The organism is Cytobacillus sp. FSL K6-0265, from assembly GCF_038003465.1.
GTDB classification, from domain to species: Bacteria; Bacillota; Bacilli; order Bacillales; family Cytobacillaceae; genus Cytobacillus; species Cytobacillus stercorigallinarum.
Map to the genome: position 1 here is coordinate 4,033,077 of NZ_JBBOPE010000001.1, position 230,686 is coordinate 4,263,762.

Sequence of the window (230,686 nt, forward strand, 5' to 3'; positions counted from 1 at the left end):
AAGGTTGTTTTTCATATTTCCATTCTTTCCTTTTTAGTTCCCTTAAAAGGCTCAATCGTAGCAGCAGTTTCTGAATTAATACCTTCTCTGACGAAGACCTTTTTTATGGTTAAAAAGATTATCTTCCAATCCTTAATGAAACTTACATTCTCTACATACTCAACATCTAGATTAAATTTGTCTTCCCAACTAATCGCATTTCTACCACTAACCTGTGCCAAACCAGATAACCCCGGCCTTACTTCATGACGTCGTTTTTGATGATTGTTGTATAACGGTAAATACTGCACCAATAATGGCCTAGGGCCAATTATGGACATATTACCCTTCAAAATATTAAGAAGTTCCGGTAGTTCATCAAGAGATGTAGAACGCAGTAACTTACCAAACTTCGTCAACCTAACACTGTCAGGTAGTAACTCCCCTTTATCATCTCTTTCATCCGTCATGGTCCTAAACTTATACATCAGAAAAACTTCTTCATTAAGCCCAGGTCGTTTCTGCTTAAATATCACAGGGCTACCTAACTTCGTTCTCACAAGTACAGCAACTATTAAAAATACTGGACTAAGAACAATAATAGCTATTAAAGAAAGTATAAAATCCATTGGTCTTTTCAAAAACGTTCTATAAATACCACCTTTGGATTTCTTCATTATTCTAACCATAGCCCTTTAATAGTTTTAACGACTCTTTCCAAATCCTCATCCGTCAACTTCGTATCAGACGGCAAACATACACCATTCTCAAACAAATTCTCTGATACACCATCACCAACAAAATCAAATTTCTCAAAGAAAGGCTGCAAATGGATGGGTTTCCATACTGGTCTTGACTCGATGTTTTCTGCTTCCAATGCTTCAAATATATCGATCGGTCTTACTTTACCAGTCAACGTCATCGAACTTAACCAGTAATTTGGTTCATCCCATTCATTACTAGGCATAAATTCAACACCTTCAAGCCCACCAAGCTCTCTTTTATAAAACTCAAAAATGTAGTTCTTTTTGGCAACTCTTTGATTTAACACTTTAAGCTGCCCTCTACCAATCCCAGCAACCACATTACTCATTCGATAATTAAACCCTAATTCGCTATGTTGATAATGTCTTGCTTGATCCCTTGATTGAGTAGCCCAAAATCTCGACTTTGCAATTCGCTCTTCATTATCAGAAACAAGCATCCCACCACCTGAAGTCGTGATAATCTTGTTCCCATTAAAAGAAAAGATGCCATAATCACCAAAAGTCCCTGTATGCTTACCTTTATAGTAAGTACCTAAAGACTCCGCAGCATCTTCAATAACAGCTACGTTATTTTTCTTACAAATCTCCATAATCTTATCCATATCTGCCGACAAACCATATAGATGAACAACAATTACCGCCTTCACTTCTGGATACTTTTCAAATGCTTCTTCCAAAGCTTTCGGACTCATATTCCATGTTTCGTAATCACTATCGATAAAAACAGGAATCGCATTTTGATAAATGATTGGATTTGCAGTAGCTGCAAAGGTAAGTGTTGGACAGAAAACAATATCACCTTCCCCAACTCCTACTGCTTTAATAGCTAAGTGAATAGCAGCTGTCCCTGAAGACAGTGCTGCTGCAGCTTTAGAACCAACCATCTCAGCAAGCTCTCTTTCAAATCCATTTACGTTTTCACCAAGGGGTGCAATCCAGTTTGTATCAAAAGCTTCCTTTATGTATTGCATTTCATAACCTTCATCACTCATATGTGGTGAGGAGAGGAATATTCTTTCTTTCACTTTTGTCGACTCCATCTTCTAGACTTCCTTCCCTTGTTAAGTTAAATATTAGTAGATTAGTACTTAATTAAAATTAGCTATTCTTCCATTCCAATCAACTACTAACCCACTAAACGTTATCTACACCGAAGACCACCTTGGAAAATCTATGCAATCAATCTCTATTTCACACAAAAATGATTGACAAAATCATTGCAAAGACCTGACTTTGAGATTCTTATCATCTTTAAACACAAAGAAAAAGCAGTTACAGCGAAATAGTCATAAACGCTTTTACCTTAAAATTACTAATAACTAGTAACTTTTCTCAACATATGTAGTTACTTCATATAAAATAACAGGGCATCCAACCCCACCTCACACCACACTACCGACAATCAAGTCTAAGGTCTATCCAAAACCCACAGCATAACCGAGTGCCTTCATTGATAAAGGTTAGAAGACATCACCTTTTTTGTTTTATTGATCGATTTTTTGTGAAAAAATCCGAGAATCTACTATTATATAGTGCTGTTTTTGTGTTCGTTTATTATTTCGTCTAGGAACGTTAGTAGTTCTGGTTGTAGTGCTTTGTTTTTGAGTGCCATTTCGATTGTTGTTTTGATGAATCCGAGCTTTTCGCCGACATCAAAGCGTTGGCCTTCGAAGTCATAGGCGAAGACGCGTTGGATTTGATTCAATTCCTGAATGGCGTCGGTTAGTTGAATTTCACCGCCTGCTCCTCGTTGTTGTTTTTCTAGGAACATAAAGATTTCTGGCGTGAGCACATATCTTCCCATGATGGCTAGGTTAGAAGGAGCTGTTCCTTCCGCTGGTTTTTCGACAAAGTGATTGACTTGATAGCGACGGTTGCTTTGTATCGCCGGGTCAATAATGCCATAACGATGGGTTTCCTCCATTGGTACCGTTTGTACCCCAATGATAGAGGACAGGGTTTCATCGTATTCATTGATCAGCTGTTTCAGACATGGTGTTTCCGCTTCAACAATATCGTCACCAAGGAGAACAGCGAATGGTTCGTCGCCGATGAATTTGCGGGCACACCAAACAGCATGTCCAAGGCCTTTCGGTTCTTTTTGACGAATATAGTGAATATCGACTTTTGATGGTTCTTTTACTTTTTCGAGTAAATCGAATTTTTGCTTTTGTAACAAGTTTTCTTCTAGTTCATAGGAATGGTCGAAGTGATCCTCGATTGCTCTTTTGCCTTTTCCTGTAACGATGATAATGTCTTCAATACCTGATGCTACCGCTTCTTCGACGATGTATTGAATCGTTGGTTTATCAACGATCGGTAGCATTTCTTTTGGCATCGCTTTTGTTACAGGTAGAAATCTTGTCCCTAAGCCCGCTGCTGGAATAATCGCCTTTTTTACTTTTTTCATTTCTACCACTCCTCATTTATTCGACTAGAGATAACATTTTATTCTTTCTATGATTAGCTAGATTCACGACAAACTCGCTGATTTCTTGCTGAGTCATCTTCGTAAATTCACTGATTAAGTATTGTATTTCGTTCTCTTGTTCTAAGACGGCTTTGCCAATAAAGATTTTTGGGAAAACGGCTTCATCATGTATTTCTTTCTCACCTAGTAGTTCTTCATACATTTTTTCACCAGGGCGGATTCCTGTATAACGGATCCCTATATCCTCAATATTATATCCGGATAGTTGAATTAAATTTTTGGCAAGGTCTACAATTTTTACTGGTTGACCCATATCAAGAACGAAGATTTCTCCACCCTTTGCTAACGAACCTGCTTGCAAAACCAATCTCGATGCTTCAGGAATCGTCATAAAGTAACGAGTCATATCTGGGTGTGTCACTGTTACGGGTCCACCTTGTTGAATTTGCTTCTTAAATAATGGAATGACACTGCCTCGGCTACCAAGGACATTCCCAAATCGTACAGCAACAAACTTCGTTTCGCTTTGTCGGTCGAGTTGTTGGACAATCATCTCGGCAATTCGTTTAGTTGAGCCCATGACATTTGTTGGGTTCACTGCCTTATCGGAAGAAATCATAACAAATGTGCCTACGGAAAAAGTATCAGCTGCTTCAGCTACATTTCTCGTCCCTAGGATATTATTTTTCACTGCTTCTTTTGGGTTAAATTCCATTAGCGGCACATGTTTATGTGCTGCTGCATGATAAACGACGTCAGGTTGATGTATATCCATGATTTCAAATATGCGATCACGATCTTGAATATCAGCAATGATGGGAACAATCTCGATGGTTTGTTCATACGCTTTCTTTAGTTCCATATCAATTTGATAAATCGAGTTTTCTCCATGTCCTAGTAAGAGAATCTTGCTCGGAGAAAATTTGCATATTTGTCTCGCTACTTCAGAGCCAATGGATCCTCCAGCGCCCGTAACGAGAACAACCTTATCGGTAATCTTTTTCGAAATACTATCCATATCCAGTTGTACAGGTTCTCTGCCAAGTAAATCCTCGACTTGTACATCGCGGAATTGATTCACGGATAGATTACCGACCATAATATCTTCAATTCTTGGCATGATAACGGTTTTGGCACTCGTTTGTGCACAAGCATCAAAGATTTTTTGCATTTCTTCTTTTTTTAAAGAAGGAATTGCAATAATAATCTTATCAATCAGCAAGGTTTCAACCTTTTCGATGATTTGATGAGACTGACCAACGACAGGCACATTATGTATTTGCAGTTTATATTTCGTTCGATTGTCATCGATAAAGGCAACCGGCAATATTCCTGTTTCTGGGTGATTGTTTAATTGTTTAACAAGCATGGTACCAGCAGCACCTGCGCCAATAATTAATGCTCGTTCCATTTGGTTTTGTGGCTTAATATATCGATCACGATAAATACGCCAAGAAAATCTTGATCCACCGATTAGGAGGACATGTAACATCCAAGTCATAATCATGGCACGATAGCCCACATGACCTACTAGCAGTTGTTGAAGAATGATAGTAACGACGATTGAGAAAGTTACTGCTCTAACAATGGCCAGTAGCTCCCCGATACTAGCATACTCCCAAGCCTTATCATATAACTTATAAATAAAAGCAAATACGTGATGGCTCACGAGTAGGCTAATGGACGTTACGAGCAATAGTTTAGAACTTAATAACTGCAAACTAGGATGCAAAGTAAAATAACTTATATATATAGCTGATAGCACAATGATGGAATCAAGTGCCACCCAAAAAGTCATCCTTTTTTGATAAGTCATTAGCCATCTCCCTCTTACCTAAATGATTTCTTTTTTAGGATCGGGGCCTACTTCATTATGTAAAATCGTTATCTGTAAACACCGGTTATAAGATAAAGGTTTTAGTCTTATATACCTATATAAAAACCAAACAGATTCACCGATAATAGACATAGCAAAACACGATAAGAAGATAGGCTCGTCCTATTTGTCAATTTAAAACAACCCAAATACCCTCTTACGTTTGATTTTTTCGGGCATTTCCTTCATAACGTTTTCCCCGTTAAGGAGTAGCTCGGCATTTTCTGTGAAGAGGTAGACAATATCCGTTCCGTAAAGCTTGTCGAGGGTGTCGATTGCTTTGTTGAAATGGAAAGGTCTGGTTGATGTATTGTGTGCATCAGAAGCGATGAAATGGGTGAGATTCGCTTCGATGATTTGCTGCGTAAACTTTTTTACATTTTTGCCGAAGTGGCCGACGAGACTTCCGGCGGTCACTTGGGTGAGTGCTCCCTTTTTAACTAGGAAATATAATAGTTCCGGTTGTTCAATCAGCTGCTGGTTTCGCTCTGGGTGTACGATTATGGGTATAAGCCCTTCCAGCTGCATGTCATAAAACAATTTCTCTGTGTATTTCGGTACATGATTCGACGGAAATTCAATAAACATATAGTTGGTGTCTGCTAATGTTTGAATTTTCCCTTCTTGCCATTCCTGTAATACTTCCCCAAATATCCGCACCTCTTGTCCCGGATGGATAGTCAGCGGGAAATCTTCTGCCTGCAATCTTTCATTTAAACGATAGGCCTCTCCCACGATCTTTTCCTTGTCATTCCTATACTTCTCTTGATAGTGAGGTGTGGCAATGATTGCAGTGATTCCTTCATTTATTGCCTGCTTTGCCATGTTGTATGATTCTTCAAATGTTTGTGCGCCATCATCTAAATGGGGTAGGATGTGGCAATGGATATCAATCATTACTCTCCTCCTTATCAGTATTTTAAATATTACAAATTGAATGATTATTAAAAAAGACAAAATGAAAGTTTCTATAATTGCGTAAAAAGGGTGTGGTTTTACGAACCATAGTAATAATAGTCGTTTAATTTTTTCATATTCATCTTATTTAGAACAACTCCAAGGATTTTCCCCTTTGCTGACTGCAATAATTCCTTCGCTTTTAATAGTTGTTCTTTCTCAGTCTTTTTACTCTGGGTAACGAGCACAGTGCCATCACATTTATTTGAAAGAATTTGTGCATCCGTTACAGCCAATAATGGTGGTGTATCAAATATCACGATATCAAATAGCGTTGTCGCCTCTTCAATCACGCGATCCATTGCTTTTGAGCCAAGCATCTCCGATGGGTTCGGTGGAATCGGCCCACTTGTTAGAATAAAAAGATTCTCTACTTCTGATTCTTGGACAGCATCTGTAAGTACCGTCTGTTGAGAAATGACATTAGCTAATCCTCTCGTATTCAACACATTAAAGGTGTATTGCACAGTTGGTTTTCTTAGATCAGCATCAATCAGGAGTACTCTTTTACCTTGTTGGGCAAAAACAACAGCAAGATTAGCAGTAGTTGTCGATTTTCCTTCCCCTGGTCCAGCTGAAGTGATCATCATTGTACGAATATCTTCGTCGAGCGAGGAGAATTCAATGTTTGTTCGAATCGTACGGTATTGCTCTGATATCGGTGACTTTGGTTGATGTTTCGTAATGATATTTCGTTTCAGCTGATTATTATGCTTGTTCCGTATTAGAGCCAACGTTACTCCTCCTCGTATTTTGATGTTTTTGTACCCCTGCCTTTTCATTTCCCTCTTCAATGTTAGCTACTAATCCAAGGACAGGTAAGCCAACCGTTTTTTCAATATCTTCTTCATTCTTTATTGTGTTATCCATATACTCAAGTAAAAATGCAAGGCCAACACCAGCCATTAAACCTACTACAAGTGCAATGGCAATATTCAATAGCGGGTTGGGTTTGATGGGTGATTGATTCTCCGCTACCTCGGCACTGGCTAAAATGGAGACATTATCTATATTCATAATGTCTGGTATCTCACTTCGGAACACTTCAGCTGTTTTATTTGCAATGAGCGCCGCTTGTTCGGCACTTTCATCCTCCACTGAAATCTTTACAACTTGAGAGTTTTGTTCACTTTGGACGGAAATTTTTTCATTTAATGCACTTGTTGAAAAATTCAAATTAAGCTCTTCCTTGACGATATCTAGTATCGCTGGGCTCTTGATGATGACGTTATATGTATTAATTAATTGTAAATTACCGTCTAAATCACTTTTTGTTATTTCTTGATTATCTTTTGCTTGGTTCACTAAAATTTGTGTAGACGATTGATAGACTGGAGTTAATACAAAGTAGCTGACCACCCCACTTATAAGGGCCGCCGCGATAGTAATTGACAAGATTAAGATGATTCTCTTCTTTAATGTATCAAACAGTTCTTTTAGACTAATAGTTTCTTCCATGTGCCCCTCCCAGTTAAGAACTAAGCAAAATTGATTATACCATATAAAATGCAACATTTGTTACATTTTGCTATTTTTAAGGAAAAAATTTATATTTTTTTGATACTATTGACTATATAATCTATTATTAAACAACCAAAAGTAGGTTATTAGTTTTATTATTTTTCAATTATTATATTTTAATAACTTTTCTTACTAAATAGGATGAAAGGAGTGATTATATGAAAATAATATCCATTATATTAGCCGGATTGCTCAGTCTAGTAATTATCGTCGTGAGTCACGTTGCTTGGGTGGAAAGAACAAGCATGAATGGAAGTGCCGATGTAAATTCAGTAGAAAAAGAGGAAAAAGCAATCCAGGCAAGTTTTCTAGCAATGGCTGCTAATTGGCCAGAGGATGCTGTACAATCTTATGCACAAACTTTAGAAAACAACGTCCCTTATAACCTGGTGCTCGTTGGCTCTGATTCTTCAATGGGGGAAGAAGACGGTTGGGCTGCACAGTTAGCCGCTAACATACGTGAACATTATCAAGACTCCATAACAGTAGAAACCGTTCGTTTTGATCGTTTTTCAGGTGACTTTAATATTGATGAAGTAGACCAGTTATCACCTGATCTAGTATTAATTGAACCATTCTTAATGAAAGATAATGATTGGTATGAAGATGTGACGGAACCGCTTGAGAATATCGACAAATGGAGAGAAACACTTTCAGAAACGAATCCAGAAGTAACCGTGATGTTGCAACCCGCCAATCCTTTTTATTTACCGCAAAAATATAAACAGCAAGTGGATGCGCTAGAAACGTATGCTTCTGAACAAGGATTAACTTATATTAACCATTGGGAAGCTTGGCCAAATACTAATGATCCATTCATTCGAGAGTACTTGGAGGAAGATTACTACCCGAATGAACAAGGTCATCATCTATGGGTAGAATATTTACGAGAATATTTTATAGCAGAAGAGTGATTAAAACTGTACATACATCTCACGCTCAATGATTATAGCTTTACTAATATAATGCAAAAGGAGCCGAATGAAGGCTCCTTTTTTTACACTTATAACCCTGTCCAGTTCCAATAAGTAAAGTAAAACAAAATCATCAATATAAAATAAATCGGCATTAAGAACATATTTAACTTTAATAAAATATTGGCACGATAACTCATCGTGTCATGCTCATAGTATACTAATAATGCCTTCGAACTGACCGGGAAAGTTAAGCAATAGTTCATCCCTACTAAGCTTAAAAAGAGCATAGAGGATGGCTCTAAATTAAGTGTCATACTAAGCATTAATATACCTGGTACCATTACTACCGCCCTTGTCGTATGTGAGGTAATGTAGATGTGACTGGTTATAGCGATGAGGATAATAAGAATCACAAGTCCCCATGCAGGGATAGGGGGAAAAGCTCCTATTAACTGAAATACCCCCTGCTCTATCCAGCTTACCGCACCTGTTTCCACCAGGTTCTTACCTAATGCTGTTGCACCAGCGACAAATAAAATCAAATTCCACGATACAGCCTGTAAACCCTTCTTCCAGGTAATGACGCCATACTTAGGCAGCATAAAAATAAAGGCACCTACAATTGTAATCAAACCTATTTCATATCCATGAAGTGCTTCTGTTAGCCACAACAAAATCAAGACAGTTAAAAGAATAAGGGTTTGCTTCTCCTTTTTGGAAACAGGCTTTACTTCATATATATTGTTGATATTGTTCGCGTCAAATGGGGCTGCAGTTAATTCCTTTGAAAAAAATAATTTAAAAACAAAATATGTGATGAAACTGATGATCAAGGTAAAAGGGAGCCCCCATATCAACCAATTTATATAAGAGATACTATCTCCTGTGGTCTTCTCTAATATTTCAATCCCGATTAAATGTGAACCCGCTCCTAATAATGTTGAAGAGGTTGTCATTAAAATAATGACTGGTACGAACAATGCAATGATTTCTCTTTGTTGCTTATTCTTAACAAGATTCGCTATTTCTCTTACAATTGGCAACATGAGTACCGCCCTGCCGGAAGTGGAAGGAATAAAGATAGCCAATGGAAACAGAGACAACATCAAATACAATAATAGTTGGTTTGTGTTTTTAGCTTTATGAATAATGACTCGTGTCATTCGAAGAGATAGACCAGAAGAACTAAATGCTTCTCCAATAATAAAAGCACCAATCATCAACCAAATGATCTCCGAAGAAAAGGACGAATAGAGCACATCTGTATTTGCACCATTTAATAAAATGAGTAATAGTAATGCACCTAAAGCCACATAAGCGGCAGGAAGTTTTGTACATACCCATAAAGCTAGTGTAATAATGAAAACAATCATAGAAACCTTTGCATCATAAGCTATATTCTCTGTGAAAACAATGAATGAACACAAAAATGAGAGAAGAATGACGATAAATTGTGTTACATTTGGAAGCTTAGATAAGAATGTTCCAGTAGACGGTTGCTGGTTTTCTAGTAAACGATTAGATTTCATATGATACCTTTGCCCAATTTCCTTTCAGCAATTCGATAGCCAACCTGAATTTGACGTACAGCTGCCTCTGCACAATCAGCAATTAAATTTGCTGCGTCTTCCATCGCCTTTTCTAATGAAGTTGGCTTCTGAATAATGCTCATATAAGCATCAATCCCACTTGTATAGTTTACCCATGCATCCTTTCCAATGGACCCAGTAATTGCAATCACCGGTATGCCCAATTGTTTTGCTAATCTAGCAACTTCCGCAGGAATCTTCCCGTTTGGTGTCTGTCTATCTATACACCCTTCCGCAGTTAATACAAGGTCAGCACCTTCTAGATGTTCTTCAATTTGAATATATTTCATAATAATTTCATAACGTGGAAATAGTTTTGCACCTGCAAATGCCACTAAACCTGCCCCTAATCCCCCAGATGCGCCACTACCTGGTAGCGTTTTCACATTATGCCCCGTAGCCTTCTCTATTAAATTAGCAAAGTGCGATAAACCATTAGCCAATATCTCTACTTCTAGTAAGGAAGCTCCTTTTTGGGGTGCAAATACGTGCGCCACTCCCTTTGGACCACAAAGTACATTATGCCAATTACACGCGACATTTATTTGTACTTGAGATAATCTAGAATCTATATTGGTTAAATCCATATATGCAATATCACTTAAGCAGCCCCCTCCCGTAATTTCTATTGGTTGATGATTTTGATTAAAAAATTTAGCACCCAACGCTTGTGCCATACCCGCCCCACCATCGGATGTACCCGAATCACCACAGCCAAATAAAATATGAGTCGCTCCTGATTCTAAGGCAGCTAAAATTAATTCTCCTACACCATAAGTATGAGTATTTAAAGGGTTACGTTGATGAAGAGGAACCATTCTAAGCCCAGCAATAGCGGCCATTTCAATTACGGCTGTTTTTACGTTGTTTTCCTCATACAACCCAAAGTATGTCTGTACTTTTTCACCTACAGGATTTGTGGCGTCAATAAATTTAAGTTCACCTTTCTTAATTTTAATAATTGTTTTGACAAAACCTTCTCCACCATCAACCATTGGAATAACATGAGTATCCACAGCGGAATCAAAACGCCTGATCCCTTTATCAATCGCACTCGCTACTTCCTCAGCTTCCAAACACTCCTTAAAACCAGATGGGATAATCACTATTTTCATTTTACTGCCTCCAAGTCATTTTTTATTAGGAAAATGAGCCATTTCCATTTAAATCCGTCGCTTCTAAGCTTTTTCACTTTCCTTGTTATCTTCTATACTAGTTTTTGAAGATGAGAATTCTATGTAAGAACCATGATAGTTAGATTAGAAATCAATAAGAATGAACCCAAATAATCAACCGTAATAAAAAAGGCATGTAAATGGTTCTCACCAAATACATGCCAGGCCTCATTAATCCAACTCTTTTTTTATTATCTCTCCAGTTTTTGCATTCATCTCTATTTCCACTTCGCCTTTTTTAGAATCAGCTTCAATTTCATAAACAATGAGTCCATCTTCTTCATCCAGTTCAATTTCATTCACTTTACCGTTAGAAGCCTTTTCTGCAATTGCTATCGCATCTTTTTCTTGTATGATCCGTTGCTTGATTAATTGCTTATCATCATCGTTAGCGTCGTCTCTATCTCTTTCGATATCACCATCTTCATTACCTTGATCCCTTTGGATAGAATCACCTGAAGAGGCATCTACTTTTACGTCCTGTTGATCATCGTTATTGTCATCATCTCTACCCCTATCGTCATATTGATTCTCTCCATCATCTTGTTTACTGGTTGCAACAACATTCTCTACTCCGACCTGAGATACGTTTTTATCTAACTCTGCATTGATAGGAGTAGCAATCGTTTCATTATTATTTGTAGCCCCAACAGCAACGGCTCCACCCATAATTACACCTGTTATGATTAAACCAACAAAAATTTTATTTTTCATGTTTAATATCCTCCTTTAATCTTCTGATTACTTATAATATAATCGTGTAAGATTAAGGCATTAGGTGAGTAACATTAGGATTTGCTGAGAAATAAGATTAATCATCAAATGAAATAGTAGGTTTTCCAGTTAAAGTATGAACTTGTACGGTTGCCTCATTATCATCATCCGTTTCAATTTCAATGAGATAATAAGTTTGGCCACCAATATTTTCGATTTCGATGTCATCATCGACTGTCCCTTTTACATGTTTCAACGCGATTTTAATTGCTTCATCTTTAGAAATAGCCACTGGAGGATCTTCTTCTTTTTGTTTGCCTTCTTCCGGGTTTTCTTCTTTAGGTTTTTCAGCTTTATCTTTTGAAACAATTGAACCTGTTTCTGCATCTACTTTAACAATATACTCCTCTTTATTCTCCAGAACTTTAGCTACATAAACATCTTTCTGATTTTCGTTTTTTTTACTAATAGATAAAATATCATCGCTTGACAGTAATAAGATACTTTCTATTTCCTTTTCATTCTTTATCGTTTTATTACGATCATCACCGCCACTTGAGTTATCTCCAAGTTTCTTTAAAGATATTATATCTCCATTTTCTGCATTTAAAGAAACTTCATATATTCCGCTTTCTCTCGTCATTTTTATGTGATAAGCACTTTGTTGTAATTCGATATTTGTTACTTTGCTGCCTTTATACCTTTCCTCAATTAAGGCAAGGGCATCTTCTTTAGTAATTGTTTTCGCAGAAGTAGTTACTCCTTGCCATGTAACAATAATAATAAAGGTAGCAATGACAACTAACCCAAGAGTAATCCATAACCCTTTTCTTCTCATTATTATCCTCCATTCTATATCCATTTCCTTTATTATCTAATATAAAAATTAAAAGAAAATGAGAAAGCACTGATCGATTAATTAATTTTTGTTTTCCTATGTTCGTTATTAAACACCATGGTAACTGTTGTTCCTAAGTTTTCAACACTCTGTAATTTTATCTCAATGGCTAAAGCCTCGGCAATTTCCTTCGCTAAAGAAAGTCCAAGTCCGACTCCTCCTGTTTTTCTGGACCTTGCTTTATCAATACGGTAAAAACGTTCAAATATTTTGGGAAGCTCATTCTCATCTATACCTATTCCACGGTCAGAAACATGAATAAGTATTTCTTCGTTACTCTTCTCACTCAAAGTGATTGTAATTTCATCATTACTATACTTTCTTGCGTTATCAAGGAATATAAAAAGTAATTGCTTTAACTTTTGTTCATCTGAGTAAATGGACGCATTGCTATCAATTTCACTTTCAAAAATAATCCTTCGATTGTAGCCGTTCTGGAAAGCTTTTGCTGAATCTACCAAAAAGTCGCTTAGGCTAATTTTGGTTGTTTCTATATTCCATTGTTGATTATGTTGTGCTAGGAGTAATAGTTGTTCTGTCAAATTTTTCATTCTAATGGCTTCAGAATGAATCGCTTCAATTGATTCTTTAAAAAGTTCCTCATCATGCAATCCTCGTCTTTTTAAAAGACTGGTATAGCTTTCAATTACAGTTAGTGGTGTTTTTAGTTCATGGGAAGCACTTGAAGCAAATTGTTTTTGCTTATCAAAGTTGACTTCGAGTAAATCAATCATATGATTAAAAGTCGTACCCATTTCATGCAATTCGTCATTGGAATTGTTATTTAATGGCAGACGTTTAAATTTCCCACTTTCTCTAATTTCACTCATTGTCTTAATCATTGAAGTAATCGGCGCAATAATAAGGTTGCCTAATAACCTACTAGAAATAATAACTGGAATCATCGCAACTAAGGTTACAATGATTAAAACCAACCGTAATACTTTTAAATTTTCTGTCGTTCTTACAATGCTTTTAGCGATTTGTAGGTTAGCCACTTCACCATTGCTTAAAATAACCGGAATCGAACCAAAGGTATATGAGGTTTCACCTTCTTTAATCTCGATATTTAATGACGGACTGAATGATTTCTCTATGTTATGCGCCTCTTTATTAAAAGAGGGATCCACAAATGTACTAGCTGCCTTTTGGTTATCCTCATAAACAATACGAACCATACCATCGATAGGAATATAAGCCCGAAGTAATGTGTCCATTGGTACTGTGGCAAGTGACTGATCGATTTCTGCAGAATTTCTTTCCAATTCAAGCTTCCCACGGTCAAGTTCACTATTCATCATCATATTGCTAAACAACAAATAAATCGAGATATTCATGACGATAAGTAATATGATAAACAAAATAGAAGTATACAGATTAATTTTGTTTTTTAACTTCATTTCATCTCCCTTATAACATATCCCACGCCTCGTACCGTATGGATAAGCGCAGGCAGATTCTCTACGTCAATTTTCTTCCGTATATATCTAATATAAACATCAACAACATTTGTATCGCCAATAAAATCATATCCCCAGACTGCTTCAACGATTTGATCACGATTCAGTACTTGTCGCTTATTTTCCAATAAATAAACGAGCAAATCAAACTCCCTTGGTGTCAATTCAATGGATGTATCTCCACGAAAAACTTCCCTTGTTTTCTCATTCACTTTTAAATTAGCAATCGTTAGCACATCATCTTCATTTGCTACTTCCTCAGTGACCTTATTTCTAAATGCCACACGGACTCTGGCTAGCAACTCTTCTATTTGAAAAGGCTTTGTTATATAGTCATTTGCACCTAAATCTAATCCAGAGACTTTGTCCTCAACTGAGCTTTTCGCAGTTAAAAGAATAACAGGTGTATGATTATCATTGGTCCTAATTCTTCTTAACAACTCTATTCCGCTAATCCCCGGAAGCATAATATCTAATAATATGAGATCCCATATTTTTCTTTTATAAGTATGGAATCCTTCTAACCCATCAAGTGCTTTTGTCACTTCATATCCTTCATATTCCAGCTCTAATTCTAATAACCTTGCAATTTTTTCTTCGTCTTCAATGACGAGAATTGATTTTTTGTCCATTAAATACCCACCCTTTACAATCCACTTTATGATTGATTGTAGATTCTTTTTATTAAGATTCTATTACTTTATGAATATTTTTATATTAATACCTTTCAACCCCAGTTTCTGTTAAAATCCGTGTTTATTAAACGGCCAAACGGCTCATTTCTCATCATTTTTTAAAAGAGGCAATTAAATATGAGCTTTCTTTTTTTATCTAGTGCAATCGTTTGTTTTTGAATTGAGACTTTTATTGGATGAATTTAACCGGAGCATTTGTTATGGTTAATTAAAATTATATTTACAGGAGATGAAATTGCATCATGTATAAATGGCAACTTGCACTAATTACTGGGATACTGCTCCTCTCTGCTTGTAACAGTAATTCCGTTGAGGAATCGGACATGAATAAAGAGAAGACCCATGAAGTGTCTCAATCATCTGATGAAAAAGAGGCAAACTCAAAATCAGGTAACCCTTCAGTCCCTGTACAAAACATAGCAAATGATAAGATTTCTAACGAAAAGGATTTGTCTTCATTACCAGAATACGGCAAAATTATAGAACTAATCGGTGATCAAGATTATCTCTTCACAAAAGAATCAGATACTGGAAGTAAACGCGTGTTTATTATTGAGCAAAATGGTGAAAAACAATATAAAACTATCTTCATCAAGAAAACAAATCGACTTAAAGTGATAAAAATTCACGGTAATGGCGGAGAAGTTTTCAACCAAATATTACCATAAAAAGAATGACAGAAAAGACACTAATAGCAGGTAGAAGTAATGAAAGTCGACCGGACCCTTTGAGGTTATTCTTTAAGTATTTATACATTTCTATGGCATGAAAGAAGTTTAAGGAAATTCACGCCATGATTTCCTATCCGATTCAAACCAATTGTTTCTAGGTAACTTGCACATCTTCATACCTGTTGTTCGCATTTTGGCTTTGCCCATACCTTTTCCCCAAAGGTATAGGTATAACTTATGCTCATGTGTTTGGTTGTAAAGAGGCTAGAGCAAAAAAACACAATAGAAACTAATTTTCCTCACATTGTTCGCCGGAACTTAATAAAGAGTGACACCATTTTAGTGTCACTCTTTGTTCATCATTTCACTGACGGCTGTTTTTTCCTTGCAAGGAATAACATGATCGCTCCTGCAAGCAATATCGCCATGCCCATTACTAAATAGTTATAGCTGTTGGTTGACGTATTCGGTAGGGCTTTACCTGTTTTCTCCTCTGGTTTGGCGCTAGATTTCATTTGCTCCTTTTTCCCTTTGATGACATCTGCTGGTGTTTTACCATCAGTTGGTTTTTTGTTGCCATTGTCTGGGTCTGGCTTTTTCGTTGGTGGCGGAGGAGTGTTGCCCTCGGCCGGTCCGTCTTCTACTGCTGTTGTTGTTGCTTCTGCATAAGTATAACCAAGGATTTCATATTCTTCGTCATATGCCATCAATTCAATTGTGTAGGTTGTGTCTTTCTCAAGTTCTGTCCAAATATGTGAGAGTGTATCAGCATCTACGATTTCATACTCTTCGCCATTTAGAGAGATTTCATATTCATAGACTGAACCTTCACCATCGTATACCCATTCTGTTTCAATAGCATCTTCTTTTGCTTCTACTTTTGTGAAATAGAGGTCTTCACTAATCGTGAATACATAATCGAAATAGATTTCAATTTCTTCTCCGTCTGCATTTAATGCAGCAATAGCCACTTCATATGGTGTTCCCGGAGAAAGTCCAGTAAATACGTAACTAGATTCTGTTCCTGATACGGTATCTACTAATTCCCCATCTATATACAATTCATAATCTGCTACTTCTTCTTCCCCGGTATATTCCCATTCTGCATAAATTGAATCATGCGTCGTTGTTAAAGAGGTAAAACTTAAGTTCCCCATTTCTTCTTCATATAAAACTTCCACACCGCGCATTCTTAATTCTTTAATCACTTCCATCGCTTTCGACCCTTCGGAAATGTCAAGCGTTGGGACAGAAATGAAAGAGACAAGAGCTAAGTAAGGTAAATCCAGTAATGGCGAAATATCCGTAATAGCTGTTTCATCCATAGCTAAAAATAATAGATTATTACCATTCTTTAGTGGCGTAATGTCAGTAATGGCATTACCTGAAATAATGAGACCTTGTAAAACATGGGCATTCTCAGAATTTAACCAATCAAGATTCGTCATATTTGTATAATCTGCAAGTAAAAATAATAACTGTAATTTCGTTAGCGGTTGGAAATCACTAATTGGATTTTCCGATACGATTAAAAATTGCAGGTTGGCTGCTTTTTCAATTCCTTTAAGACTCGTGAGTTCATTATCAAAGAGTGATAATTCGATTAAACTACTTGGCAGAGCAGGGAGCTTCTTATATCCATTGCTATCTGCTGTAAGCGATTGTAAGTTAGGTAAACCTTGTATTGGTGATAAATCGAGTCCAGTATTGTAGGACGCAACAAGCATATTCAAGTTTGTTAAGCCCGACAATGGTTTTAAATCTTTCACTTTCGTGTCATCAATATATAGTACTGATAATTTACTTAAGTCTTTAATCGCTGTTAAATCGCTGACTGGGTTTCCTGTTATAGAAAGCTCTTCAAGGTTAGTAGCCAGTTCTAGCCCCGCTAAATTCCGAATGCCTTCATAATCAACATACAGTGAAGTTAAATTTTTCATATCACTTTCATAAATGTCACGGCTAATGCCAAGAGTCATCTTAATCATGTCTCTTAACCCTTTGTCTTTAATCGACACTTTTTTTCCTTCAGGTAATTGAGCCGTTTTTACATCCATCGTTGCTCGACCAATTAATTGTTTACCTTCATAAGCCTTAATAACGATATGATAGGTTGTATCTGCCTTTAAATTTTTAAATACATGTTCTTCCAGGTCAGATACTTTCGTTTCTTTCCCATCTATAGAAACAATATAATGATCTGGGTACAAATTGATATTGGCTTCAGGCCAGAAACTCCAGTACACTTGAATACTTGATTCATTGACAAATCCACGCTCTAACATCATATTTACATCATCTGCTTCATTGCTGTACACAGCTACGCCTTTTGCTGTTAAATCTTTCAGTACAGCTTGCGCTGAAGCATTTTCACCAATCCAAGGTAAGCCATAGGCATAAACTGTTTGAAGATTCGTTAATTTCTTAAGAAAATCCAGGTTGGCTAGTGAAGTATGAGAAATATTTAACTCTACTAAACTTGTGCTAAAAATACTTGTATCTGTAATAGTTAACCCTGTGACATCAAGGTCTTTTAACTTTGTTAATGCTTTGATTGGTGTTAAATCAGCAATGTCATTATAACCGAGATGCAATGTTTCTAAATTGGTCGCAAATTGTAATCCCTCAATGGAAGTTACCCATAAATTCGAGATTGATAGACTGGTTAATCCGTTTAAATCAGCTTGATAGATATCGCGCTTTAACCCTAATTCGTCTTTAATTGCTTGCTCAAGAACTTTGTCTTCAAATGAAATAACTTCTCCTGTCGGTGCTGCCGATGTTGTTACTTCTACCTCTGCTGAGGAAACGACTTTACCTTTTTGAATGCCTTCTACTTTCACTTTATATGTCGTTGCAGGGGTTAATTTCGTTAAGGCATAAGTTGTTTTATTTGGTGAAACGACTTCTTTTAAATTGTTATCAACGTATAATTTAAATTCATCAACATCCACTAAACTCCATGAGATGTCAGCTGTTGTATCGGTTATCTTATGAGCAGTCATATTCAATGTAGGGACAGTTTCCTCTTGTGCTGCCGCTTCTTCATCAACTACTTGTTCCTCTTCCTCAACAACGGTTCCCTCTTCTTTTGCCGACTCTTCACTAGCTTCCTCTTCTTCAACCGGCACTTCTACCGTTATCGATGTTTCATTACTTTGCACCTTACCTTGTGCAATCGCATAAGTCACTGTCTCTCCAGGTTTTACCTCAGAATCACTCAATTCATATATGCGATAAACGCCATCTTCTCCAGGTTGTTCTTGACTCATTTCTGGTTCGCTGGCAAGAACCGAACGTTCTCCATTTTTAACGAGCGTGAACAATTCTGCATTTTCATTTGCAGCTTCTTCATATTTCACTCGCCATTTCAGTTGCACTTTTCCGTCTAAATATTCTGGATTTTGTAATTGGATTTCTAATGGTTGTTCTACATCAGTTGTTCCTGGTGATGTCGGTGTTTCCTCCGTACTCTCTGTCTCCGCTAGGACGGATGCAGGGATGAAAGAAAAAACGAGCATCATGGATAAAAGTAGATGGATAAATTTTTTCATTCCCAATTCCCCTATTCTCTCTATTTTTAGAAATATATCCCTATCAATACAGATGTATCATATAACGAATGGATGGGCTTGTATAGATATTTACGATAAAATTTTTCGACAACATCCTTTGAAAAAAGGGGTTTTTGTCGAAATTTCGCCAAGATCGGACAGATTCTTTCATTATTGCTAGAGCTCCCCTTTCAAGCTAATGAAAATTAGAAGGAAAGCAATATATTGGTAGGTTGATTGTTTGTCCAAATCGGGGGATGATACTATGGGAGATGGTAGGTTGTGAATGAAGATTGGTGGGCGAATTCCTTGCACCGCGATTGTGACTGAAACGATGCACTTCCTGAGGAGATCGCTCAGTCCTTAACACTAGTTTTGAAATCATCGTACAAGATAAAAAGGCTGGAAACCAGCGTTCCAACCTTCAAACCTTTTACTTTATTAGAAACGATCCTTGTTTCTCTCAAATGTATTTTTCACTTTTTCAATGACGATTTTGCTGCCGCCTTGTTCTTCGACGCCTTCAACCATCATTGAGATAAGTAGCTGAGGGTCCTCTGGGTTATAGGCAACAAACCAACCGTTTTCTTTGCCCTCTTCATCAGCGGTCTGTTTCAGTTCCGCTGTCCCCGTTTTCCCTGCTAGCGGGTAGCCTTCAATACGTGCCGTACGTGCTGTACCGCCTGATTCGTTCACTACTTTACTCATCGCTTCAGATACAATTTTAACAGTATCTTCATCAATTATATTTTCCTTCCATACTTGGCTCTTTTCTTCCCCATCCATGAGCAAGATTGGTTTAATCATTGACCCATTATTGATAAAAGGTGTATAAGAGGTAGCCAAGTGAAGGATACTCATTTCAACATGTCCTTGCCCATAACCGGAATCGGCAATTAATGTCTCTTTATCTAGTTTGCCGATTGTAGAAGATTCGAGTGGATAGGCAAAGGGAATATCTTCAGCAAAGCCAAATTCTTTTAATCCAGCAGTTAATTTGTCTTTTCCTAGCTCTAATGCTGCCCTTGCAAAATAAATATTATCCGAATACATCATCGCCAAATCGAAATTGACTGGCTTTCCAGGGTCACTTACCCTTGTGATTCGGTAATCACCCCAGCGATTATCATCCGGCCACTGCAAACCCTTCACTGCCATTGTATCTTCTGGTTTAATGGCTCCTTCTTTTAATGCAAGCGCACCTGTTATTGGTTTAATCACGGAACCTGGTGCATACGTGTGTTGAAAACGATTCAAGAATGGATTATCACCACTCTCTTCTAGCTCTTCTAATTGAGAGGCAGAGTATCCAAGAGTTGCTTGATTTGGATCGAATCCTGGACTAGAGACAAGTGCCAATGTCTCACCCGTAACAGGGTCGATGGCAGCCGCAGTGCCCGGCTTATGATCCAGTTCTTTGTACAAATCCTCTTGTAATGTGAGGTCAATAGTTAACTGAACGTTGCTACCATGTTCTACTGCTTTTTCGGCCACAACTACCTCTGAACCGTCCTCTTTCTTAATTCCAATTAAGACACCATTTGAACCGCGCAGCTTTTCCTCATATACTTTCTCTAAGCCGCGACGGCCGATGACATCATTACTGCCATATCCTTTTCCTTCGTGTTCCTCCAAGTCTTCAGCTGTCACTTGAGCAACATTACCAATTAAGTGTGAGGCCGCCTCGCCGCCAGGGTATACTCGTCCTTCAATATCCTTTTTCAATACACCTGGTATACTCATCAATTTACTTAATAGCTCTTCTTGATTCGTAGCAATTTTCTTGATTGGCACAAATTGATTCGCCTGTACCCAACTCGCGCCTAATTTATCCTTAACAGCGTTCTCTGAGATCTCAAGTAATTTTGCCACTTCTTTAACCGTTTCATCTTCAGCGTCCATTTGTTCTGGTACGATGCCAATTTCTAAAATCGTCCCATTGAAAGCAAGTGGATCACCTGAACGATCGACAATTTCTCCCCGTTTTGCCTTCACTGAGTTGTATGTAATTTCGTCATTTGGGCCAAGTTCAGGGAAAATATAAGTCGTATCCCATTCAATATACCAATTTTCCTCATCGTCTCTCTCTTCTTTAACTAATGTTGCTTGATGATCAAAGGCAATCTCTCCTGCTAAACTGTCCATTTTTGCCGAAAATGGTAGTTGTAATGATTGTTGATCTGTATCTAGTTCTTTCTCAGATTTTTTATGTGAAATGTCTAAGTTAGCAATGCCTAAGTCTGTATATATTTTTTCATAGCGATTGACAAAGTCTTCTTCACTAACGGATGCTTTTGCCTCTTTTGAGAGCATGCCATACATTTTTGCGAACTCTTCCTTATTCCAATATTCTATATATTGAGATAACCGTTGTTCTGGATCAACCTCTTTATTGCATGCACTAAGAATGGCTAAAACCGTAATGGCCACAAATAAATAGACTATCTTTTTCATGTCTCTCCCCCTCATCAACCATTTTAACACTATGGCCCATTTCATACCATATATAGAACAATGGTTTCATGGGAACATTTTATGAACAAAAAAACCGAGCCTTTATAACAGCTCGGGTGCTACTGCTTGTTTTTCCTTTTCTTTATGATGAATAATTTTCAAACGAATGAAGAAACCGATAGCCGCTGCGGTTAGCCCTACGGAAATACCGATCCAAAAACCATATGCCTCAAGCTTCGTAAAGGCAGCTAAACTATAACCAACTGGAATGCCGATTACCCAATAGGAAATAAAAGCGATGATAAATGGTATTTTCACATCTTTATAGCCACGTAAGACACCTTGTAGTCCCGCTTGGGCAGCATCTGAAATTTGATAAAAAATAGCAATAACGAAAAAGTTAGCCGCAAGTAAAATCACTTCTGGGTCATTTGTATAGATGGCGGCAATTTGTTCTTTGAAGAACAACAAGAAGATTGAAGCAAAGCCCATAAATGCCATTCCACCTAAAACACCAAGCAAACTGTATTTTTTTGCGTTGTCTAAGCGTCTTCCTCCAACCGAGTACCCAATCATAATTGTCATCGCCATTGATAGACTAAGGGGAATCATAAATAATAAGGAAGTAAAACTAAACGCCACTTGGTTGGCTGCTACTGTAATCGTTGAAAACATCATACCAACTAAAAGGGTCACAACTGCAAAAATACTAGATTCGAAGAAAATGGTTAATCCTATGGGAATGCCAATAGATAATTGTTCCTTCCACGCTTTTATTGATGGTTTAAACCACACTTTTCCAATTTGGTAGTTTCTAATCTTTTCGATTTTAAAACTAAGCAATAGACTAATGATTAGAATGAGCCAATACGTAAAGCCTGTTGTATAACCCGCACCAATTCCTCCGAGCCTTGGAAAACCAAAGTGGCCAAATACTAAGCAGTAGTTCAAGAATATATTTACGGGTACCGCTAAAATGGTAATGATCATTGTGATTTGTGTGAAGCCTTGTGCATCAAAGAAATTCCTTAGCACATTGTATAAAAATAACGGCACAATCCCGATAGATAATCCAAGTAAATAATGAAAAGCAATATATTCAACATTTGGAGCCAACCCCATTAAACTTAAGATGGGCTCTAAGAAAAATATACCGATTAAAAGTATAACAACTGCAATGATAGCCGCTAAGTATAACGCCTGTGTCACACTATAGGATATTTTCTCCTTTTTGCCTTGCCCTAGTAAATGCGACACAATTGGGGTTACAGCAAGCATAATCCCATTGATTCCTGTAAATACCGGCATCCATATATTGGACCCAATTGCCACTCCAGCCAAATCATCCGTTCCAACACGGCCTGACATCATCGTATCCGTTAAATTCATTGCATATAGCCCTATTTGTGTCACCATAATCGGCCATAGTACTTGCAAAAATAGCTTAATTTTCTCATTCCACGTTTCTGCATGATACATCTTGTATTCTATCTCCTGTTTCGTCTCATTTTAGCGATTATTTATTTTAGCACTGGCACGATGTTGTTTCAATCGAACAACAGATGGATTATGCCGGAGCCCATCTTGCATAGAGAATAAGATCCCCTGTTGTTCCTGCTGGAATAACCGTTACCACCTGCCCAGCAGTATTATACCAATTCACAAATTGGTATCCACTTACTGGCCCTGGCGGATTTAAAATAATTGGCAGATCTGATGCTGTATACGTTTGCGGATTTGGATTCTCCGTACTCAATATATTTTGATAAGTAATCGTATAATCAGGTAATCTGACCAACAGGACCTGCGTATTGTCGTCGCTTAAACGAATCACCCAATCCTCAAACTCTGTCGTCGGCTTAATAAATTTATCCGCATCTGATTGTGCTAAGATCGGATAAGTTGCGGTCGATTCAGCAACCACGATTGGTGTACCAGCTTCATTTGGTGTAACATAATTGGTTAAATCTAATTGAACAACAGTCCCTTGTACAAGCGGTGCGGTAATGTAGGCAACGTTACTTCGACCAACAATGTAAAGCCCATTCGCATCCCCAAGCTGATCTTGCATAAGTAAAATGCCACTATTATATATACCTGGTGCAGTTTCAGCCGTATTCACACCAATATCCCCGACACTATTACTACCTACAAATGATATTTCGCCTGAATTAAAAATACCTCCGCCAACTAAGGCCGCTTCATTACGTTCAATTAAAGTTTCCGTTATACTCGTTTGACTATTTGTATTCGTAAATATGCCTCCACCTGTTTCACCAGCATAGTTATCTGTTACTTGAATATTAGTGAGAACGACCTCTGTAACATCATTAACATACACACCGCCGCCACTTTCAGTCACCCGATTATTTCTTATGATACTCTCAATAATTTGAAGCTGCGCATTTAAATTGACAAACACGCCTCCACCATTAGCAGCAATATTTTCGAATATCGTGCATTCATCGAATATCGTACTTGTTTCATTATTAAAGTATACCCCACCACCGTTAAGGTTGGCTTGATTGGAGAAAATTTGGCAAAGAGATAAAGTAATGGTTGCATTTGAATTGATAAATAAACCTGCTCCATTATTGGCAATATTGTCCGCCACTTCACAGTTAACTATATTAATTACACTATTAATGTTAGCAAAAAGCGCTCCACCATTACCTGATGTCGAATTTCCAGTTAGTAAAACATCGTTAAAGACGATTTGAGATCGCTGATTAATATACAACCCGCCCCCATTTTTTAAGCCAGTATTGTTTGCGACGCTACCTCTCGTGAAGCTTCCAATAACGTCTGGGTTGATTAAGACTCCTCCTGCCCCCCTCGTATCATTTGGTTCTATTGATTGATTCCCGATAATATCCGTATCAGCAATAGTGAAACTTGTACCCGTATTAAAATAAACGCCCCCACCAACCGTGGCGATATTATTGGAGATAACTGACCCATTAATGGTGGCACTGCCTTGGTTCACAAAAATTGCTCCACCAAAGCTAGCAGAAACATTCTGCACTAACATTGAATCGGTGATATTCGCATGTGCATTTGAAGCAATATATATACCTCCACCAAACTCTGATGCATCACAATTATAAATGATTGAATTGTTTAAATTACCAATAGCAGATCCAGTTAGATAGAAAGCGCCACCCCTTGGCACAGAAGAATTTTGCATGGTTGAATCGTTAACCGTTACGATACCTGTACCTGTACAAAAAACAATCGAAGAGGCTACAGTATTTTGTTTGTTACCGTCTATAATTAAACTTTGTAAAAGTAGATTTCCAGTTGTAGCAACATTAAAAAGGTATCCTGTAAACCCTGTTCGTCTGGTCAGTCTGATAGACGTATTTTCCCCAATTATCTCCACTGTGTAGTTAATTGATAAAGTTGTTTCAAGATCAAAACTATTCGTAATCGTAATAATATCCTCTTGATTACTAATTGCCGTCTGTAGCTCTGCAAAAGTTGAAACCGAAACCATCGTTTTCACTCCTATCTACGCATGTCCTTGTATAACATATGAAGGAATAGAATTACTGGTGAAAAAGAATGACAGTGGCACGCTAATCGGTTATAATTTTGGAAAAGAAAGGATGATGTTTTTGACTATTTATAAACCACTCGAGTTTTCAAAAACCCTCCGTTATTATCTTGCCATATATGCGCGAACCAAATTACCTCCCGAGTCCGAGTACTATCTACAATCATTGCTAAAAGGTTATAACGGGGAGAAGGATTGGGCCTCTCATTTAAATGAACTACCTGATGACATACCGATTTTGTACGATCTCCTATTAGAAGTCAGCCAATCCACTATTCAAATCGACGCACTATGTATCCTCCAACACAAATTAATCCTATTTGAAATTAAGAACTTCCAAGGAAATTTCTCAGCAGATGACGAAAAATGGTATAGTCCATCCAATAAAGAAATCAAGAATCCACTCAATCAAATCAAACGTGCAGAACCTTTATTACATCAATTCTTAAAAAAGCACCAACTCCATATCCCCTTTGATTATTACCTTATTTTTGTCCACCCTACCTTTGTCCTCTACGGCGCCACTCACCATGAACATGTCATTTTCCCAGGACAAATCCCCGAATTTATGGATAATCTCAAACAACAAACCTTTGCACCTCAACGGATGCACACGAAAATCATTGATACCTTCTTATCTCATCACAAAAGCGATCTCCACTTGCTCCATAAACCTGTGTATCACTATGATCAAATGACTAAAGGGCTATTTTGCGGGCAATGTGGCGGGAAAATGAAAAGGAAACATAAAAGGACATTCTCCTGCATGCAATGTCATCACTCTGCTACAGTCAACGATATTGTCTTAAGCAATATTAAAGATTATATGACACTCTTCCCGGAACGTAAGGTAACTACAGCTAATATTTATGACTGGATTGGTGGGGAGGTTAGTCCAAATGCCATAATCAAAATACTCCATAATCACTTTGAAAGAAAAGGGGTGGGAAAATCCATTCATTATATAGAGTTTAAATAAAAAATATGAGTGATGTTTACTATTGATTTACTTTCACCCCTTATTTGGGGTGATTTATTTTTGCTCACACTTCTTGGTTTTTTTGGACCTTCTTGTGGGGAGGGTGTTTCGTGGTTGATTACTCTTCTTGGGCATTCTGGAGCTTCTTGTGGGGGTATTTCACGTTTGCACACTCTTCTGGATTATTCTGGACCTGCTTGTGCGGGCATTCCGGGGTTTGCACACTCTTCTTAAACATTCTGGAGCTTCTTGTGGGGGTATTCCGCGTTTGATCACTCTTCTTTGTCATTTCGGACCTGCTTGTGTGGGCATTCCGGGGTTTGCACACTCTTCTTAATCATTCCAGACCTGCTTGTGCGGACATTTCACATTTGCCCACTCTTCTGGCTCTTTCCAGACCTTCTTTTGTGGGCATTCGGGGTTTGCACACTCTTCTTAATCATTCCAGACCTGCTTGTGTGGGCATTCCATATTTGCCCACTCTTCTGGCTCTTTCCAGACCTTCTTTTGTGGGCATTCCGGGGTTTGCACACTCTTCTTAAACATTCTGGAGCTTCTTGTACGGGTATTCCGCGTTTGATCACTCTTCTTTGTCATTTCGGACCTGCTTGTGCGGGCATCCCCTTGTTGCCCACACATCTGGACCACTCCGAACCTTCTTGTTTGGGCATCCCCCTGTTTGCCCACACCTCTAGCTCATTCCGAACCTTTTTATATACGAGTATTCCCCCGCTCCTCCCTATTTCCCACCCTACATGCTCTGTGCTTTACTTTCAAATAGACAAAGCTTCCCCACATAATTACCACGACCATTCCCCAACATAATTTCCACATGCTCCACCTCACACCATCACCAATTCATCAACAAAACACAAAAACCCCCACAAGCCAAAGCCTGCGGGGGTTCCATTATTTATGCTAAGACAGATAATCTCTCTTTTACTTCTTCTTCAGTTAACCCGTGCTCTGCGATATAGCGGTTGCGTGGGTGTGAGCGACATTCTTCGGAACAGCTACGTAAATGTTTGTGTTCGTTTTCCTCAGAACAAAGGATTTTTTTGTTACATTCTGGGTTGGCACAGTTGACGTAACGTTCACATGGCTCTCCAGAGTAGTAATCCTTCCCTACAACTACATGTTCTTTGCGGTTGACGGGTACTGCGATTCTTTCATCGAATACATATAATTGACCATCCCATAGTTCGCCTTGAACTTCTGGATCTTTTCCGTATGTGACGATGCCACCATGAAGTTGTCCAACATCCTCAAAGCCTTCTTTAAGTAACCAGCCAGAGAATTTTTCACAACGAATACCACCAGTACAATATGTGACAATTTTCTTCTCGCCTAACATTTCTTTATTGTCTCTTACCCACTGAGGGAGATCACGGAAGTTTGTGATATCTGGGCGAATGGCACCACGGAAGTGACCTAGGTCATATTCATAATCATTTCTTGCGTCTAAAACAACTGTATTTTCATCATTTAAGCTTTCATAAAATTCTTGAGCGCTTAAATATTTACCTGTTAATTGATTTGGATTAACATCATCTTCTAAACGAAGGGTAACTAGTTCAGGACGATAACGTACTTTCATTTTTGGAAACGCATGTTCCTCTGCTTCATCGATTTTGAAAATCATATCAGCAAAACGTGGGTCTGCTTTCATATGCTCCATGTAGCGGTCGGTTTGCTCTACAGTACCTGAACAAGTACCGTTAATTCCTTCATCTGCAATTAAAATACGGCCTTTTAATCCGAGTTCGTTACAAAATGCTTTGTGTTCAATAGCGAACTCTTCTCCGTTTTCAATTGGTACGTACATGTAATATAACAATACACGATAGTTATTCTTTTCTTCCATTTTCTTCACCTATTCTTTTTATATTTGCAAGATATAATGGTTCAATAGGTTTTTTACACCATTTTCTTACTGAAAGTATTATAACAAAAAAAAGCTAGGAAATAATGTCGATTTATTGACCTTTTTTTGGTATTCTTACCCGACTAACAGTTTATCCACCTCAATTTAATTTCATACGTAATGAAAAAAAACGTAAAAACACTGATTTTTACCTATATCTGAATATTTAAAATGATTGATAAATATACAAAATTTACTTATTATAAAAGGAAAAGGAGGTATGATTATGAGCCTTGCACCAGTAAGTTTTGGAGAAATTCTCAGCGATCTTCGTCAATTTAAAAAACTATCAATTGAGGATTTAGCACAAGGAATTTGTTCGTCAGAAGAAATCATCGAATATGAAAAAGGCAAGAAGTATCCAACATTAGATCAGTTATATGATTTTGCTGAACGGTTAAATGTAGAAGTCAGCCATTTCATTGACTATGCATCATCAAGTACCTTCAATTATGTAACGGCAGTCTTTCTATTAATCAAAAAATATAAGCGTGAACGTGATTATAAAGCGATTTATGAGATTATTGAACAAGAAAGGGATAACCCTTTGTTTAAGCAGAGGATTTCTATGCAATTTATGCTTTGGCATGAGGGGATTTGTGAGTATTATTTACATCAAAATGTGGACGATGCGGTAAAACTTCTTTATCAAGCGATCGATTTAACGAACCCTGATAGAAGTAGACTAACAGAGAACGAAATTGAAATTCTTACGAGCTTAGCGATTATTAAGCTTGAAGAAAAGGACTTCATATTTGCATCTAATATGTTTGAAGAGGCGTTAGATAATTTAGATTCGCTCCCTCATATATTGGATCCGAAAGTAAAATTACGGATTTTGTATGGGCTATCGCAAACATTAGCAGCAAGGAATAATTATGAGTCTTCGTTGAAATATAGTAATTTAGGAATTAATTATTGCATTAATAATGAGATTCTCTATTTGTTTGGAGAGTTTTACTATCAATCAGGCGAAAGTTACATCAAAATTGGTGAGATAGATATAGGGACGGAGTATATTAATCGGGCAAAATCTATCTTTTTACTACAAAATGATGAAAAATTTGCCAAATTAGTAGGAATAGAGCTAGAAAAGTTATTAGAAAAGTGTTAATATTTGTATTGTAAGATATTTCTATAATGAAGGGAGAAAGGAAAATGAAAAAATTCGTTTCTGCATCAGTTGTTGCCCTATCACTAGTTGCTTTCGGAGGATTTGTTGGCGCTGAACCGCTACCGACCCAACATGGAGCTGAACCACTTCCTACTCAGCACGGTGCTGAGCCGCTTCCAACTCAACATGGATCTTCACCACTACCAACTCAACACGGCGCTGAACCACTACCAACTCAACATGGTGCTGAACCACTACCGACTCAACACGGTGCTGAACCACTACCGACTCAACATGGTGCACCACTACCTACCCAACATTAATAAGGTTTGAGCAAAAGCACTTTCCCGCCAGAAGGTGCTTTTTTCTTTTTAAAAGGAACGATGTGGGCTTAGTAAGTGTTTAAGGTCTATTGCCAATTGTTCGACATATTTCTCGACATCTACATCCCCTTGACTCATTCCATTTTCGTGTGCCTTCAATAATAAATCTAGTAGATTAATAGGGCTTTCTGCATCCAAACCAAACTATCCTCCTAGTATTTCTTAGGAATATTATACTAAAATCTCGAATGCAAATCAATATTAAATTATCAAAAAATTTCCGTTTTTGTAAATAATCTTGTATGAAAACATTTAAATATATCCTTCCGCCTAATTTACCCCCATTTTTCCACATCATTTGACATTTGCCGGCTTTTTCGATGTTAATCGACATTTTTCCTCGACAAGAACTTTATCGTAAGTTGTCATATTATGTCGCATGTACCAAGAACCAAGTCGAAAGTCCTCGAAAATGATAGTTTTTCATCTTATTTTGTAAAAGGTTGTAAAAAATATAATTCTATAGACGATATTATGATAGAATTGACGAAATCTTGGAGTAAAGGAGAGATTACTAGACGTGAAAAAACATATGGTGTCGATGGCTACGATTGCTGTCGTTTCCTCTGCTTTTGCCGCTCAAGCATCCGCTGACTCAACTCATACTGTAAAACAAGGAGATACATTATGGGATATAGCTAAGAAATATAATACATCTGTTTCTCAGCTTAAAAAATGGAATGATTTACACTCTGACTTCTTACAAATTAATCAAAAGCTCATTGTTTCTAGTGAAAATTCAACACCTGCAAAAGAGAATAGTTCTTCTAATCAGTCTAGTTCAGGTACATATAAAGTGGTGTCAGGAGATACATTATCTAAAATTGCACGCCAACATAATATGACTGTCAAAGCATTAGTGGATCTCAATAATTTAAAAGGCGATCTCATTTTCCCAGGACAAGTGTTTAAAGTGAATGGTTCATCCTCTAGTAATTCAGGAAATTCTTCTTCCCCATCAAGCGGTTCAAATGGTAGTAGCGGGAATTCCAATTCCAAGAAGGATACATATATTATTCAGCCTGGAGACACACTAAGTGGCATTGCTAAAAAGACAAACACGACTGTTAGCAATTTAAAAAAATGGAATCAGCTAAGTAGCGATTTGATTTTTGCCGGAAAGAAATTATATGTAACGAGTAACAATGCTGGTAAGGATACAGAGAAGAAGCCGACAAATCCGACAAATGACAATATTTCTGGAAATGCTGCTGCCATCATTAGTGAGGCGAAGAAGCACTTAAATACGCGCTATGTTTGGGGCGGATCAACGCCAAGTGGGTTTGACTGTAGTGGATTTATCTATTACGTACTGAAGCAAACAGGATCAAATATTGCGAGAACAAATGCCGAGGGTTATTTTAGTCGTTCGTATTATGTGAACGACCCTGTACCGGGTGATATTGTTTTCTTTGAGGGTACTTATAAAAAGGGTATTTCTCACTTAGGGTTTTATATCGGTAATAATCAATTCATCCACGCTTCATCAAGTGGCGTTATGATTACCAGCTTAGATAACCCTTATTGGAGCAAACATTTCGATAGTTTCAAGCGCCTTTATTAAACAAGTTTATTTTTACAATCAAGGGTAAATAAATAAAAGAGGGGGGCCATGTCAATTCACCCCCTTTCAATTTCTAAAAGAGGTGAATCGAATTGAATATCTTTATGTTTATTAGCATCATGACTTTGGTATTGCTTTTAGTTAGTTTTCTACTGATCTTTTCTAAGCTCTATCGAAAAACAGCGACACGATTAAGTCTATTGATTTTACTTTTCGGTGCCGTCTCTTTTCCACTATTTTCTGTTATGTATCAAGTTCGGACAACGGATTATCTAATTGACTTTGCCACAATTGGCACCGTCTTTTTAATTACTTGGACTGTAGTTGTAATCACCCTTCTTGGCGGCATTTTCTTTCGCTTTCGTGTGAATATTTCAGAAGAAAGTGATATATATCGTCACTAGTGCAAGGCTTGCTCGATTATTTTTTGGAATAAGTCTTTCTCCTCTAAAAATGGATAATGATTGCTTTTTTCAAAAATGAACAGCTGTGATTGGGATATTTCTTGATGGATTTCCTTCGAATACTCAACCGGGCACTGGACATCATAACGTCCACAACAAATGTTTGTTGGTATGTTGATATGCTTTAATTTCCTTGTTATATCAAAAAGAACGGCTTCTCTACTGAAAAAATTTAACCTTTCTCCTGATATACCTTTAGATATCCCATCTGTGAAATATTGGGTATATTTCTCTGGTTCAAATAAAGAAAGCCGGGTACGTTTCATTGTTAACTCTTCTTTTTTCGTTGCAGTTATATTTGGCTGAGTTAATGCAAATTGATACTGTTGCATCACAGCAAATTTTGGATGGTTTTCATTATAGATGCATGCTGAGGACTGCGTGTAATCTCTTGCTGCTGACCCTACAATAACAAGTGATTCTAACGAAGGCTGATGAAGCAATGCATAAAGAAGTCCAATCATTCCACCTGTTGAATGGCCGGCATAAATCCATTTTTCATATTCTAATGCTATTCTAATTGCTTCTATATCTAATACGCTATCTACCATACTATATTCATATGGTTCATGTGCTTGCTCGGATTCTCCCACCCCGCGTAAGTTTACTAACGTTACACAAAAACGATTAGTGAATGTATCAGCAAAATAGTCCCCTGTTTCGTTAAAGACGGCATAATGATGCGCTACGCATAAAGGCTTTCCAACTCCCTTTTGGAAGATCTCAAACGTGCCTCTTTTGGTTTGGAGCATTTTTCTTTTCCACATTGTCTCCACCATCCCTACTCTAATGATACTTGCAGGTTACTTTTGAAAATACACCATTCTTCTCTATCGTCAATGTTCGATCACCTGATTCCTCATAACATCGCTCAATAATCTGTTCATTTTCGACGTGTTGATTATATACTTTGAGCATAATAACCATTGCTGCACCCATGATGAACACACTTCCTAATAATAATAGGAGTAATTTCACTTTGTCTTTCTGCATTGCCATTCCTCCTTACTCACACACATAAATTTATAAAAATCGAGCAAACTAAAGTATTCTTTTTATATAGGGAGCTAAAACATATGATATTCTTAGCGATTCTATTGATGGTTTGTGGATTATTTATTATCAACGGGATTTATGCTTATCAAACGAAGCACATCGATGCCTTTTTTCTTTCTACACTTTGGTACTATATTAAACTTGTTCCTTTATTTATTTCTGCCAGTTTAATGATTGGCTATGGTGTAAAGTTCTTAACCAAACATGTCGATAATCTCACCTTTTCCCTCATCGCCTCTAAAGGAATTGAGATTCTAGTTAGCCTCGTCATTGGCTATCTCTTTTTTAAAGAAACACCGACACTTCGGACAGGCCTTGGCATTGTAGTCATTCTAATTGGGTTTTGGTTGTTGAAGGGTGAATAGTTATTACTTCTCTTTCAATTCTTCGTATGCTGCGATTAACCATGGATGCACAACCTTCAATTTGTCTTTATGTTACATAAGGTAGTGAATATAAGCAAACGCTGCCTTTTCTAGCGATTGGTCGAAAGAAGTGAACACACTGTTAATATAAGGTGGCACTCCCTTCTGATCCCATTCTATTTTGTCTGCTACAAACAAAAGGTAATCCAGCAAACTTGCCCTTGACTTCAGAGTTGTATGACATTCAATCGCACTTAATACATTGGGATTAGTCACCATAAACACTTCGTCAGCGATATATTTAGATAATTTTTGATGAATAATCATGGGGAAAAGGCATTCTTCAGGAAGGATAGGAATGCCTATAGAGCGAGCAAACTCAATGCGCTGATGATTAGGTATAATCCCACTGATATCATGTAGTAAACCTGCCTGATAAGCCGCTTCTGGTTCACCATTGTATTTCCTTGCTAATTCCTCTGCCATTTGTGCTACCCTCACACTATGATTGTATATAGACAAACAATGATACTTCAAAGACTTTGAATACATTACTTTGAAGGGAATGTCCTTTTTTCACTACTTCTTTTAGCTGTTCAATTTGTATCATCTAAAAGGACCTCACTGGCGAGATCAGATGCTGAAACCGCGATCCATTCACCAATTCAAATAAAACGGGTTTCATCGATCCATTGTAAAAACAACGAATATACTCGTCCTTGACCACACGCAAATAATCTAATAAAAAGTGACTATCGAGAAATACTTCTACTTCAGTTTCTCCCGTTAATTTTTCAATCGTCTGCCATTCTTCAATCATACCGATCTGCTTAGCATGAGACGAAATTTGCAACCGTCCTGCTTGTATTCGCAATTTAATATGATGGTTTTTCTTTGCATCTGAAAAAAGGGCTGCCCGTTCAACACCTTGCAAAAAGGTTGGCGTATGGACATAAAACGAAGTCAGGTTTTGCTTCGGAATAAAATCAGTGGTTGCCGGATATCTGCCTTCAATCAGCCTAATATAAAAATGGCATTTATCCCTTTTTAAAACGAGATAGCTGTTTAATAAGCATAGTGACACCTTCTCATCTTTTTGTATATTAAGCTTCGACCATTCAAGTAGACTGTCGTGTGGAACGATGAACTCCATTTCTAACGGTGATTCGATGTTCACAGAACTTATAGAATAACGATGGGCATCGGTACTTATGAAGGTAAGCTCACCATTACGAGCAACAATTTGCACACCTGTTAAGACCGGACGATTATCTTGGACAGCTGCGGCAAACACCGTTTGTTTAATGAGTGTGAGAAGTTGCACTGCATCTAAAGTCAGTTTCGCTCCTACTGATCCATCGGGGATCGTCAATGTCTGGACATCTGTTAATGAGTATATTTTTGTATGAATTTCTCCTGATTGAATGTTGATCGTACCTTGTTCACTTAAGGAGATATGTATGTTTGACGGTAGTTTCTTTATGATATCAAAAAAATATTTGGCGGAAATGATGACTGATCCTGTTCTCTTGATGGTTAGTCCATCTTCCATTTGTGCGGAAATACTTATTTCCATCAACACATCCTCATTCCCAGCAATAAATGTCACTTGCTGATGATCTACGATTATTTTCATAGGAGACTGGCTGTTTTTTAGCGCCTTACTCACGTCTTTTAGTATGCGTTGCAATGTATCTTTTCGAATGATTATTTCCATGATTCCTCATTCCTCACTTTGTCTCAATACCTAGGTTAAACATTCGGTAGAAACATGTCGAATCCTGCCAGTAAGTAAAACAAGAATAGAAAAATCATATTGAAGCATGCTTACCCGTTGAAGGTAACAATGATATTGGTGGGAAGTTTCCGTAATAGTTGTGGAATCAATGGATGCTTTTATACCCACCACTAGTCATACTGAACCTGCGAAAGGGCATACACCCGACAAAACTCATAACTATATTTCACTAGATCTGTCGTAATTACCAACGGGTGTTCATCACTCTTATGTTGATATTACTTTCTCAAGTTTTCCCCATTTGCTCTTAGAAAATAAAAACCCTTCTATATCTATAATAGAAGGGGAAAAATTAATTGTTCCAGATACCTTTATGCTCTGTCGCCAACGACAGCAATGCGTTCATTTAAATGTTTGCCTTGTTCAGCTTCATCAAGGACAGCGATCGCAAAGTCTGCATAGCTAATATAGCTATCTCCTTGATTGTTGACGAATAGTTTGTCTTTGCCTTTTTGATAGCTTCCAGTTCGTTTTCCATCTGCATCGAAGAACGCACCTGGGCTAATGTATGTCCAGGTGACGTTTTGGCTGTTTTGTAGTTGCGCTAAATCTTTCCCCATTTGTGTTGCCGTTGGTAAGTAGGCTTTAGGAAAATCTGCTGTTTCATATAAACGTGTTTCTTCATCTACATATAGACTGCCTGCACCACTAACAACGATTAGTCTCGTGTGCTGACCCTTAAGCGCATCGATTAGTACTTTTCCTGCTTCCACATGTTGTTGCTCTTGACCTTGAGGTGATTTAAAAGCATTCACAATGACATCGTATTCTTTTACGTCATTAGATTGTATATCGAAAATGTTTTTTTCTACAACTGCTACTTGACTATTGATTTTTCCTGCATTTCTTACGATTGCCGTTACTTCATGCTTTCTGGCTACTGCTTCTTCTAAAATCAATTGACCTGCTTTGCCACTTGCACCGATAATGCCAATTTTCATAATAAAAGACCTCCGTATTGTAATTGAATTGATTACATGTAATTATTATAGTTACAGGTATCTTTTTTGTCAATTCTCACCTTTTTCCTTTTCTTGCGATTACGGTATAATATATTCACTATGATTCTTCCTTTTAAAGAAAGGTGATAAACATGACCATAAGCAGTCGATTTGCTGTGGGAATTCATATATTAACATTACTTGAATTAAATAAAGAGATTAATACCTCTGAAACGATTGCAGGTAGTGTTAATACAAATCCAGCTCTCATTCGCAAAATTATCGGGATGCTGAAAAAAGCCGATCTCGTTGAAGTTCATCCTGGGAAGGCTGGCGCTAAACTTAAAAAAGGCTTAGCAGAAATTACTTTACTTGACGTCTATCAAGCCGTTGAAGTCGTATCGGAAAATGAATTATTCAGTATCCATGACCACCCGAACCCTGATTGTTTTGTTGGGAAAAATATTCAACAGACGATAGAACCAATTTTTATCTCAGCGCAACTGGCCATGGAAAAGGTTCTTTTACATGTGACGCTTGAAGATGTTGTGAAGGAAATTGATAATAAATAAAAGGCGCCCCGAGGTCCATTTTCGGGCGCTTTCTATTTGTTAAAGTACAGCCGATCTCATGTTATACTATCATTATTTTCACTATTACAAATTTAGTAGGGGCGGAGCAGATGAAGTGGAAAAACTTTGGCTTAAAAGGAAAAATGATTGCTTTAATTAGCTTACTCATTTTGCTTGTATTTTTGATTTTTACTATTTATTTATTTCGCTACCTCTCCGATATGGTAGAAGAACAAACAGGACAAAAAGCGTTAAGCTTAGCACATACAATAGCCAATATACCTGAAATTCAGGATGCCTTTCAGCTGAGTAATCCCGCTTCTACTATTCAGGATATCGTTACACCCATTCAAGAGGCATCAGGAGCTGAGTTTATTGTTGTTGGCAATAGAGATGGCATTAGATACTCTCACCCTAATCCTGACTTTATTGGGGAGAAAATGGTTGGCGGCGATAATAAACGGGCGATTTTGAACGGTGAATCTTATCAATCGAAAAAAGAGGGCACATTGGGATTATCCATTCGGGGTAAAGTACCGATTAAAAAGGACGGCGTAGTCATTGGTGTCGTTTCTGTTGGTTTTCTCAATGGCAATATTCAGGAAATCATTCAAGATAAAAGCAAACCATTATTCATCGCACTCGTAATAGCCATTTTATTAGGTGTGGCTGGGGCCGTTTTAATTACTAACTATATCAAACGAATACTATTTCATATGGAACCGGAGCAGATTTCTCAATTATATTATCAAAATAAAGCGATTCTTCAGTCCACACATGAAGGGATGATCGCTGTTGATCATTTAGGACACATCACTGCCGTTAATAAAAATGCGAGAGAAATCATCGGAACAGATGCCGAAGAAAGCGAATTTATAGGGCGCGATATTCGTGTGTTATTACCCATCCCCCTGCAAATAACAGGAAGTATTCGTGATCAAGAATTGATATTAGGTGATACGATTATTCTTCTAAACGGTGTCTCCCTTCAAGGAGAACAGTCCGGGGCCGTTTGTACCTTTAGGAAAAAAACAGAGCTAGAAGGCGTAGTCAAAGAACTGAGTCGAATTAAGCAATATGCTCATGCGCAAAGGGCATTTACCCATGAATTTTCTAACAAAATGCACATCATTCTTGGACTATTACAAAATAATGAAACGCAAAAAGCGATGTCCTTTATACGTAAGGAAGATCAAACGCAAATGACGCGCTTAAACTTCTTAACGAAAAGGATTGCTGACCCCCTATTGCAAGCATTACTACAAGGTAAGTACAATCAGGCAAATGAGTGGGGCATCGAGATGACTATCCAAGAAGAAAGTAGAATGATGATTTCATTTTCGATAGAAAGACAGAATGCTATATTAACCGCTTTCGGAAATATTATTGAAAATGCCTTGGAAGCCGTAAAAGGCAAAAAAAATGGGATGCGCGAAGTTAGCATTTATTTTACAGATATCGGAAATGATTATGTTTTCGAGGTTCAAGATTCAGGTAATGGTATTGAAGACAAGTTGCTAGAGAAAATCTTTGATCAAGGATTTACGATGAAAGAAGGCGACTATCGTGGGATAGGCTTAGCTATTTCTAAAAAAATGATTAACGATGTAGACGGCGAGATTCTTGTTGAAAGTGGGGAAAACAGCGGAACAAGTTTTGTCATTATTTTACCAAAGAAGGGAGAAGAGTAAGGATGGAAAAATACCGCGTATTAATTATTGAAGATGATTTCAGAGTTGCAGATATTAACAAAAGCTATATTGAGCAAAATCATCAATTCTCCGTTAAAGCGGTTGCTCGCAGCGCTGCGGATGCACTCCTTTATTTAGAAAAGAATGCTCATGAAATTGATGTTATTTTTCTAGATATATATATTCCTGATGTGGAGGGTATGTCATTACTTTGGAAAATACGATCCCTTTATACATCTATTGATATCATTATAATTAGTGCAGAAAAACAAGCCCATTCCGTTAAAACCGCATTAAGAGCAGGGGTATTTGATTATGTAGTGAAACCCGTTAGTATGGACAGACTCCTTCAAAGTTTAAGTCGCTATGAGCGTTTTAGGCAATTATGGGCAGATGAGCAATTAAACCAAGAACAAGTAGATGAATTAACAAACGTATTTCATATTAACCCTACCCATGCGGAAGAAGAGCAAATACTCCCAAAAGGCATTGACTCGATTACGCTAGAAAAGATTTTACACTTATTTGAAGGGTTCGTAGAAGAAGGTTTAACAGCAGTTGAACTAAGTGAGCAAACTGGTATAAGTCGCTCAACCTCTCGTAGATATTTAGAATATCTCGTATCTATGAATCGTGTAGAGACGAGACTCATTTATGGTAGTGTCGGTCGCCCACAAAGAAAGTACGTAATCTGTTCATGAAACTTATGAACAAAATAGAGAAGAAAGAATAATATTCAGATTATGAACAAAATATTCTTTCTTTTTCCTCCTCGTGTTATTTTCATACTAATCTTATTTTTATGATATTTGAAAACGCATTCATCTATGAATGACCGAAGAGGGGGAAGGAAGAAATTGAGTTTAAGTTTAATAGGTATTATTACAATTATAATTATTGTCGCTTTACTGATTAGTGGAAAAGTCAGTCCGATTGTTGCGATGGTGATCCCACCAATTATCGGCGCTATGCTTGCAGGGTATAGTTTTGCTGAAGTTGGGGGATTTTTTGAAAGCGGTATAAGTTCTGTTATTAGCGTCGCAGTCATGTTTATGTTTGCAATTATTTTCTTTGGTATATTACAAGATGTTGGCCTATTTGATCCATTAATTAATAAGCTAGTTTCCTTTTCAAATGGTAATATTATTGCTGTCACGGTCGGAACGGTATTAGTCGCAACAGTTGCTCACTTAGACGGCTCTGGTGCATCAACTTTTCTATTAACTATCCCTGCCTTATTACCTCTATATAAACGTCTAAAAATGAATCCATATTTATTGCTTCTTTTAATTGGCGGAAGTGCTGGTATTGTTAATATGATTCCTTGGGCAGGGCCTTTAGGCAGAACAGCGTCAGTGTTAGAAATGGATGTAACGGAGCTATGGAAACCCCTTATTCCAATCCAATTAATTGGCCTTTTATTAATGCTTGTACTGGCGATTTATATGGGTGTAAGAGAGAAGAAACGAATCACGAAAATGTATGGTTCTTTAGAAGCCGCTGCTGCTATTGAAGTATCAGAAGACTTTCGAGAGCAAGAAGCAGAAAAAGGAGCTGCTAACCCCCTCGCTCGACCAAAACTCATTTGGGTAAATGCAATATTAGCCCTACTCGTTCTTGGCACACTCGTTTCTGGTATTATCCCTGCAGGACTAGCCTTTTTAATTGGGGTCAGTATCGTCTTACCCATCAACTTTAGAACAGTCGATGAACAAATGGCGAGAATTAAAGCACATGCACCAGGAGCTATGACAATGGCATCTATTATCATAGCAGCAGGTCTATTTTTAGGTGTCCTCAATGGAACCGGTATGTTAACAGCCATTGCTGAGGATGTAGCTAGTATTTTACCTGCCTTTATTGGCCCATTTGTCCATATTATCGTTGGTATATTTGGTGTTCCATTTGATCTAGTGTTGAGTACAGATGCGTATTACTTTGCTTTATTACCAGTAGTTGATCAAATTGCAGCCACGTATGGAGTCGCCTCTCTATCAACGGCTTATGCTATGATTATTGGTAATATTGTTGGTACCTTTGTCAGTCCACTGGCTCCAGCTGTTTGGCTTGCCTTAGGTCTTGCTGGCCTTGAGATGGGTAAACATTTACGCTATTCACTCTTCTGGCTTTGGGGACTAAGTATCGTGCTCGTTCTGACTGCTGTAGTCATTGGTGTGATATAAAGACGATTCGTTCGCTACTAATCTGCAAGTTCTCCTTGTTTGTTGGTAGCGAATGTTTTTGTTTAAATGGCTAACCTTTGGTTTGTTTCTAATGAATTTTACACAGCTTTGGCATGAATTTATTTATCCCCCAAAATAATACCGAATCCAAAACAAACTTCCAACTCCGAATATCCAGAGCGCAATCGTTGTTACATACTGCTTTGACTGAATATACTTCCATTCGAGAATTGCTTGAGAACCGATGCTTAAGCTGAGATAAATAATCCAGAACCAAATTAATGAAAGCGTATCTAGTTGAACCATCAAGGGAATAAAACAAAAAAGGAGAATAACAATAATAAATCTACTCCATGTATGCGCCTTACTACCCTCTGTGTCCCTTAAATGAACACGTTTCACACCTAATAATTTATTCAATCCCCGTTCAATCGTAAAAAAGATTATGATAAACACTATAATTGCAACAAATATATCCATTTTCGCTTCCTCTTTTCCAATAGATTAAAAGTATTTCTTTTATTGTTTCCTCCATCCATTTTTAGTACAATTAAGAAAAATCTTACTTTTATTTTAACAGAGGATGTGATGCGCATGAAACCGCAAATCACCGTGATTACGCTAGGAGTCGATGATTTAGAGAAGGCCGTTTATTTTTATCATCATGGACTTGGATTTCCGACAGACGGAATTGCTGGTACAGAATATGAACATGGTGCTGTTGCTTTTTTTGATTTGCAACCAGGTTTGAAAATGGCGTTGTGGAAACGCGAGGATTTGGCTCATGATGCTCAAATTCAGCAAGGACCAGCTAGTGCCACAGAATGTTCACTTGGTCACAATGTAAGTAGTAAGGAAGAAGTAAATACAATCATGCAGCGTGCAAAAGACGCAGGTGCGACGATTACAAAGGATGCACATGAGACTTTCTGGGGCGGATATGCTGGATATTTTCAAGATCCGGATGGACACCTTTGGGAAGTTGTATGGAATCCAGCCTGGTCTTAATTCATATTGAGGGATGAAGAAATGAAATGGATAACTGTATTAAATAGTCTGATTCTAATATTATTCACTGTGCTTTTCTTTGCTGATTATTTTCCTAAAAGTATCGTAGCAGAGACCATACCACAAGGCATCTTACTCTTTTTGTTAATTGGCACCCTCATTGGGAAGGGTTATCTGGACAAACAGGCATACAGTCTGAAAGGGCAAATCGTTTCCTTTCTTTATATGATCTTTTTAATGAGTCTATTTACTTTTCTAGGGGGGACATCGCAAATCGGCTTTTCTTTTGATGGTTATCTCTTCTGGTTTTCAAGCATCATTGCCTCCATCAACATATATAAAGAGTGGAAAGAAATGAAACAGGAAGGGATTACAACAGCTAACTAAGTACACCATGCTTATTTCTACCGTTTTTGTTCTTCCCTTTTTTCGAATTTGATGACAGCTCGTCCAATTGTTACTAATAGCATCAACATAACTCCTACACCTACGACTAAGTAGAGAATGGTAAAACATTTACTTATTGTTGTGTCTGGCACTAGCCCTGTATTCACACTGGAAGGAATGAGACTGACAAAGGCATAATAAAAAGAGTCGATCCAACTCCATCCCTCTATTTGTCGATAAAACATCGTACCAGAAAGAAGAATAAATAGCAGCGTAGTTAATAGCGATTTAAATACGGGTTCCTTCATTGCTCGATATATTGCCGAAAGTAGTCGACCTATTGTAATAACTAAGGAAATCATCCACTCTTGTCCTTTCTCCTATTGATTTCCTATTAGTTTGGTATCAACCTTCATTTTTATACTCTTTACCTAATAGCCATAAGGAGTGAAATACGGATGAAAGAAAAATTCAAAATTGCTATTATCTTAATTATGATTGCCTCACTTGTTTCCTCTTTTGTACTCTTCTTTATCGGATATTATCTTGTCGGTTTTTTTGTTGGAGGCTTATTCATAAGTATCGCTAGTATTGTTGGTCAATATGCCAACCAAACAAGTGCCATATATGTGCAAAAACATAATAGAAGAGACCGATAATACTAGCTAACGAATGCTACCTCTCAAATATTTGCATACGCTGTTTCTCTATTTCTTGTAGTTTATCCTGCATGACATCTTTTTCACCTCTAATTTGATGAAGCACGGTCTGCACTTTTCTTTTTGTTTTCTCTGTTTCGTCATAGCTATCATTGATTTTTCCATGAACGACCCAATCAACAATAATACCGTCAAAGAAATAATCAGCAAATGTTAACAGGTTACCAATCTCATGTTCCGAGGAAAAGTGATTGTCGATATCCAACAGCTCTTCTTGGAACTGTCTTAACAACCGTTGGGCATTATGAATAGCTGATTTTGCTTGATCTAAATGGCTATGCTTCATCGCAGTAGAAAGGGCTCCGCCTCCGAACATATCAAAAGTGGACCAACTTTTTGACGAAGAGAGTGAATCTAAAGCTTGATCAAATGCTCTTACAGTCCTACCACCCACTTCAATCGCTTCTTCAAACTCTTTTAAATTTGCGTGCACTTCCGCTTCTTCATTTGCCAAATCAAATAATCGCTTACTTCCCATCTCATCATGAAAATGAATCATTCGTTCTTTTTCTTTTAATAATGACTTATATTGCACATCTGCATCGGCTACTTCTTGCCACTTCCTTTTATATTCGATAAGTTCTGCATTCATATCATCTATCGCTTCAATAGCTTCAGTATATTTCAATTTGGCAGCCAATACCTCTTGTTGTTCTTTATCTAACTTCTCGAGTTTCTGTCCTGTAATCGTATAGAAAATATTTGTTAAACTAAATCCTTCTAGTTTTTTCACATCTTCTTTTTCTTTTTCTAACTGAATTTGTAATTGTTCCTTCTTCAGACCCTCTTCTCGTAAGTGTTCTGTCAGACGTTCTATATGCATTTCGTATTTTTGTTTCTTTCTTTGATTATCCTTCGCTATAGCTAAACGCTCATTAATATCGTGAAACATCGCCATCCCCCTTGGAAAAGTTCTAATAATATCTTTACGTTTTAAATGGAAAAAAGTTTCATTTCTTAAAACGACCTCCTGTGTTTACATAAACAAGGGCAAAGAGCAGTGTGGCTACAATTGGACGATGCCTATGATAAAAAGCCATGACATGGTTATCACATCACTCATAGCCAATTTAAACAAATACCATACATGATTTTGCTCATAAATCTACATAAGGCGACCTGATCATATTTTTCTTTCTCACTCTCTGACATCGTATTAAAACCAGTAATTAACCATGCTTGTCATCTTTGTCTCCCTTTTTATTACTATATATACGGTCGTACTCTTCATACGGTTCAATCATTTGATGATGAATATGAAAAAAACTTTTATATCGGAGAAGCGAAGCAGACTTCCTCTCATTTCTTCTGGTCTCACAATTCATGCGATCATGCCGAACTTCCTTAGTAATCTAACAAGATTCTACCGTGTACCCTGCCCATTCACTTAAAGACTTCTACCATCAAAATCGGAGCTTTTTAAAATAGCGTTCATCATATCCGAGTCGCTTTGATGCTTCATTACCGGCTTCAATGACTCGTTTCGCCATTTCAGGAATGTGGTAATCATTCATCCTTTGAATTGGACCAACAATATTTACTGCACAAACGACTTTCCCCCTATGATCACGAATAGGCGCTGCAATCGACTTTGTTCCTTCTGTTAATTCCTCTGTACTGAGAGCGTAGTTTTGTTTTCTTACTTGATCGAGCTCACTTTTTAAGAGAATAGGATCTGTAATGGTGTTAGAAGTAAAACTACGTAATCCTTGCTTAATTATTTCTTCAACGAGATAATCATCATTAAATGCAAGTAATACCTTACCCGTACTTGTACAATAAGATGGATTCTTACGGCCAATATGTGTAAGTATTCTTACTGGATGATGGCACTCCTCTTTATGAATGTAGATAGTATCTATTCCATCTAGTATCGCTAAGTGAGCAGTTTCACCGGTATTATTCACTAGCTTATTTAATACCGGTGCCGCTTCTTTATAGATTTCTAAATTATTTGTTACAATCCCCCCCAACGTCAATACAGATAAACCAAGGCGATAACCTCTAGAATCATCATCTTTTATTAAAAAGCCTTCACTTACTAACGTTGCCACCAACCGACTAACTGTGCTTTTCGCTAAACCTAATTCTACAGCTAATTCACTTACCTTCTGAACGGGCTGATATGTAGAAAAACTTTTTAATATCCTTAAAGCATTTTGAACAGAAGAAAGTCGTGATGTCGTCTTTGTTTTCACCCTTCTTCCCCTCCTCATGTTTAATATAAAGGAACTATAATTGTCCTTTATTATAATATTTATCTAAAAATATTAAAAAATCAATCTATTTGTTCCGTATAGAAGAACTAGAAGGTTTGCTGTTCTTTTTTCTTTCATTATAATGAACTCAAATTTAGCAAATGGAGGGAAAAGAAATGTCTACATTAACGAAAGCCTCAATAGATTGTGCGCATTTTATCGATGGTAAATATCTTCAATCTGCCAGTCGTGAAACATTTGCCAATATAAACCCTGCTACAGAAGAAAACCTTGGCTCAGTTGCCCTTGGTGGTCAAGAGGAAATCAATCAAGCCGTACAGGCTGCTCGTCTAGCACTGAAAGGCGAATGGGGAAAGATGCCGCTAAAGGAACGCTCGCAAACCATTCGGAAAATCGGTGACATAATTCTAGAAAGAAAAGAGGAACTAGCCACACTTGAAACACTTGATACTGGCAAACCCCTTTGGTTATCAAAAAAAGTCGATATTGACCGCGCTGCCAACAATTTTCATTTCTTCGCAGACTATATGACTTCTATAGGAACAGAAGCATTTCAGCAAGATGATGTTGCCATTCACTATGCCATTCGCCGCCCAGTAGGTGTCATCGGTCTTATCAACCCATGGAACTTGCCATTGTTTTTAATGACTTGGAAATTGGCTCCGGCCTTAGCTGCAGGCAACACGGTCGTTATGAAACCATCTGAAGTGACACCAATGACGGCAACTATTTTAGTTGAAATATGTAAACAAGCTGGTGTCCCTGATGGTGTTGTAAACCTTGTACACGGTATGGGAGAAACAGGGGCTGCGCTCACCTCTCATCCAGATGTGGACGCGATTGCCTTCACTGGAGAAACAATTACCGGTAGCACTATTATGCAAGCAGCTGCTCCTACTTTGAAAAAATTATCCTTTGAACTCGGAGGCAAAAATCCGAATATTATTTTTGCTGATGCCGATTTAGATGAGGTGATCGAAACAACCATTCGCTCCAGTTTCATTAATCAAGGCGAAGTATGTTTATGTGGCTCTAGAATCTACGTTGAAAGACCGATTTATGATGAGTTTGTTAACCGATTTGTCGAAAAAACAAAAACACTAAAAGTTGGCGATCCTTTTGATGATAGTACATTTGTAGGGGCATTAGTTAGTAAGGAACATTACGAAAAAGTGTTAAATTACCTTGATATTGCTCAACAAGAAGGCGGACGATTTGAGATTGGCGGGTCAAAAACGGAAGGATTGGATAAAGGTTATTTTATCAACCCTACCATTATTACCGGCTTAGGAAAAGACTCACGTTGTGTTCGTGAGGAAATTTTTGGGCCTGTCGTTACAGTCATTCCATTTAATACAGAAGAAGAGGTTTTAGCACAAGTGAATGACACTCATTATGGGTTAAGTGCAAGTCTTTGGACAACAAATATAAAAAGAGCGACAAGAGTAAGCGCCCAAATTGAAGCTGGCATCGTCTGGGTAAACACTTGGTTCTTAAGAGATTTACGTACCCCTTTTGGCGGTATGAAACATAGCGGTATTGGTCGAGAAGGTGGCATTCACAGTTTTGACTTCTACTCGGAGCTAACCAATATCACATTAAAGATGTAGGAGGGTTTAAGATGTCATTAGATACGATTATCAATGTGAAAAAGTTGTATCACCATCTAAACAGTGCTTATGAACAAAATAAAACGGTATCCCCTTTATCAGAAATAGCACCAACCCTCTCTGTTGATCAAGCCTATCAAGTACAATTATTACATGTCGAAAACGCATTAAAACAAGGGAAAATTGTAACAGGTAAAAAAATCGGTTTAACCTCCAAAGCGATGCAAACACAACTAGGCGTTAATGAACCTGATTATGGCCACCTTTTTGACGCTATGTATTTACCAAATGGCGCTTCTATTCAAAAGGAGCAGGTGCTTCAGCCAAAAGTTGAAGCAGAAATTGCTTTTAAATTATCAAATGATTTAAAAGGACCTGGTATCACAGCATTTGAAGTTATTCAAGCAACCGAATACATCTTCCCTGCCCTAGAGATTATCGATAGTCGCATCAAGAATTGGCAGATTACGCTCGCTGATACAATAGCAGATAATGCTTCCTCAGGTCTTTATGTATTAGGTGATCAACCTATTCGGTTAACGGGCATCGACCTTCGCCAAATTGCCGTTACTTTATATAAAAATAATGAAATAGTTAATACAGGCGTTGGAATCGCAGCCTTAAATCACCCTGCTAAATGCGTGGCCTGGCTTGCCAATAAATTGGCGCAGTATAACCTGTCACTTAAAGCGGGGGAAATCATTTTATCTGGTGCACTCTCAGGCGCTACCGCCGCACAACCTAGAGATGCATACAAAGCAAAATTTTCCGAGCTGGGCGAAGTGAGCGTTCACTTTGAATAACAGAAAGTAGGTGTTTAATGATGGAAATGACGCAAGTGAAAAAACTGGCAGATTATGTTCATCAAGCAGAAAAAGAAAAACGGGAAATTACCAAGATTACATCCAACCTTTATCCGTCACTCACCATTGATGAAGCGTACCTTATACAAGAACAATTAATCCTTGATAAGAAAAATGAAGGATTACGAATAATTGGTCCGAAGATGGGTATTACGAGTAAAGCGAAAATGAAACAAATGAACGTCGATAATCCAATATATGGGTTTGTGTTCGATCGTATGGTCATTGAAGAAGATGAGCAAATCTCTATGGCTGATTACATTCATCCAAAAATTGAACCAGAGATTGGTTTTATATTAAAAAAAGATTTATACGGGGATGACATCACAGTTGAAGAGGTATTAAACGCGACCAAATACGTTTTCCCTGCCGTAGAAGTGATTGATAGCCGATATGAGAATTTTAACTTCACACTACCTGATGTTATTGCCGATAATACTTCTGCCGCAGGTGCGATATTCGGCTATAAGATGAGTGATCCGAATAGCCTCGCACTCGATGTTCTAGGGGCATCAATCAAAATAAATGGTGAAGTAAAAGCGTTTGGTACCGGTGCCGCCGTCCTCGGCCACCCAGCTGAATCAATAGCAAGACTCGCTCAAATGTTATTTAAAAAAGGCAAGGCAGTTAAAGCGAACGAGCCCATTTTAACAGGCGGAATGACCGAAGCTATTATGCTCCACGCAGGCGATCTTGTCGAAGTTGATTTCGGCCAACTGGGTCATCTCTCATTTTCAGTCACACCTTAATAAAAGGAGGAAGCATCATGCCGATAGTAACCATTCAACTTATAGAAGGTAGAGAAGAAAGTGATATCGAAAAGCTAATGACCGCTGTCACCGAAACCATTAGCCAATCCATCTCTGCCCCAAAGGAGAATATCCGCGTCATTATTCAAGAAACACCGAAAACCCACTGGTCCATTGGGGGAGAAAGCATACAAAAATTAAGAGGCTAGCAGGATCGAAAATACTTCCGATTTAAAATAGGAAACATTTGGCTGCTTTAATTTACAGAATAATAGGTAAATTTAAGCAGCTTTTTTCTTTACTCCTCTGAATCATTAGCTATTTATTTTCTTCACTACTATTATATCTGAGCATATTTATGGGCAATAACTGCATAAGTAATTTTTTTGGCTAGATTATTCATATGTGGGGAATTACGATATTGAACGTAAACAGAATTAGAAATGGAAGTGAGAGCATCAATTTTACGAATACTAATATTTTTACTGTCAGGATGATTGATGCCTAATTTCGGAATCACCCCAATACCAATGTTATTGGCAACGGCCTTTAACAGCATCTCATTATTATCTACATCAATACGTGTAAGTCCCTTAACAGCTAATAATTTCTCATCAATTAATTTCCACAAATTAGATCTCCGCCTAAAACTAATGACAGTTTCATGATTAAGATGCTCGAGTTCTAATTGAGGATAATGATTCAATGGATGACCGCTTGGTAATAACACGACGAGTTCATTTTGAAAAAGAAATTCAGACTCTATATCCTCATTTCCAGCTATTAAATCACGGGAAAAAATAAGGTCTACCTCTCCTGCTAATAAACGTTCATTTATATCAACAGAATCATATCCCTCAATCACTTGAATATCAATATTCCCAATCGACTTAATCGTCTTTAGAAGCTCAACAATAAAAGAATAACAATACCCAGGCGAAAAACCTACTCTAATCACAGGCGCTCTCGTCATATTGCTTATTTCTTTTGATTGATTCATATAAAGGAGTATTTTTTGTGCATAGTCTTTAAACAATTCCCCTTCACTCGTCAGCACTACCTCATGACCAATCCGTTGAAAAAGCTCACAATCTACTATTTCCTCTAACACTTTTATTCTCGAGGTAACAGTAGGTTGAGTCACATTCAAATATTTTGCCGCTTTAGAAAAACTTTGCAAATCAGCAATGGTAAGAAAGGTCAATAGTTGATACTCATTCAACAGGAACGCCTCCTTTTTCCATTTCCATTTTTAGAGATAACCAAAAATGTAAAGGTTTACATTTCCATTTTGTTTAATTATATATGAAATTTTTACAAAAAAATAATGATTTGTTCTTCTATAAGCAACAAGTAAACATTATATAAAATAATTTTTTAAATTTATAGAAAACTAAGAAATATTCAATTGGAGTCTATAAAAAACACTATTTATACTATAGATATAGTTGAAATGGATTGGGGGGATAAAGGGAAATGATAACTGATATACGGTTAAGTGAAACATTACAGGGCAATGTGGCCATCGTTACAGGATCCGCTCGAGGGATTGGAAAAGAAATCGCTCACAAACTCTTATCTTCTGGCGCAAAAGTTCTGATATGCGGAACAGAAGATGATGATACTGAAAAAACTGCTAGAGAATTGAAAGCGTTAACAAACGGAGATGCGCAATCGTTCACAGGTGATTTAAGTATTGAAGAAAATGTAGATGAACTTGTGCAATACACATTGGATCAATGGGGAAAAATCGATATTCTCGTCAATAACGCTGGCGGTGGTGTGATTCTTCCTTTCTTGGAACAAACACCAAAAACATTGAAAGCGACGATCAATAGAAACTTATGGACCACACTATGGTGTTGCTATAAAGTGTTACCTCATATGGTCCAGCAAAAATACGGGAGAATTATCAATATTGGGGCCGATTCCGTTCGAAATGGTCTATGGGACCACGCCGCTTATAACGCAGCAAAAGGTGGCGTACACGCCTTAACAACGGGGCTCGCGCGGGAGTTTTCCGAACATGATATTACCGTTAATACCATCGCTCCGCCTGCAGTCGATTGTGAGGGTTTAGACCGTATTCGCGAGCGAGACGCTGCATTAGTAAATAAATATATCGAAATCATCCCTAAAGGAAGAGCTGCCCACAAGGAGGAAGTAGCAGACGCCGTCTGGTATGTTTCAACAAAAGGGGCCTCCTTTATTACGGGTCAAGTCATCAGTGTGAATGGTGGTAGCAATATGCTCTAAATTAATGAAGAGGAGGTCAACCGCTATGAGAGAGATTGTGAAAGATGATATAGAGAAAAATGAGTTTCTTGTCCATCGCAGTGTTTTTACAGATAAAGAGATTCTTGCCCATGAACGGGCAGAAATCTTCAACAAGTGTTGGTTATTCATTGGTCATGAAACAGAGGTCTCAAAACCAGGGGACTATAAAAGGAAAAAGGTTGGTGGGCGCAACTTACTTTTAGTTCATAGCCATGACGGTGAAATCCGTGCATTATATAACACTTGCCCACATCGCGGCGCACTGGTTTGTAGGGAGAACGAAGGAAATTCTCGTGTATTTCGCTGTTTTTATCATGCATGGAGCTTTAAAAACGATGGCAAGTTAACCGGTATGCCTGGAAGAGATGGCTTCCCTGAAGACTTCAATGATTGCGCGTCGAAAGATATGAAAGCGGTTCAACGTATTGAAAGCTACCGTGGCTTTATCTTTGTCAATTTCGACGTAAACGCGATGTCATTAGATGAATATTTAGCTGGTGCAAAAGAGTATATCGATTTAGCTGTCGATCAATCAGAATTGGGGCTAGAAGTATTGGGTGGTATCCAGCAATATAGTGTGCGGGCAAACTGGAAGCTGCTAGCTGAGAACAGTGTTGATCTTTATCATGGTATGCCCACACATAAAACCTATTTCGATATTAAGCACGCACAAGATCCAGAGATTCGGAAAGTCAAACTAGAGGGGAAAGGAAAAGATTTAGGAAATGGGCATGCAGTAATGGAATATGTCGCACCTTGGGGAAGACCAGTTGCCCAATGGACAGCGATTTGGAGTGAAGAATTAAAGCAAGATATGGAAGAAATGAAAAAGCGATTAGTCGAACGTTTCGGCGAAGATCGTGCTGAAAGAATTGCCAGCTACAATCGGAATATTATCATCTTCCCTAACCTTGTGATTAATGACATTATGGCCATTACTGCAAGGACCTTTTATCCAGTATCACCTGGTTACCTTGAAGTATCAGGGTATTCTTTAGCCCCAGTAGGTGAAAAAGATAACCATCGCCTTGCTAGAAATAATAATTTTCTAGAATTCCTCGGTCCAGGTGGTTTTGCTACACCAGATGATAATGAAGCATTAGAACTTTGTCAGGAAGCTTATACAAATAACTATGAAGTGGAGTGGAATGACATTTCTAAAGGAATGGTTCGTGGTGAAGATCACGTATTAGCGACCGATGAACTACAAATGAGAAGCTTTTGGCGACAATACAACAAGATTATTTCATCCGCCTTAATGGAAAAGGAGGCTACCTTCTAATGATTGTGAAAAGTGATTTAAAGCATGAAGTGATTGACTTTTTATATCATGAGGCTAAATTACTTGATCAGTGGAAGCTACAAGAATGGGCTAATCTATTTTCTGAAAACGGCACCTATATCATCCCTCCCATCGGAGAACCAGAAGCAAACCCATTAACTTCCATGTTCTATATTTATGATGACCGTGCAAGACTAGAAGAACGTGCCAAAAGGCTACTAAAAAAAGAGGCACATGTTGAATATCCTCACTCTACAACATTAAGAAACTACCACAATATTATGCTTAATCGAGCAGACGATCACACGATTCATGCTGAGTGTAACTTCACTACTTACCGTACAAAAAGAGAAGTAGTCGATACCTTTCTTGGCACAGCTAGTTTTAGCTTAAAAGAAATCGACAACCAGCTGATGATCGAACAAAAAAAAGTCGTTCTCCAACTAGATAGTCTTAGACCACAAGGAAAAATCAGCCTTATTTTATAATTTTTTATACAGGGAGGAAATCAAATGGCAAAAACAATCCAAGAAATCATTAATAAAGACGAAGCACAAGAAAGATTAGAGGCATATCTTAAAACCGTCGCTCATCTCGGTCATGTCGAAATTACTGTAAACCGTTTTGAAGAATCTTTATGGTTTTTTACTGAAATCATGGGATTGGCCCTCACTGAACAAACAGAAAATTGTGCATATTTAAGAGCTTGGCAAGATTACGATCACCATACGCTCATTTTACATGAAGGACAGACATCAGAAGTGAACCGTGTTGGCTGGCGTGTAAGCGCGAAGGAATCACTATACCTTTTTGAAAAAGTGTTGAAGGAAATGAATGTCGCATTTCAATGGGTAGAAGGTGGAACAAAAAAGGCTCTAGGTGATGCAATTCATTTTCATTCACCGGCTGGCGTACCTATAGAACTTTACTGGGAGAAAGAATTATTTGTCACTGATGATCCGGTTGTCCAATCACAACTACCAAGTCATCCAAGTAAATATCGCTCTTACGGTGTTTCTCCTCGTAGGTTTGATCACGTCAATATTATGGTCGATGATGTCAAAAAAGAACAAGAATGGTGGACACAATTTTTAGGTATTCACCACCGTTATTATATTGAAAATGCAGCTGATGTCCGTCTCGGATCATGGTTAAGTCGTACTAATATCGCTCATGAAGTTGCATTTATGAGAAATGCCAATCAAAATGGGGCTAAGTTTCATCACCTTGCCTATTATTTAGACTCCCCTGATGAACTCATCCGTGCTGCAAATATTATGGCAGAGAACGGTGTAAAAATCGAATGGGGCCCAGGAAAACACGGCACGAGTGGAGCACAATTTATTTATGTTTTTGAACCATCCGGACATCGTGTAGAAATCTGGACCGGCGGCATGTTAATCTTTTCACCTGATTGGGAGCCTATTCAATGGACTTCTGAAGTCGGTGAATTAGGGCTAGAAATGTGGGGCAGCAAGCCACCTGAAAGCTATTTTACTTATGGTACAAAACTCGGAAAATAAAGTAGAGGTGCACATATCAATGGATAATCTATTCAAGGTTGACTTCCATACACACGTTATTTCTGAAGACTTTCTAAACTTAGCGGAGAAATACGGGGATGAACGCTGGCCGACTGTGAACAAAACCTGTAGCTGCGGGGCAAACATCTTAGTAAATGGGAAGAACTTTCGAGAAATTACCGACCAAGCATGGGATGCCAAAAAGCGGATTGAAGATATGGAGCGGGAGGGCATTGATGTCCAAGTACTTTCCCCCATTCCTGTCACCTTCAGCTATTGGTCTGATCCTGAAAAAGGTCTTGAACTTGCACAGTTTCAAAACGATTTTATCTCTTCTCTTGTCAAACAACATCCTAAAAGATTTATTGGACTTGGCACTGTCCCCCTTCAAGATACTGAACTTGCTATTAAAGAGATGAAACGACTCTATCTGGAGTTGAATCTTAAAGGAATTGAAATTGGCACAAATGTGAATGGTAGGAACTTAGATGATCCAACATTAGAACCTTTTTTTGCTGCTGCCCATGAGCTTGGTGTACCTTTATTTGTTCATCCCTGGGAAACTCTAGGTAAGGAGCGCCTCCGTAAGCAACAAATGATGTATATGGTCGGTATGCCTTCAGAAACCGCACTTGCTGTGGGTAGTATTATTATGAGTGGACTGCTCGACCGTTATCCAAATTTAAAAATCTGCTTTGCCCATGGAGGAGGCTCTCTCCCTTATCTGATCCCTAGATTAGACCAAGGGTATCATGTATGGCCGCATATACGTCAAACAATAAAACCACCAAGCGCCTACATTCAAAAGCTTTACTATGACGCCCTTGTTTATGACAAAGATAATTTGGCTTTAATGGTTGAACGACTTGGAACAGATCAAATCATCGCAGGCTCTGATTACCCCTTTTTATTACGGGAAACACCATCAGGGAAAGCGATTGACCAAATTGACCATCTATCAAATGAAGAACGAAGAAAAATGCATGGGTTGAACGCGATGACATTCCTCGGCTTAAACAGCAATGATTACACAGCAAACGCTCATAATGAGTCAGCCATTGAAAGATAAATCTCTAACACCCACAGAACAAAGGAATAGAATGTTCTGTGAGGTGTTCTATTTTTTATATCATTCTCGAATAAACCACCATTGTCGCAGGAATCGCGATAACCATTATACTGAAAAGAACAATTAATACTTGGCTCGCGCTCAATTGCCATATACCTAAAGACCCTTGTCCAGTAAGTATGAATAATATCAAAAGAGCGACAAACAGAATAAAATAGTTCGCAGTCATTGCTTTGCCAATGATTGCTTTCGCTCGTTCATCTCTAGGAAAAATATGCGGAGATAAATACGCAAAGAAAAGTTGACTCACACCTAATGCCAAGATCATGACAGAATCAACAAACTCCCCTCGAGCAAGATCTCCATAAGAGCAGTAAATACCAATAATAGTTAATAACACACCTAAACTTAAGTACATATAACGATTTTCTTTCGCTTTCCCTCCCATTAGTCACTTCCTTTTAGTAGAATCATTCTGAACCAAACCAAACAAAAACAAAGTAAAAGAATAATTATTTTACTCTTATCATTATTTTTTTATTGAAAAACAATAAATAACCTGTTAAAGTAACATTAATAAAATTCGGAGGTATACTGTCATGTTTTTTTCAATACAACAGCTCGTACGGTTTGGTTGGTCACAGGCGTTATCTTGTATTTTTCCAGTTGTTATTTTTGCATCATTAGCAATTACACAGATCACCCCCCTCCCTCTATTACCAAGATACGATTGGCTCCTTCTCATTTGTATAGTAACACAGTGGTTAATGATTCGTTCGGGACTGGAAACGAAAGATGAATTGAAGGTCATTTCTCTTTTTCATATCATTGGGTTGGCATTGGAGATCTTTAAAGTACATATGGGGTCATGGGCTTATCCAGAGGAAGCTTACTTTAAGGTTTTTGGGGTTCCATTGTATAGTGGATTTATGTATGCAAGTGTAGCAAGTTTTTTATGCCAGGCTTGGCGGAGACTAGATGTAAAGCTTATCAAATGGCCACCTTACATATTGACAGTGCCACTTGCTGCCGCTATCTATTTAAACTTTTTCACTCATCATTTCTGGATTGATATACGTTGGTGGTTAGCCGCCGCTGTAATCATTGTATTTTTCAGGACTTCGGTAGCGTATAAAGTCGGCCAAAAAGTTTACCATATGCCACTGGCCCTCTCGTTTGTACTCATCGGCTTCTTTATTTGGATTGCTGAAAATATTGCTACCTACTTCGGAGCGTGGCAATATCCAAACCAAACAGAAGCATGGAGTTTGGTCCATTTAGGAAAAGTAAGTTCATGGCTTTTACTTGTTATTGTGAGTTTCCTAATTGTCGCGACTCTGAAAAGAGTAAAGGAGAAGCAACCAACCATCCGATTAAAAGTCAATGATTATGAATCACTTCACTCTAACAAATTGGGAGAAAACTAAAAATTTGTTCGCTCACACTTTTTAATCATTTTGTATTCACTTGTGGGGGTATTCCTTGTTTGCCCACACTTTTTGACCACTTCGTACACTCTTGTGGGGGCATTTCCTGTTTGCCCACACTTCTTGCTCTCTTCGTACACTCTTGTGGGGGGATTCCTTGTTTGCCCACACTTCTTGCTCTCTTCGTACACTCTTGTGAGGGGATTCCTTGTTTGCCCACACTTCCTGTTCTCTTCGTACACTCTTGTGGGGGTATTCCTTGTTTGCCCACACTTCTTGCTCTCTTCGTACACTCTTGTGGGGGTATTCTTTCTTTGCTCACACTTCCTGCTCTCTTCGTACACTCTTGTGGGGGCATTACCCCTTTGCCCACACTTAATGTTCACTCCGCATCCTCTTATGTGGGCATTACCCTTTTTGCTCACACTTCCTGGTCTCTTCCTACACTCTTGTGGGGGCATTACCCGTTTGACCACACTTCCTGGTCACTTCACACCCTCTTATGTGGACATTACCCCCTTTGACCACACTTCCTGGTCACTCCGCACCCTCTTATGTGGGCATCACCTCGTTTGCTCACACTTCCTGCTCTCTTCCTACACTCTTGTAGAGGCCACTCCCCCTTTGCCCACACTTCCTGCTAATTCCAACTAATAGTGTGTGCTCATTCCCATTCCCCTAAATCAATCCCTACCTACCCTCTTGGCTTTATTTCTTATTTCTAACTGATTGATTTCTCTACTTATTTATTATCTTGCCAACACCCGCCAATACCACAAAAAAAGCACGAACAAACAATTGCCCGTGCCTCCACTTATCTTGATAAAAATCCCTTAGAGATTGTTTTAAAGATGTCCATTCCAGACATGTCCCCGTAGCTGGCCTTTGTGTTTTTGGTTGGCGAGAGTGGTGTAATGAACGGGTGGTTGGATTTGATTAACAGCGGGCGATCGAGTACAACAATTTCCCCTGCTTCTACTCCCTTCTGAACCTCTACTGTATGGTCAAGTTTCATCCCTGTATCCAACTGTCTTCGTTCAACATAACCTCCTGCCCCCAGGATATAACTCACTTGTTTTTTATCTGTGTGCTTAATCGTTTTTACAGGAACAGTTGTTGCTCCCTGGACTTCATTGGTAACGATTTTCACGTTGACATGCTGGCCAAAAACGCTCGTTCCATCTTCTGGCTCGCTTAATTGCACCGTATACAAGTAGCTATTCTCCTTACCAACCTCTGGAGTTTCCTCGGGATATACAGATACGGTATCAATGGTTCCTTCTATTTGTTTATTACTATTTTCAAAAGTGACCAGAACCTTCATGCCCGGTAAGATTTGTTGCACTTCATCCTCTGTTAATTCGCCTTCGATTTTTTTCTCGTTAGAAATGATTGTGAGAATAGGATTCTCAAGCGTATGCTTCAATTCCTTTACCGTTCCTGAAATCATGCTTTCAGCAGTGAGTTCTATCATGCTTGATTCAGCTGCAGTTAACATTTCTTCGTATTTCTCGATTTCACTTTCCAACTTACTTTTATCCAATTCTTTATTCTCTATATCGCGAGCGATTGATTGTTGTATGTAAGCTGTACTATCAAATGGCTCTACTTGTACAATAATTGAATCATCATTTGGGGTCTGCAATTGCTGTCTTCTTCCTGTTGACGAAGCTGGCATTGTGTTTGATGTGGCAAGTAACTTTTCCATCTGAGAAATATGCTGATCTAAACTCGCCACTTCCTGATTGAGACGTTCAATTTCCATTTGAAACGCACTCTTTGTCTCATTAATATTTTCTGGTGAATATTCAAGTACGGCTGTCCCTGATTCTACTGCCTGACCTTTTTCCACAAGAAACCCTTGAAAACTACCTTTATCTTGATCATGGTAGAAAAACTGCTCTTCTTTTGGCATAAACATACCAGCAACAGGTAGCGTTTCTATTAAATCCTGTTCGTTGGCAACGGTCCATTTTGAAATATAGTTCACGCGGTTAATCTCTTTATCACTTGTAAAAATAAGTGTGATATTCAGAGCAATGAACAATGTAATCACTGCTGCTATCAAAAGCTTCCATTTCAGCTTCATGAGAGAACCCCTTCTTAAATAATATTTTCGAATTTAATGTATGAAAGTAAGGATGATATAACTGCGACAAATAAATAAAAACCTATTAAAGTCCAAATAATAAAACGTGGGGACCGCTCAGATAAGTGGAGGTAATACTTATATGTAAGAATGATAGCCCATACTTTGAATAAAGTAATATTGGCTAGTAAGAATATAATGAGCTCAATCGAAGTAAACGTTTGGGCGATAATTCCTAGTGAAAATATATTCGATTCAGCACTGATTCCTAGAAACAAATGTACAGGAATGAAAACTAATTTTTCTATTAAAAATATCATTGAAATAATCAGTTGCACAAATAATAGTTTGCGATAATCTACTTCTAATATGGTCCAAAAAAAGAGTGAAGGGATAAAGATGGCTAATAATATCCAGATGAGTCCCCATGTTATCTGTCCCGCAGCAAAAAGAGTTTGATAGGCTTCATATCCACTCCTCGTTAAATCTGGTAATGACCTTGAAACATACTCACTACCTATACCGAAAAAAGCTGAAATACCTGCAATAATGATACTCGCTAAAGTAAGCCAAACAACCGGTTTCCATAAACCGACAACTTCCTCCTCTTTTCCCAACTGATATGCGACAAATTGCGGCTGTTTCAATCCACGGAAAAGAGGTACTCGTTCACTCATACTATGTCCCCCAAGCCAAAAATTTCTAGTCTATCTATATTGTAACTGAAAATTCATATATTTGAATAGTTTAAAGGTACCATTAAGGCACGAAAAACCCTTTTATGCCAAGGTTCGACACGATTCGTCATCTATCGTTCTTTTTACACAAATATACCGTTTATGAAATCGACTTTCTCATTTGCAATGAAGGTTGTTTTTTTACGAAAGCCATTCTTTCCATCACCCTGTGCGCGACTTCAACCTTTGCCTAGAAAATGGTATAATGGAGGAATGCTAAAAAGGTACAAAAAATTGATGTGAATGGGAGTGATGGCGATGGATAATGGGATTCCTGAGCGTTTTTTAGAGCCGTTAGAGGATATGGCGCGAAAAGTGAAGGAAGAGCTAGACGCACACGCAGCTGTTGATCAAGCACTTGTGCAAAAAGGGTTGATTCTATACCGACAAGGGCTCGTGAAGCAGATTCGCTATGAGTCACACTCCATCACAGCAGCTGTATTAGATGTAAACCGAGTTCAAGTGTCCCTTCATATAGAAGATTATCATGGAAGTCGTTGTTCTTGTCCTGCGGAAGGTACTTGTAGACATATGATGGCGGTTTTCTTTTATTTGCTAGCGAAAAATAACAGTGTGTCTAATTGGATAGAGAGTTGGCGTTCCCCGATTAAGGAACGAAAGACTTTAGCTGACCTTGGCTTGAAGCGTGCACGTGATCTTATTCCAACGAATTCAACAAAACAACCTGATTATGATAATTGGATTCGTACCTTTACAGAGAATTTCCAGCAAATTATGTATCAATCGGGACAATATCCAAAGCCATACGTCGTTTCTGATTTATTTTATATTTATTTACGAAAAATAAATGCCTATGCCCCTTTAAAAAAAGAATGGAAATTGCTATACCAATTAATTGGTAGCATGCATACATTTATGCTACTCGAACAATTTGCTACTGAATGTAAACATAGTGAAAAGGAGATAGAACGCCATTATCTCCACCTTTTCCAAGACTTAATGGAAGAGTCCTCTGTCATGATGGAAAGACTTTCTCAGCAAACGGTCCCATTTGCCTTTGATCCATTTATCGAACGGTTAAGAAATGAAGCAACAGCCTTAATCGATCACCGTTCTGAGATTGTTCAATTTGAAAGAATTCAACTATATCGCAGACTTTGGACACAATTTTTCAAACAAAAGAGTTGGCGTGAAGAAGAGTTAGAGAAATTACGTACACTACATGATACTGATGCCTCGCTATCATGTACGATCGGCATGGCCCATTTACATTTTTTACTACAAGATGATCAAAATGTGTTTCAATTGATCGATTCAGGCGATTATGATTATACTCCTTATTTCTTTTATTGGATTTATCAACTAAATGCACAAAAAGAATGGAAACGGGCAGAAAAATATATCGAAACACTCCTTCCTTATGCAAAAAAATACTTAGAGGAAGAAGATGACTTTCATAAATGCTCAGACCTCGTAAAAATGGTTTTAGAGGTCATTACACCTTATTGCCAACAGACAAAACGGAATGACTTATACGAAAAAGTTTTAACAGAAACTTTACCATATAGCTTTTATTATTACGATGATTTCTTATATCAATATGAACAATGGGAGAAATGGGTTGATCTTCAAGCACTGCTCAGTGTCCGCCTTACTGACATTTCACCAGAGCGGTTAGAGCGTATTGAAAAAGCAGAACCCACATTGCTACTCCCCTTATACCATCAAGCAATCCAACACGATATCCATTTAAAAAGTCGTGAGCAATACCGCCAAGCAGTGAAGAAAATGCAAAAACTCCGTTCACTTTATCACGAGTTATCATTGGCTAGTGAATGGGAACAATTCCTAGAGGAGCTGTTAGAGAGTACAAAACGACTACGCGCTTTTCAGGAAGAATGTAAAAGAGGGAAACTAATTCATGCTTAAAACGAGGATGATCTCCATACAAATAAATAGGTTTAAAGCGGATGCCTTTTTCATCTTCGCTAAAGATGATAAGGAAAGAACGATACCTCCTCTTGACTGGAAGCCCATGCTTTTTTACTCTCATCGTGAAAGCTTCTTTGGCACGATGATAAAGGAAAAAACCATCGATGGAATCAGTGGCTTCCTTTTAGATAGTTGGGAGATTGTGACATTATTTTCCAACGAGCAGTTTAATCGTTTTATTCATTGGAAATGGGATGAAACAGCAGAGATTTTACTAGCTGCTGCTCCTATCCTCAAAGATTGCATCGATGAGCGTCAATGGATGCCCGATTTCAATGCTTGGGAAAGTGACCACTTTCGCTGGGCATTGCCAGCTGATGTTATTAATGAATTTCACCCTGATTTTTGGCAGCAGACACTTTTAGGTGAACCGATCAAACCGATGATACAACAACTTTTCCATCATGCCCTTGATCATTATTTACAAAAAAACAAGCAGGCGAAAGCGGCGTTCGGAGAGAAGCTACTCGCTTTACGCAACGAACATCTCTCTGCAAAAGCATTAGCGGCGTATTTTGATGAAGAAAAATGGCAGGAATGGATAGGGATCAAAGAAGTTTCTACACCATTTTCACTCGGAATTAAACTGGAGGAGCCAGCAGAAGATGATCTAACATGGTCACTTTCGGTATTTTTAAGAGGAAGAGAAAATCCAGATCTCTTTGTTGATTACAAAGATGAAGGGAATTATCCTCCTGGTTGGCTCGACTACGAGAGTGAAGTAGACAAAGAAATCATCCGTATTCTTCAGATGTTTCCATGGTTAGAAGGAAAGAAACAACAATTGGCCACCCAACTTACAGAAGAAGAAGCATGGTTATTCTTAACTGAGGCGAGTGAAACCTTACTTGCTCTTGACGTTGAAATCCTTCTTCCTTCTTGGTGGCAAGCAATGAAAAAAGCAAGCATAAATGTAAAGGCAAAGGTAAAAGCATCAAGCAGTCACAGACCATCCTTTGTTGGATTACAAGCTATGCTTGATTATGATTGGCGCTTCTCGATGAATGGTGTCGAACTATCTGAAGAAGAATTTCGACAAATGGTTGAGGAAAAACGCCGCCTTGTATATATTCGTGGCCGATGGATCAAGCTCGATCCCCATTTTGTGAAACATATTCAAAGTTTAATGAAGAAGGCCGAGCAAGAAGGACTTCATGTGCGAGATTTAATCGAACAAGAATTGCTTGGTGGGGAAAATGATGAAGATCAAGCACAAAGTGAGCGGGCATTCGCCAAAGTACAAATAGAATTAAATCGTCAGTGGAGGAAAATGGTTAATCAACTACGGAATATTCATGATATCCCCATTGAACCTATTCCAGCTGGATTGGCAGGCGACTTACGGCCCTATCAAAAACTCGGCATGAGCTGGTTATTATTTTTACGTTCTTTTAAATTTGGTGCCATCCTTGCTGATGATATGGGACTTGGAAAAACAATCCAATTAATTTCATATATACTGGCTGTAAAAGAGCAAGAGAAAGGGAACCATACAAACCCTGCCCTTATTGTCTGTCCGACTTCTGTTTTAGGAAATTGGCAAAAGGAATTTGAAAAGTTTGCCCCTGATTTGAATATTTATCTTCATTACGGTTCTTATCGTGCCAAAGGAAAAGTATTAGAAAAAGCAGTGATGGAAGCAGATGTTGTGCTTACTTCGTATGGGTTAACTCATTTAGATATTGATAGTCTAAAGGCAATCGAATGGAGTTCTGTTAGTATTGATGAGGCACAGAATATTAAAAATGCCCAAACAAAGCAATCGCAAGCCGTCAGGCAATTACAAGGAACACATCATATTGCCTTGACTGGAACACCAATGGAGAATCGCCTTTCTGAGCTTTGGTCCATTTTTGACTTTACCAACCATGGTTACCTTGGCAGTCTAGGTGCTTTTCATAAACGCTTTGTTCTTCCGATTGAAAAAGACCGGGATGAGGAAAAAGTCAAACAACTGCAAGCATATATTCGTCCCTTCCTTTTACGCAGAACGAAAAAAGATGAGGAAGTGGCGTTAAATCTGCCTGATAAGCTCGAACAGAAGGAATATTGTCCACTTACTTCAGAACAGGCTGCTCTTTATGAACAATTGGTGCAAGACACATTTGCGCAAATTGAAAAGCTAACTGGTTTTGAAAGAAAGGGACTGATTTTACAATTGCTTAGTCGTCTAAAGCAATTATGTAATCATCCTGCTCTCTATTTAAAGGAAAAGGTCGAAAGTAATGCATTAATTTCCCGCTCCTCAAAATTAGAGAAACTTGATGAATTAATTGCTGCTGTTCACGAGCAAGGAGAAAGCTGCTTAGTGTTTACGCAATACATCGAGATGGGTCATATGATTCAGCAACTGCTTGAGAAGAAATATGGCTTTGAAGTCCCTTTTTTGAATGGCAGTGTGCCTAAAGGGAATCGTGATATCATGATTGAACGTTTCCAAAACAAGGAGTTCCCGGTCTTTCTTTTATCCTTAAAGGCTGGTGGAACAGGGTTAAATCTTACCGCTGCTAACCACGTCATTCATTATGACCGATGGTGGAATCCTGCTGTTGAAAATCAAGCGACTGACCGCGCTTATCGAATCGGACAGAAACGATTTGTCCATGTCCATAAATTAATCTGCACTGGGACATTAGAAGAGAAGATTGACCTCATGCTTGATCAAAAGCAATCACTTAATGAACAAATTATTCAAAGTGAAGCCTGGTTAACTGAATTATCTACGGATGAATTGCGTGATTTGATCTTACTGTCATAGTCGGTTGGAAAAGCTGCCTTATTCTGGCAGCTTCTTCTTTTTAAATCTTTAATTCCTGCTTATCTTTCTTTTGATTACATAAGAAGATAACTGCTTCGTTACACATAAATAGCGTGTGCTTCAATAATGGATCATGGATGCGAGTAGTTCGTTGGACGGATGTGTGTTGCTGGAAGGAAATACGGTGGAAATCCTCAGAGGTTGGATTTGAGATTAATTGTAAGGCATCGTAAAAACTAACCGGACATCGTACTTCTTTTCTTTGGTAGACAAGAGGTTCATTCATGACTTCACCCCCTCCCTATAGGCATTTATGACCATTTCGACAAAAATTGCTGAATATCCTTTTGGAAAATGGTTGTTTTTTTACTTTTTTAATCAGATGACTGTTCGCAAAATGTGATGGGGTGTCAGTTATGTTACACTCCCATTTTTATTTTTGCTTCTAAGTGACTTACAACCCTATTTGCGAACCTCTTATTTCTTTCTTGCTTCTAATCCCACTGCCTCTCATTTCCATTTCTATTCTTTACCGTACGTGAAAAAATAAGAGGCAGGACATAACAAAATTGAGCTAACCTCAAAAAGAACAATAAAAAATGATGTCTATAAAACATCATTTGCAAAAAAAGTCCGTTCCATTGCGCTCATGAACACTCGCTTTCCGCGGGGAGGGGCTGAGCCTTCTAAGGCATTGCCTGTGGGGTCTCAGCTTTCCCTCTATTTCCCGCAGGAGTCGAGTGTCTTCCGCTCCATTTCACTATTCTTTTCATATAAGAGTTCAAATCACACAAAAAAAACCGAATGATTAGCTAGAATACTTCTATCTCAACCTCTCACGCTCTTAAAACCCTATGTTACCACCAATCACAGGTTTACCCGGTGTGATTGGATTTGTTGGTAGTGGATTCGGTACTTTAATGCCGCCTCCGCTACCTGGTAGTGTTGGTTTCACATTTCCAGGCTTTTCTGGAGAAATCGGGAATTGGTTGTCTGATCCGTCTCCATCAGGTGCTTCTTCCCCTTCACCTAATTTGTATAATTCAACTGTTTGTACCGTTTTGTTGCCTGCAATGTCAGTTGCCTCGAACGTGAATTCATTCGCTCCATTTTGTAATTCAAGCTCAATATTTTCCACAACATGTTCAAAGCTTCTCATTTCATAAGGTCCTTGGAATTCTTTGAAATAAATCTCATCACCATCTAAATAGAGACGAATTTCATCAAAATTATCGGCTACCCTTACATCTACAACTGGGTTTTCGGCATCATGTTCAATATATTGACTATCTGGTAATCCAAGTACCTCAACCTCTGGTGCGGTTGCATCTACTATAATTGTTCGTTTAAACTGGGCCACATTTCCTACTGCATCAACTGCCTTAATGACAAAAGAAGGTACGCCATCTTCAAAATGAAGGATTGTATCAAAAGTATATTGCTTCTTCTCTTCATCGTAAGTTAGTTCTACTTCTTCATCTCCAATAGTAAATTCACTAATCTCAGATTCGTCAGTAATGGTACCAGTAAATTGAATATCATTTGTATTCAATGTACTTAAAGCTTCAGGAGTCGTTAAACGAACAGTTGGTGCCTTTTGATCGGCAGGTTTCACTTCTAGCTCCTTCGTTGTAACATTGCCTGCATAGTCAAAGGCTTGTACTGTTACAGTCGAACCAACCTCTAATGCTTCTGAGAATGTATATTCCTTTGTATCTCCTGCAAGCGGTGTGTCTAATACAGACTCACCATCTACTAAAATATCAAGATAAGATACGCCAGAACCTTTTTCATGATCTGATGCATGAATCGTTAGCTTTTTATTTCCTTCAGTCACTTTGAATGCCAATTCTGGTGCCACTGTATCAATGATAACCGGAATTTTTACTGACTGCCATTCAGCATCAGGGTAGTCAATGACAGATTTAATTTCATAATAATACTTACCATCTTCAGCAAGTTTATTTTTGACTTTTCCATCCCATTTCCATGCTGAGTTAATTTTGTAATAACTACCTTGACCACCATCATAATAGTCTTTTCTAAGGTCATTGTCTGTTCTCAGCTTGCGCAATTGCTTACCATCTTCATCTAATACATTAAATACCACTTGATGGGCATTTCTCAAAAACGATAGGGCAGGAATGATGGCATCTTGCACACCATCTCCGTTTGGAGAAATCGCTACTTTGTCCGCTTTATATGCGTCAGCTATTGGATCATAGCCAAGATAATAGTAACTGTCGCCAGATTCATAAACAGCACCACCCATACCATAGAAGGATGATTCATCATACTTTAATCCATCTAAAATTGGGGATTGATCCCATTCACCTTTGAAGCCTACATATGGAACAGAAAGTTGTGGATGAGTATCTGCTGAATCAGTTAATGTCACATAACCCTCCACAAAATAACCGTTCGGGAATACTTCATCAATATCAACTGGTGTTGTCCAATTACCCGTTTGACTCGGTTCAACTACTTGTGCATCACTTACATCTGCTTGAACGGTAAACGTCACTGTTTCTCCTGCAGGAACAGTAATTTCAGCCGATTCTTGACCATCAACAGTAACCTCAACATTTAATAATTCTTGTGCTTCAAGTTCATTTGGATACCAGCCTAATTCTCCGTATGCAGCAAAGTCCGTTTGGATATTTGCAGCTGCGTCATAAGTGACGTCTTCATCACTAAAGTTTTCTGCTTGCAATGTGAACTCAAAAGTATCCTCAACTTCTTTTAAAGCCACCTTCGCCTCATCCGTTTCTACTTCTGTTACAACAACTGGTGTAGAAAGAGCTGAGTGCAATTGCATGATGCCCGACCCTTGTCTACGAGGTGAATAAGGAACATCCCACTCAAGTGACTCATTGACAAAACCTTGATCATCGATTGGTTGAGATGTGTTCATCATGATATTTTTCGCTGTATATACACGATCATACCCTGTTAAATCGAAGTCAGCATCTACTCTTTGTAGAACGAGTGCTGCACCACCGGACACATGTGGAGCTGCCATGGATGTACCACTCATCATACCGTATTGGCCATTTTCTAATGTCGAGTAAATTTGCCCACCTGGCGCCGTTATTTCAGGCTTAAAGTCTAAATTTGGTGTCACTCCCCATGAAGTGAAAGCACTCATCTTACCTGCTTCAGGGTTTGGAGCTGTTGTTTTTTCACCAGTAAACGTAAAAGTTACTTCTTCCCCGGCACGAAGCGCTTCGACAATGGGGTCTCCATTCACTTTTGGCATAAATAATTGCGGAATGGTAATAGACGGATCTGACTGCATATTGACAAAACCATCTGTATTATTATAGATAATTACACCTACAGCACCTGCCGCTTGTGCATTTATCGCCTTATCAACGAATGACAATTCACCTCGTTGAATCATTGCATATTTCCCTGCAACTTCTGTTAATTGCTCAGGGTATCCAAGTCCGCCATCCGCAACATCAAACGTTTTTGTGTCGATATCATTAGGGTGCTTGTCACCAGATGAAAGAAATGGGGCATCCAACTCTTCGCCATTTATATTCACCTTAATGGCATCAAGGTCCATAAATGAATTCTCAGAAGATGCCACTTGTAATGAATCTGTGTATACTCCTGGCGAACCAACTACACCAAAGTCCGGATTTTCAGCCGATGGATTGGCAAAGCCATTACCAAAATGAGCAGAGTTACCAGCTGAAATAGACATAAGGACGCCATTATCAACCGCTCGCTCAATCGCTTTATATTCTGCAGATTCTGGCGAAACAAAACCTGCTGTAGATCCAAGACTCATATTTAATACGTCCGCTCCTAAAATAATCGCATCATCAATGGCTTTTACATAAATATCTCCATATGTAGAACCGAATTCAGGATCGTTACCAAATACTTTCAAACCGAGAATTTGCGCTTCTGGTGCAATTCCTTTAATTCCACCATCTTCTTCATCTCCGTTTGCGCCTACTGTCCCTGATACATGCATACCATGCATATTTGCACCTTCAGCTACATCACCGATTATTTCGTCTTCATCCATATAATTGTAAGCATATGGTACCTTTTCAGTATAATAGCTTCCCGGTAGGTCATTATCTGCTTTCATTCTATTAACCTTAGATTCTGTTAAATCGACTTCCGTCTCATCTGATAAAATCATATCTTGATGGTCTGGATCGATACCTGTATCAATGACACCGACAACCATACCATTGCCTTTGTAACCATATTCTCTCCAAGCCTCTTGAGCTTGTACCAATTCTTTACTGTAAACCATGTCAGGTTTTTCTTCTGGGCGTTCATACTCATTCACTATTTCAACAGAGGATACATTTTTTACTTCTTTAATTTTCTCAATATCCCCATACATTACATCTGCACTAAATCCATTCACAACTGTTGTGAAACTTTCATGTTCAACAAGTTTCACTTTATTCTCTTTAACTTTTTGCTTCACCGCTTTTTGTTCTGCTAGTCTCTCGTTTGTCAGTTTCTTCTTAGTTGCTGCGGGCAGTTCTTTAAATGTTTTTTTTGTTTTCTGCGCGTATGCAATGGTCGGCTCACTATCCATTTCGACGATTACACGAACAATATCAGATTTTTTATATTGTTCCTCTGCATCCGTTTTTTCTATTTTTTGTAGATTGAGCTGATTTTCTTTCCCTTTAGTATTTTCTACCTTCTTCTCAGGTACTGCTGCTGACACTGATCCAGAGAAAATAAGTAAAAAGGCCATTAATACGACAAGAATCCTGCTTTTTCTCAACATTTAACTCCCCCTCTGTAAATAAAATTCAGAATTTTTTGTTTCTCTATTAAATTAACATAAGGAAAAATTTAGTTTTAGAGTACTAAAGTACTGATTTATGCTAATTAGCCTAGTAAAATATAATTATTTTATAATTCGAAATATTATTTATAAATGAACCCTTCACATGCACCCACTCTTCTCGTCTCTCAACATCAAAAAATGGGCCATAACAAGGCATAAGGAAACAAAGAATTGTCTACAGACATAGTTCTATTCTGCTAAGTCTTTTGCAATGCACTCTTTTTTCTCCTATTGTTCCTTTTGCGACGATGCTTAAAGAATGGGATTCTCTATGCACTTGCTTTGTTATTTTGTTTGCACTCCCACACCTACTTTTGAATATCCTATAAACGACACCATTTTCTTTCTTACTAATACTCTTACTTACAAAAAAAACAGTGCGATAAGCACTGCTTCAATTTGGGGATAATATGAGGATGTTCGTTGATTCTTTCTAATAGAAGGTAATAAGGGGATAAAAGTAAATTGAGGTTCCTTTAAGCTCTTTTTCTTCCTCTATCATAGGATTCTTTTAATAGACATTCTAATTGTGCAAGTCTACTCTCCATCTCACTCATTCGGTGGTTTGCATTACCAAGCATTCTGATAAGATTCTCTATGAGTGTTTCCATCACTTTTTGTTCTTGAGTCAACTGAATTCATCTCCTCCCTTTGTTGTTTTTCTTTCTTGCGATTATCGAGGAAACGCACTTGCTCGACGATCACTTCCATCACATATTTTCTTTTCCCATCCTTTTCATATGATCTTGATTGTAATCTGCCAGCAACACTTATAAGTGACCCTTTCGTACAATACTGAACGAGATTTTCCGCAGATTTATGCCAAAGTGTACATTGAATAAAATCAGTTTCTATCTCTCCATTTTGATTGCGAAATTGCCGATTGACAGCAACCGTAATATTTGCCACTGACCTTCCATCTGATAGAAGTCTTAAATCTGGCTCTTTCGTCAATCTGCCAACAATGCCGACTTGATTCATCATCATCCTCCTTTCTGACACTAGGTTAATATAGCTCGTATCACTTGTAAAAAAGCGGAAAGATCATTTTCATTTTCGTTAGGCTTTCAAAACTGCGGATAGCCGGTCAGAATTTAAATTTTCCAATAAAAATCTGCCAAAAAATTCGCCTTTCCAACATAGGGAAGATATATTTCGACAAATTTCAACATTGTTCTCTATAAGGAATATGACGCATAAATGGACTGATTTTAATATCAAAATAACGTTCTATATCGTTTTTTAAAGTTCTTTCTAATAAGCTTAGCTCGTTTACAAGATATTGATGGGCAAAAACATTATAAACTTCAGCTTCAGGCCAGATAGTGACCAATCGTGCAAGCTGATGAAAAGGAATCATTTCCAAAATTGCTCCTTCATCATACTCAATTGAAAAATATCGAAATGGCGCTTGTTGATTTTTCAACAATTTCTTTCGCCATCTCGCCAATGCTTTATAAAATTCAAAGGCCGGTAAATCTGCTTGGAAATATAATTGATGGTTAATCTTTATTGTAAAAAAAATATCTATCGATAGAATTTTTGCCGTATCACGTTTATGCCTTGTTGTTATTTCATTGGGAGAGCATGTGAATTGGTATGTAAAATGCAAGGTATTGGTCTGATATTGTTCCAACTTTTATCGCCTTCGATCTTTTTTTCCTTAAGCATACAATATTACTTTTTATTTGTGTGAATTCGATCAAAAAAAGGGGCAAATTCTCTATAACTTACCTTTTGTAAGATATTTTCGTTTTGTATATCTTCTATGATATAATTTAGACAACTCAGTTAACTTTTGAGAAAGGGAGGGTTCGCATGAAGACATTTAAGCTAGTTTCCATGCAGGTTTGGGATGAGGATGAGTTAGTAGATGTCGAATTGGAGGACGGACTCATTATTAATAAAGAGGATGAGAATAGTCGGTGGCTACTCGAAGCCTTTATTGATAAAAAGTACTTTTCCTTCTTTTCCAATCTCCGCAAAAAAGAAATCGACGTGCCGCTACAAGTAGTAATTACGAAAAAAGATAATGATCCAGCACATTTCATAACTAAAATTGCATCCATTAATGAATTTGAAGAACATATGAGTGTCCTTTTCTTAGGGAGAATTCGTCACAAAAGAAATGAATTCGCAGAGATATTACTTAGTGATCTCGTTTCTAAAGGGTTAAGTGGCGAAAAATTGCTTACAGAATTTAAAGGGCAAATGAAAAGGGCCCAAAGATTAACAAGTAATAAAAAATAAGCAATGCTTTCTCAGCGGATCTCCATCCGATTTTTTGAGATAAACTTCAATGAGGCTCCGATTGATGCAATCGGAACCTCACTTTTTTATTTACATATTATCTTTGTTTTCTTCGTCCGCAGGGGCATCTTCATTTAAATTTTCATCTGTATTATTGTCATCTTCAAGCATACCATCATCATCATTGTTTAGATCGTCTTGATCGTTATTATTAACGTCATTTCCGTCCTCTAATTCTGCTGGCTCTTCAATATTATCATTATCTTCTGGCGGTGGATCTTGCTCATCGTTTGCTCCACAACCAACAAGCATTGTCGCCGCTAAAGCAGATGCAGACAATAATTTTAACAGCTTTGTATTCATGGGTATTACTCCCTTCCAATTTTAAAAATTTGACCTCTATTGCGGTCTTTTGTTATCGTTCCCGAAAACCTGAACAAAATTGCAAATTGAATGATGTAAAATTTTCCTCGATTTAAGTGACTTGTCATACATATAAAAAAAAGTAATGCCCTATATTAAGCGGGCATTACTTCTTTTCATGTTATTTCAATGCAAACATCATTTCTGTTTCGCAAACAAGCTCACCATCGACGGTTGCTACGCCTTTTCCTTTACCAATCGGTCCTTTTACACGGGTCATTTCGACTTCTAATCGTAGCTGATCGCCTGGTTTCACTTGCTTTTTAAATCGACATTTATCAATTCCAGTGAAGAAAGCGAGCTTTCCTTTATTTTCTTCTTTCTTCAGCATTGCCACACCGCCTACTTGTGCTAATGCTTCCACAATTAAAACACCAGGCATAACAGGGTAATCAGGAAAATGACCATTAAAAAACTCTTCATTTGCCGTCACATTTTTAATCCCAATAGCCCTTTGACCTTCTTCTACTTCAAGAATTTTATCTACTAATAAAAAAGGATAACGATGAGGAATAATTTCTTTTATTTCATTAATATCAAGCATTTTAGTACCTCCTACTAATAATAGGTATAATATTAATTATTATTGTACTAGAAAAAAAGCTAAATGCAAAGACAAAACAAAAAGGAGGCATAAAAAATGCGCTCCTCGTTCTTCAGTTCTCTTTATTAACCAAATCAATCATATGCATCCACGTTTCTTTTTTAAAGATATCGGTTGCTTGGCCATCACCAAGCACACTATACCCGAACGTTGCACCTGCGATGATACAAATGACAAGTAAAACTAGCACAATAATAATTCGTAGCCAGATCGGTATAAGTCGCACTCTAATTCGGTTCACTGTGGTTTTTTCTTCACCTGTAGTAGTTGAATTATGTTGTGCTTTTTGTTTAGTTATTCTTGTTGACGAATCTTGCTCGTTATTAAGTGACATCGTTTTCTTCCCCTTTAACGAATTCCATTAATGAGGCCCATCATTTGATCAGCCATCGTTATTGAACGTGATTGAAATTGGTATGAACGTTGTGTATTCATTAAGTCGGTCATTTCCTTTGAAAGGTCGACATTGGATTGTTCCAAGACACCTTGTGACAGTGAAATATCGCCACTAAACTGCCCAGCTAAATCAGTATAAATTTCAATGCCATCCATTTCAGCCTCTGCAGGCAAGCTTAACATATTTTCACCGATTTGTGTTAAATATTGTGGTTTATGGACGACCGTAATCCCTAGATTTACCGTTTCAGTGCCTCCATTAGCAGTTTGCCCCTGGAGTCTGCCTTGTTCCAATAATGTAAACTGGCTTACGTCTGACGAAAAAGTAATGGGTTCATTATTCTGTCCTAAAACGGCATCACCATTCCCGGTGACAAGCATCACTTCATTATTCCCTGACGGCGTAAGATTAAAAGAGCCGTCTCTTGTATAACGGATTTCAGCACCGTTTTCGGTTTGTTGCAGAATGCGAAAGTATTGACCTTCTCCTGTTAAAGCGAAGTCTAGAGCACGATCAGTTGATTTTAGGCTACCTTGTGTGCTCACTAGCTTAGCTTGGGCAAGTTTAGCCCCTACACCTTGTCTAACGCCTTCTGGAGTCATTCTCTGTACGCCCATTAGTTCTTCAGCGGGTTGATTATTAAATTGTTGTACGAGAAGTTCACCAAATGACGCTTCTCTTCTTTTAAAACCTGTAGTATCGACATTCGCCATATTATTGGCGTGTATGTCCATTTGCTTTTGTAATTGTGATAAGGTGTTTGTTGCTGTAATCATTACACGGTTCATTTTATCGCCTCCTTATAACTTCCTAGTTGTTATCCAAGACGGCCAACTTCGTTTACTGCCTTTTCCATACTGCGGTCGTATGCTTGTAACACTTTTTGGTTGGCTTCAAAAGTACGATAGCTTGCCATCATATCTGTCATCGTTCTTGAGGTATCAACATTGGAACGTTCTAAGAAGCCTTGTTGGATACGAAAAGCTGCATTACCGTAACCATTTTGCAAAGCAGTATTATCTTCCGTAGCAAAGAGTCCATTTCCTTGTTTTAGAAGATTTTCTGTTGTTTCCGCATACGCTACACCGATTCGTGTTGTATTTCCAGATGTATCTGTTACATACCCTTCATCATTAACGGTAAATGATTCACTACCCGGTTGGATTCTATTCCCGTTTTGATCTAAGACGTATAGGCCACTTGCTGAAGTCAAATAACCTTGGCTATCTAATGTAAAATTACCATTGCGCGTATATTTTGTATTCCCATCTTCACCGGCAACTGTAAAAAATAATGCACTACCGTCCGGGAGATTACCATTTTCAAGCGATAAGTCTGTAGCAAGACCTGTTTGATTTAAATCCCCCTGCGTATATAAAGGAATTGCTTCTTGCAAATACACGCCCGTACTAATACTTCCGACTGTTTCGTTAACTGGTAAACGAAAACCATTTTCTGTAGGAATGCTTTGACTATCTATTCTTTGCAGTAACATATCACTGAAACTGCTAATTGCTGTTTGATCTGCTTTAAAACCAGGTGTATTTGCGTTAGCCATATTGTTAGCTAGCATTTCCGTTCTTCTTTGCTGCGTTAACATACCTGATGCTGCAGTATAAAACCCTCTAAACATATCGGTCACTCCCGTATATCATCGTTTCCCTTTTATATCGGCAAGAGAGTACGATTAATTAGCATTATTTACTTAGAGGAGAATGCATGGCTCTTCAACGAAAAGGCTGGCCTATAGGAGAATCATTAGGTCAGCCTTACTTTTGTGTTAACTTAATTTTTTTCGTGGTAAACGATCAATGTTATCAAGCATGATTCCAGTTCCAATTGCAACACAGTCCATCGGATTTTCAGCAATAAGAACAGGTACTTTTAATTCTTCAGCAAGAAGCATATCGATACCATGAAGCAATGCTCCCCCACCAGTAAGAATAACGCCACGATCAATGATATCTGCTGAAAGTTCAGGCGGTGTTCTCTCTAAAACGCTTTTTGCAGCTTGGACAATCACGTCTACAGGCTCTTTTAAAGCTTGTTCGATTTCTTTCGAGTGAACAGTAATTGTGCGAGGCAGTCCAGAAACCATATCACGTCCGCGAATTTCCATGCTCTCATTTCTGGAGCCCGGGAATACCGTTGCAATAGAAGTTTTAATATCTTCAGCCGTACGCTCACCAATTAGTAGCTTATACTCTTTTTTAATGTATTGAAGAATTTCATTGTCGAATTTATCTCCGGCCATTTTAATTGAAGAAGACGTAACAATATCCCCCATAGATAAAACAGCTACATCCGTTGTTCCTCCACCAATATCTACGACCATATTACCGCTTGGTTGGAAAATATCCATTCCCGCACCAATAGCAGCCACTTTCGGCTCTTCTTCTAAATAGACCTTCTTACCGCCACTTTTTTCTGCTGCTTCTTTAATCGCCTTTTGCTCAACGCTTGTTACATTGGTAGGACAACAAATAAGAATACGCGGTTTAGATAAAAAGCCTTTCACATTTAACTTGTTAATAAAGTGTTTAAGCATCGCTTCAGTTACATCAAAGTCAGCAATCACACCATCTTTTAGCGGGCGAATAGCAATAATATTACCAGGCGTTCTCCCCACCATACGGCGAGCCTCTTCCCCAACAGCAAGTACTCTATTCGTGTTTTTATCAATGGCTACAACAGAAGGTTCATTTAAAACGATCCCTCTTCCTTTTACATGTATCAGTACATTCGCCGTACCTAAGTCAATTCCAATATCTCTTGCAAACATTGTTCCTAACTTCCTCCTCGCAACTAAATCTTCTTCTCATTTTTGCAGTTCAAATGGCTCTATAGGCATATAAAATGCCTTTGTGTTTTTTTGCTTATGTAAGCAATCTATCATTGATTTTTCGTTTCCGCACGAATATTTCCCCATACAAAAGCCTTTCTCAAGCAATCTGAGAAAAGAGAAGTTTATGTATATTCTAGGGCTTCTACGTTAACAAAAGCACATACCAAGTTCATTATATCCTAGTTAATTATTTTAGCACATCTCACGCAGAATAAATAACTATTTGTCAAAATATATTGTGACTTTTTAAGGAGAAATTGTCGAATTTGTTGATTATTGGGATAAAAGTTGGGGATTACACTTTGAAGTAATAAAGAAGGGATGGTTATACGGGCAGATGTTGTACCTTATCCTCCCTCTGCCCGCTTCACACATTATTTGATGGGTTCTTCTTCAAGCTCTTCTTTCTTATACTTTAACTTTGTTGCTTCTCCCCCTCGCAGATGACGAATGGACTTATGATAATCTAATATTTCTTTTACTTCATTAGCAAGGTCAGGATTTATTTCAGGCAATCTTTCTGTCAGATCTTTATGGACTGTACTTTTGGATACGCCAAACTCCTTCGCAATTACGCGAACCGTTTTTCTCGTCTCCACGATATACTTTCCAATCTTGATTGTTCTCTCTTTGATGTAATCGTGCACACTACTCGCCCTCCCTAAATTGGATGTGAGAAGTGTGAAATGAGACTCGTTTTTAACTTTGTCTTATAGTGTGTGTTTTACTAGTTGTTAAAAGAATAGCAGGTAAACCTGCCGAGCAGTGGCTAACATATCCTAGAGATTATACAGCTGTTACTAAACAAACGACCCCTCACCTCAAACATTCTCTTTGTAAGGTTTGTAACAGTTTATTAGCTTGGATTAAAATATATGCACAAAAAACACAAGTAGGACAAGTAACTGTATGATTTTTTCATTTTCAGCTCTCTTTTTTAACAAGTAATTCTCTATATAACAAGATTATTATTTAATACCCGCGACAAATGACTTATACAGGGGTTATTAGACCTATTTATAATTGCTTATTTTTCGACAAATTCCGCAAACTCCAATACTCCGTTTTATACAAAAAAGTATTTTTTTAGTTCTAATCACTCAATTAACTGTATTTCAATAACCAACGAAGAGTGATAAAAGTCTATAAATAAATCTAATGACCTAATTCTTTATAATGAACAAGAGATTCTTTATTCCTATTGTTGTTTAATCCTTCTCTGACTTACACTAAAAATCAAGCAAATAGATAAAACATGGTTATTCCAATTAAAGGGTGATTTATTTTGACAGTGTTAAAGCCACGGAGACAGAGAATTTTTGAAGCAAGAAAAAGAAGAATGAAAATAAGAAGAATGAAATTAACAGGCATCTTGGCTGCTACAGTCATTATTCTTGCTGTCATTTTCAGCTTAAATGAGCAATCATCAGAAGCCTCTACTTATAAAGTCGAAAAAAATGACACACTCTATCGTATTGCAAAAAAACATAATCTTTCTGTCGAAGAATTAAAAATACATAACCAACTTGTAGATAATTATATAACTGTAGGACAAACATTAGACATTCCATACCCTACAGATTATCAAGGTTTATCAGGTGAACCATTTATACATATTGTCGCTCCTAGTGAAACATTATGGAGCATTGCCAGTAGATACGGCTTAAGTGTTGAAGAATTAAAATCTCTCAACAACCTTAAAGAGAATCATATTTACGCTTTTCAGCCATTAACTATCATTGATGAAATGTATACATCACAAGCTAAACTAATTGGGGCTGCAGATGATCGTGTGCTCGAATTCCAAGATGATGATGAGTTTTTCACTTTACTTGCACCGTTACAGTCTGCTTCTAGACTTCAAGCATTTACTGGACAAGATTTATTTATTACTTATAAAAGAAATTCATTACTATCAATCCATTCTATGCAAACCCCATAACAATAAAAAGGGAAATATTCATGAATGAATATTTCCCGAGAAATGTCGAAACTTTTCTATTTTTGTCTCAACTATTATTTATGATTCTTGTGAATCTGAAGACGTATCTGCGTCTGTTTCACCTTCATTACTTGCACCATCATCTTCTGATTGATCTTCATCACTTGGGGCAGTATCTTCTGATTGGTCTCCATCACTTGGCGCAGCATCTGATTCATCATTAGAACTTTCAGTTGAACCATCTTGTGCTGCATCTTCAGTAGGTGCTTTTTCTTCAGCTATTTCTGCTTTTTCCAATTGACTTAACGTTTTACCAACAAACTCCTCTGGGTTTACAGCTACACCATCTTTACGGATTTCAAAGTGTACATGCTCTCCAGCTTCTTGGTTAATTTGGCTTTGTCCAGATTGAGCAATTGTATCTCCTTGCTCCACTACACTACCTTCTTTTACTTTCATATCAGTAATGGATTGGTAGCGTGTCACAATCCCTTCAGCATGCTGAATTTCAATGACATTTCCTAGTGTTGCATCTTCTTCCACCTTAGTAACTGTTCCACTTAATGCCGAACGAACTTCGAATGATTTTCCATCTTTCATAACAATGTCAATACCTGCATTTGGTTGATATGTGTTATTGTAGAATACTAATGCTTCTTCTTGAGCCGCTTCCTCACCATGCACATCATAGAATTTAGTTTGGATCACTGCTCCGTCCGCATTTTCTACAGGTAACACAAAATTCTCCATTGCATTATTCACTTCTACTGCATCCTCATTACCTTTGCCAGAAAGATCTGTCTCACCGTAATCGAATCCATCTGTGTCTGAAGCATTTTCATTGCCGTTTTGGAACCATAGAACGCCACTAAGTATGAGTGCTGCACTCGCGATGTAAATTGCTGGATAAGCCCAACGTTTCTTCATAAACTTTTTAAAACTAGAATCTTGAGAAGTCTTTTTTTCTTCCTCTCTCATTTTTCATCACCTCTGGCATCAGTTTGAACAGATTCCAGAAGATATATACATCATCTAAAAAATTTTTTGGATTTATTTTTTACTAACTGGGTTTATATATACATGTTTTATCAAAATAATTAAATTCTGAATACTTTGATGCGCTATTATCTACAAATAGAAAACAAACAGCTCCGAATGAAGCTGTTTGTTTTAACTTACTTTTGTGCAGTTAATTTTGCCACCATCGTATCAGATTCACTGATTTCGATTCCTTTATAATAATAAGAAACGATTTCTTTATATGATTTGCCTTCCTTCGCCATCCCGTTTGCACCATACTGACTCATGCCAACCCCATGCCCATACCCTTTTGTTTGTATATTAATCTGATCACCATTTCTCGTCAGGGTAAAGTCAGTTGATTGCAACCCTAATTTCATTCTGATATCGGTTCCTTTTATTATGGTTCCATTAATATCCACTTTCCCTATTCGATTACCATCTGTTTTTTCAACAATTTTAGCAACTGTTTGACCCGAAGGTACTTTCACATTTAACTTTTTTTCAAATTCAGATACAGGCATAGAGATTTGATCATCGAATTTTGGTGTATCAATGTCCCAGGGACTTTTGACACTTTTTAAATACGGAGTGGCATTCGCCCAAACGTTTTCTGCATTTTCCGTGTAGCCATTACTTGTAGAGAAGAACGCTGCCGTTATAGGATTACCGTCATAGGTAAGAATTTGCCCACTTGTTTCTTGAACTGCTTGCGTAATTTTCTCGATTTTCCAATCATAATCGGACTTCCATATTTTTTTGAGCTCTTCTTTGTTTTTAAAAACTTGATCATCAGTGGAATCTGTAATCATTGCGCCTTCTGGTAACGACCCCTTATCTGCCATTAGATGCTGCATTGTATATGTTCGCGCTGCAAGTGCTTGGGCCTTCAACGCTTCTAGCTCAAACTCCGCAGGCATCTCAGAAGCAACAACCCCAATAAGATAGTCTTCAAAGGCAAATGTTTCCACTTTTTTGGCATTGGTTCGATAAACCGCCACATCAACTGCAGGTTCCATCGAGGTGAAAGATGTTGCCTCCTCCTTCTTCTTTTCCGCAGTCACAGACTCTCGATTCTCTTGCTTTTCATCATTTCCAAAAGGAAGAACTACTAGTAAGGCTGGGATAATTAATACAAGTGTAAAGAGTAGTGCTGATAGTACGATGAATGGTTTGAATTTTGTCATATGCTAGCCTCCATCAAGATTCACGTCTCATTCAATCATATGGTCGAAATAGAGCCATTATGACAAAATCCCAATATTGAATTTTCTCTAGTAAAGAGTGTAATGGTAGAGATAGAGAAACGAGGAAAATATGGAGTGGGTGTTATAGCGAAGGTGAATTTCACATTAATTAGGTGGGTGAATCCTTGTCCTTATTTCCCACACCATGTATTGCTTTGTACATTTTCAAACTAAACCAAAAAAACCACCAATCTCCAAAAGAGATTAGTGGTTCAGCCATTTTTATGCATTTAAATCAGTAATGATGGTTTGTTCAGTTGTAGACATATCTTCTTCTGCTTCAGTCACACGTTCAATGTCTGCACCTAAGCTCGCTAGTTTCTTATGGAAATCGACATAGCCACGATCAAGATGTTTTAATTCTGTTACGCGTGTTATGCCATCTGCTACAAGTCCTGTTAAGATGAGAGCAGCTGCAGCACGTAAATCCGTTGCGGCAACTTCTGCACCTTGCAGGTTGGATGGTCCTTCCATAATAACAGAGCGTCCTTCGATTTTCACATCTGCATTCATGCGACGGAATTCTTCCACATGCATGAAGCGATTTTCAAATACAGTCTCCGTAATCACACTTGTGCCCTTGGCATGAAGCAATAGTGCCATCATTTGAGATTGCATATCTGTTGGAAAACCTGGGTGAGGCATCGTTTTGATATCTACAGCTTTAAGCTCTGACGGGCCGATGACGCGAACGCCTTCTTCCTCTTCGATAAACTGAACGCCCATTTCTTCCATTTTTGCAATTAAAGATGTTGCATGTTCTGGTACAGCACCTTTGACAAGGACATCGCCGCCTGTAATGGCTGCTGCAACCATAAATGTACCTGCTTCAATTCGGTCTGGGATGATATGATGCTCAGCACCAAATAATACATCCACACCTTCAATACGAATCGTACCTGTTCCAGCACCACGAACTTTTGCACCCATTTTATTCAGGAAGTTCGCAAGGTCCACAATTTCTGGCTCTTTTGCGACATTTTCAAGGATTGTTGTACCCTTTGCTAATGTTGCAGCCATCATAATATTTTCTGTTGCGCCTACGCTAGGAAAATCAAGATATATTTTCGCACCATGTAATCTTCCTTCTGGTGCTTCTGCTTCAATAAATCCATTGCCGACTTTAACGGTTGCACCCATTGCTTCAAAACCCTTTAAATGTTGATCTATCGGGCGTGAACCAATCGCACAGCCACCTGGCAGTGCTACTCTTGCTCTTCCATTTCTCGCTAATAGTGAACCCATGACTAAAACAGATGCACGCATTTTTCGAACATATTCAAATGGTGCTTCTACTTTTAACTCTCTAGATGCATCAACAGTTACTGTATTGTTATCAAACCCCACTTCGGCGTTTAAAAAACGTAATACTTCATTAATTGTATATACATCGGAGAGAGTTGGGACATCACGAATTACGCTTTTTCCATCACTTGCTAACAATGTTGCAGCGATTACCGGCAAAACAGCATTTTTTGCGCCTTCTACTTTGACTGTGCCACTTAACCGATTTCCGCCGCGGACGATGATTTTTTCCAAAGTGTATTCCCCTCCGCGTCCATTTTCTCTATATTAATATTCAATCGTTATGATGGGTGTGCCGATAACAATAGTTGTCTTAGCGCCCAACCCTTCTTTTCTTAAGCCAATTTGTAAATTCATATCTTTGCCATCCGTTGTAACAGACTCTTTGAACATGGGTGAGTATGCCGATGTCGAGATAAATTGTTCTTCTTCTAACGCTTCTATTTCTTTCGCATTAAATGTAGACAATAATCCATTCATTTGTTCAAGCATAGACTCCCTCATATTACCATCATAATGACCAATGATACAAGAGAAAATATTGGGTTTTTTAGTAAAAATGTCAGACATCTGACTTTTCATATATTCCCCGATACTTTCCTGGATACTGCCTTTGTAGCCAGCACCTTTCGCCTCATAAATGACATACGTTTGTACATTGTCTTTTGTGTCGGTTGAAAGTATTTTTATCGTTTCAGTCAGATCATTTTTTTTAAGCGTACCGATGACTTCATATCTTTCTTGAGATTCCTTTGTCACAGACCAATTCCAGTCTGTAAAACTCTTTTTCATGTCTTCAGTATATGCTTTTACTTCAGCAAAGGTTTGTAAGTTTTCCAAGTTTTCCCTTGCATGAACTGACCATTCTTGAATCAAAATATTCTCGTCCTGTACAGTTTGAGCGATTTGTAATAGTGAAAGCTCTTCTATAGATGCTGCATCCGAATGATTGCCGAAAATAATCCAAACTAACCCGACAATTCCCATTATAGAAAATATAAATGAATACTTCTTCATTTAAACTCCCTCCCTTATTACCATTGTTACCAAAGGAGAGAACGGCATACTTGGGAATTATCGTCACATTTTGACATCCACTAATTGAGTGAAGATTAAATCAAATCATATGTATAGTTGTAGGAAAATTAATAGCAACATCATGCATTGTACTCAAACTTTAAACAAATGAAAACATGTACGAAGACCTATATTTGAGGACTATTTTTTGACAAAATGATTATTGCAAAATAAATGGAAGTTGTTGAGACCAAAGAAGATAATCAAGCACAAAATTACCGACAATCGATCCTAGTGCAATCGACAACATTACATATAATACCCTTGCTTGCAAAACATGATTTGCCTTGATCCACGTATCAATTTTAATCGCTTGCAAAGCATACCAAGCTACGGCAATAAATATTAAATGTACAATAATACTTACCAATGCCTGTTGGCCAAATCCAGAGATCACATGACCCACTCCTTCAATCAAAAACTACACCATTTATTTTAACTCAAATCGCCTTCAGAAAGATAGCATACACCCTCTTAACAATTGACGTTTTTGTTTCACTTTTCGTTTCACATAAATTTATTTTTCCAAAATTTACTTTACTATGAGCCCTTTGCTCTCCAAAAATAAAAAAGAAGAAGGATCTCCCTTCTTCTATACCCGTTTCTACTGTAAGAAATCATAAAATGATAAAAAATTTTGATGGAGGAAATCATAAGCTAATTGTGGAAAAACCCCAAGTAATACGGTCATCAGCACGCAAATACTAATGATAACACCATTCATCTTCTTTCCACTCATTTGAAAAGTACGATTCGCTTCTCGGAAAAAGGCGTAAATAATCAACTTAAAATAATATATATAAGATATCACCGTAGTGGCGATTAATATGGCAGCTAATAGATAATGTGTCGGTTCTGTGCTTAATGCACCGAGAAAAATATTCAGCTTGCCGATAAACCCTGATGTTCCTGGTATCCCCGCTAACCCTAGCATTGTAAGTGCGAGGGCAACAGCTAAAAGAGGAGCACGTTTGGAAAGCCCAGACAATTGCTTTACCTCTTCAATATTCATTAATTGTAATAAGGAAAAAACAGCGATTGTCATAAATAAATAGGCGGTTAAATAAAACCAAATCGTCTCTACCATAAAGGCAGAGAAGGCTGTTACCGCAACTAATAAATAACCAGCATGCGCAACGCTTGAATAGGCAAGCATCCGCTTAATCTTCGTTTGCCTTAGTGCCACTATATTTCCCCATATCATTGTCACTGCAGCAAGAACAGCTAAAAAGCTTTGCAGCGCCATTAATAAAGAGGAATTGTTACTCACATCAGGAATATGATAAAAAACCGTGATGAACATTCGAATGATTAAAATAAACCCTGCTGCTTTTGAAATAATACTCAAGAAAGCGGTAACTGGTATCGGGGCTCCTTCATAAACATCTGGCGTCCACATATGAAAAGGTGCCGCAGCGATTTTAAATGATAACCCAACTAAAATCATCAGAAAAGCAAGTGCTAATAAAAATAGATGCTGAGTATTCGTTAACTCTTGAAGCCTTTCAGCCATTTCTAAAAGATTGGTGGTCCCAGCAACCCCATATAAATAACTCATGCCGAACAAGGTAATAGCTGTGGCAATTCCACCATTAATAACATATTTCATTGCTGACTCGTTTGAAGGGAGATGCTTCTTTCTTATCCCCACTAATATATAGGATGATAAGGTCATCAGCTCTAAACCTACAAAAAGAGTAATTAAATCACCACTGGATGACATAATCATCGCGCCAAGTAATGCCACTAAAAATAAATAGAAAAACTCTCCCCTGAACTCCGTTAATTTTTCTTTCGGTTCATATGAGATAGCTAACAACAATACAAAGCCGGCTGCAACTAGTAACACCAACTTAAAAGCAATCGCAAAAGAATCTAAACGGAAGGTGTCATAGAGGATTGCAAAAGGTGTGTCCCCTATGAGTGTAAGTAAAAAGACTATAGCTGCAACGATACTCGCTACACTAAGCCAACCAAGCCATTTCCGATGAAAAGACCTCGGTAGGAATAAATCTAAAAGAGATAATAGCGTAGCGGTACCAAGAATAATGAATTCTGGACCCATCGCATGCCAACTAAATGATAATAACGTATCAAGATCCATTCTTACTTCACCCCCCTAATCCAATGATGATTGATTTTAAAGTTGAACTGAGAATATCCGGATAAACACCAATACCAACAATACATAAAAGCAAAATAATCGCTGGCCAAATTTCGAATGCCGTCATATCTCTTACCATTTTTGCCTTCTCTTGTTGGCCAAAAGTTATCCCAAGCACTGCTCGTAATATATATACCGCCGTCAAGATAATGCCTAAACAGGCGATTACGGCAATCACTGGCCATTCTTGAAATAGACCTAGAAAAGCGAGAAACTCTGCGACAAACCCTGACATACCGGGTAAACCTAATGAAGCGAGACCTGCTACTAACAAAAAGCCTGACGCGATTGGCATCGTTTTCGCTAAGCCATTTAAATCAGCCATGGAAGTAGATTGATATCTCTCGTAAAAGATGCCGATAAGATAGAAGAACAAGGCGGCAATTAAACCATGCGAGACCACTTGAAACATCGCTCCTTGTATCCCCGCTTCATTTAAGGCAGCCAAACCGATCAGCACAATACCCATATGCGAAATCGATGAGTAAGCTAAAATCTTTCTCAGTTCTTGTTGGGATAATGCTAAGAATGCCCCATAAAGCAAGTTGATTACACCGAGTATCGCCAGCCATAATGTGAGCGACTCAAACTGCTTAGGGAAGAAGCCTAAACCAAAATGGATGAGACCATAGGCGCCAATTTTCAACAGTACACCCGCATGAAGCATAACAATGGCTGCTGGCGCTTCAGAATGAACTTTAACCATCCAGCTGTGAAACGGCCAAATAGGAAGCTTAATACCAAAGGCAATGAATAAGGCAATTAGCAAACCTGTTTTCACTTTTGACGAAAAAACCGTTCCGTCATCCGCACTTAAAATGGACATTAAGGCATCGATATTTGCTGTACCTGTTTTGGCAAACAATACCATGATGACAACTAAAAGAATCGCTGATCCCATCCCGTTATAAATGAGCAATGAGAAGGCTGTACGTTCTTTTTCATATAACCCCCATTTACCTATTAAAAAGAAGGTTGCCACTAATGTCACTTCAAAAAAGATAAAGAATAAAATTAAGTTCTCAGCAGCAAACACCCCGAGCATGCCGACTTCTAATAATAGAAACAGCATGTAATACCCTTTCCACCCTGCTTTGATCTGAAAGGAAGCAAACGCGGCTAACGTTGAGAGTAAGGCAGTTAATAACAAAAGGATAAGAGAAAAACCATCTACTCCTAATTCATAATCAATACTGTATAATTTGCCAAAGACTTCGGGATTACCAAATTGCATCCAACTTAATTTCCCAGAGTAACTCACTAACTCTACACCCATCTTAGAAGAGATAATTAAGTAGATTGATAGAAAAAGAGAAGGAAGGGTACTAAGGATCGCGACTGTTTTAATCGTTTTTTCCTTCGTTTTTGCAACAAGTGTTAATAATAAGACACCAAGAAGGGGCGCAAATACAATAATGGTCAATATAAACGGAAATCCCACTAGAAGCCACCTCCTGTCAATGCAAACACGACGATCAGAATAGCTAACCCAATAAAAGCAACCGTTCCATATAATTGAGTCTGCCCATTTTGAAACTTTGAACCGATTATGCTTAACTGTCTCATTGTGATGGTTACGAGAGAAATGAGTCCTTCAATCAAATAAACCTCCACGAAATGTAGTATTTGACTAACGAAGCGGCTACCTTTAACAAAGATATACTGATAAACTTCATCGATATAATATTTATTTATTACAAGCTGATACGTATAAGGAGCTCTTGATGTAAACCAATCCCGGGAAAGAACTTTCTTACTATACATCAACCAAGCAAGCAAGATACCTAAGAATGTTACCACCGTCGCTACAACCATCACCCAAAGCGGACCATCGAGATGACTATGCACATTTGCAGCGATCCCCGTTGTTAACCAATCTCCTAAAAATGTTCCGAACCAAGGGGTTTGGATATAGCCAGCAACAATCGCTAACAAAGCAAGGACAAGCATGGGAACGGTCATCCAATTGGATGATTCTTTTACCGCTGATTGCTCTTTCTTTTCTTCTCCACCGAATACTAAGAAGAATAAGCGAAACATATAAAATGCTGTAAAGAAAGCAGCGATGATTGCAAGTGTGAATAATAAATAGTGACCACTCACCCAGGCAGACACTAAGATTTCTTCTTTACTAAAAAAACCTGATAATAAAGGCACTCCACTAATCGCCATTGTCCCAATTAGAAAGAGCGGTGCAGTCCACTTCATCTTCTTCCATAAGCCACCCATTTTCTCAATATCCTGCGTATGAACAGCATGGATAACACTACCAGCAGCTAAAAACAATAGTGCTTTAAAAAAGGCGTGTGTTGTTAAATGGAATACACCTGCCACGTAACCTCCCACACCTAATGCAAGCATCATATAACCTAGCTGACTTACAGTAGAATACGCTAAAGCTCTTTTAATATCTCTTTGCGTCATCCCAATCGTTGCAGCAAAAATGGCGGTAAAACCACCAACAATGGCAATGGTAAGCATGGCCACCTCACTAAAGGCGAATAACGGATAAAGCGCTGCGACCAGGTAAACACCAGCTGCTACCATTGTGGCCGCATGAATTAATGCGGATACAGGCGTGGGTCCTTCCATCGCATCAGGTAACCACGAATGCATCGGGAACTGACCAGACTTCCCAACGGCTCCGATAAAGATCAGAATAGCTGTTAAGGTAGCCATCGTTTCTGATAGATCCCCCGCTGAGATAACAGCAAAAATCTCATCATATTCAAAGCTCCCTACTTGCCAAAAGAGCAGAATCATGCCAATGAGAAGGCCGACATCACCAATTCGCGTCATGATAAATGCTTTCTTGGCAGCTGCCTTTGCCTCTTCTTTATAAAAATAAAAACCGATCAATAGAAATGAGCCGACACCCACGAGCTCCCAGAATATATATGTTTGTAATAGATTCGGAGAAAGAACAAGTCCAAGCATCGCAAAGGTGAACAGACCTAAGTAGGCGAAAAATACTGTTATGCGCTCATCTCCTTCCATATATGCCTTTGAATACATATGTACGAGGAAGCTAACGAGCGAGACAATGACAAGCATAAGTGCATTTAATTGATTGACCTCAAAACCTGCCGTTAATTGCGTTTCCCCTATGGTTAGCCATGTGAACTCTACCTTTACATTTTCCTGCGTGAAACGCGCAAATAAAACCAGCAAAGCACATATAAAACTAACCAAGGAAAGAATTACTGCGAAATCAATTTGCCCTCTCCGCCACTTCCTTCCAAAAATAAGAAGCACTAAGAAGGAGAAAAGCGGAAAAAGCGGTATGATCCATGCAATCTCCATCATTTCTTCATGTCCCCTTTTATTCATACGAATGACGTATGTTCATTCAAGCTAATTTTTCAAAGAGTTGTAATCATCTACATTGACAGATTTACGATTTCGATAGATAGCTATGAGGATAGCGAGTCCTACTGCCGCCTCAGCCGCAGCAACGGCAATAGCAAAAAGGGCAAATATTTGACCATCTATTGAAGGCATCATGCCATACTTACTAAAAGCAACGAGGTTAATATTAACCGCATTTAACATTAATTCAATGGCAATAAGAACAATAACGGTATTTTTCTTCGTTAATGCCCCGTATAACCCGATACAAAAGAGGATAATGGCTAGTGTTAAATAGGCAGATAACGGCACACTACTCACGTTCTTCCCCCTCCTCATCATCCCGTTTCGCTAACACTATCGCACCAATAAGAGCGACGAGTAAAATAACCGAGGTTAATTCAAAAGGAATAATATATTTCGAATAAAGGGCAATCCCTATTTGCTCTGTATTATTTTCATGCAATGAAGTGGATGGTTCCCCTAGTTCAAGCTGGTATATACCTAAGTAAAAGACGAGCCCGAACCCAAGGATGGCTAGAAAGATAAGAAATTTTCTCAAGCCTCCTCCACTCGTCTCGCTCTGGTCATTATGACGCGTTAACATAATGCCAAAAAGCATCATAATGGTGATCGCACCTGAATAGATGAGGATTTGAACAACAGCAATAAACTCTGCAGAAAGCATGACGTAAATGCCAGCAATACTAATGAAAGTAAAGACGAGAGCGACGACCATATGAACAACCTTCGTTAAGTTAATCATCATGATCCCACCGCCTATAGCGATGAGTGATAAAACAATAAATATGAAAAACTCGCCGCTCATGCCTTATTCTCCCTTCGTAATTGGGTATCATTTTCATCCAGCCACACAAGATCTTTAAATAATTCATCACGACTATATTCTGCGAGTTCAAATTGATTTGTCATAATGATTGCCTCTGTAGGACAAACTTCCGTACATAAATCACATAGGATACAAATTTCAAAATTTATATCATACGTATCAATAATTTTTCCCCGCTTACTAGAATCTGGATGCTTTTTCCCCGTGAGTGTAATGCAATCTGTCGGACAAATATTGGCACATTGATTACAGACGATGCATTTTTCTGGGTAAAATTTTTGAATTCCCCTAAAGCGATCGGGAAGTGGTAAGGGTTCATTAGGATAATCATAGGTTAGTTTCTTGCGCGTCATATTTTTCAATGTGTATTTCAATCCTTTTGCTAATCCAAACATACCTTTGTCACCCCTTTAAAATAGATTGATCCATTCTTTTAATAATGCAGTGAGGAAGATATTCGCAATCGCCACTGGTAATAATACCTTCCAGCCGAACTCCATTAGTTGGTCGGCACGTATTCTTGGGAAAGTAACACGGAACCAAATGAGCAGAAAGATAACAACCATAAATTTAAGCGCAAACCAAACGGCTCCCGGTATAAACCCTAAATAAGGTAATGGTAGCCAACCACCTAAGAAGACGACAGTTATTAACGCTGACATTGCGAACATATACACATACTCAGCTAACATAAAGAACGCCCAACGGAAACCGGTATACTCAACAAAATAACCTGCAACAAGTTCCGACTCCGCTTCAGCCAAATCAAACGGCACGCGATTCAATTCAGCTACCGCTGCAATAAAGAAGACGATAAAGGCAATCGGTTGCCAAAGAATATACCAGCCGCTTTCTTGTGCTAACACAATATCATTTAAATTCATACTTCCTGTCAGGAGAATGACACCAATCACCGACATCACTAGTGGAATCTCATAAGATATCATCTGTGCGGCTGCCCTCATTGCCCCCATTAAGGCATATTTATTATTTGAAGCCCACCCTGCGGTCACAATTCCAACAGTCGTAATACCAGAGACAGCAATATAATAAAGCAAACCCACACCGATATCAGCGAATTGAAATCGATCAGTGAATGGAATAATTGCTAAGACCATAAAAGCAGGTGTAAATGCAATTACCGGCGCAAGAATAAATAATGGTTTATCAGCTGCCCGCGGGATGGCATCTTCCTTAATCAGCAGCTTCAAGACATCTGCAACTGTTTGTAATAGCCCCCATCTTCCTCCTACTTGGTTAGGACCATGCCGCAGTTGCATAAAGCCCATAACCTTTCTTTCTGCTAAAATGGCATAGGTGACAAATCCTAGAACAATAAGTAACAGCAGCAGTGTTAATGCAAAATAAATGAAGAAATGAAGCCATGTCGCTTCAGAAGTTAATAATCCCTCGATCATTACCCATCCACCTCCCCAAGCACGATATCAATTGCGCCAAGGATCGCGATTAAATTAGCCATATTCTGACCAACTAGTAGCTTCGGTAAGATTTGCAGGTTATAAAAAGACGGCCGCCTGAATTTCAGACGATATGGCTCTTTCTTACCTTCACTGGCAATATAACAACCGATTTCCCCTCGTGGAGACTCAATGCGTACAAATGTTTCTCCTTTAGGCGGTTTAATCACTTTAGGAACCTTACCCATGACCTCACCTGTTTTAGGAAATTGCTCCACCGCTTGCTCGAGTATCCGTAAACTTTGTTCTATTTCTTGGATACGCACTTGGTACCTGCCCCATGCATCACCTGTATCTGCTGTACATATTTCAAAAGAAAAACGGTCGTAAATGGAATAAGGTTCATTTTTCCGTAAATCCCATGCGAGCCCAGTACAACGTAAATTTGCTCCACTTAAGGAATAGTCCATTGCCTCTTCTTTGGTGTATTGCCCAATACCTTTTACACGATTAAGGAAGATTTCATTGCCGGTTACGAGATCTCCGTAACCCGCTAACTGCTCTCTCATGTAAGGGATAAATGCCTTCACTTTTTCAATCCATCCGTCTGGCGCATCCCACTTCACTCCGCCTACTCTCATATAATTAAATGTTAGACGGCCACCAGAGATTTCATTTAATAAATTGATAATCATTTCTCTTTCTCTAAAAGCGTACAAAAATGGACTTGTCGCTCCTAAATCAAGCAAATATGTACCCCACCAAACAAGATGACTGGCAATTCTACCTAGTTCCATCGTGATGATGCGGAGATACTCCGCTCGTTCGGGAATTTCTAGCTCCATCATCGTTTCAACTGCATGGCAAAGCACATAATTATTTGTCATTGCGGCCAAGTAATCTAAGCGGTCTGTATAGGGAATAATTTGTGTATATTGCAGGTTTTCAGCTATTTTTTCTGTTCCTCTATGGAGATAACCGATGACTGGTTTCGCATCAATAATCATTTCTCCATCTATTTTAATAACAAGGCGAAAAACACCATGTGTACTGGGATGTTGTGGTCCCACATTCAATAGCATCTCTTCTGTTCTAATCATTGCCTTTTACACCTCCACATCATAAGGTTCATAATCCTTGCGGAGAGGATGACCAATCCAATCTTCCCCAAGCATAATGCGATGTAGGTCAGGGTGATTGGTAAATTGAATGCCAAGAAGGTCATATGCTTCACACTCCGGCCAGTTCGCTCCTGGCCATATAGAAGCAATAGAATCAATTCTTGGATTTTCACGATCCATTTTCACTTTCAAAGCGACAGACTGCTTATTTTTAAAGGAGTATAAATGAACATAAATCTCCATATATGTTTCAAAATCAGTTCCATGTAGTTCTGATAAAAATTCAAAATGAAGCCCGCTATGTTGTTTGAATAATAAGGCTAGTGAATAATAATGTTCTAGCTTAACCACAATAGTTGGCACATGCTTGCTCATACGATTAATATAGGAATCTTCTAAAATATCATCTTTGTAGTGTTCTATTACAATGTTGAGGTAACGATCTAAGATTGGTTGTTGAGGTGATGGTGTGATAGGTTCTGAAACTTCTGTTTCTTTTGCTTGAGTTATTTTCCTTTTTGCCTTTGCTTCTGCAGCTGCCTTCGCTTTGGCGGCTGCGATCGCTTTAGCCTTCTCTGAATCGCCGTTTTCATTCGCGTTCTTTGCCTTTCGTTTCGCTGCTGCGGCGGCTTTTGCTTTGGCGATAGCGATTGCTTTTTGTTTTTCTAAGTCTTGATTAGATGTTGGCTCTGTTTCTGTTCCTTCTGCTTCCTTTGCTTTTTTCTTTGCTAATGCGGCGGCTTTTGCCTTGGCGGCGGCTGCTGCTTTTTGTTTTTCTAAATCTTGATTGGTTGCTGGCTCTGTTTCTGTTCCTTCTGCTTCTTTTGCTTTTTTCTTTGCTAATGCGGCGGCTTTTGCCTTGGCGGCGGCTGCTGCTTTTTGTTTTTCTGAATCTTGATTGGTTGCTGGCTCTGTTTCTGTTCCTTCTGCTTCTTTTGCCTTTTTCTTTGCTAATGCGGCGGCTTTTGCCTTGGCGGCGGCGGCTGCTTTTTGTTTTTCTAAATCTTGATTAAATGTAACATCTTCTGTTGTTTGGGGCATTTCGGATGCTGAGTCATTCGATTTTTCTTTTTTCTTTTCCCTCTCTTCCCGCTTTCTTTGTGCAGCTGCTCTTGCTTTTTCTGCTGCTTCTTTCTTTAACTGCTCTTTGTCCTTTTCACTCAAATTAAATCACCCTCTTTCCCGTTTTCGCCTCATAACGGATTTTAGCTTTTAGCTTATTAACTCCGTATATGAGTGCAGCAGGATTGGGTGGACAGCCAGGTATGTATACATCAACTGGGACCACTTGATCGACCCCTTTCACAACCGAATAAGAATAAACATATGGTCCACCCGCTGTAGCACAAGAGCCCATTGCAATTACCCACTTCGGTTCTGGCATTTGATCATAAAGACGTCTGATTACTGGAGCCATTTTTTTCGTAACGGTTCCTGATACAATCATGACATCAGATTGTCGTGGCGAAGTTCGAAAAAAAGAGCCAAAACGATCGAGATCATAGTGAGAAGAACCCACACCCATCATTTCAATGGCACAACAGGCGAGACCAAATGTCATCGGCCATAATGAATTGCTTCTAGCCCAGCCTTTTAGTTGCTCTAATGTAGACATGAATACATTCCGCTGAATTTCAGCCATTTCTTTTTCACTCATTTGATCAAATTTTAAATCCATTTCAGCACCTTCTTTTTCCAAGCATAAATTAAACCAATCACTAACATAAACACGAAAATCAGCATCTCTATTAAAGCAAATATGCCTAATTTTTCATATGCTACGGCCCATGGATATAAAAATACTGTCTCTACATCAAAAATGACGAAAAGAAGAGCAAACATGTAATAACGCACGGTGAATTGTACCCTTGAGTCTTGAAAGGGATCAATTCCACTTTCATAAGTCGTATACTTATTTTCATTTGGTTGATACGGTCGCAATAATTTCCCGAAAAATAAAGCAACTAATGGTAAGAGCACACCGATAAGTATAAAAGAAAGGACTATCAAATAATTATTTTGATACAGATGCCATAATTCCAATATCATCCCCCCATAATAATGAAACTATTCATAATTTTTAAAATGTAATCGGATACATTATAACATCCCTGCCATATTCTGTCGATAATCCACCGACCATTTCCATCTGTCCCTTACTCATTTATATGACAAGTTGTTTAGGATATATCTTTTTTACTTAATCTTATTTGAAAAAATGATCAATGACTGCTAAATAAAGCATGAAAAGATTATCACTAATCTTGAAATGAGAAGATAAATGTTTAAAGTGTTGAGAGAATATCATTCGAATCTCTGGGTATACGGATTAACGGAAATCAAACGAGAATTCAACTTGGGGACAATTTTTTGACTCATTGAAAAAGACCACACCAAAGGTATTTCCTTATGGGCAGTCTCGAACTAATCGGATGCGCTTTGCCATCATTGACGTTACACATACAAAAAAACGAGCCAAATGCTGCTTCAGTCGCAGCATTTTGGCTCGTTTTCGTGATGATTATATATTTCTCTCCGAAACATTGATACGATTCATCGCACGTTTTAATGCAAGTTCTGCACGTTTGAAGTCGACGTTTTCACGCTTTGTTTCATTCAAACGTTGTTCTGCACGATCTTTTGCACGTTTGGCACGATCAAGATCGATATCAGTCGCTTGTTCCGCAGATTGCGCTAAAATCGTTACTTGGTCCGGACGTACTTCGAGGAAACCACCGCTAACAGCAACCAAATCAGATTGATTTTCTTTCTTTAGACGGACAGCTCCAATTTGTAACGGTGCAACCATAGGGACGTGGCCTGCTAAAATACCAAGCTCTCCACTTTCAGCTTTTGTACTTACCATTTCCACATCGGATTCATACACCGGGCCATCGGGAGTAACAACACTGACTTTAATCGTCTTCATTTTTTACCCTCCTGGTCCTAAATTATACCTCTACGCCCATTTTTTTAGCAGCTTCAATTACTTCTTCAATACGACCAACTAGACGGAAAGCGTCTTCTGGTAGGTGATCATATTTACCTTCAAGGATTTCTTTAAATCCTTTAACAGTTTCTTTTACAGGAACATAAGAACCTGGTTGTCCTGTAAATTGCTCTGCTACGTGGAAGTTTTGTGATAAGAAGAATTGGATACGACGCGCACGTTCAACGATAAGTTTATCTTCGTCTCCAAGCTCGTCCATACCTAGGATTGCGATAATATCTTGAAGCTCTCTGTAACGTTGTAATGTTTGTTGTACAGTACGAGCTACTTCATAATGCTCTTCACCAACTGTTTCAGGTGAAAGTGCACGTGATGTAGATGCTAATGGATCTACGGCAGGGTAAATACCCATTTCAGATAATTTACGCTCTAAGTTTGTTGTCGCATCTAAGTGAGCGAATGTTGTTGCTGGAGCCGGGTCAGTATAGTCATCGGCAGGTACATAAATCGCTTGGATTGATGTAACAGATCCAACATTCGTTGAAGTGATACGCTCTTGTAATTTACCCATTTCAGTAGCAAGTGTTGGTTGGTAACCAACGGCAGATGGCATACGACCAAGTAGGGCAGATACCTCAGAACCTGCTTGCGTGAAACGGAAGATGTTATCCATGAAGAAAAGAACGTCTTGTCCTTGCTCATCACGGAAATATTCAGCCATTGTTAAACCAGTTAGGGCAACACGCATACGTGCTCCAGGTGGCTCATTCATTTGTCCGAATACCATCGCTGTTTTCTTAATAACGCCTGAGTCAGTCATTTCATAGTAAAGGTCATTACCTTCACGTGTACGCTCACCAACACCAGCGAATACAGAGATACCACCGTGCTCTTGAGCGATGTTATTGATTAACTCTTGAATTAAAACGGTTTTACCAACACCGGCACCACCGAATAGACCGATTTTACCACCTTTGATGTAAGGAGCAAGTAAGTCTACTACTTTAATTCCTGTTTCAAGAATTTCTACTTCTGTAGAAAGTTTTTCGAATGTAGGTGCTTCTCTATGAATAGAGTCACGACGAGCATCACCGCTAATTGCTGGATCCAAGTCAATTGTATTACCTAGTACGTTAAATACACGGCCAAGAGTGATATCACCTACTGGTACAGAGATGGCTGCACCTGTATCTATTACTTCCGTTCCACGTTGTAAACCATCTGTTGAAGACATAGCAATTGTACGTACAGTGTCATCACCTAAATGAAGGGCAACTTCAAGGGTTAAGTTGATTCCAACTTCAGATTCGTTACGCGAAGTGTTATCAATTTGCAATGCGTTATAGATTGCAGGTAGTTGACCGTTTTCGAACTTTACGTCAACAACTGGACCCATAACTTGAAGAACGCGTCCTTTGTTCATCTTTTTCCCTCCTAATAAGAAATGCTATATTAATTATTCTAGAGCCGCTGCTCCACCGACAATTTCAGTAATTTCTTGAGTAATTGCAGCCTGACGTGCACGGTTATAGCTTAAGTCTAATGCATTGATTAGATCTTTCGCATTATCCGTTGCATTCTTCATCGCTGTCATACGCGCAGCATGCTCACTGGCTTTACTATCTAATAATGCACCATAAATTAAACTTTCAGCATACTGAGGTAGCAATACTTTCAAAATTTCTTCAGCGGAAGGCTCAAATTCATACGAAGTTAACTGGTCTGATCCACTAGAAATGTCTGTTAGTGGTAAGATTTTTTTCGATGTTACTTCTTGCGTAATTGCGCTGACATAGTGATTGTAATAAATGTATACCTCATCATATGTTTCATCAGAGAACATACCAACCGTTTTAGTTGTTAAGTCTTTGATTTCAGCAAATGATGGCTGGTCTGCTACGCCGACGATATCGACGATCACATTCATCCCTTTTCCTTTGAAGAAATCAACAGCCATTCTACCAATCGCTATAATGACAAACTCATCATTAGACTTATGTCTTTGTTGAATCGTTTGGTTAACCGCTTTTAATACTCTACTGTTAAATGCGCCAGCTAGTCCACGGTCAGATGTAATGACGACATAACCCGTTTTCTTAACTGGACGACTCACTAACATTGGATGTGATGCATCTGCACTACCAATTGCGATAGACGCTGTTACCTCTTGGATTTTTTCCATATAAGGGACAAATGCTTTTGCATTTATTTCCGCACGAGTCATTTTAGAAGCTGATACCATTTGCATAGCTTTTGTAATTTGGCTTGTTTTCTTCGTAGAATTGATTCGGTTCTTTATATCACGTAATGATGCCACAGGTTCTCACCACCCTTATACTTAAGTGTGTTTGATTGGTTGGCACGTAGGCCTTCTCAACCCTTATATATCATTAGATCCTGTAAAAACAATGCATGAAAAGGCAGGAAGGGACAACAATCCCATCCTGTCTAACTCTGCAATGATTATTCAGAAACCACAAACGTTTTCTTGAATTCGTTAATTGCAGCTGCCATATCTTCATCAGCCGGAAGGCCTTGAGTTGTAGCGATATGGTCAAGCAACTCTTTATGATTTTGATCTAACCAAGTAAGATATTCTTCTTCAAAACGACGGATGTCTTCAACTGGAATATCATCAAGGAAACCACGAGTTAATGCATAAAGAATCGCAACTTGCTTTTCTACTTTAAGTGGTTTATTAAGGTCTTGTTTAAGAACCTCAACTGTACGAGTACCACGGTTTAACTTCGCTTGTGTTGCTGCATCTAAATCTGAACCAAATTGAGAGAATGATTCAAGTTCACGGAATGAAGCAAGGTCTAGACGTAATGTACCAGCTACTTTTTTCATTGCCTTGATTTGTGCAGAACCACCAACACGTGATACAGAAAGACCTGCGTTAATCGCTGGACGAACACCAGAGAAGAATAGGTCAGACTGAAGGAAGATTTGTCCGTCAGTGATCGAAATAACGTTTGTTGGAATATAAGCAGAAACGTCACCTGCTTGTGTTTCAATGAAAGGTAGAGCAGTGATTGAACCGCCACCTTTTGCGTCACTTAATTTAGCTGCACGCTCTAGAAGACGGCTGTGCAAGTAGAATACATCCCCTGGATATGCTTCACGACCTGGAGGACGACGTAATAATAATGAAAGTTCACGATAAGCAGATGCTTGTTTTGTTAAGTCATCATAAACAACTAATACATGTTTACCGTTATACATGAACTCTTCACCCATTGCTACCCCAGCATATGGTGCTAAGTATAGTAATGGAGCTGGTTGAGATGCAGATGCAGTTACAACAATCGTGTAATCTAGCGCACCTGTTTTACGTAAAGTTTCAACTGCATTACGTACAGTCGATTCTTTTTGACCAATTGCAACATAGATACAGATCATATCTTGGTCAGCTTGGTTCAAAATTGTATCGATTGCAACAGATGTTTTACCTGTTTGACGGTCACCGATGATTAACTCACGTTGACCACGACCGATTGGCACTAATGCATCAATCGCTTTAATACCTGTTTGTAATGGCTCATGTACAGATTTACGATCCATAACACCTGGAGCCGGTCCTTCAATCGGACGAGTTTTAGTTGTATTGATTGGTCCCATTCCATCAACAGGATGTCCAAGAGGATTTACAACACGGCCAATAAGTTCTTCACCTACTGGTACCTCCATGATGCGTCCTGTGCGGCGAACTTCATCGCCTTCTTTGATTTCTGTGAATGGTCCTAAAATAACAATACCGACGTTACTTTCTTCAAGGTTTTGCGCCATACCCATAACGCCATTCGAAAATTCAACAAGTTCGCCAGCCATGGCGTTATCTAAACCATGAACACGCGCGATACCATCACCTACTGAGATAACTGTACCGACATCACTCACTTGAATTTCCGACTGATAACCTTCAATTTGCTTTTTTATCAGCGCACTGATTTCTTCAGCTTTGATGCTCATGAGTTTCACCCCTATCTACGAATCTTAGCCTAACAATTGTCGCTCAAGTCTATCTAGCTTGCCACGTAAGCTACCATCGAAAATCTTGTTTCCTATGCGAAGCTTGACACCGCCCAATAAATTTGAGTCAACGATATTTTCTATACGAAGTGATTGCTTGCCCACTTTAGCTGCAAATGTTGCAGATAAAGCTTTGCTCTCTTCATCAGTTAAAGGACGAACAGAGTAAACTTTCGCTTCAGCTATTCCTTTTTGCTCATCTGATAGGTCTAAGAAATGCTCGACCATACCTGTGATTTCATCTTCACGATGACGCTCCACCATGATGAGTAAAGTGTTTATCACATATGTGTTAACAGATGCAAAAGCTTCCTTTACGATCTCTTTCTTTTTTTGAATAGAGAGCTTAGGAGTCTTTAACACTGCTTTAAATTCAGAGTCATGATTCACTACGTCTTTCACTGCACGAAGCTCATCTTCCATTTGGTCAAGAAGCTGATGTTCATTCGCAAGCTGGAATAGAGCTAACGCGTAACGTTTTGCCACTATTGAGCTCGTCATTGCTTCTCGCCTGCCTCTTGAATATATTCGTTAATTAGTTTTTCTTGATCGGCTGCACTTAATTCCTTCTCAATGACTTTCGAAGCAACTAGGACAGATAATGAAGCAACTTGTTCACGAATAGCGGATACAGCTTGTTCTTTTTGCTGCTCGATTTCAAGTTTTGCAGAATTTTTCAAACGATCGCCTTCAGCACGTGCTGCAACAATAATTTCTTCGCGTTGTGCTTCACCTTGCTTCTTCGCGCTTTCAATTAACGTTTGCGCTTCTGTACGCGCTTCTTTTAATAGAAGTTTTTGCTCTTCTAGTAATTTCTTCGCCTCTACACGACTTGCTTCTGCTGCTTCAATTTCACCAGCGATATGTTCTTCACGTTGGTTCATGATTCCCATAAGTGGGCCCCATGCAAACTTTTTAATTAAAGCTAACAAAATGATGAACATAATCAATTGGAATACGATGTCGCCACCATTAAAGCCGCCAGATGCACCTAATACATAACTATCTAATAACACCCTCGATTCACTCCCTTCAAGAGACGTTCACTTAAGGTCAAACTATTTTAAAGTCATTCGATTGATTTTCACATAAAGGAAAGGCGAAGGTCCACTTGTGATGATCTTCGCCATTTTACAAATACAAAAAATTAGCCACCGATAACCATGAATGCGATAACTACGCCGATGATCGGAATCGCCTCAACTAACGCTACCCCGATGAACATAGTAGTTTGAAGCATACCACGAGCTTCTGGTTGACGTGCCATACCTTCAACTGTTTTTGAAACGATTAATCCGTTACCAATACCTGCACCAAGTGCTGCTAAACCAATTGCGATTGCTGCTGCTATAAGACCCATTATTTGTTTCCTCCTTAAAATTTTGGAATAAAATTATTTTTAACAAACATGTTTTGTTCATGTAATGAACAGGTATATATTAATGGTCGTGACTCACTTTGTGAGACATATAAACCATTGTTAACATACAGAAAATAAATGCTTGGATAGCACCGATAAATACGGAGAATCCCATCCATAACAATGTTGGTAATACTGCTACAGCATGTCCTAAGAATCCTGTTGCAAGTGATCCTGCAAGTAATGTCAGTAGGATTTCCCCTGCATAGATATTACCGTAAAGACGCAAACCAAGTGTTAATGTGTTGGCAAACTCTTCAATGATTTTCAATGGGAACATAAACCACATTGGCTTGAAGAAATCTTTCCCATATCCTTTCAAACCCTTCACTCTCACACCATAATAATGTGAAAGACCTACCACCATCGCTGCTAGTGTAAGCGTTACGACCGGATCAGCTGTTGGTGATTTCCACCATAGCTCGTGGTTATAGGTGACTGCAAATGGAAGTCCTAGCATGTTAGATACAAAAACGTACATGATGAGCGTGATTCCAAGCACGTGGAATCTACCACCATCTTTCCATGCCATGTTGCTGTTGATGATGTTCTTAACGAAGTCCATCACCCATTCAAAAAAGTTTTGCATACCTGTCGGCTTCATTGCTAAACGACGAGTTGAAATGACAGCAATTAAGAAAACTATCACACTTGCGACTGTTATCATCAAAATATTAGATAAGTTGAAGGTTAACCCCATAAATTTTATCAATGGAGCTCCATGATCCATAAATTATTCACCTCTCTTCCCGCTTTTTACGTAAATGAAAAGATTGAAGAAAAAAATCTATCATAATGACTAAATAGGACGTCATTAATCCCAACACTACACTTATAAGGTGAAAATACTCTGGATACTCAAGCGCAATGATAACTGCCAATGCGGCAGATGCCATTCGCGACATCGTTCCTAGTGAACGCACCTTTTGTTCTTTCTCTACTGCTTCTCGGAACTGAATCATCTTCCTTACAATTAACCAAAGATTAAAGAAGCTAAGAACCGTTCCCAAAATCAGGCCAAGAAAGATAGATTGATAAGACGTAAAGCCCCAGCCGAGTACAAAGAATGACAACAAGAAAAGCATATATTTACGTTGTCTACTAAATCGTTCTTGTATTTCCGGCATATTTGTTTATTCTCCTGAAAAAAAATGTTGGATTAAACGAAGCATGGCATAAATGCCCACTGTCAAACCTAGTAATAAACCGATTATTAGAAACAGTGGTTCGGTCTCTAGTAACCGATCGAACCATCTCCCAGCAAATACACCTAGAAGAATGGCGCCTACTAATTGGGAAAGAATGGCGGACATGAGTGCCATCGCTTTAAAAGGGCGAAGGTCATTATCACGCATTAAAACGCATCCTCTCAGTCGAGAATGGTAAGAGGTTTTCTGAGGAAAGCAGTATGAAAATCGTCTATTTCATATGATATAAAACTATAAATCTGCTCATGAAAACCCTATCAATAATACCCTTTGTAAGCATACAATAGGGGCATGTCAATGTCAATGCGTTTAATGGGAAATTCACCAGTTCTCTTTTGGGCAAAATATGGATGTTCACACTTTTTTCATAAAATTTTCATTAGATTATTCTTGCAAAAAAAGACTAATTATGCGTTCCTTTTGGCTATTATTTTTCAATTATAATTTTTTTATACAATTTAATTACCTTTCATTTCTAATTCCCCATTTGTACCAATAAACAAACGGGTCTCTATCCAATCTTCTTGTCCAGATTTACGAGCAAATACTTTTGCAATATACAATCCAGGCTGTGGTAAATCGCTTATGAATAAATCCTCTTTCACCTGACCCTTCTTTACATTTTTCTTCCAATCGAGCATTCCTGTAAAAGTTAATGAAGTTGAATCGAACAAAGCAATCCCAAATTCTTCAGCTCCGCCAGGTAAATATACTTCATAACGATACGTTTCCATACTATCGCCTTTCCCAAAACTAAATCCCATGACACGCGGATAATCCGGTTCTTCTAATACGTATAAGTAAGGGATGTGAATCGTTTGCTTATTACTGTTCAACTGGATTGTACCGTCTGCCAATTTTTCAGAGAGTTCCTTTGGATTAACAATCATATGTAAACGAATCGTTTTCTTCTCTTTAGGCTCAAGCATAAAAGATAATGGCAGACGCCATTCAATCCCTTTTTGTTTTTTCGGAATTTCAAAAGCATAGGACTGTTTTTCATCGGTTGTATTTTCAACAGTAATTTTAGCTACATGGTCATGATGTTGTTCTGATAACTTAAACTTGCCAAACTTTAAGGACGATGGATAGATAAGTGTGGATGTCTTTAATGCTTCCTTCAATTGAATTCGGCCCGCACCTTGTTCAAAGGTCCGGTAGGGGGTGCCATTTTCATTTACTATAGGTAAGGCCGTATTCATGAGTGCTGCTTTTACTTGCTCAGGGCGCCAATCAGGATGAGCCTGTATTAACAAAGCAGCCGCCCCTGCCACATGAGGCGCTGCCATACTTGTTCCTTGTAATGGTGTATACCCACCAGGAATCGTACTATTAATGGCTACTCCTGGTGCCACCACATCAGGCTTTATTTCCCAAGTAGATGTCACCGGACCTCTTGAACTAAATTCAGCTAATATGTCTTTTTCTTCTTTTATGACTGTTTGTCCATATAATCTCTTAGCTTGTGAAAGCTCTTGATTGATCGCTTCCCCATCTGCTTTTGTTAATGATACAACTGGAATATCTAACATCTCTTCTAAATTACCCATGAAGGTGCCTGATGTATTATTGTAAATAAGCAAAGCGATTGCGCCCGCTTCCTTGGCATTCTTACTTTTTTCCGTAAAAGTTAATTCCCCTCTCTCAACAATCACTACTTTTCCATTAGCCCCTTTTAATTGCTCCTTTTTCCCAATGCCACCGTTATATAATTCAAATGATTTGTTCAAATCCCATGGTATCGTTCCTTGCATTGGGTACAGTTTCATTTCTTTTTTACCAATATGTAAATAAGGTACTTTTAATGTAGGGGTAGAAGCTCCTACAGAAATGGCTTTGGCAGCCGTACCAGGTGAGCCAACGCTCCATATGCCAGGCCCTGAATTACCTGAAGATGTAACAGCAACGATTCCACTATCGACTGCCTTATTTAAAGCAAGACTAATGGGGAGATCCGGTCCGTTCACATTATTGCCCAAGGAAAGATTAATAACATCCACTTTGTCTTTTATCGCTTGTTCTATTGCTTGTAACACTTGCTCTGTCGTCCCGCTTCCGCCTGGTCCTAAGGCACGATAAGCAATAATCTCTGCTTTTGGTGCCACGCCTTTTACTTTTCCGTTGGCTGCAATGATACCTGCCACATGAGTACCGTGCAATGTGTCCAAACGCCCCATATTCACTGTTTCCATCGGATCGTCATCTTGGTCCACAAGGTCTTTCCCACCACTATAACTAATGCGTAAATCTGGATGACGATAATCAATGCCCGTATCAATGACGCCAACCTTCACCCCTTCTCCAGTAAGGCGATGATTAGCATCATCAAAATAACCTCTGATGGCCTCTCCGCCAATAAGCTGAATATTGTCATTCTCCCCTTGCACAGTATAATTTTGTACAGTTGTCAGGTGATTAATTGTTTGATTCCCTTCTATTTGTGCTAATTTTTCACTTGTTGCTTCAACAGAAAACCCTTTAAGGGCATAGTTATATATGTATCTTATAGCGACACCTTGTGCTTTGAGCTTCTCCTTTTCTACTTGTAAGTCGGCGTCATCACTATAAACGATAATAGCCACTTGTTCTTCTTGTTGCATTTCATCCAAGGAAGGCACGATTAATTGAGATGAAGATGCACTCATCCCTAACGTACAAGGAAAAAGAAAAAGAATAATAACAAGTATAAATAGATTTCTCTTCATTTACGACGCCTCCTTTTTTATGTTAGCGTCTTCGATTTTGTTCCTCCCTATACTACGGAATTTAATGGGAAGCGCAAATAAAAAAGGTGATTACCCTTATTTTAATTTAGGCAATCACCTTTCTTTATTGTAGGCTGTTTTAAAACCAGCATTCGACTCCTGCGAGCAAAATAGCCTTTGCAAACAAACGCTACAATTTAAGAAAATATATTAAGGCTTAAATGGAGCTGGCCTCTTTAGCCCTTCACGAAAATAATACTTAATGGCCTCTGCAATTCTTTCAGAAGCGTGACCATCACCATATGGATTAGAAGCTTTCGACATCGCCTCATACGCCTGTTTACTTGTTAACAGTTCATGAGCATTTGCGTATATCACTTCTTCATCTGTACCTACCAGTTTCAATGTGCCCGCTTGAATACCCTCAGGACGTTCTGTTGTATCACGCAACACTAACACAGGCACCCCTAGCGATGGTGCTTCTTCTTGTACACCGCCGGAATCAGTTAAAATTAAGTGAGCACGCGAGGAAAAATTATGAAAGTCAATCATCCCTAGCGGTTCAATTAAATGAATCCGTGGATGCCCTTGTAAAATTTCACTCGCCACTTCTCTAACAGCAGGGTTTAGGTGAACAGGATATACTAATTGCACATCTTCATGAGTTTCGACAATTCTTTTGATCGCTTTAAACATCTGTCTCATCGGCTCGCCAAGATTTTCCCTGCGATGGGCTGTCATCAAGATTAAACGATCGTCACCAATTTTCTCTAAGATCTCATGCTGATATTGCGGTCGCACTGTTGTTTTTAACGCATCAATAGCCGTATTACCCGTAATGAATATTTGCTCTGCAGATTTATTTTCCCGTAATAGATTATCCGCCGATTTCTCGGTTGGCGAAAAATGAAGATCACTGATTACACCTGTCAGCTGACGATTCATTTCTTCCGGGTACGGAGAAAATTTGTTCCAAGTGCGTAAGCCTGCCTCCACGTGACCGACAGTAATCCCGTTATAAAATGCTGCTAAACTTGCCGCAAATGATGTTGTTGTATCTCCATGGACAAGAACAATGTCAGGTTCAACCTCTTTCATTACTTCATCTAAACCAGACAATACACGGTTGGTCACTTCTACTAACGTTTGTCTTGCCTTCATAATATTTAAATCAAAATCCGGCTCTATTTGAAAAATTCTAAGCACCTGATCGAGCATTTCCCGATGTTGAGCAGTCACTGTTACGATAGAATGAAAGTCTTGTGGGTACTTGTTGAGCTCAAGAATAAGCGGCGCCATCTTTATAGCTTCAGGCCTTGTTCCAAATATACTCATCACCTTAATCGGTCTTTCCATAAAACACTCGTCCACCTTTCTAAAAAGAAGTGCTAAGTCGCACTCACCATCTGACAAACAACTGTCGAGCAAATCTTCTTAGGAAGCGCTCTTGTAAAAAAGCCCGTCCAAGGACGGGCTCTTTTTTATCAATTAGCTTCTTTTTTATTTCGTACCGAATAAACGATCTCCCGCATCTCCAAGACCGGGAACGATGTAGCCTTTTTCGTTTAACATTTCATCTAATGCAGCAATATATATATCCACATCTGGATGTGCTTCTTTTAATGCTTCTACCCCTTCAGGTGCAGCAATTAAACACATGAACTTGATGCTTTTTCCACCGCGTTTTTTCAAAGAATTGATTGCTTCAATAGCAGATCCGCCTGTTGCAAGCATTGGATCGACTACAATGAAATCACGTTCTTCAATATCACCAGGGAATTTTGCGTAGTATTCAACCGGCTTTAATGTCTCTGGATCACGATATAAGCCCACATGTCCTACTTTAGCTGCAGGGATTAATTTCAAAATACCGTCTACCATCCCAATACCCGCTCGTAAAATTGGCACAATCCCTATTTTCTTACCAGAAAGCACTTTTGAATGGGTCTTTTGAACAGGTGTATCAATTTCAATTTCTTCTAAAGGCATATCTCTCGTGATTTCAAAAGCCATCAAAGTCGATACTTCATCAACGAGTTCACGGAATTCTTTCGTACCTGTATTTTTTTCACGAATGTATGTAAGCTTATGTTGGATTAATGGATGATCGAAAACATATACTTTTGCCATAACTATCTCTCCTTTTACTGATTGTACAAATCACACTTCGTACTATTTTACAGAAAAAACGTTTGTGGGGCAACTACGATTCTTGCCACAAAAACATTTATTGCCAATGAAAAAAAAAGAAAATGTTGCAGATGCTTTTAGATCATTCGTTATAGATGTCATAACTTAACAAAAATCCAGCCCTCAAGCGAAGGCTGGATAAACTAGATGATTATCTTTCTGGATATAAAATAAATTTGCTTGTTAATGCTTCCACTCGTTGTGAAGCTTCAGCTAACTTTTCTTCATCTTCCGCATTTTTCAATGTGAACGCGATTATAGAAGCAATCTCTTCCATATCTTTCTTCGCAAATCCACGAGAAGTAACTGCAGCTGTACCGATACGGATGCCGCTTGTCACAAATGGGCTTTCTGGATCAAATGGAATTGTATTTTTATTAACAGTAATACCTACTTCATCAAGGACTTTTTCTGCTACTTTACCTGTTAAACCTAAAGAACGTACATCTACAAGTAATAGATGATTATCTGTTCCACCAGATACTATGTCGATGCCTTCATTTTTTAGTGACTCTGCTAAATGCTTAGCATTTGTGATAATGTTTTCCGCATACTCTTTAAAACTAGCTTCTAATGCCTCTCCAAAAGCTACAGCTTTAGCGGCAATAACATGCATTAATGGACCACCTTGAATACCTGGGAAAATCGATTTATCGATTTTTTTCGCAAATTCTTCTTTGCAAAGAATCATTCCGCCACGTGGACCTCTTAATGTTTTATGAGTTGTTGTTGTGACGAAATCAGCATATGGTACCGGATTAGGGTGAAGGCCAGCTGCCACTAAGCCTGCAATATGAGCCATATCGACCATTAAATAAGCGCCCACCTCATCTGCAATTTCACGGAAACGCTTGAAGTCTATTACACGAGGGTACGCACTTGCACCTGCTACAATTAACTTCGGTTTATGCTCTTTCGCCTTTGCTAATACATCATCGTAATTGATGGTATGAGATGTTTCGTCAACACCATATTCAACGAAATTATATTGGATACCACTAAAGTTAACAGGACTTCCGTGTGTTAAGTGGCCACCGTGGGATAGATTCATACCAAGGACAGTATCACCTTGTTCTAAAATTGTGAAGTACACCGCCATGTTTGCTTGCGCACCTGAATGAGGCTGAACATTCGCATGCTCGGCTCCAAAGATTTGCTTCGCGCGTTCTCTAGCTAAATCTTCCACTACATCAACATGCTCACAGCCACCATAGTAACGACGACCAGGATACCCTTCAGCATATTTATTCGTTAGAACAGATCCTTGTGCCTCCATTACCGCCTCTGACACAAAGTTCTCTGAAGCGATTAATTCAATCTTACTTCTTTGACGTCCTAATTCATCTTGAATTGATTTGAAAACTTGCTCGTCCTGCTGCGCTAAATGCTTCATACTTATAATCCTCCCTTATCTCTACCACACTATCAAAATGAATAGCTATTATGAAAATTCTCCTTTATTCTATCATGTTTTTTCGGGAGGATACAGGCAAGCTTATTGTTTATTAAGAGAAAAAAATTATCTATCTTAACGGAAAACGGTTACATGTAAATGATTATGAAATTCAGGGTAATGTTGGTATTTTTGTATAAAAGATGTACAGAAATAACTAGTAATATTCGTCATTCATCTGCCTATAAGCTAGCGGGCATTATCAAACGACCAGAAGGCTTTTTTCTATTGGTAGATCGCCCTTTCTCCACCAATCAACTTCGGCCTAGTCGTTGCCAATGTGACGTGTGCACCACCTAGCTCATTTAATGAAATGCGAATCGGTACAACTACATGCTTTAAGTGCATGCCAATAAAGGTGTCACCGATATCTATCCCTGCATCAGCTTTTATATGCTCTACGACAACAGGATCATTCAAATGTTGAAAGGCATACGTCGCCATCGCACCACCCGCTTTTCGGATTGGCACAACACTCACTTCTTCTAAGTTATCCTTCCTAGCGGATGCCCGTTCAAGAACAATGGCCCGATTTAAATGCTCACAGCATTGAAAAGCGATTTGAACATTTGTTTGTTTTTGTAAGTTCATTAGTTCTGAAAATATGATTTCAGCCACATCCACTGATCCAGCTGTACCGATCCGATTACTCATCACTTCACTTGTACTACAGCCAATGACGATTAATTTGTCCCCATGTAGTGAGACTTGTTGTGTAAACTCTGTTAAAATATTCCGCCATTGTTGTTTTAACTCTTCCATCCTTACTCGCTCCTTCTCTTTTTAGATTTATTGATATCCTTAAGCTAAAATATAAAAAAGATGCATATGTCTTCCTTCTTTTCATGAAGGCAACATATGCAACCAAGTTTTATACATTTTCTTTTTCGTATTGAGTTATCTTCCCAATCCGGTTTTGATGACGACCGCCTTCATAATCTGTGCCAAGCCATACTTGAGCAATCTCTCTTGCAAGCCCCGGGCCAATGACTCTTTCTCCCATCGCTAACACATTGCTATCATTATGCTGTCTTGTTGCTTTCGCACTGAAAGTATCATGAACAAGCGCACAGCGAATGCCTTTCACTTTATTGGCTGCTATAGACATACCAATTCCTGTACCACAAATGAGAATACCTTTATCAAATTCACCGTTCGCTACCTTTTCAGCAACCGGCAAAGCATAATCGGGGTAATCTACAGAAGTACTACACTCACAACCAAAATCTTCATATTCAATATTGAGTTCTTCTAATAATGATTTTATTTCCGCACGAATGATTAATCCACCGTGATCTGATGCAATTGCCACTTTCATTTTTTATGCCTCCAATCAAACTTGATTGTATGATTATCACTTTATTCTGACACAAAATTTAAAAATTATAAAGAAGCAATTACTTTTCAGTTAGGTAGACTACACTTTAAATTTATTCATATCTGTTTTTAGTTGGTTTGCTTGCTCTTGTAATTCTTTTACTAATATGTCGACTGTATCGATCACAGATGTTTGGGCTTCCGTTGAAGCAGCAACTTGTTGTGCACCAGCAGACGTTTCTTCGGCAATCGCTGCTACTTGTTGCGATTGCGCTGACGTTTCCTGCATGGCATGCATTTGTTTATCTACTAAATCTTTAATCATAGTCACTGCAGCATTCATTTGATCTACAGTTTGCGTCATCTCTTCAATGACGGCATGCGTCTCGGTCCCTTTTTGTGCTTCTTGATTGGCAGACTCGACTTGATTGGAAATTTGACTGACCACATTACGCACTTCTTCTTGAATATTTTTAATTAATTCTGATATCCCCTGCACAGCTTTCGCACTTTCATCAGCTAACTTGCGCACTTCTTCAGCTACTACAGCAAAGCCCTTACCATGCTCTCCTGCTCTCGCCGCTTCAATAGAAGCATTTAATGCTAATAAGTTTGTTTGCGTGGCAATATCCCCAACAAGCTGGATAATGTGTTCTACTTTGACTGCATTTTCTTCTAATTTTTTTACAGTCTCTAATGATTTCTGATTACCTACTGCTAGTTTTTCAATTCCAGAAATCAGTGAATGCATGGCAAGTTTAGATTTATTTAGATCACCGACAAGCTCTTCAGATACTTGCTCGGATTGTTTTGCCTTCAGCTGAACTTCTTCAGCAATCCGGATGACTTCATCAACAAGTTCGGCAACAGATTGAGTTGCGACCGCCGAGTTTTCTGCTCCTTGAGATATTTCTGAGATTGTTGTAGCGATTGCTTCAGCTTGCTCAGTAGCAACCGAAGACTCCGAAGAAATGTCATGCACTTTTTTATTTGTCATCGCAAAGTTCTCATCTATCCGTTCAATCATTTCTCTTAAACTCTTTAGCATTTGATTAAAGGCTAATCCTAAAGAACGTATTTCATCATCCGAACGAGACACCTGCACCTTTTCTTGTAAATCACCATTCGCTGCTTTTATGGCAGAATGCTCCAAGTCTTTAAGTGGTTTTGTAATAAACCCCGCTACAATAAACGCTAAAATCGCAGACCATATCGCTCCAAGCAAAAGTACAATAATCGTAAAAAATTCTTTACTCATCGGTACATTTTCCATTAGAGGATATACGAACTGAATACATATCGCACTTATTGAATATGTAATAACGGCTAATACTGAGATGAGAAGAACCAATTTTTTTCTTAAACTAAATTTCATCTTACGCGTCTCCATGATTGCCCCCTACTTCAACCTGTTCATCTTTGTTTATCTTCTTTTAAAACATCTGCTATTTTTTTTATGCTTCCATGTAGTTCATTATAGGTTGCTTTATATTGTTGCAACGTACCACCGAATGGATCGATGATATCTTCTTGTTTACCATCAAAAGCAAACTCTTTTATTAGAAAAACTTTTCCCTTAGCATAAGGAAAATGTGATAAAATCGCTTGTTTATGTCCATTTGTCATCACTAATATATGTGTCGCCCATTGAATAAGCTCTTCATTCAATTGAGCTGATTGATGATTAATGCTTATGCCTTCTTCTTCTAAAACTTGCGATGTATAAGCAGATGCAGGGCCACCTTGACTTGCATAAATCCCCGCAGATTTCACCTTTACATCGGGAATGTTTATATGACGTAATATCGCTTCAGCCATGGGGCTTCGACACGTGTTACCTGTACAAATAAATAAAACGTGAGCCATAAAGCTCGCCTCCTTCTCTTACATTATAATCCAAAACTCCTATTTGATATAGACAAAATAAGGTGTCTATCACCGACATATTTCGACAATTTTAAGAATCTTTTGTCGGAAAACATCAATAATACGCACCTTAACTTGGTTTTATTAGGAAATTTTAACCATATTACATCAATAACATTTTGACGCCAAAAGCAAAGAGAATTGCCCCTCCAAGCGTCTCACTATATTTACCAAACCACCCTTGCATTCTTCTTCCTATCATTAATCCTGCCCAAGTAAGAATCATTGCAATGACGCCAAATAATGTAAGAACTAGAGCGGTTTTTGCCCCCAACACACCTAAAGTAAGCCCGACTGAAAAGCTGTCTAAACTCACACTTAAAGCAAAAATAAATAAGCCAAAACCTACAGGGGTTATTAAACTTTCTTTTTCAGCCTTTAAGCTTGACCAAAACATTTGCAGACCTAAAAGCATCAACAAACCAGCTCCAATATAGGCAGCAATCTCACTAAAATAAACTGATAAAAACTTCCCTGCCATCATTCCCAACAATGGCATGATGACATGAAATAATCCTATAGTAAAGCCTATATATAATATTTGCCGATACCTTAATTTGTACATCCCCATCCCTAATCCAACTGAAAATGCATCCATTCCTAAGGCAAACGCCATTAAACTTAAAGTTAAGACTTCACCTACTAACAATGTCATCTCTTTAGCCTCCTCGGGACTTGCTCTTTTGAATTTATGCATGTCCAAGGAGATTTAGAATGATTATTTAAGCGAAAATCAAACTAAGGTGAGAACGTATTGAATGGGAGTTGTTGTTGGGTACCCCTTTTGTCCTTAGTACCTCATGTGTTATAGGATTGGTCTGTAGTAGAGAAGGTAGTTTGCTTGACGGTGCTCATCAAGGTTGAAAGATGCGCGAATTAGGGTTTGTTTGCTTTGTAATTGGGTTTTTCTACGCTTACGGGAGAACAATGGCTTTTTTTTGCTTTGTTTTGGGATTTTTCACTGCTTATAGATGTTGAGAAGGATTTGTTTGCTTCGTTTTGGGATTTTCATTGCTTATAGATGTAGAGAAGGATTTGTTTGCTTTGTAATTGGACTTTTCAACGCTTACGGGAGAACAAAGATTTTTATTTGCTTTGTTTTGGGATTTTTCACTGCTTATAGATGTAGAGAAGGATTTGTTTGCTTTGTAATTGGACTTTTCGGCGCTTACGGGAGAACAATGGCTTTTATTTGCTTTGTTTTGGGATTTTCCACTGCTTATAGATGAAGAGAAGGATTTATTTGCTTTGTAATTGGGTTTTTCTACGCTTACGGGAGAACAAAGATTTTTATTTGCTGCGTTTTGGGCTTTTCCACTGCTTATAGATGAAGAGAAGGATTTGTTTGCTTTGTAATTGGACTTTTCGGCGCTTACGGGAGAACGAAGATTTTTATTTGCTGCGTTTTTGGCTTTTCCATTGCTTATAGATGTTGAGAAGGATTTGTTTGCTTTGTAATTGGACTTTTCGGCGCTTACGGGAGAACAAAGGTTTTTATTTGCTTCGTTTCGAGATTTTCCAACGCTTATAGATAAAGAGAGTTTCTTATTTGCTTTGTAACCGGGCTTTTCTACGCTTACTGGGATACAAAGGCTTTATTTGCTTCGTTTCGGGATTTTCCAACGCTTATGGATGAAGAGAGTTTCTTATTTGCTTTGTAACCGGGCTTTTCTACGCTTACAGGAGAACACTGGCTTTTATTTGCTTCGTTTCGGGATTTTCCAACACCTATACATGAAAAAGTGCTTTTTCCAACAACACCATCGGACTTTTCACCCCTCATAGACAACTACATACACGATCCACTGTTTTTTAGTAGAGCAAAATAAAAACCAGAACAAGTTAGTTCAGGCTTTTATTTTGCTGGAACCTTTCTTAGTCCAGAAAATTATAATTGTATGCGCCGATGTCCAGCAGCTTTCTCTAACCGGTTCATAATAGCGACACCAACACCTTCATAAGGGAAAACCTCACCTAAGATGATATCAACATTCTCATGATTGAATGCTCTCAAGGCATGGTATAAGCCTGCAGCTACCGTATCTAGCATTTCTCGCTTACCCATGGAAAGAACAACATCCGCTTCATAGACATCTTTGTTTTCGTCTGTGGTCAGAACACCTACTCGTAATCCTTCTGCTCTCTTTTCATTGATCAATCTTTGCAACTTTAAAGGATTTGAATCGACTAATGTTAATGGTGCATCTGGTGCATAATGTGTATATTTCATACCAGGGGATTTTGGTTTGGCTTGTTGATTATGGAGTGAAGGATCTAATTGCACCTCACCTATCACTTCAATGATTTGTTCCCTAGTCACACCACCCGGTCGTAGGATGACGGGAATCTCTTCTGTGCAGTCAATAACCGTTGACTCGACACCGACACCCGTGGCTCCTCCGTCTACCACACCAGCAATTTTCCCTTCTAAATCTTCCCATACGTGATTCGCTGTTGTTGGACTCGGTCTTCCTGAGCTATTTGCACTTGGAGCTGCTATTGGTAATTCCGTTTGGGCAAGAATAGCTAACGCTACAGGATGATCAGGCATACGGAAGCCAACAGTTGGTAATCCTGCTGTTGCTAAATCTGAAAGGCTACCCCTTTTTTTCTTAAGAATAATCGTTAATGGGCCAGGCCAAAAAGCATCCATTAATTGTTCTGCCTTTAATGGAATCTCTTCTGCCAGTTCCTGCAGTTGCATTCGCTTTGCTATATGAATAATTAAAGGATTATCTGCTGGTCTTCCTTTGGCAGCAAAGATTTTCTCTACGGCAACGTCACTCTTTGCATTCCCCCCTAACCCATATACTGTTTCAGTTGGAAAAGCAACAACCTCATTTTCTTTAAGTAAATCAGAGGCTTGGGCAATTTGTGGGTAACTTTTCAATTTATCCACATTATTATCCACTGACCATCTAATTGTTTTCATTGTTATCCACCTTCAATATCTTTCATTCTAAATAGGAGAAATCCCCCTATTTTCAGTCTATCACCTAAGTCAGTATAAAAGAAGAGAGGTGATAACTCAAGGTATTATCCACAAATTGTGAATAAACAAACCGTTTTTGTGTATAATTTTGTGGATATATCCACATTATTCGAGTGAATATTTCAAAAAGAATGAGTTATCCACAGATTGAATATTTTTTATATGTTCTTTTTCTACTAAAAATGTTGGCAATTCCGTTTTATCCACTTGTTGAAAACCCATCAATAAAAATAATTGTAGTGTACTTTTGCGGTTTGATCCTAAATAGACTGTGGATAACCCCTTTTCTTTGGCTAATAGAAAAATTTGTTGCAATAAATACAATAAATCTGTTTGCGCGGTCGTTTCTGACTTCATAACAAGGGAGCGCAACAGACCAACCGTTTCATAAGGCTCAATACCAATAGTCGCTTTGATTTCTCCCTCTTCGTCTTCCATAATTAAAAAGTAATCAATTAAGTCTGCCAACCCTTCCGATCGGACTGATGCTTCGGTTAAAAATTTCATAAGCTCGTTTTCATCTTTTTTCTGTGCAACTCTTACAATACTTGTTTTCATCCTCTTCACCCTCTACCTCATTTTATAGTCTATGAATATGAGTCAATTGAAATTGATAGAACTAAAAATTTGCTAGAGTTAAAAGATTATCCGAATAACTTATCCCATATCTCCACTAAAAAGAATTTTACTTCCACTTCTTCTTCATCTTTCTCACCTGCATAAACAGGATCTTCCTCTTTTTCAGTCATTTCTTCTTCTACTTTCTCTTCTTCCACTATAACCTCTTCTTCTTGCTGTTCTTCATCACTAAACCCTTCACTCACAGCCACACCATTTGAAAAATCAAGAAAGCATAATGGTGGAAATAAAACGCACCACCAGTTTGCACCGTCTCCATCACCAAGCGTGATTAGAATTGCTTCATACTCACCAGCAGGGTATAAAAATTGACCGTAAAGTTTCGTTGGAAATTCTACTTTATCAAACTCCGTCTTAACTGTTTGTTTAGAACCTGCCTCCGCTACAACTTGCTCAGCTATTTTTTGGATTTCTGGTAATTTTGATTGAATCAACGCTCTTGCTTCTTCTAAAGAAGTTAAGTCAGATACCCACTCTGTTATATTTGCATTTACTTCGTCTCTCACCGCACGTTTAATCTTCTGGTCTTTCTCCATATCGCTATTCGCTAGAATTCTCAAACGGATTGCTTCGCTAGGAATGACTAATGATTCATCAGCCACTACCTCTGTTTGAGGAATATATAAACTAAATAAAGTACCTAATGATAAAATTAAAATATATAAGTTCACAATCGATTTCGTTTTCATCTTCCTGCACCATCCCTTCACTATCCACAGTGTGGACAGAAAGAGAACATCTTAAACTACTAAAATTGAAAAGTTAGAAAGTAAGGAGAAAAAATAGATTTTCATTACACGTGAACAGATACTTCACATTGTGGAACTTTTTTCTTTTACGGAGGGGAAAACTTACAGAGAGTATCTTTGGGGAAATTTAATTTTTGTTTTACCGTGGAAGGTGGTTCTTTTTGCACCGCTCTCGGTTCCTATTGCCTTACCGAGAACGGTGATTTCAATAAATTAATTCTCAGAGAGATAAATCCTTCTCTCATTAGCCACTTATTTCAGCAAAAACCATTCGATCTTTCCCGTTGATGTCAAAGACGACTTCGACCTGTGCCTGCAGGAAGGCACCTTTTAATAAGTTTGCGACCGATTCTCCTTGACCTGCACCTACTTCAAACCCAACAAGCGCTTGTTTGTTTAGTACAAGTGGTAATTCATTTACTAAACGACGATACATGTCTAAACCATCCTCTCCAGCAAACAAGGCACGATTAGGCTCATATTCAGTAACAACCTCTGACATCCACGAACGATCTGCAGTTGGAATATAGGGGGGATTAGAGATAACTACATCTAATTTTTCTCCAGCAATGATAAAAGGTTGCAGCAAGTCCCCTTCTATCCAATTGATGTCTGCATTTAAATGAGCCCCATTATCCTTAGCTACTTCTAAACTTGCAGGATATAGATCCGTTCCGAAACAAACTAGTTTTGGGTTTTCCTGTTTTAATGTGATGGCAATTGCACCGCTTCCAGTTCCAACATCGGCAACTTTTAACCCTGTATCGTCTTGCCAACATGCACGAATACGCTCAAGCGTCGTGAGGACTAATTCTTCTGTTTCTGGTCTAGGAATTAATACTTCCTTATTCACCTTAAATCTTCTACCATAAAACTCCTCATAGCCCATAATATATTGAATCGGTTCACCAGCAACATGAGTGTGTATCGCCTTAGAAAAAAGTTGATCAATCTCCTCATGAAGTTCTTCACGTAATCTTGTTAAGAATTCAGCCCGACTCATCTTCATATAATGTCTCAGTAAAATTTCAGCAGCATATGCTTCCCGTTGATTTTCTTCTAAAAAAGAAGAAGCCCAGTTTAGGGCTTCAAATACTTTGCGATTACTCATTAGTCGCACTTTCTAATTTAGCCGATTGCTCTTCTAAAATAAGGGCATCAATAATTTCATCAATCTTACCGTGTAAAATCTGGTCTAACTTTTGGATAGTTAAACCAATACGGTGATCCGTTACACGGTTTTGTGGGAAGTTATACGTACGGATACGTTCAGAACGATCCCCTGTCCCTACAGCTGATTTACGCTGCTGATCGTATTCAGCCTGTGCTTCGCGTTGGAATTTATCGTATACACGTGCACGCAAAACTTTCATCGCTTTTTCTTTATTCTTAATTTGCGACTTTTCATCTTGACAAGAAACAACTGTACCCGTAGGAAGGTGGGTAAGTCTTACTGCGGACATAGTCGTATTTACACTTTGTCCACCCGGTCCACTAGAAGCAAAAGTATCTACACGAATATCTTTATCATGAAGTTCAATTTCCACTTCTTCTGCTTCAGGTAAGACCGCGACTGTCGCCGTAGACGTATGAATACGACCGCCTGATTCAGTTTCCGGTACACGTTGCACACGATGCGCACCATTCTCATATTTTAATTTAGAATAAGCGCCGTTACCGTTTACCATGAAGATAATTTCTTTATAGCCACCGACCCCGGTACTACTTGCTTCAATGACGTCAATTTTCCAACCTTGGACTTCGGCATAGCGACTGTACATACGGTAAAGATCCCCAGCAAACAGAGCGGCTTCATCTCCACCAGCCGCACCACGGACTTCTACGATAACGTTTTTGTCATCATTAGGGTCCTTTGGAATAAGAAGGATTTTTAATTTTTCTTCTAATTGCTCAACTTTTTCCTCTAACTCTGAAATCTCTTCTTTCACCATATCACGCATTTCAGCATCTAGTTTCTCTTCCAACATAGCTTTTGCGTCTGTATATTGTTCATGTATTTCTTTATATTCACGATATGTATCCACTGTTTCTTGGATATCAGATTGTTCCTTTGAATACTCACGTAATTTTTTTGGATCATTTACTATTTCTGGATCACTAAGCAATTCATTAAGACGTTCATAGCGTTCCTCTACTGATTGAAGACGATCAAACACGGTTATTCACCTCTAATTCATTATTAACATGCATCTATTCTTTCACTGCTATCAAAATGCAGTCTCATTTCCAACGTATAACATTCTAATTATAGTATAGCGGCATTGTTCAGTCAAAACTACTTTACATTATTTTAGAAATTTCTGTTATTCGATTGATGAATCTTTCTTCGTTTACTATAGTAAACTTATCTAATAAAAATGAGGTGCAGCATATGAAAGCCATTATGATTGGAATACTCTCCGCATTCTTTTTTGCTTTTACATTTGTTTTAAATGCAGCTATGGAAATGAATGGCGGAAGCTGGTATTGGAGTGCGTCGCTCCGCTACTTCTTTATGATTCCACTTTTACTTATCATTGTTTTATACCGTAAAAACTTACATGCACTTATCATTGAAATGAAAAAAGCGCCTGGAAAATGGATACTTTGGAGTACAATTGGATTCGGGCTATTTTATGCACCTATATGTTTTGCTGCCGCCTATGGTCCCGGATGGCTCATTGCTGCCACTTGGCAAATCACGATTATCTCTGGCAGTTTACTTGCCCCTTTATTTTATGAAATGCGAAAGACTCCTCAAGGTGTCATTCGCATAAAAGGTCAAATTCCTTTTAGAGGACTACTCATGAGTCTCATTATTTTAGTTGGCGTATTTGTTATCCAATGGGACCATGCCTCTGTTGTATCTGTGAAAGATACTGTTATTTGTACCCTAGCCATTCTTATTGCTTCATTTGCTTACCCTCTTGGGAATCGCAAAATGATGGCCTTAACAAACAAACGCTTAGATCCTTATCAAAGAGTGCTTGGCATGACAATAGCTAGCTTTCCCTTTTGGCTCTTACTTGCATTGATTGGCTTACAAACAGCTGGCTTGCCATCGATGAGTCAAGTTTATCAATCAGGGCTAGTAGCCTTATTTTCTGGTGTTTTTGCAACAGTACTATTCTTTGCTGCCACCGATCTTGTTCAAGGCAACATGCAAAAACTTGGCGCTGTGGAGGCGACACAGTCTTTTGAAGTGCTTTTCGCAATGATTGGTGAAGTACTAATATTATCTGCTCCTCTTCCTTCTGCTACTGCTACGGTTGGGATTAGTTTAGTGATACTCGGAATGGCACTTCATAGTTATGTATCCAATTTACCTCAAAATGGATTCAAAAAGAAAAAGCTAGAAGAGACGGTTTAATTCACCGTCTCTTAGTCTGTATGATCTTCTCTAATATTCACATTTATATAATAGGTCGGAACCGCACCAACTAATTTTTTTTGCAAACTTTCCTCTGCTTTTTCACGTTCCGCATTTGACGAAAAGTCTTTATTCGTATACACAGTTACATGCATATATTCCCCATCAATCCATATACCACCTGGCTCATAATCAGTAAGCTTATTAATCGTTGTTCTTGCTTGATTAATATCGCTACGGTCGGATTTTTTATCACCATTGGTATTTAATAAGTTGGGATTTTGTTCATACATCGACCATTCCTGAACATCTTCTGAACGATGACCAGAAGGGCTGCTTATTCTTACTGTATCGGTATGTTTGTTAATATCATAAGTTTTATCAGCATTTGCACCGTTTTGATAAGAACAACCAGTTAGTAGACTGATTAACAAAACACCTATAATGGTTTTTTTCATGAATAAATGGCACCCCCTAATAAATAAAATGCCCATTCATTCGAGAATTTCTGCAAGCAATTTTTCCTATGTAAAAAAATTGTATGTCAGGGATTTTTTTGTTCCAAAAAAGACGCTAAAGTTAGCGTCTCCCATTAAAAATGTGTTATTTCATCATTTCGGTGTGATTTTTAATACTTTTTGGTTTCCCAATCACTTTATGATGTTCGCGGCATCGTGGTTCATACGATTCAGATGCCCCAACAAGAATTGTGGGATCTGTATATGATGCCGGTTTACCATCAATTAAACGTTGCGTACGACTAGCAGGTGAGCCACAAACAGCACAAACAGCTTGTAGTTTCGTCACTAACTCAGCAGTAGCCATTAAATCTGGCATCGGACCAAAAGGCTCACCACGAAAATCAACGTCTAATCCAGCAACAATAACACGATGACCGTTCCCCGCAAGTGTCTCCACAACTTCAATGATTTGATTATCAAAAAACTGCACTTCATCAATAGCTACGACTTCTGTATCTGACGTAACAAATGACAAAATATCCTCAGAACAGGCTACAGGTTGAGCGATAAACGATGCCCCATTATGAGAAACAACTGATTCTTCACTATATCGTTTATCGATTTGAGGCTTGAATACAGCAATTTGCTGTTTTGCAAATTGCGCTCTCCTTACTCTGCGAATAAGTTCCTCTGATTTTCCAGAGAACATGCTCCCGCAAATTACCTCAACCCATCCATGATGATTGATAACATACATGAAAGGTCTCTCCTTCCGCAATCTAATCTATCTATATACACCTATTACAGTCATTACTGTTAAGGTCTCTCAAAAGAAACATTCTTATGTTAAATGCCGAAAAATAGTGGTGGAGTGCACCACTATTTTTCGACATTCATGAAAAAACAGGCAAGTATCATGACTTGCCTGCTTTGATTGTTATTTAAATTACTTCTGTTTGATGCCATATTTTTTATTGAAACGGTCAACACGTCCGCCAGCTTCAGCGAATTTTTGACGTCCAGTATAGAATGGGTGGCACTCTGAGCAAGTTTCTACACGGATTTCTTCTTGTACAGAACCCGTTTCGAATTCGTTACCGCATGCACATTTCACCATTGCTGTTTTATAGTTAGGATGAATACCTGCTTTCATTCTTTTCATCTCCTTCCGCCCTGAATCATTCTGAAACAGAGTTATATAGTTACGGATTCACCGTAATCTTAAAAACGCACTGGAATCATTATAACAAGGTCGAGCTTAATTTGCAATGATCGATTACAAATGAACTTTACCATTTGATTCCAATCCTAATGAGAGCGCTTCGCTTTCATCTCTTCACTCAATAAGGCAAAGAAATCCTCATTTGATTTCGTTTGCTTTAATTTCCTCATTAGTTTTTCCGCAAAATCAGGAGAATCAGTCATTGATTTACGGATTGCCCATAGTTTATCAAGATGATCCTTAGGAATCAACAATTCTTCCTTACGAGTACCCGATCTTCTAATATCAATCGCAGGGAAAATTCGTCTTTCTGCAAGCGAACGGTCAAGATGTAATTCCATATTCCCTGTACCTTTAAACTCTTCATAAATCACATCATCCATACGTGATCCCGTATCAACAAGGGCAGTAGCTAAGATGGTTAAGCTTCCACCTTCCTCGATATTTCTTGCGGCACCGAAAAATCTTTTCGGACGGTGGAATGCAGCTGGATCAATACCACCTGATAACGTACGTCCACTTGGAGGAATGACCAAGTTATAAGCTCTCGCTAATCGTGTAATACTATCCATTAAGATGACAACATCGCGCTTATGCTCAACTAGGCGCATCGCTCGTTCTAACACAAGCTCTGCCACTTTAATATGATTTTCCGGTACTTCGTCAAATGTTGAACTAACAACATCACCAGCAACAGAACGTTCAATATCCGTTACTTCTTCCGGTCTTTCATCAATAAGTAACACGATAAGCTCTGCTTCAGGATGATTCGTTGTAATACTGTTGGCAATCTCTTTTAACAACATGGTTTTCCCTGCTTTTGGGGGAGCGACAATTAAGCCACGTTGTCCAAAACCAACTGGGGAAATTAAGTCCATAATTCTGGTGGAAATATGTCTTGTTTTTGTCTCTAAATTCATATGACGATCAGGATATAGCGGCGTTAAACCTGGAAAATGAACACGTTCCTTTGATGTCTCTGGATCATCTCCGTTAACCGCTTCCACTTGAAGCAAACCAAAATAACGTTCATTTTCTTTCGGCGGACGAACTTTACCAGAAACTTTGTCACCATTTCTTAAATCAAAGCGACGAATTTGCGATGCAGAAATATAAATATCCTCTGAACTCGGCGAATAGTTAATCGGTCTTAAGAAACCGAAACCTTCTGATTGAATGATTTCTAGAACACCTTCCATAAAGAAGTATCCTTCTTGTTCCGCTCTCGCTTTTAATATCGCAAAAATAAGTTCTTTCTTTGATAATTTACTATAATAAGAAACTTTATACTCTCTTGCATGTTCATAAAGTTCTTTCAATTTCATATTCTCTAGACTTGAAATATTTAGTCCCATTTCTACACCACTCTTTAGATTTTTCGATTATTTCCCCCATATGCTTTTAAAAAAAGATTCATTATATATTCGAATATGGTTGGAAAGGAAAGTATGTTTGAGGCTTCCTGAAGTAAACGAAGAGTTTGAATTAGGCAACTCAACTTTCGTAATAGAGGAATGATTGGTCTTCCTTTGAAAATATCTTTTATTTTACCCCTAACCTCTATGTTAGGCAACTATATTTTATAGTAGGTTATTTGGAAGGATTCTTTCTATTTTTTATTTAACCTAAGAAGTGCAAGTATGCACTTCTTAGGTCTATCATCAATTATTTAATTACAAGATTAGGTTTTTTCTTCAAGCTATGACGACCATCAATAAACCTTACTGTACCTGATTTAGCACGCATAACGACAGAAGAAGTCGAACCGTAAGATCCTTTAAATTGAACACCTTTTAAAAGTTCTCCATCAGTAATACCTGTCGCAGCAAAGATTGCGTCATCACCTTTTACAAGGTCTTCCATCAATAATACTTTGTTAACATCTAACCCCATTTTAATACATCTTTCTAGTTCCGCATCGTTTTGAGGAAGTAGTTTTCCTTGCAATTCACCACCAAGGCATTTCAATGCTACAGCTGCTACAACACCTTCAGGAGCACCACCTGCTCCGAATAAAATATCAACACCAGTATGATCGAATGCCGTATTAATGGCTCCTGCTACATCACCTTCATTGATTAGCTTAATTCTAGCACCAGCATCACGCAATTGCTCAATAATATGTTGATGGCGTTCACGATTAAGTACAGTTGCAACAACGTCTTCAATATCCTTGTTTTTTGCTTTCGCAACAGCTCTCAAGTTATCAATCACTGGGGCATTGATGTCGATTTTTCCAACCGCTTCAGGTCCAACAGCAATTTTATCCATATACATATCTGGTGCATTTAGTAAGTTCCCTCTATCTGCCACTGCTAGAACCGCAAGCGCATTCCAACCACCAGAGGCAACAATACTTGTACCTTCTACAGGATCGACTGCAATATCAACTTGAGGGCCAGAACCTGTGCCAAGCTCTTCGCCAATATATAGCATTGGTGCTTCATCCATTTCACCTTCACCAATCACTACTCTGCCCTGCATAGGAACTGTATTAAAGATATCTCTCATTGCTTCAGTTGCTGCACCATCTGCTTCATCTTTTAATCCACGGCCCATCCAACGAGCAGATGCTAGTGCTGCACCTTCAGTAACACGAACCAACTCCATTGATAAACTTCTTTCCATTTTTACTTCCTCCCCAATATTCACTTCGTCTCAGTATGTACTGAAATCGATGCGGAATCTAGATGTACATTTATACCATTGTTCATTCATCATTAAGCATTATTCATTTGTTCAATTTCTTGATCAGTTAGCTTTTCTCTCCAAATCGTTGCTCCTAAACCATTAAGTTTTTCAACTAAATGGCTATAACCTCTATCAATATGATCAACGCCAGTAACCTCTGTTACACCTTCAGCCATAAGACCTGCGATGACTAACGCCGCTCCTGCACGTAAATCACTTGCCTTTACTTTGGCACCTTGCAGCTTCATAGGACCGTTAATAATAGCCGAACGACCTTCTACTTTAATATTGGCATTCATTCTTCTCAATTCATCAATATGCTTAAATCTAGCACCATATATCGTATCCGTTACCATGCTTGTTCCTTCTGCATTCGTTAACAATGCCGTTAATGGTTGCTGGAGATCAGTTGGGAAGCCAGGATATACAAGTGTCTTAATATCTACTGCCTTCATTTTTTCAGCGGGACCGACAAATATTTGATCATCACCCGCTTCAATTTGTACGCCCATCTCTCTTAGCTTAGCCGTTAATGATTCAAGATGATGGGGAATCACATTATCAATTAAAACGCCCTCTCCAGAAGCAGCAGCAAGCACCATATAAGTCCCCGCTTCAATACGATCAGGAATAATTGTATGCTGGCATCCATGGAGCTGGTCTACACCATCAATACGGATGACATCAGTACCCGCACCTTTTATTTTTGCGCCCATATTATTAAGCAATGTAGCAACATCAATAATTTCAGGTTCTTTAGCGGCATTTTCAATAACCGTACGACCCTTTGCCTTCACAGCAGCGAGCATAATATTAATGGTTGCACCAACGCTGACGACATCTAGATAAATACGTGCACCTCTTAGTTCGTCTGCACGTAAATAAATCGCGCCTTGTTCATTTGTTACACTTGCGCCGAGTGCCTCAAACCCCTTAATATGCTGATCAATCGGTCTCGGCCCTAAATGACAACCACCCGGAAGTCCAATAACTGCTTTATTAAAACGTCCGAGCATTGCCCCCATTAAATAATAAGAAGCACGAAGCTTTTTGACCTTTCCGTTAGGCATAGGCATCGAGATCATTGCCGAAGGATCGACCTGCATATCTCCATCAGCAAATGTCACTTCACCACCGATTTCCTCTAGTAACCCTTTTAAAATTTGCACATCCGAAATATCTGGTAAACCTTCTATTGTTACAGGCGAATCTGCTAGTATTGTTGCTGGAATTAAGGCAACAGCACTATTCTTCGCGCCGCTAATTCTCACTGTTCCTTTTAATGGGTATCCGCCTGCAATCATAAGCTTTTCCATTTTGAACTCCCTTCTAAGCCGTTAACGCAAACCCCTTATTAGAGGTTGCTCTATAAGAATAAGCTTGTCCTATGTGGAATCATTTTTGCTCTATCAGTCATAAAACAAACCCGCATTTTTTAAAAAAACACAGGTGTTATCTACATTACCATTGTTGTCTATCTATTGAAAAAATAAGCATCTTTATGTTAACATGTCTAACAATTTTTAAAAAGCTCACATATGATAGGCATTTAGATGCATCTTCTTCTCCTATTTTACACCAAAACAATTGGAAAAGTAGTTGTTGTTTCGAATTGTTATGAATATGTAAACTTTTAAGGAAACATTCGCATCATTGAATCATACACCGATGGAAATTGTTGACTAAAGAGTTTTCCGAGAGTCAAGAGGAATCGAATTGAGAAGTAGCTTTATATAAGTTTAAGAAACCGTTGAATGAACAACGGCTTCTTTTCTATTTTATGCCTTGTGAGCAGAACCAAATTCGCGAATTTTGCCAACTACTGTTGCTTTAATTGCTTCACGAGCAGGTCCTAAATATTTACGTGGATCGTACATTTTTTCATCTGCAGCAAGGACTTCACGTACTTTTTTTGCAGATGCAATTTGGTTTTCTGTATTTACGTTAATTTTTGCTGTTCCTAAAGAAATCGCTCTTTGGATATCTTTCGTTGGGATACCTGTTCCACCATGCAGAACAAGTGGTACACCTGTTAAGCCACGGATTTCTTCCATTTCTGTAAAACCTAAGTTAGGTTCGCCTTTGTATGGTCCATGAACAGACCCAAGAGCAGGTGCTAAGCAATCAATTCCTGTTCTCTGAACTAATTCTTCACATTCTTTTGCATCTGCATAAATAACGCCATCTGCAACGACATCATCTTCTTGACCACCAACAGTGCCAAGCTCAGCCTCAACAGATACGCCTTTTGCGTGCGCATACTCTACTACTTTAGAAGTGATTTCGATATTTTGTTCAAATGGATCGTGAGAAGCGTCAATCATAACAGAAGTAAATCCTGCATCGATTGCTTCTTTACATTTATCATAACTTGAACCATGATCAAGGTGAATGGCTACTGGAACAGTGATATTATAGTCTTCCATCAGACCTTCTACCATTTTAACAACCGTTTTAAATCCACCCATATAACGACCTGCACCTTCAGAAACACCAAGAATTACTGGTGATTTTTCTTCCTCAGCTGCTTGTAAAATAGCTTGTGTAAACTCTAAATTATTTAAGTTGAATTGACCAACTGCATAGCCCTCTGCATTTGCTTTTTTCAACATTTCAGTCATAGAAACTAAAGGCATATGTAAAAATCCTCCTTGTCTTATTCACTTCAGTCATTCCTTTTAAAGGATTTCCTTCCCGCTACATGTTTATGTACCCTAATAGCTCTCCACCAAACGGAAAAAATGAAATGAACATATAAATTCCAATTGTATCATACCAAAATGTGCAGAGAAAATCTATGATTAGGTTACAACTTTTCGCAAATAAGATGTACTATTAATTAAAAAAGGCATAATGGTATAACCTTATTTAGGTACAGGTAAATATTTCTTAACAGCCGCCCGAATGTCATCTATGTCGAATGGTTTAGCAAAATGCGTTAAGGCACCTAAATCTTTTGCTTCTTGAATCATATCTAATTCTCCATAAGCAGTCATAATAATGACTCTTATATCATGATGCCCTTCTCTCATTCTCTTTAGAATTTCAATCCCATCCATACCTGGAATTTTCATATCTAATAAAACTAAGTCTGGGTCATGCTTCGCTACAATATCAAGGGCTTGAATACCGTTTGCAGCTTGGTATGTTTCATAGCCCTCTTTCTGTAAAACTTCATTTAATAGAATTCTTATACCAAACTGATCATCAACAATCAATATTTTTCCTTTCATACATACACCTCATTTCCGTTTAATCAGGAATACTTAATGTTTCTAAATTCGACCCTAAGTGTTTTTTTCCTGCATTTACTAGGAAAATAACTAATGATGAGTCTTCGTGTGTTTATTGCTATATTTCGACAAGTTGATCGCTCTCTCTTCAAATACTATAGAACCTAAAACACAGAAGTAAGAGGCCTGATTATTTTGTGATTTCGTCTTATTTCAATATAATGATAATATTGGGAGAAGTACAGGAGGAATTATTAATGTTAAAGATTTTTTCTACACAATTATTCGGTTTATTTAAAAAGTGGCAAGACAGTCATGAAGAATCAATAGAAGATGCCGCTCGTATTTTGGCTCAAGCGAGTGTAGGTGATGGCCACATATATATATACGGAAAACAGGAGATGCAAGCTGTCGGTATCGAAGCGACTGAAGGAGTAGACAAATTGGCAAATGCAAAGGTTTGGGATTCTTCTACACCATTTGACGATATCTCAGCTAGTGACCGTTTTCTCATTATCACTAGAGAGAGTGATGACAAGGAAGCACTCTTATTAGCACAACATTTGAGTAATCAATTCATTCCATTTGCCACAATAAGCGCCCTTCCATCTGATCAAACGGAACAACTAGCATCCTATTCCGATGTACATTTCGACTTACAACTCAAGCAAGGGTTAGTTCCAAATGAAACTGGAGAACGAGTGGGTTATCCATCTGCAATAGGTGCATTATTTATCTATCAGGGAATTAAGTTTACGTTAGATGAGATATTAGCAGATTATTAATATGTGTATTAATGTGAGGCAAGGAGTTCCGTTTTGACGGGTTCCTTGCTTTTTTTATATGTAAATGAAGTAGTCGTGGGATTTTAGTGCGTGATAAAGTTTGCAAAGGGATTTTGACAAGCTGATGGTATTAGTTTGTACGAATGATTCATGGAGTGTATGTGTTTCTTCTCTTTGTCCAAATAACTTACCAACGCTCATGCTGTGTTTTCATTTCGGTTCTTTTTGAATGGGCGTGCAAATTGTTTTTGCTTGGTCAATTTTGACTGGTTTACTCATGATGCATGCGCAAATTCCTTTTACAGCTTCCATTTCCAGTTTTTCTTTTAAATAACGCGCCTACTGACCAACAAAAAAAGGAAGAGATCCGAAAATCTCCTCCTAACAATGGTTTATTCATTAATATTGATTGTAGCACCAACAAAGTCACGGAAAAGTGGTTGTGGACGTGTTGGTCTAGATGTGAATTCTGGATGGAATTGAGATGCCACGAACCATGGGTGATCTTTCAATTCAATGATTTCTACTAGTCGACCATCTGGGCTTGTACCAGAGAAAACAAGACCCTTTTCTTCCATTTCTTGACGGTAGTGATTATTAAATTCATAACGGTGACGATGACGTTCGTAAACGACTTCATCTTGGTATGCTTCATAAGCAGTTGTACCTTCTTCTAGTTTACATGCTTGTAAGCCTAAACGTAGTGTACCACCTAAATCTTCAACATCTTTTTGTTCAGGTAAAAGGTCAATGATTGGGTGGTTCGTTTCAGGGTTGATCTCTGCTGAGTGCGCACCATCTAATCCTAGAACGTTACGAGCAAATTCAACAGTAGCCAGTTGCATACCTAGGCAAATACCTAAAAATGGCTTATTGTTTTCACGAGCATATTGGGTTGCTAAAATTTTTCCTTCAATCCCACGATCTCCAAAGCCACCTGGTACAAGAACACCGTCAACATCTGCTAAGAGTTCAGCAACATTTTCTTTCGTGACATGCTCTGCATTAATCCATTTTACATCGATATCCGCATCATGTGCATAACCTGCATGTTTTAATGCTTCAACAACAGAAATATAAGCATCTTGAAGAGCAACGTATTTACCTACTAGAGCAATTTTTGTTTTCTTCGTTAAGTGAAGCACTTTATCTACAAGTTGTTTCCACTCAGTCATATCTGCTTCTGCACAATCTAATTTCATTTCTTGGCATACACGTTTGTCTAAGCCTTGTTCTTGTAAAGCTAATGGAATCGTGTAAAGTGTCTCAGCGTCTCTACATTCAATAACTGCTTCTTTATCAATATCACAGAATAGTGCAAGCTTGTCTTTCATTTCTTGAGAGATAGGCATTTCTGTACGGACAACGACAACATTTGGTTGAATACCTAAGCTTCTTAATTCTTTTACACTATGTTGTGTCGGCTTTGTTTTCATTTCTCCAGCCGCTTTAATATATGGCACCAATGTACAATGAATATACATAACATTGTCTCGGCCGATATCACTCTTAATTTGGCGAATCGCTTCTAGGAATGGTAATGATTCGATATCACCAACAGTCCCGCCGATTTCAGTAATAACGACATCTGCATTCGTTTCATGTCCCGCGCGGAAAACTTTATCTTTAATTTCATTTGTAACATGAGGGATTACTTGAACTGTACCTCCATTATAATCTCCACGACGCTCTTTACGTAGAACAGTTGAGTAAATTTTCCCAGTTGTTACACTGCTGTATTTAGTTAAGTTTATGTCTACGAAACGCTCATAGTGACCTAAGTCTAAATCCGTTTCTGCGCCATCTCCCGTTACATAAACTTCACCGTGTTGATAAGGACTCATTGTACCTGGGTCCACATTGATATATGGGTCAAACTTTTGTATCGTTACGCTAAGTCCTCTATTTTTTAACAATCGTCCTAAAGATGCTGCAACGATTCCTTTACCTAATGACGAAACAACGCCGCCTGTAACAAAAATATATTTTGTCATGAATGATTCCCCCTTAACTATTCATAGCTTGTGCATTTATCCTTTGTTTAAAAAGATGAATCTTATCTTTCGTAAAAAAATTGTCCCATGCACGACCTTTTATTTGAAAAACTTGGTAGAAGCAAGTACATGCTCAACTATCAAGCCTTACTCAAAAAAATAAAAAGCGCCCCGCTTACTTTAATTAAGTAAGGGAGCGCTTTTAGCGTATCAATTTATGATCGTTCCTTTTTAAAGGAGCCCAAAAATGATTCTACAAGGCTACAGGAAAAAAGTCAAGGCTATTATTTTCTGTCGTCATCTTCTTCCTCTTCATCTAAATCATCATCTTCTAAATCATCAATTAGATCATCGTCTTCGTCAAAATCTTCTTCGATATCTTCATCGTCATCATCATCATCAAGAAGATCATCCACATCATCGTCTTCATCTAGATCATCATAATCCTCTAAGTCATCGTAATCGATGTCTTCTTCTTCAAAATCTTCCTCTTCATCATCTATTACAGCTTTTTTCGCCTTTTTCTTCTTCGGCTTAATAACTGTAACAACTTCCTCTTCATACTGTTCTACAGGGTACCATGCACGCAGTCCCCAACGATTGTCACCAAGACCAATAAAATGTCCTTCGATATTTAAATCTGTATAGAACTGGGCAATCTTCTCTTGGAATTCTTTTTCACTAAGATCCAAAAGGTTTTTTAATTCACTCACAATGTCAGCAAACGCCATCGGCTCTTTTCTTTCATTTAGTAATTCTTGAGCCACTTCGATTAATGCCATTTCTTTTAATTGCTCTTTTGAGTATCCTTTTAAACTCAAGACCAGCACTTCCTTTCCCTATATCAAGCTATGTATTAGCATCATGTAATCAAATATTTCGTGCCTAATAGTATAACGCTAAAAATAAAAAAGACAACCTAAACATACTCGTCCAATCTCTAGGTTACAAGCAGCGGTGCCTTCTTAAAAGAAAAAAACGCATATTCTTCATTATAAACAAATTACTAGTGTTTATGCTACCTTTAACGATAAGTTTTCCTACTTTTTACATTGACCTTCGAGTTGTCTCTCCTTTTGATACAATCTTATCGCTAAAAAAGTAAAAAAGACAGACAACAAAAAGAAGGGGATGGCCCCTAGTTGTATTGAATAAAGATATCGTGCACATATGATAAACACTATGAATGCAAAAACAATCATAATTTGCTTCACACTCGCACCCACCTTAAAAAACAAAATCCATACCGATACTATTATATGATGATGGTTAGCAATTGTATATCTTATTTACTCAAGAAATTTTGTTTGATTGCACGACCACTTTACTCCATTGTACCCAATTTTATCAATCCGGAAAAGTCAACGAATAAAAAAGCCTTTCTAAAGACGGTTAAAAACCCGAACGCACCTTGTAAAATTGTAGATGGTCCGGGTTATTATTCAGTTATGGCTACTCTACATATTCCGCCTGTATTGTCCGCCCACTTCATATAATGCATTTGTTATCTGTCCTAAACTTGCTACGTTAACTGTTTCCATTAGTTCGGCAAAAATATTGCCACCGCTTACTGCAACCTTTTTTAACCGTTGCAGTGCTTCTGTAGCAACTGCTTGATTTCTTTCTTGGAACTGTTGCAGATTACGTATTTGTGTTTCTTTTTCTTCTTTAGATGCCCTGGCAATTTCCATACTATCAACGGCATCATCTGCTGGTGGATTCGGATTGATATACGTATTGACACCAATAATCGGTAGCTCTCCGGTATGTTTTCTCATTTCATAATACATTGATTCATCTTGAATTTTACCGCGCTGATATTGAGTCTCCATCGCACCTAGTACGCCACCGCGATCATTCATTCGCTCAAATTCAACCAATACTTGCTCTTCGACTATATCCGTTAATTCATCAATAATGAAAGCACCTTGTAAAGGATTTTCATTTTTAGACAAACCATGTTCTTTTGTAATAATCATTTGAATCGCCATCGCTCGTCTAACTGATTCTTCTGTCGGTGTTGTGATCGCTTCATCATATGCATTGGTATGAAGAGAATTACAATTATCTTGGAGTGCCATTAATGCTTGCAGCGTTGTACGAATATCATTAAAATCTATTTCTTGTGCATGTAAAGAACGACCAGATGTTTGAATATGGTATTTTAATTTTTGACTTCTTTCATTTGCACCATATTTATCCCGCATTACTGTCGCCCATATACGTCGTGCAACACGACCGAGAACCGTATATTCTGGGTCTAAACCGTTCGAAAAGAAAAATGACAGGTTTGGGGCAAAGTCATTGATATTCATCCCTCTACTTAAATAATATTCTACATAAGTAAAACCATTGGCTAAAGTAAATGCCAATTGGGAGATAGGGTTTGCTCCCGCCTCGGCAATATGATAGCCAGAGATGGAAACAGAATAATAATTTCGGACTTTTTGATCTATAAAATATTGTTGAATATCTCCCATCATTCTTAAGGCAAACTCAGTGGAGAATATACAAGTATTCTGGCCTTGGTCTTCTTTTAAAATATCAGCCTGAACAGTTCCACGTACGGTTTGTAAAGTGAAAGCTTTTACTTCTTCAAACTCTTCAACTGTGAGCCCTCTACCTAGTTCTTTTTCTTTCTTTTCAACTTGCTGAGAAATGGCTGTGTTCATAAACATCGCTAGGATGATAGGTGCCGGACCATTTATTGTCATAGAAACAGAAGTGGTTGGATGACAAAGATCAAAACCTGCATAAAGCTTCTTCATATCATCAAGCGTGCAAATACTTACGCCACTCTCTCCTACTTTTCCATATATATCTGGGCGATAATCAGGATCTTCTCCGTATAAAGTAACGGAATCAAAAGCCGTACTTAATCGTTTCGCATCGTCATCTTTTGATAAGTAATGAAAACGACGGTTCGTTCTTTCCGGTGTACCTTCACCTGCAAATTGTCTCTTCGGGTCTTCTCCTTCTCGTTTAAAAGGGAAGACACCAGCTGTATAAGGGAAGGAACCTGGTACATTTTCTTTATAAACCCACTTAATAATTTCTCCGTAATCTTTATAACTCGGTAGAGCCACTTTCGGGATATCTAAGCCAGATAAGCTTTTCGTTCGCAAGATTGTAACGATTTCTTTATCCCTTATTTTTGTGACAAACTTATCGCCTTTGTATTGCTCTTTTAACTGTTCCCAACCATCTAATATTTTCTTAGATTCCTTCGTTAATTGTTCATATGTCTTATCTTTTAACATTTGCAGGGCATCAAGCGCACTTGTATCTTTTTCTTGAGATAACATGGTCATTGCACCCTCTAATTGAAAAAGCTTTCTCGCTAAATCCGCTTGCTCTTCGGCTTTTTTATGATAGGTGCGTACCGTATCAGAAACTTCCCTTAAATAGTAACGTTGATCGTTTGGAATGATGACATTTTGTTTTTCTACATCAGCCGTTTTCTCGTAAGTGGTGATCCAATCTAGACCCGCTTGCTTATTGATGATTTCAATGAGATTAGCAAAAACGGCATTCGTGCCCGGGTCATTAAATTGACTAGCAATCGTACCGTATACAGGCATGTCATCAAGTTCTTTTTCAAATAACATGTGACTGCGCTGATATTGCTTTTGTACTTGTCTTTTCGCATCCTCCGACCCTTTACGTTCAAATTTATTGATCACAATTAGATTCGCATAATCAATCATATCAATCTTTTCTAACTGTGAAGGAGCGCCAAATTCACTAGTCATCACATACATAGAGACATCACAAATATCCGTGATACCTGCATCCCCTTGACCGATACCACTTGTTTCGACAATGACTAAATCAAAACCAGCAGCTTTTACTACTGAAATCGCATCCTTAATAGCCAGTGATAATTCACTTCTCGCTTTTCTTGTTGCGAGGCTTCTCATATAGACTCTCGGATGGAAAATCGCATTCATTCTTATCCGATCACCGAGTAATGCCCCACCTGTTTTTTGTTTGGTCGGATCAACAGAAAGAATAGCCACTTTCTTATCCGGGATATCATGGATAAACCTTCTAATTAGTTCATCCGTTAATGAACTTTTACCCGCTCCCCCTGTTCCAGTGATACCGACGACCGGAACTTGTTTCTCTAGTTTCTTTACTTTATCCATTACAGGGTCCAGTGTTACTGCAAGTTCTTTCTCTAAACTAATGTGATGTTCAGCGATTGTAATTAATCTTGCTATCGCATTCACATTTCCTTCTTGAAGCTTCTTAACTAAGTGATCATCTTGTTGGGTAAACGTAGGAAAATCACACTCTTCTAGCATCTGATTGATCATCCCTTGCAAGCCATTCTTTCTGCCGTCTTCCGGTGAAAAAATTCTCGCTATGCCATATTCGTGCAACTCTCTGATTTCACGTGGGATAATAACGCCTCCGCCACCACCATAGATCCGAATATGAGGGGCTCCCTTTTCTTGTAAGAGGTCATACATATACTTGAAATATTCAACATGGCCTCCTTGATAGGATGACATCGCAATCCCTTGGACATCCTCTTGTATGGCAGCATTCACAACCTCTTCAACTGACCGATTATGGCCAAGATGAATGACCTCTGCCCCGCTCGCTTGAATAATACGCCTCATGATATTAATAGATGCATCATGACCATCAAACAAACTTGAAGCGGTTACAAATCGGACATGATTCTTTGGTTTATAAACCTCTATCGTACTCATGGATAAATCCTCCTCTTCATACAGCATTAACCTTCGCTGTTCTTTCTTTAGATGAAGGTGATCTTAGTTGAGAAAATATTTTATTTTCAGTTATCTTTATGCGTGACCTATCATCGTTTCTCTGCATGTATTGCTTGAAAAAGCAAATCTGTTTGTAGCTCAATATATTCCTCTATCGTAAACATTCTTTGTAATGACCAACGTCTAAACGCCCACATTTGTCCTTGGACAAAAATATTATGAGCGATCATTTTAACCTTTGTCGCAGGTAATGAAAGCTCTCCATTTTCTATGCAAAGATCTATTACTTTCTCAAACATTGCCACCATTTCAATTTCCTTTTCTAAGACATAAGGTAGCGCGTCTTTCGATAAAGACTTTACTTCCTGATACATCACTAGCACTTCATCCTGCATGCCATCAACGACTCGGAAATAGTCTGCTATCCCTTGTCTCAGGCTATCAATCGTTCCTTTTTTTGTGTCTAGTCCCTTTTGTAGATGCTCTCGAACCTTATCATAAATACTGTCACAGACAAGGTATAGTACGTCTTCTTTTGTACCGATATATTCATATAATGTACCAATACTAAATCCAGAAGCTTTCGCAATCTCTCTTGTTGTCGTTCGGTGGAACCCTTTTTCAATGAATAGGTTTACCGCGCCTTTGATCATTTGATCTCTTCTTTTTTTTACAAGCTTTTCATCTTTGACAGAGGCCTGCACTTCTCTTTTTGACATTATTATCTACCGTCCTTTTATACCCTCCATCCATGTTGATGACTGTATACACCTCTCTTTACTTAATGGATCTAAGAGAAGAATCATTTAAAGCGGGGCAGCGATCTGAATACGTGTCAAAAACATCATCACAGCCCCATTGCTTGATCTGTTATTTCGTAATCATTCTTGAAATGACTAATCTTTGAATTTCTTGAGTACCCTCATAAATTTGAGTGATCTTTGCGTCTCTCATATAACGCTCGACAGGATAATCCTTTGTATAACCATAACCCCCAAATACTTGCACAGCTTCCGTTGTCACCTTCATCGCTGCATCGCCAGCAAATAGTTTAGACATAGCTGATTCTTTTCCATAAGGTAATCCAGCAGATTCCAACCATGCTGCTTGATAGGTTAATAGTCTAGCTGCTTCTACACTTGTTGCCATATCTGCTAACTTAAAACCAATTCCTTGCTGTGTCGCAATCGGTTTGCCGAATTGGACACGCTCTTTCGCATAAGCAGTTGCCGCATCTAACGCACCTTGAGCAATTCCGACAGCTTGGGCAGCAATACCATTACGACCCCCATCTAATGTCATCATAGCAATTTTAAAGCCCTCACCGACTTCACCGAGCACATTTTCAACTGGTACTTTGCACTCTTCGAAAATGATTTCAGTTGTAGGAGAAGAACGAATACCTAACTTTTTCTCTTTTTTGCCGACAGAGAATCCTTCATAATTAGACTCGACAATAAAGGCCGTTGTTCCTTTATGTTTATTTGAAGGGTCAGTTAAAGCAAATACAACATAGATTTCTGCTTCTCCACCATTTGTGATGAAAATTTTTGAGCCATTAAGAATGTAATGGTTGCCCTCTAATCTCGCAGTTGTTTTCATACCACCAGCATCAGATCCACTACCTGGTTCCGTTAGACCATAAGCACCTATTTTTTCACCTTGTGCCATCGGCTTTAAATATTTTTGTTTTTGTTCCTCTGAACCAAATTTATAAATAGGCCACCCTGCTAGAGAAGTATGTGCTGAGATAGTCACTCCAGTAGATGCACAGACGCGTGACAGTTCTTCCACCGCTATACAGTATGCTAAGTAGTCACTCCCAATACCACCGTATTCCTCTGGCCAAGGAATGCCTGTTAATCCAAGTTCGGCCATTTTATTAAAAATATTGCGGTCAAAGCGTTCCTCTTCATCACGACTAGCAGCAGTCGGCGCCACTTCGTTTTCAGCAAAATCTCTTACCATTTTTCTAATCATTTCATGTTCTTCACTTAATTGAAAATTCATGATTATTCCTCCAAGATAAGTTGTTAAAGTTGTTTACTGATTACTAGCTTTTGAATTTCACTTGTTCCTTCGTAGATTTCCGTTATCTTTGCATCACGGAAATACCTTTCTACAGGATAATCTTCTGTATAACCATATCCACCAAATACTTGAATCGCATCCGTTGTGACTTCAACCGCTGTTTTAGAAGCGAATAATTTAGCCATTGAAGCTTCTTTTCCACATTTTTGACCGTTTTGCCTCATATAAGCAGCACGATAGATTAGTAGTCTTGCACCTTCAACTGCCGTTGCCATATCTGCTAACTTAAAGCCAATACCTTGCTGAGTTGCAATCGGCTTACCGAATTGGACTCTTTCCTTAGCATAACGAGTGGCTGCCTCAAGGGACGCTTCTGAAATTCCCAGGGCTTGGGCGGCAATGCCAATTCTCCCCACATCTAAATTTGACATGGCAATCTTAAAGCCTTCACCTTCTTCACCTAAAAGGTTTTCCGCAGGTACCGCCATATCTTCAAAGCTAAGCTGTAAAGTTCTCGAACCATGAAGTCCCATTTTATGTTCATCTTTCCCGATGACGAGACCAGGTGTATCTTTGTCAACAATAAAAGCTGATATTCCTTTTGTCCCTAAAGCTGGATCTGTGGAAGCAAAGACAATATAGACATCCGCTTCTCCTCCGTTTGTAATAAATACTTTAGAGCCGTTGATGATGTATTGATCACCTTTTTTCACCGCTTTTGACTTTAAGCTTCCTGCATCAGAACCCGCGCTTGGTTCAGTTAAACAAAATGCACCCAAATATTCTCCACTAGCTAACTTAGGAACATACTTTTGTTTTTGTGTTTCTGTACCGAAATAAACAATTGGATTCGTACCTACAGATGTATGGACAGATAAAATCACGCCAACTGTTGCACTTACTTTAGAGATTTCATTAATCGCAATAATATAGGACATAAAATCCATCCCAGAGCCGCCGTATTTTTCTGGAATGGGAATCCCCATTAATCCAAGTTCCCCCATTTTCCTCAAGACTTCCCGCGGAAACTCGCCAGCTTCCATCCTTTCCACAAATGGAGCTATCTCGGCTTGAGCAAAATCCCTCACCATTTTTCTCATCATTTCTTGCTCTTCAGTAAACTTTAAATGCATAATAATTAACCCCCGATGTCGTCAATTGTAAGTGTCTAAGCAAGGTTCAAAACGAATTTTCCATACACTTCCACTAATTATTTAACTTACTAAACCATTAAGCGTATTCGTAAAACCCTTTACCCGTTTTCTTACCTAGCCATCCAGCCTTTACATACTTTCTAAGTAAAGGACATGGGCGATATTTATCATCACCGAAGCCTTCGTGTAAAATTTCCATAATATAGAGACAAGTATCTAAACCGATAAAATCTGCTAAGGTCAACGGTCCCATTGGATGGTTCATACCGAGCTTCATGACATCATCAATTGCTTCTTTCGTTGCAACCCCTTCATATAACGTATAGACTGCCTCGTTAATCATCGGCATGAGAATGCGGTTAGAAACAAACCCTGGAAAGTCTTCTACTTCCACTGGCACCTTGTTTAATTGTTTTGTCATGTCCTCAATTGCTTGATACACTTCGTCTGTTGTGGCTAAACCACGGATAATTTCGACTAGTTTCATGACAGGTACAGGGTTCATAAAATGCATACCAATCACTTTCTCGGGACGTTTAGTCGCTGCGGCAATTTCCGTAATTGGTAAAGAGGATGTATTGGATGCTAATATCGTATGTGCTGGCGTGATTTCATCTAGTTGGTTAAATATCTTTGTCTTCACTTCCATATTTTCAACAGCTGCTTCTATCACTAAATCAACCTGTTTCGCATCTTCTAATGACGTTGAAGGGATGAAATTAGCAAGGACATTCTCCATTTCTTCTGCTTGCATTCTCCCTTTATCAACTTGTCTAGTTAAATTCTTTTTAATCACACTTAGCCCACGGTCTAAAAATTCCTGCTTTAAATCATTTAAATAAACAGTGAATCCCGCTTGCGCACAAACTTGCGCGATTCCGGAACCCATTTGTCCTGCACCGATCACCATTACTGTATTGATACTCATTTATTTACTCCCTCCAGGAAATTATTGTTTTGCCACTTCTATCATTACTGCGTCACCTTGACCCCCACCTGAACAAATCGCAGCTATACCAATACCGCCACCTCTACGCTGTAATTCATGCATGAGTGTTAAAATAATCCTTGCACCACTTGCACCAATCGGGTGACCGAGGGCAACCGCACCGCCATTCACATTTACCTTCTCTTCATCTAATTTGGCAATTCTGCCACTCGTTAAGGCGACTGCGGCAAAGGCTTCATTTATTTCAAATAAATCAATATCATCCAAGTTTTTACCTGTCTTTTTTAATAACTCATTAATGACTAAGCCAGGCGTTTGCGGGAAGTCCTTTGCTTCTACTGCAATGGCTGTATGGCCGAGAATAACAGCCCCTATCTCTTTTCCTTCACGCTCTGCCTTTTCTGCGCTCATTAGTACAAGGGCAGCTGCACCGTCATTTACACCAGGGGCATTTCCTGCAGTAATACTTCCACCTGGACCAAACGCAGATCCAAGTTTAGCTAATTTTTCTAAAGAAGTATCTTTTCTAGGCGCTTCATCTTCAGAAACGACAATGCTATCACCTTTTCTTTGCGGGATTTCTACAGGTACAATTTCTTCAGCCAATTTGCCTGATTTAATCGCTTCTGTTGCACGTTGGTGACTCCTCAATGCCCATCTATCCTGTTCTTCTCTACTAATATCGAAGGCTTCAGCTGTTTCATTCCCGTAAGTGCCCATATGCACACCAGAGAAGCTACAAGTTAAACCGTCATATGTCATTAAATCCTGTACTTTGCCATCGCCCATTCTTAATCCCCATCTAGCTTTTGGCAGAAGATAAGGAGCATTACTCATCGACTCCATCCCACCGGCAACAATGATTTCTTCTTCACCTAGTCGCAAAATTTGATCTGCTAAGGTCACACTTCTCATTCCTGATGCACAAACCTTATTGATTGTCTCCGTTTTCACTTCCCAAGGTAAATCAGCTTTTCGCGCTGCTTGTCTTGACGGGAGTTGTCCTTGCCCTCCTTGTAAAACTGAGCCTAAGATCACTTCGCCCACATCTTCCCCTGCAACATTCGCTCGTTTTAGCGCTTCTTTTACAACGATGCCACCTAGATCTGAAGCAGTGAGAGAACTAAGTCCACCAGCAAACTTACCAAAAGGGGTTCTTGCCCCTGCAATAATGACTGTTTTACTCAAAATTTTTCACTCCATTCCTATTTATCTCTTATTCACGTAATTTTCTTTCAACTCAAACGATATTGACTGAACGCTCGCTCAAAGACTGTCCATAGAAAAAAGAAGAATTTCTAAGAATATCATGAAAGCGCTTTATTTACTTTATTTTACACGAAAAGAGAGAAGAATTAAAACAATATCCTAAAAATTCATAAAATTTATTTTTACTGAATTTTTATACGTTCTAATTCCTCTCTCCTTATTTTATGAAGCGAGTGTTTGTTCACCGATAACGGCTTTTTCTAACAGCTCAGCTACATCATATGTTTGTACATTTTCTTCTACTTCTTTTGCTTTTGTTCCATCTGATAACATTGTTAAGCAATATGGGCACCCTGAACTAATTACTGTTGGATTGACTGCTAATGCTTGTTCTGTACGTGAAACATTCACACGGTTGCCTGTTTCTTCTTCCATCCACATTAATCCACCGCCAGCGCCGCAGCACATTCCCTTTTCTCGGTTTCTTTCCATCTCAATCAGTTTCACACCTGAAATCGATTTTAAAATTTCACGAGGCGGATCATATACTTCGTTATAGCGTCCTAGATAGCAGGAATCATGGAAAGTAATCGTTTCTTCTACGGCATATTGTGGTTTTAACACACCGTCCTTCACCAATTTCGCTAATACTTCCGTATGGTGGTAAACCTCGGCCTTAAGCCCAAAGTCTGGATATTCATTTTTAAAGATATTATAAGCATGTGGATCGATTGTTACGATTTTCTTCACTTCATTTTTCTCAAACTCTTCGATATTCTTTGTTGCTAACTCTTGGAATAAAAACTCATTCCCTAGACGTCTTGGTGTATCACCAGAGTTCTTTTCTTTATTGCCAAGGATGGCGAATTTAACTCCTGCCTCATTCAAAAGACGAGCAAAGGAAAGGGCAATTTTCTGACTACGGTTATCATAAGAACCCATTGCTCCTACCCAGAACAGATACTCATAAGATTCATCTGCTTTTTTCATTTCTTTCACTGTAGGCACATGTACATCTTCACGAAGGCTTCTCCAATCTTCGCGCTCTTTCCTGTTTAGCCCCCATGGATTTCCTTGACGTTCAATATTCGTCATCGCACGTTGTGCATCGGCATCCATTTTACCTTCTGTTAGAACAAGATATCGGCGTAAGTCAATGATTTTATCTACATGTTCGTTCATAACTGGGCATTGGTCTTCACAATTACGGCAAGTTGTACATGCCCAAATTTCTTCTTCTGTAATGACTTCTCCAATCAAACTCGGACTATAAGCGAGGCTCGCTGCCGCCTCTTCAGCACCTTCTGCCCCAGCCGCTAAAGCAATTTGATTCCCCTTCGTATTAGAAAAGGCAAATGTCGGTACCCATGGTTGTTTTCTAGTCACAGCAGCCCCATGGAATGTTAAATGATCACGCAACTTAATGATGAGATCCATCGGAGACAACATTTTACCTGTTCCTGTTGCCGGACACATATTTGTACAACGACCACACTCCACACAAGCATAAAAGTCGATCATTTGTAATTGCGAAAACTCCTCAATATGTCCAACACCAAATGTCTCTTGTGATTCATCTTCAAAATCGATTGGCTTTAACTTTCCTGGGTTATCTAATCTATTGAAATATACGTTTACTGGTCCAGCAATCAAATGAGCATGCTTCGATTGTGGAATATAGACTAGGAAAGCGAGTAGGAATAATAAGTGAATCCACCAAGAAACATAAAAGACGACTATAGAAGCTGTTTCACCAATCCATGATAAGGCGATGGCGAAAAGCGAAGCGACCGGCTCGGTCCATACAGGATCATGCCCATGCCAAATCATCGACATGCCATTTCCTAATAAAACAGATAACATCAAGCCGCCAATAAAAATTAAGACAATCCCTGATTTAAAGCCTCTTTTTAGACGTACGAGCTTTTCAACATATCTTCTGTGAAATGCCCAGATGACGGCAACCAAAATCATTAAAGTAACGATTTCTTGGAAAAAAGTGAATCCTGGATACAACGGACCTAATGGAAGATGTGATCCAGGCGAAATGCCTTTGATAATAAAATCGATTGCACCAAACTGGACTAAAATAAAGCCATAGAAGAACATGACGTGGATGGCGCCACTTTTTTTATCCTTTAAAAGCTTCTTTTGTCCAAATACATTGACCCAAATTTTGTTCATACGCTCTTTGACATTGTTGTCAAATGCTGTCTTCTTTCCAAGCTTAATGTACTCATATCTGGTCTTGAGTAAATAAGCAAACAAACTAAGTGCGTAAGCGATTACAAGAATGGTCGCAATAAGATTAACCCATAATAATGCATTCACGTTTGCTCTACTCCTTTCTCATCTAATCCATGTGTATAGGAAGATTATTCAATGTAAAGAGAAAATTTTATCGTATTAAAATTTTCTGAATTTAAATCATAGTTCCATTATATAATGAATGAGCATTCAGTCAACTATTTTTTATTTATTTTATCCTTTTTTCTTCAGGCAATAAAAGCGATAATAGAATAGGTCTCTATGGAGATACTATTTAAACATACTGTTTTGGGAGATGATCAACTTGACAATCCTTCTTTCTGTTGCGGTCATCGTGCTGATTGCTATCGTATTTATTTTTCTTCTTTGGGTCGATTATGCCCTTGGTCGAAAAAAACATTTAAAAACAGTCAACCGAATGAATCCCTCCCCCGCTTTCGCTGACTTTGTCCTTTTTGCGGACGGACCTTCATTATTTGATGATTATTTTACGGAATTAAAAAAAGCAAAACATCATATCCATATTCTCTTTTATATTGTTAAAGACGAAGGAATAGGACAGGACTTTTTAACTATCTTAAAACAAAAAGCGAATGAAGGTGTCGAGGTGCGCCTCCTATTAGATTGGGTTGGTAGTTTACCGATTATTCTGAATTTTAAACTCAAAAAAGAGTTACGTTCTCATGGCATTCAACTATCCTTTGCCCATACACCTACGTTTCCCTTTCTATTTTACAACGTACAAGCAAGAAATCATAGGAAAATTTCTGTAATTGATGGAAAAGTAGGATATTTAGGTGGATTTAATGTAGGCCCTGAGTATATAAACCTTGACCGTAAACTGACACCATGGCGCGATTATCATTTAAAAATAACTGGAGAAGGTACACATACTTTACAAAATGTTTTCCTACAAGATTGGGCAGATGCTAGCAATCAATTAGTAAGTAAAACTGCAAAGTATTTCCCAGAAGATATGGCAAAAGGCAATGTACAACATCAGTTTAAAGTGACTGATGGCGCATTTTTAAAAGAGGAATATGTCACACTGATTGAAAATGCTGAACAATACATTGAAATTGGTACACCCTATTTTATCCCCGATGTAGAAGTAATGCAGCATTTATTATCTGCCTTAATAAGAGGAGTAAAAGTAACAATTATGATCCCGTATACGAGTGACCACTTTCTTGTCAAAGAAGCGTCCCATCGTTACTTACGTCCATTACTTAAGGCTGGAGCAGAAGTGTATGAGTATAAAAAAGGTTTTTATCATGCAAAAGCAATGATCGTCGATGAAGTTGCTGTCGTCGGAACAGCTAATTTTGATAAAAGAAGCTTTTTTCTTAATGATGAAATAAATTTTTATAGCGAGGAGCCTCATTTTCATAAAGAAGTACGTGAGGTATTTCATAAGGACTTAGGGAATGCAAAAAAGCTGCAATATCAAGATATTTCCGGTTTCAACCTGATGAGGCAAGGAAAAGAATTATTAGCACGCTGTGTAGATCTCTTTTTATAAGGAGCCAATAACTATTGATTTCAATACGTTTCGGGTATGTATCTCATGCGATTACACTTTGGGATGCCTCCCCTGCAAAAACACTTACTTACGCTCGCTATCAACAATTAAAGGCAAATGAAAGATTAGATAAGCTTAAAGAAATTACTGCCCTTAATCTTGCTCACACAAAACGAATGGTTCATTATAATATTGCTCATGAAATCCCATTATATCGCTTATCAAGTTCCATCGTGCCACTTGCTACTCATCCTGACGTGAAATGGGACTTCCAATCGCCCTTTAAGGATGAATGGTATGAATTAGGTAAACTGATGAAAGACCATCATTTACGCGTAAGCTTCCACCCTAATCAGTTTACTTTATTCACTTCTCCTAGGCAGGAAGTCACCGAAAATGCCGTTATTGACATGCAATATCATTATGACATGCTTGAAGCGATGGGTTTAAGTGAAACTGCTATTATCAATATACATATAGGCGGTGCTTATGGTGATAAGATAACCTCATTAAAACGTTTCGAGAAAAATCTTAAAACTTTGCCTGCACATATTAAAGCGAGAATGACGTTAGAAAACGATGATAAAACCTATAATGCCGAGGAAACACTAGCTGTATGTGAAGAAGAAAAGGTGCCAATGATTTTTGATTATCATCACCATATGGCAAATCTCGTGGACAGTCCTTTAATAGAATTATTACCACGCGTGTTTCAAACATGGAGCCCTATGGGTATGCGACCTAAAATCCATCTATCTTCGCCTAAATCAGATAAAGCCTATCGATCCCATGCTGACTATGTGGATTTCCAGTTTGTAAAACCATTGCTAACGATCATTCGCGAAGTAGGTCAAGATGTTGATTTAATGATTGAAGCGAAGGCAAAAAACTTAGCATGTTTACAACTTGTTGAAGATGTAGCTTCTATTCGCGGCGTGAAGCGTGTAAGTGGTGGAACGGTTGAATGGAAATAGTGGACGAGAAACTGTTTGCTGTTTTTCAAGCCTATGAATAAATAAAATAAACCTGAAGCAGACTAATGATCCATTAGTCTGTTTTAGGTTCTATCCTAGTGAAAGAATCTCCATGGAAATGCCTAGCAATTCCTGATTGCAGCAAATTCACTCCCCTTTCTTATTGTCCAAATCAAGAAAAAAGCGCCACTACATTGAGTGGACGCTTTTTGTCTCTTACATTTTTTCAGGTGCAGATACACCGATTAATGCTAATGCATTTTTCAATGTTGTTTGCACCGCTTTAATTAGTGCTAGTCTTGCTTTTGATTTTTCAAGCTGCTCGCTATCTAAGACTTTTTCAGCATTATAGAAGCTATGGAAAGTAGATGCTAAGTCAAAGATATAATTGGTAATTCGGTGAGGCATACGCTTCTCAGCTGCTTCACCTACTGCTTGTGGGAATTCGCCAATTTTCTTCAATACATCTAGCTCTTTCTCTGCTCCGATTAATGAAAAGTCAGCTTGATCGTCGAGTACTAATCCTTGTTCTTCCCCTTGTCTTAAGATGCTTGAAATACGTGCATGTGCATACTGTGCATAATATACAGGGTTCTCGTTAGACTGAGATACAGCTAAATCTAAATCAAAATCTAAATGAGTGTCCGCACTTCTCATCGCGAAGAAATAACGAGTCGCATCTAAACCGACTTCTTCTACGAGATCACGCATTGTTACTGCTTTACCTGTACGTTTACTCATTTTCATTTTCTCGCCATTTTTATATAAATGAACGAGCTGAATAATTTCAACTTCAAGGGCTTCTTTACTATAACCAAGCGCTTGGATGGCTGCTTTCATACGCGGGATATAACCGTGGTGGTCTGCACCCCAAACGTTAATAACTTTTTCAAATCCACGCTCTAATTTATCTTTGTGATAAGCAATATCTGGTGTTAAGTACGTATAAGATCCGTCATTTTTAATCAAAACACGGTCTTTGTCATCACCAAAAGTAGTAGAGCGGAACCATGTTGCACCATCTTCTTCGTATATATGACCATTCTCTTTTAACGCTTCCAATGCACGATCGATTTTACCATTATGATAAAGTGAAGTCTCTGAATACCATACATCATAAGGAACACGAAAATCTTCCAAGTCATTTTTTAATTTTTCCATTTCATATTTCAGGCCATACTCACGGAAAGTGTCAAAACGCTCTTGGGCATCGTAATCGACATACTCAGTACCATGTTCTTTAGCAAGTGTTTTACCGATATTAATAATATCCTCCCCATGATAACCGTCTTGAGGCATCTCTTTTTCCATACCTAACGCTTGGAAATAACGGGCTTCTACAGAGTAAGCGAGATTATTAATTTGGTTGCCGGCATCGTTAATATAGTATTCACGTGTAACATCATAGCCTGCCTTCGCAAGAATGTTGGATAATGAATCACCAACCGCTGCCCCGCGCGCATGGCCGAGGTGTAAATCACCTGTTGGATTAGCAGAAACGAACTCTACTTGAACTTTTGTGCCATTACCTACATTTGTTTGACCGTACGCTTCACCTGCTTCTAACACGGTAGGAATTAAGTTCGTTAAATAACGATTATCCATATAAAAATTCAGAAATCCCGGCCCAGCGATTTCCATCTTTTCAATTGAAGCTTTTGATTGATCAAAGTGAGTAATAATATCTTCAGCAATCATTTTTGGCGCTTTTTTTGCAACTCTCGCAAGTTGCATCGCCATATTTGTTGAATAATCACCATGCGTTTTGTCTTTTGGTATTTCTAGAATCACATCAGGAATTTGTCCTTCTTCTGCCAAGCCAGCTTTAATGACCGCTTGTTTAATTTCCTGTTTCAAATTGTGTTGCACTTGTTCAACGATATTCACTCAGTTTTCCTCCTCAAATGCAATGGTTAGATGATAGGTCCCTGCTTTAGCTCCTTGCATGTGTAAATCATACATCAAATCAATGGAGCCATTGCTTGTCTCTTCTTTAAACTCATGCACCATTCTTTTCGTTAAAGTTTTCAAATTAAACACACCATATGGGGTCGTATAATTGCCTCTTAAAGATTGATGCATTTTAAATGGCAAGCGCATTTTTATTGAACCACTTCGTAAGATTAAACCGTCATCCTCAGTCATTTTTACAATGGTTTTCACCATGCCTACATCCATCTCTTCCTCATATTGAAGATATCTAGCATTCCCTTTTTTATAGTATCGACCAACCGCCGTTAATTCAAAAGTATCCTTACTATTCCCATCATGGATGGTCGTTTTCACATTTATTTTTACAGGAATTTGATCATCTAAAACTTTCGACAATCCCTCCACATCCTTTATACCGTTTCAAACGAAAATTCTATAACCTTATTAGTATAAAACAAATTAAAGTTATCTGCCAGTCGTGAATAATTATACAAGAACAACTTTGACCACTAGTATACCCCCAACGACCAGAGTCTTTTCTGATGAAAAAGACATTATGGAACTTTTTACATCATGCATAAACACAAAATCAAATAAAAAACGAACAAATTCTCTTAATCCGGGAATTTGTTCGCATTATAAAATTTATTTCACCCAACCTAAAATCATTTCCCGAATAAGCTTACTAGCTGTATTCGCAGTTTGTTCTGACGGGTCATAAATAGGGGCTACTTCGACTAGGTCACAACCAACAACATTCACATCAGCATGAGCAATCTCATGAATAGAGGCTAAAAGCTCCTTAGATGTGATACCCCCAGCATCAACCGTACCTGTACCCGGCGCATGTGCAGGGTCAAGGACATCGATATCAATCGTCACATAAACAGGACGTCCCGCCAATTTTGGTAGTACTTCCTTCAAAGGTGCTAACACTTCAAATTTAGAAATATGCATGCCGACTTCTTTAGCCCATTGAAACTCTTCTTTCATACCAGAACGAATGCCAAATGAATAGACGTTTGTTGGACCAATGAGGTTAGCCGCCTTCTTGATTGGTGTACTATGAGAAAGCGGTTCTCCTTCGTAATCATCTCGTAAATCTGTATGTGCATCCATATGGATAATTGCTAAGTCAGGGTATTTCTTATACATCGCCTTTATGACAGGCCAGCTAACTAAATGCTCCCCACCCATACCAATAGGGAATTTGTTATCTGCCAGTAGGCCATCAATGTATTCCTCTATCATATCGATACTTTTTTGCGGATTTCCAAATGGTAATGGAATATCTCCCGCATCAAAAAATTTCACTTCTTCTAGTTCGCGATCTAAATAAGGACTATACTCTTCAAGACCGATGGACACTTCTCTTATTCTTGTTGGGCCGAATCTTGAACCAGGACGATAGCTGACTGTCCAGTCCATTGGCATCCCATAAATAACAGCACGGCTGTCTTCATAATGCGGATGACTTTTAATAAACACATTTCCTGAATAAGCTTCATCAAAGCGCATAGAGGGACCTCCTTATTCCACTAAATCTTGAACAAATTTTGGTAGTACAAATGAAGCCTGATGTAGTTCTTTTGTATAATATTTCGTCTCTATTTCATGGAAACGCTCTTCTTCCACTTTTAGAGGATCGTGCTTTTTCGAACCGATAGTGAATGCCCATAATCCACTAGGATAAGTAGGGATATTCGCCACATATAGACGTGTAATTGGGAAAATTTCTTTGACATCCTTTTGAACATTGCGGATTAAGTCTGCTTTAAACCACGGATTATCTGACTGCGCTACGAATAATCCATCTTCCTTCAATGCTTTAGCAATACCTGCATAAAAACCTTTTGTAAATAAGTTAACAGCTGGACCTACTGGTTCTGTTGAATCGACCATAATGACGTCATATTCGTTTTCACTTTCAGCAATATGCATGAAACCGTCGCCCACTTTTACTTCTACACGCGGGTCTTCAAGCTTTCCTGCAATTTCTGGTAAGTATTTTTTCGAGAATTCAATAACCTTCCCATCAATATCTACAAGTGTCGCTTTTTTCACGCTAGGGTGCTTTAACACTTCACGAATAACGCCTCCGTCTCCACCACCGACAACAAGGATATTCTCAGGGTTTGGGTGAGTAAATAAAGGCACATGAGCGACCATTTCATGATAAACAAACTCATCCTTCACAGAAGTCATAACCATATCATCTAGAAGAAGCATATTGCCCCACTCTTCTGTTTCTACCATGTCTAGCTTTTGAAAATCTGTCTGTTCCGTATGTAAAGTTCGATTCACCTTCATCGTGATACCGAAGTTTTCTGTTTGTTTTTCAGTAAACCAAATGCTCATTATTCTTCAATCCTTTCTAAATAAAAAGTGCCTCATTTAACCTTATCGTTCCCGAAAAGCAAAATGACAAACATGAGAAAAGTATAGAGGATTCTAGCAAAATTGCAAGTGAAAATTTTGTTAAAAAGCAGATACCAGTTAAAGAGTGGAATAGGCTAAATAGAATCTTCACACTGATTATTATGAAATTGGACCAGTCTTTGGCTTTTTGGCTCTAGGTTTGAACCGATTTAGATGTTTGCTATCCTGACTTCTCTTTTCTTTCCTGTCTTTGACTTTTCTCTCCCTATTTGACCCATTCGGGGGTTTTCAATACAAAGTTTTGATATTCGTGTGATCAAAAATATGCATGTTTAAAATACCCTATAATTTTCAATACTATATGTATACGAGACACATTAAAATGGGGGTGGTATATGTGGAAATCATGACAAATCAACGCTTTAGAAATGCAGGTAAATATTTGCGAGCACTCGTCATTTGTAGCTTAGTAGGTTTAGGGTTAGTAGTCTGCCTGCTCATCGGTATTTTCATTTATGCCAAAATTTTAGGTCCTCCTCCACTTGCCGTACCACAATCCACTTTGTATATGGCAAGTGACGAGTCTATTATTGGTGAAAGTCACACAGGTGAGAAAAGGTATTGGGCGGATATTACTGATATTTCTCCAGACTTAATCCATGCAACGATCGCGATTGAAGACCAGAGTTTTTATGAACATCATGGCTTTGATTATAAAAGAATTGCTGGCGCCTTGCTAGCAGACTTAAAAGCAATGGCAAAGGTACAAGGTGCGAGTACAATTAGTCAGCAATACGCTAAAAACCTCTTTCTCGATCAAGATAAAACGTGGACTAGGAAAATAAAAGAAGCGTTCTATACCCTAAGAATAGAAATGAGTTACACAAAAGAGCAAATACTAGAAGGCTATTTAAATACAATCTATTACGGTAACAGGGCTTATGGTGCACAAGCAGCTAGTCAGTTTTATTTTGGAAAAGATACAGCTGATTTAACTTTGGCTGAATCCGCTATGCTCGCAGGTATTCCAAAAGGACCAAGTGTCTATTCACCTCTTGCCTCATTTGAGAAAGCAAAACAACGGCAGAAGTTAATCTTAACTTCTATGGTAGAAAATCAATATATTACGAAAGAGGAAATGGCCAATGCTTTCAATGAAGAGCTTACTTTCGTTGGTGAGCATCAATATTATGTGAACACTGTTGCCCCCTACTTTCAAGATGCAGTCAAAGCCGTTCTAAAATCTCAATTGGATCTTGATGAAAGAATGATTGAACTTGGTGGTTTACGCGTTTACACAACCCTAGATCGCCAAAAACAAGAGATAGCAGAGAAAACAATTGAAGAAGTGATGACAGAAGATACTTCCATGCAAGTTGGGTTCGTATCAATGAATCCTAAAAATGGACATGTGGAAGCAATGGTTGGCGGAACGGATTACGAAGAGAGCTCATTTAATAGAGCTTTACAAGCGATCAGACAGCCTGGATCTACAATGAAGCCCCTTTTATATTATGCGGCCATTAAACAAGGGTTTACACCAGCATCAACAGTAATGAGCAAACCTACAACTTTTCGGTTTGACGATGGACAATCAACCTATGCACCTCACAATTTTAATAATAAGTATGCAGATGGAGAGATTACAATGGCGCAGGCACTAGCGCTTTCGGATAATATCTATGCTGTGAAAACCCACTTATTTTTAGGTGAAGAAACACTCGTTAAGACCGCTAAAGATTTTGGTATTCAGTCTAAAATGGCCAAAGTTCCTTCACTTGCACTCGGTACATCCGGATTAAGAGTAACAGAGCTTGCCAATGCATACAGCATGTTAGCGAATGGTGGTAAGCGTACTGATCCTGTATTTATAACAAGAGTTGAGGATTATAAAGGTGACGTCCTTTACGAGGCTAAGGGATCAAATGAGCAAGTATTAGATAAGGATACCGCTTTTGTCGTAACAGAGATGATGACAGGCATTTTTGATCAGACATTGAATGGTTATGCTAGTGTGACTGGATCCACTATTAGCGATCAACTCACAAGACCTTACGCAGCAAAGTCTGGTTCGACAGAGACTGATAGCTGGATGGCTGGATTCTCTCCCCAGCTCGTTACCGCTGTATGGACAGGTTACGATGATAATCAAACGATCGACCTTGTGAAGGAAAAGGCGTTTGCAAAGACAATTTGGGGGAATTATATGGAAGATGCGCACCAGGGCTTACCCGTCCGCCAGTTTACACCAACAAAAAACACGGTGGGCGTTTATGTTGAACCTTCCACTGGCAAACTAGCAACGGAAAATTGCCCTGACAAACGCCTTACCTACTTTATTAAGGGAACCGAACCAACAGAATACTGTTCGCTTCACCTTCCTGAATATGGTGCAGAGGAAAAACAAATAGAGAAAGAGCCAACTCCTAAGGAAAAAAAGCCTTGGTACAAGAAGATATTACCATGGACTTCATAATTCGCTCACAAACATGGCAATAGTAGAAATAATGAAAAACCTCGACAGTAGCTGCCGAGGTTTTTCGTGTCCTAGTTCTATACAGTGCTTTGCACTAATATTAAGTTTACTTTTTTTATCCACATGAAGCAATACTTTGTAAATTCCTTCAATAAACTGTCACAAATACGCCACAATTATGGCTGAATTTGTCTCTTATACTTGCAAATCTGTTTTTAGCTGTTCTGAAGATCTTTCCCACATACCTGCATCATAATCTTGTAAGAATTTTGTTAATACTTCTTTAGAAGAATCATCCATATGATCAACAATGACTTGACCTTTGATTGATTTATCCATTCGATTCACATGTTCAGGAAGGGACTTATACCCTCTTCTAATTGAACGATCAACTGTAAATTCACAAGCGGTAACTCCTGCATAATACGTACCTTTTTCTCCGCGTTCTACCGTTACCCAAATTAACCAATACGGCTTTCCATTAGGGACTTCCTCTTTTGTTTTTAAAAACTTAATTCCTCTTTCTTGTGGGCTGCGGGCATGCATTGCCCCAACCTCGATTGAAGCCTCTTTTTCATTGACATCAATAATAACCGGCGAAACATTATCTAAACTAAACGCACCGGCCCCGAATCCACCATGCCCTTCGGTTGGGTCACTTTTAATAATATTAAACTCCATTTTTTTCTTATTTTCTGCCATTTGAAACTCCTCCTTCATCTATGATCTCACAAATAATGTATAAAAGAATGCGCTTAGGTTTTCCATAATCGCTGGAAGTAATGTATTCAGGATAGGGCTAATCGTATATTGACTGAGCGGTGTAATCACAAGGATGAGAAAAATAAGACCTCCATAATTCTCAATTGACGTCATCTTCGCTCGCCAATCATTTGGTACTAAATCCGCTATCACCCGATAGCCATCTAAAGGTGGCAAAGGGATTAAATTAAATATGAAAAGAAGCATATTTAGACCAATAAAAATATTGAGAAACGCGAGCAACGATTCAGGCACTGTATAACCATTTCCAATTAACCAATACCATAACCCTAAAGCAAATGTAGCCAAAACAAAATTACTCAATGGACCAGCTAAGGAAACGCACACACCAGCAAGCCTTGGCCTTTTAAAAAAGAAGCGGTTTACAGGGACTGGTCTCGCCCACCCAAAACCCGCTATAAAAATTAAGAGTGTCCCAATCGGGTCTAAATGACTAATGGGATTCAACGTCAATCTGCCTTGATTTTTTGCCGTTGGATCACCAAATTTATAGGCGACCCACGCATGGGCAAGCTCATGAAGAGTGAAGGCAATAATTAACGTGATAGCTACATAGGGAATATCCCTAAGTGGATAGGCTAAAAATTGTTCCACACTTTAATCCCCTTTTTCAACTCAAAAATGAGTGTTTTATACCTTTTCTTTAACCATATGTAGACCCTATCTTTGTCATACATATTAAAGTATAACGCATTATTCCTGCAATAAGGAAATCATGCGCTACTATAAATTTGCTTGTCTAAATGAAGAAAATATGGAAAACTTAAAATAATCGTTGTTCAGAAACAGCGCGAATTTCATTTAGGAGGAAGAACTTATGCCATACGTAACTGTTAAAATGCTTGAAGGACGCACAGAAGATCAAAAGAAAGCACTCGTAGAAAAAGTCACAGTAGCCGTGAGCGAAACAACAGGTGCTCCAAATGAAAACATCACTGTATTTATCGAAGAAATGAGCAAGAACCATTACGCTGTTGGTGGCAAGCGTTTGAGCGACCAATAAATACAAGATTGAAATCTATCGGTACCGATGATCTTAGTTATACGTTGGTGCCGGTTATTTTTTTGTATCTGTTTACTACAATAATGTATTGTTGGATTTACACATATTTTAATCGCCCTTCCCTCAGGTTAGGAAAGCTTTGACATTTTTGTTCTGCAGCTATCTTTGCGAATGATTGTGGATACCCTTTTCTCTGTCTATATCCAATCAATTTTTTCTTCCATTGCCTTTTTTGACGCATTTCCGCATGAATCCAATCAGCCATAGAGAAAAAAGCTCCGATTTCTATCAGACATTGCACTAGTCTTGAAGAGAAACCGAAATTAGTTAAATGTTGTACCACAATCTGCAAATATAAAGAGCGATTACATTTCGATTACTTAAAAAAGCGTACAAACATAAGCTATGTGTCATCCTCGTTTTTCCTTCTGAGTGACGCGCAAACTATCTTGCATCTCTATTTCCTCATTTAAATAACGGAAACACCCGATTTTTATTACATAGAAGTCGCGCCTTTTCACACGAGCATCACAATATTAAAAAGACCGCTCCTATGAAAGGATAGCGGCTTTTGTATTTAAGGTATCGATATAATAATAAGCTTGGTTAATCTCTTCTTCTGTATAGCGTTGTTTGCTTTTGAGTGTGAAAATCTTTTCCTTTACTTCTTCTTTAGGCAGGTCCTCGAAATATAAGACAGTGGATACTAGCTCTAGAAATCTTGCTGATTGTCCATTCATATCTACGAGACAGTCTTTTAAATGAGGCATATTTACTTTATTTAATTCTAGAAATTCTGTTCCCGATTCAGTTAATGTATAACGATATTGATAGTATCCACCTTTTTTTTCTTTGATTTCATTCAAAAATCCCATATTGCACAGTTCTTCAATCCGAAGAGTGAGTTCTTCTGAATAGGGTCCATAGAAGTGAAAGGCAAATTTCTCATGAAATGGATAATTGATTTTTTTTGCAATGTAAATCATTTTTTGTAGCTTTTTACGGCCAACAATTTCATCCGAGGCAGCAATGGCATGAATGATTTTTGCATGGTCTTTCAGCACATTGATTCATCTCCTAATTATTTTTTACGTTTCATTCGAACTTTTTTACTCTATATCTAGTAATTTTCGTATTTGTTTCTTAATCTCTTTATGTTGCCCTTCATCGTGGAGAAGATTGGCAGGATAGTATAATTTATGGTCTGTCCGCCTTTTACCTGAGATGGCATCCACAATCGATGATTCCCGCGATAATTCCCTTACCTCTCCGTTTTTCGATAATAAATGAATTGGTAAACGCTCTTCTTCTTCACCCGGTCGATAAAAATCATAGGGTAGATCAGAGGAAGAATCGACAACTAAGTAATATTCAGGGTCAATTCCCGCTTTTAAAAATAATATAGACAGCTCTGACAGCTTCTTATATTCCTTGGCCGGGTCAAATTCAACATACTTAAAGAGATGGCGATCTAAGAAACGTTGCGCTAAATCACTTAAAATCTCGTCTTCTTCCCACTGCCACATTTGGAAATAGTATAGAACAATTGATTCATCGAGATGAATGTAATCATCCACTGTTATTTCCCCTTTAAATAAAGAATAAAAATGCGCAGGGGCTTGTTTAAACTGATAAGCTTCTTCATACAAAGCCTTTGCCCTATGGAGAATTTTTGTTAATATCACTTCTGCACTTCTCGTTACAGGATGAAAATACACTTGCCAATACATTTGGTATCGACTCATTATGTAATCCTCAACAGCATGCATGCCACTTTGTTTAATCACAACCTGGTCTTCCCTTGGCCTCATCACACGTAAAATACGCTCCATATCAAAATGACCATAACTCACGCCTGTAAAATAGGCATCTCTTTGTAAGTAATCCATCCGGTCAGCATCAATTTGACTAGAAATTAAACTGACAACTAATTTATTTTTAGACGTTTTCGCAATTACTTCTTCTACTCTTTTAGGGAAATTATCACTCACTCGCCTTAACACTTGGTTAACTTCTGTATTACTGAGGATAATTTTCTTTGTGAAATTTTCATGATCTAAGCCAAATACCTTTTCAAAGGAATGAGAGAACGGCCCATGACCTAAATCATGTAACAATGCTGCACAAAGGGTTAATAAACGATCGTCGTCATTCCACTCTGGACGCCCTTTGAAGACATCATCGACAATTCGCCTAACAATTTCATAGACACCAAGCGAATGATTAAACCGGCTATGTTCCGCTCCGTGAAAGGTAAGAAAGGTTGTTCCTAACTGTTTAATCCTGCGTAGACGTTGGAATTCTTTTGTACCGATCAAATCCCAGATAAGACGATCTTTCACGTGAATATAACGATGAACAGGATCTTTGAATACCTTTTCCTCAGTTAATTTTTCTGTCGCATATGACATAATGACACCTCCCTTTTCACATAGACCAAAACAATATATTAACTTCTTTTTTTATATTTAAACATTTGACTGCTCTTCATCAGTTTTTTCTTCCCCTATTATATCTTTCTCTTTCTTTTGTTTCACCCCCCGAATGTAATAGACCAACCTCTCTTGCGCAAGAGAACCCCTGTCCTAGTTGTTTTTTGGCGAAATGAGAATTTTTTTCGACATTTTTAACATCATTTACCATACGTATCTATTAGAAATCATCTTCTACTATCCTTTCAAACATAGAATGTATAAAACCTTGTATTCTTGACAATCCTATTGCTAAAGCTTAACTATTATAAAAATTTAGGGAGTTGAGATCATGAAAGTACGTCAAGATGCATGGTCAGAGGAAAATGATTTATTATTAGCAGAAACGGTTTTAAGGCATGTACGTGAAGGTAGTACGCAATTAAATGCATTTGAAGAGGTTGGCGATAAGTTGAATCGCACATCAGCAGCTTGTGGTTTTCGCTGGAATGCAGTTGTAAGGCATCAATATGAAAAAGCCCTTCAACTAGCAAAGAAACAAAGAAAACAACGACAAAGAATGCTCGGCAAAGATCAAGGTGGAAAGAAGAAACTATTATATTCACCACCCGTGCCTACATTAGATGACGTAGAAGCAGCGATGGAGCCAATGAATGATTTACTATTTGAAGAACCTGAAGTGACAACACCTAATGTGACTCCTACTGAAGAAGTGCAAACACCTATATTCAAAACGGAGGAAACTTCATCATCTAATATGACGATGGCCAGTGTCATTCAATACCTTGAATCATTAAGTCACTCAAGTATGAAACTGGAGATCTTAAAAAATGAGAATGAAAGACTTAAGCGCGAGAATGCTTCCTTAAAGGCTAGAAACCAAGAATTAGAAGCAAGAGTAAGTAAGCTAGAGCAGAATAGTGTCACTATCCAAGAAGATTACGAGACATTAATGAATATTATGAACCGTGCTCGAAAATTAGCGATTTTAGATGATGAAGAAAGAACTGCTACTAAATTCAAAATGGATCGTAATGGCAATTTAGAAAAACTAGCAGAATAAATGATATGAATGTGCTTTGTCACAAACACTTATAAAAATAACTGAGTAAAAGGCTGAACCAGCTACTCAGTTATTTTTTAATTGAGCGTTACTTACTAGATTAAGATTTATATCGAAGTTGCCCAGCCCCATATTATTTCTTGTTCATGATTTTTTCGTTTCTATCGACTACACGGTCGAAATAGTTTTCAAACATTGGCGCTTCAGTGACGGTTAACTGACCTGAGTGAAGCGTGCCACTATGTTTTTTTAATGTCTGTAGAAAGCGGAGCATCACATCTTCTATGGTGAATTCCGTTTGTAGCAATTCTGCTAGCGAAGCCATTACTGTTGGATCAATATCAGGATAAACAAACTTAGTCTTTTCATCCTTTTTACTAATACGATAAAATTCTTGAATGAGTTGCGCTCGTTCACTACCACTACCATTTACACAAAGGTAGATTTGCACAGCGACACCTTTTCGCAACCTACGTTGTGAAATACCTGCAAATTTCTGGTCGCCTATGCTCAGATCATAACTCCCCGGGCAGTAGGACTTGGTGATTTCCTTCGCTTCAATCTCTACGGGAAAATCAGCGAACATTTCTTTCACCAAAAACCACATCGCGTCATATCCACGGTTAATATCAATGCCTTTTTCCGTTTCCTGCAATACTAACGTAATATTCAAGACACCTTCGTCGAGGACAACTGCAAGCCCACCTGAATTTCGCACAATACAGTCATAGCCTTGTTGTTGTAAAAATTGAACCCCTTCGTTAATAAAAGGCAGTTTTGTATCTTGAATACCAAGTACGATTGTGCGGTCATGCACCCAGCTTCTTGCAGTAGCAGGAGAGAGTCCCGACCCAACCGAAGCGCATAAAGTATCATCCATACCGAAAGAGTGAAGGGCACTGACAAATCGCCCTGATTGCGACTGATCAATGATACGCCATTCTTTCTGTTCTAATAAATTTAAAGCCTCTTCCATTCCCTCTGCTCCTTTACTATTCAGCTAAAGCTTGGCTAGCCGTAATAATCGCAAGCTTATAGACATCTTCCTCATTACAACCGCGAGAAAGATCATTAACCGGTTGATTCAAACCTTGTAAAATTGGCCCTACCGCTTCAAATCCACCTAATCTTTGCGCTAGCTTATAGCCAATATTCCCTGCTTCCAGGCTTGGGAATACAAAGACATTTGCTTGTCCCTCGATGGGTGAACCCGGCGCTTTCTTTTCTGCGACAGACGGAACGAACGCTGCGTCAAACTGAAGCTCTCCATCAATGACAAGCTCTGGATTTTTTTCTTTTGCCATAGTTACTGCCTCAATGACCTTATCCGTTTCTGGAGAAATGGCAGATCCTTTTGTCGAAAAGCTCAACATGGCCACACGAGGATCAATATCTACCATTTTTGCTGTTTTTGCACTCTCTACAGCGATTTCTGCTAATCCTTCTGCATCCGGGGAAATATTGATCGCACAGTCAGCAAATACGTATTGTTCTTCCCCGCGAACCATAATAAATACGCCAGAGGTCCGTTTCACTCCTGCTTTTGTTTTAATGATTTGTAATGCCGGTCTGACAGTGTCAGCTGTTGAGTGTGCCGCCCCACTTACCAAGCCGTCTGCTTTGTTTACATAAACAAGCATCGTCCCAAAATAATTTTCATCCAAAAGAATTCCCTTTGCTTCTTCCTCTGTTACTTTCCCTTTTCTCCTGTCAACGAATGCAGGAATCAATTCATCCATAAACTCACTTTTTTTCGGGTCAATGATTGTACAATTCACTAAAGAAGCCCCTAGTTTAGCGGCCTGATTAGTAATTGTCTCTTGATCTCCAAGTAAAATAGGTGCAAGAATGCCTTCCTCAGCTAAGCGACTGGCAGCAACAAGAATTCTAGCATCTGTACCTTCAGGAAAAACGATTTTCAAGCTCTTCCCAGTTATTTTTGCTTTCATTATTTCAAATAAGTTGCTCATCTATAAGCCCCTCCAATTAATCATTTAAATGAATTATTTTTCTCTTCCTCCATTACAATAGACCGCTCGTTAAATAGCAATAGAAAAGACAAATGTCGGTTAATTCTAAAAAATGAAATCCTTTAAATCAAACAGTGCAATGATACGCTTCTTTCATATCATACTTATAACCTATCCATTAAGCAAAATAACTAATCAACACGAGCTAGTTTTAATCGTGTGGTTTGCTGGCTAAACTATGTTATAGTAAACATGAAGTAAATAGTACATATATGAGGAGCGATGACAATGAACGAAGCAGCAAAAACTCTTGACGGCTGGTATTGTCTCCATGACTTCCGTGCCATCGATTGGACTACATGGAAAATGATTTCTAGCGATGAACGTGAAGCCGCTATTCACGAATTTCTATCACTGGTTGATAAATGGAACACAACGCAAGCTGCCGAGCAAGGTAGCCATGCACTATATACGATTGTCGGTCAAAAAGCAGACTTTATGATGATGCTTTTACGCCCAACAATGGAAGAACTAAATGAGCTAGAAAATGAATTTAATAAAACAAAATTAGCAGAATATACGGTTCCGACTTTCTCTTATGTATCTGTCGTTGAATTAAGTAACTATATGGCAGGAGATTCTAATGAAGATCCTTATCAGAATCCTCATATAAGAAGTCGATTATATCCTACTCTTCCGCAAGCGAAATATGTTTGTTTCTACCCAATGGATAAGCGCAGACAAGGTGAAGACAACTGGTATATGCTTCCGATGGATCAACGTCGTGAACTAATGCGTAGCCACGGCCTCATCGGACGCTCTTATGCTGGGAAAGTCAAACAAATCATCACTGGTTCAGTCGGGTTTGATGATTATGAGTGGGGCGTCACTTTATTTTCCGATGATGTACTACAGTTCAAAAAGCTCGTATACGAAATGCGTTTTGATGAAGTAAGTGCTCGTTACGGAGAGTTCGGTGCCTTCTATGTTGGTAATCTTTTACCAGAAAATGGTGTAAATAAGTTTTTACATGTTAATTAAACGAAATGGTTCCCGTCAATTTATTGGCGGGAGTTTTTTTGTCATAAAAGAAAAGGCTTATACATAGTTATAAATAGTGAGTTTATGAATAAGCCTCTATCTAGCAACATGGCAAACTTGTTAAGAGGTGATTGTATGGGTGTGATAGCCTACACAGAAGCAGATGTAAAGTTACTTGCAAGACTTTTGCGTGCAGAAGCAGAAGGTGATGGTAATCTTGGTATGCTAATGGTTGGCAATGTCGGCGTCAATCGCGTCCTTGGTAATTGCTTGGATTTTAAAGACATTACATCCATTAGACAGATGGTTTTTCAAAATCCTGGCGGGTTTGAAGCAACCCAGAAAGGCTATTTTTATCAAGCGGCACGATCGAATGAATTGAACTTAGCAAGAAGAGCTTTAAAAGGCGAAAGGCAACACCCTGCTAGTAATGCTTTATGGTTTTTTAGACCAGGTGGCGATTGTCCAGCACAATGGTATAACCAATGGAATTCAGGTAGGTTTAAATCACACTGTTTTTACATCCCTACCGAATCAGATTGCCCATCTGTTTATTAATTTATTTGGAGGGAAGTGCAATGACTCAACAAGGTTATCCTTATTATGGAGGGTATCCCCAACAACAACAGCAACTTAACCAATATCAGCAGCAACCTCAACAGAATAATTACAACACTCAACCACCTCAAGTAAACATACCAACACAAGGGATGCCGACGAACGTTCAAGGTCAATCAACAGGTCAACTGCCAATGGAACAATCCTATATTGAAAATATTCTCAGATTAAACCGCGGCAAGCTTGCATCTATCTATACAACATTTGAAAACAACTCACAGTGGAATGCCAAAGTGTTTAAAGGCATCATTGAAGCAGCTGGACGTGATCATGTCATTATTAGTGATCCCGAAACAGGTGAGCGCTACTTAATCCCAATGATTTATTTAGATTATGTTGTTTTTCCTGAGGAGATTGAATACTATTATCCGGCGCAATTAACTCAATACAACCCAAGATAATGAAAAAAAGGGCTGAACATCATAAATGTTCAGCCCTTCCTTATGATTATAGGTGTTTTACAGCAAACACGAGAATAAGTACCCAACCTATAAGGAATGCTACACCACCAATAGGTGTAATGGCGCCTAATATGGAGATTTTCGTTAATGCTAAAATATATAAACTTCCAGAGAAAAATAAGATACCAAATGCCATTAACCAGCCAGACCAAGTTAATAAGGAAGAGTCCGGCATTTTTGATAATAATAAAGCAACAATAAAAATCCCAATAGCATGGAACATTTGATATTGTACAGCTGTTTGCCAATTATCCATATACTTGCCTACTACTTTACCTTCTAATGCATGGGCTCCAAACGCACCAAATGCAACGGCTAGAAAGGCAAAAATCGCTCCAATAATAATGAATAGCTTCATTTATTTTCAGCCTCTTTCTTTTAAGTATGTATTTAGTATAACAGGTAAAACAAGCACAACTCCTTAAAAATCAAAAATCGACTCACCGTTTGCCTCATCACCCATTTTCATTGGCTTTTCATTCAGGCTCACCTGTTGAGGCGCGGGATTATTCGTCTGGGGAGTTACCATGGGTTGTTGCTGCGTTTGCGCCGCCCTTACTGCTCCCGTTGATTGATCAAGAATCACTTCACACAGCGTTTTAATAGCATGGACTCTTTCTCTTACTGCCGACTCGTTTAAACCTTTCGCCTCATTAATCTCAGCTTCCATTTTACTTAGCATTTTCTCGATTGAAATACTCATGTATTCACCTACTTCATCTACCATCTTTTTCTTCCTACAGTGTATCAGTTCTTCTTTTCAAAACGCAAACACGATTGCCCTGATGCAGCAAGAACCTCCACCGATGGCCACTTTTTTGTTTTAAAACCAAATGCCTTGCAACCTCTTGGAAATCTTTGATCCCATGTAACATAAAAATATTTACATTTCACACAGCTTAGCTTTTGCTCTGGCAATTCGACAACCTCCCTTCCGTTTCACGTGAAACATGACGAAAAGTCTTATATATTGTCTATTTTCCAATCTATCGGTGTTTCTCCCCATTCTAGCAATTTTTGATTGATTTTTGAGAATGGCTTGCTACCAAAGAAGCCTCTATGGGCTGATAACGGACTCGGATGGGGAGCGAGGATAGTGGCATGTTTTTCTGTATTAATTAACTTTAACTTCGCTTGCGCTGGTTTTCCCCACAACACAAAAATAACAGGCTTCTCTCTATGATTGAAAGAAGTAATAATATGATTCGTAAACTCTTCCCATCCTTTCCCGCGATGAGCATTGGCCTCTCCTTCTCTTACTGTTAATACCGTATTTAATAATAATACCCCCTGCTTCGCCCAAGAAATGAGGCAACCATGGTTAGGTATGGGACAACCAATATCTGTTGCTAATTCTTTATATATATTTCGTAAAGACGGAGGAATTTTTACACCAGGTTGGACCGAAAAGCTTAAGCCATGCGCCTGATTGGCACCATGATAGGGGTCTTGACCAAGTATCACTACCTTCGTCTCTTCAAAGCTCGTGTATTCCAACGCATTAAAGATATTTTCCTTTACAGGATAAATCGTATGATGCCGATATTCCTGTTCTAAAAAGCTCATCAACTGTTGAAAGTAAGGTTTTCCTTTCTCCGGAGAAAGTCTTTTCTGCCAATCCCAATTCATCTCTTTCTCTCCTTCATTAGTTTTTATACTATTTTCATTGTTTATTAGATATACTATAGAGAATACAATTAACTGCTCGGAAAGGAAAGCACGAAGCGGAAAGGATGAGGTGATAGATAAAATGAAGGTTGCCTTAATACACGCAACAACGACTGCCTTAAAGCCTATAGAAGAAGCGTTCAGAAAAGTGGCGCCTGAAGTTGAATTATTACATTTTATGGATACTCACTTGCTGACGATGATTGAAGAAAGCGGCTCATTGACACCGGAAATTGCTCGTCGCTTCTCAAAATCTGTCTCCTTAGCGGCGGAAGCTCGCCCTGATTGCATTCAGCTAACATGTTCGGCATTCAACCCTTTAACCACAATCCTTCAACCACTTTGTCGGGTGAAAATGTTCCGTTCAGACGAAGCGATGCTAGATGAGGCTTTAGAGTATAATCGAATCGGATTAATCTCTACCGTCAGGGAAACACCTGAAGCGCTAATTAATTACTTACAAGCACGCCAACCAAACTGTGCCATTGAATCTGTTGTTGATCCTGGCATCATTCATTTACTCTTCCAAGGGAAAAAAGAAGAACATGACGAAAGAGTCCGGGGAATGGTGACGGAAATGGATGGGAAAGTAGACGTCATCGTCCTCTCGCAATACAGCATGGCACATGTAGCTAACCAAGTAACAACAAACACCCCTATTCTCGTTGCACCGGAAGCAACTGCGAAACGGTGTTTTCAATATATACTGCAAAAATGATTTAAGAAACAAGCATCATCACTGCTTGTTTCTTTTATTGCACGAAATGGGTTATGATTTCCATTTTGACCAATTTCTCATACCATCTAAGCCTATCTCCCCTTTGCTTCAACTTTAAACAAGGTAATGATACATTCATATAATAGTTGTAATTACTTAGTAGACATTTGCACGTTAAACCTTTCTAGCTTGATTAAGTTTCTACTTTTTTTTATATTTCAAAAAATCCCTTATTGATAAAAGACCATCCAATATTGTTGCTACGGCTTCTAAAATCCAAATCATATGATTTGTTCTCCTCTAGTAATCTTAATTGGATGGTTTTTTTATAATAAACTCGTATTAATCCAATTAGAGTGGAATAAAATGAATAATATTATTCTATATAGGAGGAACTATTTTTGGATTCTACATTTAAACAAAGTCGTTTTCCCATGATATTAGGAGTAACGTCTATATTATTACCATATATCGGGATTATATTTGGAGTATTCGGGATTTTGACTTCTTCTAAGGTAATTAAAGACAGGGAATACATTGGAGAAACTAAATGGGCAGCAAGAGGTAGAATCCTGAGTATAATCGGAGTTTGCATTCAATTTATCCTTATAATTTTATTATGTTTATCAATTATATTTTATTACATTTTACATAGCATTTGATTCTACATGAATAAGAGTTTTTCTATACAAATAATTATACATCGCCCTTTTATTAATGGTGGGCTCTTGTTCAGGTTGAGCTGCCAAAACCAGGCGGCTTTTCTTATTCCATAAGAGGGGTAGCTTCCTGTACAGATTGTGAATAAATGTACCTAAGCTAAAGATTCCTTGAATTCTTCAAAAGCTAGCTTTATCTCATTTTCACTTGGTCACTTACTTCTGAAATGTTACTACCCTGAGTTAAAACGAATACCCTAAAATCGGCAAATTATTAAAAATAAGTCACGCAACCTTTGATGTCTGGGCATCTTCTTTTAGTTTAATGTTTCTTCAATCTTCTGCTCTGCTTCCTTCAAATATTTGTCAAATTTATATTCTACTTACCCCCTCCAAATTCCGCACACCATTTAAGATTCTAGAAAATGGTACCTATTGATTAAACTTCTACCTTTATAAATTTTAAACGAGCGAAAAACTAGATTTTATTAAGTTAAAAACTCAAAAAGCTTTATTAAGGAAATTAAATCTCTTAGTAAAATTCACAGAAATGTCACTTATGAAGAAAAAGTGGAACGGATATAATTACATTTATTCTCTAAAAAGAAAGGTTGTTTTTCATTTGCCTAGTAATAAAAAAGAAGGCATTATTTTTGGCCTGTTCATGTGTTTTGGGATGGTTTTAATCATGTCTGTTTACAACTCTGCTTTACACGGGTTTTCATCGTATAGCGTAGAAAAAGCTTTGATTCAATTTGTTATAACATTTATTGTTGCTTTTATTGCAGAGTCTTTCGTTGAGCCAATCGCACACAAACTGGCAAGATCTCTACCTTATGACCAAACAAAAGAATTAAACTTTATTATTGTTTTTGCTTTTTGTATGGTTCCTATGATGGTTGTCATCATGTCAGCATACGGAACAATCTTGACAATGATAACGGTCGGGATTGAAGGTTCTATTTTAACCGCTTATTTAAAAACAGTAGCCTTAAATATCATTGTAGCCCTTCCATCACAGTTATTAATCGTCGGTCCTATCTCGAGGAAATTATTCTGTAAATATATTAAACCAGCGATACAAAACACAGAACTTAACGGATAATAACAAGCAAGCCGCCTAAGGGCCGCTTGCTTGTTTCATTAGTAGCATGTTAAATACTTTCTTCTTGGCTTTCTTTACTACAAAGTATACTCTATCAAAAAGTTAAAAAAGATTTATTATAAAAGACATGATAGTAGTAAGCTACATTACTTATAAATGAGGTCCTTCTGCCATTCATGTGCTGGATCGTTTCCATCTTATTCAATTCTTCACACGGATACCCTTTAAGACATAGGCGGTGTTTAGGCGAAGCAAAAACAGCATAAGCCCCGCCTATTAACCGTTGCTTAGCATGGAGACAGAAGAATTAACAAATGAGGAACGTTGCTAAATGGTATAAAGAAGATGCAGATACGAAACATAATTACCATGATTAATAGGTTGGGGCAAACCATGTGTTAAAGGATGGTCATGATTTATTATCCAATAGCTGTTGTAACATCTGATTTTGCTTTGATAGTTGTTCTTTGAGTTGAAAAATTTCAGTTTGATTTGATTTATTTTGTTGCTCCAAGTCCTGTATCTTATTAATGAACAGTCTACTTTCACCATCATTAGGCTTCAACAAAACAAGTATCTGATTGGGACCTGTCCTTTTAATCACACGGAAACCTTCCTCTGATTGTGTTGCTATCCCTTCATCATTAGGGCAACAATAACTATTCACTTCACAACTGCCATCATCTCTCAAAAGAATTTGCCCCACTAGACCAACCGGTACCCACTCTGCACGTTTCTCACGTGGAATATATTTTTTTTGTGCATCCCACAATGGATTTATGACAGGTTGGGTTTCTTTGCTCGCTGGAATAAGGATATTTCCTTCTTTATCCTTAATTTCTGGGATTTCTACTTCCTGATATTGTCTTCTCCCCCATTCGTCTAATTGATAACGCCCCTGCCAGCTTAATCCTGCACTATTACCTATAATACTAGGAGTCGCGCTCGTAATTCCTAATATATAATCATCTGAGGTTGCTTTTTTGATTCTATTTCCTACGAGTGTCACAAAGTACCCCACTTCTATTTCTTTACCATCTACAGTTTCAAACATTTCTGCGAAGTCAGCTCCACCAGTATTATACGAAGCCCCATCAATGTACATTTCTCCGTTACTGGCTAGCCATTTTGCACCTAAACCTCTACTAATACTACTCGTTCCATTACCAATAAACCATGAATAATCTTCCTCTACATCTCCATAACGACCCATAATATGTGTAGCTGTAAAACCTGCTGCATTAGTATTTATTCCTTCTGCGTGGGACATTTGGCCACTTGCAATGGTGAATATCCCTTCTGCATGAGACATAGCTCCACTCGCTGTTGTTTCTTGTCCTTCAGCGTGTGAATGATCTCCTGTCGCTATTGTCTGACTTCCTTCTGCATGGGAATTAGGGCCACTGGCTATTGTTCGACTTCCTTCTGCATGAGAGTTTGGCCCTGTCGCATTAGAAAAAAAACCTTCTGCATGGGAAAATGCTCCACTTGCCTCGGTTGAAAATCCTTCTGCATGAGAGTTCTCCCCACTTGCCAACGTCTCTTCACCCTCTGCATGAGCAGCTAAACCTTCTGCAGTCGTCAGGATTCCTTCTGCATGGGCACCGGGCCCGATTGCAATACTCGCCCTTCCTTCTGCATGGGAAGCTTCAGCCGTTGCTTGCGTGTTACTTCCTTCTGCATGGGAATATGCTCCCGTCGCTTGCGTATTAATGCCTTCTGCATGAGCGGCTACTCCGATTGTGGTAGACTGAATCCCTTCTGCATGAGAAGCTTCACCGAAAGCCAGTGACGCAGATCCCTCTGCATGTGAGACAGTACCGCTTGCTTCAGTTTGAAATCCTTCTGCATGAGAGGCTGTGCCAAGCGCCCGCGAGCCGCTTCCTTCTGCATGAGCAGAATTTCCAGAAACAACGGTATTTACTCCTTCTGCATGCGACGCATCTCCTTCAGATACTGTATTGTTTCCCTCCGCATGCGAAGCTTCACCGATAGCAAACGTGTTAAATCCTTCACTGTGAGAGGCTACGCCAATTGATTGAGTAGAGGAGCCTTCTGCATGGGAAGATCCACCAAAGGATTGACTACCATATCCTTGCGCATGAGAAGCCTCACCTGCTGCCGTTGTAGTACTTCCCTCTGCATGAGAAGAAACGCCGCTTGCTACAGTATCAATACCTTCCGCATGAGAAGAAGCACCACTTGCAATTGTATTCGCCCCTTCTGCCTCCGAACAGTTGCCTGAGGCATTTCTGTTACATTCAACCATGATGTTATTACCCCCTAAATTAATATAATTCACAGGTCATTATATGTAATAATCACAGTTGTGCTTGGACAAACTTACTATTTTTCATTTTTTTCATGATACAATATTCCTATTTTGTGACCAATTGTAGGAATCCCTGTTCTTTTTATAGCTGTTAAGGTCACTTGATGTTTCCAACCTGTACTTCTTCAATAAATGATAAGGAATTTAGATTTTTTTCCTAAAAGTAGTAAATTTTGTGAGACCTGATAGGTTCAGAATTCAATTTTTTGTTACATTCAGGTTTGTATGAAAAAAATTACTCATTTGGTTCAATCAAATATTTAGCTTCTGCTTCAATCATTTCTATATAGTTGTGTTGTTTAAAAGGTTTAGTATGTTTATGAATCCTTCTTAGACTTCCTTTTACCAAAGTTTTTTCGTTCAGAACATCTACAACAACGGTCAAGTAAACTTTCTCATCATACTTTACTAGCCCAGTCACTTGGCCATTTTCTATATCAATTATATATTCAGGAACGACCTTTAATGGAGCAAATAATGTCCATCCTGTATTTCTAGACTTTCTTCCAAACATCCGGAATAACAGATACCGATAAATTTCTTTCAATTTTCTCATTTACGTCCACCCTTATACATTTATTAGTCTAACTTTCAAGACCTTCTTTGTTTTTCCCTGCTATTGTTGTCATTAACGAGGAAAAACACGCACAAAAAAAATGTGCGCGTTTAGCCAAATAAAAGAAATGATTAATGATGACCTCCACCAAAAACTTTTCCGACACCGTGGATTTTCTCTAATATGACGATGAGAATCACGGAGATGAATATAACAACACTGGATACAGAGGCAACAATTGGATTGTAAGCATCTTGCATGGTAGAGAATATTTCAATTGGTAAAGTACGTGTTTCAGGTGAGATCATAAAGAGTGAAACCGTTACATTATCAAAGGATGTTAAGAAAGCGAAAAGGCCACCTGAGATAATTGCTGGTCGGATTAATGGAAGCGTGATTTTCCAGAAGACCGTCCATGGGTTGGCGCCTAAGATTGCTCCGGCTTTTTCTAAATTATAATCAAAACCACTTAAGCCGGTTAACACTAAACGAATGACGTATGGAATGCAAATGATAATATGTGAAATCAGGAATCCTATTGACGTACCCGCGAGCATTAATGGTGTAAAGTAAATTAATAATGCTATCCCTAATACAAGCTGAGGTACACTAAGTGGCGCCGTTAAAAAGGATGTAATCACTGACTTTCCGGGAATATCATACTTGGCAATTGCTAGTGCACCTAGTGTGCCGAATATAACAGCAAATAGGGCAGCAAGCACGGCAAATTGCAAACTATTCATGAAGGCGTCAATGAATTCAGGTCTTTCTAAGATTTTCGTATACCATTGAAACGAAAATCCTTCTGGCGGAAAGCTTGGATAGCTTGCTTTTGTAAATGATGCAGGGATGACAGCGATTAGTGGGATTAGGATATAGATAATCCCAATAACAGCTAATGCTCCGCGTAATTTCCCGATGGCATTCATTAACGGAACACCTCCTTGAATTTACTCTTCTCAAACCCTCGAGTAAATAAAAAGACTGATAGAAGCGTTGTCCCAAGCAAAACGTATGATAATGCCGATCCAAATGTCCATTGCAAGAGGTTATTAATTTGGTCGTATACAACAACTGGCATCACAGGCACATTCGCTCCACCCATAAGCGCCGGTGTTACGTAGGCACTCATCGATAAGCTAAAGACTAAAACGCAACCAGAGACAATACCTGGTAAGCTCAGTGGTAATGTAATCGATAGGAAGTTCCTTAATGGGCTTGCACCTAATATGGCTGATGCCTTCTCTAATGATGGGTCAATATTGTATAAGCTTGTGACTATAGCTAGTACCATAAATGGTAAATAGGCGTTTGAAAGACCTATAATGACACCAACCTCTGAAAACAATAGATTCATAGGCTTGCTAATTAGACCCAGATCCATTAATAGTGTATTAACGGTCCCATTCGGTAGAAGTAATAAATACCAGCCAAAATTACGAACAACAATACTAACTAAAAGCGGTGAAGCAATGAGTAGTGTAATAAGTGCTCGTATTTTTGCTGAAGCCTTTGCCATCGTCAAGGCGATTGGATAACCCAATACGAGCGCAACTAGACTAGATAATAAGCTAATCTTAACCGTAACCCATAAAGAGTTTAAATAATAGCTATCGGTAAAAAGCGTGATATAGTTTGATAAACTGTAACTAGCTCCTTCACCACTTAAGTTATCAGTTGAAATAAAGCTTAAGTACAAAATATATAGCATCGGTACAACAAAAAATCCAAATAAGAACAAGAGGATTGGTGTTAACAATAATAAGCCAGGTGCCCATGGCTTCCGTTTTTTCGCGCGCTTCTCTTGTTGCGGTGGTTGTTCCTTAGGTGCTACTCTTTTCTGATAATTTTGAGCTCTTGCGGCTTCCATCCAACAAACACCTCGCTTCCCTCTTTCCATGATGAACGGTACTCATTTGTTAATATTTGCAGTGATTTCCCCATAAATGCGACATCTATTTCCCATGAAGTCCCTAAGTAATTCAGTTGTGTGATTTTCGCCGGATGTAGTTCATACCCATCGACAGCCTCTTGTGACTCAGAAATATGAATGTTCTCTGGGCGAATGTATAACTTCACTTCATCCCCTTTTTGGAAGGTGCGATTCTCTCCGATCACATTATCCCAACTTACTGATGTGACTTCTTGACCGGCTTGAACCATAATCCGCTCTTGATCTGTTGATGTAACCATACCTTCAAAAGAGTTAGATTTACCGATAAATTGAAAAACAAATTCGGTTTTTGGATGTTTATAGATGGATGTCGGCGTACTAATTTGTTCAATCTTACCTGCATTCATGACTACGACACGATCGGAAAGCGATAGGGCTTCTTCCTGATCATGGGTAACAAAGATAGTCGTTACACCGATTTCTTTTTGTAACCTTTTGATTTCTAAGCGAAGCTCATGCCTTAACTTCGCATCAAGGTTCGATAATGGCTCATCTAATAATAATAATTCCGGTTCGACAACCAACGCTCTAGCGATGGCTACTCGCTGTCTTTGTCCACCTGAGAGTTCCCGCGGATAGCGTTGTTCTAACCCTGATAACTTCACAAGTTCAAGGACGCGATCGATTTTCTTTTTTTGTTCTGATTTGGCAATTTTTCTTAATTTTAAGCCAAAGTTTAAGTTGTCATAAACCGTCATATGTGGAAAAAGAGAATACGTTTGGAAAACCATGCCCAAATCTCTTTTATATGGAGGCACCTTTGTCACCTTTTTTCCTTTAATAAACACATCTCCTTGGTCAGCCTCAAGAAAACCCGCAATTAAATTTAAAGTGGTCGATTTCCCGCACCCAGAAGGGCCAAGCAAGGTGAGAAGCTCACCCTGCTTTACTTCTAAATCGATGGAATTAAGAACAATATTTGATCCGAATTTCTTTATAGCTCCCTTAATTTCTACGTCGCTTATCGCTGTCGTCATCTCATTATGCCTCCTCTTCTATTATTCTAGTAGTTTGCCAATTTCAGGAACGACTTCTTTATTCCAACGATCTGACCATTCCGCTCTAATTTCTGCGAATTTAGGTACATCTGGCTTAAATGTCGGGTCATCCTCTGCTATCCCAATAGATTCTTGATATTTTTCTGGTAGATCTACGCCTTCAACAACTGGATAGAATCCTTCCTCTGCAATTAACGATTGGGCTTCTTCACTCACAAGATAATCAATAAATTGGAGAGCTTGCTCTTCTTTCGGTGTGTTCTTCACTAAAGTTGCACTAAAGGCTTGTAGTGGAACTCCTTCTTTTGGAATGGCCATTTTAATCGGTATGCCTGATTCAGCTAAATCACTAATAACATAAGAACCTAAGACAGATAGGTCAGCAGCACCTTGTTGAATCGCTGGCATCACTTGTGTGGAGTTTTTATAGAAAGTAGTTGAATAACCTGCCAATTCCTTCGCTTTTTCTATACCTGGATCAATGTTATCTGTACTGCCTCCATTTGCCATTGCTAAAGCGTTTAATGTATTAAATCCCCAGTCATTTGTGATATCAACAAATGCAGTTTTCCCTTCATAATCTCCGGATACAAGGTCATTCCAAGATTCAATTGGTCCCCAACCATTCTTTTCGAATGATTCTGTATTATACGCTGGGGCAATGGCTAAGCCAAAAACAGGCGCCCCCGCACCCTCAACAGATACGAAATCATCAATAACATTGGTGAAGTTTGGTACATTCTCTTCACTTAATATCTCAGTTAAATCTTTTTCATTCGCCCGATAAACATCAGTTGGTACAAAAAAAGCGATATCAATATGGGGCGCATTCTTTTGTAGCTCTACTTTAGAAAGAATCTCTCCAGATAATCCTGGGATATAATTCACTTTAATACCGGTTTCTTCTTCAAATTTCGGTGCGATCACATCTCTTATCGTTTGTTCAATCACGCCACCATTACCTGCTACCGTAATTGACTTATTATCTGAGTTTCCACCTTCCGAACTTGCTTGTTCTCCGGATTTTTGTGGTGTTGGTGCCCCACAAGCAGCTAGACATAGCAACATAAAAATAGATAATGCCGTAATGACTTTTTTCATTTTTACTTTCCCCCTACTTCGTTTATATATTGTTTGGCACCTGGATGAAGTGGTATCGCTATATCAGTTGCTGCTTCATCAACCGTCATATTTGCAACAGCCGGATGATAGGCGGCCCATTCATCTAAGTGCTCATAAATACCTTCTACAATGTGATAGGCCAGCTCATTAGATAATTCTTCATTCGCATACAGCACGTTTTGCACTGTAACTGTCGGTGTAGGCTCCGTTATCCCCTCATATGTATGACTCGGGATTTCTTGCCAATCATAGCCCTCGTACTGCTGATTTAAGCGCTTACTTGCTTCCTCATCTACCTTAACTAACGTAAGGTTCTCCTCCTCTAGCAATCGTTCAATCACTGGATTAGGTAATCCGGATGAGAGGAAGGCAACGTCAATGGTGCCATTGTTAATACCCGCAGCTGATTGGGTAAAGGATAAATACGAAATATCCATTGTCTCTTGACTAAGTCCTGCTGCATCTAACAGCCTTTCTGCCGTAAATCTTGTGCCACTTCCTTCTGCACCTAAACTGACTCGCTTCCCTTTTAAGTCAGATAAGGATTCAATGGATGGATCTGACGTTACGATTTGCATATAGTTGCGATAAAGATTGGTTAATACCTTTAAATGTTTTTGTGATAATTCATCAGAATACAAAACATCCGCCATCGATATCCCAAGTTCAACCTCGTTACTACTTACGAGCTTCGCATTTTGAATCGAGGCATTTGTCACTCTCGTACCAAAAGCGGCCTCATTATACTCCTCTAAAATCGTCATTAACCCCGCACCTAGCGGATAGTACACACCTGATACATCACCTGTTGCCAGCACGATTGACTTTTTCCCAACCGCTAACTCTTCTGATGGGGCCCTACTTGGATCATAAGAAGATCGGATTTCGGAATGTGCATTCGTACAACCGCTTAAAAGAAAAATAATGGCTACCCATAATAATGACTTCATCCCTACTAACATCCTCCCTTATTTTTATTAATGCAATTATTGTGCCAAAATTCATAATATTGATTTATGTATGCGCTTACAAAGTTCAGAAAAAGAAAACCGGCAACTTTTGCCGTATGTTGCGGAAAAAATTGCCGGTTTTAACTTTTAGTTATTGCTAAATAAAATAAATTTTATAAGAGTTATCCATTAACACATAAAAAATAAATTTCTAAATTTTTTCTTCATTTTCAGTAATGCCTTTTGACACACTAAGAGGGCTTTGGTGAAGTTAGTCTATCGACTCCTTAATGCTCCCTTCAGTCCGCTTACCGTTGACAGACACCGAAAACTTCCTTCTAAGCAATATTAAAGTAGTTTCCTTTAAAATTAATGCCCAAAATCTAAAGAAACAACACTCAATCCAAAATGTTGCTTCTTTAAAGACACTTTTTTTCTCTTAAATCATTCACATAATTTACTAGTATATTTAAAAGATGGCTACTTATTTAGTCCGAAATTACACAGTTAAATAACTGTTATTCTTTACAAAAAAACCCTTATTTTATGAGGTTATTTTAATATTTTTTTATTACTTTATCTTGAAATTTATGTTCTTTTCTTTTTTGTAATAAAGTCATACTTTTTTCTTTAATTTCTATTAAACTTTGAGATAAATTTTCTGGTATTAAACTCTCTACATCTTCTAATTCTGTTCCTAAATGTATAACTTCTAATACTTCTTTTGAAATTCCTATAGAGTCTACTAATTCCATTATATAAGGACTAAATAAAATGTTTTCTGACTCTTCTATTGTTATCAAATTTTCATTTATACCTTCAATCAACCCTATAACATTTAAAAGTATTATTTTTTCTAATTCTTCTTTACTTGTAGTATTTAATAACAATTGATTCATATTACTATTTAACACTCCAACCACTTTTGACTTTACCATCATATACTAAACCTGATTTACTTTGAAAATAATGAATAGAAACCTTTTTCCATGTTCCACTTTCAATTTATCTTAACATCTAATAAGAATTTATTAATTGTCTCATATAAAAGAGACTGTCTATCGTGGTCATATAATGTGCTTTTCCAAATGGAACTAAAAATGTAACAGTTAAACTTGTTTATTTCTCATAATTCTTCAACTTATCCCGCAAACTCCTCTCAGAGATCTGCAAGGAGTGAGCGGTTTTTTGCCTATGGTCTTTATAGTGCTTGAGTGTAGCAGTGATGACTCGCTTCTCTACCTCTTTCATCGGAATGCCAAGTGGTAATTGAATCATTTCATCCTCTTCAATCGGATGTTCGGCGTGACCTTGGACGAAATGCGGAAGGTCTGTGACATCGATTAATTGATTAATTGATAATGCCACGGCATACTCGATAATATTGCCGAGTTCTCTCACATTACCTGCATAGGGATAATGGAGAAGGACTTCCATCGCTTTTGGGGTCAAACCTTCTTTTTGTTTGTGCATTGATTGATTAAATTTTTGAATCAGATGGTTGATGAGTAGCGGAATATCTTCTTTTCTTTGCCTAAGCGGTGGCATATGAATAGGAATCACGTTTAAGCGAAAGTATAAATCTTCGCGGAATTCCCCGTTCTTGACCATTTGCGCGATATTTTTGTTGGCTGCGCTAATAATACGGATATCGAGTTGCTTTTTCTTATTTGACCCAAGTGGTGTGACTTCACGCTCTTGGATGACTCGTAATAGCTTTGCTTGCAGAGACAGCGGCAATTCACTAATTTCATCCAGAAATAATGTCCCGCCGTTTGCTGCAACACATTTGCCATCCTTTGTTTGTGTTGCTCCTGTAAAGGCTCCTTTTTCGTAACCAAACAGCTCTGACTCTAGCAAATTATCAGGAATAGCCGCACAATTGACTATCTCTAATGGACCTTGATACCTTCTACCAGAAAAATGAATTTCCCTTGCCACTAATTCTTTGCCTGTTCCACTTTCCCCCGTAATAAGTACGCTTGAATCGATGTCCTTAATGCGATGAATCATTGAGAATACTTGTTGCATCGCCTTGCTTGTCCCTAAAAATGCACGTGCTTCCAGTTGTTTATCTTTTGGCTCCAGCCGATTTGAGACTTGTTTATATTGCAGTGCGCGCATGATTAGTACAGATAATTTATCCATATCAATCGGCTTTTCAATATAATAATAGGCACCTTGCTTAATTGCCTCAATCGATGTCTCAATGCTAGCATAGGCTGTCATCATAATGGCCGTGAGCTCTGAACGTATTTCCTTCACTTGCTTTAAAATATCTAAACCGCTAACATCCCCCATTCTTAAATCTAATAAGACGATATCGATTCGTTTATTTTTGACCCACTCTATCCCTTCCGCTGGGTCTATAGTTGTATATACTTGATAATCATCTTCTAAGGCAAACTTAATGGACATACAAATCGCTGCTTCATCATCAATGACGAGTAGACCTGGCTTCATTTGAGCGAATCCTCCTCTCGATAAATGGGTAAAGTAATGACGAACCTAGTCCCTTCTTCCTTCGTACTTATTACGCTAATGTCTCCATTATTTTCTTGTACTAAATGATAAGAAAGTGTAAGCCCTAGACCGACTCCTTTTGCTTTTGTCGTATAAAACGGATCAAAGATATGATGTTGCTGCTCCACGCTCATCCCTTCTCCGTTATCTTTAATAGAAATCTCTCCACACTCTTCATCTAGATGATACATCTCTAACTCTATACGCTTCCCAGTAACGTTCTTTACTGCATCAACAGCATTCAGTAGAATATTCAAAAGTACTTGTCTGATTTGCTGAGGGTCAATATAAAAGACTAACCCCTCTGGTACTTTTAATTGAAAGTCAATGTGCTCATCCTTCATCGTTACATGTAAGAATGTCAACATAGTGGTTAACTCAGATGCAGTACATCGCTGAATACGTGGTGTACTTGGTCTCGCATAATCAATAAGATCGGTGACAATCTGATTAAGCCGGTCAACTTCTTTTGGTAAATGTTCGACTAATGTCTCTTGAAAGTCTTTTTGCGCTATCTTTCTTGGAATTAAATTGATAAATGTTTTAATAGATGTTAGCGGGTTTCTTATCTCGTGAGCAACACCGGCGACTAACTGCCCAAGCGCATGAAGCTTTTCCTGTGTGAGTAATTTTTGCTCTAATTGGACCTTTTCCGTTTCATCTCTAATAGTCAGCAAATATCCTGCTTGATTTTCCAACGAATTATACATCTCATTCAGTGAGTAATAGATAATTTTCCGTTCGCCGTTTCGGTGGAACACGAATTGTTTGGCACTGTCATGATAGAATTGCGTTCGTACTTCTTTAAAAATGGGAGACTGCTCAATCCCTTCTTGTTGGGGCCACTCTAAAATATCAAGTGCCCTTGGATTGCAACTTGTCATCATAAAATTTAAATCAAACGTAATTATGCCAGCATCTATATTATTGATAATTTGCTCTTTAAAAGCATTGCTATCCGCGGTGCGTTGCCGCTGATCATGCAAATCCTCATTCAAAAGGGTTAGTTCTTTTGTCTGTTCATTGACAGCTAATTTCAACCGATAATTCCATATATAAATGAGAATAAGAATAAACCCACCAATGGCCATAAATATCGATAAAATGGTAATAAAATCCTTTAACCTTGTGATTTCCTCTTCATTTTCACCTTTCGTCCAAAAATCAACAAGCTGGTTCATTTCCCCTGTTGCCTTTAAATCAATGATGGCTTTATCTAAGAACTGTCGAAATTCTTCGTCCCCTTCTTGGACAGCGACAGCATAATCTGCAGGATCCAAAATAATATCTAACACAACATATTGATTCTCTAACTCATAACGATCTAAAAAAAATAATGAGGTCCATTTGTTTCCAATAAAAACATCGGCGCGGCCATTCCAAAGCATAAATAAACCGTTGTATTGGTTAGTCGTCATGGTAAAGTTATTATTTCGCAAGTTTATTAATGTATTTAATCCAGCCGTGTCTTCTTTTAAAACAATATGCGTATCCCGCAAATCTTCTATATTCTCTACTTCGTCTTTCAAGCGCCTAGGTATCACCAAAGAATCCGACATCGTAAAATAAGGGGTGGAAAAGTCCATATAATTCTCTTTGTCTATACTATAGGTGACCCCGGCAACACCTTCTATTTCTCCCCTTCTTAACGCTTCCTCCGCTTTTTTGCCATCCATAGGAATAAATTCAAACTTCACATTATTTTTGTCAGCGATCCTTTCTAAGACGGCAATGCTTAAGCCCTTTAGTTCGCCGTTTTGATTCAGATAAGAAAATGGTGGAAACGCCTTTTCTGCCCCTATTCGATACACTTGTTCTTCTGCTAATACATGAGTAAACGGAAAGAGAATGACAAACATGAAAACGAGCAATACTTTGCGCAATATGATCTCCTTATTATGTTAGAAAATTATAAATATTTTATATTTAAATAATAAATAAATCACTTTCATAACACAAGGCTCCAAAGGACATTTTTATCTATCAGATAACGATTCTATTTTTCATTAATAGACAATAAGGTTTAATCTATTGTGAAAAGGATATATATACACTAAGAAGAGACACAAGATACTCTTCAAAAAAGAGGAGGATGTAAACTATGTATAAAATCGAAGTTGTAGAAAACGGAGTACAGGCGGTTAGCATCATTAACTCTCTTGAAAACGAAGGTTATACTAAGAAGGATATATACTTATTCGCACATGACAAAGACCGCTCAGAAAATTTAACAGATGCAACTGATACAAATGATATTGGTATGAAAGAACAAGGTGTATTTGACTCCATCGGAAACGTCTTCAAAAGCCGAGGCGATGAATTACGTTCGAAAATGAGATCAGTTGGTATGACTGATGTTGAAGCAGAGAGGTATGAAGAAGTACTTGATGAAGGTAAACTTGTGATTGTCGGTTCTACTAAAAACTAATCTTTATGTTTCATATGATTCCCCCCATTTCACTATATATGACCGGTAGCGATTTGCTACCGGTTTTTATATTTAGCGATCTATTGATGACTTCTTTTCAGCATGAGCACCATACAAGCAGGGCACTCGTCCTTCTTTAGATAAATGAACGGCGCTCGCAGATAACCCTCTCTAAGACAGGTTTCACCTGCTCTTATACTCTCTCACCTAGACTAATAGATAATCAATCCCGAAATGGCCCCTACGGCTAAAGCGATACTAATAACAATGGCCGGGTGCATTTTCATTTTTTCTAATAAAAAATAACTACCTATAACCATCAAGAGAGAATAAATCATTCCTAATGAAGAAAAAGAATCCTTCAGGAATTGAAAGGTCATGACGGCTAGTAACACAGCAATCACTGGACGGACAATTTTAGAAATATTTTTGACTTGAGGAGTGTCTTTATATTTCATTAAAATGGCCATCAGTACAAGCATTAAGATAATCGAAGGAGCAATTGTAGCAAAGAGGGCAACGAAACTTCCTAAAATACCCCCTTCTGCGTAACCGATATAACCGGCCATTTTCGTCGCAATCGGACCTGGTAAGGAATTCCCGATCGCCAGCACTTCACTAAATTCTTGGGTGGACATCCAGCCATATTTACCGACTACTTCATTTTCAATTAAAGGAATGGTCGCAGGTCCACCACCGTAACCGAGAATACCTGGAATAAAGAAAGCTAAAAAGATTTCCCAATAAATCATGATGGATTCTCCTTCCTCTTAAAAGGAATAAAGACGGAAATAATTAATATCATGATGAGAATACCTGGATGCAAGTGTGTCACTTCTGTAAGTAAGAAGGACGCTAATATAAGAATAACCGCTTTCTTCCACCCAAGCGTCGTGCCCGATTTCTTTACAAATTCCCAAGTCATTTGTGCCAACATTACAGCGACAACCGGGACAATCGATGCTGACATATGCTTTACCCATGGGATATCTTTATAAGCTTGTAAAACCTGCAGAAGACTGATTAGGATAATGACAGTAGGGAGAACGGAAGAAACAAGGGCATTGACCATCCCTACTATACCTCCGACACGATAACCAATGTAACCAGCCATCTTTGTCGCAATCGGGCCAGGCATCGTATTAGCCAATGCCAAAGTATCGGCAAACTCTTCCTCTGTCATCCATTTATATTTCTTTACGGCTTCTTGCTGGAAAAGTGGTATAGAGGATGGTCCACCGCCAAACCCTAACATCCCAGTACGGAAGTTCCCAATCATTAATTCTTTTTGTAAACGTAAGCCTTGGCGTGTTTGGGGCTTAGCTTCTTCTCGTTGTTTTTCTTTCGCTGATGCTACCAAGCGGCAATCGTACCATCCGTACGGGATTCAGTTCCACCCATTAATACACCAGTCTCAGGATTACGCCAAATGATTTGCCCACGCCCAAAGCTTCCCCCATCCGGTGTAATTGTCACTTGATGACCCCTTCTTTCCAACTCTTGCACTATATAATTAGGAAACTCTGGTTCTACGAAAATAGATTTTTCCTTCATCCATTGCCATCTTGGCATATCTAGTGCAGCTTGCGGATTTAAGCCATAGTCAACCGTATTGGTTATTACTTGAAAATGACCTTGCGGCTGCATATAGCCACCCATTACACCGAATGGGCCAACCGCACTACCATCTTTTGTCAAGAAGCCAGGGATGATTGTATGATAAGTCCGTTTGCCACCTTTTAAATAATTCGGATGATTGTCATCCAATGAGAAATCATGTCCTCTATTCTGTAAACTAATGCCCGTACCTGGGATTACAATCCCAGAACCAAAGCCCATGTAATTACTTTGAATAAAAGAAATCATATTTCCTTCTTCATCCGCAGCAGCTAAATAAACCGTACCGCCTTTAGGCAACTCATAAGGTTCCGGATTGGAAGCGATATCCGAAATTGTTTGACTGCGTTGATTCGCATACTCCTTAGAAAGTAACTCTTCTGTTTCAATAGGCATATCTGCCGCCTCTGTAATAAATGCTTTTCCATCGGTAAAAGCCAATTTCATCGATTCAATTTGTTCATGAAGCGTATGTGCTGATTGCCATTGAGGCTTTGACAATCTTTCAAAATTATTAAGTGCCATCAAGGCAACCATTCCTTGACCATTCGGAGGAATCTCCCATACATCGTAACCTCTGTACTGAGTAGAGATTGGATTTACCCATTCAGGCTCATATTTACACAAATCCTCTTTTGTTAAAAAACCTCCATGTTTCTTCATAAAAGCATCCATTTGGTCAGCTAATTCACCTTCATAAAAGGAGCGACCTTCCGACTCTCCAATTGCTTGAAGGGTTTTGGCGTGCCCTTCTGAACGCCATAGTTCACCGATTTCTGGTGCTCTTCCATCCGGTGCGAACGTTTCAAACCAGCCTTCGAAAGCTTCATCCGTAAATTCTTCTTTAAACTTTGTATATGCCCTTTTCCAATACTTCCCTAGAATCGGTGTGAGCGGATAGCCCTCTTCTGCATATCTAATCGCTGGCTTTAATGATTCAAGTAAAGATAGTTTACCAAACCGTTTCGATAACGTTGCCCATGCGGCTGGTACTCCGGGTACAGTAACAGGGATGGTACCGTATGTTGGCATTTTTGTGAAGCCACGCTTTTTTACCTCATCGGAAGAAATGGATTCGGGTGCAGGGCCAGAAGCATTTAATCCATGAAGTTGATCTTTTACCCAAACGAGAGCAAAGGCATCTCCACCGATTCCATTTGAAGTTGGCTCAACAACGGTTAATGCTGCAGCTGTTGCAATCGCCGCATCAATCGCATTTCCCCCTTTTTGCATTATCTCAATACCTGCTTGTGCTGCTAAAGGTTGTGAAGTCGCCACCATTCCTTTTTTAGCGAACACTGTATGTCTTTTGGCCGAGAATGGGTGATGTAAGTAATCCAAATTAACCTCTCCTTTTACATTTGTAAATATAAAATCAATTTTAACTTACGTAATGTATATTACACATTACAGATTATAGAATAAAATTAATGATAATAACAGGATTTAAATCTAAAATATTTAAATACTCCAAAATCAATATGTAGAATGAACTTGATTATTCTTACACAAATGTTAATCTACAATAAAAACACGAGATGCTAGCTAACAGCACCTCGCTCTTCAAAGGAATTTCACTTCGCCTCTTTAAAAATAGATTCCCCAGCAAAATGACAAGCTGCATAATGTTCCTCACCGTACTCTCTCCATTGAGGCTTCTCTTCCATACATTGTGCTCTCGCTATCGGGCAACGTGTATGAAAGGGACATCCAGAAGGTGGATCTGCCGGATTCGGTAAATCACCTTGTAATCTTATTCTATTTCGTTTCTTTTCAATAGTGGGTCTCGGAATAGCGGAAAGTAGTGCTTGTGTATAGGGATGTAGGGGAGCATTATATAAATCCTCTACCTTTCCCTCCTCAACCGTATTCCCTAAATACATCACTAGTACTCTATCGCAAAAATAACGAACAACCCCTAAGTCATGAGAAATAAACATATAAGATAGTTGATACTTCTGCTGTAAGGTTTTCAATAACTTTAACACTTGTGCCTGGACAGATACGTCGAGAGCAGATACTGCCTCATCACATATAATAAAGGATGGATTTAAACAGATAGCACGTGCAATTCCAATTCTCTGCCTTTGTCCACCACTGAATTCATGAGGAAAACGATCATAATGCTCTTCTTTTAAACCCACCTCTTTTAATAAATCCATAACCGCTAACTTTTTCTCTTTAGCAGACATAGATGTATGGATGGAAAAAACCTCTGCTATAGCAGGACCTATTTTCTGTCTAGGATTTAAAGAAGCAAAGGGGTCTTGGAAGATCATTTGCATTTCTTTCACAAATTTAAGCTTTTCCTTTTTTCTTAATGATTGTATTTCGGTCTCTTTGAATTTTACTGTCCCGGCCGTTAATTCTTCTAATCCTAAAATGGCTTTTCCTAATGTCGATTTTCCGCATCCTGACTCGCCTACAACGCCTAAACTTTCACCTTCATATAACTTAAAAGAGACATTTTCTACTGCTTTCACATGAGATTGTACCCTTTGCAACAATCCACCCTTGATTGGGTAATACTTCTTTAACTGGTTGATTTCAAGGAGGGTTTTCTTTCTCCCTTTATCATCTGCGACATTCATTGATTTATTACCTCCTCTGCTTCAAGCCAACAACTCACCGAATGAGAGTGAGACAAATCAAAGGCAGGTGGCTCTTGTTGTTTACATGTTTCCTTGGCAAACTTACAACGTTCGTGGAATCGGCAACCGTGAATTTGTTGATTTAAACTAGGTAAAGAACCAGGAATAGCTTCAAGTTCAAAATCCGGTTTGTCTACATCTGGCACAGAATTTAACAATCCAATAGTATATGGATGTTTTGGATGATTAAAAATCTCCTCTACTGTCCCTTCTTCTACCTTCTTACCTGCATACATAACCATGACTCTGTCAGCTACTTCTGCAACAACACCCATATCATGGGTCACCATGATTACGCCCATATGGTATTCTTGCTTTAAATCATTAATCAAATCTAGAATTTGCGCTTGAATCGTCACATCTAACGCAGTTGTCGGTTCATCCGCAATCAGTAATCCAGGATTACAAGACAAAGCAATCGCGATCATTACCCTTTGACGCATGCCACCACTTAATTCATGCGGATATTGATTCATTCTTTTTTCAGGATAAGGAATACCCACACTTTTCAGAAGGTCAATTCCCTTTTTATGGGCTTCTTTTTTAGATAATTTCTCATGAATCATTAGAGGTTCTCTTAACTGATAGCCTATCGTTAAAACAGGATTCAGCGCTGTCATCGGTTCTTGAAAAATCATCGAGATTTGGTTGCCACGAATTTGTCTCATTTGTTCAGATGTATGACTCTGAATGGCCTCTCCCTCATACTTAATTTCTCCACTTGCAATTCTACCGTTGCTTGGTAATAATCCAATAATTGAGAGAGAAGTTATACTTTTACCACAGCCCGATTCGCCAACAATACATAATGTCTCTCCCTTATTTAGCGAGAATGAAACATCGCGGACAGCAGGTAAATACCCGTCTGCTGTCCGAAACTCTGTAATCATATTTTTCACTTCTAGTAAAGCCTCTCCCATTGTTGCACCTACTTTCTTGTTACTTCTGATAGATTCCATTTACCAGTTGCTTCTAAAAGTAGACCTTCATAAGATTGATCCATTGCAGCTGTTACGATGGAGTGATACATAATAACGACTGCATCTTCATCTAACATTAAGCGATTAGCTTGATCTAATAGTTCTAACCGTTTATCTTGGTCTGTGGTTGTTCTCGACTCATCTACTAATTGATCAAATGCTTCGTTACTATATTGTGCTCTATTTGATGCACCGACATTATCAGTGTGGAAATTAGGATAAAATAGTTCTGAACCATCAGCCGTTAAGTTAGACCAGCTTAAGAAGGTTAAATCAAAGTTCCCTTGTCTTGCTGTATCCAGGAACGAAGCCCATTCCATTGACTCAATTTCGATGTTAAACCCTGCCTCTGACAATTGTGCTTGAACGATTTCGGCCATCAGTAAGAAATTACTTCTATTTGGTGTTAATAGCTTATACGCTTTCTCTCCAAAGCCATTTTCCTCAACTAAACTTTTAGCCTTCTCTAAATCATAAGGTGTACCAGCTTCATCAGCAGATTCTACATATCCAAATACTTTTGGTCCTATGACACTATCACTGCGAATGCCTAACCCGTTCATTTTTGATACAACAGCATCCCGATCAATCGCGCTAGCAAAAGCTTCACGTAATTTGGCATCTTGGAATTCTTCTTTTCCATGATTCACTGTGAAATAGTATTCTGGTGTCCCATCTACCTTTTCAACCGTTACATTCTTAAGACTTTCAATTCTTTCAATCTGTTCCATAGGTAGGTTGTCAATATATTGGACTTCTCCTGTTTGTAACATCGAAATAGCTGTTGATATCTCTGGAACAACTTTAAAAATTAATTGTTGAATCGCAGGTGCGCCATCACGATAGTCTTCATTTGCTTCTAATACGACTTGATCCCCTGGTACCCATTTCGAAAATTTGAATGGCCCTGTTCCGACAGGCTCTTTATTTAAATCGCCTTCTTTATCTGCTGTTGGGCTTACAATGGCTGCGTTAGAATGTGACAGTGCTGCTAAAAAAGGACCGTACGGATATTTAGTTTTGATTTCCACAGTGTAATCGTCAATAACATTAATAGATTCAACCGGCTCCATTAGTGAAGCTCGTGGTGCCGCCGTCTCCGGATCTCTTAATTTATCAAAAGTATATTTAACAGCTTCTGCATTAAAGTCTGTTCCATCATGGAACTTGATTCCTTCTTTTAATTTAATGAGCCAAGTGTTCTCGTCTGGATTTTCATAGGATTCAGCTAATTTAGGTTCTATTTCCATTGTTTCCGTATTTCTATCAAACAACTTTTCATATACATGGTCAGTCACATTAGCTGAAGCACTATCATTTGTCATGATAGGTGATAGCCCAACTGCATCTGATAGTGAAGCATATGTAAATGTATCGATTTTACCGTTACCTTCACTTTCCCCACTTGTCGATTCGTTACCGCTTGAACAAGCAGATACAATCATTAAAGTAAAAATCGCAAGTACAGCTAAAACTTTTTTCCTCATTCTAAATTCCCCCCATTTTTTATACGTTCATATTAGGGTCAATGGCATCTCGTAATCCATCTCCTAATACATTAAAGGCAAATACAGTTAACATGATGGCAATCCCAGGTACAATCGTTAGATGTGGAGATGACCACATAAAAGCCTGTCCTTGCGAAATCATCGAACCCCATTCCGGCGTTGGCGGTTGTGCACCTAAGCCTAAATAGCTTAATGCAGCTGTTGAAAGGATAGCCGTAGCCATTCGCATTGTGGCAAAAACAATAATTGGCGCAAAACAGTTTGGTAATATATGCTTTATCATAATACGGAGGTCTGAAGCACCTACTGATTTCATGGCCATAATATATTCTTTTTCCTTTATCGATAAGACCGACCCTCGCACAATTCGTGCACAGGAAGGTATCGACCAAATACTAATAGCGATAGCTACATTTACTAGACTTGTGCCAAGTACAGCAATAATGAGCATAGCAAGTAAAATACCTGGGAAGGAAAATAACAAATCGACAAATCTCATAATAACGCCATCTAATTTTTTATAATATCCCCCAAGCAAACCTAGCGTAACGCCACCAAGTAGACCAAGTACTACGGCTACGATCCCCACTAATAGAGAGATTTGGGAGCCATAGACAATTCGGCTCCAAACATCTCGTCCATAATTGTCTGTACCTAACCAATGACCTTCACTAAATACAGGTAATTCACTAGCTGAAAGGTCTTGCTTCACGGGATCGTGGGTTGCAATAATAGGTGCCAGCAACGCCATGGCGATTTGAAGAATGATAATGATTAACCCAAGGACCGCTAACTTATTTCGTAGCAACCTTTTTACAATTAACAACCACTCATTATCTTTTTTCGGTGTTACTGCTACTGGACTATTTGTTGCCTGTACAACCTCTGGCATCCTTTTTTCCTCCCTTCGTCATTATTGATATTTAATCCTTGGATCAATATATGTATAAACCACATCAACGACTAAATTCACAACAACAAAGAGTGTAGCTACTAAAAGAACAGAGCCTTGTACCATTGGAAAATCTCTAGCTGCTATGGCGTCAATCATTAGCCTGCCTACACCATTAATCGCAAATACTTTTTCGGTGATAATGGTCCCTCCTAAGAGCGAACCAAAGTTCACACCGATTACTGTCAAAACAGGAATCATCGCATTTTTTAATGTATGAATCCATATAACTTCGCGTTCCTTTACACCTTTTGCTCTTGCTGTTCTCACATAGTCTGCTCTTACTACTTCAAGCATGGATGATCTCGTCATTCTAGCAATCATCGCAGCTGCCCCTGTTCCTAATGTGATCGCGGGTAAAATTAATTCCTTCACTCCTTCAATGGTATACCATGGTGAAGATAACCCACCAACTGGAAGTAGTTGTAAGTTAACAGAAAAGATAAGAATAAGGACAGCACCCATCCAAAAGTTCGGGATAGAAATACCCGCAAGAGCAAAGGTTGTTGCCCCTACATCTAGCCAAGAATTTTGTTTAAGAGCGGATATCAACCCTGTTAAAATACCAATGACAATCGCGACAATCATACTAGCAATGGCTAACTTGAGCGTATTTGGCAGTCTTACCCCAATCGCTTCAGCGACAGACTGTTGATTTTGATAAGAATATCCTAAATCACCTTGAACAAGATCTACTACATAGCGCCCATATTGTGTAAGAAAAGGATCATCTAAACCAAGATTGTCTCTTATCGCCTCGATATCTTCTTTTGATGCTGTTGGTCCACCAATCATTGATGCCGGGTCACCAGGCGCCAAATACATAGATGAAAATACAAGAAAGGAAATACCAAATAGTAGAATGACAAGTTGAAAAAATCTTCTGAATATAAAACCGACCAATTTCACCCCTCCTTCGAAAATCATTTGTTAATCATTTTTCTTTTTTTAATTACTAAATGTTTAAAATAATTTAAAAATGATTATAAAACATAAATATACAAAATTCTATATATTTTTTCATTTTTTTGAATTATTTTTTATTTATTTTTCCTTTTGTTTTCATTTTTTGACAAAAATATTCATAATGTAACTTAAGTATCATTATTTATCATCTTTTAGTTATCGATGGATAAAGCGTTTTCAGGAACAAAAGGTAATTTACCAATTTCTTGTTCGATACAAAAAAAAAGACCCGCCAGTGGCGAGTACCTGTTTTCCAAAACATTTTTTAGTTTAATGAGGTATCAAAATTCTCGTTAATTAGGATTCTAGCAAAAGATAGGCTTTTTTCTTTTCAGAGAGTCTGGACATGCTGTTCAGCTATCTTTTCGGTTGTTCCGGAATTGGACGTGCTATTTTGATTGCTTTGCTATCTTTGGAGTTTCCCCGGAGTTACACGCGCTATTTTGATTTGCTTTGCTATCTTTCGGATTTCCCTCGAAGTTACACGCGCTATTTCCTTTTGCTCTGCTATCTTTCGGATTTTCCCTGAAGTTGGACGTTCAACTTGGGTTTACCTCCGCTAGCTATCAGAATGTCTAATCAGAGGTTCCAATTGACTTAATTGTTATTATAACGGTCTGCATTCGATACAAATGATGCAATCCTACTACAACTTTAACCCACGACGACTTTTAAATCTTCTAAGCAATATATTACTTTCAACTCTCGTAATGCCATCTAGGGCATATAATTCTTCGTTAATAAATCTTTCAAGTGCATCAAAGTTATCTACCAACACATGGGTATGTAAAGTAGAGGGGCCGGTCATTTGGTAACAACTAGCGACACTTGCATTCTCCGCCAACGCCTCGGCTACTTTTACTAACGAACTCGGTTCACAATCAATCTCAAAAAAAGCGGAAACTTCCTTCCCTGCCTTGCCACTATTAATTACAACGGTAAACTGTTCAATCACACCATCTTCAACAAGTTTAGACACTCTTTCCCTTACAGCTACTCGTGAGAGTCCTAATTGTTTACCAATATCAACATAAGACATTCTGCCATTTTCAATTAATAAATCTAATATCTTCTTATCGACCTGATCCAAAAAAACACCACCTTCTCTTTCGACTAGGTAAAAAATGAGATTAACCTGTATATTTAATTATCATATCAAACATAAATTATCAAATACTATTTACACTTGTTGTCTTATTTAATGATTGTTTTGCGCTACACAGTTGCTACCACGAGAGACAATGATTCAATCTTATATGATGCCACCTCAGGAGGTATACACGTGATTGTAATATATGGTGTCGCGGTGAAATCTTCCCGTTCCCCGATATTACTGATTCGATTTCTTATGTGTGATGTTCGAATTGGCAATAACGCCCACCATGTTGCTTATTTTGACTCCTTAGAAGTAAATAAAAACCGCTCTTCAAACTGAAGATGCGGTTCTTATTATCCTAATAATTTTTGGTAGATGGATCGTGCTTGTGCCAGATCTTTTGTTCCGTGTATGAGCGCTCGTCCATCTTGGAAGATAACCACTCTTTCCGGCTTCAGATCAATTGACAAAAGGTACGGGTTGCCTTTCGTCTCATAGCCCGACCCCTTCATTTGTTGAGATAGCCTTTGCAAGTCTAATTGCTGGACAGTTGATGGCCTCACTTGTACGGTATCTCTTCCACAAAGTACCGTCGTCTTTGTTAAGTTTTCTTGTTGGAGAAACGGATAAGTTGGGGCCTCACCACATGATAAGCACCCTGTATCCTTTATTTTAGCAACCTTTATATTCGAATATTGATTTCGCCACATGTCAAAGCTTGTAAAAGTCGTGCGAATGGCATCTAAGTCACCTACTAATATCTTGAGTGCTTCTGCGGTTTGATGAGCGATAACCATTTGCACAGCAGGAGCTATAATTCCACCTGTATCACAGGTCATACCTTGAATAGGAATCTTCTTCAACAAGCAATGCAGACAGGGTGTCACTCCAGGAATAATGGTTAAACTCATGCCAAAGCTGCCGACACAAGCCCCGTAAATCCAGGGAATCTGATATTTTTGTGATATATCATTTAAGAGCATTCGCGTTTCAAAATTATCTGTCGCATCAAGAATTAAATCAACTTCACTTACGAGATCTTCTAACAAGGACGGCACAGCATCAGCTACCATCGCCACCACTTCAACTTCTGAATTAATCGCCATTAATCTCTTCTTAGCAGCAATAGCTTTAGGTAACTTTTCTTTTACATCCTCTTCCGTATAAAGCTGTTGTCTTTGGAGATTACTTGCCTCTACGTAGTCGCGGTCAATGATGGTTAACTTGCCTACACCCGAGCGAACTAACACTTCAGCATTGCCAGAACCAAGTGCCCCCGCCCCTATCATTAAAACATGCTTACGCCCAATGAGTGATTGCCCTTTTTCACCAATAGGAGAAAATAATAATTGCCTAGAGTATCTATCATCCATGTGATTAGCCTCCACTAACTGGCGGTATAAAGGCAATCGTATCCCCTTCTTGAATCACATCATCATCTTCAGCAAATTCTTCGTTGATCGCCGTCATGACACTATTGAATGATGATAAACCATACGTTTCATGTACTTCTTGTTTTAACGCTAATACGGTCTTACCTTTCGCCTCTATTTGTAAACTTTCTGCACCGACTTCATCCTTTAAATGAGCAAAAAACAATACATTATTCATCTAAATGTTTCGCCTCCGGTTTCCCTTCAGGATAAGATACTTTTTCCAATTGGTCTCCAATCCATTCTTGTCCATCTTCCCAATGCTCTTTTTTCCAAATGGGTACAATTTCTTTAATGCGTTCAATGGCATATCGGTTTGCTTCATAAGCATCGGCACGATGAGGCGTTGAGACAGCAATAACAACAGCAACGTCAGTTATATCTAATTTACCCACTCTATGCACAATTGCTACTTCGGCTCCTTGCCATCTCTCCCGAATTTCTGTGCCAATTTGTTCAAGCTTTTTTACAGCCATACTTTCATATGCCTCATATATTAAAAACAAAGTCTTCTTACCTTTAGTTAATTCTCTTACTGTACCAATGAACGTCGTAATAGCACCTGCGTTTCTTTGTACGACATGATCAATTACTTCTTGGATATTGATTGGCTCTTTTGAAATTCCAAACTTCATTTTAACACCCCGCATCTAAGTTCTATTTTATCAATTCTTACTAGAAATTTGTATCGCTTTCCTCCAATCACTTGGGTCATTCATGTTAAAGAAGCTTTGTTCAAAAGGGACTAGACTACGTGCTGTCACATCTTCTTCTGTTACTTTTTTTACCTGTAACTGATTTAAGAAAATCTGTAGCTTCAAATCATTTGCCTCTATACATTTCTCTGCTATTTCCCTTACTTTCTTATGGTAGACAGCAAGAAGTGGATGAATTTGACCATTCACCTCCGGGATAACAGCTGAATAACCTTCGAGATTGCTTAAAAGCCATTCCAATGTTTCAGCAGTAACAAAAGGCATATCACAGGCAACGATAATATTGCTATCATTTGTAGAGTGATATAGTCCAGATTCAATGCCTGCTAACGGACCTTTATTAGGGTAGCGATCACTCACCTTCTTAACAGGAAGAAAATGATAATCTTCTGGTGTATTTGTTACAATAAGAATATCATTCGTTACAGCTTGTAACTCCTTTACTAGGCGTTCGATTACTGTTTCCCCATTGAACGCTAGCAAAGCCTTATTTTCCCCCATCCTACTTGACTTGCCACCTGCTAAAATAATTCCGGTACTCTGCATATTACCACCTTTTTCACCATTCACATTATATATACCATTAAAGCGATTTTTCGAAAGCTATGCAATGGATAAAACTGAAAGATAGACAAACGTGAAAATGTTTGTTAATTTAAACAATGTCCAAAACCTTTGACAAGAGAGGCAGGACTACGATTTGAAAAACAAGATAAAACCGCTTAGAATACAGCTGAAATTAACACAAGAGGCATTAGCAAAAGAATGCAATGTTAGTAGGCAGACCATTAATTGTATTGAAAACGATAAATATGATCCGACTTTAGCGCTTGCCTTCAAAATTGCAAGGGCATTAAAGACAAATGTAGAAGAGGTTTTTAATTATGAGGAAATTTACTAAAGATACAATCATCACCATGAAAGATTTTGTCGATGAAAAACATGACATTCTTCATCAACCAATAGAGGATTTAAGTTTACCGGCAACTGAGGAAGATTTAGCAGAGTTACAGGCGATGCTTGTATACTTACGAAATAGCCAAGATGAGAAGTTAGCTAAGAAATACAAATTACGCCCTGGTACTGGTTTATCAGCCAATCAAGTTGGCATTGCTAAACGAATGTTCGCTGCAAAATATGAAGATGAAAAAGGACAATCGTATGAATACCAATTGATTAACCCAAAGATTATCAGTCATTCAACAAAGATTATTTGTATTCCAGAAGGAGAAGGCTGCTTATCAGTTAATCGCGAAGTGTTCGGCCAAGTGCCACGCTATGAAAAAATTAAAGTTCGAGCGTATAATGAAAAAGGTGAGGAAGTCACGCTCTCCTTTAAAGGATTTGCCTCTATTCTCATGCAACATGAGATCGATCATTTAAACGGTATTATGTTTTATGACCGAATTGATAAAAATCAACCAATTATAAATAAAATTTAACAGGATTCACTATATTAAAATAGAGACCATATACATTTTTAAAATAATTGTTATAATGATGATAAAAAAGTATGTCTAACAATCACTTCAGGGAGGAAACGTCAGATGACTATGAAAAAAGTCTTAACAATAGCTGGATCAGATTCTAGCGGTGGTGCGGGGATTCAAGCTGATTTGAAAACTTTCCAAGAGCTTGGTGTGTACGGAATGTCAGCACTTACTACTATTGTAACAATGGACCCTAAAAACGACTGGCATCATAATGTTTTTCCAATTGAAATTAGTACATTAGAAGCTCAAATTGAAACCATCCTTTCTGTTGGCATAGATGCGATGAAAACGGGTATGCTTGGTTCAGTGGAAATTATTGAAACAGCTGCGAAAACAATTAAAGAGAGTGGCGTTCCAGCCGTTATCGACCCAGTTATGGTATGTAAAGGCGAAGATGAAGTACTACATCCAGAAACAGCGGATGCCCTTCGTGAGGTACTCGTTCCTCTAGCCACTGTTGTGACACCAAATCTTTTTGAAGCATCACAACTTGCACAAGTGAAACCGATCAAAACAATTGAAGAAATGAAAAATGCGGCAGAAAAGATCCATGCACTAGGACCGAAATATGTCATCATTAAAGGTGGCAGTAAGCTTCAATCTGATAAAGCCATCGACCTTTTATTTGATGGGGAAAATTTCACAATCTTACAGGCTGAACTGATTAATACGCCTTACATTCATGGGGCAGGATGCACATTCTCAAGTGCAATCACTGCTGAACTAGCAAAAGGCAAAACAGTAACAGAAGCAATTGATGTAGCCAAAGATTTTATCACTGCAGCCATTACACACGGATTCAAACTAAATGAATATGTTGGACCAACAATGCACGGTGCTTACCGCACTTTTGGAGCGGACCGTACGAAGGTTAAACAATAAATAGATCTTTAGGAGAATGTCTCTCGAGTGAGCATTCTCCTTTTTCTATTTTAAACATCTTTCGTCCTGAGTCACCTATTATGCAAAACCATTTTATTTTTAGTAAAATAAAAGAATCAAATGGATAGCATAAATCTCATTTTGACAAATTATATAGGAATGCTTTTGGGAAGGGGGAATTCAATTGGATATCGTCATGAAAGAACAAGTACAACTGGCTTTGGATGAACGTGCGAATAAGGACGTTTATGTCCACCTTGAAACAACAAACGGTGCTTATGCTTCACACTTTGATGAGACTTTCTTTTCATCAGGTGCCTATATTCGTAACGCCAAACTAAAATACATTCATAGTAAAATCGCCGGAAACGGACCTTATCGAATCGGGTTAAAAACTGACATCGGTTGGGTATATGCGGAGGGCATTACCCATTATGAAATAGATGAACATGATCGCTTATTAATGGCTGGTCATGATTTTAATGGTAAATTAGCGGTTTCTTTAGAAATTAGCGAAACACCATTTGAATAAATAGTGGAAGGAGGAAGAGTGATGGAAAAAGAAAGACAAGTACTTGTTATTTTTCCTCATCCAGATGATGAGGCATTTGGTGTTTCTGGTACGATTGCCAAGCATATTCAAAATGGCACACCTGTAACTTACGCATGCTTAACACTGGGTGAAATGGGTAGGAATATGGGCGATCCCCCTTTTGCGACAAGAGAATCCTTGCCCCATATTCGAAAACAAGAGCTTCAAAATGCAGCGAAAGCGATGGGCATAACTGACCTGAGAATGCTTGGTTATCGCGATAAAACGGTTGAATTTGAACCAGAAGATAAACTAGCACAACATATGGGTGAACTCATAAAAGAACTAAACCCATCTTTGATCATTACATTCTACCCCGGTTATGCTGTGCATCCAGATCATGATGCCACAGGTGCGGCAGTCATTCATGCCGTCAAAAACCTTCCAGAACAACAACGCCCAAAGGTATATTGCGTTGCGTTTTCTAACAATTGTGAGGAAGAAATCGGTGCGGCAGATATTGTTCATGATGTAACAGAAGTCGCTGATATTAAATTGAATACATTAAAAGCCCATGTCTCACAAACACAATTAATGATTAAGGAAATGGAAGAAAGCCTTAAGAAACAGGATCCTGCTGTTATGGCAAGAATCAACCAAGAACGCTTTTGGACCTATCAATTTGATTAATCAATACATTTAAAAAAACAGAACTTCCAAACCGTTGGGAGTTCTGTTTTCTTTTGAAAGCTTATTTTGTTTGATTTTCTGCAGTTTCTTCTTCTATCTGTTCGCCTTCTTTGGAGACATCTTCATCAGATACTTCTTTCGTACCCTCAAGTATATTTTTCAAATTTGTTAATTGATAGCCATCTTCACGATGAACCATGTTCACTAAAAATTTACGCAGAAGCTTCATTTTAAATCCGGTTGTTTTAATATTCGCTTCTAAATCAACCTGTGTACCTTCATCCACTTCATCGAAACGATAATAGTATTCTGCAATCAAACCGTTGGAATTGGAACGGGTTGCAAATACTTTATTTGTTTCATATGCTAATACTTCGATTTCAGAAGTGATATCTGAAGCGCGAACTCTTCTTGTTTCCCTCAGTTTTGTACCAACAGCTAATGGCCCGTCATCGATCTTTTCTCTTTTTACTACAAGTGGCATGATCTCATGAATATTATCTATATCGACCATATAGGAGAATACTTCTGCAACTGGTTTATGAATAATTACGGTTGTGCGAAAGTCAGACATTATTTTTTCTACAACTCCATTCGTTAACTATCTACATTCATTCTTACCATAAAGTTAGGGTCGCTGTCATCTTAGACGAATAGGAAATTAACTGCTGCTAGCGTATTTTGCTACTTATTTTATTTTTAATCGATATAATCGATCATCCTGTTCAGCCGGATTGCCACGGCCATCTCTATTATTACTGATAAAATACAGAACATCTCCATCGACAAAAACATCTCTTACTCTTCCTACGTCACTTACTAAAGTAGACATTTCATTCGTCTCTAAATTTAACTGCATGACTGCGGTACCTCTTAAACTTGCTATATAAAGATTATGATCTGCATAAGCAATACCGGATGGTGCCCAGGTTGTATCATCTCCAGAGGTGACGAGTGGAGGAATCATTCCTTCTTTTGCCTCTGTGCCCGTAATTTCTGGCCAACCATAATTCCCTTGAGCTGTTATTTTATTAATCTCATCATTTGCCGTTGGGCCATGCTCACTTGCGTACAGTTCTCCCTTATCTGTCCATGCCAAACCTTGAGGGTTACGATGACCATAGCTATAAATGTAAGATTCTTTTGAAGGATTATCTTCCGGAATACTACCATCTTTATTCATCCGTAAGATCTTCCCTGCTAACGAATTTTGATCTTGTGCAAGTTCAGGTTTTGTCGCATCTCCTGTAGTAACATATAATTTATCATCTGGACCAATCGCTAGTCTTCCTCCATGGTGGAAAGCGCCACTAGGAATTTCATCTATCAGCAAATCCGTTTCCACCCACACTTGTTTTTGATCATCCAATGATAATGTGACGACACGATTAAGGGGTTGACCATCGTCCTCATATGTATAATAAGCAATCCCTTTTGTACCATCATCAATTAATACAAACCCAAGCAAGCCCGCTTCTTGTGCTGTTGATAATGACTTCTCTAATTCTACTTGTTGACGAGTGACTTCTCCCCTTTCAACTTTAGCAATTGAACCTGTTCTTTCGGATAAATAAAACACGTCATCGCGCTTATTAATTGACCAAGGGATATCGAGGTCTTCTGCCACCACTTCTACCTTTTGTTGATTTGATACATCTACGGTTTCTGGTTCTTCATCCATTTCATTGTTAGATTGACAGCCCATGAGAATAAGTAGGAAACTTGCAACAAATAAAATAGTCAATTTCTTCACTAGATCTACACCCTTCTTTTATTTTTTAAAAGCTTGTTATATTAAAGTAATAATTTTCAGAATATATGATAAAATTCTATCAAAAGGGGGAATGATAGATGAAATTAATTGTTAACTTTTTTAATCGCTTAATGCAAAGATACTTACCAGACCCATTTCTATTTGTTATCATTTTAACATTTTTAGTGTTTGCACTAGGGCTCATATTTACTGATAGTGGTCCGTATCAAATGGTACAATTCTGGGGTGAAGGATTCTGGGGATTATTATCTTTTGCCATGCAGATGGTACTCGTATTAATTACCGGTCATGTTTTAGCCAGTAGTGCTATATTCAAAGCTGGATTAAGTGCACTAGCTTCCAAAGCAAAAACACCTGGGCAAGCGGTTATTATTGTAACAATCATATCTTTACTTGCCAGTTGGATTAACTGGGGGTTTGGATTAGTTATTGGTGCTTTATTTGCCAAAGAGTTAGCACGCCATGTGAAAGGAGTCGATTACCGGCTATTAATCGCAAGCGCTTACTCAGGCTTTGTTATTTGGCATGGTGGTTTATCAGGATCAACACCGCTAACAATTGCCACTCCAGGGCATTTTTCCGAAGATTTGATTGGAATTATTCCAACAAGCGAAACCATCTTTTCATCATTTAACTTAATTATCACTATCGCTCTTTTTATTGTTTTACCCATTGTGAATCGATTCATGCTTCCAGCTAAAGATGATACAGTTACGGTTGACCCAGCGCTATTAAAAGAAGATTTACCTGCAGCAACATTAGAAAAGGATTCCATGACACCAGCAGAGAGATTAGAGAATAGTCAGTTACTGTCTTTACTTATCGGTGTGATGGGCTTAATCTTCTTATTTTATTATTTCGTTACTAATGGTTTTGCCCTAAATTTAGATATTGTAAACTTTCTTTTTCTATTTCTTGGCATTCTCTTTCACCGTACCCCTCGTCACTTCTTACAAGCAGTTACGAATGCTGTAAAAGGTGGCAGTGGCATTATTATTCAATTTCCGTTCTATGCAGGCATTATTGGTATGATGACAGCTTCTGGCCTAGCGGCTGTAATATCCAATGGATTTGTTTCCATTTCTAACGAACATACATTACCATTATTCACCTTCTTAAGTGCAGGTCTTGTCAATATATTTATACCTTCTGGTGGTGGGCAATGGGCTGTGCAAGCTCCTGTTATGTTAGATGCAGCGATCGCATTGGATGTTTCCATTCCTAAAATCGCAATGGCGGTAGCATGGGGAGATGCTTGGACGAACTTAATACAGCCATTTTGGGCATTACCCGCTCTTGCCATCGCAGGCCTAAAGGCAAAAGATATTATGGGCTTTTGTGTCCTTACGTTAATTGCTAGTGGGATTATTATTTCTTTAGGTTTCTTACTTTTATAAGAGAGCCACTTTACGGTGCACCAGTCTGAAGCTATTCGTCATGTATCGCTTCAGACTGAGTGATAATTTGGTAGGGTTTTAGCTATTCTTGGTGATTTGCCATAGTCCAAATACCCCGGTCCTATTCGTACATTCCCTTTTAACTGCCACTTGTATCTATATAACTTCTACACTTATCCCCCCATTTCTGATGTGCTTGTCCTCCGCACACAAATAAGTTAGATCAAAGTATGTTTTTTTACTGTTTTTTTATTTAGTTCAGCAGTTTATTATTATGAGCAACACCGAATAGAGGCGATTGTCATATTTAACCGATCTAAAAGTTTTTTTATTTTTACCATTGTATCTAACGTAACGTGAGGTTTTATAATATTACATAAGGAGGGCTCTTATGACAAATGATTATTATCGTATTGGAGAATTCGCTAAGAAAACAAATACGACTATTCGTACATTGCATTATTATGATGAGATTGGCTTATTAAAGCCGGCATGCACGAGTAAAACAGGTGATAGATATTATTCCACAAACGAAATATTAACAATGCAAAAGATTGTTACGTTAAAATATTTGGGTTATCCATTAGATAAAATACAGGAGCTTCTCAACAACACTGAGTGGGATCTGCGGCAATCTCTGTCGTTTCAACAAGAAGAGCTCATTATCAAAAGACAGCAAATTAATCACATGATTAAAACGTTAGACCATGCTCTTTCGATTTTAGAAGAAAATCAAACAGTTGATCCCAATATTTTTATTATGCTCATTAACTCCATTCAAATGGAGACAGAGCATAAAGAATGGATGAGGAATTTTATCCCCGAGAATATGATTCAAGATATCTACAATATTTCTGATGAGAAACAACAACAATTAAACAAACGAGTCGCTAAAGAATTTGCAAACGTAAAAAAGTTAGTGGGTACCGATTATGAGGATGAGCATGTCCAAACAGTGATTGCAGCCATTTGGGATATCCTCTATGAGCTTTATCCTAATATTGAGGATTTCATCCACCACATAACAGAAGTAAATGAAGATATTGATCACCATCTCGCTGAAGCTCCTGTTCTTTTCCCCTCTCCATTTACGGCGGAAGAAGAAGAATGGCTTGCTCAGGCTATCTCCATTTATCTAGAAAAGAAGGGAATGAAACAAATTGAAAACAAAAAAGAAAACGGCTAGTCTGTGGTCATTATTAAAAGGCGCAAAAGTACCAAAGTGGATTATCATTGTTGCACTGCTACTCAGCCTACTTGAAACCGCAGCAGGGTTGGTCGTTCCATTATTTACAGCTAATATGGTCGACCAGTTAGCTACATCTCGTCTTGAACTATCGCTCATCGCATTATTAGGGGGCGCGTTCATCATCCAAACAATTGCCTCCGGTTTTTCCTTTTATTTAATGACTTATATTGGAGAAAGAATGGTCGCTTCATTACGAAGAAAACTGTGGGAACATTCTATCCACCTCCCAATCCCTTTCTTCGATAAGCATCAATCAGGAGAAACAATGAGTCGAATCACACAAGATACAAATATAGTAAAATCTTTGATTACACAACATATTATTACTTTTATTACGGGAATGATCTCAATCATTGGGGCAATTATTATTCTACTAATGATTGACTGGCGAATGACACTTATTATGCTTATTGCTGTTCCATTAGCAGTCATTATTATCATGCCACTCGGGCAAAAAATATATAAAGTATCTCTATCTACCCAAGATCAAATGGCTGATTTTTCGAGCAACCTCGGTCGGGTCTTATCTGACATTCGACTTGTAAAGGCGTATCAAGCCGAAAAAACGGAGATTGAAAAAGGGAATAAGAACATTCAGCACTTATTCCAATTTGGTTTGAAAGAAGCAAAAATTCAAGCAGTCGTCTCACCATTTATGACATTTATTATGATGTTTGTTCTTGTTGTCCTCATTGGATATGGCGGGGTACGAGTCGCTTCAGGAGAACTATCTGCCGGCTCATTGGTAGCTATTATCATTTATATGTTCCAAATTGTTGTTCCATTTACCCAAATGGCTTCTTTCTTTACTGCTTATCAAAAAGCAATGGGTGCAACAGAAAGAATTCAGGATATGTTAAATACACCTACTGAAAAAATGAATGAAGGAACAAAAGGTGCAATCCATCCAGAGGAAATTACCTTTAACCAACTCCAATTCTCATATAAAGATGACAAGATCATTAAGGATATCAATTTACACATACCAGCTGGAAAAACGACGGCATTTGTCGGTCCAAGTGGTAGCGGTAAAACAACCTTATTCGCCCTACTTGAACGCTTTTATGAACCTAATGATGGCAGTATTTTATTAAACGGTAAGCCAGCTGACGAGTATGCTATTGAAAATTGGCGGGCACAAATTGGTTATGTTTCTCAAGAAAGCCCACTGATGTCTGGAACAATTCGAGAAAACTTAACCTATGGCACGAAAAAAGAGATTAGTGAAGAGGAATTACTGCAAGCAACTACACAAGCCCATGCAGCAGAGTTCATCGAGAGATTGCCGAATGGTTTAAACACCGATGTTGGTGAGCGAGGAATTAAACTCTCTGGTGGACAACGTCAACGCATTGCCATTGCTAGAGCCATTATTCGTGACCCGAAAATCCTTTTATTAGATGAAGCCACATCGAATCTTGATAGTTCCTCAGAACAACTCGTACAATCGGCTCTGCAAAATTTAATGAGAGGCCGAACAACACTTGTCATTGCCCATAGACTGTCAACTATCATTGATGCCGACCAAATTATCGTTCTCGAAAATGGAAAAATCACAGGAAAAGGGACACACGCTGAATTGCTTCAATCACACTCTTTATACGAACAACTCGCTACAAAGCAATTAAATATCAGTCAAACTTAAGCTGAGAGAGGAGCATACCTCTACTCAGCTTCTTTTATGACCCACTTTTAATAGGAATAGGTTGCTCAACACCGTCAAAGCCTTCCTGATAAATACGACTAATAATCGATTCAATCTCAGGCTCTTCGACAGTTAAATCTTTAATATTATGTGTTTGTGTAATTTGCGTGATAACACCAGAAGCAGATATATCTTCTCGGTTAAAGCGTATCCAATACCTACCTGTTTCTTCTTTAAATACTTCTGCTTTTTCAAGCGTCAATGGCGTAGAATGTTGTTCTAGATCTACGACAAGGGTCCGAATTTTTCCAAATCGATTTTTCACTACAGCGATTTCTCCATCATACACTTTCTGTCCGTGATCAATTAATACCATCCGCTGACAAAGTTGCTCGATATCTTCCATATCATGGGTCGTTAGAATAACCGTAATATCGCGTTCTTTATTGATTTCTTTTATAAATGTACGCATGCGTTCTTTCGCTACTACATCTAACCCAATCGTCGGTTCATCTAAGAATAAAATGGGAGGATCATGGAGTAAGGAAGCGGCAATGTCAGCACGCATTCTCTGCCCTAAAGAAAGTTGCCTTACTGGCGTATTGATAAATTCATCTAATCCAAGAATCTCTGTAAATGTATCCATGTTTTCTTTATAGCGGCTATGCGAAACTTGGTAAATTTCCTTTAATAATTCGAATGATTCAATCGTCGGCAAATCCCACCACAATTGCGTTCTTTGTCCAAAGACCACACCGATATTTTTGGCATTAGCTTGACGGTTTTCATAAGGAACGATGCCATTTACTTTAACCGTCCCCCCACTAGGTACGAGGATACCCGTTAACATTTTAATCGTTGTCGATTTCCCCGCACCGTTAGGTCCAATATAGCCGACCATTTCTCCTTTATCGACGGTAAAACTGATATCCTTTACCGCATGCTTTGTATGAAATTCACGTTTTACTAGACCTTTCATGGCACCAAGAAAACCGGTTTCACGTTTCGCAATTTTAAATTCTTTCATCAAATGCTCTACTTCTATGATAGCCATTCTTTACCCTCCACTCTGTTTATGACTGCCCACCTTCAATGCTCTTTATGAACCCGTACTCTTATAACGGCTAAGCCCTAGCATCCAAATGTAGTAGGCAATAATGAAGAAAACAATACCAACCAATGGCGAAAAATAGCCAATATTCTCTGAGAAGTATGGCGTTTCTTTACCTAAGATAACGCTTGCAGGAAAATAATTCACAAAACCAAAAGGTACAACAAACGCCATAATCCATTGCACCATTTTTGGATAAATGACTAATGGATAATTCGTTAAGTTTCTTGCTGGGTACATCACAACCCAATAAAATTGCTCGGATTTTGTTGTCCAAAAGGCAAAAGCTGAGATAATCACGAGCAAGCCCCCTTGTATAAGGACTCCACCAATCACTGCCGCTAATAAAAACAGGACATTAGCAATTGTCCAATGAATTTGCAATTCTGCACTTACCCAAATAAAAATAAATATACTAAAGATAAACTGCCCAAAGGATGCCACATCAAACTTCATCGCCATAAAGTGAAAGAAAGGATTAATCGGCCGCACTAAGAAACGATCAAATGTACCGTTTAAAATATATGTATCTAAACTACGAAAATGGAAAAATAAAATAATACAAAATCCCCAAGAGAGCACTGCTATCGCAAATAAGAATAACATCTCATAAAAATTCCATGTCCCTAACTCCTGAAACTGATAGAGCATTACCCACATCGTTATCGCCGTTCCTGCATATGAGGTCAGCATCCCTACAATCCTCATAAAGAAGGCAAAGCGGTATTGCAGCTGAGCCCTTATACCAGCAGCAACAAGTTTAAAATATAAATCAATATACCTCATGAATGCCATACTTATCCCCCTTGAACAACCACCTTCTGCGATGCTTTTTTCCATACTAATCTTAAAAAAATATATGTAACGACTACCCAAAATAACTGAATCCCAATAGATGTGAAGATTTGATTTCCTGCAATCTCACCAATAAAAATCGCATTTGGTATGTAATAAATGCCTTGAAAGGGTAAGTATGAGGCAAAGCTTGCGAGCCAACCTGGGAAAAACCACAAAGGAATAACCGAACCAGATAGTAATGACATCGCAAAATAAAAGATATCCTCAACTCCGCCTGTTTCAACTAAGAAGAAAGTTAATAATCCAAAGGCCATTTCAATACAATAACGAATTAAGAACCCAATAAAAGCGGCAAATAAAAAAGCTAACCAGATCAGTGGATCATTTGGTATTGAAAGATCCATAAAGAAAAATAAGATAATATACAAAGGCATTAGTGCAGTAATCATATAGAAAAACACACTGCCAAAGTCTGCGAATAAATAACGTAAAGGCACATCAAAAGGACGCATTAATTCCAATGAAATATCACCCGTACGCACTTTCTCTTGTATTTCCCAGAGAGGGGTCCCTGCCCCGTTTACACCTGAGAGAAATTGACTTACTACTATATATGTAAGCATTGCTTGAAAACTGACGCCACCAGCCTCTTCTCTACCCGCATATAACGCTGTCCAGATAGAACCCCACATTAAAAGAAAGATCACATTAGAACCGAGTCTAGACCAGACATCAAATCGGTACACAGCCGAACGTAGAAAAGACTTTTTGGCAAACGTCCAATACAAACGATAATTGAACATCTACTTCCCACCTGCTTCTTAAAAAATCACGTCATCTGCAAACATTTTAACATAATTTTACTAACACCCACCCCTTTTAGTTTGACAATTATTAAAATTGTCAATAGAATAACATCTCTACCATTTTCACGTATAAGGTTGGCAATTAATATAGAATGAATTAAAATGTAGTCTGACTTATTTTTATTAGAAGGAGACATCAATTGATGCGTAAATATAAATTATCCGATGTGTTAACCTTTCTCATACCTTCTATACTAGGGATTTTATTCTTTATCATTCCGATTAGTGTAGACGGAGAAGTAACCATTCCTATTGCCATTTTATCTGGGTGGATACAAGATTTATTAGCTGGATATATTCCGCTAATTATGGTGGTTATTATCGTTCTTACTTTATTGGGGACAGTACTAGCGAAGATTTCCCCAAATATTTTTAAAAACACCCCTTTCTTAAACAACTTATTTAATGTTACTTATGGGTGGGTAATTGTCCGTTTTTTAGGGGCCGTATTTGCAGTGCTAACCTACTTCAAGTGGGGAACTGAGGCTGTTTGGTCAACAAATACAGGTGGACTATTACTGTTTGATTTATTACCAGTGCTATTTAGCGTATTTTTATTTGCAGGATTACTTCTACCCCTGTTGGTTAACTTTGGATTACTAGAATTCTTTGGCGCTTTACTTACAAAGGTCATGAGACCGTTATTTAAACTTCCGGGCCGCTCAGCAGTTGACTGTGTTGCCTCTTGGATTGGTGATGGAACGATTGGGGTTCTATTAACAAGTAAACAATACGAGGAAGGATATTACACGAAAAAAGAGGCTGCCATTATTGGTACAACCTTCTCTGTTGTGTCTATTACTTTTAGTCTTGTTGTTATCTCACAAGTAGGATTAGGAGAATTCTTTGTTCCATTCTACTTGACGATCCTAGCGACAGGTATTATTGCTGCCTTAATCATGCCAAGAATACCACCACTTTCAAGAAAAGCGGACACTTATTATGACAAGAAAGCTAAAGAAGCAGATGAAGCTATTCCTAAAGGTTATACGCCTATCTCTTGGGGAATAGAATTAGCTCTTAACAAAGCTAGAAAAAGTAGAGACGTAAAGGCCTTCTTTATTGACGGATTTAAGAATATTTTAGACATGTGGATGGGTGTAGCACCGATTGTTATGGCGCTTGGTACAGTCGCATTAATTTTAGCCGAATATACACCAATCTTTACTTGGATAGGTATGCCATTTATTCCGGTATTAGAACTCTTTGGCTTACCAGAAGCTGCTGCTGCATCTGAAACATTATTCGTTGGGTTTGCAGATATGTTTTTACCTTCTGTCATGGCTGCAGGGATTGAAAGTGAATTGACTAGATTCGTTATCGCTGCTCTATCTGTTTCGCAGCTCATTTATATGTCAGAAGTTGGCGGTTTGTTATTAGGGTCGAAAATCCCTGTATCATTCTTTGACTTAGTATTAGTCTTTATCCTAAGAACTATCATTTCACTGCCTATTATTACATTGGTTGCTCATTTTATATTTTAAATCCATTCTTTCTCGGGAAATAATTTTTTCTGCCACCTGTCGTGTTTTCAGGTGGCGTTTTTATATACATTGAATGGATTGAATTTTTGATAGATGAATCACTAAAAAGATCCATCGGTTACGATAAAATCTCCAACCATACAACGTTTGCCTCTTTATGAAAGTTGGACAAAACCAAAGTTTCTCTCCATTATTAAGCGCCATACAGTGAATACGGTATAATCCTTTCACACAAATTTGTTTTAAAATGAATTCAGGTTGTTCTTCCGGTAGATTCGGCATGTTTTTCGGCGGTTTATACGGAGGGGGAATTTGCTGGAATGTATCTAGGTCCATATTTTTTAACAGTTTCCCTTTTATCCCTTTCGGTTCATGTACATTAAAATGACTCATAGTAATCACCTCAAGCACATCTTATGTGAAAAGTGGCCATTTGCCATCATCTTATGTCAGGTAACTCACCAATGCTTAAGGTGAAAACAAAAAAATGCCTGCAGCAACTTCGTCTGCGGCACCTGATATTTATTGAGCGATTTCATATAACTCTGCACTTGTCATTTTAATGAGGTCTTGTAACGTTAATTCTATCTGTGTACCTAATTTACCCCCACTAACAATCATACTTTTCATATCCTTTGCTGATGTATCAATATACGTAGGATATTGCTTTTTCATAGCAATTGGTGAACAGCCACCACGAATATAGCCTGTTATCTTCTGAATATCTTTCACATGAATCATTTCAATCTTTTTCTCACCTGACGCCTTAGCTGCCTTTTTCATATCCAGTTCCTTATCAACTGGAATGACAAATACATAGTTTTGCTTACTTGCACCCACTGTCACTAATGTTTTAAAAACCATTTGACCTGATTTACCCGTTTTTTCTGCCACTGAAAGACCATCTATTTTTCCATCGGCAACATCATAAGTCATGACTTCGTAGCTTACTTTCGCCTGATCTAATAACCGCATCGCATTTGTTTTTCCTTTTGCCATTCAACTACATCCCCTAGAAATAACGAAAAAGTATTTGCTCAAGTTCGATAAACTCTAGCTTCATAAGGTCGAAGCTTCACCTTCTTAGGTGGCGATGTATCGCCTTGTGCTTGATAGTTCCATAATAATAGCTCTGCACTTTCTCTGACAAGTAGGTGATTTAAACTAACAGTCACAGTAAGAGCAGACAGGTTTACTAGAATCAGAAACCTCTGTTCTTCATCTTCTCTTGTATAAGCAAAAACCTGTTTATGATTGGGAAAAAGAAGCTTATATTCACCCTTACTAAAGGTAGCGTGAGTCTTCCTTAAAGTAATTATATGTTTGTAAAATTGCATGACGGAATGATTCGAATTCTTTTGTAAGTCCACATTGATTTTTGTATAATTCTCATTTACTTCCATCCATGGTTTCCCTTCCGTAAAGCCTGCGTGTGGATCAGAACTCCACTGCATAGGCGTACGGCTATTATCCCGCGAAGAAGCCCATATGAGTTTCATAATCTCTTCGTGTGACCAACCTTTCTGTTGTTTGTCCTTATATAAATGATGAGTGATGATATCATGATAGGAGGACATCTTTTCGAAGTGCACATTCGTCATGCCTATTTCTTGGCCTTGATAAATAAAGGGAGTACCTTTCATAAAAAAGTACATACACGCTAAAGCAGTTGCGCTTTCATACCAATATTCTTTATCATTGCCCCAAGTTGAGACAATTCGCGGCTTGTCATGATTTTCAAGAAAAAGGGCATTCCAACCATCTGCAGCTAATGCAACTTGCCACTTCGTTAATACTTTCTTCAAATCAATGATATCTAAGATTGGTTTTTCTTCTGCATCCCATAAACCAAGGTGCTCGAATTGAAAAACCATATCCATTTTTCCTTGGTCCTTGCCAACCCAAAGAAGAGACTCTTCTGCACTAACCCCATTCGCCTCCCCAACCGTAACAACTGGGAACTTCCCGTACGTTTCTTTTTTAAATTCTAAAAGCCAATCATGTATTCCAGGTTGATTCATATGCTTCGAGAAGGAGGGGACATATGTCTCTTTGTTAGTTGGAGGGATGTCTGGTAAACCCGGGCTTTTCTTAATATGACTAATCGCATCAATTCTAAAACCGTCTACGCCTTTTTCTAGCCACCAATTGACTGTATCATATAATGCATGACGTACTTCTTTGTTTTCCCAGTTTAAATCTGGTTGTTTTTTAGAGAATATATGCAAATAATATTCACCCGTTGCTTCATCATACGTCCATGCAGAGCCGCCAAATATACTGGCCCAGTTATTCGGTTCTTGCCCATCTTTTCCTTTTCTCCAAATATACCAATCTCGTTTTTTCGATTCCTTGCTAGCTTTCGACTCTATAAACCATGCATGCTCATCACTTGTATGGTTTAAAACAAGATCAATAATTAGTCGCATACCTCTTTGATGTACTTCCTCTAATAATTGATTAAAGTCATTCATTGTCCCGTATTCAGCTAAAATTTCCTTATAATTAGAAATGTCATAGCCGTTATCATCGTTAGGAGACTCATACATCGGACAAATCCAAATCAAATCAATGCCCAGTTCCTTTAAATATGATAGACGTTGAATAATGCCTTGTATATCCCCAATGCCGTCTCCATTTGAATCTTGAAAGCTTCGCGGATAGATTTGATAGGCAATTGCGTCTTTCCACCAAGTCACATCCCATTCCTCACCTTCTACTAACGATTAATTAATGATTTATGAATCCATATGGCCGCCTGAGAGCCTTCACCCATGGCAATTGTCACTTGTTCTGAATGAGCCACAACATCACCCGCAGCCCAAACATGAGGAACATTCGTCATTTTCGAGCGCCCATCCGTTATAATATGCTGATTACCTAAACGTTCTACACCTAATTTTGCTGCTAAGTCCGATTTTACTTGATTCCCACCATAAGCAATAAAGCCTCTCTCACCTTCTACAACCTGTCCAGATGCCAAACGAACCCCGCGAAACGATGAACCGTCAGCCATTACCTCGGCTATTTTTTCTTCAATCACTTCAATTCCTAATTTCTCTAACTGTTGATAAGTTTGTGGACAAACTTCTTTTTGCTTATCATTAACGAATATAATTGAATTCGTCCAATAAGCAAGCGTCAATGCCATATTAGCACCCGTGTTTCCAGAACCCATCACAACCGTTGTTTTATCCTTCACCTCATAGCCATCACAGTCTGGACATACGTACACAGTCAAACCTAGACATGGACCGAGCGATTTATACGGGGGAATATGATCCATGATGCCTGTGGCAAGTAATAATCGCATGCCTCTATATTGCTTCTTACTTCTTGTGTAAATCATGAACTCCTCTTCCTCGTACATAATGTCTATTACTCGATCATCTTGATAATGAACACCATATTTTTCCCCATGTGCTCTGCCGATTTCTCTAAGTTGTGGACCACTCACACCATTAGGATAACCTAATATATTATGATAACTTTGACATATGGACGATCGGCCTTGATTGTCATCAAGCACTAACACTCGATGTTTGTAACGACCTAATTGAATCGCTGCCTGTAATCCTGCAATTCCACCACCAATAATAATGCATTCGTATTTCATACGCCTCATCCCTCCTCATTTTCATCTTTGTATTGTTTCCAAATTGATGAAAATCATGAAAAAGGGCAACAAAAACTCATTATCCACAAAAAATATATTAACTTGTGGATAAATTATAAATATACACAGGGTTATACACATACGAACAAATGCTTGGTTTAATAGCTTTTTTCCATATTATTATTAACTTCTTCCTTTGAATCATTTTCACCTTTTTAAGTTATCCACTTTTTATTGTGGACAACTGTTAATAAGTGCTAATATTCTTTACATTCTTTCCACATCGAAATTTTTTCATTACCCATACCTAGATTGCATTGCTCATATCTTGGTTCTCACTTGTTCCGAAATAAAAGGCTCGTCTCGCATCCCACCCAAAAGGGTTCAAAAATAGCAGAAAGGTTGCCCACATCGGCAACCTTTCTGCTATTTATTCATATGTGACAAAAAACCACCTAATAAATCATCAATATCTTCTTCGGCTTCTTCCTTCTTATGTGATTCTGGTTCGTTTTTCTTCGCTTGATTCCAATCGAAACTATCTAGTTCATCTTCAAACGTCGCATCGTCAGTAGATTCTTCCGCAGCAGCAGTTTCCTGCCATTCATCAACAGGACGAGTGCCTGATTCTTCCTGCAAATATAATGCTTCATCAATATTAGCTGAGCCACTATTTAAGGAAGCTAATAATGCTGTAGCTCTGAGCGGGTCGGAAATAAGCTGATACACAATACTTCCGAGTAATGCCTCAGAATGCTCGTGTTTTAGCCAATCCTTTTGAACCTTTGTTAAATGTTTCGGAAGTGGAATCGTAATAGCTTCTCTCTCATTACTCTTATTTTGATTCACTCCAGCAAGGACAATTTCCGCAACCTTACTAGAAAAATTTCTTCTCTCTGTTGTTTTTAACCTTTGTAGCTCTTTTAGTAGATAATCTGGTGTATCAGATGGTATTCGGAATGAAATTGACTGACCCCTTTTCAATTCCGAAGAAGCTGGTTTTTTCATCAAAACTCACCTAGTTTGATTTAACAGGTTTCTTATCCTGCTTATCTTTATTTGATCTTCTTGCATAATCTGCAACCAATTTATAATAGGCATTCGCCATCATCCAAATGCTTTCTTTTTCATCTTCAAAAAAGTCGATGTTAAAACCATCTAAATTATTATTCAAAGTTTTGAGGTAATCCTTTAGGACGATGGAGCCACCACCAACAAAATAGCATATTTCAGTTTGCGAATTTTTTTGCCATACGTTTCTTAATAAACGATATTGCTTCTTCGCTAAGTCTAAAAGAATACGATCTGTAATGTCATGTACACTTGTGCGGCTACCTTTAACCATAATATGGTTGCGGTTGTTTTTTCTTGTAATAATCTCCACTACATCGCGGCGACTATCAAGCTCTATACCATGTTTTGATCTTATTTCTTCTCTAATCGCTTCTAAAGATTCAGACACACCTAAATTAAAGCCTTGAGCTTTATCATCATCCACATTTCGATCTTTAATGACTGCGATATCTGTTGATAAACCACCAATATCTTGAATAAGTATGCGTTTATCTATTAAGTCTTTATTAATAATATTTAATTGATTGTCCATCACCAAATTAATGAAAGCAGCAAAACCTTCAGGATATACTTTGACATCATCAAATTTAATATTGACCTTCACCCCTTGATATTTAGGAGTAATTAAAAATTCGACTTGGTGAACAGACCCCATTAATTTAGATCGATAACCCGAATCCTTACCTTCTTTTGCTTCTCTCAATGGAAGTCCTGTACCTAATAAATAATTCGCATCAACCACATTACCAGATCTCTTAAATGCAGCGCCCTTTTCTTCATTAACCGCATCCAATGCTAACGCAGTAAATAACATGACCAACGTTTGATCTTCTTCTGATTTACTGCTGCCTGGATCAAGCTCTGATGCGTTATCACTTTTGGTTGCTAAATGTCCAACACGATAGATTGCATTATTCTCTTTCAAAGCAGGGGAGTGGACACGAATATGTATGCCATCTAGCGGATCCTTACTATTTAGCTCTTCAATTCCAATGACTGGTCTATCCTCAATATCTCTTGCTACGACATTCGGTAAATTAAGCTCGTTCTCTACCTTACCAAAAATAGCTTTAAGCGAATCATTACCAACATCGACAGCCGCAATTCTTGCATTCGTCATCTCTGATCCAACCCTTTCATTCTCATATATTTGAGTTAATAGTTTAAGAGTAATAGAGAATGAAGTAATAAGCAATGAAAGAGGGAGAAAAGTTACCAAATCGTAAAAACGTAAACAAACAGCAAAATTTCGTATACCTGTATACTTTAATGTTTACAAGAAAACATAAAAAGCATACATCTTTATATATCAACATGTATACACTTTTGCATACTTGCACACATTTAAACAGTCAAAAGAAAACAATAATGTAAACTTGTATGCTTATTTCGTTTACACGCATACGGAAATTGAATACATGTAAACACCCATCTTCTTACCCACTATTTGCTATTAAAGGGACCGCTACACATCATGCCAATAAGACAGGTTAGAGAGTGAATAAATGAAAAGTATGAGAATCATTCAAGCGGAAAATACTATCAATGATTTACAGATCCGTTAGAAGGCCTTCGAAACAAATAACTACCAAATCCCATTAAATTTAAACATTCTGATTAGACTTTCGAATTAAGTTCCATTTAATATACTTGTACGCTCAAAAGATAATCGTTTAATTATCTATATAATCTTGATATAATTTTTTAAAAGCAGGCCAACCCCATTAAATCAATATTTATACGTTTCTATAGCCAAATTATACTTATCTTTGATTTGACAAAAATCTGAAAAACATTATTATAGTATAAGTAAAAAAAGGAGGAAATTAAATGTCTGACGACAAACAACGCATTGTCGATAGTGTGCCTCAGAAGGGATTTTTTGGACATCCTAAAGGTTTATTCACACTATTTTTCACTGAATTTTGGGAGCGCTTTTCCTACTACGGAATGAGAGCCATCCTTGTTTTCTACATGTATTATGAAGTTTCACAAGGCGGTTTAGGGCTTAGTCAAACGACGGCTTTATCTATAATGTCTATATATGGTTCACTTGTTTACATGTCTGGAATCATTGGCGGTTGGTTCGCTGACAGAATATTTGGTACTTCTAAAGCTATTTTCTATGGCGGAATCCTAATTATGCTTGGACATATCGCATTAGCTATTCCTGGAAGCATTGCCATGTTCTTTGTATCCATGGTATTAATTGTTTTGGGAACAGGGTTATTAAAGCCTAATGTATCAAGTGTCGTAGGTGATATATACAGCGAAAGCGATAGTCGCCGCGATGCAGGGTTCAGTATTTTCTATATGGGGATTAACCTTGGTGGTTTCCTTGCTCCTCTAATCGTTGGTTCACTAATGGATACAAGTTTCCATCTTGGATTTGGTGTGGCTGCGGTTGGTATGTTTGTTGGATTAGTCACTTTCCAAGTAACTAAGAAAAAGTATTTAGGTCTAGCAGGAACTCAAGTGCCTAACCCATTAGCACCACATGAAAAGAAACGAGTATTTACACAAATAGGAATAGGTACTCTTATTGTTGCTATTCTAATCGCTGTAGGTATTCCTACTGGATATTTAACATTTGACAGTCTTGTCTTTATTGTCGGAATTTTAGGAGTAGGAATTCCAATCGTTTACTTTACTGTTATGTACAAAAGTGAGAAAACGACAGATGTGGAACGCTCAAGATTAATTGCCTACATACCTTTGTTTATTGCAGCAGTTATGTTTTGGGCCATTCAAGAGCAAGGTTCAACAATCTTAGCCAGCTATGCAGACAATCGTACGGATTTAGAATTTATGGGCATCACTATTTCTCCAGCATGGTTCCAATCTCTTAATCCTTTATTCATTATTGTATTGGCACCAATGTTTGCTTGGTTATGGGTGAAGCTTGGTGATCGTCAACCTACGATTCCACAAAAGTTCTCTCTCGGATTACTATTTGCAGGTCTTTCTTTTATCGTTATCCTTGTACCTGGATATTTCGCGACAGAAGGTGCATTAGTAAGCCCACTTTGGTTAGTATTAAGCTATTTTATTGTTGTACTTGGTGAACTTTGTTTATCACCAGTTGGTTTATCAGCAACGACAAAACTTGCTCCTACTGCATTCTCTGCACAAACAATGAGCCTTTGGTTCTTAGCAAGTGCAGCAGCTCAGGCTATCAATGCACAAGTAGTTAGATTTTATTCAGCTGATACAGAAGTACTTTACTTCGGTATTATTGGTGGTTTATCCATTGTGCTTTCAATCGTTCTTTTCTTGGTTGCACCAAAAATCCAGAAAAAAATGCGAGGAATTAAATAAATTCCTAAAAAAGATGAACCTATACGATGGTTCATCTTTTTTTCGTTTAAACCTCTACTTCTGTACCTATTCCTTGTTTTTTCGCTTTATCATATACAGCTGCTGCCGCTGCTAAGTCAAAATAAGCAGCTCCTACGGATTTGAAGAAAGTAATTTCTTCGTCTGATTCTCTTCCCATAATGGTATGTGCTGCTAATTCTGTAAGCTCTCCATGTAGCTCATCAAAATGCCAATCACCTTTTTCATTAGGAATAATAAAGTCTCCCGCTTCTTCTTTTACACCTTCTATCGTATCAGCAACCACTTTACTCGCTCGTTTTAATGTTTCTACATCCACTTCACGCATATTAGGTAAATAAGATCCAATGCCATTGATATGTGCTCCTTGTTGCAAACTAGACCCTTTGAAGATTGGCTCTACTGCACGTGTACTACAATTGACAATATCAGACTGTTTCACAGCATCATCAGGATCTGCTACAACTTCCACTTTCCCTTTATAATTTGGCAGGATCTCTCTCATTCGTTTAGCAAAGCGCTCGGCTCTTTCCCTCGTACGGTTATATAAATAGATATGATCAATATTTCTAACTTCGCATACAGCTTGTAGTTGCTCTTCTGCCATTGCACCACAACCAAGCACAGCCACAGACCTTGCCTCTTTTTTTGCTAAGTATTTTGTTGCGACGCCACTAAGCGCTCCCGTTCTTAATCTGGTTAAATAAGATGCATTCAGACAAGCCACGTGTGTACCGTTTTCTGTATCTGATAACAAGATCACACCTTGAGTTGTTTTTAACCCTTCTTTAGGATTCTCAGGAAAGATTGTGACTATTTTTACTGCAGCTTTCTTCATTGTCTCCATCGCACTAGGCATATATAATGCCGATGCTTTTTTTTCAGGGATATCTAAAACAGTCCTTTGAGGACTCGTTATTTTCCCTTGATGATAAGCAACAAGTGCTGTTTCCATATCTTCAATCGCATCTTTCATGACATATAATGTTTTTATTTCTTTCTCTGATAAAACAAGCATAAACACATCTCCCTTACAACTATTGACCACATCTCATAAAGCTCGATACGGATAACGTACCGAGCTTTTTAAAATAAACAATCTCCTACATGGCGACATCTTGATCTAATTCTTGTTTACTCTTTTCACGTACAGCGATCATTGCAATGAGAGAAATCGCAGCACATAATATAATATACAAAGCCACTGGTACATAAGAACCATCAAAATAGGCCAGTAGTGCAGTAGCGATTAATGGCGCTGTTCCACCTGCTACCGCAGCACCAATTTGATAACCTAAGGTAATACCTGTATAACGGACATTTGATTTAAAGATTTCTGAGAACATTGTTCCTAACACGGCTGTAATCGGTGCCCAGACAATCCCTAATCCTAATACAGTTGCAATGACAAGCCACGTTACAGTTCCTTGCTGTAACATCCAAAAATAAGGGAAAGCAAAAACAGCCATTGCTAGTGTACCACCAATATAAAGTTTCTTCCTACCGATCTTATCAGAAAGACTCCCCATGATAGGAATAAGAATAGTTGTTACAATTGTTCCTACTGTCACAGCATTTAGCGTCGCTGTCCTTGAAAACCCTAATTCGCTAGTAGCGTATGAAACGATAAACGTACCGAAAATATAAAATGGTGCGGTTTCTACTACTTTTGCGCCTACAGAAATAAGTACTTCTCTCCAAGATGTTTTAAATGTTTCAACGATTGGTATTTTAGCAATTTCTCCACTTTCTTGTGCCTTTTTAAACGATGGTGTTTCATCGATTCCTTTACGAATCCAAAGACCAAAGAAGACAAGTAATGCACTCATGATAAAAGGAACACGCCAACCCCATGATAGAAAGTGCTCTTCAGGTAATAATGTCATAATAGACAGCGCGATAGTTCCAAGGAGCATACCGATCGTTACTCCCATTTGTGGGACACTACCGAATAATCCACGTTTTTCCTTTGGCGCATATTCTACAGCTAATAACACCGCTCCACCCCACTCTCCTCCAAGTCCAATTCCTTGGATAAGGCGAAGAATAATCAAGAGGATAGGTGCCATGACACCAATCGTTTCATACGTTGGCAAGAAGCCCATTAAGACAGTAGATCCACCCATAATGGTTAATGTTAATACTAATGTTTTCTTTCTACCTACCCTATCACCAATATGGCTGAAGATTACACCACCTAGTGGACGAATAAAAAATGCTAACGCAAATGAAGCGTATGCTAACAATAAGCCGACGGTTGGGTTATCACTATGGAAGAAATATTCATTAAATACAAGAGCAGCAACCGTACCATAGAGAAAATAATCAAACCATTCAATCGAGCTTCCCACAAGGCTAGCAATTAATACTTTTCTATTTTGCGCTTTACTCATTCTAGCACCTCCTAATTATAAGAAATATCTAAATATTGCATTTTCAATATAATAGTATATTTATGCAAAAAAAGCTATAGTTTTCTAAAAAAAGTTTTCCTGTCTTTATAAACAGTTCATTGAAGATGATTGTTCTAAAAGTTATGCTAGTAAAAGATTTCCCTGCCAAATCACTTTATAAGAATAATAAACAAAAGATACTTCTTATAATCTGCACTAAATCCTTCATAACTGGACATAATAGGGTATAGGACTTTGTTTTCTACAGCCCTTTCTTTTTCTCTGCCCTTATGATATTTATGTTATAGAGTTGTTATCAGTATTGGAGTGACTTTTGTGATCGAAAAGAAAAAAGCTTTACCTATCCTGTTTGCTGTAATGTTTCTCGTTATGTCCGGATTTGGTGTCATTATTCCGGTTATACCATTCTATGCAGAAGAAATTGGGGCAAACCCTTCGCAATTAGGTTTATTAATGGCCGTTTATTCACTTATGCAATTTATTTTCGCACCCTTATGGGGACGTGTATCTGACCGTTATGGCCGGAAACCAGTGATGCTCATCGGCATATTAGGTCTCTCACTTTCATTCTTCCTAATGGCTTTATCTAGTGAATTATGGATGTTATTTGTCGCCCGTATCATTGGAGGAACGCTGTCTGCAGCGAATATGCCAACAGCAATGGCTTATGTTGCAGATATCACGACAGAGGAAGATCGTGCGAAAGGAATGGGGATGATTGGCGCTGCAACAGGTTTAGGCTTTATATTTGGCCCAGCAATAGGGGGGATATTTTCTCAAGCAAGTTTAAGTACTCCCTTTTATGTAGCAGGTTCTCTCTCACTCATTACAAGTCTTTTCGTCCTTTTTGTTTTAAAAGAATCGTTACCTGCCACAGGTCCAGGCGAAAGCAGAGAGCGTCCTCCTTTTTGGGAAGCGTTTAAAGGCACGACCTCCATTTTATTTATCTTGAATCTGTTTGTATCCCTATCTCTTGCAGGATTAGAGGCTACCTTTGCTTATTTTGCTTCACAAAAAGCAGGGCTACAACCAACAGAGTTAGGTATCATTTTTATGATTATGGGCTTCGGCTCTGCTCTTGTTCAAGGCGGATTAGTCGGGAAGCTTTCTAAGAAATATGGAGAAGGAGCAGTTATTCAAGGGGGCATAATCGTCAGTGTGATTGGTATGGGGCTTATTTTAACATTAGATAATTTCTTAACCGCAGCAATCTTCCTTACGATTTTCGGAATGGGCAATGGCGCAATAAGGCCTGCAGTGTCAAGTCTATTAACAAAATCAGCAAAAGGAGCGCATGGCAATGTAACAGGGCTTTTATCCTCTTTTGATTCTTTAGGACGTATACTCGGACCTCCTCTCGGCGGGTTATTATTTACTGTTTCGATTGGATTCCCTTATATTTCAGGAATCATTCTTTCCATTTGTGCATTATTATTATTTCAAGTTTACCGTATGAAAGCACCTGGTAAAAAAAGCTTTGAAGCGTAAGAAAGGCTGTCTATGTAAGGCAGCCTTTTACTGTTGACTTGGGAAATAGCGTTTTTTGAGTTGTGTCGAAGCAACCTCTAAAATAATTGCAACAAGGAGAATACAATAAGTAATAAAACCAACTTCTCTTAAATCAAAGTAGAATCCCGATGCCATAAAGAGTTCAAAACCAATGCCGCCTGCCCCTGCGGCCGCCCCCATTGCAACAGCGACTGAAAAATTGATTTCAAAACGTAGAAATGTCCATGATAAAAGATAAGTCATTGTAGATGGTAAAACAGCATGAACAACAGTTTGCCACCAGCCGGCGCCTGTCGACCGTAACGCTTCGAGCACCCCTTTATCCACTTCCTCAAATGATTCAGAGAAAGCTTTTACCAAATAGGCTACGGAGTGGAACAACATCCCTAAAACAGCTGCCGTACTTCCTAAACCGGCTGCAATAGCAAAAATCAAAACCCATAAAACCGTTGGAACCGCACGTATGAAAGCGACATATGTTTTGATAACTTTAGCTACAGCTTGATTGGATAAGTTTTCCGCTGATAATAAAGCAAGGAAAAAGGCAATTACTGCTCCAATGACTGTCGAGAGAACGGCTAATGCTAAAGTAACACCCACTTGATAAAACGCTTCACTCCAAGAAAAGTGAGTCAAAGCCGGCGTAAGGAACATCGTCTGTAAATTAGCCACTGTTTCCTTTAATGCGGACGTTAAATGAAAGCCGGTATAGTCAAAAACAAGGAAAGCGGCAACAGTTACAATGCCGAGAAACCATATAATCGCTTTTAATGTATAGTCAACCTTATTGCCAATTTTTATATTAATTCGACCCGTTTTACTGCGTTTTATATAGGCTACTCCCATCATAAGATCACCTTTCTGATACGGTTAGATGTGAGTTCTATGACGATGACTGTAAGGATAATTAATAATGTCACCAGCGCAACCGCTTCATAATTTAATGTCTTATAATACAGATCAAATGTATAGCCAATACCTGTACCTGTCAGTATACCAACTAAAGTTGCGCTTCTTATATTCGTTTCGATCATAAACAACACCCAACTCAACATTTGTGGTAATGCTTGTGGAATAACAGCTTTAAAGATCACTTGAAAATATGTGGCTCCCGTCGCCGTTAATGCTTCAAAAGACTTCAAGCCAACTTCATCAATCGATTCCATAAACGCTCTCGTCAAGAAGCCAACAGTACCGACAAATAGAGCAAGAAATCCGGTTAATGAGTTTTGTCCAAATGAGAGTAGGAGAATTAACGCCCATGCAACGACAGGTATATTTCTCGCAACAGAAGCTATTCCTCTGGATAAACCCGCCATTAAACCATTACGCCTCGTCGTTGTTGACCCCGCTATTCCGAGGAAAAAAGAAATGAATGCCGCTATCGTTGTCGCAGCTACTGACATGAGAATGGTTTCAACCAACTTCAACATAATGTCAGGAAACTCACGCCAAGTTTCCGCTGTAATCCATAAATTTTCAATCATCCATAAACCTGCTGTTGGAATAGATAACAAGCTTTGATAAAAGTCAAATTGCACCATCTCAATCGCTATCCAATTGAAGCAACAAACGATGATTAGCAAGAAGATATGTTGCCATTTTCTACTTAATCGTGTTTGATCTGCTAACATATTCGCCTTCTTCATACCGTTATAAGCTCTCTTGTATCCATACCATAGACTTCTCCAATGTAATGGGAGTCCAATTGTCTATTTGGCCCATTAAAAACTAAATGTCCTTTATTTAAACCAATAATTCTATTCGAATAGGATTGTGCTACCTCAACTTGATGAAGGTTAACGATACAAGTGATACCCAATTCTTCTGTAATAGACTTCAAATAATCCATTATTACCTTGGAAGAATGAGGATCTAATGACGCAATAGGTTCGTCACATAAAATGAGCTTCGGATCTTGGATGAGTGCGCGGCATATCCCGACTCTTTGCTGTTGTCCCCCACTTAGTTGGTCACAGCGTTTATACGCATGTTCAACGATTCCCAGCTTCTCTAGGAGGTAGAAAGCTCTTTCTTTTTCTTCTTCACTAAAAACACCGAGCATCCCTTGTAAAGTCGACTTATATCCGAAGCGCCCATGAAGTACATTTTCGATAACTGTTAAACGTGGGACAAGATTATAATGTTGAAAGACCATCCCGATATTGGCTCTTTCTTTTCTCAATGACTTTCTGCCAAGTTTAAGAATGTTTTCCCCATTAAAAATGATTTCGCCACTATCCGCTTCCACCAAGCGATTGATGCAGCGCAGTAACGTTGATTTTCCGGCTCCTGATGGACCAATAACCGATAAAAATTCGCCTGTTTCAACAGTAAAATCGATATTTGTTAGTACATGCTGGCTTTGATAGGATTTATTTAGTGCCTTAATTTCTAATAATGCCAAAGGACTCCGCCTCCTCTTAGATTACTTAGATAGCTCTCTTATCGGGTTAAACCATTCATCATCCACTGGCGCCAATCTTTCTTTCCCAGACTTAAAGAATAAAGCAGATTGATCTGAATCCTCTGGAACAAAGATTTTCTCATTGTTTGCTACTTCGTCACTTGATAAGTAGTCTTGTAGCTTTTTGAAGACCTCTTCACCTAAAAGCTCGATATTGCCAACAAATGGTGCGTTTAAGACGGGTGTTACACTGATTAGCACGAATTCCTTACCTTTTACAAGACTAAATGGCTCAGCGGCATTATCTTTTACGCGGTAAATCGACCCCGGACGATTCGCTTCACCTTCTACAAGTTCAACATAATTTTCTACACATGTATCACAAAAAGCTGCTACATCCGCACTTCCCTTTAACAAATTAACCGCTGAGCCTTGATGTGAATTCCCGAATAATACTTGTGAAAATAATGGACCACCTTCCATTAAATCTTCTTCTGTTAAACTTTTATCGTTAAAATGGGCAATCAAATCAGAGGCAGGTACTTTAAATCCCGATGTGGAACTATTTGATACAAACGACATTTTTTTATCGGCAATTGTATCTAAAGAAAACTCTCCATTTTCTTTATAGTCTTCTACATCATCAACGTTGACAGCTAACCAGCTATGGTAAACAGCATCGTCCAACGTACCTGATTCTCCTGTTGAAACGACTAATGGTTGAATAGCTTCATTACGCTCTTTTGCTTCTATATAACCTTGTGCACCCATAAATGCGAGCTCCGCATTATTATTTACCATTGTCTCAATAGAGATCGCATAATCCGTTGTTAAATGGTGCTTCACTTCACGACCTGTTGCCTCAGCAATCAACTCACCAATGTCATCTCTTGATGATTTCATATCTGAGCCTGATTCACTTGGATACCAAACAATATCGACAACATCATCACTTGCAGAAGCCTCGCTATTTCCTTCTTCTGAGCAAGCACCAAGTAACAGAGCCAATAATACAAGCAGCAACCAACCATATGATTTTTTACCCATTCTCATTCACTCCCCTTAAAATACGATTTAGCTTATTTCACTTTTATTTAAGCACAATCCCTTACGCAAAAGACTGAATTTACTGTCTTTTTACACGAAATATACTGGCTTTCACTTATCATTTACAAACCAAATAATCAGTTAACAATCGGTTCATAGGCGAATCAAAGTCTCCCATACGCACAGATGAACCAAATGCACCGTGATAATCGGAGCCACCTGTCATGAAAAGGTCGTATCTTTCCATAAGGGTGTCAATTCTTTGGTGATCCACTTCACTATGATCAGGATGAATACGCTCCACACCATCCAATCCGACCTGACTATCTACAAGCTCTGTAATCAGATCATAGGAATCAAGTTGACCGGGATGAGCAATCACAGCAAACCCACCATCTGCTTTAATCGCTCGAATGGCATCATATACGTCCGCATAGGCAATATCGAAAGCAGCTACTCCCCCTCCTTTAAACAGTGAACGATATAACTTTCTATATGCTTCTGATTCGAAAGGTTCTGACGTAATGGCCGCCATAATATGTTGCTTATAAATCGTCTCGCTTGGTGAGGCGATATGGGATATTTCTTTTACAGACAAAGGGATGCCTTGCTTTTTTATTTGCCCAATTTGCCAAATGGAATGGGCTTGTCTGCGCTTCAGTACTTTATTACACAATGCCACAATATGCCCTTTATTCGAATTAAAATGGTAGCCTAGTACATGTACTTTTCGATTTCTTTTAAAATCAAATGCGGAAATTTCAATCCCAGGAATAAGCTGAATCTGATAGGTTTCAGCCCATTTTAAGGCTTCCTCTTGCCCTTTTACCGTATCATGGTCGACGATGCTCAAATGTGTGATACCAGCCGCTGCTGCTTTTTCCATAACCATTTGAATGGAATCTGCACCATCTGAAAAATGACTATGAACATGTAAGTCCGCCTTACTCATAGAGCAGCCCCTGCCCTTTTGAAAGATTGCTGGCTCATTTCAAAAATATGATCACATAATTCATCCATAAATTCGATATCATGAAAAACCCCTAGCAATGTCGTCCCACTTTCCTTTAACTTTTGAATCACTTCTTTCACCTTTTGCTTGGACTGTTGATCAAGACTTGCTGTTGGTTCATCTAAAAGCAGTAGCCTTGGCTTTTTAACGGCTGCGATGGCAATGTTTACCCTTAACTTTTCCCCACCTGAGAACGTATTTGGGTACGTATCCCATAGTTTGCGATCAAGTTCAAAATGAGAGAGCACTTTCTCTGCTTCTTTTTGTGCTTCAATTAATGACCGCCCCGTCGCTAAAACAGATTGCTCTACTAATTCACGGGCGGTTGTTCGTGGCATCACATTCAAGAATTGTGACACATACCCAATTTCATATTTTCGTAAATAGATAATCTCCCTTTCTGATGCTTTTTGCAGATCCAGCCATCCATATTTCTCTGAGTCAAAATAAATCCGCCCTGCCTCAGGTAAATATGTGCGATAAATGCTTTTTAATATCGTTGATTTCCCACTGCCACTTTTGCCCGTTATCCCGACAAATTCACCTTGTTCCATTGAAAAGTCCAACTGTTGCACGGCATGAATCGTCTGATTTAAATGCACAATTTGAAAGTTCTTCTTCAGACCTTCAATTTTTAAAAATGTCATCGTACTACCTCCGCCATCGCCTTGTTTTTTCGGTAATTCGTTGTCGTGATCACAACACCGTTAACCATTGTTAGCGTAACTGTTGGAAAACCATCATCCAATTTCTCAATGATAAGTAAATCCGCTTTATAGCCAGGTTTGATAGAACCAATTTCATGATCAAGGTTTACTGCCTTCGCTGGCTTTGAAGTGACCATTTGGAACATATCTAGTAAGTTCTGACCATACTTTTCATGAAGTGTAAAGATAGAATGGAGTAAAGCCGATGGATAATAATCACTGCATAAAATATCTGCACATTGATGACGAATCGCTTCCGCTGCGGATAAATTGCCTGAGTGCGAGCCACCTAAAAGGATATTAGGCGCCCCAACGATTGTATATAGACCGCTCTGCTTCGCCTTTTTAGCAACCTCTAATGTAATGGGGAATTCACTGATTGTTGTCCCAATGGATTGGACGAGGTCAATCTTACTTTTATGGTCATCATCATGTGAAGCAACGCTAACCCCTTTTCTGATCGCTAATTCAGCAATCTCTTTCATCATGTCAATCGTCATCACTTTTGAAGATAGGCGGTCTTGGATAATACGATTTAATTCTTTTTCTGTTAAATCACGATAACCACGCATCGTTTCACGAAAAACTTCTAAATTGCGATACTGACCTTGGCCTGGTGTATGGTCCATAAAAGATAGCAGGTGAATTTTACCTGAACGAAGATTCTCTACTAAACAATCGATGCCATCAAGATTATCGATTTCAAATCGAGCATGTAGACGATGGCGAATCAGATGTTGCTGCTCAGATGTTTCCGTAATCGCTTCGACTAATTTCTGTACATTTTGTGGTAAGCGCATCGGCTTATGGGTGAAAATATCCTCCCGGTAGAAAGAAAGTGAATGAAACATCGTTGTAATCCCGTGGCCAATCAGAATCTTCTCTGCTTCACGTAGGCCCATTTGGACATTCATCATACTTGTCGGTCGCGGCGAGATAATCGACTCAATATAATCAGAGTGAATATCTATAAACCCTGGAGAAATATAACCGCCATTTGCATCAATTCTTTCAACACTCGTAAAAGAAGTGAGTTCATCTTCTTTTACAATCGCCTTAATCCGGTCGTCTTCTACTAATACTGCATGTTTTTCTAGCATTCTATCTTCAAGGACAATCACACCGTTATGAATGATATACATATGCACCCTCCTCTTTTATAACAACGAATAAACAAGCTGTTGCGTGTATGCGTCTTGAGGATCTTCAAGTACTTGATCCGTTAGCCCTGCTTCAATTACTTCTCCGTTTAACATCACCATTGTCCGATCAGCTAGCATTCGAATGACGGCTAAGTCATGCGATACCACAATCATGCTGATACCCATTTCACGTTGAATCGTTTTAATTAAATCAAGAACACTGGCTTGCACGGATAAGTCTAACCCTGTTGTTACTTCATCTAAGAAAAGAATGGGAGGATAGTTAGAAAGGGCTTTTGCAATTTGTACACGCTGCTGCATCCCCCCTGAAAACCGCTTTGGTTCTTCCTTCATTCTAAAAAGGGGAATATGGACTTTGTCGAGCAATTCCATTCCGACACGCTCCATCTCACCTACATGGCGATTGCCTGCAGCAATAAGTTTCTCAGCAATATTTCCAATAGAGGAAAAGTTCATTTTCAACCCTTTTGTTGGATTTTGATAAACCATACCTAGAATATGATTGCGCACATTTCTTTTTTGCTGATTAGAAAGAGCAAAAATGTTTTTCCCCTTAAAATCTTCATGATTGATAAACATTTCTCCACCTGTCGCAGTCTCATCAAAATACAAACATTGCATAAGTGTAGATTTCCCACTCCCACTTTCGCCAACAATCCCTAAAATTTCCCCAGGAAATAATTCAAACGATATATTTCGACAAGCATACACTGTTCCACAATAAGGGCAAAAATTCTTTTCTAACTGTCTCGTATCTTCATGCTGACAATGACTACAACCTCTGCCAAATACTTTTTCTAATCGCTGGACTTTTAAGATGGGTTCATCATGCATAGCTTATATCCCCTTTTCCTTCAATCGCTCCATTCACTCGTTCTAAACAATGATGAGAATCATTACATTGGTAATACACTTTATCCTTGTCTGCATCTATGATCTCATCCAAATACGTATCCGTTGCCCCGCATAAATGACAAGCTTGTGCTGCGAAAGATTCGACAGTAAATGGGTAATCTTCAAATGCTAATGAACGGACATCTGTATAAGGTGGAACCGCATAGATTTTCTTTTCTCGCCCTGCTCCCAATAAAATAAGTGCCTCTGAATGATTCATTTTATGATTATCAAATCGCGGGATAGGACTTGGTGCCATCACATAACGGCCCGCTACATATACAGGATGGTCCGCACCTGTGTTTGTCTGGCCATATTTCATAATTTGTTCAAATAACTGTAGCCAAGCACCGCTATATTCTTCCTCTGCATGAAGAATTTTTGTTTGTCTTTCACTCTTTTCCACTGACCGTAATGGTTCTGGCGCAGGTACCTGTAAGACGAGGACTTGACCTTCTGTTAAAGTCTGCTCAGGGATGCGGTGTCTTGATTGAATAATGGTCGCTTCTGCTGTATTTTCTGTGATAGTAACGCCCGTCGTTTTTTCAACTAGTTTTTTGATATTAACAGCATTAACCGATTCATCTGACCCTTGATCAATCACCTTTAATACATCCTCTTGGCCAATAATGGCTAGCGTCACCTGTAAACCACCTGTACCCCATCCTCTAGCGATAGGCATCTCTCTAGAAGAAAAAGGGACTTGGTAACCTGGAATGCTAATCGCTTTTAAAATCGTTCTTCTAATCTCTTTTTTCGAGCCTTCATCAAAGAAAGCAAAATGATGGAGTCTTGTCATAGTTATTCCTCTCCCTTCTGTCCTTTTCTTGCCCGATCGAGCTTTGATTGGAAAGTCACATAATGAGGAAGTTTCAAATGGGAAATGAACCCTGTCGATTCAACAGAATCAATATGCAATAAGACAAACTCCTCGTCATGTGTGGGAAAATCAGATGATGGGTGCTGTAAGCATTGATCTAAAATACTCATCGCTATCGCCTTTGTTTCGTTTTGGCCATAGCACATCCCATAGCCAATTTCAAAGTCGAGGGCTTCTTCACTTTCCTCACTCACGCCCTTTACCGGCACGAATGATTCAACTTCTGTCACTTCAATGGCACCTATATAATATTGCTCTTCCTCACTTTCATTTTGAGATGAAAGGTGAATAGGTATCATACCAACCCTCAACTCCCCTACATTGGGATGCACTTGACCATACCCCCGCATAGAAGCATAACCCAGGGAAGTAACTGCACCTGTCTGTCCTCTTGTTAATGTCTGCAATCTTGCACTTCGATCGGTAGGAAATTGCAAGCTCTTCTTGGTCACATCAAAAGGCTCGCGATTATCATCTACATACGTTTGCACAAGACCGTTTTTCCTTAAATACTCCACCACTTTAGGAAAAACTTGTGATGATGGCTGTTCTCCCCACTGAGCGATTTTTTCCTTATAATGCTGCAACCATTGTTTCTCTTCTTGTTGATTCTCTATTAATAAATCAAAATCTAACAATCTATGGGTATAATCCGTCGTTGCTCCTAATATTTGACCACCAGGGATATCTTTAAAACTAGAAGAAATTCGTCTTGAAATGCACATATCTCCCGTCTCGATTGCTTCGCTATAATACAGGCGTGGTAATGTCGAACGATGGGCACGCAGCGTAAATACAGCCTCCTCCACATTCCCTTCCGATTGTTTAATGGCCAGCGCAGCTAACATAGGCGCATACAGACTAGCTTCAGACATCACCTGATCTACTAAGCCTTTCATCGTGGCAAGAATTGTTTCAATTTCTATATGTCTTTCGCCTTTCAGCCGGTTATAACGAAGGCGTTCAATGGAGGCTTCGATAGCCTCTGTCCCTCCTTTAACGGCAACATATCCCATTATTTACTCACCTCACTAATTACAGTTGTCCTTGGTATACAAATAAGCTTTCCTACTTGGTCCGTTATCACGAGATCGATTCCTAGCGGAAATTCTTTATTTTTTTCCTCTCGCGCTTGGTTGATTCGCTGAGAATAAGCAAGCTTTACACGCTTTTCCTTTTTGATTCCTGGACCTGATAATAGCCATTCTTGTCCTGATGACAACTCTGAGGTCTCAATAATGATGGTGGCTGAAAGTTGAGGGTCTATTAAACTACCTTTTTTCGCCGATTGGATAGCGTCTATTAGACTCGCTTGTGGTAAATCAGCTGTAATGATGATAAAATCGGCTTCACTTTCCTCTACATGCTTGGCTAATGTCAATTGGGCTATTCTTTGGACGAGTGACGTATGGTTCCCTTTAATATGAAAAGTCGCCTCGCTATCGAGTAATGTCATCATCGTTAAAAAGGTAGAATGGTAACAATCGATTGGAAAGTCGATTTGGCACATTTGCTTTGCTAAACTATTCGTTTTACCAGGTTGGGCCATGCAATCCATTACCTTGCGAAAAACAGCTTGTGTGTCATGGACATAATCAAGTGGCATGATTTTCACTCCCTTAAATTGACATCGTTTCAAAGGACACTTTTGTTTCCATTAATTGTGTCTGCTCTTTATTTTCCTGTTTGATGATTGCTTCTTCTTTCGCTTGGAGAAGCTGATTCCATCTCGCAATGATCGGCAATTTTGCGTTATAAGCAGCATCAATGATGGCAAGGTCACGAGACCACTCTTCTTCTAGACCGATGACCATTCCCTTGCCTATAATGCCCTCTATTTCTACCATCGTCTCTGTCATTAATACTTCCCCCAGATAAAATAGGGAACGCTTTGCTGTTTCTCTTACCTTCACCATCGTTAAACCGTTTCTCGGCGCGACTATTTCTTTTACCTCGTGATTTTCGGTAACTTCTCTTGCCATTTCCTGAGCCAACGTGGTTCCGGCCTTCACTAAAATCGTCGTTCTTCTTTTTCGATTCATCTCCCTACCTCCTCTCGCAAGTTCATCGTAACTTGGCGCCAAGCTGTTGTGTTTTAATTTATTTTTAATATTGTGTAAATAAAGATTTACATCGGGCACACATTTGGAATGTCGCCGCATGCAAACCGCCCTTACCTATTGCGGTAAGGGCGGTTTTGCACAGTTAGTATAGTAGTTTAGGAGTAGTGCGCCTTTGTTGATGGTGGGTTTGTTAAGTTGGTCAGTGAAATTAGTGGTTGGTTCTATCTTAGTGGTTTCTTTTCATAGGATGGGGGCCTCTTTTGCCTTCCAGGGAGTTCCGCTGAGTGCGGTGATCCTTTCTTTTCCACCGCCCTCATTCGTTCTATCCCCTCTCTAAATAGCAATCGGCCCCATTTCAACGGAGCCGATACTTAAATTTATCGCTTCTATAAAGGATGCATGTTCGTTCTAGTATTTTTTTGGTTTCTTCGCATACCGTTTGACTTTCTAAACAAATGAGTGGGAGGATATTATTGCATTTTAGCAACTCTTGCTCATCGGTCGAGGGGAATTGCACGCTTAATACTGCTCCGTTATTTGTAAAGTGATGAAAGCCATGTGCTCGGTAATAGGCAAACATGGATGTAATTGTAGGTGCATCATTTTGAATAGTAGGGAAAACCTCTACATTGACATACGATTGATGAATGGCGATGGGCTCCTCATTAATATAGCGAAGTCTTGCCAACATATATGTTTGATTTTCTTGATTAATTTCAATATCTGGGGAAAATAAATTCACCGTTTTCAAATCATAGCCCGATGCAAGCATTTTATCGGTAAAACTTTCTCCACCTGATAAGTGTAAATGAATCGCTTCTGACTCGGGCTTCAGATAACGCCCTTTTCCGCGGACTGAGTAAAGATATCCTCGTCCTTCTAAATGCTGCAATGCTTTTCGTACCGTTATTCTTGGCAACTGAAACTCTTCTGCTAATCGATTTTCAGATGGGAATTTTTCATTGAGCTGATACTCCCCTGCAGTGATTCTTTTCAATAATTCATCAATTAATAACGCTTCACTAGACATCCCACTCACCTCTCCTTTTATTTTAGCAAATGAAGGGCTTTAATTTCAGAATTGAGGAAAGTAAGTTTATAATAAAATTATAGTCAATAAAAAGGAGGAATCATAATGTATGTCGTAACGAATCGCATTAAAATGAAAAAAGGGTTTGCTGAAAAATTAGCGCCTAACTTCACGAAGCCAGGTCCTCTACAAGAAATGAAAGGTTTCGTTAAAGTGGAAACCGTTATTACACAAAACTTAGAAGAACATGATGAATTGAATGTGAATATGTATTGGGAAGATCTTGATAGCTTCCAAGCTTGGAAGGAAAGCGATATATTCAAACAAGCACATAAACGCCCTGAACCAAAACAAGGGGAAGAGCCTAAGGAATCTCCGATGCTTGGTAGCCAACTCGTTATCGGGAAAGTAGCAACAACAGTAGAAGCTATCGAAAAATAAGTTAAGTAGAAGATCGTCGCTGTACGGTCTTCTTTTTTTCATAAAGTTGTTCTCCCTTAGTGATTCTTATACAATATAAGGAAAAATAAGCGTGGTGAAAAGATGTTTACTCTCTTACTAATAGAAGATGATGAAAGCTTATATCGCGAAATCAGAGAAAGATTAGAACAATGGTCATTTAACGTAAATGGCATTGATGATTTTTCAAAAGTAATGGAACGATTTACAGATATTAAGCCTGATCTCGTCATTATTGATATTCAACTGCCAAAATACGATGGCTTCCATTGGTGCCGAATGATTCGTAACCATTCGACCGTACCGATTATTTTCTTATCGTCTCGTGATCATCCGACAGATATGGTCATGTCGATGCAACTTGGGGCCGATGATTTCGTGCAAAAGCCTTTTCATTTCGACGTACTTGTGGCGAAAATCCAAGCTTTATTAAGAAGAGCCTATAACTATACGGCCGATTTTCAGACACTGCAAACATGGTACGGAGCCAAAATTGACTATGAGAAGTATACCGTTACGAACGACCATGGTCAGATTACATTGACGAAGAATGAAATGTTTATTCTCAAGCAATTGCTTCAACATAAAAATAAAACATTAAGCCGCGATGAACTCATTAAAGCGCTTTGGGATGACGAGCGCTTTATTAGTGACAACACATTAACAGTTAATGTGAATCGGCTAAGAAAGCGACTCGAGGAAATCGACTTAGGCAAACATATCCATACAAAGGTAGGACAAGGTTATATGGCAATGGAAGAGGATTATTAATATGTTGATCACTTTTTTAAAAGAACGGATAAGTTGGATCCTCCTCTTCCTCTTCTCCCTCATGCTTATCATTGTATTTGCTTATATTGATCCTGGATTATCCATGTATTCGACCCTTTATATGGTTGCAATCCTACTGGTTATATTCATTATCTTTCTATTCCTGCGGTTTATTAAAGAGGTCTCATACTATCGCCGCTTAAAAAATTGGGCACCTGGACTTGATCTTCACTATTTAGAAGAGGGTCGCTCACCTTTTGAAAAAATCATTGAAGCTAGTCTTAAGAAACAAACCCAGCAATTAGAGATGGAAAACCAACAAATCAACTTAGAAATTGAACAAGAGAAAGATGAATTAATGGGTTGGATCCATGAGGTAAAGACCCCTTTAACGGCAATGAAACTCATCATTGACCGCCTTGAGCACCCAAGCTCGAAATCAGCATTAGCTAGCGAATGGCTACGCATTCATTTACTGCTTGATCAGCAGCTTCACCATAAACGTATGCCAACTTTAGAAAATGATCTCTATATCGAGAAGGTTTCGCTTGAAGAAATTTTATTTAGGGAAATACGAGACTTGCAATCTTGGTGCATGCAAAAAGGGATTGGTTTTGAACTCGACCTCGCCGTGAAAGAAGTGACAAGTGATGGCAAATGGCTCGGTTTTATCATTAGGCAAATTTTATCTAATGCAGTCAAGTACAGTCACTCTACCGATATTACCATTGAATCGGAGGCACTTGGTGACATTAAAGTTCTCACCATTTCAGATAAAGGGAAAGGCATTTCTCAGAAAGATTTACCTCGTATATTCGACAAAGGCTTCACTTCAACCGCTGATCATATAGGACATGCAGCCACAGGAATGGGTCTTTATTTAGCTAAAAAAGCAGCTAATACATTAAAAATAAACATTCAAGTTAACTCAACCATGAATGAAGGGACAACCGTAACACTTGTTTTCCCTAAAACGAATGATTTCGTTAATATAAGAATGCCAACGAAGTGACAATAATGTCACACTTCATGATATTTTGTTCGTTGAATCGAAGGAGAAAGTCTCTCCATCCCTTTACAATGTAGGTAAGCTTAGAAAAAAGGAGCATGTATATGAATATATTAGAAGCACATAAAATTCATAAAACCTACGGAAGTAGAGGGAATAAACAAGAAGTATTAAAAGGATTGGACCTGCAAATAAAGCAAGGTGAATTCGTAAGTATAATGGGCGCATCCGGTTCAGGGAAGACAACCTTACTCAATATTCTTTCGACGATTGATCACTTAAGTTCTGGGTCAATTAGCATTGAAGGCAAAGAAATGACGAAAATGAAAGAAAGACAACTTGCGGAATTCCGTAAGCATTATCTTGGCTTCATTTTTCAAGATTATAATTTACTTGATACGTTGACCGTGAAAGAAAACATCTTACTGCCATTATCAATCAAAAAAGTATCAAAGAATGAAGCCAATAAACGCTTTTCTGAGATCGCCTCTGAATTAGGGATTGAAGACTTAGCGAACAAGTACCCTAGTGAAATCTCAGGGGGGCAAAAACAACGAACATCAGCAGCACGTGCCTTCATTCATGAGCCAAGTATTATCTTTGCTGACGAACCAACTGGTGCCTTAGATTCAAAATCCGCTTCAGATTTACTCAATAAATTAACGAGGCTGAATGAAACAAGGAAATCAACCATTGTCATGGTCACACATGACCCAGTTGCAGCTAGTTACTGCAGTCGCGTGATTTTTATTAAAGATGGACAAATTTACACGCAATTGAACAAAGGTGATGAAAAGAGGCAAGACTTCTTTAAAGATATTATGAAGACGCAAGCCATTCTGGGCGGTGTACAAAATGAACATTAATTTGCTCATTTGGCGCAATTTAAAGAAGAACATCAAGAATTATTATCTCTATGTGTTTGCACTTGCGTTTAGTTCCAGTCTTTATTTCGCTTTCGTCACATTACAATTTGACCCTGCATTAGATGAGGCCAGTGGTACGGTGAAAGGGGCGGCAGCTATTCGGGCAGCTTCTGTTTTACTCATTGTCATCGTTGCTGTATTTCTCTTATTTGCTAACAATCTTTTTATAAAAAGACGTGGGCAAGAAATCGGGCTCTTCCAACTAATCGGTATGACGAAAGGGCAAATCTTCCGTCTACTTACAGTTGAAAATTTCTTATTATATTTCGGTTCTTTAATGATTGGTATTTTCCTTGGTTTTCTTAGCTCAAGGTTTGTGCTAATGATTCTGTTTAAATTAATATCGATCGATGAATTAGCGGAATTACAGTTTTCATCTCAGGCGTTAGTACAGACGTTGATTGTTTTTGCTGTGATTTATTTGCTCATTATGGCAAATAACCTTTTCTTTATTCACCGTCAGAGCATACTATCACTGTTCAAAGTAAAAGCAACTACAGAAGGAACTGTAAAACGTGTCACGGTTGTAGAAATTGTAATTGGTATATTAGGACTTTGCTTTATTGCAACAGGTTATTATGTATCATCCCAACTTTTCAGCGGTGATTTTACATCAGTAAATGAATTATTTCTCGCCATGATTTTCATCCTTGGGAGTGTCATTATCGGCACTTACCTTTTCTTCCGCGGGTCGATTACTTTCATTGGTAATGTCATTCGTAAAGGAAAAGGTGGCTATCTAAACATAACAGATGTCCTCTCTTTGTCATCGATTATGTTTCGTATGAAATCTAATGCCTTATTACTAACGGTAATCACAACCGTATCGGCATTAGCTATCGGTTTACTCTCTTTATCCTATATTCAGTTCTATTCAGCAGAAAAAAGCGCATTTGAACGTGTACAAGCAGATTTTTCTACGAATAGTGAAAAAGAAGCAAACATGCTAACAGAGGCATTCACTGATCATAATATAGCTTATACAGAAGAAACAATGGAAATCGTAGTTGCTACCTTTAATATGGCAGACATGATTCACCTATCTGTGGATCCTGAATCAGCAGGAGTCGATGTACAGAAGATGGAATCGACCGTAGTTAGTGATAAAGATGTGGACGGTTTAGACGTTAAGCCTAATGAAGTATTTTTTACTGGATGGCCTGCCATGTATGATTCCATCATGGATGTAAACGAAAATAGCTCTATTGTGATGCATACAACAGCAAATGAATATAAATTAGACCTTGTTGGTTTAAATGATGAACCCATCATTCCATTTTATTTCACATTTGGTGGTTCTCCTACTGCTGTCGTCGATGACACCGTATATAAGCAATTACAAAACGCATTGAACGATGATTTACAAACAATTTTTAAAGACCAAGGCAACCGTTTTTATAAAATCAACCTCGAAAATCAGGACGATTTAGTAAAAGCAAATGACCTATACGAAACGCTGGATTTCGAACGAAATACTTGGTCCCTGCAATTAGAATTTCAAGGTGTGAAAGAATTTATCGGTTTGACGTTATTTATTACCGGCTTCTTAGGGCTAACATTCTTAATCACTTCAGGCTGTATTATTTACTTTAAGCAAATGGATGAAGGGGAAGAAGAAAAGAATGGCTATACGATTTTACGTAAGCTTGGCTATACTCAGAACGATCTCCTAAAAGGCATTTGCGTAAAACAATTTTTCACTTTCGGTATCCCGCTTATTCTCAGCCTTTTTCATAGTTACTTCGCAGTTAAATCGGGCTGGTTCTTATTCGGAACAGAAATGATGACACCAACTATTATTGTCATGGTTATCTATACTGTGCTTTTTTCCATCTTTGGATTATTAGCAGTTTTACATTATAAGAAAGTGATTAAAGAAGCTTTATAATTAATGAAGAGCACCGTTCATTTTTTAGAATGGTGCTCTTTTAAAGCATTTTTAACATCATAAAAGTTAAATAAAAGGCTTTAATTGTTTTTTAAACTCCTGTACTCTCATAAATCTCCCTTCTCTTAAGTACTCTTTTCCTTCTTTAAAGAGGATGACTGTCGGTACGGAAAAAACCAAAAACTCACCGGCTATTTCGCTTACATCCTGATAGTTAACTTTTCCTAGTTTTACCTTTTGAAACTCCAGTAAACTCTCGGATAATTTGGGATACAATGCATGACATACGCTACAATGGTCACTCCAAATATAAAGTAGGGCAAAGGTATTTTCTTTAATAAATGCTCTAACCTCATTAATTGACTTTAAAACTGAAGGATTATTCACTTTTTCAAACTCCTTAAAAACACAGCATCATTTTTTAGTAATTTTTATTTTTGTCAGTGCTCTCCCTTTTATTTCTAATATTTCGAAAGTAAGGTTGTTTTGTACAATGACTTCACCTACAGCCGGAAAGTGGTCTATTTGCTTTTGTATGTAACCTGCAAGTACATCATCTTCCTCGGGTATATCTGTCTTAAATACAGAATTGAGTTGATATAATGTTATTTTTCCATTACAGATCATTTCTGTGTCAGTCAGTTTATGAATATGCCTTTCAGTATCAAGATCCATTTCATCTTCAATTTCTAACCCGATCATGGCTTCAATAATGTCTTCGTGAGTAACAATTCCTTCTGTTCCACCATATTCATCCAAGACAATTGCTAGATGTTTTTTCTCCACCGTCATTTGGCGAAAAACACGCTCAAGAGAAGAAAATTCATAAATAACTAAGGGATCTGTATCACAGTAATCCTCTAGTGTTTTGTGTGGTTCCGCAGCCCAAGATAATAAGTACTTTGAATGAAAAACTGCGACAATACTATCAATATCCTCGCGATAGACAGGATACCTTGTATACGGATGCTGAATCACAATATCCCTTACTTCTTCAAATGTAGTCGTAATAGGGAGCGCAATAAGGTCTATTCTTGGAGTTTTCAACACATCTTTTACATTTAAATTGTGAAAATTAAGCACACCCTTAATACGATGAGACTCCGCTTTTTTAAAAATCCCTTCCGTATCAGCGATTTCTACCATTGTCCGTAGCTCTTCCTTAGAAATCGATGATTCTTGTTTCTGCCCCTTTGATAATATGCCGGTAATGAAACCAGTTAAGCCATTTAAAATGACTGTCACTGGTTTTAGAATAAAAATGACGGTCCGAATCACAGGATATACAAGATACGATATACGATCAGGGAAAGCTGCTGCAATAGATTTCGGAATGACTTCCGAAAATATAATAATAACTACTGTCAAAATAGCCGAAGCGAGCGCAACATTAAAGCCATATTGAATAGCAAGGGTTGTTACAAGTGTCGGTAGTAAGATATTAGCAATGTTATTACCAATTAGAATCGAAGTAATAAATTCACTTGGCTTTGAGACGATATTAAGAATCTTTTCTGCCTT

General features: G+C 38.3%; 228 protein-coding genes (2 of these 228 only partly in view). 59 read left to right on the forward strand and 169 right to left on the reverse strand.

The window, feature by feature from the left end:
• The 8 genes from MHH73_RS20425 to MHH73_RS20460 form a co-directional block, all read right to left on the reverse strand.
• On the reverse strand, window positions 1-15 hold the 5' portion of the coding sequence (locus tag MHH73_RS20425) for an acetyltransferase (protein WP_341069088.1). 603 nt of this gene lie to the left of the window's left edge; 15 of the gene's 618 nt are visible here — the first part of the coding sequence; it begins with the start codon at window positions 13-15; its stop codon lies off the left edge, out of view.
• Window positions 12-656 carry a sugar transferase gene (locus MHH73_RS20430; protein ID WP_341069090.1) on the reverse strand — a complete coding sequence of 215 codons (645 nt, stop codon included), beginning with the start codon at window positions 654-656 and terminating at the stop codon, window positions 12-14. Before MHH73_RS20430 ends, MHH73_RS20425 begins: the two co-directional genes overlap by 4 nt.
• Entirely contained in the window at window positions 656-1,771 is a 1,116-nt protein-coding gene (locus MHH73_RS20435) for a DegT/DnrJ/EryC1/StrS family aminotransferase (RefSeq protein WP_341069859.1), read from the reverse strand. Before MHH73_RS20435 ends, MHH73_RS20430 begins: the two co-directional genes overlap by 1 nt.
• Before the next feature lie 500 nt (window positions 1,772-2,271).
• A complete protein-coding gene (galU, locus tag MHH73_RS20440) occupies window positions 2,272-3,156 on the reverse strand; it encodes a UTP--glucose-1-phosphate uridylyltransferase GalU (RefSeq protein ID WP_191816054.1) in 885 nt (294 codons plus the stop codon).
• 16 nt (window positions 3,157-3,172) lie between these two features.
• The gene (locus MHH73_RS20445; protein ID WP_191816056.1) at window positions 3,173-4,993 is read right to left on the reverse strand and encodes a polysaccharide biosynthesis protein; all 1,821 of its coding nucleotides are present in this window, start codon (window positions 4,991-4,993) and stop codon (window positions 3,173-3,175) included.
• A gap of 195 nt (window positions 4,994-5,188) precedes the next feature.
• Window positions 5,189-5,950, reverse strand: coding sequence for a tyrosine-protein phosphatase (locus MHH73_RS20450; protein WP_341069096.1), 762 nt, complete (start codon window positions 5,948-5,950; stop codon window positions 5,189-5,191).
• A gap of 98 nt (window positions 5,951-6,048) precedes the next feature.
• Window positions 6,049-6,744, reverse strand: coding sequence for a CpsD/CapB family tyrosine-protein kinase (locus MHH73_RS20455; RefSeq protein WP_225230702.1), 696 nt, complete (start codon window positions 6,742-6,744; stop codon window positions 6,049-6,051).
• Window positions 6,719-7,468 (reverse strand): YveK family protein, encoded by a 750-nt coding sequence (locus MHH73_RS20460; protein ID WP_341069100.1) that lies wholly within the window; start codon window positions 7,466-7,468, stop codon window positions 6,719-6,721. The genes MHH73_RS20455 and MHH73_RS20460 overlap by 26 nt, the downstream gene beginning before the upstream one ends.
• 221 nt (window positions 7,469-7,689) lie before the next feature.
• Here MHH73_RS20460 and MHH73_RS20465 point away from each other — a divergent pair, with 221 nt between their 5' ends.
• Window positions 7,690-8,445 carry an SGNH/GDSL hydrolase family protein gene (locus MHH73_RS20465; protein WP_341069102.1) on the forward strand — a complete coding sequence of 252 codons (756 nt, stop codon included), beginning with the start codon at window positions 7,690-7,692 and terminating at the stop codon, window positions 8,443-8,445.
• Between the two features lie 89 nt (window positions 8,446-8,534).
• On the opposite strand, the gene MHH73_RS20470 is transcribed toward MHH73_RS20465, so the two are convergent.
• From MHH73_RS20470 to MHH73_RS20495, 6 genes are all read right to left on the reverse strand, one after another.
• Window positions 8,535-9,977 carry an SLC13 family permease gene (locus tag MHH73_RS20470; protein ID WP_341069105.1) on the reverse strand — a complete coding sequence of 481 codons (1,443 nt, stop codon included), beginning with the start codon at window positions 9,975-9,977 and terminating at the stop codon, window positions 8,535-8,537.
• Window positions 9,974-11,152: a glycerate kinase family protein gene (locus tag MHH73_RS20475; RefSeq protein ID WP_341069107.1), complete on the reverse strand. Its 1,179-nt coding sequence runs from the start codon at window positions 11,150-11,152 to the stop codon at window positions 9,974-9,976. The genes MHH73_RS20470 and MHH73_RS20475 overlap by 4 nt, the downstream gene beginning before the upstream one ends.
• Window positions 11,153-11,383: 231 nt before the next feature.
• Window positions 11,384-11,926 carry a PepSY domain-containing protein gene (locus MHH73_RS20480; protein ID WP_341069110.1) on the reverse strand — a complete coding sequence of 181 codons (543 nt, stop codon included), beginning with the start codon at window positions 11,924-11,926 and terminating at the stop codon, window positions 11,384-11,386.
• Window positions 11,927-12,023: 97 nt separating this feature from the next.
• Window positions 12,024-12,764 carry a PepSY domain-containing protein gene (locus MHH73_RS20485; RefSeq protein ID WP_341069113.1) on the reverse strand — a complete coding sequence of 247 codons (741 nt, stop codon included), beginning with the start codon at window positions 12,762-12,764 and terminating at the stop codon, window positions 12,024-12,026.
• Between the two features lie 77 nt (window positions 12,765-12,841).
• Entirely contained in the window at window positions 12,842-14,224 is a 1,383-nt protein-coding gene (locus MHH73_RS20490; protein WP_341069116.1) for a sensor histidine kinase, read from the reverse strand.
• Window positions 14,221-14,916: a response regulator transcription factor gene (locus MHH73_RS20495; protein WP_341069119.1), complete on the reverse strand. Its 696-nt coding sequence runs from the start codon at window positions 14,914-14,916 to the stop codon at window positions 14,221-14,223. Before MHH73_RS20495 ends, MHH73_RS20490 begins: the two co-directional genes overlap by 4 nt.
• Window positions 14,917-15,221: 305 nt before the next feature.
• Between MHH73_RS20495 and MHH73_RS20500 the strand changes: the two genes are divergently transcribed.
• On the forward strand, window positions 15,222-15,647 hold the full coding sequence (locus MHH73_RS20500; RefSeq protein ID WP_341069122.1) for a hypothetical protein: 426 nt from the start codon (window positions 15,222-15,224) through the stop codon (window positions 15,645-15,647).
• A 362-nt stretch (window positions 15,648-16,009) separates the two neighbouring features.
• On the opposite strand, the gene MHH73_RS20505 is transcribed toward MHH73_RS20500, so the two are convergent.
• The 4 genes from MHH73_RS20505 to MHH73_RS20520 form a co-directional block, all read right to left on the reverse strand.
• Window positions 16,010-19,204, reverse strand: coding sequence for a fibronectin type III domain-containing protein (locus tag MHH73_RS20505; RefSeq protein ID WP_341069125.1), 3,195 nt, complete (start codon window positions 19,202-19,204; stop codon window positions 16,010-16,012).
• Between the two features lie 441 nt (window positions 19,205-19,645).
• Complete coding sequence (locus MHH73_RS20510) at window positions 19,646-21,658, reverse strand: penicillin-binding transpeptidase domain-containing protein (protein ID WP_191816074.1); 2,013 nt, start codon at window positions 21,656-21,658, stop codon at window positions 19,646-19,648.
• Window positions 21,659-21,760: 102 nt separating this feature from the next.
• Window positions 21,761-23,137 carry an MATE family efflux transporter gene (locus MHH73_RS20515; RefSeq protein WP_191816076.1) on the reverse strand — a complete coding sequence of 459 codons (1,377 nt, stop codon included), beginning with the start codon at window positions 23,135-23,137 and terminating at the stop codon, window positions 21,761-21,763.
• 88 nt (window positions 23,138-23,225) lie between these two features.
• A complete protein-coding gene (locus MHH73_RS20520) occupies window positions 23,226-25,154 on the reverse strand; it encodes an InlB B-repeat-containing protein (RefSeq protein ID WP_191816078.1) in 1,929 nt (642 codons plus the stop codon).
• Between the two features lie 121 nt (window positions 25,155-25,275).
• On the opposite strand from MHH73_RS20520, the gene MHH73_RS20525 reads away from it, so the two are divergent.
• Window positions 25,276-26,193: a nuclease-related domain-containing protein gene (locus MHH73_RS20525; RefSeq protein ID WP_191816080.1), complete on the forward strand. Its 918-nt coding sequence runs from the start codon at window positions 25,276-25,278 to the stop codon at window positions 26,191-26,193.
• Window positions 26,194-27,106: 913 nt separating this feature from the next.
• Here MHH73_RS20525 and trhO read toward each other — a convergent pair.
• Window positions 27,107-28,057: an oxygen-dependent tRNA uridine(34) hydroxylase TrhO gene (gene trhO / locus MHH73_RS20530; RefSeq protein WP_191816082.1), complete on the reverse strand. Its 951-nt coding sequence runs from the start codon at window positions 28,055-28,057 to the stop codon at window positions 27,107-27,109.
• Window positions 28,058-28,343: 286 nt separating this feature from the next.
• On the opposite strand from trhO, the gene MHH73_RS20535 reads away from it, so the two are divergent.
• Both MHH73_RS20535 and MHH73_RS20540 read left to right on the forward strand, forming a co-directional pair.
• A complete protein-coding gene (locus tag MHH73_RS20535; RefSeq protein WP_191816085.1) occupies window positions 28,344-29,231 on the forward strand; it encodes a helix-turn-helix domain-containing protein in 888 nt (295 codons plus the stop codon).
• A gap of 44 nt (window positions 29,232-29,275) precedes the next feature.
• Window positions 29,276-29,554, forward strand: coding sequence for a hypothetical protein (locus MHH73_RS20540; RefSeq protein WP_191816087.1), 279 nt, complete (start codon window positions 29,276-29,278; stop codon window positions 29,552-29,554).
• A gap of 48 nt (window positions 29,555-29,602) precedes the next feature.
• Here the strand turns inward: MHH73_RS20540 and MHH73_RS20545 are convergent, their stop codons facing one another.
• Entirely contained in the window at window positions 29,603-29,752 is a 150-nt protein-coding gene (locus MHH73_RS20545) for a hypothetical protein (RefSeq protein ID WP_191816089.1), read from the reverse strand.
• A gap of 382 nt (window positions 29,753-30,134) precedes the next feature.
• On the opposite strand from MHH73_RS20545, the gene MHH73_RS20550 reads away from it, so the two are divergent.
• Both MHH73_RS20550 and MHH73_RS20555 read left to right on the forward strand, forming a co-directional pair.
• Complete coding sequence (locus MHH73_RS20550; protein ID WP_191816091.1) at window positions 30,135-31,178, forward strand: C40 family peptidase; 1,044 nt, start codon at window positions 30,135-30,137, stop codon at window positions 31,176-31,178.
• Window positions 31,179-31,270: 92 nt separating this feature from the next.
• On the forward strand, window positions 31,271-31,582 hold the full coding sequence (locus tag MHH73_RS20555; protein WP_191816093.1) for a hypothetical protein: 312 nt from the start codon (window positions 31,271-31,273) through the stop codon (window positions 31,580-31,582).
• Here MHH73_RS20555 and MHH73_RS20560 read toward each other — a convergent pair.
• Window positions 31,579-32,409, reverse strand: a complete 831-nt coding sequence (locus MHH73_RS20560; RefSeq protein ID WP_191816095.1) for an alpha/beta fold hydrolase — start codon at window positions 32,407-32,409, stop codon at window positions 31,579-31,581. The two genes, MHH73_RS20555 and MHH73_RS20560, sit on opposite strands and share 4 nt — an antisense overlap.
• A gap of 19 nt (window positions 32,410-32,428) precedes the next feature.
• Window positions 32,429-32,635, reverse strand: coding sequence for a hypothetical protein (locus MHH73_RS20565; protein ID WP_191816098.1), 207 nt, complete (start codon window positions 32,633-32,635; stop codon window positions 32,429-32,431).
• An 83-nt stretch (window positions 32,636-32,718) separates the two neighbouring features.
• Between MHH73_RS20565 and MHH73_RS20570 the strand changes: the two genes are divergently transcribed.
• A complete protein-coding gene (locus MHH73_RS20570) occupies window positions 32,719-33,063 on the forward strand; it encodes a hypothetical protein (RefSeq protein ID WP_191816100.1) in 345 nt (114 codons plus the stop codon).
• 72 nt (window positions 33,064-33,135) lie between these two features.
• Here MHH73_RS20570 and MHH73_RS20575 read toward each other — a convergent pair whose 3' ends face one another.
• The 3 genes from MHH73_RS20575 to MHH73_RS20585 all read right to left on the reverse strand — a co-directional run bounded on the left by MHH73_RS20575 (window position 33,136) and on the right by MHH73_RS20585 (window position 35,802).
• Window positions 33,136-33,549, reverse strand: a complete 414-nt coding sequence (locus tag MHH73_RS20575) for an HD domain-containing protein (RefSeq protein WP_341069144.1) — start codon at window positions 33,547-33,549, stop codon at window positions 33,136-33,138.
• Between the two features lie 124 nt (window positions 33,550-33,673).
• Window positions 33,674-34,780 (reverse strand): DNA polymerase III subunit beta, encoded by a 1,107-nt coding sequence (gene dnaN, locus MHH73_RS20580; RefSeq protein ID WP_191816104.1) that lies wholly within the window; start codon window positions 34,778-34,780, stop codon window positions 33,674-33,676.
• Between the two features lie 392 nt (window positions 34,781-35,172).
• A complete protein-coding gene (locus tag MHH73_RS20585) occupies window positions 35,173-35,802 on the reverse strand; it encodes an NAD(P)-dependent oxidoreductase (protein WP_191816106.1) in 630 nt (209 codons plus the stop codon).
• Window positions 35,803-35,954: 152 nt separating this feature from the next.
• Between MHH73_RS20585 and MHH73_RS20590 the strand changes: the two genes are divergently transcribed.
• The 4 genes from MHH73_RS20590 (at window position 35,955) to MHH73_RS20605 (ending at window position 40,248) form a co-directional block, all read left to right on the forward strand.
• Complete coding sequence (locus MHH73_RS20590) at window positions 35,955-36,374, forward strand: Rrf2 family transcriptional regulator (RefSeq protein ID WP_191816108.1); 420 nt, start codon at window positions 35,955-35,957, stop codon at window positions 36,372-36,374.
• Between the two features lie 110 nt (window positions 36,375-36,484).
• Window positions 36,485-38,065, forward strand: a complete 1,581-nt coding sequence (locus MHH73_RS20595; RefSeq protein WP_191816110.1) for an ATP-binding protein — start codon at window positions 36,485-36,487, stop codon at window positions 38,063-38,065.
• A 2-nt stretch (window positions 38,066-38,067) separates the two neighbouring features.
• Complete coding sequence (locus MHH73_RS20600; RefSeq protein WP_225230703.1) at window positions 38,068-38,766, forward strand: response regulator; 699 nt, start codon at window positions 38,068-38,070, stop codon at window positions 38,764-38,766.
• A 156-nt stretch (window positions 38,767-38,922) separates the two neighbouring features.
• Entirely contained in the window at window positions 38,923-40,248 is a 1,326-nt protein-coding gene (locus MHH73_RS20605; RefSeq protein ID WP_225230704.1) for a CitMHS family transporter, read from the forward strand.
• A gap of 123 nt (window positions 40,249-40,371) precedes the next feature.
• Here MHH73_RS20605 and MHH73_RS20610 read toward each other — a convergent pair whose 3' ends face one another.
• Window positions 40,372-40,728, reverse strand: coding sequence for a DUF4181 domain-containing protein (locus tag MHH73_RS20610; RefSeq protein ID WP_191816114.1), 357 nt, complete (start codon window positions 40,726-40,728; stop codon window positions 40,372-40,374).
• Between the two features lie 114 nt (window positions 40,729-40,842).
• Here MHH73_RS20610 and MHH73_RS20615 point away from each other — a divergent pair, with 114 nt between their 5' ends.
• On the forward strand, window positions 40,843-41,256 hold the full coding sequence (locus tag MHH73_RS20615; RefSeq protein ID WP_191816116.1) for a VOC family protein: 414 nt from the start codon (window positions 40,843-40,845) through the stop codon (window positions 41,254-41,256).
• Between the two features lie 21 nt (window positions 41,257-41,277).
• Window positions 41,278-41,643, forward strand: a complete 366-nt coding sequence (locus tag MHH73_RS20620) for a hypothetical protein (protein WP_191816118.1) — start codon at window positions 41,278-41,280, stop codon at window positions 41,641-41,643.
• A 17-nt stretch (window positions 41,644-41,660) separates the two neighbouring features.
• On the opposite strand, the gene MHH73_RS20625 is transcribed toward MHH73_RS20620, so the two are convergent.
• Window positions 41,661-42,005: a potassium channel family protein gene (locus tag MHH73_RS20625; RefSeq protein ID WP_191816120.1), complete on the reverse strand. Its 345-nt coding sequence runs from the start codon at window positions 42,003-42,005 to the stop codon at window positions 41,661-41,663.
• 96 nt (window positions 42,006-42,101) lie between these two features.
• On the opposite strand from MHH73_RS20625, the gene MHH73_RS20630 reads away from it, so the two are divergent.
• The gene (locus MHH73_RS20630) at window positions 42,102-42,302 is read left to right on the forward strand and encodes a hypothetical protein (protein ID WP_191816122.1); all 201 of its coding nucleotides are present in this window, start codon (window positions 42,102-42,104) and stop codon (window positions 42,300-42,302) included.
• A gap of 16 nt (window positions 42,303-42,318) precedes the next feature.
• Here MHH73_RS20630 and MHH73_RS20635 read toward each other — a convergent pair whose 3' ends face one another.
• The 3 genes from MHH73_RS20635 to MHH73_RS20640 all read right to left on the reverse strand — a co-directional run bounded on the left by MHH73_RS20635 (window position 42,319) and on the right by MHH73_RS20640 (window position 44,560).
• Complete coding sequence (locus tag MHH73_RS20635; RefSeq protein ID WP_191816124.1) at window positions 42,319-43,254, reverse strand: hypothetical protein; 936 nt, start codon at window positions 43,252-43,254, stop codon at window positions 42,319-42,321.
• Window positions 43,255-43,421: 167 nt separating this feature from the next.
• Window positions 43,422-43,532 carry a DUF3784 domain-containing protein gene (locus tag MHH73_RS22520; protein ID WP_404826110.1) on the reverse strand — a complete coding sequence of 37 codons (111 nt, stop codon included), beginning with the start codon at window positions 43,530-43,532 and terminating at the stop codon, window positions 43,422-43,424.
• A gap of 233 nt (window positions 43,533-43,765) precedes the next feature.
• Window positions 43,766-44,560 carry an IclR family transcriptional regulator gene (locus MHH73_RS20640; protein WP_318245508.1) on the reverse strand — a complete coding sequence of 265 codons (795 nt, stop codon included), beginning with the start codon at window positions 44,558-44,560 and terminating at the stop codon, window positions 43,766-43,768.
• Window positions 44,561-44,736: 176 nt separating this feature from the next.
• Here MHH73_RS20640 and MHH73_RS20645 point away from each other — a divergent pair, with 176 nt between their 5' ends.
• Genes MHH73_RS20645 through MHH73_RS20660 form a run of 4 tightly spaced genes read left to right on the forward strand, consistent with a single transcriptional unit; the run spans window position 44,737 to window position 48,012 of the window.
• Window positions 44,737-46,191 carry an aldehyde dehydrogenase gene (locus MHH73_RS20645; RefSeq protein ID WP_404826109.1) on the forward strand — a complete coding sequence of 485 codons (1,455 nt, stop codon included), beginning with the start codon at window positions 44,737-44,739 and terminating at the stop codon, window positions 46,189-46,191.
• 11 nt (window positions 46,192-46,202) lie between these two features.
• On the forward strand, window positions 46,203-46,994 hold the full coding sequence (locus MHH73_RS20650; protein WP_191816132.1) for a 2-keto-4-pentenoate hydratase: 792 nt from the start codon (window positions 46,203-46,205) through the stop codon (window positions 46,992-46,994).
• A gap of 20 nt (window positions 46,995-47,014) precedes the next feature.
• Complete coding sequence (locus tag MHH73_RS20655) at window positions 47,015-47,803, forward strand: 2-keto-4-pentenoate hydratase (RefSeq protein ID WP_191816134.1); 789 nt, start codon at window positions 47,015-47,017, stop codon at window positions 47,801-47,803.
• A 17-nt stretch (window positions 47,804-47,820) separates the two neighbouring features.
• Window positions 47,821-48,012: a 4-oxalocrotonate tautomerase gene (locus MHH73_RS20660; protein ID WP_191816136.1), complete on the forward strand. Its 192-nt coding sequence runs from the start codon at window positions 47,821-47,823 to the stop codon at window positions 48,010-48,012.
• 131 nt (window positions 48,013-48,143) lie between these two features.
• Here the strand turns inward: MHH73_RS20660 and MHH73_RS20665 are convergent, their stop codons facing one another.
• Window positions 48,144-49,025 carry a LysR family transcriptional regulator gene (locus tag MHH73_RS20665; RefSeq protein ID WP_191816138.1) on the reverse strand — a complete coding sequence of 294 codons (882 nt, stop codon included), beginning with the start codon at window positions 49,023-49,025 and terminating at the stop codon, window positions 48,144-48,146.
• Window positions 49,026-49,279: 254 nt separating this feature from the next.
• Here MHH73_RS20665 and MHH73_RS20670 point away from each other — a divergent pair, with 254 nt between their 5' ends.
• Genes MHH73_RS20670 through MHH73_RS20690 form a run of 5 tightly spaced genes read left to right on the forward strand, consistent with a single transcriptional unit; the run spans window position 49,280 to window position 53,954 of the window.
• A complete protein-coding gene (locus MHH73_RS20670) occupies window positions 49,280-50,059 on the forward strand; it encodes an SDR family NAD(P)-dependent oxidoreductase (RefSeq protein ID WP_191816140.1) in 780 nt (259 codons plus the stop codon).
• A gap of 25 nt (window positions 50,060-50,084) precedes the next feature.
• Window positions 50,085-51,362, forward strand: a complete 1,278-nt coding sequence (locus MHH73_RS20675) for an aromatic ring-hydroxylating oxygenase subunit alpha (RefSeq protein WP_191816142.1) — start codon at window positions 50,085-50,087, stop codon at window positions 51,360-51,362.
• Window positions 51,362-51,850, forward strand: coding sequence for an aromatic-ring-hydroxylating dioxygenase subunit beta (locus MHH73_RS20680; protein WP_191816144.1), 489 nt, complete (start codon window positions 51,362-51,364; stop codon window positions 51,848-51,850). The genes MHH73_RS20675 and MHH73_RS20680 overlap by 1 nt, the downstream gene beginning before the upstream one ends.
• 24 nt (window positions 51,851-51,874) lie before the next feature.
• Window positions 51,875-52,885, forward strand: a complete 1,011-nt coding sequence (locus MHH73_RS20685; RefSeq protein WP_191816146.1) for a VOC family protein — start codon at window positions 51,875-51,877, stop codon at window positions 52,883-52,885.
• 19 nt (window positions 52,886-52,904) lie between these two features.
• Window positions 52,905-53,954: an amidohydrolase family protein gene (locus tag MHH73_RS20690; protein ID WP_191816148.1), complete on the forward strand. Its 1,050-nt coding sequence runs from the start codon at window positions 52,905-52,907 to the stop codon at window positions 53,952-53,954.
• A 55-nt stretch (window positions 53,955-54,009) separates the two neighbouring features.
• Here the strand turns inward: MHH73_RS20690 and MHH73_RS20695 are convergent, their stop codons facing one another.
• Window positions 54,010-54,402 carry a hypothetical protein gene (locus tag MHH73_RS20695; RefSeq protein WP_191816150.1) on the reverse strand — a complete coding sequence of 131 codons (393 nt, stop codon included), beginning with the start codon at window positions 54,400-54,402 and terminating at the stop codon, window positions 54,010-54,012.
• A gap of 151 nt (window positions 54,403-54,553) precedes the next feature.
• On the opposite strand from MHH73_RS20695, the gene MHH73_RS20700 reads away from it, so the two are divergent.
• Entirely contained in the window at window positions 54,554-55,381 is an 828-nt protein-coding gene (locus tag MHH73_RS20700) for a DUF817 domain-containing protein (RefSeq protein ID WP_191816152.1), read from the forward strand.
• Here the strand turns inward: MHH73_RS20700 and MHH73_RS20705 are convergent.
• From MHH73_RS20705 to MHH73_RS20715, 3 genes are all read right to left on the reverse strand, one after another.
• On the reverse strand, window positions 55,378-55,767 hold the full coding sequence (locus MHH73_RS20705; protein WP_341069168.1) for a hypothetical protein: 390 nt from the start codon (window positions 55,765-55,767) through the stop codon (window positions 55,378-55,380). The genes MHH73_RS20700 and MHH73_RS20705 overlap by 4 nt on opposite strands.
• A gap of 428 nt (window positions 55,768-56,195) precedes the next feature.
• Window positions 56,196-57,470 (reverse strand): efflux RND transporter periplasmic adaptor subunit, encoded by a 1,275-nt coding sequence (locus MHH73_RS20710; protein ID WP_341069171.1) that lies wholly within the window; start codon window positions 57,468-57,470, stop codon window positions 56,196-56,198.
• Window positions 57,471-57,484: 14 nt separating this feature from the next.
• Entirely contained in the window at window positions 57,485-58,147 is a 663-nt protein-coding gene (locus MHH73_RS20715) for a hypothetical protein (protein ID WP_341069174.1), read from the reverse strand.
• Between the two features lie 318 nt (window positions 58,148-58,465).
• Here MHH73_RS20715 and MHH73_RS20720 point away from each other — a divergent pair, with 318 nt between their 5' ends.
• Window positions 58,466-60,097 (forward strand): SWIM zinc finger family protein, encoded by a 1,632-nt coding sequence (locus MHH73_RS20720; RefSeq protein WP_191816158.1) that lies wholly within the window; start codon window positions 58,466-58,468, stop codon window positions 60,095-60,097.
• Entirely contained in the window at window positions 60,090-62,918 is a 2,829-nt protein-coding gene (locus MHH73_RS20725) for a DEAD/DEAH box helicase (RefSeq protein WP_191816161.1), read from the forward strand. Before MHH73_RS20720 ends, MHH73_RS20725 begins: the two co-directional genes overlap by 8 nt.
• A gap of 40 nt (window positions 62,919-62,958) precedes the next feature.
• Here MHH73_RS20725 and MHH73_RS20730 read toward each other — a convergent pair whose 3' ends face one another.
• The 4 genes from MHH73_RS20730 to MHH73_RS20745 form a co-directional block, all read right to left on the reverse strand.
• Window positions 62,959-63,204 carry a hypothetical protein gene (locus tag MHH73_RS20730; protein ID WP_191816163.1) on the reverse strand — a complete coding sequence of 82 codons (246 nt, stop codon included), beginning with the start codon at window positions 63,202-63,204 and terminating at the stop codon, window positions 62,959-62,961.
• A gap of 558 nt (window positions 63,205-63,762) precedes the next feature.
• Window positions 63,763-67,689 (reverse strand): S8 family serine peptidase, encoded by a 3,927-nt coding sequence (locus MHH73_RS20735; protein ID WP_341069180.1) that lies wholly within the window; start codon window positions 67,687-67,689, stop codon window positions 63,763-63,765.
• 633 nt (window positions 67,690-68,322) lie between these two features.
• Window positions 68,323-68,733, reverse strand: a complete 411-nt coding sequence (locus MHH73_RS20740) for a single-stranded DNA-binding protein (protein WP_318245509.1) — start codon at window positions 68,731-68,733, stop codon at window positions 68,323-68,325.
• Between the two features lie 184 nt (window positions 68,734-68,917).
• Window positions 68,918-69,388, reverse strand: coding sequence for a DUF7878 domain-containing protein (locus MHH73_RS20745; RefSeq protein WP_341069183.1), 471 nt, complete (start codon window positions 69,386-69,388; stop codon window positions 68,918-68,920).
• Window positions 69,389-69,570: 182 nt separating this feature from the next.
• Here MHH73_RS20745 and MHH73_RS20750 point away from each other — a divergent pair, with 182 nt between their 5' ends.
• Window positions 69,571-70,002 carry a YwpF-like family protein gene (locus MHH73_RS20750; protein ID WP_191816169.1) on the forward strand — a complete coding sequence of 144 codons (432 nt, stop codon included), beginning with the start codon at window positions 69,571-69,573 and terminating at the stop codon, window positions 70,000-70,002.
• A 90-nt stretch (window positions 70,003-70,092) separates the two neighbouring features.
• Here the strand turns inward: MHH73_RS20750 and MHH73_RS20755 are convergent, their stop codons facing one another.
• The 7 genes from MHH73_RS20755 to spoIIID all read right to left on the reverse strand — a co-directional run bounded on the left by MHH73_RS20755 (window position 70,093) and on the right by spoIIID (window position 74,918).
• Window positions 70,093-70,365, reverse strand: a complete 273-nt coding sequence (locus MHH73_RS20755; RefSeq protein WP_191816171.1) for a hypothetical protein — start codon at window positions 70,363-70,365, stop codon at window positions 70,093-70,095.
• A gap of 181 nt (window positions 70,366-70,546) precedes the next feature.
• Window positions 70,547-70,969, reverse strand: coding sequence for a 3-hydroxyacyl-ACP dehydratase FabZ (gene fabZ, locus MHH73_RS20760; RefSeq protein ID WP_095371618.1), 423 nt, complete (start codon window positions 70,967-70,969; stop codon window positions 70,547-70,549).
• A gap of 112 nt (window positions 70,970-71,081) precedes the next feature.
• The gene (locus MHH73_RS20765) at window positions 71,082-71,363 is read right to left on the reverse strand and encodes a DNA-directed RNA polymerase subunit beta (RefSeq protein WP_191816173.1); all 282 of its coding nucleotides are present in this window, start codon (window positions 71,361-71,363) and stop codon (window positions 71,082-71,084) included.
• A gap of 14 nt (window positions 71,364-71,377) precedes the next feature.
• Complete coding sequence (locus MHH73_RS20770; protein ID WP_341069187.1) at window positions 71,378-72,214, reverse strand: flagellar hook-basal body protein; 837 nt, start codon at window positions 72,212-72,214, stop codon at window positions 71,378-71,380.
• Window positions 72,215-72,243: 29 nt separating this feature from the next.
• Window positions 72,244-73,059: a flagellar hook-basal body protein gene (locus MHH73_RS20775; RefSeq protein WP_341069190.1), complete on the reverse strand. Its 816-nt coding sequence runs from the start codon at window positions 73,057-73,059 to the stop codon at window positions 72,244-72,246.
• A 147-nt stretch (window positions 73,060-73,206) separates the two neighbouring features.
• A complete protein-coding gene (locus tag MHH73_RS20780; RefSeq protein ID WP_191816179.1) occupies window positions 73,207-74,208 on the reverse strand; it encodes a rod shape-determining protein in 1,002 nt (333 codons plus the stop codon).
• Between the two features lie 437 nt (window positions 74,209-74,645).
• Entirely contained in the window at window positions 74,646-74,918 is a 273-nt protein-coding gene (spoIIID, locus tag MHH73_RS20785; protein ID WP_095371613.1) for a sporulation transcriptional regulator SpoIIID, read from the reverse strand.
• A gap of 638 nt (window positions 74,919-75,556) precedes the next feature.
• On the opposite strand from spoIIID, the gene MHH73_RS20790 reads away from it, so the two are divergent.
• Complete coding sequence (locus tag MHH73_RS20790; protein WP_191816181.1) at window positions 75,557-76,213, forward strand: LysM peptidoglycan-binding domain-containing protein; 657 nt, start codon at window positions 75,557-75,559, stop codon at window positions 76,211-76,213.
• 78 nt (window positions 76,214-76,291) lie between these two features.
• Here the strand turns inward: MHH73_RS20790 and MHH73_RS20795 are convergent, their stop codons facing one another.
• The 40 genes from MHH73_RS20795 to prfA form a co-directional block, all read right to left on the reverse strand.
• Window positions 76,292-77,191, reverse strand: coding sequence for a M23 family metallopeptidase (locus MHH73_RS20795; RefSeq protein WP_191816184.1), 900 nt, complete (start codon window positions 77,189-77,191; stop codon window positions 76,292-76,294).
• 197 nt (window positions 77,192-77,388) lie between these two features.
• On the reverse strand, window positions 77,389-78,420 hold the full coding sequence (gene spoIID, locus MHH73_RS20800; protein WP_191816186.1) for a stage II sporulation protein D: 1,032 nt from the start codon (window positions 78,418-78,420) through the stop codon (window positions 77,389-77,391).
• Window positions 78,421-78,702: 282 nt separating this feature from the next.
• Complete coding sequence (murA, locus tag MHH73_RS20805) at window positions 78,703-80,019, reverse strand: UDP-N-acetylglucosamine 1-carboxyvinyltransferase (protein WP_191816188.1); 1,317 nt, start codon at window positions 80,017-80,019, stop codon at window positions 78,703-78,705.
• 33 nt (window positions 80,020-80,052) lie between these two features.
• On the reverse strand, window positions 80,053-80,802 hold the full coding sequence (locus MHH73_RS20810; RefSeq protein WP_191816190.1) for a YwmB family TATA-box binding protein: 750 nt from the start codon (window positions 80,800-80,802) through the stop codon (window positions 80,053-80,055).
• 220 nt (window positions 80,803-81,022) lie between these two features.
• Window positions 81,023-81,259, reverse strand: a complete 237-nt coding sequence (locus MHH73_RS20815; protein WP_191816415.1) for a DUF1146 family protein — start codon at window positions 81,257-81,259, stop codon at window positions 81,023-81,025.
• Between the two features lie 207 nt (window positions 81,260-81,466).
• Complete coding sequence (nuoN, locus tag MHH73_RS20820; protein WP_191816192.1) at window positions 81,467-82,966, reverse strand: NADH-quinone oxidoreductase subunit NuoN; 1,500 nt, start codon at window positions 82,964-82,966, stop codon at window positions 81,467-81,469.
• Between the two features lie 7 nt (window positions 82,967-82,973).
• A complete protein-coding gene (locus MHH73_RS20825) occupies window positions 82,974-84,467 on the reverse strand; it encodes a complex I subunit 4 family protein (RefSeq protein WP_341069199.1) in 1,494 nt (497 codons plus the stop codon).
• Window positions 84,467-86,332, reverse strand: coding sequence for an NADH-quinone oxidoreductase subunit L (gene nuoL / locus MHH73_RS20830; RefSeq protein ID WP_341069202.1), 1,866 nt, complete (start codon window positions 86,330-86,332; stop codon window positions 84,467-84,469). The genes MHH73_RS20825 and nuoL overlap by 1 nt, the downstream gene beginning before the upstream one ends.
• 48 nt (window positions 86,333-86,380) lie before the next feature.
• A complete protein-coding gene (nuoK, locus tag MHH73_RS20835) occupies window positions 86,381-86,695 on the reverse strand; it encodes an NADH-quinone oxidoreductase subunit NuoK (protein ID WP_095371603.1) in 315 nt (104 codons plus the stop codon).
• A complete protein-coding gene (locus tag MHH73_RS20840) occupies window positions 86,688-87,203 on the reverse strand; it encodes an NADH-quinone oxidoreductase subunit J (protein ID WP_191816198.1) in 516 nt (171 codons plus the stop codon). Before MHH73_RS20840 ends, nuoK begins: the two co-directional genes overlap by 8 nt.
• Window positions 87,200-87,619 carry an NADH-quinone oxidoreductase subunit NuoI gene (gene nuoI / locus MHH73_RS20845; protein ID WP_191816200.1) on the reverse strand — a complete coding sequence of 140 codons (420 nt, stop codon included), beginning with the start codon at window positions 87,617-87,619 and terminating at the stop codon, window positions 87,200-87,202. The genes MHH73_RS20840 and nuoI overlap by 4 nt, the downstream gene beginning before the upstream one ends.
• Before the next feature lie 15 nt (window positions 87,620-87,634).
• On the reverse strand, window positions 87,635-88,642 hold the full coding sequence (gene nuoH / locus MHH73_RS20850; RefSeq protein ID WP_191816202.1) for an NADH-quinone oxidoreductase subunit NuoH: 1,008 nt from the start codon (window positions 88,640-88,642) through the stop codon (window positions 87,635-87,637).
• Window positions 88,642-89,742 (reverse strand): NADH-quinone oxidoreductase subunit D, encoded by a 1,101-nt coding sequence (locus MHH73_RS20855; protein ID WP_341069207.1) that lies wholly within the window; start codon window positions 89,740-89,742, stop codon window positions 88,642-88,644. Before MHH73_RS20855 ends, nuoH begins: the two co-directional genes overlap by 1 nt.
• 6 nt (window positions 89,743-89,748) lie before the next feature.
• Window positions 89,749-90,927 carry an NADH-quinone oxidoreductase subunit C gene (locus MHH73_RS20860; protein ID WP_341069209.1) on the reverse strand — a complete coding sequence of 393 codons (1,179 nt, stop codon included), beginning with the start codon at window positions 90,925-90,927 and terminating at the stop codon, window positions 89,749-89,751.
• A gap of 1 nt (window position 90,928) precedes the next feature.
• Window positions 90,929-91,441, reverse strand: a complete 513-nt coding sequence (locus MHH73_RS20865; RefSeq protein WP_191816208.1) for a NuoB/complex I 20 kDa subunit family protein — start codon at window positions 91,439-91,441, stop codon at window positions 90,929-90,931.
• Window positions 91,432-91,806, reverse strand: coding sequence for an NADH-quinone oxidoreductase subunit A (locus tag MHH73_RS20870; RefSeq protein WP_318245510.1), 375 nt, complete (start codon window positions 91,804-91,806; stop codon window positions 91,432-91,434). The genes MHH73_RS20865 and MHH73_RS20870 overlap by 10 nt, the downstream gene beginning before the upstream one ends.
• A 478-nt stretch (window positions 91,807-92,284) precedes the next feature.
• On the reverse strand, window positions 92,285-92,692 hold the full coding sequence (locus MHH73_RS20875; protein ID WP_224936753.1) for a F0F1 ATP synthase subunit epsilon: 408 nt from the start codon (window positions 92,690-92,692) through the stop codon (window positions 92,285-92,287).
• 22 nt (window positions 92,693-92,714) lie between these two features.
• Window positions 92,715-94,136 carry a F0F1 ATP synthase subunit beta gene (gene atpD, locus MHH73_RS20880; RefSeq protein ID WP_191816214.1) on the reverse strand — a complete coding sequence of 474 codons (1,422 nt, stop codon included), beginning with the start codon at window positions 94,134-94,136 and terminating at the stop codon, window positions 92,715-92,717.
• A 33-nt stretch (window positions 94,137-94,169) separates the two neighbouring features.
• Window positions 94,170-95,030, reverse strand: a complete 861-nt coding sequence (locus tag MHH73_RS20885; RefSeq protein WP_191816216.1) for a F0F1 ATP synthase subunit gamma — start codon at window positions 95,028-95,030, stop codon at window positions 94,170-94,172.
• A 146-nt stretch (window positions 95,031-95,176) separates the two neighbouring features.
• On the reverse strand, window positions 95,177-96,685 hold the full coding sequence (gene atpA / locus MHH73_RS20890; RefSeq protein ID WP_191816218.1) for a F0F1 ATP synthase subunit alpha: 1,509 nt from the start codon (window positions 96,683-96,685) through the stop codon (window positions 95,177-95,179).
• Between the two features lie 24 nt (window positions 96,686-96,709).
• Complete coding sequence (locus tag MHH73_RS20895) at window positions 96,710-97,246, reverse strand: F0F1 ATP synthase subunit delta (protein ID WP_191816220.1); 537 nt, start codon at window positions 97,244-97,246, stop codon at window positions 96,710-96,712.
• Window positions 97,243-97,761, reverse strand: coding sequence for a F0F1 ATP synthase subunit B (locus MHH73_RS20900; RefSeq protein ID WP_224936757.1), 519 nt, complete (start codon window positions 97,759-97,761; stop codon window positions 97,243-97,245). The genes MHH73_RS20895 and MHH73_RS20900 overlap by 4 nt, the downstream gene beginning before the upstream one ends.
• Before the next feature lie 131 nt (window positions 97,762-97,892).
• Window positions 97,893-98,105, reverse strand: a complete 213-nt coding sequence (atpE, locus tag MHH73_RS20905; protein WP_095371589.1) for a F0F1 ATP synthase subunit C — start codon at window positions 98,103-98,105, stop codon at window positions 97,893-97,895.
• A 79-nt stretch (window positions 98,106-98,184) separates the two neighbouring features.
• Window positions 98,185-98,895, reverse strand: a complete 711-nt coding sequence (gene atpB / locus MHH73_RS20910; protein ID WP_191816224.1) for a F0F1 ATP synthase subunit A — start codon at window positions 98,893-98,895, stop codon at window positions 98,185-98,187.
• A 7-nt stretch (window positions 98,896-98,902) separates the two neighbouring features.
• The gene (locus MHH73_RS20915; RefSeq protein ID WP_191816226.1) at window positions 98,903-99,292 is read right to left on the reverse strand and encodes an ATP synthase subunit I; all 390 of its coding nucleotides are present in this window, start codon (window positions 99,290-99,292) and stop codon (window positions 98,903-98,905) included.
• 6 nt (window positions 99,293-99,298) lie between these two features.
• Window positions 99,299-99,520, reverse strand: coding sequence for an AtpZ/AtpI family protein (locus MHH73_RS20920; protein WP_191816228.1), 222 nt, complete (start codon window positions 99,518-99,520; stop codon window positions 99,299-99,301).
• Window positions 99,521-99,831: 311 nt separating this feature from the next.
• Entirely contained in the window at window positions 99,832-102,078 is a 2,247-nt protein-coding gene (locus MHH73_RS20925) for a S8 family serine peptidase (RefSeq protein WP_341069222.1), read from the reverse strand.
• A 210-nt stretch (window positions 102,079-102,288) separates the two neighbouring features.
• On the reverse strand, window positions 102,289-103,434 hold the full coding sequence (gene wecB, locus MHH73_RS20930; protein WP_341069225.1) for a non-hydrolyzing UDP-N-acetylglucosamine 2-epimerase: 1,146 nt from the start codon (window positions 103,432-103,434) through the stop codon (window positions 102,289-102,291).
• 144 nt (window positions 103,435-103,578) lie between these two features.
• Window positions 103,579-104,208: a uracil phosphoribosyltransferase gene (upp, locus tag MHH73_RS20935; RefSeq protein ID WP_191816234.1), complete on the reverse strand. Its 630-nt coding sequence runs from the start codon at window positions 104,206-104,208 to the stop codon at window positions 103,579-103,581.
• A 211-nt stretch (window positions 104,209-104,419) separates the two neighbouring features.
• The gene (gene glyA, locus MHH73_RS20940) at window positions 104,420-105,661 is read right to left on the reverse strand and encodes a serine hydroxymethyltransferase (RefSeq protein WP_191816236.1); all 1,242 of its coding nucleotides are present in this window, start codon (window positions 105,659-105,661) and stop codon (window positions 104,420-104,422) included.
• Between the two features lie 285 nt (window positions 105,662-105,946).
• Window positions 105,947-106,483 (reverse strand): TIGR01440 family protein, encoded by a 537-nt coding sequence (locus tag MHH73_RS20945; RefSeq protein WP_341069229.1) that lies wholly within the window; start codon window positions 106,481-106,483, stop codon window positions 105,947-105,949.
• Window positions 106,484-106,592: 109 nt separating this feature from the next.
• Window positions 106,593-107,039 carry a ribose 5-phosphate isomerase B gene (gene rpiB / locus MHH73_RS20950; RefSeq protein ID WP_191816240.1) on the reverse strand — a complete coding sequence of 149 codons (447 nt, stop codon included), beginning with the start codon at window positions 107,037-107,039 and terminating at the stop codon, window positions 106,593-106,595.
• Between the two features lie 99 nt (window positions 107,040-107,138).
• The gene (locus tag MHH73_RS20955) at window positions 107,139-108,428 is read right to left on the reverse strand and encodes a methyl-accepting chemotaxis protein (protein WP_341069233.1); all 1,290 of its coding nucleotides are present in this window, start codon (window positions 108,426-108,428) and stop codon (window positions 107,139-107,141) included.
• A gap of 23 nt (window positions 108,429-108,451) precedes the next feature.
• Entirely contained in the window at window positions 108,452-108,904 is a 453-nt protein-coding gene (locus tag MHH73_RS20960; protein WP_191816244.1) for a low molecular weight protein arginine phosphatase, read from the reverse strand.
• 163 nt (window positions 108,905-109,067) lie between these two features.
• Window positions 109,068-109,619, reverse strand: a complete 552-nt coding sequence (locus MHH73_RS20965) for a manganese efflux pump MntP (protein WP_191816246.1) — start codon at window positions 109,617-109,619, stop codon at window positions 109,068-109,070.
• A 1,233-nt stretch (window positions 109,620-110,852) separates the two neighbouring features.
• On the reverse strand, window positions 110,853-111,896 hold the full coding sequence (locus tag MHH73_RS20970; RefSeq protein ID WP_341069237.1) for an L-threonylcarbamoyladenylate synthase: 1,044 nt from the start codon (window positions 111,894-111,896) through the stop codon (window positions 110,853-110,855).
• A 165-nt stretch (window positions 111,897-112,061) separates the two neighbouring features.
• Window positions 112,062-112,514 carry a GNAT family N-acetyltransferase gene (locus tag MHH73_RS20975; RefSeq protein ID WP_191816250.1) on the reverse strand — a complete coding sequence of 151 codons (453 nt, stop codon included), beginning with the start codon at window positions 112,512-112,514 and terminating at the stop codon, window positions 112,062-112,064.
• A gap of 86 nt (window positions 112,515-112,600) precedes the next feature.
• Window positions 112,601-113,284, reverse strand: a complete 684-nt coding sequence (gene spoIIR / locus MHH73_RS20980; protein ID WP_341069241.1) for a stage II sporulation protein R — start codon at window positions 113,282-113,284, stop codon at window positions 112,601-112,603.
• 304 nt (window positions 113,285-113,588) lie between these two features.
• A complete protein-coding gene (prmC, locus tag MHH73_RS20985) occupies window positions 113,589-114,455 on the reverse strand; it encodes a peptide chain release factor N(5)-glutamine methyltransferase (RefSeq protein ID WP_191816253.1) in 867 nt (288 codons plus the stop codon).
• Complete coding sequence (gene prfA, locus MHH73_RS20990) at window positions 114,448-115,521, reverse strand: peptide chain release factor 1 (protein ID WP_191816256.1); 1,074 nt, start codon at window positions 115,519-115,521, stop codon at window positions 114,448-114,450. Before prfA ends, prmC begins: the two co-directional genes overlap by 8 nt.
• A 215-nt stretch (window positions 115,522-115,736) precedes the next feature.
• Here prfA and MHH73_RS20995 point away from each other — a divergent pair, with 215 nt between their 5' ends.
• Entirely contained in the window at window positions 115,737-116,714 is a 978-nt protein-coding gene (locus MHH73_RS20995; RefSeq protein ID WP_341069243.1) for a DMT family transporter, read from the forward strand.
• Between the two features lie 11 nt (window positions 116,715-116,725).
• Here MHH73_RS20995 and MHH73_RS21000 read toward each other — a convergent pair whose 3' ends face one another.
• From MHH73_RS21000 to MHH73_RS21035, 8 genes are all read right to left on the reverse strand, one after another.
• Entirely contained in the window at window positions 116,726-117,172 is a 447-nt protein-coding gene (locus tag MHH73_RS21000; protein WP_191816260.1) for a hypothetical protein, read from the reverse strand.
• Between the two features lie 145 nt (window positions 117,173-117,317).
• Window positions 117,318-117,932: a thymidine kinase gene (locus tag MHH73_RS21005; RefSeq protein WP_341069247.1), complete on the reverse strand. Its 615-nt coding sequence runs from the start codon at window positions 117,930-117,932 to the stop codon at window positions 117,318-117,320.
• Window positions 117,933-118,121: 189 nt separating this feature from the next.
• Window positions 118,122-118,328 (reverse strand): 50S ribosomal protein L31, encoded by a 207-nt coding sequence (gene rpmE / locus MHH73_RS21010; RefSeq protein ID WP_095371567.1) that lies wholly within the window; start codon window positions 118,326-118,328, stop codon window positions 118,122-118,124.
• A gap of 155 nt (window positions 118,329-118,483) precedes the next feature.
• Window positions 118,484-119,752 (reverse strand): transcription termination factor Rho, encoded by a 1,269-nt coding sequence (rho, locus tag MHH73_RS21015; protein WP_095371566.1) that lies wholly within the window; start codon window positions 119,750-119,752, stop codon window positions 118,484-118,486.
• A 310-nt stretch (window positions 119,753-120,062) separates the two neighbouring features.
• Window positions 120,063-121,025, reverse strand: a complete 963-nt coding sequence (gene glpX / locus MHH73_RS21020) for a class II fructose-bisphosphatase (RefSeq protein WP_191816264.1) — start codon at window positions 121,023-121,025, stop codon at window positions 120,063-120,065.
• 92 nt (window positions 121,026-121,117) lie between these two features.
• On the reverse strand, window positions 121,118-122,404 hold the full coding sequence (locus tag MHH73_RS21025) for a UDP-N-acetylglucosamine 1-carboxyvinyltransferase (RefSeq protein WP_095371564.1): 1,287 nt from the start codon (window positions 122,402-122,404) through the stop codon (window positions 121,118-121,120).
• A 462-nt stretch (window positions 122,405-122,866) separates the two neighbouring features.
• Window positions 122,867-123,724, reverse strand: a complete 858-nt coding sequence (locus MHH73_RS21030; RefSeq protein WP_191816266.1) for a class II fructose-bisphosphate aldolase — start codon at window positions 123,722-123,724, stop codon at window positions 122,867-122,869.
• Window positions 123,725-123,952: 228 nt separating this feature from the next.
• Window positions 123,953-124,321, reverse strand: a complete 369-nt coding sequence (locus MHH73_RS21035; protein WP_095371562.1) for a response regulator — start codon at window positions 124,319-124,321, stop codon at window positions 123,953-123,955.
• A 257-nt stretch (window positions 124,322-124,578) separates the two neighbouring features.
• Here MHH73_RS21035 and MHH73_RS21040 point away from each other — a divergent pair, with 257 nt between their 5' ends.
• Window positions 124,579-125,106 (forward strand): DUF2529 domain-containing protein, encoded by a 528-nt coding sequence (locus MHH73_RS21040; RefSeq protein ID WP_191816268.1) that lies wholly within the window; start codon window positions 124,579-124,581, stop codon window positions 125,104-125,106.
• A 392-nt stretch (window positions 125,107-125,498) separates the two neighbouring features.
• On the opposite strand, the gene MHH73_RS21045 is transcribed toward MHH73_RS21040, so the two are convergent.
• From MHH73_RS21045 to MHH73_RS21085, 9 genes are all read right to left on the reverse strand, one after another.
• The gene (locus tag MHH73_RS21045; RefSeq protein ID WP_341069253.1) at window positions 125,499-127,100 is read right to left on the reverse strand and encodes a CTP synthase; all 1,602 of its coding nucleotides are present in this window, start codon (window positions 127,098-127,100) and stop codon (window positions 125,499-125,501) included.
• 284 nt (window positions 127,101-127,384) lie between these two features.
• Window positions 127,385-127,921 (reverse strand): DNA-directed RNA polymerase subunit delta, encoded by a 537-nt coding sequence (gene rpoE / locus MHH73_RS21050; RefSeq protein ID WP_191816272.1) that lies wholly within the window; start codon window positions 127,919-127,921, stop codon window positions 127,385-127,387.
• 636 nt (window positions 127,922-128,557) lie between these two features.
• Entirely contained in the window at window positions 128,558-131,821 is a 3,264-nt protein-coding gene (icmF, locus tag MHH73_RS21055) for a fused isobutyryl-CoA mutase/GTPase IcmF (RefSeq protein WP_341069256.1), read from the reverse strand.
• A gap of 110 nt (window positions 131,822-131,931) precedes the next feature.
• Window positions 131,932-132,561: a TetR/AcrR family transcriptional regulator gene (locus MHH73_RS21060; RefSeq protein WP_191816276.1), complete on the reverse strand. Its 630-nt coding sequence runs from the start codon at window positions 132,559-132,561 to the stop codon at window positions 131,932-131,934.
• A gap of 151 nt (window positions 132,562-132,712) precedes the next feature.
• On the reverse strand, window positions 132,713-133,852 hold the full coding sequence (locus MHH73_RS21065; protein WP_341069261.1) for an acyl-CoA dehydrogenase: 1,140 nt from the start codon (window positions 133,850-133,852) through the stop codon (window positions 132,713-132,715).
• 23 nt (window positions 133,853-133,875) lie between these two features.
• On the reverse strand, window positions 133,876-135,006 hold the full coding sequence (locus MHH73_RS21070; RefSeq protein WP_341069264.1) for an acyl-CoA dehydrogenase: 1,131 nt from the start codon (window positions 135,004-135,006) through the stop codon (window positions 133,876-133,878).
• A 97-nt stretch (window positions 135,007-135,103) separates the two neighbouring features.
• Window positions 135,104-135,955, reverse strand: a complete 852-nt coding sequence (locus MHH73_RS21075; protein ID WP_341069267.1) for a 3-hydroxybutyryl-CoA dehydrogenase — start codon at window positions 135,953-135,955, stop codon at window positions 135,104-135,106.
• A gap of 21 nt (window positions 135,956-135,976) precedes the next feature.
• Window positions 135,977-137,164 (reverse strand): acetyl-CoA C-acetyltransferase, encoded by a 1,188-nt coding sequence (locus tag MHH73_RS21080; protein WP_191816284.1) that lies wholly within the window; start codon window positions 137,162-137,164, stop codon window positions 135,977-135,979.
• A 243-nt stretch (window positions 137,165-137,407) separates the two neighbouring features.
• A complete protein-coding gene (locus MHH73_RS21085; RefSeq protein ID WP_191816286.1) occupies window positions 137,408-139,516 on the reverse strand; it encodes a heterodisulfide reductase-related iron-sulfur binding cluster in 2,109 nt (702 codons plus the stop codon).
• Window positions 139,517-139,757: 241 nt separating this feature from the next.
• Between MHH73_RS21085 and cls the strand changes: the two genes are divergently transcribed.
• Entirely contained in the window at window positions 139,758-140,975 is a 1,218-nt protein-coding gene (gene cls, locus MHH73_RS21090; RefSeq protein WP_341069273.1) for a cardiolipin synthase, read from the forward strand.
• A 17-nt stretch (window positions 140,976-140,992) separates the two neighbouring features.
• On the forward strand, window positions 140,993-141,949 hold the full coding sequence (gene uvsE, locus MHH73_RS21095) for a UV DNA damage repair endonuclease UvsE (RefSeq protein ID WP_341069866.1): 957 nt from the start codon (window positions 140,993-140,995) through the stop codon (window positions 141,947-141,949).
• 216 nt (window positions 141,950-142,165) lie between these two features.
• On the opposite strand, the gene argS is transcribed toward uvsE, so the two are convergent.
• From argS to speE, 4 genes are all read right to left on the reverse strand, one after another.
• A complete protein-coding gene (argS, locus tag MHH73_RS21100) occupies window positions 142,166-143,836 on the reverse strand; it encodes an arginine--tRNA ligase (protein ID WP_191816290.1) in 1,671 nt (556 codons plus the stop codon).
• The gene (locus MHH73_RS21105; RefSeq protein WP_225230711.1) at window positions 143,837-144,277 is read right to left on the reverse strand and encodes a DUF1934 domain-containing protein; all 441 of its coding nucleotides are present in this window, start codon (window positions 144,275-144,277) and stop codon (window positions 143,837-143,839) included.
• A gap of 249 nt (window positions 144,278-144,526) precedes the next feature.
• Window positions 144,527-145,399, reverse strand: coding sequence for an agmatinase (gene speB, locus MHH73_RS21110; RefSeq protein WP_191816292.1), 873 nt, complete (start codon window positions 145,397-145,399; stop codon window positions 144,527-144,529).
• Between the two features lie 12 nt (window positions 145,400-145,411).
• Window positions 145,412-146,239, reverse strand: coding sequence for a spermidine synthase (gene speE / locus MHH73_RS21115; RefSeq protein ID WP_191816295.1), 828 nt, complete (start codon window positions 146,237-146,239; stop codon window positions 145,412-145,414).
• A gap of 418 nt (window positions 146,240-146,657) precedes the next feature.
• Between speE and MHH73_RS21120 the strand changes: the two genes are divergently transcribed.
• Window positions 146,658-148,736 (forward strand): transglycosylase domain-containing protein, encoded by a 2,079-nt coding sequence (locus MHH73_RS21120; protein WP_341069279.1) that lies wholly within the window; start codon window positions 146,658-146,660, stop codon window positions 148,734-148,736.
• Window positions 148,737-148,931: 195 nt separating this feature from the next.
• Here the strand turns inward: MHH73_RS21120 and MHH73_RS21125 are convergent, their stop codons facing one another.
• Both MHH73_RS21125 and MHH73_RS21130 read right to left on the reverse strand, forming a co-directional pair.
• Entirely contained in the window at window positions 148,932-149,438 is a 507-nt protein-coding gene (locus MHH73_RS21125) for a YwhD family protein (protein WP_191816299.1), read from the reverse strand.
• Window positions 149,439-149,456: 18 nt separating this feature from the next.
• Window positions 149,457-150,113, reverse strand: coding sequence for a site-2 protease family protein (locus MHH73_RS21130; protein ID WP_191816301.1), 657 nt, complete (start codon window positions 150,111-150,113; stop codon window positions 149,457-149,459).
• A 223-nt stretch (window positions 150,114-150,336) separates the two neighbouring features.
• On the opposite strand from MHH73_RS21130, the gene MHH73_RS21135 reads away from it, so the two are divergent.
• Complete coding sequence (locus MHH73_RS21135) at window positions 150,337-150,522, forward strand: 2-hydroxymuconate tautomerase (protein WP_191816303.1); 186 nt, start codon at window positions 150,337-150,339, stop codon at window positions 150,520-150,522.
• 97 nt (window positions 150,523-150,619) lie between these two features.
• Here MHH73_RS21135 and MHH73_RS21140 read toward each other — a convergent pair whose 3' ends face one another.
• The 3 genes from MHH73_RS21140 to MHH73_RS21150 all read right to left on the reverse strand — a co-directional run bounded on the left by MHH73_RS21140 (window position 150,620) and on the right by MHH73_RS21150 (window position 152,933).
• A complete protein-coding gene (locus tag MHH73_RS21140; protein ID WP_341069281.1) occupies window positions 150,620-150,787 on the reverse strand; it encodes a hypothetical protein in 168 nt (55 codons plus the stop codon).
• A 286-nt stretch (window positions 150,788-151,073) separates the two neighbouring features.
• Entirely contained in the window at window positions 151,074-151,586 is a 513-nt protein-coding gene (locus MHH73_RS21145) for a YwgA family protein (protein ID WP_191816307.1), read from the reverse strand.
• A gap of 45 nt (window positions 151,587-151,631) precedes the next feature.
• On the reverse strand, window positions 151,632-152,933 hold the full coding sequence (locus MHH73_RS21150) for an HD domain-containing protein (RefSeq protein WP_191816309.1): 1,302 nt from the start codon (window positions 152,931-152,933) through the stop codon (window positions 151,632-151,634).
• Between the two features lie 352 nt (window positions 152,934-153,285).
• Between MHH73_RS21150 and MHH73_RS21155 the strand changes: the two genes are divergently transcribed.
• Window positions 153,286-154,017, forward strand: coding sequence for an RsfA family transcriptional regulator (locus tag MHH73_RS21155; RefSeq protein WP_225230713.1), 732 nt, complete (start codon window positions 153,286-153,288; stop codon window positions 154,015-154,017).
• Between the two features lie 133 nt (window positions 154,018-154,150).
• Here the strand turns inward: MHH73_RS21155 and MHH73_RS21160 are convergent, their stop codons facing one another.
• Together MHH73_RS21160 and pta are read right to left on the reverse strand one after the other, a co-directional pair.
• Window positions 154,151-154,993 (reverse strand): lipoate--protein ligase family protein, encoded by an 843-nt coding sequence (locus tag MHH73_RS21160; RefSeq protein ID WP_191816311.1) that lies wholly within the window; start codon window positions 154,991-154,993, stop codon window positions 154,151-154,153.
• A gap of 16 nt (window positions 154,994-155,009) precedes the next feature.
• Window positions 155,010-155,987 carry a phosphate acetyltransferase gene (pta, locus tag MHH73_RS21165; protein WP_191816313.1) on the reverse strand — a complete coding sequence of 326 codons (978 nt, stop codon included), beginning with the start codon at window positions 155,985-155,987 and terminating at the stop codon, window positions 155,010-155,012.
• A 288-nt stretch (window positions 155,988-156,275) separates the two neighbouring features.
• Here pta and hemQ point away from each other — a divergent pair, with 288 nt between their 5' ends.
• The 3 genes from hemQ (at window position 156,276) to gerQ (ending at window position 158,047) form a co-directional block, all read left to right on the forward strand.
• Window positions 156,276-157,028, forward strand: a complete 753-nt coding sequence (hemQ, locus tag MHH73_RS21170; protein ID WP_341069289.1) for a hydrogen peroxide-dependent heme synthase — start codon at window positions 156,276-156,278, stop codon at window positions 157,026-157,028.
• A 135-nt stretch (window positions 157,029-157,163) separates the two neighbouring features.
• Window positions 157,164-157,586, forward strand: coding sequence for a cell wall hydrolase (locus tag MHH73_RS21175; RefSeq protein ID WP_191816315.1), 423 nt, complete (start codon window positions 157,164-157,166; stop codon window positions 157,584-157,586).
• A gap of 20 nt (window positions 157,587-157,606) precedes the next feature.
• Entirely contained in the window at window positions 157,607-158,047 is a 441-nt protein-coding gene (gerQ, locus tag MHH73_RS21180; protein WP_191816316.1) for a spore coat protein GerQ, read from the forward strand.
• Window positions 158,048-158,093: 46 nt separating this feature from the next.
• On the opposite strand, the gene MHH73_RS21185 is transcribed toward gerQ, so the two are convergent.
• From MHH73_RS21185 to MHH73_RS21200, 4 genes are all read right to left on the reverse strand, one after another.
• On the reverse strand, window positions 158,094-158,465 hold the full coding sequence (locus MHH73_RS21185) for a DUF423 domain-containing protein (protein WP_191816319.1): 372 nt from the start codon (window positions 158,463-158,465) through the stop codon (window positions 158,094-158,096).
• Between the two features lie 63 nt (window positions 158,466-158,528).
• Window positions 158,529-158,834 carry a YwdI family protein gene (locus MHH73_RS21190; protein WP_341069293.1) on the reverse strand — a complete coding sequence of 102 codons (306 nt, stop codon included), beginning with the start codon at window positions 158,832-158,834 and terminating at the stop codon, window positions 158,529-158,531.
• 20 nt (window positions 158,835-158,854) lie between these two features.
• Window positions 158,855-159,025 (reverse strand): uracil-DNA glycosylase, encoded by a 171-nt coding sequence (locus tag MHH73_RS21195; protein ID WP_191816323.1) that lies wholly within the window; start codon window positions 159,023-159,025, stop codon window positions 158,855-158,857.
• 45 nt (window positions 159,026-159,070) lie between these two features.
• On the reverse strand, window positions 159,071-159,736 hold the full coding sequence (locus MHH73_RS21200; protein WP_341069296.1) for a uracil-DNA glycosylase: 666 nt from the start codon (window positions 159,734-159,736) through the stop codon (window positions 159,071-159,073).
• Window positions 159,737-159,857: 121 nt separating this feature from the next.
• Between MHH73_RS21200 and MHH73_RS21205 the strand changes: the two genes are divergently transcribed.
• Both MHH73_RS21205 and MHH73_RS21210 read left to right on the forward strand, forming a co-directional pair.
• Window positions 159,858-160,493, forward strand: coding sequence for an aspartate/glutamate racemase family protein (locus tag MHH73_RS21205; RefSeq protein WP_341069298.1), 636 nt, complete (start codon window positions 159,858-159,860; stop codon window positions 160,491-160,493).
• 1,323 nt (window positions 160,494-161,816) lie between these two features.
• Window positions 161,817-162,257 carry a DUF2798 domain-containing protein gene (locus tag MHH73_RS21210; protein ID WP_341069868.1) on the forward strand — a complete coding sequence of 147 codons (441 nt, stop codon included), beginning with the start codon at window positions 161,817-161,819 and terminating at the stop codon, window positions 162,255-162,257.
• Window positions 162,258-162,666: 409 nt separating this feature from the next.
• Here the strand turns inward: MHH73_RS21210 and MHH73_RS21215 are convergent, their stop codons facing one another.
• The 10 genes from MHH73_RS21215 to MHH73_RS21260 all read right to left on the reverse strand — a co-directional run bounded on the left by MHH73_RS21215 (window position 162,667) and on the right by MHH73_RS21260 (window position 174,575).
• The gene (locus MHH73_RS21215; RefSeq protein ID WP_341069300.1) at window positions 162,667-164,526 is read right to left on the reverse strand and encodes a peptidase G2 autoproteolytic cleavage domain-containing protein; all 1,860 of its coding nucleotides are present in this window, start codon (window positions 164,524-164,526) and stop codon (window positions 162,667-162,669) included.
• 298 nt (window positions 164,527-164,824) lie between these two features.
• Window positions 164,825-165,145 carry a hypothetical protein gene (locus MHH73_RS21220; RefSeq protein WP_341069304.1) on the reverse strand — a complete coding sequence of 107 codons (321 nt, stop codon included), beginning with the start codon at window positions 165,143-165,145 and terminating at the stop codon, window positions 164,825-164,827.
• 131 nt (window positions 165,146-165,276) lie between these two features.
• Complete coding sequence (locus tag MHH73_RS21225; protein ID WP_341069307.1) at window positions 165,277-166,074, reverse strand: ABC transporter permease; 798 nt, start codon at window positions 166,072-166,074, stop codon at window positions 165,277-165,279.
• Window positions 166,074-167,015 carry an ABC transporter permease gene (locus MHH73_RS21230; protein ID WP_341069311.1) on the reverse strand — a complete coding sequence of 314 codons (942 nt, stop codon included), beginning with the start codon at window positions 167,013-167,015 and terminating at the stop codon, window positions 166,074-166,076. Before MHH73_RS21230 ends, MHH73_RS21225 begins: the two co-directional genes overlap by 1 nt.
• Window positions 166,976-168,076: an ABC transporter ATP-binding protein gene (locus MHH73_RS21235; protein ID WP_341069314.1), complete on the reverse strand. Its 1,101-nt coding sequence runs from the start codon at window positions 168,074-168,076 to the stop codon at window positions 166,976-166,978. The genes MHH73_RS21230 and MHH73_RS21235 overlap by 40 nt, the downstream gene beginning before the upstream one ends.
• A gap of 21 nt (window positions 168,077-168,097) precedes the next feature.
• Window positions 168,098-169,198 (reverse strand): ABC transporter substrate-binding protein, encoded by a 1,101-nt coding sequence (locus tag MHH73_RS21240; protein WP_191816340.1) that lies wholly within the window; start codon window positions 169,196-169,198, stop codon window positions 168,098-168,100.
• A 2-nt stretch (window positions 169,199-169,200) separates the two neighbouring features.
• Window positions 169,201-170,169: a TAXI family TRAP transporter solute-binding subunit gene (locus MHH73_RS21245; protein WP_341069318.1), complete on the reverse strand. Its 969-nt coding sequence runs from the start codon at window positions 170,167-170,169 to the stop codon at window positions 169,201-169,203.
• Between the two features lie 557 nt (window positions 170,170-170,726).
• Window positions 170,727-171,107, reverse strand: coding sequence for a DUF3969 family protein (locus MHH73_RS21250; RefSeq protein WP_341069321.1), 381 nt, complete (start codon window positions 171,105-171,107; stop codon window positions 170,727-170,729).
• Between the two features lie 181 nt (window positions 171,108-171,288).
• Complete coding sequence (locus MHH73_RS21255) at window positions 171,289-172,632, reverse strand: sigma-54-dependent transcriptional regulator (RefSeq protein WP_341069323.1); 1,344 nt, start codon at window positions 172,630-172,632, stop codon at window positions 171,289-171,291.
• The gene (locus MHH73_RS21260) at window positions 172,629-174,575 is read right to left on the reverse strand and encodes an ATP-binding protein (protein WP_341069326.1); all 1,947 of its coding nucleotides are present in this window, start codon (window positions 174,573-174,575) and stop codon (window positions 172,629-172,631) included. The genes MHH73_RS21255 and MHH73_RS21260 overlap by 4 nt, the downstream gene beginning before the upstream one ends.
• Window positions 174,576-174,793: 218 nt before the next feature.
• Between MHH73_RS21260 and MHH73_RS21265 the strand changes: the two genes are divergently transcribed.
• Window positions 174,794-175,120: a general stress protein gene (locus tag MHH73_RS21265; protein WP_191816351.1), complete on the forward strand. Its 327-nt coding sequence runs from the start codon at window positions 174,794-174,796 to the stop codon at window positions 175,118-175,120.
• A gap of 212 nt (window positions 175,121-175,332) precedes the next feature.
• Here the strand turns inward: MHH73_RS21265 and MHH73_RS21270 are convergent, their stop codons facing one another.
• The 9 genes from MHH73_RS21270 to MHH73_RS21310 all read right to left on the reverse strand — a co-directional run bounded on the left by MHH73_RS21270 (window position 175,333) and on the right by MHH73_RS21310 (window position 184,884).
• Entirely contained in the window at window positions 175,333-175,872 is a 540-nt protein-coding gene (locus MHH73_RS21270) for a chromate transporter (protein ID WP_191816353.1), read from the reverse strand.
• Entirely contained in the window at window positions 175,869-176,399 is a 531-nt protein-coding gene (locus MHH73_RS21275; RefSeq protein ID WP_191816423.1) for a chromate transporter, read from the reverse strand. The genes MHH73_RS21270 and MHH73_RS21275 overlap by 4 nt, the downstream gene beginning before the upstream one ends.
• Before the next feature lie 74 nt (window positions 176,400-176,473).
• A complete protein-coding gene (locus MHH73_RS21280) occupies window positions 176,474-178,078 on the reverse strand; it encodes a gamma-glutamyltransferase family protein (protein ID WP_341069329.1) in 1,605 nt (534 codons plus the stop codon).
• A 233-nt stretch (window positions 178,079-178,311) separates the two neighbouring features.
• Window positions 178,312-179,328: an ABC transporter ATP-binding protein gene (locus MHH73_RS21285; RefSeq protein ID WP_191816357.1), complete on the reverse strand. Its 1,017-nt coding sequence runs from the start codon at window positions 179,326-179,328 to the stop codon at window positions 178,312-178,314.
• Window positions 179,325-180,308: an ABC transporter ATP-binding protein gene (locus MHH73_RS21290; RefSeq protein ID WP_341069871.1), complete on the reverse strand. Its 984-nt coding sequence runs from the start codon at window positions 180,306-180,308 to the stop codon at window positions 179,325-179,327. The genes MHH73_RS21285 and MHH73_RS21290 overlap by 4 nt, the downstream gene beginning before the upstream one ends.
• Window positions 180,309-180,316: 8 nt before the next feature.
• Window positions 180,317-181,855, reverse strand: coding sequence for an ABC transporter substrate-binding protein (locus MHH73_RS21295; protein WP_341069333.1), 1,539 nt, complete (start codon window positions 181,853-181,855; stop codon window positions 180,317-180,319).
• 19 nt (window positions 181,856-181,874) lie between these two features.
• Window positions 181,875-182,768, reverse strand: a complete 894-nt coding sequence (locus MHH73_RS21300) for an ABC transporter permease (protein ID WP_341069336.1) — start codon at window positions 182,766-182,768, stop codon at window positions 181,875-181,877.
• 21 nt (window positions 182,769-182,789) lie between these two features.
• Window positions 182,790-183,731, reverse strand: a complete 942-nt coding sequence (gene nikB / locus MHH73_RS21305) for a nickel ABC transporter permease (protein ID WP_341069339.1) — start codon at window positions 183,729-183,731, stop codon at window positions 182,790-182,792.
• A gap of 709 nt (window positions 183,732-184,440) precedes the next feature.
• Window positions 184,441-184,884, reverse strand: a complete 444-nt coding sequence (locus MHH73_RS21310; RefSeq protein ID WP_224936847.1) for an Lrp/AsnC family transcriptional regulator — start codon at window positions 184,882-184,884, stop codon at window positions 184,441-184,443.
• 192 nt (window positions 184,885-185,076) lie between these two features.
• Here MHH73_RS21310 and MHH73_RS21315 point away from each other — a divergent pair, with 192 nt between their 5' ends.
• Window positions 185,077-185,229, forward strand: a complete 153-nt coding sequence (locus tag MHH73_RS21315) for a hypothetical protein (protein WP_191816365.1) — start codon at window positions 185,077-185,079, stop codon at window positions 185,227-185,229.
• Between the two features lie 14 nt (window positions 185,230-185,243).
• On the opposite strand, the gene MHH73_RS21320 is transcribed toward MHH73_RS21315, so the two are convergent.
• Genes MHH73_RS21320 through mobA form a run of 4 tightly spaced genes read right to left on the reverse strand, consistent with a single transcriptional unit; the run spans window position 185,244 to window position 187,585 of the window.
• Window positions 185,244-186,263: a thiazole biosynthesis adenylyltransferase ThiF gene (locus MHH73_RS21320; RefSeq protein WP_191816366.1), complete on the reverse strand. Its 1,020-nt coding sequence runs from the start codon at window positions 186,261-186,263 to the stop codon at window positions 185,244-185,246.
• A gap of 4 nt (window positions 186,264-186,267) precedes the next feature.
• Window positions 186,268-186,501: a molybdopterin converting factor subunit 1 gene (gene moaD, locus MHH73_RS21325; protein ID WP_191816368.1), complete on the reverse strand. Its 234-nt coding sequence runs from the start codon at window positions 186,499-186,501 to the stop codon at window positions 186,268-186,270.
• Window positions 186,494-186,958, reverse strand: coding sequence for a molybdenum cofactor biosynthesis protein MoaE (locus MHH73_RS21330; protein WP_191816370.1), 465 nt, complete (start codon window positions 186,956-186,958; stop codon window positions 186,494-186,496). The genes moaD and MHH73_RS21330 overlap by 8 nt, the downstream gene beginning before the upstream one ends.
• 30 nt (window positions 186,959-186,988) lie before the next feature.
• Window positions 186,989-187,585: a molybdenum cofactor guanylyltransferase gene (gene mobA, locus MHH73_RS21335; RefSeq protein ID WP_341069346.1), complete on the reverse strand. Its 597-nt coding sequence runs from the start codon at window positions 187,583-187,585 to the stop codon at window positions 186,989-186,991.
• 154 nt (window positions 187,586-187,739) lie between these two features.
• Between mobA and MHH73_RS21340 the strand changes: the two genes are divergently transcribed.
• From MHH73_RS21340 to bshB2, 5 genes are all read left to right on the forward strand, one after another.
• Window positions 187,740-187,940 carry a helix-turn-helix transcriptional regulator gene (locus MHH73_RS21340; protein WP_191816374.1) on the forward strand — a complete coding sequence of 67 codons (201 nt, stop codon included), beginning with the start codon at window positions 187,740-187,742 and terminating at the stop codon, window positions 187,938-187,940.
• Entirely contained in the window at window positions 187,924-188,481 is a 558-nt protein-coding gene (gene def / locus MHH73_RS21345; protein WP_191816376.1) for a peptide deformylase, read from the forward strand. Before MHH73_RS21340 ends, def begins: the two co-directional genes overlap by 17 nt.
• 105 nt (window positions 188,482-188,586) lie before the next feature.
• Window positions 188,587-189,414 carry a pyridoxine/pyridoxal/pyridoxamine kinase gene (pdxK, locus tag MHH73_RS21350; protein ID WP_341069349.1) on the forward strand — a complete coding sequence of 276 codons (828 nt, stop codon included), beginning with the start codon at window positions 188,587-188,589 and terminating at the stop codon, window positions 189,412-189,414.
• 196 nt (window positions 189,415-189,610) lie between these two features.
• A complete protein-coding gene (locus MHH73_RS21355; RefSeq protein WP_404826111.1) occupies window positions 189,611-189,946 on the forward strand; it encodes a YojF family protein in 336 nt (111 codons plus the stop codon).
• A gap of 21 nt (window positions 189,947-189,967) precedes the next feature.
• The gene (gene bshB2, locus MHH73_RS21360; RefSeq protein WP_191816382.1) at window positions 189,968-190,636 is read left to right on the forward strand and encodes a bacillithiol biosynthesis deacetylase BshB2; all 669 of its coding nucleotides are present in this window, start codon (window positions 189,968-189,970) and stop codon (window positions 190,634-190,636) included.
• Between the two features lie 61 nt (window positions 190,637-190,697).
• On the opposite strand, the gene MHH73_RS21365 is transcribed toward bshB2, so the two are convergent.
• Both MHH73_RS21365 and MHH73_RS21370 read right to left on the reverse strand, forming a co-directional pair.
• Complete coding sequence (locus MHH73_RS21365) at window positions 190,698-191,210, reverse strand: SRPBCC family protein (protein ID WP_341069353.1); 513 nt, start codon at window positions 191,208-191,210, stop codon at window positions 190,698-190,700.
• Window positions 191,211-191,324: 114 nt separating this feature from the next.
• Window positions 191,325-192,389, reverse strand: a complete 1,065-nt coding sequence (locus MHH73_RS21370) for a PQQ-dependent sugar dehydrogenase (protein WP_341069355.1) — start codon at window positions 192,387-192,389, stop codon at window positions 191,325-191,327.
• A 98-nt stretch (window positions 192,390-192,487) separates the two neighbouring features.
• On the opposite strand from MHH73_RS21370, the gene MHH73_RS21375 reads away from it, so the two are divergent.
• From MHH73_RS21375 to MHH73_RS21385, 3 genes are all read left to right on the forward strand, one after another.
• Window positions 192,488-193,807: a short-chain fatty acid transporter gene (locus MHH73_RS21375; protein ID WP_191816386.1), complete on the forward strand. Its 1,320-nt coding sequence runs from the start codon at window positions 192,488-192,490 to the stop codon at window positions 193,805-193,807.
• Window positions 193,808-194,198: 391 nt separating this feature from the next.
• Window positions 194,199-194,993 (forward strand): MerR family transcriptional regulator, encoded by a 795-nt coding sequence (locus MHH73_RS21380; protein WP_341069359.1) that lies wholly within the window; start codon window positions 194,199-194,201, stop codon window positions 194,991-194,993.
• Entirely contained in the window at window positions 194,968-196,701 is a 1,734-nt protein-coding gene (locus tag MHH73_RS21385) for an ABC transporter ATP-binding protein (protein ID WP_191816389.1), read from the forward strand. The genes MHH73_RS21380 and MHH73_RS21385 overlap by 26 nt, the downstream gene beginning before the upstream one ends.
• A gap of 34 nt (window positions 196,702-196,735) precedes the next feature.
• Here MHH73_RS21385 and MHH73_RS21390 read toward each other — a convergent pair whose 3' ends face one another.
• The 3 genes from MHH73_RS21390 to MHH73_RS21400 are packed head-to-tail and all read right to left on the reverse strand — an operon-like array spanning window position 196,736 to window position 199,413.
• Complete coding sequence (locus tag MHH73_RS21390) at window positions 196,736-197,755, reverse strand: ABC transporter ATP-binding protein (protein ID WP_341069362.1); 1,020 nt, start codon at window positions 197,753-197,755, stop codon at window positions 196,736-196,738.
• Between the two features lie 45 nt (window positions 197,756-197,800).
• Window positions 197,801-198,607: an ABC transporter permease gene (locus tag MHH73_RS21395; RefSeq protein WP_341069365.1), complete on the reverse strand. Its 807-nt coding sequence runs from the start codon at window positions 198,605-198,607 to the stop codon at window positions 197,801-197,803.
• Window positions 198,608-198,609: 2 nt separating this feature from the next.
• A complete protein-coding gene (locus MHH73_RS21400) occupies window positions 198,610-199,413 on the reverse strand; it encodes an ABC transporter permease (protein WP_341069368.1) in 804 nt (267 codons plus the stop codon).
• Between the two features lie 206 nt (window positions 199,414-199,619).
• On the opposite strand from MHH73_RS21400, the gene MHH73_RS21405 reads away from it, so the two are divergent.
• Complete coding sequence (locus tag MHH73_RS21405; RefSeq protein WP_191816397.1) at window positions 199,620-200,960, forward strand: YjiH family protein; 1,341 nt, start codon at window positions 199,620-199,622, stop codon at window positions 200,958-200,960.
• Between the two features lie 60 nt (window positions 200,961-201,020).
• Here MHH73_RS21405 and MHH73_RS21410 read toward each other — a convergent pair whose 3' ends face one another.
• The 6 genes from MHH73_RS21410 to MHH73_RS21435 all read right to left on the reverse strand — a co-directional run bounded on the left by MHH73_RS21410 (window position 201,021) and on the right by MHH73_RS21435 (window position 206,770).
• On the reverse strand, window positions 201,021-201,353 hold the full coding sequence (locus MHH73_RS21410) for a hypothetical protein (RefSeq protein ID WP_341069371.1): 333 nt from the start codon (window positions 201,351-201,353) through the stop codon (window positions 201,021-201,023).
• A 129-nt stretch (window positions 201,354-201,482) separates the two neighbouring features.
• Window positions 201,483-201,959, reverse strand: coding sequence for a Cys-tRNA(Pro) deacylase (ybaK, locus tag MHH73_RS21415; protein WP_341069374.1), 477 nt, complete (start codon window positions 201,957-201,959; stop codon window positions 201,483-201,485).
• 38 nt (window positions 201,960-201,997) lie between these two features.
• Window positions 201,998-203,659: a glycoside hydrolase family 13 protein gene (locus tag MHH73_RS21420; RefSeq protein ID WP_341069376.1), complete on the reverse strand. Its 1,662-nt coding sequence runs from the start codon at window positions 203,657-203,659 to the stop codon at window positions 201,998-202,000.
• Window positions 203,660-203,679: 20 nt separating this feature from the next.
• Window positions 203,680-204,576: an NAD(P)/FAD-dependent oxidoreductase gene (locus MHH73_RS21425; protein WP_341069378.1), complete on the reverse strand. Its 897-nt coding sequence runs from the start codon at window positions 204,574-204,576 to the stop codon at window positions 203,680-203,682.
• 426 nt (window positions 204,577-205,002) lie between these two features.
• On the reverse strand, window positions 205,003-205,584 hold the full coding sequence (locus MHH73_RS21430; protein ID WP_191816408.1) for a hypothetical protein: 582 nt from the start codon (window positions 205,582-205,584) through the stop codon (window positions 205,003-205,005).
• A 10-nt stretch (window positions 205,585-205,594) separates the two neighbouring features.
• On the reverse strand, window positions 205,595-206,770 hold the full coding sequence (locus tag MHH73_RS21435) for a ParM/StbA family protein (RefSeq protein ID WP_191816409.1): 1,176 nt from the start codon (window positions 206,768-206,770) through the stop codon (window positions 205,595-205,597).
• A 710-nt stretch (window positions 206,771-207,480) separates the two neighbouring features.
• On the opposite strand from MHH73_RS21435, the gene MHH73_RS21440 reads away from it, so the two are divergent.
• On the forward strand, window positions 207,481-208,968 hold the full coding sequence (locus MHH73_RS21440; RefSeq protein WP_341069384.1) for a peptide MFS transporter: 1,488 nt from the start codon (window positions 207,481-207,483) through the stop codon (window positions 208,966-208,968).
• A gap of 46 nt (window positions 208,969-209,014) precedes the next feature.
• Here the strand turns inward: MHH73_RS21440 and MHH73_RS21445 are convergent, their stop codons facing one another.
• Both MHH73_RS21445 and MHH73_RS21450 read right to left on the reverse strand, forming a co-directional pair.
• Window positions 209,015-210,004, reverse strand: coding sequence for an ornithine cyclodeaminase family protein (locus MHH73_RS21445; RefSeq protein WP_341069387.1), 990 nt, complete (start codon window positions 210,002-210,004; stop codon window positions 209,015-209,017).
• A gap of 85 nt (window positions 210,005-210,089) precedes the next feature.
• The gene (locus tag MHH73_RS21450; RefSeq protein ID WP_191816924.1) at window positions 210,090-211,379 is read right to left on the reverse strand and encodes an MFS transporter; all 1,290 of its coding nucleotides are present in this window, start codon (window positions 211,377-211,379) and stop codon (window positions 210,090-210,092) included.
• 339 nt (window positions 211,380-211,718) lie between these two features.
• On the opposite strand from MHH73_RS21450, the gene MHH73_RS21455 reads away from it, so the two are divergent.
• Window positions 211,719-212,888 carry an MFS transporter gene (locus MHH73_RS21455; RefSeq protein ID WP_341069873.1) on the forward strand — a complete coding sequence of 390 codons (1,170 nt, stop codon included), beginning with the start codon at window positions 211,719-211,721 and terminating at the stop codon, window positions 212,886-212,888.
• Window positions 212,889-212,915: 27 nt separating this feature from the next.
• Here the strand turns inward: MHH73_RS21455 and MHH73_RS21460 are convergent, their stop codons facing one another.
• From MHH73_RS21460 to MHH73_RS21520, 13 genes are all read right to left on the reverse strand, one after another.
• Window positions 212,916-213,755 carry an ABC transporter permease subunit gene (locus tag MHH73_RS21460; protein ID WP_191816925.1) on the reverse strand — a complete coding sequence of 280 codons (840 nt, stop codon included), beginning with the start codon at window positions 213,753-213,755 and terminating at the stop codon, window positions 212,916-212,918.
• Complete coding sequence (gene phnE / locus MHH73_RS21465; RefSeq protein WP_341069393.1) at window positions 213,755-214,558, reverse strand: phosphonate ABC transporter, permease protein PhnE; 804 nt, start codon at window positions 214,556-214,558, stop codon at window positions 213,755-213,757. Before phnE ends, MHH73_RS21460 begins: the two co-directional genes overlap by 1 nt.
• Window positions 214,555-215,316 (reverse strand): phosphonate ABC transporter ATP-binding protein, encoded by a 762-nt coding sequence (phnC, locus tag MHH73_RS21470; RefSeq protein ID WP_191816926.1) that lies wholly within the window; start codon window positions 215,314-215,316, stop codon window positions 214,555-214,557. Before phnC ends, phnE begins: the two co-directional genes overlap by 4 nt.
• 21 nt (window positions 215,317-215,337) lie before the next feature.
• Complete coding sequence (locus MHH73_RS21475; RefSeq protein WP_191816927.1) at window positions 215,338-216,363, reverse strand: PhnD/SsuA/transferrin family substrate-binding protein; 1,026 nt, start codon at window positions 216,361-216,363, stop codon at window positions 215,338-215,340.
• A 118-nt stretch (window positions 216,364-216,481) separates the two neighbouring features.
• Entirely contained in the window at window positions 216,482-217,315 is an 834-nt protein-coding gene (locus tag MHH73_RS21480; RefSeq protein WP_341069398.1) for a PHP domain-containing protein, read from the reverse strand.
• Window positions 217,312-218,022, reverse strand: coding sequence for a phosphonate C-P lyase system protein PhnL (locus MHH73_RS21485; protein ID WP_341069401.1), 711 nt, complete (start codon window positions 218,020-218,022; stop codon window positions 217,312-217,314). Before MHH73_RS21485 ends, MHH73_RS21480 begins: the two co-directional genes overlap by 4 nt.
• Window positions 218,019-219,224, reverse strand: a complete 1,206-nt coding sequence (gene phnM / locus MHH73_RS21490; protein WP_341069404.1) for a phosphonate metabolism protein PhnM — start codon at window positions 219,222-219,224, stop codon at window positions 218,019-218,021. Before phnM ends, MHH73_RS21485 begins: the two co-directional genes overlap by 4 nt.
• 15 nt (window positions 219,225-219,239) lie before the next feature.
• A complete protein-coding gene (locus tag MHH73_RS21495; RefSeq protein ID WP_341069407.1) occupies window positions 219,240-220,079 on the reverse strand; it encodes an ATP-binding cassette domain-containing protein in 840 nt (279 codons plus the stop codon).
• Entirely contained in the window at window positions 220,072-220,938 is an 867-nt protein-coding gene (locus MHH73_RS21500; RefSeq protein ID WP_341069410.1) for an alpha-D-ribose 1-methylphosphonate 5-phosphate C-P-lyase PhnJ, read from the reverse strand. The genes MHH73_RS21495 and MHH73_RS21500 overlap by 8 nt, the downstream gene beginning before the upstream one ends.
• A 2-nt stretch (window positions 220,939-220,940) precedes the next feature.
• Window positions 220,941-222,035 (reverse strand): carbon-phosphorus lyase complex subunit PhnI, encoded by a 1,095-nt coding sequence (locus MHH73_RS21505; protein ID WP_341069412.1) that lies wholly within the window; start codon window positions 222,033-222,035, stop codon window positions 220,941-220,943.
• Entirely contained in the window at window positions 222,035-222,625 is a 591-nt protein-coding gene (gene phnH / locus MHH73_RS21510) for a phosphonate C-P lyase system protein PhnH (protein ID WP_341069415.1), read from the reverse strand. The genes MHH73_RS21505 and phnH overlap by 1 nt, the downstream gene beginning before the upstream one ends.
• 13 nt (window positions 222,626-222,638) lie before the next feature.
• Complete coding sequence (gene phnG / locus MHH73_RS21515) at window positions 222,639-223,061, reverse strand: phosphonate C-P lyase system protein PhnG (RefSeq protein ID WP_341069417.1); 423 nt, start codon at window positions 223,059-223,061, stop codon at window positions 222,639-222,641.
• A gap of 376 nt (window positions 223,062-223,437) precedes the next feature.
• Window positions 223,438-224,112, reverse strand: coding sequence for a GntR family transcriptional regulator (locus MHH73_RS21520; protein ID WP_341069421.1), 675 nt, complete (start codon window positions 224,110-224,112; stop codon window positions 223,438-223,440).
• A 105-nt stretch (window positions 224,113-224,217) separates the two neighbouring features.
• Between MHH73_RS21520 and MHH73_RS21525 the strand changes: the two genes are divergently transcribed.
• The 5 genes from MHH73_RS21525 to MHH73_RS21545 all read left to right on the forward strand — a co-directional run bounded on the left by MHH73_RS21525 (window position 224,218) and on the right by MHH73_RS21545 (window position 229,165).
• Window positions 224,218-224,553 (forward strand): heme oxygenase, encoded by a 336-nt coding sequence (locus MHH73_RS21525; protein WP_191816937.1) that lies wholly within the window; start codon window positions 224,218-224,220, stop codon window positions 224,551-224,553.
• A gap of 102 nt (window positions 224,554-224,655) precedes the next feature.
• Complete coding sequence (locus tag MHH73_RS21530; protein ID WP_341069424.1) at window positions 224,656-225,342, forward strand: response regulator transcription factor; 687 nt, start codon at window positions 224,656-224,658, stop codon at window positions 225,340-225,342.
• Between the two features lies 1 nt (window position 225,343).
• Window positions 225,344-226,354: a sensor histidine kinase gene (locus MHH73_RS21535; RefSeq protein WP_341069427.1), complete on the forward strand. Its 1,011-nt coding sequence runs from the start codon at window positions 225,344-225,346 to the stop codon at window positions 226,352-226,354.
• Window positions 226,355-226,455: 101 nt separating this feature from the next.
• Window positions 226,456-227,217 carry an ABC transporter ATP-binding protein gene (locus MHH73_RS21540; protein ID WP_341069430.1) on the forward strand — a complete coding sequence of 254 codons (762 nt, stop codon included), beginning with the start codon at window positions 226,456-226,458 and terminating at the stop codon, window positions 227,215-227,217.
• The gene (locus MHH73_RS21545; protein WP_341069433.1) at window positions 227,207-229,165 is read left to right on the forward strand and encodes an ABC transporter permease; all 1,959 of its coding nucleotides are present in this window, start codon (window positions 227,207-227,209) and stop codon (window positions 229,163-229,165) included. Before MHH73_RS21540 ends, MHH73_RS21545 begins: the two co-directional genes overlap by 11 nt.
• 66 nt (window positions 229,166-229,231) lie before the next feature.
• Here MHH73_RS21545 and MHH73_RS21550 read toward each other — a convergent pair whose 3' ends face one another.
• Window positions 229,232-229,552, reverse strand: coding sequence for a thioredoxin family protein (locus tag MHH73_RS21550; protein WP_341069436.1), 321 nt, complete (start codon window positions 229,550-229,552; stop codon window positions 229,232-229,234).
• A 27-nt stretch (window positions 229,553-229,579) separates the two neighbouring features.
• Window positions 229,580-230,686: the 3' portion of a hemolysin family protein gene (locus tag MHH73_RS21555; RefSeq protein WP_341069439.1), read on the reverse strand. Its footprint extends 117 nt past the window's final position; the window shows 1,107 of its 1,224 coding nt (coding positions 118-1,224); its start codon lies beyond the right edge, outside the window; its stop codon occupies window positions 229,580-229,582.

Coding starts and splice junctions, on each gene's coding strand:
- MHH73_RS20430 (WP_341069090.1), bottom strand. CDS start 656: ATGAAGAAATCCAAAGGTGGTATTTATAGAACGTTTTTGAAAAGACCA.
- galU (WP_191816054.1), bottom strand. CDS start 3,156: ATGAAAAAAGTAAAAAAGGCGATTATTCCAGCAGCGGGCTTAGGGACA.
- MHH73_RS20445 (WP_191816056.1), bottom strand. CDS start 4,993: ATGACTTATCAAAAAAGGATGACTTTTTGGGTGGCACTTGATTCCATC.
- MHH73_RS20450 (WP_341069096.1), bottom strand. CDS start 5,950: ATGATTGATATCCATTGCCACATCCTACCCCATTTAGATGATGGCGCA.
- MHH73_RS20460 (WP_341069100.1), bottom strand. CDS start 7,468: ATGGAAGAAACTATTAGTCTAAAAGAACTGTTTGATACATTAAAGAAG.
- MHH73_RS20465 (WP_341069102.1), top strand. CDS start 7,690: ATGAAAATAATATCCATTATATTAGCCGGATTGCTCAGTCTAGTAATT.
- MHH73_RS20470 (WP_341069105.1), bottom strand. CDS start 9,977: ATGAAATCTAATCGTTTACTAGAAAACCAGCAACCGTCTACTGGAACA.
- MHH73_RS20475 (WP_341069107.1), bottom strand. CDS start 11,152: ATGAAAATAGTGATTATCCCATCTGGTTTTAAGGAGTGTTTGGAAGCT.
- MHH73_RS20480 (WP_341069110.1), bottom strand. CDS start 11,926: ATGAAAAATAAAATTTTTGTTGGTTTAATCATAACAGGTGTAATTATG.
- MHH73_RS20485 (WP_341069113.1), bottom strand. CDS start 12,764: ATGAGAAGAAAAGGGTTATGGATTACTCTTGGGTTAGTTGTCATTGCT.
- MHH73_RS20490 (WP_341069116.1), bottom strand. CDS start 14,224: ATGAAGTTAAAAAACAAAATTAATCTGTATACTTCTATTTTGTTTATC.
- MHH73_RS20495 (WP_341069119.1), bottom strand. CDS start 14,916: ATGGACAAAAAATCAATTCTCGTCATTGAAGACGAAGAAAAAATTGCA.
- MHH73_RS20500 (WP_341069122.1), top strand. CDS start 15,222: ATGTATAAATGGCAACTTGCACTAATTACTGGGATACTGCTCCTCTCT.
- MHH73_RS20505 (WP_341069125.1), bottom strand. CDS start 19,204: ATGAAAAAATTTATCCATCTACTTTTATCCATGATGCTCGTTTTTTCT.
- MHH73_RS20510 (WP_191816074.1), bottom strand. CDS start 21,658: ATGAAAAAGATAGTCTATTTATTTGTGGCCATTACGGTTTTAGCCATT.
- MHH73_RS20515 (WP_191816076.1), bottom strand. CDS start 23,137: ATGTATCATGCAGAAACGTGGAATGAGAAAATTAAGCTATTTTTGCAA.
- MHH73_RS20520 (WP_191816078.1), bottom strand. CDS start 25,154: ATGGTTTCGGTTTCAACTTTTGCAGAGCTACAGACGGCAATTAGTAAT.
- trhO (WP_191816082.1), bottom strand. CDS start 28,057: ATGGAAGAAAAGAATAACTATCGTGTATTGTTATATTACATGTACGTA.
- MHH73_RS20535 (WP_191816085.1), top strand. CDS start 28,344: ATGAGCCTTGCACCAGTAAGTTTTGGAGAAATTCTCAGCGATCTTCGT.
- MHH73_RS20540 (WP_191816087.1), top strand. CDS start 29,276: ATGAAAAAATTCGTTTCTGCATCAGTTGTTGCCCTATCACTAGTTGCT.
- MHH73_RS20560 (WP_191816095.1), bottom strand. CDS start 32,409: ATGTGGAAAAGAAAAATGCTCCAAACCAAAAGAGGCACGTTTGAGATC.
- MHH73_RS20565 (WP_191816098.1), bottom strand. CDS start 32,635: ATGCAGAAAGACAAAGTGAAATTACTCCTATTATTATTAGGAAGTGTG.
- MHH73_RS20570 (WP_191816100.1), top strand. CDS start 32,719: ATGATATTCTTAGCGATTCTATTGATGGTTTGTGGATTATTTATTATC.
- MHH73_RS20575 (WP_341069144.1), bottom strand. CDS start 33,549: ATGGCAGAGGAATTAGCAAGGAAATACAATGGTGAACCAGAAGCGGCT.
- dnaN (WP_191816104.1), bottom strand. CDS start 34,780: ATGGAAATAATCATTCGAAAAGATACATTGCAACGCATACTAAAAGAC.
- MHH73_RS20585 (WP_191816106.1), bottom strand. CDS start 35,802: ATGAAAATTGGCATTATCGGTGCAAGTGGCAAAGCAGGTCAATTGATT.
- MHH73_RS20590 (WP_191816108.1), top strand. CDS start 35,955: ATGACCATAAGCAGTCGATTTGCTGTGGGAATTCATATATTAACATTA.
- MHH73_RS20595 (WP_191816110.1), top strand. CDS start 36,485: ATGAAGTGGAAAAACTTTGGCTTAAAAGGAAAAATGATTGCTTTAATT.
- MHH73_RS20600 (WP_225230703.1), top strand. CDS start 38,068: ATGGAAAAATACCGCGTATTAATTATTGAAGATGATTTCAGAGTTGCA.
- MHH73_RS20610 (WP_191816114.1), bottom strand. CDS start 40,728: ATGGATATATTTGTTGCAATTATAGTGTTTATCATAATCTTTTTTACG.
- MHH73_RS20615 (WP_191816116.1), top strand. CDS start 40,843: ATGAAACCGCAAATCACCGTGATTACGCTAGGAGTCGATGATTTAGAG.
- MHH73_RS20620 (WP_191816118.1), top strand. CDS start 41,278: ATGAAATGGATAACTGTATTAAATAGTCTGATTCTAATATTATTCACT.
- MHH73_RS20625 (WP_191816120.1), bottom strand. CDS start 42,005: ATGATTTCCTTAGTTATTACAATAGGTCGACTACTTTCGGCAATATAT.
- MHH73_RS20630 (WP_191816122.1), top strand. CDS start 42,102: ATGAAAGAAAAATTCAAAATTGCTATTATCTTAATTATGATTGCCTCA.
- MHH73_RS20635 (WP_191816124.1), bottom strand. CDS start 43,254: ATGTTTCACGATATTAATGAGCGTTTAGCTATAGCGAAGGATAATCAA.
- MHH73_RS20645 (WP_404826109.1), top strand. CDS start 44,737: ATGTCTACATTAACGAAAGCCTCAATAGATTGTGCGCATTTTATCGAT.
- MHH73_RS20650 (WP_191816132.1), top strand. CDS start 46,203: ATGTCATTAGATACGATTATCAATGTGAAAAAGTTGTATCACCATCTA.
- MHH73_RS20655 (WP_191816134.1), top strand. CDS start 47,015: ATGGAAATGACGCAAGTGAAAAAACTGGCAGATTATGTTCATCAAGCA.
- MHH73_RS20660 (WP_191816136.1), top strand. CDS start 47,821: ATGCCGATAGTAACCATTCAACTTATAGAAGGTAGAGAAGAAAGTGAT.
- MHH73_RS20670 (WP_191816140.1), top strand. CDS start 49,280: ATGATAACTGATATACGGTTAAGTGAAACATTACAGGGCAATGTGGCC.
- MHH73_RS20675 (WP_191816142.1), top strand. CDS start 50,085: ATGAGAGAGATTGTGAAAGATGATATAGAGAAAAATGAGTTTCTTGTC.
- MHH73_RS20680 (WP_191816144.1), top strand. CDS start 51,362: ATGATTGTGAAAAGTGATTTAAAGCATGAAGTGATTGACTTTTTATAT.
- MHH73_RS20685 (WP_191816146.1), top strand. CDS start 51,875: ATGGCAAAAACAATCCAAGAAATCATTAATAAAGACGAAGCACAAGAA.
- MHH73_RS20690 (WP_191816148.1), top strand. CDS start 52,905: ATGGATAATCTATTCAAGGTTGACTTCCATACACACGTTATTTCTGAA.
- MHH73_RS20695 (WP_191816150.1), bottom strand. CDS start 54,402: ATGGGAGGGAAAGCGAAAGAAAATCGTTATATGTACTTAAGTTTAGGT.
- MHH73_RS20700 (WP_191816152.1), top strand. CDS start 54,554: ATGTTTTTTTCAATACAACAGCTCGTACGGTTTGGTTGGTCACAGGCG.
- MHH73_RS20710 (WP_341069171.1), bottom strand. CDS start 57,470: ATGAAGCTGAAATGGAAGCTTTTGATAGCAGCAGTGATTACATTGTTC.
- MHH73_RS20715 (WP_341069174.1), bottom strand. CDS start 58,147: ATGAGTGAACGAGTACCTCTTTTCCGTGGATTGAAACAGCCGCAATTT.
- MHH73_RS20720 (WP_191816158.1), top strand. CDS start 58,466: ATGGATAATGGGATTCCTGAGCGTTTTTTAGAGCCGTTAGAGGATATG.
- MHH73_RS20725 (WP_191816161.1), top strand. CDS start 60,090: ATGCTTAAAACGAGGATGATCTCCATACAAATAAATAGGTTTAAAGCG.
- MHH73_RS20730 (WP_191816163.1), bottom strand. CDS start 63,204: ATGAATGAACCTCTTGTCTACCAAAGAAAAGAAGTACGATGTCCGGTT.
- MHH73_RS20735 (WP_341069180.1), bottom strand. CDS start 67,689: ATGTTGAGAAAAAGCAGGATTCTTGTCGTATTAATGGCCTTTTTACTT.
- MHH73_RS20740 (WP_318245509.1), bottom strand. CDS start 68,733: ATGAATCAAGTCGGCATTGTTGGCAGATTGACGAAAGAGCCAGATTTA.
- MHH73_RS20750 (WP_191816169.1), top strand. CDS start 69,571: ATGAAGACATTTAAGCTAGTTTCCATGCAGGTTTGGGATGAGGATGAG.
- MHH73_RS20755 (WP_191816171.1), bottom strand. CDS start 70,365: ATGAATACAAAGCTGTTAAAATTATTGTCTGCATCTGCTTTAGCGGCG.
- fabZ (WP_095371618.1), bottom strand. CDS start 70,969: ATGCTTGATATTAATGAAATAAAAGAAATTATTCCTCATCGTTATCCT.
- MHH73_RS20765 (WP_191816173.1), bottom strand. CDS start 71,363: ATGTCACTTAATAACGAGCAAGATTCGTCAACAAGAATAACTAAACAA.
- MHH73_RS20770 (WP_341069187.1), bottom strand. CDS start 72,214: ATGAACCGTGTAATGATTACAGCAACAAACACCTTATCACAATTACAA.
- MHH73_RS20775 (WP_341069190.1), bottom strand. CDS start 73,059: ATGTTTAGAGGGTTTTATACTGCAGCATCAGGTATGTTAACGCAGCAA.
- MHH73_RS20780 (WP_191816179.1), bottom strand. CDS start 74,208: ATGTTTGCAAGAGATATTGGAATTGACTTAGGTACGGCGAATGTACTG.
- MHH73_RS20795 (WP_191816184.1), bottom strand. CDS start 77,191: ATGAGAGAGGAAGAAAAAAAGACTTCTCAAGATTCTAGTTTTAAAAAG.
- spoIID (WP_191816186.1), bottom strand. CDS start 78,420: ATGACAAAATTCAAACCATTCATCGTACTATCAGCACTACTCTTTACA.
- MHH73_RS20810 (WP_191816190.1), bottom strand. CDS start 80,802: ATGAAGAAGTATTCATTTATATTTTCTATAATGGGAATTGTCGGGTTA.
- nuoN (WP_191816192.1), bottom strand. CDS start 82,966: ATGGATCTTGATACGTTATTATCATTTAGTTGGCATGCGATGGGTCCA.
- nuoL (WP_341069202.1), bottom strand. CDS start 86,332: ATGATGGAGATTGCATGGATCATACCGCTTTTTCCGCTTTTCTCCTTC.
- MHH73_RS20840 (WP_191816198.1), bottom strand. CDS start 87,203: ATGAGCGGCGAGTTTTTCATATTTATTGTTTTATCACTCATCGCTATA.
- nuoI (WP_191816200.1), bottom strand. CDS start 87,619: ATGTTTGGATTAGCAAAAGGATTGAAATACACATTGAAAAATATGACG.
- nuoH (WP_191816202.1), bottom strand. CDS start 88,642: ATGATCGAGGGATTATTAACTTCTGAAGCGACATGGCTTCATTTCTTC.
- MHH73_RS20855 (WP_341069207.1), bottom strand. CDS start 89,742: ATGATTAGAACAGAAGAGATGCTATTGAATGTGGGACCACAACATCCC.
- MHH73_RS20865 (WP_191816208.1), bottom strand. CDS start 91,441: ATGGATTTAAAATTTGATCAAATGAGTGAAAAAGAAATGGCTGAAATT.
- MHH73_RS20875 (WP_224936753.1), bottom strand. CDS start 92,692: ATGAAGACGATTAAAGTCAGTGTTGTTACTCCCGATGGCCCGGTGTAT.
- atpD (WP_191816214.1), bottom strand. CDS start 94,136: ATGAACAAAGGACGCGTTCTTCAAGTTATGGGTCCAGTTGTTGACGTA.
- atpA (WP_191816218.1), bottom strand. CDS start 96,685: ATGAGCATCAAAGCTGAAGAAATCAGTGCGCTGATAAAAAAGCAAATT.
- MHH73_RS20895 (WP_191816220.1), bottom strand. CDS start 97,246: ATGACGAGCTCAATAGTGGCAAAACGTTACGCGTTAGCTCTATTCCAG.
- atpE (WP_095371589.1), bottom strand. CDS start 98,105: ATGGGTCTTATAGCAGCAGCAATCGCAATTGGTTTAGCAGCACTTGGT.
- atpB (WP_191816224.1), bottom strand. CDS start 98,895: ATGGATCATGGAGCTCCATTGATAAAATTTATGGGGTTAACCTTCAAC.
- MHH73_RS20915 (WP_191816226.1), bottom strand. CDS start 99,292: ATGCCGGAAATACAAGAACGATTTAGTAGACAACGTAAATATATGCTT.
- MHH73_RS20920 (WP_191816228.1), bottom strand. CDS start 99,520: ATGCGTGATAATGACCTTCGCCCTTTTAAAGCGATGGCACTCATGTCC.
- MHH73_RS20925 (WP_341069222.1), bottom strand. CDS start 102,078: ATGAAGAGAAATCTATTTATACTTGTTATTATTCTTTTTCTTTTTCCT.
- wecB (WP_341069225.1), bottom strand. CDS start 103,434: ATGGAAAGACCGATTAAGGTGATGAGTATATTTGGAACAAGGCCTGAA.
- upp (WP_191816234.1), bottom strand. CDS start 104,208: ATGGCAAAAGTATATGTTTTCGATCATCCATTAATCCAACATAAGCTT.
- glyA (WP_191816236.1), bottom strand. CDS start 105,661: ATGAAGCATTTAGCGCAGCAGGACGAGCAAGTTTTCAAATCAATTCAA.
- MHH73_RS20945 (WP_341069229.1), bottom strand. CDS start 106,483: ATGGAAGAGTTAAAACAACAATGGCGGAATATTTTAACAGAGTTTACA.
- rpiB (WP_191816240.1), bottom strand. CDS start 107,039: ATGAAAGTGGCAATTGCATCAGATCACGGTGGATTAATCATTCGTGCG.
- MHH73_RS20955 (WP_341069233.1), bottom strand. CDS start 108,428: ATGGAGACGCGTAAGATGAAATTTAGTTTAAGAAAAAAATTGGTTCTT.
- MHH73_RS20960 (WP_191816244.1), bottom strand. CDS start 108,904: ATGGCTCACGTTTTATTTATTTGTACAGGTAACACGTGTCGAAGCCCC.
- MHH73_RS20965 (WP_191816246.1), bottom strand. CDS start 109,619: ATGACATTGTTAGTAGGTGAAGTCTTAACTTTAAGTTTAATGGCGTTT.
- MHH73_RS20970 (WP_341069237.1), bottom strand. CDS start 111,896: ATGAAAACAATTAGATGGTCAGTGGATAATAATGTGGATAAATTGAAA.
- MHH73_RS20975 (WP_191816250.1), bottom strand. CDS start 112,514: ATGAAAACAAGTATTGTAAGAGTTGCACAGAAAAAAGATGAAAACGAG.
- spoIIR (WP_341069241.1), bottom strand. CDS start 113,284: ATGAAAACGAAATCGATTGTGAACTTATATATTTTAATTTTATCATTA.
- prmC (WP_191816253.1), bottom strand. CDS start 114,455: ATGAGTAATCGCAAAGTATTTGAAGCCCTAAACTGGGCTTCTTCTTTT.
- MHH73_RS20995 (WP_341069243.1), top strand. CDS start 115,737: ATGAAAGCCATTATGATTGGAATACTCTCCGCATTCTTTTTTGCTTTT.
- MHH73_RS21000 (WP_191816260.1), bottom strand. CDS start 117,172: ATGAAAAAAACCATTATAGGTGTTTTGTTAATCAGTCTACTAACTGGT.
- MHH73_RS21005 (WP_341069247.1), bottom strand. CDS start 117,932: ATGTATGTTATCAATCATCATGGATGGGTTGAGGTAATTTGCGGGAGC.
- rpmE (WP_095371567.1), bottom strand. CDS start 118,328: ATGAAAGCAGGTATTCATCCTAACTATAAAACAGCAATGGTGAAATGT.
- rho (WP_095371566.1), bottom strand. CDS start 119,752: ATGGGACTAAATATTTCAAGTCTAGAGAATATGAAATTGAAAGAACTT.
- glpX (WP_191816264.1), bottom strand. CDS start 121,025: ATGGAAAGAAGTTTATCAATGGAGTTGGTTCGTGTTACTGAAGGTGCA.
- MHH73_RS21025 (WP_095371564.1), bottom strand. CDS start 122,404: ATGGAAAAGCTTATGATTGCAGGCGGATACCCATTAAAAGGAACAGTG.
- MHH73_RS21030 (WP_191816266.1), bottom strand. CDS start 123,724: ATGCCTTTAGTTTCTATGACTGAAATGTTGAAAAAAGCAAATGCAGAG.
- MHH73_RS21035 (WP_095371562.1), bottom strand. CDS start 124,321: ATGAAAGGAAAAATATTGATTGTTGATGATCAGTTTGGTATAAGAATT.
- MHH73_RS21040 (WP_191816268.1), top strand. CDS start 124,579: ATGTTAAAGATTTTTTCTACACAATTATTCGGTTTATTTAAAAAGTGG.
- MHH73_RS21045 (WP_341069253.1), bottom strand. CDS start 127,100: ATGACAAAATATATTTTTGTTACAGGCGGCGTTGTTTCGTCATTAGGT.
- icmF (WP_341069256.1), bottom strand. CDS start 131,821: ATGAGTACGATAGAGGTTTATAAACCAAAGAATCATGTCCGATTTGTA.
- MHH73_RS21060 (WP_191816276.1), bottom strand. CDS start 132,561: ATGTCAAAAAGAGAAGTGCAGGCCTCTGTCAAAGATGAAAAGCTTGTA.
- MHH73_RS21065 (WP_341069261.1), bottom strand. CDS start 133,852: ATGAATTTTCAATTAAGTGAAGAACATGAAATGATTAGAAAAATGGTA.
- MHH73_RS21070 (WP_341069264.1), bottom strand. CDS start 135,006: ATGCATTTAAAGTTTACTGAAGAGCAAGAAATGATGAGAAAAATGGTG.
- MHH73_RS21075 (WP_341069267.1), bottom strand. CDS start 135,955: ATGAGTATCAATACAGTAATGGTGATCGGTGCAGGACAAATGGGTTCC.
- speB (WP_191816292.1), bottom strand. CDS start 145,399: ATGCGCTTTGATGAAGCTTATTCAGGAAATGTGTTTATTAAAAGTCAT.
- speE (WP_191816295.1), bottom strand. CDS start 146,239: ATGAGCATTTGGTTTACTGAAAAACAAACAGAAAACTTCGGTATCACG.
- MHH73_RS21125 (WP_191816299.1), bottom strand. CDS start 149,438: ATGGCAGAAAATAAGAAAAAAATGGAGTTTAATATTATTAAAAGTGAC.
- MHH73_RS21135 (WP_191816303.1), top strand. CDS start 150,337: ATGCCATACGTAACTGTTAAAATGCTTGAAGGACGCACAGAAGATCAA.
- MHH73_RS21140 (WP_341069281.1), bottom strand. CDS start 150,787: ATGGCTGATTGGATTCATGCGGAAATGCGTCAAAAAAGGCAATGGAAG.
- MHH73_RS21150 (WP_191816309.1), bottom strand. CDS start 152,933: ATGTCATATGCGACAGAAAAATTAACTGAGGAAAAGGTATTCAAAGAT.
- MHH73_RS21155 (WP_225230713.1), top strand. CDS start 153,286: ATGAAAGTACGTCAAGATGCATGGTCAGAGGAAAATGATTTATTATTA.
- MHH73_RS21160 (WP_191816311.1), bottom strand. CDS start 154,993: ATGGAAGAGGCTTTAAATTTATTAGAACAGAAAGAATGGCGTATCATT.
- pta (WP_191816313.1), bottom strand. CDS start 155,987: ATGAGCAACTTATTTGAAATAATGAAAGCAAAAATAACTGGGAAGAGC.
- hemQ (WP_341069289.1), top strand. CDS start 156,276: ATGAACGAAGCAGCAAAAACTCTTGACGGCTGGTATTGTCTCCATGAC.
- MHH73_RS21175 (WP_191816315.1), top strand. CDS start 157,164: ATGGGTGTGATAGCCTACACAGAAGCAGATGTAAAGTTACTTGCAAGA.
- gerQ (WP_191816316.1), top strand. CDS start 157,607: ATGACTCAACAAGGTTATCCTTATTATGGAGGGTATCCCCAACAACAA.
- MHH73_RS21185 (WP_191816319.1), bottom strand. CDS start 158,465: ATGAAGCTATTCATTATTATTGGAGCGATTTTTGCCTTTCTAGCCGTT.
- MHH73_RS21190 (WP_341069293.1), bottom strand. CDS start 158,834: ATGGTAGATGAAGTAGGTGAATACATGAGTATTTCAATCGAGAAAATG.
- MHH73_RS21200 (WP_341069296.1), bottom strand. CDS start 159,736: ATGAATTGGGATTGGCAGAAAAGACTTTCTCCGGAGAAAGGAAAACCT.
- MHH73_RS21205 (WP_341069298.1), top strand. CDS start 159,858: ATGAAGGTTGCCTTAATACACGCAACAACGACTGCCTTAAAGCCTATA.
- MHH73_RS21210 (WP_341069868.1), top strand. CDS start 161,817: ATGTGTTTTGGGATGGTTTTAATCATGTCTGTTTACAACTCTGCTTTA.
- MHH73_RS21215 (WP_341069300.1), bottom strand. CDS start 164,526: ATGGTTGAATGTAACAGAAATGCCTCAGGCAACTGTTCGGAGGCAGAA.
- MHH73_RS21220 (WP_341069304.1), bottom strand. CDS start 165,145: ATGAGAAAATTGAAAGAAATTTATCGGTATCTGTTATTCCGGATGTTT.
- MHH73_RS21225 (WP_341069307.1), bottom strand. CDS start 166,074: ATGAATGCCATCGGGAAATTACGCGGAGCATTAGCTGTTATTGGGATT.
- MHH73_RS21230 (WP_341069311.1), bottom strand. CDS start 167,015: ATGGAAGCCGCAAGAGCTCAAAATTATCAGAAAAGAGTAGCACCTAAG.
- MHH73_RS21235 (WP_341069314.1), bottom strand. CDS start 168,076: ATGACGACAGCGATAAGCGACGTAGAAATTAAGGGAGCTATAAAGAAA.
- MHH73_RS21240 (WP_191816340.1), bottom strand. CDS start 169,198: ATGAAAAAAGTCATTACGGCATTATCTATTTTTATGTTGCTATGTCTA.
- MHH73_RS21245 (WP_341069318.1), bottom strand. CDS start 170,169: ATGAAGTCATTATTATGGGTAGCCATTATTTTTCTTTTAAGCGGTTGT.
- MHH73_RS21250 (WP_341069321.1), bottom strand. CDS start 171,107: ATGGTAAAGTCAAAAGTGGTTGGAGTGTTAAATAGTAATATGAATCAA.
- MHH73_RS21255 (WP_341069323.1), bottom strand. CDS start 172,632: ATGAAGCCAGGTCTACTCGTCATTGATGATGAAGCAGCGATTTGTATG.
- MHH73_RS21265 (WP_191816351.1), top strand. CDS start 174,794: ATGTATAAAATCGAAGTTGTAGAAAACGGAGTACAGGCGGTTAGCATC.
- MHH73_RS21270 (WP_191816353.1), bottom strand. CDS start 175,872: ATGATTTATTGGGAAATCTTTTTAGCTTTCTTTATTCCAGGTATTCTC.
- MHH73_RS21275 (WP_191816423.1), bottom strand. CDS start 176,399: ATGATTGGGAACTTCCGTACTGGGATGTTAGGGTTTGGCGGTGGACCA.
- MHH73_RS21285 (WP_191816357.1), bottom strand. CDS start 179,328: ATGAATGTCGCAGATGATAAAGGGAGAAAGAAAACCCTCCTTGAAATC.
- MHH73_RS21290 (WP_341069871.1), bottom strand. CDS start 180,308: ATGGGAGAGGCTTTACTAGAAGTGAAAAATATGATTACAGAGTTTCGG.
- MHH73_RS21295 (WP_341069333.1), bottom strand. CDS start 181,855: ATGAGGAAAAAAGTTTTAGCTGTACTTGCGATTTTTACTTTAATGATT.
- MHH73_RS21300 (WP_341069336.1), bottom strand. CDS start 182,768: ATGCCAGAGGTTGTACAGGCAACAAATAGTCCAGTAGCAGTAACACCG.
- MHH73_RS21320 (WP_191816366.1), bottom strand. CDS start 186,263: ATGGATGATAGATACTCTAGGCAATTATTATTTTCTCCTATTGGTGAA.
- moaD (WP_191816368.1), bottom strand. CDS start 186,501: ATGAATAATGTATTGTTTTTTGCTCATTTAAAGGATGAAGTCGGTGCA.
- MHH73_RS21330 (WP_191816370.1), bottom strand. CDS start 186,958: ATGAAGTTTGGAATTTCAAAAGAGCCAATCAATATCCAAGAAGTAATT.
- mobA (WP_341069346.1), bottom strand. CDS start 187,585: ATGCAGAGTACCGGAATTATTTTAGCAGGTGGCAAGTCAAGTAGGATG.
- def (WP_191816376.1), top strand. CDS start 187,924: ATGAGGAAATTTACTAAAGATACAATCATCACCATGAAAGATTTTGTC.
- pdxK (WP_341069349.1), top strand. CDS start 188,587: ATGACTATGAAAAAAGTCTTAACAATAGCTGGATCAGATTCTAGCGGT.
- MHH73_RS21355 (WP_404826111.1), top strand. CDS start 189,611: ATGAAAGAACAAGTACAACTGGCTTTGGATGAACGTGCGAATAAGGAC.
- bshB2 (WP_191816382.1), top strand. CDS start 189,968: ATGGAAAAAGAAAGACAAGTACTTGTTATTTTTCCTCATCCAGATGAT.
- MHH73_RS21365 (WP_341069353.1), bottom strand. CDS start 191,210: ATGTCTGACTTTCGCACAACCGTAATTATTCATAAACCAGTTGCAGAA.
- MHH73_RS21375 (WP_191816386.1), top strand. CDS start 192,488: ATGAAATTAATTGTTAACTTTTTTAATCGCTTAATGCAAAGATACTTA.
- MHH73_RS21380 (WP_341069359.1), top strand. CDS start 194,199: ATGACAAATGATTATTATCGTATTGGAGAATTCGCTAAGAAAACAAAT.
- MHH73_RS21390 (WP_341069362.1), bottom strand. CDS start 197,755: ATGGCTATCATAGAAGTAGAGCATTTGATGAAAGAATTTAAAATTGCG.
- MHH73_RS21395 (WP_341069365.1), bottom strand. CDS start 198,607: ATGGCATTCATGAGGTATATTGATTTATATTTTAAACTTGTTGCTGCT.
- MHH73_RS21400 (WP_341069368.1), bottom strand. CDS start 199,413: ATGTTCAATTATCGTTTGTATTGGACGTTTGCCAAAAAGTCTTTTCTA.
- MHH73_RS21405 (WP_191816397.1), top strand. CDS start 199,620: ATGCGTAAATATAAATTATCCGATGTGTTAACCTTTCTCATACCTTCT.
- MHH73_RS21410 (WP_341069371.1), bottom strand. CDS start 201,353: ATGAGTCATTTTAATGTACATGAACCGAAAGGGATAAAAGGGAAACTG.
- ybaK (WP_341069374.1), bottom strand. CDS start 201,959: ATGGCAAAAGGAAAAACAAATGCGATGCGGTTATTAGATCAGGCGAAA.
- MHH73_RS21425 (WP_341069378.1), bottom strand. CDS start 204,576: ATGAAATACGAATGCATTATTATTGGTGGTGGAATTGCAGGATTACAG.
- MHH73_RS21430 (WP_191816408.1), bottom strand. CDS start 205,584: ATGAAAAAACCAGCTTCTTCGGAATTGAAAAGGGGTCAGTCAATTTCA.
- MHH73_RS21435 (WP_191816409.1), bottom strand. CDS start 206,770: ATGACGAATGCAAGAATTGCGGCTGTCGATGTTGGTAATGATTCGCTT.
- MHH73_RS21440 (WP_341069384.1), top strand. CDS start 207,481: ATGTCTGACGACAAACAACGCATTGTCGATAGTGTGCCTCAGAAGGGA.
- MHH73_RS21445 (WP_341069387.1), bottom strand. CDS start 210,004: ATGCTTGTTTTATCAGAGAAAGAAATAAAAACATTATATGTCATGAAA.
- MHH73_RS21450 (WP_191816924.1), bottom strand. CDS start 211,379: ATGAGTAAAGCGCAAAATAGAAAAGTATTAATTGCTAGCCTTGTGGGA.
- MHH73_RS21460 (WP_191816925.1), bottom strand. CDS start 213,755: ATGGGAGTAGCCTATATAAAACGCAGTAAAACGGGTCGAATTAATATA.
- phnE (WP_341069393.1), bottom strand. CDS start 214,558: ATGAAGAAGGCGAATATGTTAGCAGATCAAACACGATTAAGTAGAAAA.
- MHH73_RS21475 (WP_191816927.1), bottom strand. CDS start 216,363: ATGGGTAAAAAATCATATGGTTGGTTGCTGCTTGTATTATTGGCTCTG.
- MHH73_RS21480 (WP_341069398.1), bottom strand. CDS start 217,315: ATGAGTAAGGCGGACTTACATGTTCATAGTCATTTTTCAGATGGTGCA.
- MHH73_RS21485 (WP_341069401.1), bottom strand. CDS start 218,022: ATGACATTTTTAAAAATTGAAGGTCTGAAGAAGAACTTTCAAATTGTG.
- phnM (WP_341069404.1), bottom strand. CDS start 219,224: ATGTATATCATTCATAACGGTGTGATTGTCCTTGAAGATAGAATGCTA.
- MHH73_RS21495 (WP_341069407.1), bottom strand. CDS start 220,079: ATGCATGATGAACCCATCTTAAAAGTCCAGCGATTAGAAAAAGTATTT.
- MHH73_RS21500 (WP_341069410.1), bottom strand. CDS start 220,938: ATGACAAGACTCCATCATTTTGCTTTCTTTGATGAAGGCTCGAAAAAA.
- MHH73_RS21505 (WP_341069412.1), bottom strand. CDS start 222,035: ATGGGATATGTTGCCGTTAAAGGAGGGACAGAGGCTATCGAAGCCTCC.
- phnH (WP_341069415.1), bottom strand. CDS start 222,625: ATGCCACTTGATTATGTCCATGACACACAAGCTGTTTTTCGCAAGGTA.
- phnG (WP_341069417.1), bottom strand. CDS start 223,061: ATGAATCGAAAAAGAAGAACGACGATTTTAGTGAAGGCCGGAACCACG.
- MHH73_RS21520 (WP_341069421.1), bottom strand. CDS start 224,112: ATGTCTAGTGAAGCGTTATTAATTGATGAATTATTGAAAAGAATCACT.
- MHH73_RS21525 (WP_191816937.1), top strand. CDS start 224,218: ATGTATGTCGTAACGAATCGCATTAAAATGAAAAAAGGGTTTGCTGAA.
- MHH73_RS21530 (WP_341069424.1), top strand. CDS start 224,656: ATGTTTACTCTCTTACTAATAGAAGATGATGAAAGCTTATATCGCGAA.
- MHH73_RS21535 (WP_341069427.1), top strand. CDS start 225,344: ATGTTGATCACTTTTTTAAAAGAACGGATAAGTTGGATCCTCCTCTTC.
- MHH73_RS21540 (WP_341069430.1), top strand. CDS start 226,456: ATGAATATATTAGAAGCACATAAAATTCATAAAACCTACGGAAGTAGA.
- MHH73_RS21545 (WP_341069433.1), top strand. CDS start 227,207: ATGAACATTAATTTGCTCATTTGGCGCAATTTAAAGAAGAACATCAAG.